This window comes from Streptomyces sp. NBC_01077, from assembly GCF_045162855.1.
In the GTDB taxonomy this organism is placed as follows: Bacteria; Actinomycetota; Actinomycetes; order Streptomycetales; family Streptomycetaceae; genus Streptomyces.
Window position 1 is genome coordinate 8,671,433 of the sequence record NZ_CP108669.1, and the last position, 227,230, is coordinate 8,898,662.

Here is a 227,230-nt window from a genome sequence, read left to right on the forward strand (position 1 = left end):
AGTGGGACGTGCCCTGGCGGTACGCCGTGGAGAACCTGCTCGACCCCATGCACGGCGCCTTCCTCCACCACGAGTCGCACACCATGTTCGCCGGTGACACGACCGCCAAGTTCCGCATCCGGGAGACCGACCGCGGCTACTTCTTCGAGAAGACCGACCAGCGGGGCGTCAACTTCGACTGGGTCGAGCTGTGCCGCACCGGCGTCGACTGGGTCGATCTGTCCATCCCGTACCCGCCGTCCGCCGGCCCGGGCGGACCCTTCGGGATCGTGGGCATGGTCTGCCCCGTCGACGAGCGGCGCTCCGGTGTCTTCTTCTGGCGCTACCGCCGGGTCGAGGACTGGCAGCGCGCCTCCTGGCGCTTCCTGTACAAGACGCTGATCGAGAAGCGGCACTGGGAGGTCCTGGAGCAGGACCGCGTGATGCTGGAGGCCATGCCCGCCGATGCCGACCAGCGGGAGAACCTGTACCAGCACGACCTGGGAGTGGTACGGCTCCGCCGCCTGTACCGCGCGGAGGCCGAGGCACAGTCGTCGGCGGGCCCCGCCGGAAGGTGAGCGCCGTCCGGCGGGACCGAGGGTCTGTCGGTCGTTCAGTGCGCGTGGAGCGACCCCCAGTCGAAGTTCTGGCCGAGCCCGCTCCCCGCACCGCCCGTGTGGACCTGATCGGCGGCGTAGTACGTCGCCTTCACGTCGGCGTTGCTGTTGATGTCCGTCCTGGTCGTGCCGGAGCCCCAGATGTTCCAGATCACCCACGGGCTGCGGACCAGCGCGTTGCGGCCCGAGGCCGTGATCGGCACGTTCCACGTCTCCGCGAGCATCCGTGGCTTCGCGTAGTCGACGAGCCCCGTGTAGTACGTGTGCGTGAGGTCCGAGGCGGCGGAACCGGGGTCGTAGTCGTCGACGCCGACGACGTCGACGACATCGGCCCCGGGGTAGTGGTTCCACGGCACGTCATCGCCCTGCGGGTGCCAGGCGTTCGGCGACCAGACGAAGATCAGGTTGTGCAGGCCCTTCGTCTTCACGAGGTAGTCGTACGTGATCCGCCACAGCTTCCTGTAACTGGCGGGGGTCCTGCCTCCCCACCAGAACCAGCCGCCGTTCATCTCGTGGTACGGCCGCAGCAGGACGGGAATGTCGTACGCGGCGAAGTACGACAACGAGGCGGCGAGGAAGCCGAGGTCCGCCAGGAGGGCCCGGTACTCGGGGGTGTTCGACTCCCAGTCGACGACCCGGTCGAACCACGCCTGGTCGGTCGTGAGGGTCGCGACCGGATTGCCCGTGCTGCCGCCGGGGTGCTCGCCCCGGACCTGGGTCAGCACCCGGCTCCAGTCCTTCAACGGCGAGCCGGGGTAGGGCTGGTGGAAGCTCAGCCCTACGATCCCCGCCGCCGCCCCGCCGTTCGCGAGGGTCCCGCTCCCGCCGTCGGAGCGGACCATGACACCCGACGGGTTGTACGTGCCGTCCGCCGCGCGCGGCAGCCCCTTCCACACACCCGTCGCCACGTCGACGACGTCGTCCACGTACTGCCACTGCCGTCGGCCGGTCGGCAGCCCGAGCGGCCGGTTGTACGAGCGGTCCTCGTACGCCCCCCAGCCGTCGGCCGCGCCGTACCCCGGCCCGAGGTCGATCTCGAGGAAGCCGGGGAGCTTGCCGGTGATGTCCCGGGCCTTCTTGTAGTAGTAGCCGACGTGTGTGGTGCCGCCCGTGTCACCGTAGGAGGCGTTGTACAGCTCCTGCTGGCCCTCGATGTGCTGGCCTATCACCGTCATCGGGTGGTTCCCGGAGCGCGCGTTGTTCTCCAGCTTCACCAGATGCGCGTACACCGCACGGGCGTTGAGCGAGGCGGCCGGGTCCCGGCCCGTCAGCGTGGGCGTGATGAGCGGCGCGGCGGCGGCGCTCCCCGCGGTGACGACCGGCAGGCCGCCGGCCGCGACTGCGGCGCCGAGAGCGGTGACGAACGTACGCCTGCGCATGACCAGGTCCTCCAGGACAGAAGAAGCGTCGAGTCACCGATGCTATCCAGCGGCCGTCGCCGGAGGCGGGGCGCGTCGACCTGCTCGACCCGACCTGAGGTCACGAACCTTCCAGGTAGCCGGCGAGGGTGGTGCGACGGCGGCGGAGATCGTCGATACGGGCGTCCGTGGCCGCCAGTTCACGGTGCATCAGATCCCGGATGTCGGCGCACCAGTCGAACGCCGTCCCGTCCTCTCCGGTGCAGGGCAGGACGACCCGGATCACCTCGGTGGACAGCCCGCCGGCCAGGAGGGCCCGCACCTTGCGGACGGTGGCCACCGCGTCCTCGTCGTACGCGCGATAGCCGTTCGGGCCGCGCTCGGCCTCCAACAGCCCCTGCGCCTCGTAGTAGCGCAGCAGCCGGGCACTCACCCCGGTGCGTCGGGACAACTCCCCGATCAGCATGCGTGCCCCGCCTTCCGCCCGTCAGGGATTGACCTTGACATCAGTGTCAACCGTTAGCGTCGAGCCATGACCAATCATTCCCCGCGTCCCGCGGACCGATCTTTCCTGTTCGTGCTGGGCAGCTCGCGCGCCGACGGCAACACCGGGATACTCGCCAGGGCCGCCGCCGAGGCGTTGCCCGCCGACATCCCGCAGCGGTGGATCGACCTGAACGGGCTGCCGCTGCCTGACTTCCAGGACGGACGCCACGAGGACGGCGACTGGCCGGTCTCGGAGGCCGAGCGGACACTGCGGGAGGCCACCCTGGAGGCCACCGACATCGTGATCGCCTCACCGCTGTACTGGTACACCCTCTCCGCCCACACCAAGCGCTACCTCGACTACTGGTCGGGCTGGCTCGGCGTTCCCGGCCTGGACTTCAAGAAGCGGATGGCGGGACGGACGCTGTGGGCGGTGACGGCCATGGCGGAGGAGGACGAGGCCGTCGCCGACGGCATGGTCACCACCCTCAACAACACGGCGGCGTACCTGCGGATGCGCTTCGGCGGGGTCCTGCTCGGCAACGGTTCCCGGCCGGGTCAGGTGCGCGGCGACGAGCGGGCGCTGGCCCGGGCGAAGACGTACTTCGAGGGGGAGACCCCGCTCGCGGTGTTCCCGCAGGAGGAGCACAAGGTGCACGCGGAGCGACTGGTCATGGGGGTGTCGTGAGTAGCGTAGTGTTGGGGCTACCGACGCGGGGTGGAGCAGCTCGGTAGCTCGCTGGGCTCATAACCCAGAGGTCGCAGGTTCAAATCCTGTCCCCGCTACTGAAGTGACATGAGGCCCGGATCCTGTGGATCCGGGCCTCATGCGTGCCTCACTGGCGGGCGCCCTCATTCAAGGGGGTGGGAGGAGTACTTCCCGCCGATGCCCTGGTGGTCGGCCTCCTCCGCGATGGCCCGGCGGGCCGGGTCGGTGAATTCCCGCTCGACCGACTCCTGCAGGAGGAGCAGCTGCGTGCGCACGGCGGAGTGCTGCGGTGGTGGCAGGGCGTCGAGCAGGCCGTCGAGCATGGCCCGGAGCCTCCGGCAGATCTGCACGGACGAACTTCCGTAGTCACGGATCTCGCATACGGCGAGCTCGAGGTAGTTGTCCCAGTCCCGGCCCGGGAGCACGAGCCGGGCGTCCCCGTCGCGATCGGCCAGGACGTAACGTCCGGGGAGACGAATGCTGCCGACCGTGTGCAGGAACCACTCGATGTAGTTGATGACCTGCACCGCGGTCGTCGGGTCGTTCACCGCGGGAGAGAGGGCCCTGATCGCGACGTCGACCAGGACTCTCAGCGCGAAGGCGGGATCCTGTTCGATCGTGCGCTCGGCCCCGAGGGCGACGAAACCGGTCACCCGCTCCGGGGCGGGTCTGGACGTGCCCCCATGGACCTCCACCAGCACGGTGCCGGGCGGTACGAAGTCCCCGATCAGCCGGGTCACGACGAAGACGCAGTCGTGGCGGGCCGCCTCCGCGACCAGACCGCGCACGTCGAAGGCCTGAATGGCTCCGCCGCGCACGGCACGGATGCGCATCACCGGGCCGTCGGACGGTACAGCTCCGTCTCCGCGGGGCGCGGCGCCCCGGATCGCCGCGGCGCCCTCGGTGAAGACGGTCTCTCCCATGCGGGCGACCAGCTCCGCGACGGCCACCGGTCGGAGGCTGTGGGTGAACCGGTTGAGGTAGATGAGCAGGAGAACCAGACTGACGGCCACCGCCGCGCCGGCCAGGGTGACCCCGAGGTCGGGGACCGACGCGGATTCGACGCTCCGCAGCAGGGAGAAGGCGAAGGCGAACGTTCCGGTGAAGGTCGCCAGGACCGCTTTCTGCAGCCGGTCCCGGTACCACAGGCGCATGTACCTGGGGGAGAGGGTTCCCGTGGCCTGCTGCACCACCAGCACGCCGATGGTGACGACGAACCCGAGCAGCGCCACCATCGCGCCCACGATGGCGGTGAGCACGCCGCTCGCGGTCGTGGCGGAGTAGTGCCAGCCGCTCGGCGGCCAGTCCGCGCTGTCGGCCGCGAGGGCGGCCTCGGCGAGCAGGGCGCCGAGGACGAGACCGATCATCGGCACGATCCACAGGCTGGCCTTGACGTACTGCCGCAACCTGAACCTGTCCGCCCAGGACGTCATGACACCCATTCCACGCCCCCTTCGTGGGAGGAGTCAGGTGCCCGAGAGGCACGCCGAAACGGTGGGCTCCCTCGAAGGGCTCCCCTCCACCTCACGGTAGGGCGATTCCCCGCCCCGCGCGCAGCGGCGCCGTCACCCCGCGTCACCGTCTCGCCAGGACGGAGCGACCCCGTCGGCCTAAGCTGATCGGGTGCCGTCCGGTCCACCTCACCCCGGCGCGCAGGTGCTCCGGATGCGGTCGACCGGGCTGAAAGGGGCCCGCGATGGAGGACTATCCCCTGATCGAGGACCACGGTCTGATCGGTGATCTGCAGACCGCGGCGCTCGTGACGACCGATGCGACGATCGACTGGTTCTGTTGCCCCCGGTTCGATTCGCCCAGCGTCTTCGGCTCTCTGCTCGACCGGCGCAAGGGCGGCCACTTCACCGTGCGGCCGGTTGCGGACACGTACACGACCAAACAGCTCTACCACCCGGACACGGCCGTTCTGGTGACGCGGTTCATGACGGAGGCCGGGGCGGGGGAGGTCGTGGACTTCATGCCGGTGACCGGAACCACCGCGACGGACCGGCACCGTCTCGTCCGCATGCTCCGCTGCGTGCGCGGCAGCATGACGTTCGAAGGGGAGATCGCCCCACGCTTCGACTACGGCCGCAAGCCGCACGAACTCCACATAACCGAGCACGGAGCGGTGTTCACCTCGGAGGTCCTGGACCTGGCCGTCCACGCCGTCCGTGAGCCGCAGGACGAGCGGCTGCTGAGCATCCTCCCGGGCGACAACGACGACCTGCGCTTCTCCTTGGGTCTGCGGGCGGGGCAGCAGCGCGGCCTGGTCATGGAATCCGCCCCCGGCGGGCCTCCGCACGAGGTCCGGCTGGAGGAGTTCGAGCGCCTCTTCGACGAGACGGTCCGCTTCTGGCGCTCCTGGCTGGGGCAGTCCACCTACTCCGGCCGCTGGCGGGAGGCGGTGGAACGTTCGGCCGTGACGCTGAAGCTCATGACCTACGCGCCGACCGGCGCCCTGGTCGCCGCGCCCACGGCGGGGCTCCCCGAGCAACTGGGCGGGGAGCGCAACTGGGACTACCGGTTCACCTGGATCCGTGACGCCTCTTTCTCGGTCTACGCCCTGCTGGGCATGGGATTCAAGGAAGAGGCGTCCGCGTTCATCAACTGGCTGCACGCCCGGGTGAAGCAGGAGGCCGGCCAGGAGAACGGTTCCGGGCCGCTGAACATCATGTACCGGGTCGACGGCTCCGCCGACCTGGTCGAGGAGACCCTCGGCCACTGGGAGGGATACCGCGGCTCCGCCCCGGTCCGCATCGGCAACGGAGCGGCGAGCCAGCTCCAGCTGGACATCTACGGCGAGGCGCTCGACAGCATCTACTTCGCGCACGAGCACGGCATGCATCTCGACCACAGTGGCTGGAAGGCCCTGCACACCCTGCTCGACTGGTTGGTCGACCACTGGGACCAGCCCGGCGAAGGGCTCTGGGAGACGCGCGGGGGACGGAAGGACTTCACCTACGGTCGCGTGATGTCCTGGGTGGCCTTCGACCGCGCCCTGCGGATCGCCTATGACGACGGCCGTCCCGCCGCCGGAGGAGGCTGGGTCGACGCGCGGGACGAGATCTATGCACAGGTGTACGACCGCGGCTGGGACCCGGGAAAGCAGGCCTTCGTGCAGCACTACGGCGACGACGTGCTCGACTCGTCGTTGCTGCGCATGCCGACGGTCGGCTTCATCACGCCCGACGACCCGATGTGGAAGTCCACCCTGGACGCGATGGAGCGTGAGCTGGTCAGCGACAGCCTCGTCTACCGCTACAACCCCGAGGCGTCCCCCGACGGGCTGCGCGGCTCCGAGGGAACCTTCTCCCTGTGCACGTTCATGTACGTCGACGCCCTGGCCCGGGCCGGACGGACCGACATGGCCAGGCTGGTGCTGGAGAAGATGCTCACGTACGCCAACCATCTGGGGCTGTACTCCGAGGAGATCGACCTGACGGGACGGCAGTTGGGCAACTTCCCCCAGGCCTTCACCCATCTGGCACTGATCGACGCCGCGATCACCCTGGACTCGATGCTCCAGGACACGCGGCGCGCCGGACCGTAGGCCGCCGGAGTCTCAGCGTGATGCGGTGGTGGTCGCGGGCCCGAGGAGGACGACGGTGTCACCGTCCTCTGGCACGGTCGTCCGTCTCTCTGTGACGGGGTCCAGCCGGTGGTCGGCCCGTACCACGAAGAGCGTGTCGTACTCCGGCGGCAGCGGGGCGGCGGCCGGTTGCACCGTGAACCGGGCGCCCCGTCCGTAGCGCTCCGCGAGGACGTGCCGGACCAGGGAACGGCCGAAGAGGATGTCGCCGCCGGTGTACGGAGCGACCACGCCGTGGCTGTCGTGCGGTGGCCCCACCCGGTAGACGGGACCCTCGACGTTGTCCTGCATCACGATCGAGGCGAGCGCGTTGAAGTCGTCGTCGTCGGTGGCCAGGAAGACGGCCGTCACGCCCTCCAGACGGGCCCCGGGGTTGATGGCCGTGGCCAGCAGATCGCCCTTCGCCAGCTCCAGACCCGCCCCCTTGATCTCCTCCCGTTCCTCGTCGAGTCCCGCCCACATCAGCACGTCGAGGCCGGCGGACCGCAGGGCCCTGCCCAGGTCGACCACCCACGGCTCGCCACCCACCAGGAGGACACGCGTGCCCTCCTTCCTGACGACGCCCAGCCGTCTGGCCACCGGCGCCGCCGTCAGCGCGTACAGCAGAACGGTTCCCACGATCACCAGGAAGGTGACGGGAAGGATCTGCGCGGCCCCGGGGACCCCCCGTTGCACCAGGCCGGCGGAGAAGGCCGACGCCGTCGCCGCCGCGACGATGCCGCGTGGGTCCATCCATCCGACGAAGGCACGCTCGCCGCGTGAGAGATCCGTGCGCGCCGCGGCGCCGAAGGCCACGATCGGCCGGACCACCAGGACGAGGATCGCGATCAGTCCGAGCGCGGGGAGGAGCACCGGCACCAGGGACGCCGGGGTGACGGTGGAGGAGATGGAGATGAACAACAGTCCGATGATCAGCTGGACCAGAGTCTCCAGGAAGGGCCGGCGCGCGGGCATGTCGAAGCCGCGGATGTTGGAGACGGCGAGGCCGGCCACGATCGCGGCGATGAGTCCCGTGTCGTCCCGCACGACGTCACAGCCCGCCGATACGCCGATCACGATGGCGAGCTGTGCCAGTGTTCCCAGGGTCTCGCCGAGTCGCAGGGTGCGCAGGGTGAACCACAGCAGAGCGGTTCCCACGACCCCACCTGCAAGACCGACGGCGAGGCTGAGGGCGAACTGCCCCAACTGGTAGCCCCGACCGATGTCGATCCGGTGTGTCGAGGCGACCGCGTGGAAGGTGAGGGCGCCGAGGATGGCGCCGATCGGGTCGGTCAGCGTCCCTTCCCAGATCAGGATGCGCCGCACCTTGTCGCTGGGCCGTACGAAGTCGAGGATCGGCCCCACGACCGTGGGCCCCGAGACGACGAGGATCATGCCGAGCATCGCGGCCACGCGCAGCGGCATGTCGAACATCGCCGGCGCCACCGTCCCGGTGACGAGGAAGGTGAGCAGCACGCCGTACACGAGCAGCCTGCCCACGATCCCCCGGGTGTGGTGGGCGAGCTTGCGCACGTCCAGTCCCAGACCGGCGTCGTAGAGGATCACCGCGACGGCCAGCGACACCATGGCGGAGAAGTCCGGCCCCAGCAGTCTGTCCGGGTGGATGACGTCGGTGATCGCGCCTGCCGCGAACCCGACGGGAAGCAGGATGATCAGGGCGGGGACGCGCAGCTTGCTCGCCAGGATCTGCGATCCGGTGGCGAGCACCACCGTCAAGGCGAGTCCGAGAAGGATCTCGTCGTCGGTCACAGCGGCTTCCTTCCTCGGAATCGGGGCGTGAGGGCGTCCAGGACGCATGCGAACGGGCGATCAGTGGTCGGGTGCCGCACCGTCACCTGTGGTGCCGCTCTCTCTTCGCAGCTCGGCGTCGGTGAGCTCCTCCAGCTCGCCGTGGGCGTCCAGCCAGTAGAGGAGGACGACGGCCGGCACGACGAGCACCAGGGCCACCAGGGTCACGATCGCCAGCCACGTCAGGGTGGCGGGCGCGCCGGCGGCGTCGGCGACGGTCAGCGAGGTGGGGAGCAGATAGGGGCGCTGGGCCATGCCCCAGGCGACGACGGCCGACGCGACGACGCCGATCGCCGTGACACGCATCCAGGTGCCCGGAGGCCGCAGGAGCATCACCATGGTGGCGACGGCGGCCGCTCCGGCCACGACGACGAAGAGCAACCCCAGGCCGTGGGTGAGTCCGTGCCACACGTAGGGGGCGTCCTCGTGGGTGACGAACCCGGTGACCACCGCGAGGACGGTGAGTACGGCGAGACTGCACAGCGCCCGCCGCCTGAAGTAGCCGACCAGATCGGGCGCGTCGAACCTGCGGGCGTCCCCGGTCAGGAACACCGCGCCGAGGAAGGCCGTGGTCGCGACGGCGACGAGCCCGAACACGAGGGAGGTGGGGCTGGTCCAGACGTCGGCCGAGGCCTCGGTGCCGGGAGCCACGCGTTCCGACGCGATCCCGCCGACGGCGGCACCGAGGAAGAACGGTGTGACGAGCGAGGCCACGGCGAACACGGCGCCGTACAGGCGCCGGCCTGCGAGCCGTCGGGAGGGCTTGCGGAACGCGAATCCGGCACCCCGCAGGACCATGCCCACGACGGCCAGGGCCAGTGGGAGCCACATCGCGGAGAACACGGTCTGGAACAGGACGGGGAAGCCGGTCCACATGACGATGAGAACGAAGATCAGCCAGACGTTGTTGACCTCCCACACCGGAGCCATGGCGTGGTCGATGAGCCACCGGGGGCGCCGACCGCGTTCCGTCCCTCCGGCCGTCAGGTCCCAGAAGCCGGCCCCGTAGTCCGTGCCACCGGCGCAGGCGTACGCGGTCACGGCCAGGAGCAGTACCACGGCGATGAGGTCGGCGGTCACAAGCGGTCACCCCCGGGCCGGCCGGCTCCGTCTCCGGCGGGGGGCGCGTCTCCCACGGGAAGGGGAGCTCGCGGCCCGTAGGGGAGGTCGTCCTCCGGTGAATGGCCCGTACCTGCCGCGGCCTGCTGCAGGTCGGCGAGGCGCCACCGCGTACGCATCTTCAGCAGGACGACGAGGAACGAGCCGAAGAGGAACACGTACACCACCATCACCACACCGAGCATGATCCAGAGGGTGGTGGAGCGGGTCGACGTCACCGCCTCGGCGACCCGCATGTTCTGGTACACGATCCAGGGCTGGCGCCCCACCTCGGTGGCGATCCAGCCGCACTCGACGGCCACCACGGAGGCCACGCCCGCACAGGCCGCCGAGCGGTAGAACCACGCCGAGGCGGGCAGTCGGCGGTGCCGCAACCAGACGAACCCGTACCAGAGAGCGAGCAGCACCAGCACGGATCCGATCAGGACCATGATGTCGAAGGCCCAGTGGGCGATGGTCGCCTGTGTCGCGGTGGGGCGCTGGTCCGCCGGGACGGAGGTCAGTCCCACCACCTCGGTGTTCGGACTGAACCCGGCGAGCACCGAGTCGAGCAACGGGATCTTGATGCCGCCCGAGACGGTGCCGTCCTCGTTCAGGCGCCCGAAGAGGTACTCCGGCACCCGGGTGTCGGTCTTCCAGACGATCTCCATCGCGGCGAACTTCACCGGCTGCTTGTGGAACACCGACCGGGCGATGGAGTCGCCGAGGACGAACTGGACCGGGGTGGCGACAGCGGCGATGGTGAAGGGAACGGCGAAGCCGAGCCGGTGGTAGTGGTCCCGGCGGCCGCGCAGCCAGCCGACGGCATAGACCCCGGCCACCATGAAGCCCGCGGTGAGAACCATCGCCACGACGAAGTGCCAGTACTGCGGTCCGAACATCGGTGTGAAGATCGTCTTCCAGACGTTCACGTCGACCGGATCGCCCCCGGAGTCGAGCGAGAAGCCCTGTGGCGTGTTCATCCAGGAGTTGGCTGCCAGGATGCCGAACGCTCCGAGCAGTGCGGCGAACGGCAGGGGCAGCCCGAGGAGAAAATGCGTCCGCGGCTTCAGCCGCCGCCATCCGTAGAGGTAGATGGCGATGAGCACGGCCTCCAGGAAGAAGGCCCAGGCCTCGACGCCGAATCCGATGCCGAAGACATCACCCCACCGTCCCATCAGGCCGGGCCACAGCAGACCGAACTCGAACGACAGCACCGTGCCGGTGACGATGCCGAGCGCGAACTGCACCGCCATGACGGCCGACCAGCGCCGTGCCAGGAGCAGCGCCGTGGCGTCCTTTCGGCGCAGCCCGCGGTAGTGCATGACCAGGGTGATGAAGGGAAAGGCGACGCCGAGGGGTACCAGGATGATGTGGGACGCCAGGGTGAAGGCCATGAGTTCCCGGGCCGGCAGGAGTTGGGCCGGGGCATCCGCCAGCAGGTGGAGCGAGGTGGACATGCAAGCCTCAGCTGTTCGGGAAGGTGACTGTCTGGGAGAGCGTCATCCACCCGTGGCGAAGCCCGGGAAGAGGGTCATGCCGCCGTCGACGTACAGGGTGGTTCCCACCACGTAGTCCATGAGGTCGGAGGCGAGTGCGACGACGGCGTGGGCGATGTCCTCGGGGTCGCCGATCCGGTCGTACGGAATGAGCCGCAGGAGGTCCTTCTGCGCTTCGGGCGTCTCCCAGGCGGCGCGGTTGATCGGCGTCTTGATCGCCCCCGGGGCGATCGCGTTCACCCGGATCTTCTCGGGTGCCAGCTCCTGGGCCAGGGTCTGCATCATCATCTGCACCCCGCCCTTGGAGGACGCGTAGTTGACGTGGCCCGACCAGGGGATGAGCTGGTGCACCGAACTCATGCAGATGATCTTCCCGGCGGAGCGGGAGACCTCGGGGACCACGCCCCGGCGCCGGAACTCCTTGGTCGCCTCCCGTGCGCACAGGAACTGACCGGTCAGATTGACGTCGATGACCTTCTGCCATTGGGCGAGCGTCATCTCCGTGAGCCGGGCGTCCCGCTGCAGTCCCGCGTTGGCCACGAGAACGTCGATGGTGCCGAACTCCTGGACCATGCGGTCCATCATGGCGACGACCTGGTCCTCCTGGGACACGTCGGCCTCGTACGCCGCGGCGCGCACGCCGAACGAGGCGATCTCCCGGACCACCTCTTCGGCGGCCTCTCGGCCCGCCACGTAGTTCACGACCACGTCGGCACCCGCTCGGCCCAGACCGATCGCCGTGGCCTTGCCGATGCCCGAATTGGCACCGGTGACCAGAGCCTTCTGGCCGTGCAGCAATCGCGCCGGGATCACGCCCTGTGGGGCACCCGCTGTGGACTCCATGCCGTCCTGCCTCCTCGTTGCACGGTCACGCCGGGCCCGGGGCCGGGGCGGCCGGGTCTCTCACGCAATCACCCGATGAGGCGGACGGCATTTCCTCGGAATCGCCTTTAGGCCGTTGGGCCCAGCATCTTCGTCCGGACGGGGGTGCGGCCGGCCGTCGGTCTCAACCCAGCCGGGCCAGAAGGTGGTCGCCGACCCGCAGGGCATTGGCGATGGCCGTCAAGGACGGGTTGACCGCGCCGATGCTCGGGAAGAAGCTCGTGTCGACGACGTACAGGTTGTCGAGGTCGTGGGCCTTGCAGTCGACGTCAAGCGCGGAGGCGGCGGGGTCGGTGCCGAATCGGACCGTGCCCGCCTGGTGCGCCGTCGCACCGATCGGCATGCCCTTGTGCAGGTAGATGCTGCGGGACAGCAGGTGCTGCTCGTGCATGCCGAGGTGGCCCAGCATTCCCTGCAGTTTGCGCCTCAACCGCCGCAAGCCCTCGACATTGTTCTTCTCGTCGAGAGCGAGACGGATACGGGCGTCGCCGTCGAGAGTGACCCGGTTGTCGGACAGGGGGAGATCCTCACCGCACAGCCAGAAGTCGACGGCGTGATGAGCCAGCACCTCGAACGGCATGTCGGGTGCCACCGCACCGGCCCACCGGGGGGCCTCGCCGTGGATCTGTTCCGCGTCCGACTTGCCCAGCATCTGGATGCCGCCCAACGGGAAGTCCCAGTCGTCCGCGCCCAGGTACCAGTCGTTGAGGGCGAGGGTCTTCTGGAACCGGGTGTCATTGGGTTCCTTCGACACCGCCATCAGAGCGAGGTTGTTGTGCCGCATGTAGAACCGGCCGACCACGTCCGAGCTGTTGGCGAGGCCACGCGGATGGTGCTCGTTCGCCGAGGCCAGCAGCAGCGCGGCGGAGTTGACCGCCCCGCAGGAGACGACCACCATGTCCGCCGTGTACCGGACCTCCGAACCGTCCGCCAGCCGGCCGACGACCGCGCTGACCCTGCGGCCCCGGGCATCGGTCTCCAGGCGGACCACCTGAGTGTGCGTGACCATCTCGACGTTGGGGTGCTCCAGGGCCGGTCCCACGCAGATCACCTCGGCGTCGGACTTCCCGCGCACCAGACACGGAAAGCCGTCGACCCGGTCGCATCGGATGCAGACGCTGGAGTGGCTGGCCCGCCCCCCGTCCTCCTGGGTCAGATCGACCCCGATCGGCAGGTGGAACGGGTGCAGGCCACGCTTCTCGAGATCGTCGCTCAGCTGCTGGATGCGCGGCTCGTGCTCCACCGGCGGATGGGCGTACTGCGCGCTCACCGGGCCTTCGCCGGGATCCTCGCCGTGCCGTCCGTGAACGAGGTAGAGGTGCTCGGCCTGTGTGTAGTACGGCTCCAGATCCTCGTACCGGATCGGCCAGGCGGGGGAGATGCCGCCGTGATGACGGATCTCGCCGAAGTCCTCCGGACGCAGCCGGAAGAGGGCGGCCCCGTAGAACTTGGTGTTGCCGCCGACGTAGTAGTTGACCTCGGGCGGGAACTCGTCGCCGTTCCTGTCCAGCCAGAACTCCGGCGCACGGTACTTGCCCCTGACGAACACGGCCGTCGAGTCCCAGTTGTCCCGCTCACGCGGGAGGTAGCCGCCGCGCTCGACAAGGAGGACGCGCTTGCCGGACGGGGCGAGCCGATGGGCGAGAGTGCCTCCGCCGGCGCCGGTTCCGATGATGATGACGTCGTAGTGAGGGGCGTCGCCCATGGCGACCACCGTCCTTGGAATCATGGCCCCGACCTGGTGTCAGGCACCTGGTGCCCCGCGGGGCGAGGGTCCGGCGGCACCACTCTCGAACGTAGCCGCGCTCCTCGTGGACGGCGACCGGAGCGGCGTTCCCCGGCACCCGTCCGGTTCACAGCACGGCTATGGGGTTCACGGGCGACCCCGTGGCTCCGGTCAGCCGCAGGGGAGCGACCACACACAGGAAGCTCCAGCGCCCGGCCTGGGCGCAGACCGGGAGGAGGTCCTCGAACTGCAGGTAGTCCATGAGGTGGACCCCCATGGCGTGGATGGCCAGGACGTGTACGGGGAAGGCGACGTCCTCCACCACGCTGGGCGCGGTGTCGTTGTTGCCGTCCCCGCCCAGAGCGGTGACCTTGCGCTCGGCCAGGAACTCCATGGCGGTCGGGTGCAGACCCACCCGTGCCTCGGCCGAGTCCCACGGCCCGAGTTCGGTGCGCCGAAGACGATGCCCCACCCTGACGAACAGCAGGTCGCCCGGTCCGACACGGACCCCCTGCGCGGCCTCGGCGGCCGTCAGGTCGCCCGAGGTCACATGGTCGCCCGGTTCCAGCCAGGGCACGCCACGCAGCCGCGGGATGTCCAGCAGGACACCCCGGCCGACGAGGCCGTTCTCGAGCAGGCCGACGGAGAGCCGGCGGGCCCCTTCGGCGGTCACGGTGCTCGCGGGCACCCCGCCGTAGAGCTCCCCGTCGAACACCACATGACAGAGGGCGTCGAGATGGCTGTCCGCGTCGCCGTGCACGTTCATGGCGAAGCGATCGGTGGCGAAGTGGAGCGCGTCAGAGCCGAGATCGCGCGGACTGGGGCCGGTCATGCGGTGCACCGCGGGCTCAAGGTCGTCGGGGCCCGGTACGGTCTCGATCGGAGCCTCCAGCGACACCGTGCGTCCGCGGCGGACTTCCGCGGCGGCCGCCGCCACCCGCTCAGGTGTCAGATGGCGGAGCGCGCCACACCGGCCGTCCACCACCGGCGGCGCCGCCTGGTTCCGGAGCCGCTCGTAGAGCGCCCGGAATTCCTGCGCGGTCATGCCGCTCGCCGTCGGTGGCTCCTCGGACGGGGTCATGCGTACCCCCATGGGCTCAGCCCCCAGCGGAGCACGTGGGTCGCGCCCGGCTGCAGGACGGTGAGGTCCGAGCCGCTACGGAAGGCGTCCGGTGGACAGGACATCGCCTCCACGGCGACTCCCCGTCGCCGCCGTCCGGGTTCGGCCAGGGTGTCGCCCGTGTACACCTGAACGCAGCGGGTTCCCTCGCCGAGCCAGAGATCGACGCCCCGCGGTTCGGAGGGGTGCGCCAGCCGCACGATCGCCCGCCCGTCGGGGTCGCGGTCGAGGCCGGTGAAGGCCGTGTCCAGCCGCAGGTCGCCGATGGGGCGGGCGGTGCGGAAGTCGTACGGGGTGCCGTCGACGGGCTCCAGGCCGATGGGCAGGCCCCTGTCGTCGGTACGCAGCAGGTTCCGGGCGGGAACGGTCAGCACGGCGCTGTCGACGAGATCCGTACCGACCGTGAGATAGGGATGCTGACCCACACCGTAAGGCGCGGGTCCGGTACCGGTGTTGGTGGCCCGGACCGCCGTCCTGAGCCCGTCGGGCCCCAGCCGGTACTCGACACGGACATCGAGGAGGAACGGATATCCGGGCTGGGGACAGAGCGTCGTGCCGAGCATCACCGAGTCGTCGGTGCGGGCGAGCAGCTGCCACAGGGTCCAGCGCAGCAGTCCGTGGATCGCGTTGCCCTTCTCCACCTCGGTCAGGGGGAGTTGCAGATCCCTGCCGTCGAAGCGGTAGCGTCCGCCGCCCACGCGGTTCGGCCAGGGGACGAGCAGTTGCCCGCGCCCGCCCGTGATGGTGGACCCCGTGGAGAACCCGTCGAGCAGTGGTCTGCCGTTCACGACGTAGTCGCGCAGGGCGCCGCCCAACTGGACCACTTCCACGCTCTGCTCTCCCCGGACCAACCGCCACGTCCCGCCCGTGGGGCCGGCGGACGCGGAAGAGCCCTCGCGCACGACGGCGTGGACGGCGGCCCGCTCCGTGCCCGAGCCGTCCGCCGGTACCCCGACACCAGAGTCCCGGCGCATCAGCGCCAGCACGGCCGTGACGACGGCCTCCGGAGGCCGGTCGATCTCCACCACCAACGGGTGCTCATCGGGCTCCGGCTCCTGGAGGACCGCGAGCTGGCTGTCCAGCAGGTCCGCCGGGAAGAAGTGACCGTGCCGCGCGGCCAGCCGGGACTCCAGCAGCTCGCGCGAGCCGTGCAGGTACACCAGAACAGCGTCGGGACGCCCTGCCAGCAGCTTGTCCCGGTAGTCACGCTTGAGCGCCGAGCAGGCTACGACGGCCCGCCGACCGGCCGCGGCCACCCGGTCCATCCATGCCCCGACCGCTTCGAGCCACGGCTTCCGGTCGCTGTCCGTGAGGGCGTGGCCGGCGGCCATCTTGGCGCGATCGGCCGCGGAGTGGAACTCGTCCGCGTCGCGGAACGCCCAGCCCAGTCGCTCAGCGAGAAGACGCCCCACGGTCGACTTGCCCGACCCGGCCACGCCGACGACGAGAACCAGCCGTGGCGGCTCCCCTGTCGCTTCATCGCGTGTCATGGTCCGACAGGCTCCTCCACGTCGTGTGCCCGCCGAGGCGTCTCCGTCCGGTGGGCCGGATACCTCCAATCTGACCCCCGTCGTCCCCCGGCGCATGTCGGCATCCCCGTCCGTACCGCGGCTTTCCGCCCGGAATCGCGTGGTTCACGACTGACAAGCCTTTGCCATGGCGAGGACTTGCCGCCATGAGACCTTCACGACGGCGTTCACCGGTCGATAGACCCATGGCATGGACTCCCCTTCTCATCCTTCCGCCTTCCGGCGCAGGCGCTGGCAGCTGATCTCGGCGGCCACCGCGGTGCCCCTGCTGGCCTCGGGGCTCGTCGTTCTGCAGGCACCCGCACACGCCGCACCGGCCAAGCCCACCGTCCCCGCCAAGCCCTCGGCGACCCACAAGGTCACCCTTGTCACCGGCGACGTCGTCACGGTCACCACGACCGCCGACGGCAAGCAGATCGCCGACGTCGACCGGCCCGACAGCGCCGTCGGCGGCGTGAAACTCCAGGAGATCAAGGGCGACTTGTTCGTCATCCCGGACGAGGCGGTACCGCTGCTGGGAACGGACACGCTGGACCGGCGGTTGTTCAACGTCACCGACCTGATCGAGATGGGGTACGACGACGCGAAGTCGGCCGCCGTACCGCTGATCGCGACGTACACCGAGCCGACGTCCCGCGCGGCGACCGAGCCGACGGCTCCCCGCGGCAGCAAGCTGACCCGCAAGCTCAAGGGCATCCGCGGCGCGGTGCTCAGCACCGACAAGCGGCAGACCCGCACCTTCTGGACCTCCGTGGCGCCCCAGGGCAGCGACAGGCTGGGGGCCGGAGTCGCGAAGCTGTGGCTCGACGGTCGTGTGAAGGCCAGTCTGAAGGAGAGCGTGCCGCTGATCGGCGCGCCCGAGGCCTGGGCGGCCGGCTACACCGGCAAGGGCGTCAAGGTGGCCGTGCTCGACACCGGCATCGACGCCGACCACCCCGACTTCGCCGGTCTGATCGACGGCACGGCCAGTTTCGTGCCGGGGGAGGGCGTCACCGACGTCAACGGGCACGGCACCCATGTGGCCGGCACGATCGTCGGCTCGGGCGCCGCCTCCGGAGGCGACAACAAGGGCGTCGCGCCCGGCGCCGACCTGTACGTCGGCAAGGTGCTCGGCGGCGCGGAGGGCTACGGCCAGGACTCCTGGGTCATGGCCGGCATGCAGTGGGCCGCCGAGTCCGGTGCCGACGTCGTCAACATGAGCCTCGGCGACTCCTACCCGACGGACGGCAGCGACCCGATGTCGCAGACGGTCGACGCACTGTCCGCGCAGTACGGCACCCTGTTCGTCATAGCCGCCGGCAACGCCGGTCCGGAGAGCGTTTCGGCCCCGGGTGCGGCGGCGTCGGCGCTGACCGTGGCCGCCACCGACAAGGAGGACCGGCTCGCGTCCTTCTCCAGCACCGGCCCACTGGCCTACTCCGGTGGTATGAAGCCGGACATCGCCGCGCCGGGCGTGGACATCACCGCTGCCCGGTCTCAGTCGATGACCGATGGTGGGGAGGGCCTCTACCGCACCATCAGCGGCACGTCGATGGCCACCCCGCACGTAGCGGGCGCGGCGGCGATCCTGGCCCAGCAGCACCCGGACTGGACCGGCGCGCAGCTCAAGGAACACCTGACGAGCACCGCGAAGGGCCTGGACGGCGGCTATTCACCGTACGAGGTCGGCACCGGCCGTCTCGACGTGGCCGCCGCCGTGCGCACCACGGTCCGGGCCACCGGGTCACTCTTCTTCGGCAACTACACCTGGCCGCACGAGCCGGGCGACGTCGCCGTCACGAAGGACCTGACCCTCACCAACACCGGTGCGGCCGATGCCACCCTGAACCTGACGCTGACCGACGACGACGGGCCGTTCACGCTGGGAGCGGCCAAGGTGACCGTCCCCGCCGGCGGCACCGCCGTCGTCCCCGTGACCGGTGACCCGCGGACCGCCTCGGCAGGCCGGCACGTCGGCTACGTGACAGCCACCGACGCGGCCACCGGTCGGTCGGTGACCCGCACGTCCATGGCGCTGCTCAAGGAGGAGGAGCGCTACGACCTGAACATCAAGCTGGTCGGCAAGGACGGCAAACCCGCCGCCGGCTGGGTCGGCATCAACCTGGCGGGCGACCCCTGGCCGTGGAACGTCTACGTCGAGGGCTCGACGACCATGCGCATGGCGCCCGGCCTGTACACCGTCGCGGGGTACGTCGACGTGCCCGGTGAGAAGGCCGACCGCTCCGGGCTGGCCGTGCTGGTCGACCCGGAGACCGTGCTTAAGGACGGCTCCGCGGACGTCGTCCTCGACGCGAGCAAGGCACGCCTGCTGCAGACCGAGGCGCCGCAGCGCACCGAGGACCGCCAGCGCAAGGTCGACTTCAACGTCCACTACAAGGGCCTCGACCCGTACATGGACTACCGCAGCGCGTACGTGCTGCCGCCGGCGTACGACGACGTGTACGTCGCGCCGACGGAGGCGATGAAGCAGGGTGAGTTCATGCTGGTCACCCGCTGGCGCAAGGGCGAGCCGCAGCTCGGGCTGAGCACGTGGGGCGGCCGACTCCAGTTCGAGGCGCGGGTACAGGCGGGCAGCGCACTGGGCACCGGCACGGACACGCTGCACGCCGCCTACGCGGGCAACGGCGCGGCCGCCGCGTACGAGAAGGTCACGGCCAAGGGCAAGATCGTCGTCGTCGAGCGCAGCGACGAGGTCTCGCCGCAGGAGCGCACCGAGGCCGCGGTCGCGGCCGGCGCGAAGGCGCTGATCGTGATCAACGACGGTGTCGGTGGCCTGATGGAGTACGTCGGCGAGTCGGCCGTCCCGGTCGCCACCGTGCACCGCGACGCGGGCAAGGGCCTTGTCTCGATGGCGAAGGCCGGCCACCTCAAGCTGACCGTGAAGCAGACCGAGCACACGCCGTTCGTCTACGACCTGACCCGGGACTACCCCGGCCGGGTACCGGACCGGGCCCTCGTCTACAAGCCGAGCAAGGGTGAACTCGCCCGGATCGACGCCCGCTACTACGCGGCGGCGGGCGGGCGGCTCGCGGAAGGCTACCGGTCCGACTTCACCCTCAGCCCGTCCTTCAACATGCCCGAGCTCGAGTGGCACCCGGGCACCCGCACCGAGTGGGTGACCCCGGGCCAGGTCTGGAGGGAGTTCCACACGCAGGGCGTCGACGGACCGCTGCCGTGGTCGATGGTGTCGGGCGACAACACGTACGCCAAGGGCAGCACCACCCGCCTGGACTGGTTCGCCCCGGCGACCCGGCCCGCCCAGAGCGAGTCCTTCGGTGTGTACAACTCCCGCTGGCAGAACTACATGACCTGGAACGTGCAGGCGTGGGCCTCCGCCAGCGACACCATGCGTCTCGGCGGCTACCTGCCGTGGGGCGAGACACCGTCCCACCTGCAGATCTTCCAGGGTGACACGCTGATCCACGACAACCCCGTCAGCGGAGACATGCAATGGGTGGAGGTACCGGCGGGCAAGCTTCCCTACCGCGCCGTCCTCGACGTGGAACGACCCGGTGACGTCTTCCGGCTGTCGACCCGCACCCACTCCGAGTGGACCTTCACGTCCGACACCGTCGACTCGGACTTCTTCGAGCCGTTCTCGGTGCTGAACCTGGACTACGAGCTGGAGACGGACCTGCACGGCGACGTCAAGGCAGGCACGAACCAGAAGATCGTGCTCAAGCCGGTGTCCATGAACCTCGGGACCGTGCCGGGTACCGTCACCGAAGTGACGCTGGACGTCTCGTACGACGACGGCGCCGGCTGGCAGAAGGTGACCCTGGCCAAGCGGGCCGACGGCTCCTGGACGGGTTCGTTCAGGACGGCCAGGAAGCCCGGCGGCTTCGTCTCGCTCCGCGCGAGCGCCGGGACGGACAGCGGCTTCGGCGTCAGGAACGAGATCATCCGGGCGTACGGACTGCGATGAACCGCACCGTCGGGCCCCGGGGAGGAGACTCCCCGGGGCCCTTCCCCTCACAGCCGCTCCCAGCAGGGACTATTCAAGGTCTGCCGCCTTGGCGCATACTCTCCCCGCTGCGGCAAGCGGAGGAGAGTCGATCGCCGATGCTGGATGTTCTTGGCCTCGATCCCGATGACGAGCGCGTCTACCGGGCGCTGCTCGGACGGCCGAACTCCACCGCGATCCTTCTCGCCGAACTTGCCGTCCTGTCGCAGGCCCAGGCCGATGAGGCATTGTCCCGCCTCGTCGAGTGGGGACTGGCCACCAGGTCGGCGGACGAACAGTTCACCGCCGCGCCGCCGGCCATGGCGCTCGGCGCGCTCATCAGCCAGCGCAGGGACGGGCTGCGCATGGCCGAGCATGCTCTGGTGACCTTCGCCGAGGAACACCGGGCGGCGATGACCGGGAGCAGCATCAGCGACCTGATCGAGGTCGTCACGGGCGTCGACGCCATCCGGCACCGTTTCCTCCAGGTGCAGCAGGCGGCCCGCACGCAGGTCCGGTCCTTCATCACCGCGCCGTTCGTCGCCCTGCCGCCCGACGAGAACACGGCCGAGCCCGTGGCCATCGGCCGGGGTGTGCACTTCCGTGCCGTGCTGGACCGGGCCGTACTGGCGGAACCCGGCATCATCGACGACGCGATCGATTCCCTGGGCAAGGGCGTGCACCTGCGTGTCGCCGACGAACTGCCGATGAAACTGGTTCTGGCCGACGCCGACCTCGGACTCGTCCCGCTGGCGGTCACAGCGGCCGGAGAACCCGGCGCCGTGCTGCTGCACCGCAGTGGCCTCCTGGACGCGTTGGACGCACTCTTCGAGACGGTGTGGCGCACTGCCCGCCCCCTCGAACTGTCGGGCACCGGCGGAGAGGCCGATCCCACCGTCGAGGTCGGTGCGGAAGGCCCCACCGACCTCGACCGAAGGATCCTCGCCCTGCTCCTGGCCGGTCTGACGGACGTGACCGCCGCGACACAACTCGGTCTGTCACCCCGTACGCTGCACCGGCGCCTGCGCCACCTCATGGACCTGGCCGGAGTCAGGACCCGGATGCAGCTAGGAGCCCACGCCATGCGAAACGGCTGGGCAGAGGTTCCTTGAATTCCCCCGCCTGCCCTGCGAAAGGGCCGGCATGCCGGTGTCATCCGCCAGACGGGGTACTTCGTCAGCGTCGCCGAACGCTGTGCACACCATGGCTTCGGTGACTCGGTAGCTTCTGGACCAGGTGCCCTCGCACAAGGATGCCCATCGGCGCCCCTGTGAGGGCCTGTCGACGATGGTCCTAAGCGAGGAGAGCGGCATGTCCCGGCCTATCACTGTGGGAGTGGACGGCTCTGAAGGAAGCGTGGCGGCGGTGGACTGGGCCGCCGACGAGGCGGCGCTGCGCGGCGACGGCCTGCGACTGGTGTACGCCACGCGGTGGGCGGAGCATCAGTTGGGGGCGATGAAGGTGTCGCACGAAGACCGTGCCGGTGCGGCGGAAGGCGTGCTGGCCGCGACCGAGCGGCGTGTCGGTTCCCGGCAGCCGGACCTCGCCATGACCGCCGACGAGGTCGAGGACGCCCCTGCCGACGTGCTGCTCGCCGCCGCATCCCAGGCGGAGTTGCTGGTCGTGGGCTCTCATGGGCTCGGTAGCGTCCGCGGGTTCATCGTCGGTTCGGTAGGGCAGGAAGTCGTCGCGGAAGCAGAGCGTCCGGTGGTTCTCGTTCGCCCCGGATACGAGAAGGACACGTCCGGTGCGTCCGATGGGAAGAGCCGCCGGAAAGTGGTCCTCGGTCTCGATGTGAACGAAGTCAAGGACGAGCTCCTGCAATTCGCGTTCGACTTCGCCGGGCGGCACCGCGTCCCGCTGGAAATCGTGCACACGTGGCATGCGTCCTTCGTCCACCACGCCACGGCAGCGGCGAAGGACGACATGGCGGCAGCGCTCTCCAGCGCGGTTCGGCCCTTCCGGGACAGGTTTCCGTCGACGGAGGTGACGGAGGTGTCAGCTCCGGGACGGGCAGCCGAGCATCTCATCGAGGCCGCGTCGGACGCGCGCCTCGTGGTCGTCGGTCGGCGCAGGGCGGCCAGGGGCGCCCACATCGGATCGGTCACCCACGCCGTCATCCACCACGCCTCCTGCCCTGTGGCCGTGGTGCCGCACACCTGACAGGCGGGAGACCGGGCGCTCGGGGAGACAGGACAACGTCCACGTTTCACTGTCTGCGGTGCAGTGGAGCTGGAACTAGGCTCGTGTCGTGGAACCGCCTGAGCATCGCGCCGAAGGCGCAGGACCGTTCACCACCCGGCTCACCTGGCATCGCCCCGAAGGGGAGACGGTGGTATGGGAGTCGCGGATCGCGCGTAAGCGTGGGGCGCTGTCCGTCCGCGGCCCCGCGGGCACGGTCGCCGTGTCCCCGACTGCCGACGCCGAGGCCCTCGGCCGTCTTCGGAGGCTCAACTCCATCGCCTCGGGCGCGTTCTTCCTCGGCGGAATGCTCTTCGCTCTCGGCGCCGGGGTCGCCCAGTTCGGCTCGGGCGACCCGGTCGAGAGCGCCTCGATCTACTTCGCGGGCGGGCTGTTCTTCACCCTCGGGGGCTACACCTCGCTCCTGCAGGTGCTGAACGCGCCTCGTCACTCCCCGGGGGGCGGCCCACTGGCCACGGCCGGTTGGCGGTGGTGGGGATACGAGCCGATGCGTGTGGACTGGCTCAGCACGTTCGTGCTGTTCGCCGGGACGCTCGTGTTCGGAGTCAACCTGCTCGACTCCTTCCTGCAGGGGCTCACCGTCCAGCAGACCAACCGGCTGATCTGGACTCCCGACGTGATCGGGTGCGTGCTGTTCCTGGTTTCGGGTCATCTCGCGTTCGTCGAGATCTGCCATCGCTCCCGGCCCTGCGTCCGCTCGCGCAGCCTCGGCTGGTGGGTGGTCGCGGTGAACCAGGTCGGGTCGGTGCTCTTCATGGTCGCCGCACTGGCCGCCTTCACCCGGCCCGCCACCCAGAGCCTGGTCAACACCGACATCGCCAACTGGGGGACGTTGTGCGGTGCGCTCTGCTTCTCCCTCGGTGGTGTGCTCCAGGCCTTCGAACGTCCCTAGGGCGTGTCCGAAAGTCCCTCCTGGCCCGCGACGCCTGGCACGCACGATCGCCGCGTTTCGTACGGGGCCGGCTGCACGGATGGCGCCGTCCTGTGCGGCGCACGTCATCGACCCCGATAATGGCAGTACCGTCCCCCGTCGCACACAGAGTCTCCTGCGGCAGGGGGCGGACTGTCGGGACGATCAGGAGGTGTCATGCTGATCAGATACGCGATGGAGGAAGGCGTCCTCCACCTCCGGATCACGCGCGACCTCGACATCTCCAGCCGCGCCGCGGCGACCTTGGAGATCGAGATGCTCCTGTTCACGCTCCACCCGTACGCTCGCGTGAGGGTGCAACTGCCCACTGCCGATCCATCGCCGGCCTCCCTCAGCGTCCTGGCCCGAGCTCGACGCCTGTGCAGCCACCGAGGGGTGCCCCTGACCGTCGTCGGCCCTGTCTCCGTCAGCGAGCCACCACCGGTTGCCTGACTTGTGGAGCGGACGGTGTCAGGGCCGCGTCCCCGGCTTGATGCCGTGTTCGGCGGCGTACGCGTCCAGGATGCTTCCCGTGCCTCCTTCGGTATGGAGGAACAGTTCGTCCAGGATGATCGCGAGATCCTCGAGTGCCGCGTTCAGGGCTTCGGCGGCGAGACCGACGTCGGGGTGGCGGGCCTTCGCCGCGTACCCCGCGAGTTCGGCCGCGTAGCCGATCTGCTCGGCAAGCGACGCGCGATCGTCGACGTCGTAGAAGTAGTACGACTCGGGGTACTGCAGGAAGTCGATGGACACGACACACAGGTCGGCGGCCACGCTGTCGAGGACGGCTACCCCGGCGTCGGAGTCGAGTGCCTCGGTGGTCGCGTGCGTGCGACGCAGGTGAGAGAGGCGCAAAGCCAGAGTTCTGCGTCGGGCGAGCGCGGGGTGGAGCCCCAGCACCCAGGTCACGGTCGCCGACAGAAGGGCGAATCCGACCAGCGCCTCGAGCGGCGCGAGGATCCGTAGCCAGCCCGTCGTGGGTGCGATGTCGCCCAGACCGAGAGTCGCCAGCGTCACGAGCGAGACGTACAGGGCGTCCACGGGGCCCGCGTGAGCCGACGGCTCGAGCCCGGCGGAGTACGTGAAGGCCTCCGGCATATGCGGCCAGTAGAGCAGCGCCCACCCGACGGCGATGGCCAGCGCCCAGATCGAGACGACGCACACCATGCCGAGCGGGCCCGACAGTCCGGCTGCCCTGCGACGGCCGCCGAGGTGACCGGAGAGTCGCCACAGCGTCGTCATCACCAGCCTGCTCAGCCCGCCGTGGCGCGTCGGATGCCACAGCGTGTGGAACACCTCGCGCAGCATGAACACCACCAGTGCCGCACCCAGCAGCGACAGCGACCATTCCACTCGATCTCGGCCCCTTCGCTCGGTTCGGCCGTCCAATGGGACTTCTCACGCAGCCGGACACCTCCGTCGTACCGCTGACGTTAGCCCGATGGGACGTTGCCCCCGGGCTCGGCACGGCGGGCGGGATTCCCGGTGTGTGACTAGCGTGGCCCATGGAACTAATCGACAGGAAAGGGGCAGACCCGTCATGGCTGGCAAAGGTACGGAGAAGGCGAAGGGCAAGCTGAAGGAAGCCGCCGGAAAGGCGACGGGCAACAAGCGCCTGGAGACGGAAGGCAAGACCGACCAGATGAAGGGCAAGGCGCAGGAAGCCGGCGACGCGGTCCGTGAGCGCGCCAAGGGCGTCCGCGACTCCTTGGACCCCGAAAAGTAGACCCGGCGAGCGGTCCGGGCGTCGGAGCCGTCGGCCCCTGCCTCCCGCCGAGGGGGGCAGGGGCGGCTGTGGGCGGAGAACGCCCGGCTGTGAACGGGTTCGCCCGCTCTTACATGTGCGGCTGCCCGTAGTACCGGGCGAACTGCTCGAGGTAGGTGGGTTCGCCGCCGTACTCGGCCTCGTCGAATTCCGGGGCGTCCTTGATCCGGTCCTTCGTCCGGTCGACGTGGACCTTCTTCTCCGCGGTGTCGATCAGCTTGATGGTTCCGGCAGGCAGGAGCACGTGCTTGCCGAAGATCCACACCCCGGTATCGACGACCAGGTAGGAGGAACCCACTTCCTCGGAATGCCTGTCGATCTTCCCGATGCTGCCGTCGGTGGCCTCGACCTTGTAGCCGATGAGATCGACTCCCTGCTGGTATCCAGCCCTCGGGTGGTAGACCCAGATGTCGCTTTCGCTCACCACGATGCCTCTCCAGTGTGTGACGGACTACGGAGAATGTGCCGGATTCCGGCGAGGGCGAAGCGGGAGCCGAATACTCCCACCCGACTGCCCGCCCGTCGTCACCACCGCCGACGCGCGCCCGGACCCGTACCGGCAGGTTCTGAGGATCACCCTCGCCGCTTCAGGGCGGTCGTCAGGCGTGGCCGTTCGCCCTCGATCAGGCGGCCGGTCAGCGCACCGCCGAACACGACCACGCCCACGGCGACGAGCCAGGTCTGGATGACGAGGAAAGCTCCGAACGGGCCGTAGGTGACGGCGCTGGACGCGATCAACGGGGAGAAGACGAGCCGGGAGAAGATCCTGAGCCCGAGCAGTCCGAGGACGGTGGCCACCGACCCGGGAAGCAGGGCGAGCCACGCGACCCGGCCGCCGAGCAGCAGTCGCTGCGACCACCAGAAGAACAGGACGCCGCTCAGGAGGGTGACGACGCCATGGGCCGGAATGTCGCGAAAGAAGGAGGGGACCGCGAACACGTAGAGGACCGCTATGAGGACCGCGAGCCACAGTACGTGCCGCCACCGGGCCCACCAGCGGGCCGGAGGCAGATCCCAGACCTTCTCGTAGCCGCTCTGCACCACGGTGCCGAACGAGAGGCCGAACACGGCGAGCAGGGCGAGGCCGAACGCCGTCGTGGTCCGCCGCACCTGCCCCGGCAGCGCGAACAACCGCTCGATCTCCGCCCTGGCGGCCTCTGACACTCCGAGGCCGTCCCCGAGCCACTGCGCGAACCCCTTCCCGCTCCCCGCACCCGCCGCGGACACGACGATCAGAAGCGGAACCAGCGTCAGGAACCCGAGTGCCGCGAAACCCAGCGAGCGCTGCCACAGCTCCAGATCGCTCACCGGTCCCCATCGGTGCCCGGCTCGCAAACGGCGGATCACGCTGCGCATCCGCTGGAACGGGGACCGACGCCCGTCGGGACGGGAGCACATCATCGTGCCGGCGCATGGCCAGGTGGTTCATGCGGGGCGACCACGGTGAAGTGCGCCCCTTCCGGGTCGGCGAGATCGACCCACCGGCCCGTGGGGGAGGTGTGTACGGGAGAGACGGTGTCGCCTCCCGTCCGGTTGGCGGTCTCGAGCGTCTCCTCAAGGTCGAGCACGGGAAAGTGAACGTGCCAGTCGGGGCGGACCTCGGGGTCCGGTGCCTCTTCGAGTGCTCCGCCGCTGATGAAAGCAACGGTGTCGTGTCCATGGCGCAGAACGACACGATCGTGTTCGTAGGACGCCACGCAGCAGCCGGGTCGCTCACCGGCCCAGTCGAGGACCTCCCCGTAGAAGATCGAGGCGGCGAAAGCCTCACGCGTACGCAGTTCCAGCCAGGCCGGAGCACGCCCACGACCGACCGACCAGTCCGGGACGACGGCGCCCTCCCAGAAGCCGAAGACGGCTCCTGCCGGGTCGGCGGCCAAGCCCGCCCGGCCGGTACGGAAGGCGAGGGGCCCCACGGCCATGGTGCCGCCGCGTTCGAGGATCCGGGCCGCCGTGACGTCGGCGTCGACGACGGCGAAATACGGTGTCCACGCCACCGGGATGTCGAAACGCTTCGTGAGCGCCCCGACACCCGCCACCGGAGCCCCTTCGTGAAAGGCGACCGCGAAACCGTCACCGAGTCGACTCGGTCTGAACTCCCAGTCGAGCACGCCGCTGTAGAAACCCTGCGCGGACAGCATGTCCCGTGCCATCAGGCTGACCCAACACGGGGCCCCTGCGATCTCATGGCTCGACGTCGACACAGCCGTCACCCTCGTACGTCGCCGACGGCTGCCTACCAGTAGTGCCGGCGCCCACCGACTTCGCGACCGACCGCACCCATGATCCAGAGGACGGCGCCTATGGCCACGAGGATGATCCCGATGGTCCAGAGAATGCTGATGCCGGCCACGAATCCGATGACGAGCAGGATAATGCCGAGGACGATCATGGTGTCCTCCGATTCTGCTGAGCGTTTCCCCTCAAGGGTAGGTTTCTCCTCCGCTCATGGCCTCCGGGAAGAAGCGTTCGGCCGTGACGAGGCGGGGGCGGTCACGGGCGCGGTGACGTGGGAACCGTCGTCAGAGGTACTCGGCACGGATGATCACCAGCTCTTCGTGCTCGTCGCCGTCGTCCGCCGGGCCGCGGCCCTGCAGCCGGGCGGGGTGATCAGCCGTGCGGGAAGTGTTCGCCGCATTCGCGTGAATTGCAGCAGTCTGCCGGTGTCACGGTGAGTAACCATCCCGGTGTGCCCCCATCGTGGATCCGGCCCCGCAACCAGGGCCGCTGCCGTTGTGCCCGGACCTGTTGCCCGGTGTCCGAGCTCACCTCGAAGGGGTTCGCCTGTGGAGACCGGCCGACGAGAAGTACTGCGAACCGGGGCCGCCGTCGTGGTCGCCGGAAGTCTGATCGGGCTCGGCGGCGGGCGTGCGGGCGCCGCCTCCGCCGAGAGGGCCGCCGCGCGCCCTCTCTTCGTGGGCGAGGGTGTCGAGCCCGCCGCGTGGCGTGAACTGAGGCGGAGCCTCAGCCCGGGTGCCGGTCTCTACCGCCCGGGGGGTCCGGAGTACGCGGCACGGGCGATTCCCGACAACCAGCGTTACGCATCCGTCCGCCCGGCCGGCGTCCTCGCCTGCGCGACCGAGGGCGACGTGGCGACCGCGATCCGGTGGTGCGCCAAGCACGGCGTTCCCTTCGCGCCTCGCTCCGGCGGGCACAACTACGCGGGCTACTCCACCACCCCAGGTCTGGTGATCAGTCTGCGCGCGCTGAAGGACGTCGTCCCACAGGGGCGGCGGCTCCGTCTGGGGGGCGGCGCCACGAACTCGGACGTGTACGCGGCCCGCGCGGCCAACCTGTACTTCCCCGGTGGGCGCTGCCCGGAAGTCGGCGTCGCCGGCCTGACCCTCGGCGGCGGGCTCGGGTTCAACGACCGAAAGTGGGGTCTGACCTGCGACCGGCTCACCGAGACCCGGGTCGTGCTCGCCGATGGGACGCTGGTACGGGCGGCCGACGACGAGAACGCCGACCTGTTCTGGGCCTGCCGGGGCGGAGCCGGCGGCAACTTCGGCATCAACACCGGCTTCGTCTTCGACGCCGTGTCCGTCGCCGGGCTGCGCGCCACGGTCTTCGACCTGACCTTCGCGCTGGATGCGGGCGTCCGGGTGATGGAGGAACTGCGCTGCATCGTCGACGCCGACCACGACAACGACTTCGACGTCCGGGTCGGCTTCAAGCACGCCGGCGACGGCACCACCACGCTCTGGCTCCTCGGGCAGCGGCTCGGCGAGGAGAACGCCCTGCAACGCCTGTTCAGGCCGCTTCTGCAGCTGCGACCGACGCGGAAATTCATCGAGGAGCGCGGATTCTGGCAGGCGCAGGACTACCTCATGGAACCCCTCGGAGCGAAGGAGGCCTACGCCTCCAAGTCCCTCGTCCCCGACGAGTGGCCCGCTCCCGACACGGTGGCCGCCGTCGCCGACTGGACGCGCGGCTGGCGGCCGGGACCCGCACGGGCCACCGGCTACGTGACCCTGTTCGCCATGGGCGGCGACAGTGCCGCGCCCCGTCCCGACGAGACGGCCTACCCCCACCGCGGCGCGACCTTCGTGATCGACATCGGCACCCACTGGAAGCCCGGCACTCCGCCCGGCGAGGTACGCGCCCTGCTGGAACAGACGCGCACCGCCCATCACATGCTCAGCCGCCGCCTGTCCACCCACGCGGCCTACGTCAACTTCCCCGACCCCGACCTGCGTGACTGGCGACACGCCTACTACGACGGCAACTACGACCGCCTCGTCGCCGTCAAGCGACGCTACGATCCGGCCGGTCTGTTCCGCTACCAGCAGGCCGTCGGCCGGCCCCGCGTCTGAGACCGCCGGCCGCGCCCGACCGGCTGACGTCCGTGACCGGCCGGAGCATTCACACGCTCACGGTGATCGAGGCGGGGTGGCGCGGGCGTCGTCCCGCTGTCTGCCGTACTCAAGGGAGCGTCCAGAACTGGGTCGTGACGAGGTAGAAGAGAACCGCCCACAAGACGGTCACCGCGGCGACGATGCCGAGGCCGATGAGGTTGGTCTTCGTCGGCGATTCGTCGGGCGACGGCCGCAGCCAGCGCCTGAGCAGCCGGTTCACGTAGTAGGGCATCGTGACGAAGCTCATGAGAAAACTGGAGAGCAGGTTGCCCACCAGGAGCCCGAGCCAGAACGGCATCCCCAGCGGATGGAGGGCGAGCGACAGCAGCACGACGGTCGGGTACAGCCCGACCCAGACCGCGATGGAGGTCTTGGTCTCCGAGGGCGGAGGTGCTTCTCTTCCGTTCTGGTCGAAGGCGAACCAACTGCCGAACGAGTTGTCGATCGTGCGCAGCTTGAAGTCGTTGAACCGCTCTCCCTCGGCGAGCAGTTCCTGCCGCCTGGTCGACGTCAGCCAGGCATCGAGGTGCTCCGCGTTGTCGTATCGGTACAGCGTGGTCCATTCGTCCTGAAGTCCCTCGATCGGACGGAAGAGCTCGGTTCCGCGGAAGCCCTCGAACGCGCTCTCCTCCTGGGTCATGCGGTGCTGCCAGTCGAGGAAGTCGTCGACGCTGTTCGGATGGACCCGGTGGGTGACCACCACGGTCACCAGCGGATCCGTCGGTTCCGTGCCACCGGTGACGACCTGCTGGGTCGCGGGACCGTCGAAGAATCTTCTGCCGCTGTCGAGGAACCCCTGCCGCGTCGCACTGTTGATCCACGCTTGCAGATGGGCTATCGAGTCGAAGCGGTAGACGACGACCCAGTCGGGTTGCAGGGCTGTCGGCGGGGCGTTCTCCGCTCCGAGGAACCCGGTGTAGTGGGCGGCAGCGGCGTTGACGTCCTCCTGCCATATCTCGTACTCCCGCTCCGCTCCGGGAACGACCTTCTGGCCGATGATCGCCGTCGCGGCGGTGTCTTCGAACTTCTTGGTGTTCATGAGCTCAGGCCGCCGACTGTGCCGACCGGCTCTCGTTCAGCCGGCTGTAGATGCGTTCAGGAGTCAGGGGCAGAGCGCGGTAACGGACGCCCGTGGCATCGTGCAGCGCGTTCGCCAGCGCGGGTGCCACGGGGTTGATGCAGCATTCCGCCATGCCCTTCGACCGCATGGGCCCGTAGGAGTCCGTCGAGTCCACCAGGAGCACCTCGGTCCGGGGGATGTCGGCGTAGGTGGGGATGCGGTAGTTGCGGAGGTTCGGGTTGACCATGACTCCGTGCGCGTCGATGTGGAAGTTCTCGGTCAACGCGAAGCCGATTCCCTGGGCGACACCGCCTTCGACCTGCCCGCGGACCTGCGCGGGGTTGATGACCACTGCGGCGTCGGTCGCCTGGACGCTGTACAGGATCCGGATCTCACCCGTCACCCGGTGGACGGCGATGCGGAACCCCTGCGTATTGGAAGTGACGCTCCGGGGCGAGCCGTACGCCTTGCGGGCGGCGGTGAACCGGATTCCGCGCGCCCGGGCCAGGGCGACGAGCTCGGCCAGCGACACGCGCCGGTCGCCGCAGACGACACCGTCGTCGTCCATCGCGCACATGACGAGATGGACCCCGGTGTGGGCGGCGGCGAACTCCAGAATGCGGTCGCGTACGGCGTTGGCCGCTCTGAGGACCGCGTTGCCGGAGACGAAGAGCCCCGCACTCGCGAAGGCCCCGGTGTCGAATCCCGTGCGGTCGGTGTCGGACTGCACGAGCCGGATGCGCGAGGGCGTCGTGCCCAGCTGGGTGGCCGCGATCTGGACGTGGGCGGTCGACGTGCCCTCGCCGAACTCGACCGTTCCGACGGCCAACTCGTAGACGAGGTCGTCGCCGAGCGTGACCCACGCCTCGGAGATGTGCTCGGTGGGGGGTGCGGTCTCGTGCAGGGAACTCGCGACACCGGTCCCGACGAACCACTCCGGGCCGGGCGACGGCCCGCCGGTGGTACGCGCCATCGCCGCGTCCACGAGGTCGACGCACCTGGCGAGGCCGTCCTCGGTGAACATCACGTCGTCGGGGCCGTCGTCCAGGGCCACGAGCGGGTCGCCCGGTCGCACGATGTTGCGTCGGCGCAGTTCGAGCGGATCGAGGTGCAGGGCACGCGCCAGTTCGCCCATGGCCGACTCCACGGCGAACGCCGGTTGCGTCATCCCGTAACCGCGCAGCGCTCCGCTGGGAACGGTGTTCGTGTAGACGGAGTACGCGTCGTACTTCTTGTTGGGGCAGCGGTAGAGCATGACCGCGGCACCGCCCGCGTACAGCGTCTCGCCTCCGTGGTTGCCGTAGGCGCCCGTGTTCGACACGTTGCGGACCTGGAACGCCGTGAGCGTTCCGTCCGCCTTGGCTCCCAACGTGACGGTGAGCGTCATCGGGTGGCGTGGCGAGGCCGTCGTGAACTCCTCCTCGCGGGTGTACTCGAAGGAGACGGGCCGTCCGGTGTCCAGGGTGGCGAGGGCGGCCAGATCCTCCGAGATGACTTCCTGCTTGCCGCCGAAGCCGCCGCCGACCCGCTTGCAGAACACGCGGAGCTGGTCCGGGCGCAGCGCGAACAGGTAGGCGAGTTTCACCTTCGCGATCGACGGCGACTGCGAACTGGTACGGACGTTCAGGCGGCCGTTCTCCATCCAGGCGATCGAGCCGTGGGTCTCCAGATGCGCGTGCTGCACGCGCGGCGAGAAGTACGTCCCTTCGTGGGTCACGTCGGCTTCGGCGAACCCCGCGTCGACATCGCCGATGTGCGTGTGGATCTCGAGGAGGATGTTGTGGACGGGATCGAGGGCGAAGGGATCGTGCTCCGCGCCGTGCAGCTGTGGCGCTCCCTCGGCCATCGCCTCCTCGGGTTCGAACACCGCCGGCAGCACCTCGTACGCGACCACGAGCCTTCGGCAGCCCTCTTCAGCGGCGCCGACCGTGTCCGCCAGGACCGCGGCGACCCGCTGGCCGACGAAGCGGACCGTGTCGTCGAGGATGAAGGTGTCGTCCGGATCGACGAGATGGTCGGTGTGGATCGCCGTGGTGAAGCGCCTGCGCGGGACGTCTTCCCAGGTGTAGACGCGCTGCACGCCGGGAACCGCCAGCGCGTCGGTCCTGTCGATCGAGATGATCCGGGCGTGGGCGTGCGGGGAGTGCAGCACCTTGAGGTGCAGCATCCCCTCGATGTGGGTGTCCATGGTGAACTCGGCGCGGCCGGTCACCACGTCGTTGGCCGCCGGTGCGCCGACGCTCGTCCCGACGGCCTTCCCCGGCGCCGCCGTCTCCACGCCCGCGACGCCCTTGACGGCGTCCTCGATCCCACGGTATCCGGTGCAGCGGCAGAGGTTGCCCTTCAACGCCCGCGGCAGGTCCGCCTTCTGGGCCTCGGTGAACGTCGCCGATGTCATGATCATCCCGGCGGTGCAGAAACCGCACTGGAAACCCGGGGCGTCGCGGAACTGCCGCTGCATCGGATGCAGGCTGCCGGGTGTTCCGAGCCCTTCGATCGTCGTCACCTGACGCCCCTCGGCGCGGAAGGCGGGTGTGATGCAGCTGTGGACCGGTTCACCGTCCAACCAGACCGTGCAGGCGCCGCAATCGCCCGCGTCGCACCCCTTCTTGACGCCGAAATGGCCGAGTGAGCGGAGGAACGTGCGGAGGCACTGTCCGGGTCGAGGTTCGGCGTCGAAGCGCTCGCCGTTCACGGAATAGGTCATGACAGGCTTCCCGCCATCAGCTCGCCCCGTATCTCTTCGGCGAAGTGCTTGGTCAGGTGGCGACGATGATCGGGCGTCCCGTTGGGATCGTCGAACCAGACGTCGTGGGGGATGGCGTCGATGCTCTGCTGGAGGGTTCCGGCGTCGGGCAGGGCGTCGAAGACGAGGCGTACGGGCCGGGTGGTGCCGGCCGAGATCGTGAGCGTCAGATCGCTCACCCCCGGCGTCTGCGTGCCGACGAGGAACACGGTCGAGCGACCGAGGCGGGTCAGCGCGAAGCGGCGGTGCGCGGTGCGTTTCCTCAGGGCGCGCACCGGAATGTCGATGCGGCGCAGGATCTCCCCGGGGGCGAGGACGTTCCGATGGTCGCCGGTCACGAAATCGAGGGCGTCGACGGTGCGCGTGGACCCGTCGGGGGCCTCCAGCCCGTACTGCGCTTCGAGCGCGACCGTGAGGGTGATCATGGGGCCGGCGGGCAGGGACAGACAGATGTTTCCGCCGACGGTCGCCGCGTTCCAGACCTTGAACGAGGACAGAAACGCTTCACAGCTCTGCGCGAGGAGAGGGCCCGCGGCCCAATCACGCGGCGGTACATAGGCGTACAGCTCGCGGATGGTGCATGTGGCGCCGATCTCGAGGCCGCTGTCGCTCGGGACGAGAGGATCCCAGCGCAGTGCCGCCAGGTCGATCAGGCGGCGCAGGTCCGGCTGCTCGACGGAGAGCAGCCAGGTTCCGCCCGCGAGCCAGGCGTCGCCCTCGCGCCAGTCCACGCCTGGCCGGTCGGACGGATGCCGGATCACTTCGGTGACGGTGTTGAGATCCATGGACCTGATCTCCCTCACGACGAGGATCGTGTGGCGACCGATATCGACGGGGCCGTATGCGTGCCGGGAGCAATCCGGCACAGAGCGACGAACCGTGTGTGACTGACGGCCGTCGACCTGCTCGGCGAGGGACCGGCGGGCGCGGAGACTCCTTCCCAGGGTATCGCCGAAGAGGCCGGCCGGCCTCGCCAAGTCAGGGCGCGGCTGCGGCGATCACGTGTTCACGTGTTGACGAGCCGGCCTGCGGCGACTGCCGAGGCCACCGTCCCACGGCCACCACTGCCCGAGGCCGCGAATCCGGATCAGTGGTGGTCCAGGGCTGCACTCCTGTTCGTCGCGGGTGAGCCACGTGCCGTCGCCGAGCGATACGGCAGCAACTACTGGCGTCTGCGGGTAGTCGAGTTGGGTGAGGGGCCTGAGCGTATGGGCGTCGAGCAGGAGGCGGGCGCCCTCCTCGGCCGGCCGGCGGCCGCCATCCGCTTTTTTCCCCTCTATTCCTCGACGCTGATCGCCCGGACGGGGCAGGCGCGGGCGGCCTCGCGGACCAGTGGACCTCCGCCGCCTCGGTCCTGGCCCGGGAGGACCGTCCCGAACCCGTCGTCGTCCTGGGTGAAGAAGTCCGGCGAGGTCAGGGCGCACTGTCCGGCGCCGATACAGAGGTCCCCGTCGATGGAGATGCGCATCTGTGCGGGTCCTTTCACCATGTGACGGGGAGTTCGAGCATCCCCTGGATCGTGTCGCCCGGTTTGAACGGGATCTCCTCGGCGGGTACGGCGAGCCGCAGCCCCGGCAGCCGACGGAGCAACGTCCCGAGCGCGATCTCCATCTCCGCGCGCGCCAGGTTCTGCCCCAGGCACTGGTGGATGCCGAAGCCGAACGCCAGGTGGTGCCGTGCCGAGCGCGACCAGTCCAGGCTGTCGGGATCGGCGTAGGCGGCGGCGTCCCGGTTGATGACGGAGGTCGAGAAGACCACCCCCTCGCCCGCGCGGATCACCGTGCCGCCGATCTCCACGTCCTCGCGGGCGACCCGCAGAAGCCCGTCCGCGATCGACAGGAACCGCAGCAGCTCCTCGACGGCCGTCGGCACGAGGCCGGGGTCGGCCTGGAGTTCGGCCAGCCGCTCGGGGTGGCGCAGCAGCGTGTACGTACCGAGGGAGATCATGTTCGCGGTGGTCTCGTGCCCCGCGACCAGCAGGATCGTGGCGAGCTGTACCAGCTCCTCGCGGTCCGGCCCGCCGTCCCCGAGCTGCCGCTCCACCAGGTCGTCGAGCACGCCCTCGCCGGGCTTGTCCCGCTTGCGTTCGATCAGGTCGCCCAGATAGCCCTCGAGTCGGGCGAGCGCGTCCTCGGTGTCCGCGCCCGTCGGGCCGCGCAGCAGCCGCCCGGACTGCTCCTCGAAGAAGTCGTGGTCCTCGTACGGCACGCCGAGCAGGTCGCAGATCACGATCGAGGGCACCGGCAGCGCGAACGCGCTCACCAGTTCGGCCGGCGGACCCGCCGCCTCCATCGCGTCGAGCAGCCTGTCCACGGTCTCCTGGATGCGCGGGCGCAGCCGCTCGGCGCGCTTGAGCGTGAAACTCGGGATCAACATCCGGCGCTGGACGTTGTGCTCGGGATCGTCCCAGCCGAGCAGCGCGGCGCGCCGACGCCGGCGGAGGGCCGAGGCCCGCTCGGTCGGGAGCGGGAAGTCGGTCCGGGTGGAGTCGGTGGACAGACGCTGGTCCGAAAGCAGCGTCCGGGCGGCTGAGTGTCCACTGACGAACCACACGGAGCGCCCGTCCCACAGGGTCACCCGCGACAGCGGGCGCTCCTCGCGCAACGGGTCGTAGGCGGTGGGCGGGTGGTAGGGGCAGGTCCGGTTCTGGGGGAACGCCACGGCTTCCGTCATGGGGGCCTCGCAAGGGGCGAATCGGGTGGCTTGGACGTTGGTGCCGTCTCCACTACATGCCTCAGGCACCTATCTGGTCTACGCACAGTTCGGCCAATCCACCGGAACGGGTGCATCCATGCGGCCGCGACTCCGGAGGATGCGTTTCCCGTCATGGAAGGCCTCCGTCGTCCGCGCTCCGGCGACGCTCCCCGTCCTGTACCCGATGGCGCGCACGTGCGGAGGGCGTGCCGTACGTTCGCGAGGAGAAGGGCGGACTCGTGCGCCCTCATCGCGGCCCGGTGTGGCAACCGGGTGCACCCGAATGGGCGAACTCGGGGTGATCTTCGACGCGGCGCGGTTCGACTACATCGGCGACGACGTTCCCGCCCCCGCTGGCTCCGGCGGGGAAGGTCACGCTGGACGGGGACGAGACCGTGCTGCAGACGCTGGCCGGGCTGCTCGACGACTTCGATCCCGACTTCGGCATCGTCACTCCCTGATCACCGGAGCCGACTCGTCAGGGCAGCTCCGGCTGAGGAGGTGCCTCCCGGCGCCCTTGCGAAGAGGGCGCCGGGAAGCGGGGTGCCGCATGCGTGGCCTTCGGGGTCAGCGGAAGGTGACGGAGGCGCCGCCCGCCGGGGTGGTGACCGAGGCCGGGCACAGGAAGCCGCCCGAGGTGCGGGTGGCGGTGAAGGCACGGTTGACGTACTTGCGGGTCTCGCCGTCGCGGTCCCAGACCAGGGACGTGGCCCGGTAGCGGCAGCTGATGAACGACTGCTGGCCGGTGATGTCGATCAGGTCGGTGCGCGCGGTGGCGGTGGCGTCGTCGAAGGTGAAGGCGGGGTTGTTGTTGAGGGTGGCGGTGATCCCGCCGTCGCAGGTGAGGTTCCCGCCGGGGCGGTTGACGGTGGCCCGGTCGACGGACAGGGCGCTGGGCGCGGCGGCGCTGGTGTTCGCGCCGGTCCACGTGCAGGTGTTGCCCGCGACCACGATGACGCCGTCGGCCTTGAGTTCGGCGGTGGGGCCGGCCGCGGTGGCGGTGACCGCACCCGCGACGACCGTCGCGAAGGTGAGGGCCGCGATGCCGGTGTAGTGGGAGAGGTGCCTCATGTCGCTCCTCCTTGCCACGTCCTTGTGGCGTCTGGGGGGGGGCGAGGCCGGGAGGCCTCGCGGGAGAAGTGCGGAGAGATCTCGTACGGCGGCACGTCCGGCGGCAGGCGGTTCCGCCCGGAATCGCGACGCGCAGGGAGCGTGCCACAGGGGTCTTGAAATGTCATAGCCATGTCAAATCATTGGCCGGATTCCGGTGCGGGCCGGACCGAGCCGGTCGCCGAGGTGCCACGAGGGCCGCCAGCACGGCCTGGCCCTCCGGTGCGGGCGGGTGGTGCATGTGGGCGCTGTGCACGGTCGAGCATGAGGTGCGCGGAGCGGCGAGTTCCGCGTGCCCGGCGGGCTCCATGACCCGCATCCGCCAGTCGCCGACTTCGCCGCGTCGTACGCGGTGACCCAGGCCAGGCCGTTCGCGCGCAGCCGTTCCCCGTGGCGGGCCGCCGTGGTCGCGTCCACGCCGAGTGCCCGGCCGATCCGGGACCACGGCGCCCGGGGGATGCCTGCAGAGTGTCGACGAGAGCCAGGTCCGGTTCGGAGAGTCGACGTCCACGTCGGAGTCGCGGGAATCAGGTGTCAAAGCCCGTTCCACGATGCTTTCCTGCAATTCCTCATGGATATCGGTCGCAGACCGGATCGTTGGGGCACTTCCGGCCGATTCTCGGTTTCGGCCACGGCGATGAGGAGTGCCGCGTGTCTGCTCCGTCCCCGCAGTCCGCCCGGAGACCAGGTGGCCTTCGCCACCACGATGGCCCTCCTGACCCCGCAGGACGACGCCTCCTTCCGTAGCGCCACCGGCGTGTCCGACGTGCCCGCGTCCGCAAAGGAGCACGCATGACCGCCGCCTACCCGTCGCGGGCCGGGAACGGCGAACGCCGCCGGCACGCCGGCGTACGGGTCGAGCACCGGCGGTTCGACGGTCTCGTCCATGGCTTCTGCGCCATGGACCACCTCGGCCCGGCTGCCGGCGCAGCGACGGCCTGCATCAACGTCGCCCTCGAACGGCTGATCGGCTGAGACCCGCCGACAGCGCTACAAGAACGCCCCCTCTCCCTCCCGCCCGGAAAGGCTTCCGCATGAACGCGTACGGCTCCAGCACCGATCTCGCCTACCTCAGCGCCACCGAGGCGCGACGGCTCTTCGAGGCCCGCAAGCTGTCCCCCGTGGAGCTGATGCGTGCGGTCATCGACCGCGCCGAGCAGACCGAACCGGTCGTCAACGCCTTCACCGAGCAGCTCTTCGACGAGGCACTCGATCAGGCCCGGCACGCCGAGGACCGCTTCCTCGGCAAAGGCGGCCTGACGCCGCGCCCACTGGAGGGCATCCCGGTCGCCACCAAGGAGAAGCACGCCATCGCCGGGCGCTCCCTCACCGAGGGCTCGCTCGTCAACGTCGGCAACACCGCGACCGAGAACGCCCCGGTGATCGACCGCATCCTGGGCGCCGGCGGCATCATCCACGCCCGCACCGCCACCCCCGAGTTCTCCATCGCCGGCTTCACCCACAGCCGTCTGTGGGGCGTGACGCGAAACCCGTGGAATCCCGAGTTCACCCCCGGTGGCTCGTCCGGTGGCGCGGGTGCCTCCCTCGCGGCCGGCACCGCACTGCTCGCCTCCGCCTCCGACATCGGCGGCTCCACCCGCATCCCCGCCGCCTTCACCGGCACCGTCGGCTACAAGGCCCCGTACGGCCGGATTCCCGGCGTCGCACCGCTGTCCGCCGACCACTACCGCGGCGACGGGCCCATGGCCCGGACCGTCGACGACTGCATCACCTTCGCCAACGTCCTGGCCGGGCCCGACCCGCGCGACCACGTGTCCCTGCGCCCGAAGCTCGTCCTGCCGGCCGAGTACGAAGCGGTCGCGGGGATGCGCATCGCCCTGTGCGTCCGCCTGGGCGCGTACGACGTCCACCCGGACGTCGAGGCCAACACCCGCGCGGTCGCCCGTGCCCTCACCGACGCCGGGGCGGTCGTCGAGGAGATCGAACTCCCGTGGACCAGGGACGACATCCTCATCAGCCTCGCGGCACACTTCTCGACCATCTTCGGTGCCGTCGTCTCCGAGGTCGAAGCGGAGCACCGTGACCGGATGTCGGCCTACGCGGCAGCCTTCGCGGACACCATGGCCGTCGCCCGCGACAGCGTGACCTACCTCGACGGCCTGCGCGTCGAGACCCGGCTGCAGCGCGAGCTGGGCGAGGCGATGGTGCCTTTCGACGCCCTGATCTGCCCGACGACCGCCGTGCCCGGCCTGCCCGCCGGAGACGACCTCCTGGGCCGGCTCGTGGTGAACGGCGAGGACCACGGCGATCCCCTGTGGGCGGCGATGACCGCCCCCTTCAACATCAACAACCGCTGCCCCGTCCTCAACGTCCCCAGCGGCCACTCCAGTTGGGGCCTGCCCACGGGTGTCCAGATCGTCGGCCACACCTACGACGACCCGACGGTCTTCCGTATCGGCAAGGCCCTGGAGCGCCTCCGTCCCTGGACCTACACCGCGGACCACCGGCCGGCCGCCCGATCCACGGTGCGGCTGAGCATGGAGTGACGCCCGTCCCGTCGGCGGCGCGAGGCCGCGCACGGCCGTGGGGCAGTGGGGCCGTGCGCGGGAGGTGCCTACTGTGGAGGGGTGCCGGGCTCGTCGAATGCAGGATGGGCGGCGTGCCGAGGGCCGGTGAAGTAGTTCGCGTCCTTGGGGCGTGTGGGGTCATGAAGGGAGGGGTGGGGAGGCTGTGCCAGGTGGGGTATGTACTTGGAACAGTGGATGTACGCCTCCTCGATGCTCAGGTGCACCCACAGTTCGGGGTGGCGGCCCGGGGCGACGTCGGATGGCAGCTCGCGATGGTGCGAGCGCAGGTCCGTGTCGGTGTACAGGCGGGCCACGCCGTTGACGTGAAGGCCGATGCGGTCGTGGGTGAAGTCCACGAAGAGCATGCCGAGATGGGGGTTCTCCGTGATGTTGCCGGCGCTGGCGAGCACCCCGTTTCCCCGGAACTCGGGGTAGGCCACGGTGTGTTCGTCGATCACGTGGACGAATCCCGGCGGGCCTGCGCGGAAGCTGGCGTCGCACTCCCCCCGGGAGTCGGAGGTGGCCAGGAAGACCATGGACTGGCGGCCGATGAATTCCCGCATCTGGGGGGTGAGGCAGGGACGCACCTGCTGGTCGTAGAACCTGTGGGCGCGATCGGCGGTGCCCAGCTGCTGCTGCAGAAGGTGCTCGCCTGCTGAGCCGAAGGGCGTCGGGTGGAAGGTCACGGTGCGTTCTCCTGGCAGGGAGGAGGGGGAGGGGGAGGGGGAGAGGGCAACGGGGGTGGCCGGACCGGCGGAGCGTCAGGGGGCGGCCAGGACCGGGGTGTCGAACGGGTCGCAATGAATGCGGTCCGGCGCCGTGCCGCCGAGCGTGAGCGCCTGCCTCGCCGAGGTGACCATCGGGGCCGGACCGCTGAGGAAGACGTCGTGGTGGTACCACGGCCCGTACTCGGCCAGGACCTCCGGCAGGGACCCCCGGATCCCGGAAATGTACTCGTCGGAGACCGCGCCCCTGACCGTCAGCCAGTGATGCCGCTGTGCCATGCGCAGCATGTCGTCCACCCCGTACAGCTCGGCACCCGTACGGGCGCCGAGGAAGAGGTTCACCTGGTGCCGACCGCCGCGTCTGGCGACCTCCTCGATGAGCGCGCGGATGGGGGCGAGGCCCGTGCCGCCGGCCACGCAGAGCAAGTCGGTGTGGACGGCGCGGTCCAGCACCATGTCGCCCATGGGCGCGCCCAGGTGGACCACGTCGCCCACCGCTGCCCGGTACACCAGCGCTTCGCTGACCGAACCACCGGGCACCGCCCGTACGTGGAAGGTGAGGGTGCCGTCCTCGCGGGGCGCGTTCGCGGGGGAGTAGTAGCGCCACTGCTTGGGGTACCAGGGGGTCTCGATACTGACGAACTGACCGGCGGCGTGCTCGTACGGCAGGTGGGGACGCAGGGTGACCTCGGCGATGCCGTTCCCGCAGGGGAGGAGATGCACGATCGTGGCGGGCCAGACGGCGGGCCTTTCCTTCGCGTCCTGTTCGGCAGCGCTGATCATGACGTCGGCGACCGCTCCGTACGCCTTGGTCCACGCGTCGGCGATGTCCTGGGTCCAGGCGGGACCGGCGTAGCGGGCCAGGGAGGCGAGGAGGCATTCGCCCACCGCGGGGAAGTGCTCCCGGAGCGCGCCGAATTTGCGATGGTCACGCCCGAGGTGTCCGCAGAAGCGGACCAGGTTCTCCGGATCGTCGACCAGGTCGACGATGCGCAGCAGCGAGCGGAGCAGGCGGTCGCGCTGGGCGTCCATCCCCGGCGGGAACATCGGCCGCACCTCGGGATAGCGGGCGAAGAGGATCGCGTAGAAGTACACCGTCATGTCCGCGGCGAGCGGCGCGACCACCGACACGGAGGCGCGTATCAGCTCTGTCTCGTGGGCCGACAAAGGCGGCTCGACGACTTCCGGCTCAACGGTCTGCACATCCGGGGTGGGTGCCGGATCCTCCGGGAAGTGGACCGCGGGCGTGCTGCCTGGGCGTCTGATCCGGAATCTCAAGAGACCAGAGCTCCGCCGCCCGGTATTCGAGACGGCCGGACCCGGACGGACCGCAGCGTGGCCGCGTGGACGGAGCGGCGCCCCCGATGGGCACCACAGGCGGGTACTTCACTGGCTGGCATGGGTCCTCAAGAGTGGCCGGGAGCATAGAAGCGGACTGAGCAGCTCCGGACGCTACCCGACGGCGGGGGTGACTCAGAAGTAGCCAGGGGATGCATGAGACGGTCGACCCGGTTTTGTCCCAAAGGTCGAGGTCATGACGCAACTGCGGCAGCGACGTTCGGCGATGCTCATCAGACGCTTCCTTCCCGTCGCCTTCCTGAATGCGGTCGGGGCACGGGTGAGCGGCGGGTGCCAGGCTCGCTGGTGCCGCTCGGCGATCCGCGCGAGCGCGAGACCGCGCCGCACGTCATCGGGCAGGGCGTCGGCGGCTGCCTCTACGCGCCAGTCTTCTGGGGAAGTGAAGTGTGGTGGGCGCGGACGTCCGTGTCCGTGTCGATCAGGCTGATCAGGATCGGGTTGGGTCCGGACGGGGCGCCGGCGGATGCGCGGACGCGGTAGCGGAGGGTGGACACCGCGTTCTTGGCGAGGGGGGTGCCGCCCGTGTAGAGCGCGTAGGGGTACGCGTCGTTGGCGAGGCGCAGCGTGGCTGTGCGCCAGGTCCCGGTCGAGCGGTCCCAGCCTTCCAGGACGTATGCGGGCCCGGCCGTGCCTCCCGGCATGACCTCCATCTGGAAGGCGAGCAGCAGGTGCCGGTAGGCGCGGGTGTTGCCGTTGCGGAGGGTGACGGTGAACTCCTGTGCGGCACCGCCGGGCTTCAGATCGAGCCGGCCGCCCGGCGTGGCCACGTGCATCGCGAGGTACGTCGGCGCCGGGGGCGTGGTCGCTGTCTTCGGCGGCGGCGCGGTGCGCGATGCGGGGCGGCCGGCAGCGCTCACCTTGGGTGTGGGTGCGGCTGCGGACGAAGGGCTGACCGAGGGCCGGTGCGTGGCGGCCGGGGCCGGGGCCGGGGCCGAGGACGGGGGCACCGGGGCTGAGGACGAGGGCACAGGGGTCGAGGTCCGCGAGGTCGTCGCCTTGGCAGGCGTACCGGATCCAGGGTCGCAGCCGGTGCCGGCCGCTGCCAGCAGCGCGGCACCGACCGTGCCGACGATGACCGCGCGGGTACGGTGCATGTGGTGTCCCCTGATGTTGGTCGACGCGATTGCTGGGCAAACGTAGCGACGGGAGGACACGGGGAAGCGGAGGGTGCGTAACGCTTTGCGGACGGTCTGCGGCTGGTCGCGGGCCGCACGCCGCGGAAGTGTCGATGCGTGGCCGCCCCGGCTCCACTTCGCGAGCGCTCCACTGCTCATGGTGCGTCACGCAATCCCGGCCAGGAGGCCCACCGCCCCCCGCCCGCGAGTTCGAGCCGAACTCGCCTACCGCGCGATGGGCCACCTGTCGAGCGTCCGAAGCACGGTCAGCTCGTCAGGGACGTCCACATGGTCAGGGGACGGTCGTCGACCGAGATCTGGTCCTCGTGGCCGCTGCCGTCGCGGATCACGATGATCCGGTACTTGTCCTGGTGGAACACCCAGAACAGACTCAGGCCGTTGATCCGCTGCATGTCCGGTACCGCGAGGAATTCGTCGACCTGGGTGATCCCGTTCAGTGACCGCCACAGGTCGAGCCCGCGGTCGCCGCGCTCCAGGGCGTCCTGGTGCATCCTGCCGTCGGCGACCGAGATGAGCCGGTAGACCTGACGGCCCATGAGGGTGTGGAAGACCCAGTAGTGGCTCTTGCCGTTCACCCGCTGCATGTCGGGCACCGGCAGGAAGGCGTCCACCCTTTCGATGCCGCTGAACGAGACCCAGGCGGAGAGCGAGCGATCCGGGATGTCGATCCCGGCCGCCTGCTCGGGAGGGAGCCCGGCCTCGGCGCCGTCGGCGATCCAGATCCGCCGGTAGACCTGCCGGCCCTCGGCGGTGTGGAACAGCCAGAACCGGCTGCGGCCGTTGATCCGCTGCTCGTCCGGGACGGGCAGGATCGCGTCGACCTTCGTCACCCCGGCGTAGCACGGCCACAGGGTCAGTGGCCGGTCGGGGCGTTCTCGGACGTCCACGTGCTCGTCGCCGTCGGCGATGGAGACGGTCCGGCATACGGCGCCGTCGCTGCCCGCCCCGTATGCCCAGTACCAGCTCTTTCCCTGGTCCCGCTGCATCCCGGGGACGGGCAGGAAGGCGTCGGTCGGCCGGACGACGGCGGGCGGCTTGTCGGTGAGCCGGCCGTCACCGAGCAGCCGCAGCAGGGTCAGCGAGGGGGCGAAGGCATAGACGGACCCCTCTGTCACGACGAACTGACTGAGGCTCAGCTGCGTGGTCTTGCCGGGGGTCTCGTAGCTGAGCTTGCCGGCGGCGCCGACCATTCCGTCGGGGCCGGGCTTGTTGGTCCGGTTGGGCGGAAAGTCCGGGCTGTCCATCCACGCCTTCTGGATGAACTCGAACTGCTGCACGAGGTCCGACTGGTAGCAGACGAAGAGGAGGCCGCGCTTCTCGTCGGGCCCGCCGGGGCCCTCCGAGGCGGGGTCGAAGGGTGCGCCGTACGGGGCACCGCGGCGGATGATCCGGCGGCGGTCCATCACCGGATTCTCGTCGAACGGCGGATCGCCGGGCTTCTCCTGCAGGCCGTCCCGGGGGTTGGTCTTGCGCAGGTGCGAGAAGAGCGGCGTGACGAAGCCCTCGGGGTCGTTGCGGTAGCCGAAGTCGTTGTCGTCGCCGGACAGCGCGTTGGAGGGCCTGTCGGCATGGGGACACGTGGCGACGGGGGTGCCGGAGCGCCACCGGCCGACGAGGCGGGCGGCCAGCCACTCCGAGGTGGCCTCGGGCGGCACCACTTTGGCCTCCTTGAGCACCTTCAGCTGGACGGCGACCTGGAACCAGAAGCCCGGGACGTCCTGGCCGAGCCGCCGCACCACCTGGAAGCTGCCGTTGTCGGCCCAGTCGGGCGTGTCGTGCGGCACGCCGCCGACCCGGTCGTGCCCGACGACGAACTCGCCGGGTGGGATGAGCCGGGTCCCGTGATGGCCCTTGACGTACTCGGGCTTGACGGGGTCGGGCTCGTCGAAGCCGGTCACGCCGGGCTCGCTGACGCCGTCCTTGAAGCCGAAGTGCTCCTTGCCCCTCCGACTGCCGGGCAGTGTGGCGGCGTCCTGCTGGAACACGATCACGATCTTTGCTGCGGCGGCCGCCTCGCGCTGCTGTCTGACCGCCGCCTGGAGGTCCTGGACGGTGTCGGAGGCGACGGTGAGGACGGCGTGGACGACCTGGCCCTTGCCGTTGCCGAAGAGCCACATCTCCGGTGAGCTGTCGCCGGTGTCCCCGAGCGCCCGCTTGTTCGAGCCCTGCTTGAAGGCCTCCAGGCCGCTGCCGGGCTTGACGGTGGGCAGCGGATCCTTTCCGGTCAGCTCCTGCAGGCCCGCGCAGGTGAAACTGACGTTGATCCACGTGGCCTTCAGCGTCTTCGGGTCGTCGCCGGCCGAGGCCTTCCTGGCCTTGCTGAAGGCGGCGTTGAAGGTCGCCACCTGCCGCGTCGTGGAGATTTGCGGTTCCAGGCTCCTGACCCAGGTACGTGCCCGCGCCGGGTCCTCGAACTTGAGGAACAGCAGGGTCATCTGGTCCTTCTTGAAGCCGGCGATCACATCGCCCTGGATGTCGTCGCTGTCACGCAGCTCGAGGTCGTCCACCATGCTCACTCCAGAAGATCGACACCTCCACGCCTTTGTTGCGCAGAGTGATCAGCAACGTACGTGGCACTTGTACGGGCGTCCGGTGGCCGACAGGCCGATGAGGCTGTCCGTCACTCGTTCGTTGTCCACAAACCTGCTGGTCGGGGGGCGCGCGAGGCGCAGTGCGGCGCTTTCGAGGCTCGCGATCACCCGCCTGCATGCCCCGGGGTGACAGCCGGGCAACCCGCCGGAATGCTGAAGCCTGTCACTTTGCGTGAACAGGTGGCAGTCCTGGCTCAGTCCGTCCCCGACGTGTCCCCCGGTCGGGGCTGGTGCGCCTTCACCTCTCCGGCAAGGAGTCCCATGTCCCGCAGTAATCCGCCCCTGCCCGCCCGCCGACGGCTCGCCGCGGCGATCTCCGTCTGCGCCGCCACCGCGATGGCCGCGTCCATGGCCCTGGTGTCGGCCGGCCCCGTTCTCGCCCACACCGGCCACGGCGAGGAGGGCGATGCCTTTCCCTACGGCCCGGCCTCCCGGGCGGCGACCGCACCGGTCACCCTCGACCCGGCCGAGGCGGCGACGCTCGGCAAGGAGCACGCCGAGGAGCACGCCCGTACACGGAAGGCCATGGCCGGCGTCGGCGAGTACCCGCAGACGACCCGTACGGAGCGGCTCAAGGCGCTGACCGCCTCCCAGGAGAAGGCCAACGCGTCCTTCGACGCAGCCGAGTTCGGCCGGTTCCGGGAGTACTTCCAGTCCCCGGACTTCGCGGCCCACGTCGCGCTGCTGCCCACCGGCAAGGTCCTGCTGTTCTCCTTCGAGCGGATCGAGAGCAACCCGCAGAAGGAACCCGCCCCCACCGACACCATCGGCAAGGAGAACGCCGGCCGCGCCTGGATCTGGGACCCCACCAAGGGGACGGGCCCCAGCGCGTTCACCGAGAAGAAGCCGCCGGTCATCAACATGCCCGACGGCAAGAACGAGCCCCGCCCGGCCCCGTTCTTCTGCGCCGGTCACTCCTATCTGCCCAACGGCATGCTCGGCGTCTTCGGCGGCAACCTCGGCGGCAACGGAGGCTCCGGTGCCAAGCTGTCCCTGGTCTTCGACCCCTGGGCGGAGGACTGGTACCTGAACAAGGACATGTCCGTCGGTCGGTGGTACCCGAGCGTGGTCACCGGCGCCGACGGACGTCAGGTGATCATGTCCGGCCAGTCGGAGCTCGGCTGGGGCACCCCCACCCCGGTCGTCGAGCGCTTCCCCGCCGCGACCCAACAGGTGCCGTTCGACAAGTCGGTCAAGCCGATCGGCTGGGAGGTGGACAAGCTCAAGACCGAAGCCCCGTTCAAGTGGGACTATCCGCAGCTGTTCTCGCTGCGCGACGGGAAGATCTACGGTCTCGGCCGCTCCGTGGACCAGCAATGGCTCTTCGACACCGTCGCCGACACCAGGACCGACCTGCCGAACCGCCCGGACATCAACAAGGACAAGCCCGGCCCGGACGGCGGGGAGTGGAGGCGCAACTACGGCTCCGCGGTCCCCCTGCCAGCCGGCTTCAGAGGTCCCGACTCGGTCCTGGTCCTCGGTGGTGACCGCAACGACCCGAACACCTACCGTCTGGCCGGCGGCAAGTGGAACACCGAGAAGCCCCGCGCCTTCGGGCGGACCCAGGACGACACCCTGCTCCTGCCGAACGGCAACCTGCTCACCGTCAACGGTGCCTTCGACATTCGCGACTACGGCAACGGGCCGTACAACCCCAACGCCGACCTGAAGTACCGCCAGACCGAACTGCGCGACGAGAACGGCGACTGGAAGCTCGGCCCCGTCCAGCGGCTGCCGCGCGGCTACCACTCCAACGGCGTGGTCCTCCCGGACGGCCGAGTCATGATCACGGGCGACGAACTCCAACAGCTCGCCAACGACCCCGACATCAGCGACAACAACAACGGCAGCATCGAGATCTACGAACCGGCCTACCTCCACCAGGGCAGCCGCCCAGCGCTCGGCCTGATCTTCAACCCCAGCGTCGGCTACAACGAGAAGATCACGGTGAGCACCAGCACGCCCAGCGAGGTGTCCCGCGCCGTACTGCTGGCCCCGACCACCGCCACCCACTCGATCAACACCAGCCAGCGTCACCTCGAACTGCGCATCAAGAGCCGCAGTGGCAACTTCCTGGAGCTTCAGGCCCCGCCGACCGCCGCCGCGGCCCCGCCCGGCCACTACATGCTCTTCCTCCTCAACGAGGAGGGCGCACCGAGCAAGGCCGGCTGGGTCCAGCTCAAGCCCCCGGCGACGGGTGCCGCCGCCAAGGCGAAGGCCGGCGACTGACACCCGCTGTTCCCTCCGGGGCGGGCCCCCAGCCTGGTCACGGGCACGGCTGGGGCCCGCCTGCGGACGGCACCCTTCGCGCGGCGGCCCCAAGGCGGGACACCGTGTCCGTGTCCGCCGTCGTCGTCGCCGCGGCCGTCGGCCACCAGGACACCTGCACCCTCGCCGCTCCGCCAGGAGTCGCCATCTCCGGGACCGGGGCCTACGGTTGAAGAACCGGGGTTCCCACCGTCGCGCCGAGCCGGATCACCTCGCCGCCGCGCATCGCAAGGTCGCCATCACCGGGGGAAGCCTCGCGGTCACCGACGGTCGTGGCCATCGTCGGCCTCCGACCGCAAGGAGGCGTCCGTACCGATGGACCCGAAGACACTCCTGGAGAAAGCGGCACCCCTGCTGTGGCGTCTTGCCGACGACGCCGTCGACTCCCTGGCGAACCCGCTGGCCGGCCTCCGACCCCTCGACGGGGAAGGCGAACCCCTGCAGGGCAGGCTGCTGGAACCGCTCACGGACCTCCCGGACGGCCACGCACTGCTCGGGCTGCTGCGCGACATGCTCGGCGACGTCACCTCGGCCGCGACACCCGTCCACGCACACGGGTGGCACCGAGCACAGGGCTCGGCCAGAGGGCTGGCTCTCGTCCTCGGAACGACCGGCTCACGCGCCGTTCTCGCGGTCACGCCCGGACCGGACAACCAGGGGCCGACCATCGACGTCGTCGTCACCCCTGGCGCCGCCTTCAACCACACACTCGGCGGCGCGGACACGGAGTGGCAGGTGACCCTCGACGTCCGGTCCGAGCAGGTCTGGAACGCGAGTTACTCACCCGGTTCCGATCCGGTGCCTCCGGTGGGCACCGCGACGATCACCGCAACCCGGCAGGGAGCGCTGACCGGCGGCCCCGCCGACGGGCCGCACGTCTCGACGGACGGCATAGCCGTGGGGCTGGCCGTGACACCCGGCGCGCCTGTCGTCGCCACCCTGGGAGTCGAGGACTTCCAGGTGGCGGTCCTCCCGTCCGCACTCGCCAGCTTTCTCGGGGACGGTGGAGGCGCCACCACCGAGAAGACCGACATCAAGATCCAGGCCAGCAGGGCCGACGGTCTCCGGTTCAAAGAGGGCGGTGTGCGGCTGCAGCGGCCGGTGAACATCAGCCTGCCGGGCGTCACCACGCGGCAGTTCGCGGTGGAACTGGACCACGACGAGAACGGATTGCTGCTGAGGCCGACTCTGTCCGTCCTGGCGAAACCACCCGTCCTGCCGCTCACCGCGGCGCTCGACGGACTCGGCCTGCAGGTGCCGCTCAACCTCCTCGGCGACGGCATCGGGATCGACACCGACCGCATCGAGGCGGCGTTCCCCACCGGCATGGGCATCGGGCTCCAATTGGGCGCGGTCGGCGGCGGCGGCGCGGTCCAGCAACGCGGCACACCCGGCGGCGGCGCCTACGCGGGGGCCCTGGACATCGACCTCGGCTTCGTGCGGGTCCAGGCCTTCGGCCTGCTGCAACTCCCCGTCGACGGGCAGCAGTTGTCGTTCCTCGTCCTGCTCGGCGCGGAGTTCGGCTACCCCGGCATCCAGCTGGGCTTCGGTTTCGCCCTGGACGCGGTCGGTGGCCTGGTGGGCCTCAACCGCCGGGTGGACGAGAACCGGCTGCGCGGCCTCGTCCTCGCGGGAAACGCCGACCGGATCCTCTTCCCCGGCAACGTCGTCGCACGCGCCGACGAAATCGCCGGCTCCCTGGAAGCCTGCTTCCCCGTCGCCCGCGACAGGTTCGTCGTCGGACCGATGCTCCGGATCACCTGGGGCGGCCGCATCGTCAGCCTCTCGGCCGCCCTCGTCATGGACCTGCCCGCACCGGTGCGCACCCTGCTCCTGGGCCGGCTCCTCGTCGCCGTACCGGACCCCGTCCTGCCGCTCGTCCGGATCCAGGCCAACATCTTCGGCTCGATCGATCCCTCCGTACCGGCCGTCGAACTGCTCGCGACGCTGACCGGCTCCACGATCGTCGGCACCCCGGTCAGCGGCGAGTGCTACCTCCTCTTCCGAGGCGGCCGGGACGCGGCGTTCGTCCTCTCCGCAGGGGGCTTCCACCCCCGTTTCGTACGCCCCCCGGGCGTGCCCGCGCTGCGCCGGCTCGCGATGGAGCTCGGCGGGCCCGTCCTGCGCCTGCGGGCGGAGGCCTACCTGGCGCTGACCTCCAACTCGCTGCAGTTCGGCGCACAGCTGAGCCTGGACGCGACGATAGCCGGATGCGGCGTCGAGGGGTACCTCGGCCTCGACGCCCTCTTCGTGTGGGAGCCGACCCTGTCGTTCGCCGTGCACATCTTCGCCGGTGTCGCCGTGCTCGCCTTCGGCGAGCGACTGGCCAGCGTCGGCCTCGACTTCACCCTGGAGGGACCCGCCCCCTGGCACGCCTTCGGCACGGGAAGCATCTCCGTGCTCTTCTGGGACGTCTCCCTCGACTTCGACGAGCGATGGGGCGACGACCCGGCTCTCGCGCAGAAGGCCGAGGACATCCTTCCGCTCCTGCGGGACGCGCTCACCCGGCCCGACGCCTGGACGGCGGAGCCCCCGGCCGCCCAGCGGTCCGGCGTCCGCTTCACCGAAGAGGCGAACGCGGCACTGGCGAAGGGCGATGTGGCCCTGCCCGACGCGACCTTCCGGCTGAGCCAGCGGATCGTTCCGCTCGACACCCCCGTCCACCGCTTCCACCGGCTCGGCGTTCCCGCGCAGTCGTGGCAGCTCTCACCGGTGGAGCGGACGTCCGGCGCACCGCTCGGTACGTTCGGAACGGTCACCGAACGGTTCGTCCCCGGTGAGTACTTCGCACTGACCGACGAGCAGCAGCTCACGAGCAACGCGTTCGAGGACCTGCCGAGCGGCGTACGGCTGGCCGGCAGCGACGTCCGGCCCGGCGAGCGCCATCTCGTCGACGACAGCTACGAGACGGGATACAAGGTCGAACCCGAGTGGTTCACCGGATTCCCGGTGCCGGCCAACGGCAAGGCCCTGCCCGGCACAGGCCTGTTCACCCTCGAGAGCTTCGCCCGACCGGTGGGCGCCGCCGAGCGGGCCGACCGCTGGCGGGCGGCCCAGCGGCCGATCGGCACGACACGAGTGGAGATCCACACATGAGCCGACGCTGGTTCCTCGCATCCGTCGCACTCGGTGCCGCGGCCGACGCCGCTTCGGTGAAGGACGCACGGCCCCTGTTCACTCCCGCCGCCAAGATCACCAGAACGGTCGACGGCAGCCCCGCCGAGACGTTTCCGGACCGTCCAGGGCCCAGCCTCCAGCTCCTCGGCCCCGGCGACGCCCTCGGCTTCGACCGGTCGATCGTCGTGCGCAACGAGCCGCCCGACGGCGCGACGGACGCGGTGCCCGAGTACCTCGCCCATGTCGAGTTCTCGGATGCGAGCCTCCCCTGGCTGCTCAGCCTCCCGGCGGCCCGCCGGCTGCCCTGGCTGACGCTGCTCGTGCTCCGCGACGACGAGGGCGACCTGGCCCCCGGCACCCTCTCGCCCGTCGTCACGGCACCGGGCAGCGCTCTGCCCGACCTGGCCGAATCGTGGGCGTGGGCGCATGTGGAAGCGCGGGTCGAGGACGGCGAGGCACCGCAGGACGCCGTCGCCCGCGACGTACGCAGCGGTGTGGACGACGTGGTCTCCAGACTCGTCTGTCCCCGCAAACTGGACCCGGACCGTGGCTGGCTGGCCTGCGTGGTCCCCGCCACCAAGGCCGGCCGCGCCGCCGGACTCGGCGAACCGCCGCCCCCGGACGGCGCCGCCGCCGCGTGGGCGCCGGGCCAGAACCAGGTCACGCTGCCCGTCTACTACGCGTGGCGGTTCCGCACCGGCGAGGAGGGCACCTCCTTCGAGGACCTCGCCCGCAGGATCGACCCCGTGCCCACGGAGACGCTGGAAGGGCTCGGTTTCGGCTCCCGCACCGTCGGCGTGCGCCACCCGTGGCCGCATGCCGACCTCCTCCAGGGCGTCGCCCCCGACAAGGTCACCGTCCCGGTCCATGGCGCCCTCACCCTCCCCGACACCGACACCGCGGACGAGGCGTGGAGCCATCTGCCCAGCATGGACAAGTTCCGCGAACTCGTCGTCGACCACCTCGACGCCCCCGCGTCGCGGCGGCTGCCCGACCACGTCGGCTCCCCACCCGACCGGGACGAGAAGGCCGTGGCGGCGCCCCTCTACGGGAGCCACCACAGCGGCGTGCAGACGGTACCGCCCGGCGGCTGGATGAGACAGCTGAACACCCAGGTGAAATACCGGATCGCTGCGGCGATCGGAGCCCGGTACGTCCAACTGGAGCAGGAGTTCCTGATGGCGCGCGCCTGGGAGCAGCTCGGGCAGGCCGACGAGGCGAACCAGGCACTCGCGGCCGGAGAACTCGCCGCCGCGGCCGCCGAGGCCGCGCAGGCCAAGCACCTCGGCCCGATGAAGACGGCCGCCCTGACGGAGCTCGCCACGCTCTACCGCGACGCCGTGGAGCAATCCGCCGGAGGAGCCGGACCCCTGCAGGCCGTCCTCGCCCCGTCCGCGGTTCCGCGGGGCGCGGCGTCGACGGCGTTCGTACGGCTCACCCGGCCCGGCGGCGCCCTTCGCCGCCGCACCGGGCGGACGACGGCGAAACTGGACGTCGGCGACGTGATGCCGACCGCCGCCTTCCTCAGCACGGCGATGGACGCCCCCAAGACCTGCCTGCCGGTCACCTGGCTCGCCGGAGTGAAGGAAGAGGCACTCCAGGCGGCCACCGGGACGGTCCAGGGGCCGCTGACCCCGCAGACGGTCTTCGGAGACCCGGCCGCCGCGTTCTCGACCAGGACCCTCGGCCACTTCATCTACACGATGTGGATGGTGTACGTCGACTACCTCGAAACGGACGACGGCGGACGGGAGATGTTCGAAGAGTTCGGAAAACCCAGGGACAGACTGAAGGCGCTCGCCGACCAGGCGAACCAGGTCGCGGTCGACCGCAGGCCACGTACGACGTCGCAGCCCGTGCTCGTGCGGGGAATCCGCCGACTGATCAGCGCCGAGGACGAGTCCGCACCCCTGCTCGCCGACACCAGCCTCGGCATGACCGGCGGCGAGCTCGTCGGCCGCATCCGGCGGCGGGTCCGCCCCGTGCCGCGGACCATGGACCAGTTGACGACGCTCCTCGGCGAGTCGGTGATGTCCGGCCGCACCGTCGACGACCCGCGTCCGCTGCGCCCCCTCATGCGGCACCCCGAGTTCGGCTTCCCGATCGCCGCCGAACTGCTCGCCCGTTGGCCGGAATGGGCCGTGCCGGGGATCACGGACTTTCCGGACGACTCCTCGGCCCTCCTCGAACCCAATCCGGCGTTCGTGGAGGCCCTCCTGGTCGGACTGAACCAGGAGTTCAACCGGGAGCTGCGCTGGCGGGAGTACCCGACGGACGAAGCGGGCACCCCGTTCTCGCGGTTCTGGCCGCCCGGAGGCGCGGCCCCCGGCTACGGCGAGATCGCCCGGTGGGGACCCGACGACAAGCTCGGCGACCACGACCCGAGCGCCGACTCGAAGCTCCTGGTCCTCCTGATCCGCGCCGAGGTGCTGCGCCGCTGTCCGGGCACCCTCGTGCTCGCCGCGAAGTCCGCGGACCGGACCGTGGAAGGCGCGGGGGTCACATGGCAGAAGCCTCGGTTCGTCCTTCCCGTGGACGAGCGGACCAACCTCTACGGATTCGAGGGCCTGACCGCGGCCCAGGCCGTCGCCGAGCACTGGATGTTCGTGGTGCGCGAACCCATGCGTACGGCACAGTTCGGCTTCGATAAACTGACCGACGACTCACCGCCGTTCGACTCCTGGCCCGACCTGACGTGGGACAAGGTGCCGAAGGTGAACGGCTTCGTCGTACCGCGCGTGGTCGGCGGGCTGCCGCCGACGCTCGCCACGCCGCTCGACCCTCCCCGGTGGGAGGGGCTGGACGCCGCCGACTTCGCGCGGATCCTGTTCCAGCGACCGTTCCAGGTGGCGTTCTCGGCGAAGATGATGACGGGGTGAGGGGCATCGGCGCATCGCAGCCCACGGCCCCGACGCCCCTCTTCGAAGACCCCGAAGAATTGCGGCCAAGGAAGATTCGGCAAGCGGCCAAGGAAGATTCGGCAAGGAAGATTACGGCCAAGTCTCCGACGGCCGCACGATGTCGAAGTGCAGCCCGCTGGAGCTCTCGCCACCGCCGGGGTTCTTCTCGCGCCGCACCCACACGTGCCAGGAACCGTCGAACCACCGCGCGAGCACGGGCCGCCGTACGACCAGAGCACCCTCGCGCGGCACCTCCTCCTCGTGCACCCAGTGGTCCGGCCGCAGCAGCCGGCCGTGCGGCTTCGACTCCGCGCCCGGCTGCAGCAGGGGCACCAGCGCGAACCGGATCGCCTGCGCGCTGAGCGCGTGGGGCACGAGCGGGAGCCAGTAGTCCGGAACGATGGTCTGGACGGCGTACGAACCGATGTCGTCGGGCGGCGGTCCCTCCGGGGCGATGCGCAGCCAGCGCTCCCTGCGGTCGACGAGTTCGCCGCCGACCGTGACCGTCTTCTCGATGGCCCAGGCGAGATTCGCGAGTTCGTCGCGCGCGAGCGCCACGGACTCCAGGGACTCGCCGACGGCGCCCCGCCCGGACGGCATCATCAGCAGTCCGTCGTCGGAACCGGTGACGGTGAAGAGGTTCCAGCGGGGATCGTCGCGCCCCGAGCGTTCCACGGTGTGGGTGCCGTTGAAGGAGTCGGTGACCACGATGCTGTCGAGCGTGGTGATCGAGCCGACCGGGACCTCCAAGGGGAACAGGAACCAGTCGTTTCCGTAGACCTCGGCGAACGAGATCAACAGCAGCCGGCCGGTGTCCAGGCTCGACACGTCCGTCGCGCCCAGGTTGATCTGTGCGTCCTCCATCTCCCAGAAGCGGTCGGCCGGTATCCCGCCGAAGCGCACGGTCGACGGGACCACCTCCTGGGTGAAGTTCCGCACGGGGGCCGCGGCCGCGGCCGTGGCCGACGGGTCGACGTCGACGCTGTACCAGTCCAGGCCGTCGCCGACGTACTCCTCGGCGTGCAGGACCCGGTCGCCGAAGGAGAAGTCCGAGCAGTACTCGAAGCGGTGCGGATCGAACGCGTCCGTCCCGGGCGTCTCCGGGGGCGCGACGCCGCGCCACCAGGCGAGCCAGCGCGATCCGACGGCCGTCAGGCCCGAGACCCGCAGCCCGCCGTTGGTCAGGTCCTCGGCCAGCTCGCGGGCGTCGGGCACCCTGGGCGCGAGCAGGGCGACCAGACTCGTGGTCCCGTCGGGCATCGGATCGAAGCGGTACTCGGCGAGCACCTGGGGCAGCTTCGCCGACTGCCCCGCCTCGTGCAGCAGCCGCACGAAATGCGCCCCTCCCTCGACCCGCAGGTACTCGTCGGGACCCCCGCCGTCCTCCGACTCGACCACCGCGTCGAGCGGGCCGGTCGTCGGGTCGTACGGCACCCAGGCGGCGACCACCGCCGGGTCGTCGCTCACCACAGGCCGCCACGCCGAGACGAGAGTGCTGTGCCCCTCGATCCGCGCCACCACGGGCGATCCGGCGTCCTGGCCGGCGAACTCGCCGAACTGCCACTGGCGGGCGAGGGCCCAGGCGGGATCGTGCACCCGCGCCGAGATCCCGGAGGCCACCTCGTTCGTACGGGACAGGGGTTCCAGCCGGAACCGGAAGAATCCGCTGTGCTCGAAATTCCTGCGAGGCATCGGCTACTCCTCAGCCAGTTCGATCCAGTGATCCCGGATCATGGAGGCCAGGGCCGTCGTCCCGAACTCTCCCACCCGCACCCCAGGGAGCACGTCGGAGAGCAGGGGCAGATCGGCGAGGTCGACGGCGCGCATCTTGGCGAGCTCCAGGGTGTCGCGCAGCACCAGCGCGAGGCCGTCCGCCGTCCAGCCGCGCACCGGATGCGGCGGTACGGCGACGAGAACGGCGTGCGGCGCCTTGGCGTCGGGCCGGTCGAAGTGGAACGAGACCCCGGTCAGTTCCGACTCGGCGGCGACGCCGTCGTTCCTCGTCCTGTTCGCGGCCAGGGCGTCCGCTCCGGGCAGCACCTCGACCCACTCGTCGCACACGATGCCGGCGAGCCGCTGGGCGCCGGTCGGGGCGACGGGCGTGTGGCAGACCAGATGGCGCCGTGCCGGCGGGCGTTCGAGCGGCTCGAAGGAGCCGCCGATCCACGCCCCGCCCGCGGGCGCCTGCGAGGCGCTCAGACGGCTCGGCCGCCCTGCGCGCACCTCCGCGAGCAGCAACGTCTCGTGCCAGGTCCGTACGGTCGGCCGGACCGAACCGAAGCGGCGTACCCAGTCGGCCACGTCCACGCCGCTCACGCCCGCGGCCGACGGCGGCAGGGACACCCCAGGGAGCGGCGGCGCGAGGGGCACGCCGCTGCCGAGGAACTCCGCGAGCACGCGCGTGACCTCGTTCAGCCAGCCGGGACTCGAGGCGTCCCCGGCGAGTTCGGCCAGGCGTGCGGGGTCGCCGTCGATCCCCAGGGCGCGGCGCCGCTCGGCGTCGGTGACCTCCGTGACGAAACCGGCGACCCGTTCGCGTACCTTCTCGACGTCGGGCGCCGGGAGCGCACCCCCCTCGTCGAGCACATGGGCAGGGAGCAGCGGTCCCGCGCCGACCAGAAGGCCCTGGATCCGGCCGGTGACCGCGCGCAGTTCGTCCCATCCCCCACGGATGCCGACCGCGGCCCCTGGCACTCCCTTCAGCTCCCCGATCCGCCGGTGCAGTCTGCGGTGCACGCTCCCCGCCACGTCGAGCACCAGACCCAGGGCGCTGAAGCCGACCTCGTCCAGGGGCACGTCGAAGGGCCGCGTCGGTGCCTCCCCGGCCTTGACGGTACCGGCCAGCCGCCACCCGGCCGCGGGGCCGAGGAGATGGGCCACCCACGCGTCCACCCCGGGTTCGAGCGCGGAGAACGGATCCGTACCCCATCCGGCGGGCCGCGAGGACGCGGGGGGCAGCACGGCCGCGATCCGGTGCGTCACGGCCCGGCCGCGCTGTGGGGTGCGCAGGATGTCGAACCGGTCCGGCACGTGCTGACCGGCGCCCAGCGAGTCCGCGGACAGACCCGCCCGCAGCGGGTTGCCGCCGACGAGCTGGTGCACGCTCTCGGCCAGGAGCAGGTCGCTCACCGCGTCGAGGGCATCCACCAGGTCGTCGAGCGCGGGCCCGACCCGGGGGTCGGCCGGGGGGAGACCGTGGCCGGCCAGCACCGCGTCGACGGTGCCGGCCGAGACCGCCCGCGCGAGCGCGATGCCGTCGACGACGTTCCGCGCGGCGATCGCCTCGGCGCTGCGCTCCCAGAGTTCCGGCTCGGGTTCGCCCGCCGTGGGCTCATGCGCGACGGGCGCCGGGAAGGCCCGACGGAACGGGGCCTTCTGCACGTCCAGACCCGCGTCGTGCAGCGCGCGCTCGAAGCGGTACCCGAGGAGCGTGCCCAGGCTCTGACCGCGCCTGACCCCGCCGAGCAGCCAGCGGGCGACCCGGGCGCGACGCGAGGTCAGGTCGACGGCCAGCGGCGAGGTAGCCTCCGCGGCGTCCGGGGACCCCGCGTCGCGATGGGCGAGGAACCCGGACCGCAGCACGGCCGCGGTCGCCGCGTGGTGCAAGGAGGGGGCGTGGATGAATCCGTCCGACGACCGTGCCGAACCCGGATACAGGTTCTCCACCCAGCCGTATCCGCCGAGACGTATCCCGGACGTGCCCGCTGCCCTGGTCTCGCTGAGCCGCCTGCCGGCCAGGGAGGTGGCCCAGGCGTCCCACCGGTGCGAGCAGACGTCGAACAACTCGAAGGCGAGCGGCAGGAATCCGTCCGCCGGCACGCCGGCGAGCGCATGCAGACCGTTGGTCAGCACACCCGCGGACGGCAGCGCCTGACGCGCGCGCTCCAGGATCGAGGCCGCGACCGCACTGGTCGCCCCCTCCTGCAGCCGTTTCCGGATCGCGAGGTCCACGGCGTTCGGGATGTCGAAGGCGAGGTCGAAGCCGTCACCGATGAAGCCGTCGCGGTTGGTGAAGAAGACGTCCCTGCCGTCGCCGTTCACCATGAGGGGAACGAGGTCGGTGGCCCGCTCGGCGGTACTGAAGCGGAAGTGCCCGAAGATCGTCGGAAGGCGATCGGGGGAAGGGTCTCCGGCACTCGTCATCGGCCAGCGCACCAGATACTGCTCCTGCGTCAGCTCGCCGCCGAGGAACGCCACGGAGTCGGCGAGCCGGCGCCGACTGTCCTCGAACAGGACGCCGTACTTGGCCGCGTTCGGCGCGAGACGTTCCGGTACGAGGGCGTAGTCCGGTTCCGTCGTGTTCGATGTCCAGGCGAGGTTGCTGGTCTCTTCCGACGGAACCGTCCAGCGCAGTCCCGACCGGATGCCGGAGAGCGCTATGGCCGGGCCCGGTGCTCGCTTGTGGATCGTGTCGAACTTCTCCCGCCCGCCCCTCGACGTGGTCTCGCGCCGGATCACCAGGTCGTTCGAGACGGGAAGCCGGCTCAGGATGTCCGCGGCCAGCCAGTCGGCCGGCGTCCCGTCGGTCACCCGCGGGACCCAGCCCGGTGTGAGCGCGGCCCGCCAGTGGTGCCGCAGACGCTGCAGCCAGGGAAGCAGCAGCGCGTCGACGCCGTCGTCCCGGTCCGGCACCCATTCGTCGAGCGCCGTCACCGGCAGGATCCCGTACGGCTGGCGCCCGACGCGCAGGGTCGGCAGCGGACCGCGGCTGCGGACGTGATCCGTCAAGTGGTTCCTGACCTTCACCCACCGCTCATGGGCCGCCCGGCGCTCGGCATCCGACTGCGGCACACCCGAGTCGGGCGTGATCGCCTCGCTCTGCATCTCGTACAGCACCGACCACCAGCTCAGCAGCGACAGCGCGGCGATCGGGCCGTCGCCGTCGTGGGCGGAGCCCGCGCATTCGGCGAGGAAGCCCGCATCGCTCAGGCCCAGCGCCCGGGCGAGGCGGGAGGCGTCGGTGTGGTCCGCCAGGACCGGGGGAGGCCCGGGAGGCATCGGGGTGGGACGCGAGGACCAGGCGGAAGTGGTCTCGGGCGTGTTGTTCGTCGGAGTCCCCGGTGCGAGGAAACCGAACCCGTCACCGAACGCGTGACCGTGGAGGCACCGGCGCAGCTCCTCCGCCCCGTCCTCGGGAGACAGCTCGCTCACCCCGATGACGAAGAGCTCGTCGAGATGGTCGAACTCCTCCGGCAGCGCCAGCACGGTGCCCATCCCCGCGGCCAGGGCCGCGTCGAAGTCGATGGCCCATTCCGCGTGTTCATGATCCGGCGCCGACTCGTCGGCCGCCAGCAGGCCGAGCGGCAACGGGTCGGGAATGTCGGCTCCCGTCCTGTCGACCGCCACCCTCCCGTCGACCAGACCCAGGAAGCGCCAGCGGGCGGGCAGCGTCGTCACACGAGGGGCACGCCGCCGCCGAGGGTCACGCATGCGCGGCGCGGGAGCCCCCGGCCGCGCCGCCCGGGTTGCCCAGGCGGCCCTGGGCGCGCTGACCTTGCCGAGGAGCTCCTGCCAGGCGTGCTCACCGGGGTCTGCCCAGTAGTGGCGGGCAGCCTCCAGCTCGGCAGGGGTCAGCGCCGGGTCGAACGCGTCGATGTGGATGTCGTCGGGGTACACGCGCACCTTGATGGCACGGCCGTCATCCGTCCATTTCGTCTCGATGCGTACGGGCAACAAGGCGATGGGCGCGGTGTTGTCGGAGGCGAAGAGCGGCTCCTCCCCGTCGAGGGCGGCGGCCAGCCGCAGACCGGCACTCGTGAACTCGGCCCGCAGCCCGTCGAGTTCCGTCAGCCGGTTCTGCTGGTTCTTCTCCGCGGAGCGCACGACCGCATGGGGCGTGGGGCCCGGCTCGAAGGGATCGTGCGATCCAGCGGCCCACTTGTGGATCCTATCGAGCGTGACCGCTCTGGCGTCCACGTCGGCCTGCTTGGTGTCGTGCTGCAGCCGAGCCTCGTCGAGCGCCCGACGCAACGCGAAGGGGTTCTCCCGGGGAACAGTGGCACCGGACAGGAAGATGAGCAGCCCCTCGGGTCCCGTGGCGATGACCACCGTGCCGTCCGTGCCGACACTGAACAGGACCTCGACCCCTGCGACTCCGACGCCGGTCATTCTGTACTGCGCCGACGGGATCAGGGCCAGCTCGTGGGCACTGGCCCGGGACAGAGCACCCGCGGTCCACCCCAGCAACTCCGGCATGAGGTCATGCGGCAGAGCCCGCCCGTCGACCGTGATCCGGTACCCGTGCAGGGTCAGCGTGCGCCAGGCAACCGTCGCGAAGCCGGAGAACCGGGGAACGATGGAGATCTGACCGTCGACGGTGAGGGCGTAGTGGAAGTCGGCCAGTCCTCGGGCGAGGATGAACATGTATTGCTGGCTGGGGATGAGCGTGAGTTCATGCGTGGTCGCGCGGGGGAGGGCGCCCGCCGTCCAGCCGAGCAGTTCGGGTGTGAGGTCGTGGGACAGCGCCCGCGCGTTGAGGGTGACCGTGAATCCGCGGATGGTGAGTGCACGACCGCTGGAACTCGCGAAAGCGGCGAATTGTGGGGGGAGGGAGATGAGGCCGGTGCGTGTGAGGGCGTAGTGGAAGTCGGCGATTCCTCGGGCGAGGATGAACATGTATTGCTGGCTGGGGATGAGGGTGAGTTCGTGGGTGCTTGAGCGTGGGAGGGCGCCTGCGGTCCAGCCGAGGAGTTCGGGTGTGAGGTCGTGGGAGAGCGTGCGGGCGTCGATGGTGACTTTGAATCCGCGGATGGTGAGGGTGAGTCCGCTGGCTTCGGCGAAGGTGTTGCAGTCGGCCGGCATGGTGATGTGGCCGTCGGTGGTGAGGGCGTAGTGGAAGTCGGCGATTCCTCGGGCGAGGACGAACATGTATTGCTGGCTGGGGATGAGCGTGAGTTCGTGGGTGCTTGAGCGCGGGAGGGCGCCTGCGGTCCAGCCGAGCAGCTCGGGCGTGAGGTCGTGGGACAGCGTGCGGGCGTCGATCGTCACCTTGAACCCGCGGATGGTGAGGATGAGCCCGTTGGCTTCGGAGAAGGTTGCGAATTGTGGGGGGAGGGAGATGAGGCCGGTGCGTGTGAGGGCGTAGTGGAAGTCAGCCAGTCCGCGCGCCAGGATGAACATGTATTGCTGGCTGGGGATGAGGGTGAGTTCGTGGGTGGTGGCGCGTGGGAGGGCGCCTGTGGTCCAGCCGAGGAGTTCGGGTGTGAGGTCGTGGGAGAGCGTGCGGGCGTCGATGGTCACCTTGAATCCGCGGATGGTCAGGGTGAGCCCGTTGGCCTCGGCGAACGTGGTGCAGTCGGCCGGCATGGTGACCTGACCGTCGGTGGTGACCGCGTAGTGGAAGTCGGCGATTCCTCGGGCGAGGATGAACATGTATTGCTGGCTGGGGATGAGGGTGAGTTCGTGGGTGGTGGCGCGTGGGAGGGCGCCTGTGGTCCAGCCGAGGAGTTCGGGTGTGAGGTCGTGGGAGAGCGTGCGGGCGTCGATGGTCACCTTGAATCCGCGGATGGTCAGGGTGAGCCCGTTGGCCTCGGCGAACGTGGTGAATTGTGGGGCCACAGTAAGCAAGCCGTCTCTCGTGACGGCGTATCCGAAGTCGGCCACCCCTCGCGCCAGGATGAACATGTATTGCTGGCTGGGGATGAGGGTGAGTTCGTGGGTGCTTGAGCGTGGGAGGGCGCCTGTGGTCCAGCCGAGGAGTTCGGGTGTGAGGTCGTGGGAGAGCGTGCGGGCGTCGATGGTCACCTTGAATCCGCGGATGGTGAGTGTGCTGCCGGTGATCTCGGCGAAGGTGTTGCAGTCGGCCGGCATGGTGACCTGACCGTCGACAGCGACTGCGTAGTCGAAGTCGGCGACTCCCCGCGCCAGGATGAACTTGTACTGCTGGCTGGGGATGAGGGTGAGTTCGTGGGTGCTTGAGCGTGGGAGGGCGCCTGTGGTCCAGCCGAGGAGTTCGGGTGTGAGGTCGTGGGACAGCGCGCGGGCGTCGATCGTCACCTTGAACCCGCGGATGGTCAGGGTGAGCCCGTTGGCCTCGGCGTACCCGGCGTGCTCGGGCTGGATGCTCACCCGTCCGTCGGGGGTCACCGAGAACCGCAGGTCCGCGAAGCCCCGCGCCAGGACGAACGCGTACCCCTCGGCGGGTATCAGGACCAGTTCATGGGAAGAGGCGTGCGTGAGCACAGTGTCGTTGCCGTTGAGGAAGGGGCGAAGATCGTGCGACAGCGCCCGCGCTTCGACGGTGACCGTGAATCCGCGGATGGTGAGGAGAGGGGTGCCGTCGGCGGTGGTTCCGGTGGTGGCGCACTGGGCGATTGTCGGGGTGGGCGTGATGGTGCCGTCGGGGCTGAGGTCGAAGGTGGGGACGATGACTCGGGGGCCGGGGACGAAGCCGTAGCCCTGGGCTGGGATGAGGACGAGTCGGCCGACGCTCGTACGGGGGAGTCGTTCGGAGTTGCCGTTCAGGAAGGGTTCGAGGTCGGTTGACAGGACCTGCCCGTCGATCGCGACCGTGAACCCACGAATCGTGACCACGGGCGTGCCGTCCGCAGACGTATCGACCGACCCGCACCGCGCCACCGTTCCGGTCAGGCGCACCGCCCCGCTCACATCCACGTCGAACAGCGGCACCACGACCCTCGGCCCGGGCACGAATCCGTAAGTCCCGGCCGGTAGCAGCCTCAGCTCATGGACCGTGCCTCGCGCCAACCGTGCCGAGCTGCCATGGAGGAACACCTCCAGGTCGTGGGAGAGCGCGCGCCCGTCGAGCGTGACGGGGAAGCCGCGCAGGACGAGTGAGGAAGTCCCGCGCCCTCCGAGGAACGCATCGTTGGCCGCGTCGTACTCGACCAACCCCTCCTGCGTCACCCGGAATTCGAAACTCGCCGGCCGGCCCGGGATCTGCTCGATTCTGTAGACGCCCGGGTCGAGGGAGAGCAACGGAGCCGTCGCCCCGTCCACGAGATCCGGACTGTGCCCTGAGACAGAGAACTTGGTGAAGGTGAGACCACTGCTGTCAATTCTGATCTCGGCCATGTCATTTCCCTGGGGCTCTGACCGTCCGGGGCGACGTTCCGGCACCTCCGTGACACGCCAGAGGAACCAATGGGAACCGATCTCACGGATTCGGGGTTTCGGAGTCGGCGTCGCCGCGCTTCCGTAGCGGTCATTGCGCGTGCGCCACAGCGTTTGCGTGTCTTCACCAAGCCGAGGCGGAAACTGCGTGCGTCGATCTGCTCGTGACTCCGAATTCCAGCATGTCACGGGTATAGCGTGCCGCAACACGACCGCCGTGACACGGGCCGCTGGCCCTCGGTCGCCTCAGCCTCGGCCGCCTCAGCCTCGGTCTCAGTAGAAGATCGTGCACGCCGTGTCGGAATCGGGCGGCAGGGACGGAATTTCCGCACACGCCGTGGCCTTGAGGTCCTTGTCGTTCACCATCGGTGTGTACACGCTGTTCTCGTTCCCCGGCCTGACTGTGATGCTCTGTATCGCGATGGTGTGCCCGCCGTTGTCCTCGGTCCGTACGTACGCTCTGTCGTCCGGCTTTCCGAACCAGAGCTGTGCCCAGGCCGCCCTGCACTCCGCGCTGTACCGCAGCCGAACGATGCGACCGCCGAGTGTCGCGTCGGCGATCGTCACGGCGTCGTCGACGCAATGGGTCGCGATGGGATCCAGGCCGTGACACGTAGTGGCGAAGCACGTCACCGGAGCTCTCGTCGGAGCCTTCGACGCCGTGTCCGGTGCGGAATGTGCGGGGGTGGAGAGGGCCGAGGTGGCTGCCGCTGTGATCAGCACCGCGGCGAGCGTCCCGGCCGGACGGCGTTTGCTCATCATGAGGATTCCTTCCGGTGCGGCGCGTAGGACGCGGGCTGCCAACTCCCGTGATTCCAGAACACACCTGCCGACATGCGGCGGCAACCGGCGGGGCCTTGAGGCTAGTTGAAAGCGCATACGTCGATCCGGAGTTGCGCTGCAGCCCGCAGGACGGTGTGGATACCATGGATTGGCCGGATTCACGAACTTCAGGCCCCACGCGGTGTCGAATCGACTCCTCCGGCCAACGCTTGCGAAAGCGTCCGCGGCAACGTCTGGGAAGCGTGCAGGAGCGATGCCATGGACCTGCTGCCGATTGAGATCAAGGTCAACATCGAGGGTGACGTGGCAGCGGCGCTGTCCGCCCTGGGCGGGACGGGCGCCGCGATGACGACGCGCCGGATCTGGTTCGCGGAGGACCGCGACGGGGTCGCCGAGGGCCGGGTGCCACTGTTGGACGCGGGCGTGATCGTACGGTTCAGGATCGGCAGCGGTTCGGACGAGCTGACGGTGAAGTTGCGGCCGTCCACGCGGGAGCAGCTCGTCGGCCGGTTCGCGGCCCCGTTCGACGCCACGCCGTTCACGTACCGGATCGAGGAGGATTGGTCGGCGGACCGTCGGGTGGTGGCTGCTTCCCTGGTCCACGATCACCCTCGGGGCGCGCTCTTGAGCGCCGTCCAGCCCGGTGTCGATGCCGCCGCGCCGATCGACGCGGTGCAGGACCAGTTCCTGGACGCCTGCGCACCCGCCGTCGTGCTGGACGGGCTGGACGGGTTGGTCGCGCTGGGCCCGATCTTCTCCACGAAGGCCGACGACGTCGCGCTGGACGACCTGAAGGTCGATCTGGAGGCGTGGCGGGTCGCCGGCCTGGAGTTCCTGGAGGCCTCGATCCGGGTGAAGCCCAAGGACGGGGAGAACGCCGAGGAGTTGACGGCGCGGGCCGAACGCAAGCAACGGAAGCTGGAGGAGGCGGTGCGGGAGCGCGGGGTGACGCTCTCCGAGCTTCCCGAAAGCAAGACCCGCAGGGTCCTCACCGCTTTGGCGGAGGCCGGGCGGCCCTGACCCGTGGTCACGGCGCCGACGCGGCGGCAGGAGCTCGACTGGCGGCTGCTCGACTGAAAGGCGATCAGCGAGCGCCTGCCGATGGAGCGCCTGATATGGCCGCGCATGATGATGGCCGGCGAACCGAGGTCAGTATCGAGGTCAGTGAGGAACGCTGTTCTTGATGGACTCCATCTCGCCCTTCAACTTGTCGATCTCCTGCCTCAGGGTTTCGGCATCCTGATGCCGTCCGGCGTCGTCGAGGCACTTGGAGAGCAACCCGAGAGTGACCAGCACGCCGACCCACGAAAGCCACATCTTGGCGGCCAGCAACGGTTCCAGGGGAGGCGCGACAGCGCCGAACGCGACGCCGGGTGTCGAGGCAACGGCATTCCCGAAGGCGACTACAGCGGCGATTTTCTGCAATTCACATGCCATGATGGCTCTCCGTTCAGCTGGATCCAGCGGCGGATGCTGAATGGCGTCGGGTTGTCGGAGGGGTCATGTCAGATCGATCCCGAACTTTGCCACGTAGCCGTCAACGTCTTCATTGGCTGCACAGCGGAACATGTGCGCGAGCGACGGGAAGTCGGACAGGTCGAAGGTGACGGCCGCAGTCGGAACGGGCCCTTCGAGCGCCGTCCAAGTGGCCGGACCCACGATCCCGTCAACGGCCAGACCGTGATCGGACTGGAATTGGCGAACGGCGGCATCGGTCTTGGGCCCGAATATTCCGTCTACTTGGCCGACGGGGTATCCGTGGGTTGTGAGGTCCTCCTGCAAGCGAGTGACGAATGGGCCGCTGTCGCCTTTTCTGAGCAGTGGATTGGGCATTATCCGCCTCCTGTTCATGTCGCATGACACTGAAGAGGGAGACACCCGTCAATGACGCTCCCCGGCGTCGAGTGCTCGGAGCCCCAGAACCATGGTCCCTCAGCCTCGAACCCGCTGCCACCGAGCCCGGACACCCCCGTGGAGCGGCGAAGGCCATCTGTTGAGATGCCAAGTGGCGGAGGGGGATGGGCGCCTTCCCCGACGACCCCGAGTGCGTACGCCGCCTCGATCGGGTCCGCCGGCGCTCCTGGCCGGGCTGGACGGCTGAATCGACGTGCTCGTCGTGGACCACGTCGACCAGGACAGGCGCTCAAGCAGGTCGACCGCACTGTCGGGAGAGATTTCCTCGTCCGATTCAGAGACGGCCTCAGCCCATGTGAGGGCTGTGCTTCGGAGCCGATCCGCTGCTGCGCCGATCAAGGCGGCGTAGAGAGGCTGGGGAACAGCAAAGACGGTGAAACCGTCGTTGGCCATGGGCACCAGGGCCTGTATCGAAAGTGGATCTTGCCCCATGAATGATCTTCATTCATGGGGCGGGGGCATCTCACTGATGAACAGTGGGCGGTGTTGGAGCCGTTGTTGCCGTTGTTGCCGTTGTTGCCGTTGTTGCCGATGGGGACGAAGGCGGGGCGGCCGCCTGTCTGGCCCCGGCGGCAGTTGATCGACGGCATACGGTTCCGGGTCCGAACGGGCGTTCCGTGGCGGGACGTGCCCGTCGAGTACGGCCCGTGGGGCAGGATAGGTGCACCTGACCGTCGAGCAGGGCCAGAAGCCCATGTCGATCGTGGTAACGGCCGGGCAGCGCGGCGACTTGCCGCAGTTCGAACCCGTGCTGAGGAAGGGCCGCGTGCCCCGCATCGGGCCGGGCCGGCCGCGCGTCCGCCCCGATCGGGTGCGTGCTGATAAGGCGTACGCCTCCCGCAAGAACCGCGCTTACCTGCGTCGCCGAGGGATCCGCTGCACCATCCCGGACAAGGTCGACCAGGCGCGCCACCGCAAACAGCGCGGCTCTCGCGGCGGCCGGCCGCCGAAGTTCGACCCGGTCGACCACCGTGAGCGCCACGCGGTCGAGTGTGGGATCAACCGCCTCAAGAGGTACCGCGCCGTCGCCACGCGATACGACAAGCCAGCGGTCCGCTATGAGGCGACCGTCCTCATAGCGGCCATCGGCGAATGGCTGTGACCAGCACACATCAAGCGCGTCCAAAACCAGCCCGCAGGCATGGAGGTGTTCTCACTCCACGGCAGCATTGAGGAGAATCTGCGCCAGCTCGCGCGGCTGGGAGAACATCGGCCAATGGCCGGTGTCCATCTTGACCAGCCGCCAGCGCTTGCTGTTCAGCAGCTCAGCCACATCTTCGTCGGGCTCGGCGTCGTCAGGCTCGGCCCCTGGCATCACGCACAGGATGTATGTCGCCGGAAGTTCACCGAGCGGCCCCGACAGCACAGCGGGCTCGGTCAGCGTGGCACCTGGGTGAGGCGTCGAGCCACGCACGAGGCGTGCGATCTGCTCATCGGTGAGACCCTCGCCGTCGTAATGAGCAGCTGGCGCGAGCGGCCAAAACCCTCCGCTCTCGGCGATCGATGCCTCCACTGCCGCCCCGCCGTCCGGCCAGGCGGAGACAAACGACTCGCCGTCAGTTGGAACGCTTGAGTCGACGAATACTACGCGGGCCAGTCGGTCACCGATCCGCTCCGCGGCCTGACCTACCGGGATGCCCGAGTAGCTGTGACCCACCAGGACTACGTCACGCAGACTCTGGCGTTCTACCTCGGCAAGGATGTCCTGGACGTGAGTCGCTTGCCCCGCCGGTACACCCTGCTTGTCAGCAAGACCGGACAGCGTCAACGGATAGACGCCGTGGCCAGCCGCGCGCAGATACGGCACCACCTCGCCCCACGCCCACGCCCCGAGCCGTGCACCTGCAACCAGCACGAAATTCACCATGGCCGCACCGTAGCCGGGCAGCCTGACGATCTCCTAGGAAATACTTTCGATATACGCCCCAGGTGCCTGAGCGGACTCCCTGCCCCCGTCAGCAGAGCCACCCCACTTCAGAACCGCGTCATCCGGATAGATGCCGTCACACGGTATGGCAGGGAATTCGCGGCTTTCGCGCAGGGGGAGACGGCCCTGCACGCCGACCACGAGCTCTCCCCCCGTCGCGGCCTCGGCCATTGCACGGTCCTGTACAAGGACGGCGAGCCGCCGGAGATCGGCTACTGGGGGGTGACGGCGGACTAGGTCTTTGTCCGGGCGATCTCTGAGGCAACGGCGCCCAACACCCGTGAATCTCGGCCAACGCCCCACACCTCGTGGCCTCGCTCCGCCCGCGCGCCGCGTCCGAGGACGGCCGACTGCGGATCGACGCGCTGAAGGTCGCCCACCACGGCAGCGCCGAGAACTTCTCGAACGTCCCCCTTGACCGCGGCCGCTACCTGATCTCCACGAACGGGAAGGTCCACGGCCACCCCGACGACATCGCGATGGCCGGATCCTGAAACACGGCGGAGTGACGAGGGGCCGGCACGTCCGCCGCGACGACGGAGAGAACCGCGACGGCCTGAACCGTCCCGAGGCGTAGACCGCCGCTGTTTCCAGAACCGGGGCCCGCCGCGCCGAGCGGCGGGCCCGGCCCTCGTACTACCCGGAGGGCACGTGTGGCACCAGCTCGTTGTCATTTGCGCCCACGCGGTGGTCGCTGACGACCCGACATGCCTGGGGCTCTGATGGCTCTCTGGCTCCGCGGCGGCACCTGCATGTGGAGAAAGTGAAGAATCCGCGCGTGCGGTGTGAGAGGTTCGGGCTGCCCTGCTTCATTTCCGTCGGGAATTTCCTCATGAGCCTGTGGCGAACGGCTCGTCGTGTCGCTCGAACTCGTCGGTAACTCATCGCAGAGCCCGAGCTTCTCTCCCGCGCACCGCGTTGACCTGCTCAAATGTCGTGGCACCGTGGCGGCTTAAGGGCTCGTTCACGAGTGCGTCCGGTCGGGGTATGGTCGAGCCCGTTCGAACGTTCGGGTGCCGTCGCATATCAAGTGCGGTACGTGTCATTGGATTTGAAAGCTGGGGTGAAAGCCGGGAATTCCGATACGGAGAGGAAGAATGGGGGCACACTCGGACCCCACGTACGCAGACGACCGAAAGATGTTCGAGGCGAGGCAAACCGATGGATGCTCCGACCACCACGTCCGCCGGTGGCGACAGGTCCGGCGACAGCTCCGGCGGCAGCAGTCGGAGCCCCGGCTGGTTCGGAACAAGCCCGCAGCCTCACCGGAACGGGCAGCACGGCGGCGAGCGGGATGGTCAGCAGGACGGGCACCGGGGCGCCGAGGGCCGTACGTCCGGCAGACCCTTCACCCAGATACGCCCCGTGGGCAGCGGCGCCGACCGGAGCCGCACGGCACCCGAAGCGCCCGCCCAGGTTCCGGCTCAGCGGCAGGGTCCGACCCAGGCTGCCGCCCCTACTCCGGCCCCGTCCCCACCTCCGTCCCCGGCCTCGGAGGACACGTCCGACGTAGGCCTCCTGCGGCGCACCATGGCCGAGATCGAGCCGATCGCCGACAAGGTCACCTCGTACTTCTACGCCCTGCTCTTCCTCCGCCACCCCGACCTGCGGGCGCTCTTCCCCGCTGCCATGGACACCCAGCGCGACCGCCTCTTCAAGGCGCTGCTCACCGCCGCGACCCACGCGGACGACACCGCCACCCTGGCCGCGTACCTGTCCCACCTGGGCCGCGGACACCGGAAGTACGGCACCCTTCCCGAGCACTATCCCGCCGTCGGCGAATGCCTCATCGGCGCCCTCTCCCGCTACGCCCCGCGGAGCTGGGGGCCCAGGGCCGAGTCCGCCTGGGTGGCCGCCTACACCACGATCTCCCAGATCATGATCGACGCGGCGGCCGTGGACGCGCTGCGCGCCCCCGCCTCGTGGCAGGCGGAGGTGGTCGCCCATGACATGCGTACGCCCGACATCGCCGTCGTGACGGTCCGGCCCGACCAGCCGTACCCCTTCCTCGCCGGGCAGTACACCGCCCTGGAGACCCCCTGGTGGCCGCGCGTCTGGCGGCACTACTCCTTCGCCGGCGCCCCCCGCTCCGACGGCCTGCTCTCCTTCCACGTGAAGGCCGTGCCGGCGGGTTGGGTCTCCAACGCCCTCGTGCACCGCGCCCGCCCGGGGCACGTCATCCAGCTCGGTCCCCCCGCCGGATCCATGACCGTGGACCACAGCACCGACAACGGGCTGCTGTGCCTCGGCGGCGGCACCGGCATCGCGCCCATCAAGGCCCTGGTCGAGGACGTGGCCCAGCACGGCCGCCACCGCTCTGTCCAGGTGTTCTACGGAGCCCGCCGGGACCACGACCTGTACGACATCGAGACCATGCTCCGGATGCAGCAGTCGCACCCCTGGCTCTCCGTCCGTCCGGTCGTCGACGACGGCCCCGGCGGCGGCCTGGGCGCCCGGCTCCCCGAAGCCGTGTACGAGTACGGCCCGTGGCACACCTACGACGCGTACCTGTCGGGACCGCCCGGCATGATTCGCCGCGGCGTCGACACCCTGGTGGACATCGGCATACCCGCCCACCGCATACGGCACGACTCCATCGAGGAACTGGTCGGGGCAAGGAATTGAGTACATTCGAACGCGAACAGGCCGGGCTCCGGCAGGCGTCGCCCGTACGCGCCACTCGCCCGGGGAGCGACGGCGAACATCAGGTCCAGCAGCGCATGGGCACCACCGAACGCGCCGACAGGTTCTACGCCGACCAGGTCCTCGACCGGCTCAACACCCGTATGCGGGAGTTCGCGGCACGGCAGGAGATGTTCTTCCTGGCGACCGCCGACCGGCACGGCGAATGCGACAACACATTCCGGGCCGGGCCGCCGGGATTTCTCCACGTCCTGGACGACCGGACCCTCGCCTACCCCGAGTACCGGGGCAACGGCGTTCAGGCCAGCCTCGGCAACATCGAGGAGAACCCCCACGTCGGCATCCTGATGATGGACTTCCTCCAGGACCGCATCGGACTTCACGTCAACGGCACGGCGCGGATCGTGGCCGACGACGAGATGCGCCGTACGCACTTCGGTCTCGCGTACGACCCCGTACCGGGCCGCCGTGCCCAGGTCTGGGTGGAGGTCGCCGTCGAGGAGGCGTACATCCACTGCGCCAAGCACATTCCCCACCTGCGGAAGGTGCCCCCACGCGACGCCGGCCGCGCGTGGGGGACGGACGACTTCAAGCGCAAGGGTGGCGACTTCTTCGGAGCCGCCGCCGAAGCGGCCGAGCGTGGCCCGTTCCTGCCCCCGCCCCGCGCGGACGCGGCCGTCTGGCGAGCGGAGGCCGAAAGGGTGCTGGAACGGGCCGAGCGGCGTGCGGCCGCGGCGAAGGAACAGACGTTCAGTGGCTGGTTCAGCAGAAGCATCTCCGCCTGACCGGGCTCCTGCCGCTCCTGCCGCCCCTGCCGCACCGGGTGCCGCCCCTGCCGCGCCGGCACCCGGTGCGGCAGGGGCGGTCCGCGGTCAGCCGATGATGGCGACCGGGGCGTCCCAGGCGTTGCGGTCGACGGTGATGGTGTGACCGCCGCGAGTCTCTTTACTGTTGGCCTTGTACTGGTGGCCGCGGCTGTGATCGGTGTACAGCTTCGGGTCCCAGGGCCAGTCCTTGGTGGTGGTTTCCTGGCCGTTCCACAGGGCGTACCAGAGGTTGCCCGGCAGGTCCGTGCGGTTCTTGGCGGTGGCGATCGCCTTGGCGCTGGAGCTGCTGAAGCCGTAGAGGCCGGCGCGGTAGGTCTTGGCGCGCAGGGTCTTGGTGAAGGACCGCACGTAGGTGAGGGTGGCGTCGTTGCATGCCCTGTCGGCGATGTCGTACGACTCCATGTTGAGGTAGATCGGGCTGCCGGCCTTGATGCCGAGGGCCGAGGCCTTGGCGATCGCGTCGTTGGCATTGCTGACCCCGACCGAGGCCGCGGTGGCCGCGGTGAACCTCTCCTTGTTCCGGCTCTGCTGGCACGGTGGCTGGGCGCCGACGTAGAGGGGGATGACCCGCCAGCCGAGCGTGTCGACCGACTTCACCCAGGACTTGGTCAGGTTGGGCTGGGCGCAGCCGCGGTTCTTGCCGCCGACGTAGACGGCGACGCCGCCGTAGTAGGCGTCCTTCTTCCATGCCTTCATCGCGGTGAGCGACGGCGCCGTGCAGGCGTCGAACGCCCGGCCGGTGTAGGTCTTCTGTGCCGGCCACGCCGGGGCGGCCATCGAGGTCTGCGCCGCGATCCCGGCGCCGGCCACGACGACGACGCCGGTCGTCGCCAGCGCGATGTAGCGGCCTTTTCTGGACAACCGGTGCTTCGGCAATTCCCCACCCCATGCATATGACGACTTACGGATCCGGCTCCGTCCCACCGAAGCGCGACCACCATACCCGGCGGCGCGAAGACTCCGACGGCGGGCCGGGACGACCCCGGTACGCGTCGATCTGCCAGGTGGGCCTGCCCGCGCTGGCCGCCTGAACGGACCCGCACCGCGCGTCGCCCCTGCCCGGCTCACCGGGCAAGGGCGACGCCCTCGTCGGCGGTCCTCAACTACGCAGATGCGAAGCACCGTTGAGGTCGAGGATCGTGCCCGAGGACCACTCGGCGGCGGGCGAGGCGAGCCACAGCACTGCCGCCGCGATCTCCTCGGCCGAACCCACCCGGCCGAACGGGCTCTGCGTCCGTATCGCCTCACCCTCAGGGCCGTCCAGGCGCGGTGCGACGCGCTCGGTGGCGAAGAACCCGGGAGCGACCGAAGCCACACCGATCCCGTACGGGGCGAGTGAGACCGCGAGCGACTGCCCGAGGGCGTGCACGGCGGCCTTCGTCGCCCCGTACGCCGGATGGTCCGGCTCACCCCGGAAAGCGCCCCGGGAGCCGACGTTCACGATCCGGCCACCCCCGCCCTGGTCGATCATCCGCTGCGCCGCGAGATGGCTCAGGTTCGCGGTGGCCAGCAGGTTCACGGACACATGCTGCTGCCACACCGCCACCCACTCCTCGTACGAGGTCTCCGGAAGCGGGTGGCGGATGTTCACCGCCGCGTTGTTGACCAGGACGTCGATCCCGCCGAGCGCTTCGGCCGCCGCGTCCACCACGGCCACCGCCCCCACCGGGTTCGCCAGGTCGCCGCCGGCGAGGGTGTGGCCGGTGCCGGCGAGGGAGGCGAGGGTGGTACGGGCCTCCTCCTCGCGCGAGCCGAAGTGGACGGCCACGCGGTCGCCGTTGGCCGCGAATGCCTGGGCCACCGCGCGGCCGAGGCCCCGTGACGCGCCGCTCACCAGCACGCGTCGGCCCGATGCGGGCAGGTTCATGGAAGTGCCTCTCTGCGATCAGATGTTCTGCACGGCGGTCACGATACGGTTCAGCCCCTTGCGGAGGTCGTCGGTGCCGCAGGCGTACGAGATCCGCAGGGCGTGCTTGCCACTGCACCGCGCCGGAAGGGCGGATCGACTCAGGCCGAGTACGGGAGGAACTTCGCCGCCTTCTTCGCGAGCACGGTGGCGAAGTAGTCGGGCGCGTCGTCGGGACGCATCCGGGCCAGGGTGACCATGCCGGTGATCACGCAGTCGGCGACCTCCTCCTGAACGTGCTCCCAGGTGTGGCTGTCCCCCTTCCTGGGGTTCGTTCCCCGGGCGCCGATGACGGCCTGGGCGGCTTCACCGACCTCCTCGGAGATCTTCAGGATCTGCAGGGTCCACTGCTCCTCCGGTGTCATGTCGCGAGCGGTGTCGAGCTGTGTGAAGAGCGCGGCAAGGGTGCGGATCGTGTTCCACGAGTCGTTGCTCATCAGGGTTCCTTGCGTGTCGGGACGGACTTGTCTGGCCTGGGACCAGGGCGCGGGTGGGGCGCCGGCGAGCGGGTCAGGCGTCGTCAGGCGGACCAACGCACCTTGGGCGGCGGAGGATGTCATCGCATCGCGGACGGTTCCTCGATGCCAGGTCGGTCCCCATGACGGGCGTACGCCGGGAATCCCGGCCAGGTGGAAGACCACGTCCGCGAACCCGTCTCCCCGTGCCGCCCACGGCCAGTGCGGCGTGAGACCTGGCCCCGGGCCTTTCCGGTGCTTCCGACGTTCGGCTTGCACCCGTCTCGTCCTCGGACCGGTCGCCGGGATTCTCGGGGTGCACGGGCGTCTGGGCCGACCGCTGCCGAGCGGCACTCCGTTGTGGTCGGCAAGGGCACGGATACCGGCCTCTCGGATGGCCTGCGCATTCGGCGGTCCGACGATGTCGGCCGGCTCCGAGAGCGCCCAGGGGGTCGTCACCGGTTCCGGCAGCAGATCGCTGCGCGGCCCAACGAACCGAGAGCGGCAGATCTGGTCTCTGTCGTACCCGATATACGGAGGGGCCACGGACGTCCGGGCCCCTCCGGCGTGCTCAGCCCCGCAGCAGGCCCAGGACCTTGGCCCCGAGCTCCAGGGCCTCGTCGGGTGAGTCGACCGACTGCTGGAGGTCGACGAAGCAGCCGTCGGCGCCGGTGTCCCGCACGCCCGCGAGCACGGTGGCAATCGCGTCCGCCGTGGCGCCGGGCGCGGGGTTGTGCCGTATCTGCCGACGCAGCGTCCCCGGGTCGCGGCCCGCCTCCTCGGCGGCTCGCCGCGCCACGTCCCACAGGCCCTCGGCCGCCCCCGGCGGCAGGACCGCGCCGACCCAGCCGGCCGCCCGGCGGCCGACCCGGCGCAGGGCGGCCGGGCTGAAGCCGCCGAGATAGACGGGCGGTCCCGCGGGCTGGACGGGGCGGAGGCCGACATACGAGACGGGGATCGTCCAGTGGGGGCCCTCGTGGCCGAACTCCTCCTGGGTCCAGAAGCCGTGGAGGACGTCGAGCAGCTCGTCGAGGAGGGCGCCGCGCCGGCCGAAGTCGGCGCCGACGGCGGTGTACTCGTCCCGCAGCCAGCCGATGCCGAGACCGACGTCGAGGCGTCCGCCGCTGACCTGGTCGAGCGAGGTGAGGGAGCGGGCGAGCAGGGCCGGCGGGTACCAGGGGCCGTTGAGGGTGCTCATACCGAGCCGGGCGCGGGAAGTGGCGCCGGCGGCGAGGGTGAGCACGGTCAGCGGGTCGAGGAAGGTCTTGTACTGGTGGGGGTACGGGTTCTCCGGGGTGTGCCCCGGATAGAGGTCGCTGGGGGCGACCGGGGTCAGGGCGCGGTCGCCGACCCAGAACGAGTCGAACCCGGCGTCCTCGGCGTCCCGCGCGAAGGCCGCGATGCGGTCGGCGCGGGCGTGGGTGCCGTACTGGGGCAGTGCGATGCCAATCTCCATGACCTCATCCTGGTCAGCGGGACGGCCCGCGACACGAAGGGGTCGACGTGTGACCCCCGACACATGCCTGTCTTCGGGTGGGGGTCGAGGTCCGTCGACCGGCGGGCCGCGGGGCCGGTGCCGCCTGCACGACCCGCACCGTCGGCCGACCGCGCCGGCAGGTGCCCGGCCGGTACTGCCCGCGCCGCCCGCGCGCCCTCAGTCCGCGCCGCCGCCTGTGCCGCGCCGCCCGTGCCCTTGAGGGCGGCGAGCCGCCGGACCGGCGGGGCGGGGGCCGTGGAGTGCACGGCGCACTCCGGCATAGGAGTCTGGTGGTGTGGCTAAGCCAAAGAAGGCGGCGACCGGCTCGCACCGGCGGAGCTGGCTGCGCGGGGCCCCGCCGCCCCGCTGGGTGCGGGTCCTGCCCGTGCTGTTGCTCGTCGGGGTCGGAGCGGCCTCCCTCACGGACTCCGTTCCGCTGGACATCGGCTTCCTGCTCGGCGCGGTGCCTCCGCTGGCCGTCCTGGCCTACGGACCGTTGGCCACGGCCTTGCTCGGCGCGGCGACGATCGCGCTGTTGACCGTTCCCCTCTTCCATTTGAACCGGCCCGGCAACACCGACCTCTTCACCCTCGGCTTCGTCGCGACCCTGAGCGTCTTCGTCTCCTTCGTCCGCGGGCGCCGGGACGAGCAGCTCGACCTGGAACGTACCGTCGCCGAGACGGCCCAGCGGGCCATCGTCCCGGACGTACGGCGGCGGGTCGGGCCCGTGCGCTGCGCGAGCCTGTACCGCGCCGCCGAGCGCGGCACGCTGGTGGGAGGCGACTTCTTCGACGTCCGGCCCGGCCCCCACGGGGTGCGGGCGGTCCTCGGCGACGTGCAGGGGCACGGTCTGTCAGCTGTCGCGACGGTCGCCTCCGTCCTGGGGGCGTTCCGCGAGGCCGTGCTGGACGACGTGGACGCGGAGGCGATCGCGGCGCGGCTGGACCGCAGGCTCGTGGTCGACTCGGTGCGGACGGAGCACGCGGAACTCTTCGCGACGGCCGTCCTCCTGGACTTCGCGCCGTACGGGCGGGAGGTCCGTGTCCTGGCCTGCGGTCACCCGCCGCCGGTCCTGCTGCGCGGCGGAGCCGTGAGCACCCTGGAACTCGACCCCGGACCGCCCCTGGGACTGGGCCTCGCCGACGTCATGCCGGGAACCGCCGCCACGGTGTCGCTGCTGCCCGGGGACCGGCTGCTCCTGGCGTCGGACGGTGTCCTGGAGGCACGGAACGCCTCCGGCGACTTCTACCCCTTCGTCGAGCGCCTGGCCCGTATGACCGGTGTCGGCCTTGACCAGCTGCCCGACGAGATCTGGGCCGACCTGAGTCACTTCGCCCCCAACATCCAGGACGATGTCACCCTCCTGATCCTCACCTTGGACACTTCCGAGCCGGGCTGACGGGACAGAGCCCCGGCGCCGCGCACAGGTACTCGCCCCGGCCGCCGGCGCCGTACTCGACCGCACCGAGCACCAGGGCCGGTGGGACCGGGGCGTGGAGATCGTCAGGCCGTCGGCCGGCAGCCGGTGGACAGCGGCCGTCGCCGGGAGTAACCCCTGTGGTCGCGGACGACATCTGCCGGACATCCACACCCCGCCCGCGCAGCGAGCAACCCCCGCGGGTACGGGACGACCGCGCCGCCGGGCGACCGGCCGCCGCCCAGCGGAAATGCCCAGGCGGGGATGGCTTCGGCAGCGTGCTCGGCGGCAGCGTCCGGTACCGGTACCGGACGCTGTCCGCTGTTTCGGCGCCACTCGTGTCGGACGACGACTGCGGCCGGTTGGCTCTCCCCGGGGAGGTCGGAGTGTGATCGGTCCGTTCTCCCGTACATCTCACTGGCCGTGCGGACGCTGCTGGACCTCCGTATCCGGCGCTTGGGTGTTCGGGCCCCGGAAGCGGGTGAGTGTCTTCGCGAGGGCCTTCCATGGTGAGGGGTCGTCCTTGGTCGTCGTCGGCGATGCCGTCCGGGGGGCGCCGTCGCCGCTGTTCGCCTCGGCGAGGGCGTCGAGCGCCGACTCGGCGGCCTCCCGGTACAGGTCGCAGGATGCTGTCATGGCTTCGAGTGCCTTGGCGTACCTGGTGACCATGGCCCGTGCGTGGACCAGTTCCTCGTCGGGGGTGAGCAGGTGCCAGCCTTGGCGCAGCCGTGTCAGGACCTGTTCGGCGTCGGCCGGCAGTGTCTGGGGCAGTGAGGCGAACTCCTCGATCTTGTCCAGAAGTCTGGTGGGTTCCGTGCCGTCCAGGAAGACATTGCGAATCGTGAAGTGCTCCGCGTCGTAATCGAGGGCCTGCGGTGTCGGGGGCAGGATGACGGCGCCGCCGCGCGGTATCCCCACACCCAGCTCACGCTTCATCACGAAGTCGGCGATCAGCGCCTGATCCGGCGTGGCCCGGTGTTCGACCACCCGGTGCCGCAGGCTCGGTGGCAGGAACGCCGTGATCGGCCGGCGTCCCAGGGCGTCCGGCGTCATCGCCTCGTGCACCACGACATGGATGAACCAGCTCTGCCGGGTGCAGGCCCGCAGCAGGCGACGCAACTCGTCGTCGTCCTTCGGCAGATGGTTCGCCGTCCGCAGGCGTACGTCCGGCACCGTCTCGTGGTCCCATGCGACCTGGTCGCTGTCGGGCCAGAACACGGTGGCTGGTGAGGGCCAGCTCGCTTCCCACGCCCGCTCGGCCTCGGCGGCGAGGACCCAGGTGACGCCCTCGCTCTTCATGCGGCGGGACTCGGGCTCGTACGTGGTCAGTTGCGCGCGCACCGTGACGCCGTCGGCCACGCGCCAGCGGGCTTCGAAGAGGCGGCGGGCGGACGGGCCGGGGTCGGCGGACTCGTCCCGGGGGTACAGGTCGGTGGACTGCGCCGCCTCGACGGGGTCGAGGTCCAGGAAGTCGTCGATCACCCGGGCCGCCTTGAGGGCGAGCAGGTTGCGGCGGACGTCCCGCTCGGGATCGGGCCCGAGGTGACGCCCACGCCCGAGCCAGGCGGTGTCGGGGACGGTGGTCGATGAACTGCTGTTCTTGGCCATGGAACCGTTCGGTGGGCGATCAGGACCCGACCAGTATGGTCCTCAGCCCGAGCGAGGGAAGCGGTACCCCGTCCGCGCCGTCGTGGATCGAATGCCGGGTCGACGGGGAAGCCGATCGATCCACAGGCAGCGCGGGACGCAGTCGTGCCGGGCGGCCGTCGTCGTCCGGGATGGCCGAGCCCGGCTGTGCCGGGGTAGCGGCGTTGAACGGCCGTGCCCTCAGGCCCCGGTAGGTCCGCGACACCTCGGTGGCGGTCGCCCGGAGGGCCGCGCGGACCAGGTTCTCGGAGGTGCCTTCAGAGGCCGTGCATTCCACGGGCGGCGCGATCCGGGGCGGTCGGGCGCAGGGGACGCCCCGTGATCCGGGAAGCCGGGCGCGTCGGCGTCAGGACGGGATCCCGGGGTCGGCGTACCGCAGCAAGGCGCCCACGCCCTCGTACAGTCTCAGCTCGCTCTCCGGTACGACGACCAGCTCGGCACGGGTGCCGACGAGGGCCCGGACGAGGGCCTCGTCGGCGCGTTCCTCGCGTGGGGCCCGCACGCCGAAGGACGTCAGCTCCGCCTCGGTCAGGGCGAGCTGGGTGGGCTGGGAGCCCACCCAGAGCTGCGGTGAGGACCCGGGCGGCCGGTTCAGCAGCAGTGCTGCCACCTGGCCCCGCTGGAGGGCGGCGACGGTGGCGGCCAGACCCTCCGCCACGGGCCCGTCCAGGGCACGCCGACCGATGAAGATGTCCACGAGCTCCCGGTCGTGCGCGGCCATGCGGCCGCGGAAGACGCCGTCGAGCTGCGGCTCCAACAGGGCGCGTCCGGTGTGGGTGGGGGTCGGGCCGCCCACGCGTACGATCTTGTCCCGCAGGGTGTGCGGCAGGCGGCGGATCAGTACGTTGCACGCCCACTCGTCCCCGCCCACGACGACGGCGTCGGCATGGGCGCGCCGCGCCCGTTCGTCCAGCCGGTGGCCGAGCCGGACGCAGGTGCGGTGCCAGGTCGCCACCGCGACCCTGCGGCGCAGCCGCTCACCCGGGGTGACGGTGGACGTGGGCCAGCTGCCGGTCTCCGCTTCCAGCACCACCCAGCCGTGGGTCTCGGCGGTCGGAAGGCCGCCGTAGTGGACGACCACGGCCATGTACGGGATCTCCGGAACGTGCTGGGTGACCAGGGGCATGGCGTCCGGCAGGGTGCTGTACCGCGCGGAGTCGTGCTCGGGCGGCTTGGGAAGCTCCCCGTCCAGGACGAGCGTGCCGTGGGCGGCGAACAGAGCCTGCCCGTGCACCCCCGGAACCTCTGCGTCGGCGCCGACCACCTCGTCCAGTACGTTCATCAGCGCCCGGTCCGCGCCCTGACGGGACAAGCTCTCCCGCAGCCGCTCCCAGCGCAGCGCGATCGCCCGCTCGGGATGCTCGACGTCCCGGGAGGTGTCCAGATACACGGAGGCGTACGGGCCCGGCTCTGCGTAGAGGGGCTCAAGGAACGACAACCTCATCGCCACTCCCGTCGACGGTTCCCCACCTTCGATGATGCCCGAGACCAGTCGTCGGAGGCACTCACGGCTCCGGTGCGCCAGACGCCGTCGATCGCCGGCGGGCGGGATACTGCGGCCATGAGGGTAGCGGTGCTGACAGCCGGGTCGCGTGGGGACGTAGCGCCGTACACCGGTCTCGGGCACGGGCTGATGCAGGCAGGGCACGAGGTGACGCTGGTCAGCCACGCGTGCTTCGCCCCACTGGCGGCGTCTGCCGGGCTGGGATTTCACGCGGTACCCGTCGATCCGCGCGCGGAGTTGTCCTCCGCGCGGGGCCAGGTCATGCAGCGCAGCGGCACCGACGTGGGGAAACTGGCCCATCTGGTCGGCATGGCAAGGGCGGTGGTCGGCCGGATGTCCGATGACCTGCTGCAGGCTGCGCGGGCCAGTGATGTCGTGCTGGTGTCCAGCTCGTTGGGCCCGTTGGGTCACACCATCGCACAAGGCCTGGGGCTGCCCTCCATGGGCGTATTCCTGCAACCTCTCGCCCCGACAAGGGAATTCCCGCCGCCGGTGACCGGAACGCGTTCGTGGGGAGCGACCGGGAACCGGCTGGCCGGGCGTGCGGTCAACGCCGCGGTCGACCACATCTTCGTTGACGCCACTCGTGCTCTGCGGAGCCGACTCGGCCTGCCCCCTGCCGGCTCGCACGCCGCCCGCAGGACACGAGAACGCGCGTGGCCGGTCTTCCACGGCTTCAGCCCGCTGGTCGTGCCCCGGCCGCACGACTGGCGTCCCGGTCTGGAGATCGCGGGCTACTGGTGGCCGCACGACCCGCCGCGGGCCGAGCTGCCGACCCGGCTGCGGGACTTCCTGGACGCCGGCCCGCCGCCGGTCTTCGTCGGCCTCGGCAGCGCCACCGTGCCCGAACCCGAACGCCTCAGTCGCGCCGTGGTGCGCGCCCTGCGCACAGCCGGCCTTCGTGGCGTGATCCAGCGCGGTTGGGGCGGACTGCACGCCGACGGCGACGACGTCATCACCATCGACGAAGTGTCCCACTCCCTGCTCTTTCCGAAGATGGCCGCGATCGTCCACCACGCGGGCGCCGGCACCACTGCCGCGGCCCTGCGCGCCGGAGTCCCCGCCGTACCGGTACCGGTTCAGTTCGACGCGGCGTTCTGGGCCTCGCGCCTGACCGCAGTCGGTGTGGCTCCTCGATCGGTCCCCCTCCGCAGCCTCACGTCAGCGGCCTTGACCGCCGCTCTGAAAGAGGTGACCAGGGAGCCGCTCTACCGCCGTCGTGCCCTGGCACTGTCCGAACGGATCCGGAGCGAGGACGGGGTCACACCGGTCGTCTCCGCTCTGGACCGACTCGGCCGGACCTGACGAGCGGCTGATGTCGGCGTGTATACGGGGGTTCGGCGAGGGGCTCCGGTGGGGTAGGCGGGGGTAGGTGACGGGGGTGCACGGGCCCTGTCTTCGAACCCACGAGCGAGGGAGTCCGATGAAGGTGACCAGGGCGGCCAGGGCGGCTGGGCTGACCAGGGCGGCCAGGGCGGCTGGGCTGACCAGGGCGGCCAGGGCGGCTGGGCTGACCAGGGCGGCCAGGGCGGCTGGGCTGACCAGGGCGTTCTGCCGCGCCTTACGCGGCCCCGGCCGTGGTGCCGTGACGGCGGCGGCCGTCCTCGCGGCGGCGGCAGGCGTCCTGGCGCCGGCCCCGGCGCGGGCGGCGCCGGTCTGCGCGGACCGGAGCGGGCAGGGAGCGCCCGTCCTGGTGGCCCGCATCCCCGACTGGGTCGAGTCGATCGCCGTCGACCGGCGGGGCCGGATGTTCGCGACCGCCCTCCACTCCGGCCGGGTGTACCGCATCGACGTCCCGGGCACCACCCCGGTCCCGATCACCGGAGGCATCGGCGCGAACGGCGGGATCGTCGTGCGCGAGGACGGGCGACTGCTCGTGGGCACCGGCAACGACCTCCTCCACTCGCTCACGGGAGACGTCCTCCCGGTGTCGAAGCTTCTGCTGGTGGACCCGGATTCAGGCGCGGTGAGCACGTACGCCTCGGGGCTCGGCGGCATCGACGGCGTCGCTCTCGCGCCCGACGGCACGGTGTACACGACGACACTGGGCGGCCGGACCATCGGCCGCGTCACGCCTGACCGCCGGGTCGACCACGACTGGGCGCGCGTGGCGCAGCCCAACGGCATCGCCGTCTCACCGGACGGGAGCCAGGTCTACGTCGTCCAGACCACCGTCGCCCCGGGCCTCTACCGCATCCCCGTGGCCGATCCCGGGCACCCGCAGCGCTGGATCTCCACGGAGGGGACCGACACCCTCGCCCTCCCCGACGGCCTCACCCTCGACGCCCGCGGCCGGCCTCTGATCGCCACCCACACAACGGGCCAGATCTGGCGGGCCGAGGGCGGCAGGTTCTGCGCCGTCGCGTCGGGACTGCCCCTGTCCACCCAGATCACCTACGGGCAGGGCGACCGCGGCTTCGCGGCGGGCCGGCTCTACCGGGCGGGGGTCGACGGGGGAATCTACGAGATCCCGTGAGGCTGGGCGGAGCGGTGACGGGACAAGCACGCGGTTCGGCTGGGCGGGGGCAGGGACCTCACTCGGTTCCGAAACCGGCGCCCGCCACCCACTCCCCGAGTTCCCCTTGGACGGCCGAGGTCCGAGGCGACCGTGGTGGTGGCGGGATCGAAGCCTGCCGGCAGGTGCAGCTCGGTCGGCGCGCTCGCACCGCCGGCACGCCAGACCAGCAGACCAGCAGACCAGCAGACCGTACGGCAGATCCGAGCCGGTCAGTCGTGCCAAGGCGGGCATGCTCGGTGGCACCTGACTCCACGTCACGGTCTTCCCCGCGTCGCGTGAGCGGTCCTCATAGACCGTGGTGGTGTCGGAGGAGGCGAGAAGCCAGGCGCGAGCGCGTACGACGGGGCGTCCGGAGATGAGCGCGACAGCTTCGAGAAGTTCGATGGTGCGGCCGGGCCGGACGGTCTCGACGCGGATCTCGCACTCGTCGAGGGCGAGGCGGCCGAGAATGTCGAAGCTGAGCCTGGCGGGGCTCAGCCCGTTGCCCGGGAGGGCGGGCGTGGCTCAGTGGGCGAAGACGGTGCTCGCCAGGATCACGTGGACGGCGGTGCCGCCGAGGATGCTGAGCAGGGCGTTGCGGCGCCACAGGTGGATGCCGATGGTGAAGGCGAGCGCGGCGACGGCGTAGGTGGTGTCAGGCACGACGCGGCCTCCGGCGGCTGGTGAGGTGGCGGGCCAGCAGCCCGGCGGTGAACAGGGCGAAGGCGACCGGCAGCAGCTGGCCGGGGAGGAGGAATCGGGCGACCACGGCTGAGGCGAGCGCGAGGACGGGGGTGGCACGGTCGCTCCCCAGGTCGCGGACGGCATCGAGGGCCAGCACGGTGAACAGCGCGGTCAGGGCGAAGTCCAGGCCGGTGACGCCCTCGGGGATGAGCGAGCCGAGGAGGGCTCCGGCGGTCGCGCTCCCGGCCCAGTACACATGCAGGACGACCTGGAGCCACAGGATGCGCCGGCCGGACCAGGAGCGGGCCTGCTCGCCGGCGGTCAGCGCGTACGCCTCGTCGCAGAGTGCGAAGGTGCTGTACGCCTTGCCGAGGCGGCCCGTCACCCGGTGCAGAGGGAAGGACAGCGCGTAGAAGACGTGCCGGACGTTGACCATGAAGGCCGCGAGCGCGATCGACGCCGGCGGGGCCACGGCGACGACCAGGCCGATCAGCAGGAACTCGAACGAGCCGCCGAAGACGACGGCTGCGGACAGGCCCGCCCACCACCAGTCCAGACCGGATTGAACGGCGAGCGCCCCGAAGGCGAGGCCGAGCGGAACGAACCCCAGACCCACAGAGGCGGTGTCCCGGAGCGCGGCCCGGGCATCGGACGCAGTCCGCGACGAAACAGCGGGGGCCGGTCCGCGCAGGGCGTCGACAGCGGCAGGACGTATTCGCATGGAGACATTTTAGGAAGATTCACGCCTCATTTGGTTGCGTATTGTGCCCGTATCATGGCTCCGTGAGCAATGAAATCAGCCTGGATGCCACCGATCGTGAAATTCTGTTTCATCTGCGTCGGGATGGCCGACTGACCAACGTCGAGCTCGCCAAACGGGTCGGCCTCACCCCGCCGCCGTGCCTGCGGCGCGTCAAGCGTCTGGAGGAGGCGGGCGTCATCTCCGGTTACCGGGCCGTCGTCGACGCCGTGGCACTCGGACGCGGACTGGAGGTCCTCATCGACGTCGAGATCTACGCCCAGGACCGCAAGAGCTTCGAGGAGTTCGAGGCGACCGTCGCCTCCTACGAGGAGGTCGTCGAGTGCCGCCGCATGTACGGCAGGCCCGACTACTTCATTCGCGTCGCCGTGGCCGACCACGCAGCCTACGAAGCCTTCCTCACCGGCAAGCTCAGCGGGCTGCCCGCCGTCCTGCGCCTCGAATCCCACCTCACCATGAAGACGATCAAGATCGACAGCTGACGCGGGTGCCCGTACAGGCCGATGTGGGGAGCCGGAGCGGCCAACGGCCGTAGGCGTCACCGACCATCACCGATCATCACCGGTCGTTGTCCTCCGATGTGCCGGTGAGAAGTGGCTGTTCGGTCCAGATGACCTTGCCGTCCGCGGTGTAGCGGGTGCCCCAGCGGTCGGCGAACTGGGCCACCAGGAACAGGCCCCGTCCGCCCTCGTCGGTGGTCGCCGCGCGCCGCAGGTGTGGAGCGGTGCTGCTGCCGTCCGAGACCTCGCAGATCAGGGCGCGGTCGCGGATCAGACGTACGCGGACGGGCTCGGCGGCGTAGCGGATCGCGTTGGTGACGAGCTCGCTGAGGATCAGCTCGGTGGTGAACGACTCCTCCTCCAGACCCCATGCGGCCAGCGTGCGGGTGACGGCGGCTCGAACCTGGCCGACGGCCGACGGATCGGACGCGACGTCCCAGGCGGCTGTACGCGCGCTGTCGAGCGCATGCGTACGGGCGACGACCAGCGCGATGTCGTCCGAGGGCTGCTCGGGCAGCAACGCGTCCAGAACCGCGCTGCAGGTCTGCTCGGGCGTGCGGCCGGGGTGAGCCAGAGTGCGCCGCAGCAGTTCCAGCCCTTCGTCGATGTCGCGGGTGCGGTCCTCCACGAGACCGTCGGTGTAGAGCACGAGGCTGCTGCCCTCGGGGAGTCGCATCTCGGCGGTCTCGAAGGGGAGTCCAGAGAGCCCGAGGGGCGGGCCGCCCGGTACGGCGGCAAACGTCGCGCTGCCGTCGGGGCGCACGACGACGGGCTCGAGGTGGCCGGCGCGGGCCATCGTGCACAGCTGGGAGCCCGGGTCGTAGAGCGCGTACAGGCAGGTGGCGCCCGTGACCGGCGCGACGTCGCCGTCGCCGCTCTCGTCCTGGTCGATCCGAGTGACCAGTTCGTCGAGGTGCCACAGGAGTTCGTCGGGCGACATGTCCAGGGAGGAGAAGTTGTGGACCGCGGTGCGCAGCCGGCCCATGGTGGCGGCGGCGTGCAGCCCGTGGCCGACCACGTCCCCCACGACGAGCGCGACGCGGGCGCCGGGCAGCGGGATGACGTCGAACCAGTCCCCGCCGACACCGCCGCTGCCCGCTTGCGCGGGCAGGTAACGGTGGGCCACGTCGAGCGCGTTCTGCTCCGGCAGGGCACGGGGGAGCAGGCTGCGCTGCAGGGTGACCGCCATGGTGTGCTCGCGCGTGAAGCGCCGGGCGTTGTCGATGGTGACCGCCGCACGGGCGGCCAGTTCCTCGGCGACCGTCACGTCGTCGTGCTCGAACGGCTCGGGCTTGCGCGACCGCCAGAACGTGACGACACCCAGGATGACGCCGCGGGCGCGCAGTGGAGCCGCGATCATCGAATGGATGCCGGCCTCGACAAGTCCCCGGGCCCGCTCGGGGTCTTGAGCCTGCCAGCCGGAGAAGGCGGTCATGTCCGCCTCCAGGACCGTCTCGCCCGAGCCGTAGCCGAGGCTCTGCGGGGTGGACGGGACGAAATGGATCAGTTTTCCGGGCGGGTAAAGCGGTGTGTCCTCCCGGATGCCCCGGAACGCGACACGGCGCATCGCCGCACCGCCCAGCGACGGCTCCTCGCCCCGCAGGACCGGGTCGGCCAGGTCGACGGTGGCGAAATCGGCGAACCGGGGGACGGCGAAGTCCGCCAGCTCCTGGGAGGTCCGCTCGACATCGAGGCTGGTGCCGATCTCCAATCCGGCGGCGAACAGCAGCTTCAGGCGTTCCTGAGCCACATCGGCCCGGCCGGTGACGGCCTGCAGCTCGGTGGTGTCCCGCAGCGTCGCGACACAGCCGGACGGCCCGCCTCCGGGGTCGGTCGGCCGCTGGTTGACGGCCAGCAGCCGGTCCCCGGCCAGGTGCACCTCGTCGGTGGCCGAGCGCCCGGAAGCCAACAGCCGGGCGATGTCCGGGGCGAGGCCCAGCTCACGGGCAAGCAGGCCCTCCGCGTCCGGGCTCAGACCGAGCAGCCTGCGTGCCTCGTCGTTGGCCAGCACCAGCCGACCGTCGCCGTCGAGGATCAGAACGCCCTCGCGCACGGCGTGCAGCACCGCGTCGTGGTGCTCGTACATGCGGGTCATCTCGGCGGGCTCCAGGCCGTGGGTCTGGCGGCGCAGCCGCCTGCCGACCAGAGCGGTACCGAAGGTGGCGACTGCCAGCGCGGCCGCCGCGGCACCGAGCAGCAGGGGCAGCTGATGATCGACGACTCCGCTCACGGCTTCGAGCGTGACCCCGGCGGCCACCAGAGCGATCACGTCGCCCTCGGCGTCGGTCACGGGGACCACGGCGCGGGTGGACGGGCCGAGGGTGCCGGTCACGGTCTCCCTGACGATCCCGCCTGCTGCCGCAGGGCCGATGGTGCCGATGTAGTGCCTTCCGATCTGTGCCGGATCGGGGTGGGTGAGGCGGATCCCGTCCGTGGTCATCACCACGAGGAAGTCGACGCCGGACGCCTTTCGCGCTTCTTCGGCGCGTGGCTGGAGCACCGCGGTCGGGTCGGGACCGGCCAGGGCCTCCTCGATGCCCGGCGCGCTGGCGAAGGTCTCGGCCACGGCGAGGGACCGGTTGCGCGCTTCCCGCTCGCTGTCCGCCCGGGACTGCAGTACGAGAGCAACCACGGCGGCTACGACGAGGAGCACCACGATCGCCGCCTGTAGGGAGAAGACCTGGCGGGCGACGGTGCGGACGCTCAACGCGGAGCGCAGGCGGCCGAGGAATCCGGCCATAGTCCATGTCTAGCACCGGCCCGAACGGCGGGCGAGCGGGCGGCTGTGACCCGACGTCGCACGGCCGCCCTGGCCCGTACCTGGGCCTGGGCGGCCGGTGGGGTGCGCTTGGCCGGTGATTCCGGGCACCTACGTCAGAGGCTGCAGGCCCGGCGGACGCCTCCCGGGTGCGATGCGCACCGAGGGTGGTGACACTGGTGCCATGGCGCACAAGGTATTGCTGGAAGGCGGGCCGGACGACCTCCCCGAGCGGATCGTCACGGTCGAGACTCCCGGCGAGGACGTGAAGATCCCGCACCTCGGCGGATACGAGCACTTCAGGGAGACCGAACGCCGGCACGACACCGCAGAGGGAACCCTGCGGGTGTACGCATGGTGGGAGCGTACGGAGATCGCCGAGTAGGACGGCCAGACCACGCCGTGACTGGTGCCGTGGACTCGGATCACGCCGCCGAGTCGATTCGCCCGGTACGTGCGTCCTACGTGGACTGATCCCTAAAGGGTGTTGCAGAAGGCCTAGTTCTGGGCATTTTGCCTGTATGGGTGGGGTGTTGCGGGCTGAGCCGGTGTGGGTTGAGACGTTCACGGGCTTGCGGATCGAGCGGTTCGCGAGGCTGGTGAAGGTAGTGAAGGAGCGGGGCGGGAACGGTCCCGGTGGGGGCCGTCCGTGGTGCCTTCCGCTGGCCGACCGGGTCCTGCTGGTGGCCGTGTACTACCGCACCAACCTCACCATGCGGCAGCTCGCCCCGCTCTTCGGGATCTCCCCGGCCACGGTCTGCCGGGTCATCCAGCGGCTCCGTCCGCTGCTGGCGCTGGAGCGGGCTCCGCGGCCGGTGGCGGACACCGAACGGTTGTGGATCGTGGACGGCACCCTGATCCCGGTCCGAGACCGGAAGGTCGGCGCCTCGTCCCGCAACTACCGGTTCTCGGCGAACGTGCAGGTCATCATCGACGCGGACACCCGCCTGGTCATCGCGGCGGCCCGGCCAGCGCCGGGCAACAAGGCCGACGCACATGTCTGGCGCGAGTCGGACCTGCCCGCCCTGGCGGCGAGCACAACCGTGATCGCGGACGGCGCCTACCTCGGCACCGGCCTGATCGTCCCGCACCGCAAGAGAGCCGGCCGCCCCCTCCTTCGCGGGCAGGAGGAGGACAACGCCGAACACCGACGCGTCCGTGCCCGCGTCGAGCACACATTCGCGCGGATGAAGAACTGGAAGATCCTTCGCGACTGCCGCCAGCGAGGCGACGGCCTCCACCATGCCGTCCAGGCCGTCGCCGCCATGCACAACCTCGCCATGACACTGTGAAACACCAGGTCAGACGCCACTTCGGCCTGCCGAAGCCGGACCTTCTGCAACACCCTTTAGGTCGTGTCCGGAAAGTCCCGCCTGGCCCTCGGCGTCTGGCGCGACCCAGGCCGAGGGACCCGGGTCCACCCGCCCGGCGCCCGGTCAGGGCGCCGGGCGGTCCGGCCGGCGGCCCGCCCGGCGCAAGGCCGACATCCTCGACGGCCGCCGAACTGACCAGGCTGCGTCTGTCTATGCCCGAGGCATCGCCGGCATTTACCGGCGCCACAGGCCACGCGCCCCAGAACGGGTGGGCGTCCGGCATGGTGTGCCACTGCTCGTCGGTCGTCTTCTGGGCGACGTTGCTCCAAGTGGAGCCGGCGTCAGTGCGACGAGGCGAGAGGTGTAGCCGGTGCCGACCTTGACCGCGTTCCATTCTCGGCGGGCGATCACGTACAGCTTCGCCGGTCCGGCCAGGTCGATTCCGAAGGTCGGTGGAACGTGACCGGTCATTTCGGTCGTGACGGTCGGTCAGGCCCGCGGGGTGCGTGGCTCCAGCCGGAACTCGAAGCCGAGGGTGCCCGGGTCGAGTGCGGTCGCGCCGCCGTCGACGGTGAGCGTCGCACCGTTCACGAACGAGGCGGCGGGCGACAGCAGCCAGGCGATGGCCTCCGCGACCTCGTGCGGCTCACCGGGCCGCCCGGCGGGCAGGACCCGGGTCACCTCCTCGTACGCCGCTTCCAGACCGTTGCCGTCCAGGCCCGCCTCGTCGGCGAACCGGTTCATTCGGCGGTCGGCCATGTCGGTGCGCACCCAGCTCGGGCACACGGTGTTGGCGCGCAGCCCCGCGCCCCCGTAGTCGACCGCGAGTGAGCGGCACAGCTGGAGCAGCGCTGCTTTGGAGGTGGCGTAGGCGGCGTTGCCGACGCCGTTGCGCAGGGCGGACACCGAGGCCACGGCGACCACCGCGCCGCGGGCGTCGAGCAGGTGCGGGAGCGCGGCGCGCAGCAGCAGGAACGGACCGGTGAGGTTGGTCCGCATGACCTCGTCCCAGTCCTCCAGGGTCACCTCGCCCACCCCGCCACCCCGCCCGATCCCGGCGTTGAGCACCAGACCGTCGAGCCGCCCGTACGTGCCGACCACCGTCTCGACGAGCGAGGCCACGGCGGCGGGGTCCCCGATGTCCGACGGTACGGGCAGGGCGCCGGTCTCCTCGGCGACCAGCCGCAGCGGCTCCGGGCGGCGCCCGGACACCGCCACCTTGTGTCCCGCCCGGGCCAATGACTGCGCGGTCGCAGCCCCGATCCCCGTTCCGCCCCCGGTCACCAGGTACACGCGCTCGTCCGCCATGTCCGCCGCCTCTCCGTGCCTCGTCCGCCGTCCCCGTCCCGGTGATCTTAGGCGCGCGAGGGGTGGACGACGGCACGCCCGGGAGCGGCGGCACGACACCGCCGCCGGCCTTCCGGGGCCGGGCTGGCCGGCGAACCTGTTCGGGGGCGCCGTCCACGTACATGGAGATCTGGAGGCCCCGCCCATGGCGCCGGCGTCGTCGATGCCCAGGATCCGACTCGAAGTGACCGTGTGGGAACTCCCACCTGACGACCAACGCCTCAAGGGTTCCGCACAGCCTGCCCGGCCCACATCACCTTCCCCGAACCACTATGCGTCGCGTGTCATCGGATACGTGTCCCCATCGATCCACAGCTTGTTGCTGTCGGTGACGAAGAGGAAAAGCCCGACCGAGGGCGGGGGGTTACGCAGGTAGGCAACGGCGGACTCAGTGAGTCGGACCCTGCCGCCTCCGAGGTGAGTGATCCCCGCCGGTTCTGTACGGTCGGCGAGCCACTCTGCCCGCTCCACGCCCATGACCACGGTGTACCCCCGCGTTCGGCCCGACGCTTCCGAAAAGCGCACGAGGTCGTCGTACCGGGCGAAGGTCAAGACGGTGTCCAGAGCCTCCTCGAAGGTCTGTGGCCCCAGGAACTCCTTGTTCCTGAAGGTGCCGCCGTGCGGTACCCGGGCATAGGAGACCCACGTCGAACCCGAAGACACGACGTGGCCGACCGGGAACCCGTCTGGAGTGCCGTGATTCAGGCGAACCGACACGGCCTGCTCACCGGGCCTACCCATTGAGGGCTCCTGGTAGAGGAAGAGGTTGCGCACCTCCAGCCGCTCCCTGAGGGCCGGGGTGATGCGGTTTATGTCCACCGGCTTCTCCTTCACGGCTGCCTGCGGCCTCGCCGATCGAATGAAGTCGATTTCCACGGATGCGAGGAATGGGGCGATCCTCGCGCATTCCCAACCGATGGGCTCTATTCGAGCGACGATCAGGTCGATCTCCTTGCGGATCTTCCGCATGGACAGTCTGGCGCGGGTGTCAATGTCGAAGCCGACGCTGCAGGTCTCGTCACCCCGGTCGAACGCCGCCTTGGCGTCCGAGACCAGTTTGTTCATCCGCAGCGCGTGCATCAAACCCATGTTTCCCCCTGATCCGCTTCCGACGACTCGGAGCCGCCCAACCACCGGGTAGAACTGCATGATTCGCGAGAGCAGGGGACCATGTTCCCTCACCGATCCCGGCGGCGGTAGACCGGCCATGAGGGCCGGTGTGCTTCTGGGCGTGCCTGCGGCAGGGCTCAGTACCGAGAGGCGACAGGGGGGTTGGCTGGGAGCATCCTTGTGAACAGCCGCCCTATGGGCTGGGGCCGGCATTGATCCTGCCCGGTGGACTACGTTGGCGACCATGACTACCGGGACGGCCTTGCGCCACACACGGATCGGTGACCCAGCGCTCCTCTGAGCGCCGTACGGGCCGGTGCCGGCCCGCTGTTGGATCGAGGACTCGGCGCTGCCGCGCGGGCTCCGCCTCCTGTCGTGTTGATCACAGCCCGACACGTCAACCACGACAGGAGACCTCATGCCCACCAAGATGCTGCACATTCCCACCGCGGACGGCCAGGCGGATGCTTTCGCCGCCTTCCCGGACCGTGGCGAGCGGCACCCAGGGGTGCTGATGTACGCGGACGGCTTCGGCATCCGGCCCGTGCTACGGGAGATGGCCCGCGAACTGGCCGGGCACGGGTACTACGTACTCGTCCCCAACCTCTTCTACCGGCACGGCCCGGCACCGGTGATCGAACTTCCCGAGCACATCGGGGAAGAGGACCGGCCTGCGCTCTTCGCGCAGCTGATGCCCTTGATCGAGGCGCACACCGCCGAACGTGTCCTGAGTGACGCCGACGCCTACCTCAGGTTCCTCACCACCCAGCCCGAGGTCGGCGCCGGACCGGTGGCGGTGACCGGCTACTGCATAGGCGGCCTTCTCGCGATGCGCACCGCCGCGGCCCACCCCGGCCGGGTGGCCGCCGTCGCCGGATTCCACGGCCCCGTGGGCGCCGACGGGCCCGACAGCCTGCACCGCCTCACCGCCGAGGTCTACCTCGCCCACGCCGAGACGGACCTGACCCCCGAGGCCCTCGGCGAGCTCAACCAGGGCCTGGACACTGCGGGCGTCGCGTACACCTCCGAGATCTACCCCGGCACCATCCACGGCTTCACCATGTCCGACACCGACGCCTTCAACCCTGCCGCACTGCAGCGCCATTGGGACAGCCTGCTCCCCTTCCTCGCCCGCACCCTGGTCGACGCCAACAGCTGAGGTTCCGGCTCGGAAACCCCGAAGTACATGGCTCCGGAGTCCTGGCGATGCTTCGAAGCCGGCGTGAGGGCGGACGCGCAGTCCGCCCTCACCGTTGGGGGAGCCGCTGGTTGATGGTGGTGTCCCAGCCGCCTTCGAGGACGAGGCCGGCATCTCCAGCCGCCTTCACCCGCTCCTCGGGGCGGTGGACCACTACGGACAGCGGACTGACCTCGGTGGAGGTGAACAGGCCCCTGCGCACACCCAGTCCTTCCTCACCCTGGGATGCGCACTCATCTGCTGGCGACGCCGGTCACAGCCGGTCCGATCCCTCGCCATCCCGCAGTAGCCATTCCCTGACCGAAGGAGCACGGGCGAAGAGCCGGCTGACCTGCATTCCTTCTTCGCGTGAGGTCACCCGCGACAGCGGGGTGAAGTCGTCGGGAAGCACGTCCAGCAGACTCCTCACGCGATCTCCCGCGCGCAGAGTGATCAACAGCTCGCACCGCAGCTGACCTGGAACGTCCGGGCGGTGGGACAGGCTGTGCCACAAGGCCGGCCACAAGTAGTGGGTGTCATCGGGCACCGCATTCACTCGCACCCAAGCAGGGTCCAACCGCTGGCTCAGGCCGAGGTCACACGCCCGCTCCTCCAGCCTGAACAGCGAGGACGAATCAACGGCTTTCACCTCGCGAGGCAGCGGTTGATCGAAGTCCATCGCCCCATGCTGCCCGACAGCACCCCACGACGAGGAGCCGACCCCAAAGAGTCATTCCGTGAGGAGTTATTAGGGAGGCCCTTGGGGAGGCGGCGTCTTCACAGGTGCTTGGCGTGGGCGGTGAGCCGGACGGCGCGCCTGGGAAATCCCACCGGCGGCGACCGGAAACACCGAGGTCCGACACTGGGTGCCATGCCGCCCACGACGCACGCAACCCCCTCAGCGTCCGCCGCACTTGCGCCACCGCATCCTCAGGCAGCTCAGGCAGCTCAGGCAGCTCAGGCAGCTCAGGCGGTGACGTGGGCCGAGGCCAGAATGCTGGCGTACGGAGTGGCGCGGCCGATGGGGAGCCGGCCCGTTCCGCTGCATGACGCCGCCGGACCGACGCTCGCCGAGGACCTGCGTACCCTCCGCCCCGTCCCGGCGTTCGACACGGCGGCGATGGACGGCTTCGCCGTGTCCGGCCCTGGGCCGTGGAGGATTCGGGGCGTCGCGCGAGCCGGGACGGCGTGGCGGGGAGAGCTGGGAGCAGGCGACAGCGTGGAGATCTCCACCGGAGCCCTGGTGCCGGCAGGGGCAGTCGCGGTTCTGCCGAAGGAGCTGGCGTCGTTCGTTGACGGTCGGGTGCTCGGACCCGAGCAAGCGGAAGGCCGGCACATCCGGCGCACGGGCGAGGACGCCGACGCCGGCGACCGCCTTGCTCCGGCCGGAACGCGCATCGGCCCGGCACTGATCGGGCTTGCCGCCGCCTGCGGCCACGACACCCTGCCGGTCCGTCCACGTCCCCGTGTCGGCCTGCTGGTCAGCGGCGACGAACTCGACCTCTCGGGTGCCCCGGGTGCAGGTCGGGTCCTTGACGCGCTGGGGCCCCTGCTCCCCGCCCTGGTCGCCGAACTCGGCGGCGAGAGCGCACCCGGCCACCCGTCCCAACCGGTAACCCGGCGAACCTATGCGGTCACGGCACGAGGACCTGTTCGGCCGATCACTCGGAGATCGCCGACGCGTTCATGGGGCAGTCGTGGATGACGTCTGCCGGCTGGAGTCAGGGTGCACGGACACACCGAACGGCAGGGCCGTATCCTGAGGCAGGCGACGCAGGCACTACCCATGCCGTCGTAGCCGTTCGTCGCCGCCGTGCGCCGCCCACACTGGGTACCAAGTACCCGGCAAAGATCGGGAGTTGACCAGTGATCAGTATGGCCGCAGTGGGGGGAGTGGCCCTGGTCGAATTGGGCATGGCCCTGACTCCGGGACCGAACATGATCCACCTCGCCTCCCGCGCGATCACCCAAGGCCGCAGGGCGGGCCTGGTCAGCCTGAGCGGGACCGCCGTGGGATTCCTGTGCTATTTGCTGGCCGCGGCCGCTGGCCTTTCCGCGCTGTTCGCCGCCGTGCCGCTGGCGTTCACGTTGGTCAAGCTCGCCGGGGCCGCCTACCTGGCCTACCTGGCCTGGCACATGCTCAAGCCCGGTGGCCGCTCACCCTTCGCTCCGGCCCAGAACCTGCCTCCCGTCTCCGACGCCCGCCTGTTCTCGATGGGGCTCCTGACCAACCTGCTCAACCCCAAGATCGCTCTCATGTACGCCGCTCTTCTGCCCCAGTTCATGGATCCGCAGGCAGGTCCGGCCTGGGCGCAACTGCTGCAGCTCGGTGGCGTGCAGATCATCGTGGGGCTCTCCGTGAACGCTCTGATCATGCTGGGCGCAGCACGGGTGTCGGGGTTTCTGGCTACCCGGCCCCGCGTGATGACCGCTCAGCGGTTCGCGGCAGGCGGCTTGCTCGGTGTCTTCGCACTGCGCACAGCCCTGTCCCGTTCGCCTGCCTCGGCCTGAGCTTGCCGTTCAACGTCATGGCCAGTCCGCGCTTACCGTAGGCGCGTGAGCGATATCAACACCGAAACCCTTGGATGGGACCTCGTCGGCTGGGACGGCGACGAGCACGCCGCGCATGTTACCGGCCTCAACCGAGTTGAGATTCTGAGGATCAGGGACCTGTTCCCCGGCCGGGACGACGACTTCCTTGAGACCGCGGTCTACGAGGTGCCGCCCGCGCGGTACTCGGCGATACAGGATGCCATCCCACACCTGGAGTTCCGCGAGGGGCTGGAATACCAGATCGGTGGATTCCTCCTACGAGTCTGAGCTTGCCGACCCGCTGGTACGTCGGGGCTTCGTGCCGACCTTGTGGTGTGCGGCTCGGGTGTACGACTCGCCGGTGGAGAGGACGCGTCCCACGTCGTAGCGGGAAGCTGGTCGCCGGTTCTTGGAGCCGGCACCGGTCAACGTCGCCCCTGGCTGCGCCGGTGCCCGACCAGCACAGTCAGACGGGCTTGTTCACCCCGCCGCTGGGCAGTTTCTCGACCGTCAGGCGGATCACGGTGCCTTCAATGATCGGCAGCGCTGCCGGCCGGCCACCCCAGCCGGCCCCGGGCGACCGGCGAGGCGCGCCGCCCGGAGCTGGAGGAACCGGACTGCACGGGTGGCTGTTGCGGTTTCCTGACCGGGGTCGTGCAGCGGTTCGGGGGATCGTGCAGGATCGTGTCCCCTGTCGTGGTGTAGGGGAGCAAGGCGGTGAGCCTGACAATCCGCGCGGTGTGCGAGCGCATTCTGCAGGAACTGATCGAGGCGGAGGCCACCGCCCGGATCGGCGCCGAGTGGAACGAGCACACGGAGTCCCCGCACCACCTGGCGCAACCGGCACCGCGTGGCCACCGTCTACGCCACCGCCGACACCGAGGCTCTCCCCAGCACTACCGAGGGCTGATCCCCTCCATCACGGCAGGGGGACACGACCGACTGAAACCGCTCATGCGCGATGCCGGACCATGTGCAGCTCATCCGGCCGCGCGGCAACCGGGTCAACTCGCCGGGCTGGTCAGGACACAGTTCGGATAGTCGTTGTCCGGATCACCGACGGCGACCCAGAGCTTCAGGACCTTGCCTTGCCTCAAGGCGGCGTAGGAGTCGGGCTCCCGCTCAACCGTTCTGGGGTGAGCGGTGTCGAAGCCCACGGGATGAGCGGCGTCGAAGGAAACAGCGACGAAGCTTTGCTTCTTGTTGGAGCCTTGCTCCCAGGTGCCTGTCCCGGACCAGGTCAAACCGTCGTACCAGCTGACGGCGACGCAGATTTTATCGGCGCTGAACGTCCCGTCCTGCTTCAGCGTGAGGGTGCCGCCGTCGGCATCAGTCCACGTGGTCGCAAGTTCGGCCGGCTTCAGAACGACCAGTTCGCCGTCGGGCGGCGGCATGACGGTGAACCTGCCGCAGGCCGTCAGGGCGAAAGCCATGGCGACCAAGATCAGCGCAGTACGACAGGAACGCAACACACTCCACCCCTAGCGGGTTCCGCAGGCCGCGTGCGCGACCGATGGGCTCAAGAACTCATGCCGCACCCTGACACAGAGTTTGAACGCGTTCAAGTTGTAAGTGCCGGGGGCCGCTCTTCACGAGGCGTGAGGCGGTACGGCAGCGAAGTGCCGCAACCACACCGACCGCGATCGGCCGCTGGAGGGCGGCGGCGCCACCCGAGTCGCTCTGCAGAACCTCACGGATGCCTGGGTCCGCTAGGCCTCCCGCTGAGGGCGGTCGGGTGACCGGCCGAGTGTCGGCGGGATCACGCTCGGGGCGCGCCCGGTGGGGGGCGACGTGTCCTGGAGTCGGTGGCGCCGCCATTCGCGGGGTGTGACGCCGTAGGCGGCGCGGAACCGGCGGGTGAAGTGGCTGGGGCTGGTGAACCCGCAGCGGGCTGCCACGGCCGACACGGGAGGCCTGCATGCCGTGGGGAGGTCAGCAGTCGGTACGCCGCTTCGAGCCGTTCGGCGATGACCCACTGCTCGAGCCGAATGCCTGCCCGTTCGAGGGTTGCGTACAACTGAAGCCGGGAAACGGCGTGTTCGCGCGCGATGCGATCCGGTGTGAGTTCCGGGTCGGTCAGATGGCGGCGCGTGTACGCCAAGATCCGGTGGGTCAGGGTGTCGTCCATGGTCGCGTGGACGCGCCTGTCGTCTGCATCGTGCGCGGCCGAGGGCAGCAGGGCTCGGACCAGATCGGTCGTGGCGTTGCCCAAGGCGGCAGCGCCGGGCCCCGTACCTGGTGGTGCCCTGCCTGGTCGGGGACGAGGCAGGGCACTACGGGCACGAGCGGCGGGACGCGGCGGAGCGCGCGATGTTCGTGGTTGCCGCGGGCGCCGGGGCGCAGAACTTCCTGGTGGCGCCGGCCGGCGAGCGGCGGGGCTCCGCGTGGTTGTCCTCGACGATGTTCTGCCGCGACGTGGTCCGCGCGATCCTGGACCTGCCGCAGGGCTGGGACCCGATGGGCGCGGTGGCGGTGGGGCACGCGGTGGAGGCTTCGAAGGAGCGGGCGCCGCGGGACTCGGAGGAGTTCATCGAGGTCCGCCGAGCGGCCGGGGGCCGGGAGGCAGGGCGCGAGAAGGCCGGTGCCCCCGTGCGGTTCGCACGGGGGCACCGGCCTTTCGGCGGTTCGGGACCTCAGTCCTGTTGCTCTTCCCACTGGGTGCGGGCGAGCTCCGAGTTGGTCCGGATGAGCTTCCAGTCATCCTCGATCGTGAAGAGCGAGTAGCGGCCGGTGGCGTCCAGGGCTTCGAAGACCCGGTGCGCAAAGGCATCCGAGTCCGTCTGGTTGGCGGTGATGCGTGCCGGGTGAGAGTGGTACGGCTCGTCCAGGTCCGGCGGCACCGTGACCCACACGCTCAGCCAGCGGTCCCCGTCCCCCCAGGTGAAGGAGGGGCCGTATCCACTGCTGTTGTCGGTGAACCCGATGCCGAAGGCCGCTTCGAGGTCGGCCCACAGGGCCTCCGCGAGGACGGCCCCCGGGGGCTGCTGCCCCCGGAACCCGGCGTAGACGTTGTATTCGCTCATCATCAGCCTCAGCGCACGTGGAAGGTCTTGTCGTAGCCGTAGCCGATCAGCCGCACGTGGGTGAAGTCGTGCGACGTGCTGTTGAAGGCGAACGAGTCGAGCCCCTTCTTGGCCGTGTCAAAGGATATGTCGGCGTTCCGGCCGTCGATGATGACGACATCGGCACGCTTGTCACGGCCGGCCTTGAGGGCCTGCTGGACTGCGCTACTGGAATTCGACTTCAAGACCTTGAACTCGGCGGCGGACCCGCCGACCCAGGCGTCGAAGTGCTTGCCGACGCCGCCCGGCTGGTCGTTGCGGGACTTGACCTCCTGCCCGTTGCCCGCGAGGTAGAGCGCGAGCTCGAACTCGTCGTTGTTGAAGGCGAAATGAGGTCCGTCCTTGCCCCGCCGCTGCTCCTTGTCCTCCTTTTGGCCGTCCGTGGACTTGCTCCAGGACTCGTCGATCAGTTCCAGGATGTCCTCGAGGTACTTCGCGGCCACCCACTGGCTGCCTCGGGACGCGCCGTAGCAGCCCGCCTTCTCCGGGCCCATGTGGCGGCAGGTCCGGCGGTCGATGTCCTCGACCTTGTCGAGGAACCGGCCGACGTTGAACTTGTGCTCCTCCATGATCTGCTTGAGCCGCGCCTTGCGCAGGATCTCGGCACGGTCGCTGTCGTACTTGTGCTGCTCGTCCCAGTACGTCGGCCGCTTGTCGCCCGGGGAGTCGCCGTTGCCGCCCTGGCCCTTGTCGGTGCCCTTGCCCTCGCCGACGTAGCGGCTGCCGGAGCAGTCGCCGGGGTTGTTGGTGCAGTAGGCCCGCTCGTCCGGGTCGTACAGGCCCGTCGGGTCGCTGCGCGTGACCGGGTTGTTGTGGCTGTACGCGTAGCCGTTGACCTGGAGCGGGTCCGCGAAGTCGATCAGCGCGTCCGCGGAGGCGAACCGGCCGGTGGCCGGGTCGTACTCGCGGGCACCCAGATGGGTCAGGCCCGAGGGGTCCTCGATGCCCACGCCCAGGTAGCCGCGCTTGTTCGGCCAGGAGGCCGGCTTCGTGCCACGCACCTCGCCGTACGGCTTGTAGGAGCGGCGGGTGACCGCCTGGCCGGAGGCGAGGGCGATGCTGGTGGTGGCGGTGCCGACCTGGTCGCCGATCAGGACGTCGAGCTTGTGCCCCGTGGTGGCGCCGTTGAGGGTGGACCGGACCACGGTGGGCGCGCCGGCGTGCGTGTAGACCCGGCTGGCCTTGGTGATCGTGCCCGCGGTGGTGGTCAGCTCCATCTCGCCGAGGTACAGCACGCTGCCCGAGGGGGTGTTCTCCAGCAGGCGGTTGCCGTCGGCGTCGTAGACGTACTGGGTGGTGACCCCGCCCGCCTTGATCGTGCCGAGGCGGTTCTCCCGGGTCCAGACGAGGTCCTGGGTGCCGCCCGGCAGCGTGCGGGTGGTGGTGTTGCCCGCAGCGTCGTACGCGTACGAGCTGCCGGTCCCCGGCTCGGAGGTGACCGAGGTCAGGGTGTGCGGCTGGGTCTCGGTCGGGGCCGAGGTTCCGTTTCCGGCGACCGTCTTGCCGTACTCGAAGGTGAGCCTGACGTCCTTCGTGGGGTCGGCCGCGTCGTGCTTGACCTGGGTGGCGCGGTTGCCGATGACGTCGAAGGTGTAGCTGTCGTAGTAGCCCGTGGCGCCGCCCGCGACCGTGCCCGCCGCGGGGGCGTTGGCGGCCAGGGAGGCGGTCAGGGTGCTGTCCGGGGCGGTGGTGTCGGTGACGCTGTCCGCAGCCCGGGCGATCGGCCCGCGGATCGCCCTCTGGTCGGTGCGGGGACCCCAGGTGGAGCCGTCCGCGCTCTTGCAGCCGGTGCTGGCCAGCGTCGGGGTGATGTTCGAGGTCCAGGCATGGACCATCTGCCCGGCGACGTCGTGCGTGTAGCACTGGGTGTCCCACACGGACGTGCCGTTGTCGGTCAGCTTGCGCGCCTGCGAGGTGATGTTGCCCGCGTAGTCGTACGCGTAGTGCGTGCTGCTCACCCGCGGGGAGGCCGAGGACTCGCGGTCCACGACGGTGCGCTGGAGCTGACCGGTGTAGTCGTTGAGGAAGTTGGTGGTCCAGACCCGGTAGGGCTGGGCACCGCTGGTGGTGCGCATCGGCTCCCCGTACGGGGAGTAGGTGACGTCGGAGGTGTACCAGGTGGCACCCGAGGTGCTCTCCGGCAGGCCGTCGGAGTTGTAGCGGGTGACGACCTTCTCGGCTGCGAGCCCGCCCTTGGCCGGGAGCGTGGTGCTCAGCAGCCTGCCGGTGGGCGTGTAGGCGAACGCGTACTTGTACGTGCCGGAGACGCCGGTGGTCATGGAGTTGGCCGGGATCACCGTCTCGCGGCCGGTGGGCCGGTACTCGGTGTCGTAGCCGGTGACCCGGTTGACGTAGTCGCCGCTCGCGTCGTGGCGGATGGAGGAGACCGGCTTGCCCAGCGCGCCGGGCAGGCTGTCGTAGGTGAACTCCCGGATCGGCGCGGACTCCGCGCCGCCGGTGCGCACGGCCGTGATCCGGCCGAGCGCGTCGTACGAGGTGTGGACGGTGCCCCGGCTGTCGGTGGCGGTGGTCCGGCGGTCGGCGTCGTCGTAGCCGTAGCTCACGGCGCCCGTGTCGGGGTCCGTGCTGGAGAGGGTGCGGTGCCGGGTGTCGAAGGTCCAGGACCAGGCGTTGCCCGCCGGGTCGGTGACCTTCTCCCGGTTGCCGCGGGAGTCGTAGCCGTACGTGGTGCTCCGCCAGATCGGGGTGCTGGAGACGCTGGACGCGTGCTGGATCTTGGCCACGCGGCCCAGGGCGTCGGTCCAGGTGTTCACCGCGGGGGCGGCGCCGCCGGCCGGGAAGGCGACCGTGTTCGTGTCGCCGTAGACCCACTTGTTGTAGTTCATGAAGGCGCCGCCGCGGTAGTGGCTGGCGCGCACGGGGCGTTCGAGACCGTCGTACTGGGTGCGGGTGAGCATCGGTACGAGGGTGTCGGAGACCCGCTTGAACTGCACGGTCGTGGGCTCGCCCTTGACCAGGTACGGCTTGGTGGCCTCCGCCGTCAGGCCGTGGTCGTTGTAGCGGGTGTCGGTGACGATGCGGCCGGAGCCGTGGGCCTCCGCCTGGGTCTGGACCACGCGCATGAGGCCGTCGTAGATCGTCACCCCCTTGGTGTAGGTCTCGTCGTCCTTGAGCTTGTACACCGTCACCGCGGAGGGCTTGGTCGTCGAGGAAGCGGCCTCCGCCATCTGGTAGGAGATCATCACGTCGGGCTTCTGGGTGCCGCCGGAGCGGCTCGCCGTCCAGCCCTTGACCAGGCGGCCGAAGGCGTCGTACTCGTTGCGCACGACCCGGCCGTTGAGGTCGGTGATCGTGACCGGCAGGCCTCGGCCCGGGTCGAGCTCGCTGACGGTCGTGTGGCCCTTTTCGTTGACGGTGGTGATCGCTGTCACCGGGCCGCCGGTGTCACCGGGGGTGTAGCGGGTCTCGGTGGTGCCGATGACCGGCCGCTTGACGGTGCGGATGCGTCCCAGCGGGTCGTAGGTGCTCGAGGTGACGACACTGTGGTGGGTGCCGTCCGAGTTGGACTCCGCGGAGACGGTCATCAGGCCCTTGACGGGCGTGGTGCCCCAGGACTGGCCGTCGTAGGACATCATCTCCGCGGTGACGAGCGCGGCGGTGCCCGCTGTGGTGTTGTGCTGGCTGCACGACACGCCGGTCTTGCGGATCCGGCTCACCAGGCCGATGAGGTTGGCGTCCGTGTTGTGGACGTACTGCGTGGTGGAGCAGGTCTGGTCGCTGAGGGTCTCACCGGTGCCGTTCGGCTTGACCACGGACACCTCCACCTGCGTGGGCAGGTTGTAGGTGCCGTCGACGGTGGTGTCGGTGCGGACGGCCTGCCAACTGCTGCCGACCGTCTGGATCGCCTCGCTGCGCTTGACCCCCGTCTGGTACGCGACCAGTGGGTCGGTGCCCTCGCGGGTGCGGGAGGCGGCCTGGCGGGACCAGGGCTGGTTGAGGGTCCGCTTGAGGACCTTGCCGCCTGTGCCGTCGTAGGTGATGGTCTCGGCGACCATGCCCGCGTAGGCGTCGGAGTCGTCCGCGAGCAGGGTCACGGTGTCCGTGGAGTCCTTGACGGCTCCGCCGGTGCCGCGGAAGTAGCGGGTGACGGAGTACGACTGGGTCTGCGGCGCGGCGCTGCTCTTCCTGCCCTTGTACGTGCTCACCTTCTGGAAGCCGCGCCAGTCGCTGTACGTGCGCAGCTCGGGGCGGGTGAACTCGTCGTTGCTCTTGGCCCAGGCCGCGCCGGAGTAGTCGTACCGGGTGGTGATGCGGTCGGAGACGCCGGTGATGCGGTCGTTCTCGGTGACCGTGTGCACGAGGTACTTGTTGAACCAGGCCAGGCCCGGCTTCTTCTCGTCACCGTCCGGGGACCAGCGGACCGGGAAGCAGGTCTTGGTGTTGTTCTCGGGGGCTACCGTCGGCTGGTACTGGCAGCCGCCCTTGTACGTCACATCGATCTGACCGCCGTGCTGCGTGTAGACGGTGCCGATGCGGGGGCGGGGGAAGCCGGGGCGCTGGTCCTGACTGTCCTTGCGGACCAGGTTGGGCAGCTGCTTGTCCTTCAGATAGCCGGACAGCGGCTCGCCGGGACCCACGGTGTACGGCTCGAAGGTCACGCCCTCCTTGGACATGAGGGTCCCGCTGGAGGCGGTGGGGGTGTAGCCGTAGTGGGTGATGCCACTGAGCCACATGGCCGGGGAGGTGCTGTACCAGTCACGCGGGAAGGACTGCTTGAGCTGGTACTGGTCGACCTTGACGAGGCCGGTGGCGCCGGGCCGGTGGGCGTAGGTGGAGACGTAGCCCAGGCGCATCCGGACCCAGAAGGACGGGAAGGCCGGGCACAGCTTGGAGTCCGACTTGCAGTTGAGGTTGCCGGGGGTGTCCCACCAGGGGCGGTAGGAGGCCGGGTCCTTGGTGTTGTCGAAGTTCGCGGAGTCACACGCCGGGGCCGCGGACAGACAGCGCTGGTAGAGACCGAAGTTGACCTTCGCGGCGGGAGTGCCGCCGAGGTTGTCGTTGCGCAGTCCGTACTCGATGAAGTCCGGCAGGGCGCCGCGGTGGTAGACCTCGGGCGTCTTGAACTTCTTGTTGACCGCGTAGTAGTTGGTGGCGCGGGCCCAGTTGACGATCATGACGTTGCCGTGGACGTCCAGGACCTTGTCCAGGCCCCACTGCCAGGCCTGTCGCTTGCCGGCCCCGCAACGGGAGTCGGCGAAAGCGGTCGCGTGGCAGGGCTCGCCCGGGTGGTTGCCGAAGACCGGAACGGTGAGGACCGAGTCGGTGTCGGCGTGGCCGCCGCCGATCTTGTCCAGGCCGTAGAAGTACTGGGTGCCGTCCGTGGTGGTGACGACCCAGTGCTCGCCGTCGTTGTCGCCGTTGTCGATGCCCGTACGGCGCTCGATGCGGGTGCCGTCGTCGTTCTGCAGGCGGTAGGTGTCGGTGGAGCCCACCTTCACCAGCTCGGAGGTCCGGCCGTTGAGGGAGATCACGGCGTTGTCGGACACCCAGCAGAGGTCCGAGGACTCCTTGTCCTTCTTGGACGTGTTGTTGGCGCCGCCCGCGGCGACGGCCTTGGTGTCGTCCTTGCAGGCGCGGTAGCGGCGCTCGATGCGGCCCGGGTCGTAGTCCCAGCCCTCGCCGAGCCAGGAGGACTGCGGGGTGGAGGTGGCCGTCTTGCCGTCCACCCACTGGGAGTTGTACTTGAAGCTGATCTTGGGCGTGGGGCCCGCAGGTGCCGGGGGCACGGTCAGCGGGTACTCCCAGCTGAAGCCGCCGGAGGCGTCGCCCGCAGCCCAGGTGCCGCTGGAGGCCAGCGGGGTGGCCTTGAAGGAGCCGCTCTCGGAGGCGCCGGAGTCGACGGCGCCGATGACGGCCTTGTCACCGGAGGTGGAGGCGGGCTGGACCCAGGCCGCCTGCATCACGCCGGAACCGTTGGCCTGCGGCGTGGCTGCGGCGACGGCCGGGACCGTGGCGCCGTCGGCCGCGGTGTCGACGGTGGCCGTGATCGTCTTGGCCTGAGCGTCGTTGACCGTCTCCAGCTCCGTGTACTGCTGGCACTCCTCGACGTCGGGAGTGGTCGCGTAGCACTCGGGGAACTGGACCAGGCGCAGCCGGGAGGACCAGTCGGCGCCGTTGAGGTTCCGGTACGCCCCGTACTCGACCTGCACCTTGACCGGCACGGTGCCGGTGCTGGGCGCGCTCACCGTCAGCACGGACCCCTCGACCCCGTCCGAGGCGGCGGACGTGGGGCCGGCGATGTCCACGCGCCAGGTGCCGGTGGGGGCTGTCGCTCCCTCGGCCTGGCCGATCTTCACCGGCAGGGCGCCGACCCGCTGCGGGGGCACCGGGTCCGCGTCCGCGGCCGGAGCGGCGAAAGACGCCTGCTGGACCGAGGCGCCGAAGGTGACGGTGTCGCCGGCGCCGGCGGGCTTGGTGGTGGTCCCGGACGGGGGCGTCGTCTGGGTGGCCGGAGTTGGCACCCCGAGCCGGCTCAGATTGGCGTCCCGGTCGGCTCCGGTGACGAAGCGCGGGTCGGGCAGGCCCTCGAGGGCGAGGGTCTCGCGCGGCACCGAGACGGTTCCGGCATCCGGGTCCGGAGGTTGCGCCAACGCCTGAGCCGGTAGCAGGGCTACCAGCGTGGCGGCGCTGAGCGCAGGGATGAAAGTGGCGCGCAGGCGTCTGCGCACGGATGGCTGTGCAGGCAAAGCAAGTCCCCCCGGACTTTTCGGACGGGAACCCGCGCGTGTGCACAGGTGTCCCACGGTGATCGATGGTGATTGTGTGCGGATGCGATGAATAAAGGCCAGATCAAGTGACGATCGCCACGGGGCCAACGGGGGCAAGGGGGTTCAGGAGGGCAGGATGCGGACCAACCAGCCCTGTGGAGCACCCGGCCCCATATCCCCTGACGCACGTGATTCGCGATGAATTTCGGTCAAGATGGGAGAAAGTCCATAGTAGTTTCAGTCAAATTAAGGCGTGTTCAAGCCATTTGATCGACGTCGGCGGGCCGGGAAGAGGCCTCGCGGACTCTGCGGAGCGGAGGCCCGGGTATCTGGAGCTCCAGACCCGTGCAGGTGACGCCTTCCGCCGCGTCGGCCATGATGCGCAGGCACCGTCAGGCCTGTGGGACATCAGGCGTCGGCGCGCACAGGTACGTGAAAAGAGCCTGGCCACTGCCCTTGACGGGCAGGGCCGGTGGGGGGAAAGGGAACTTCGCTCATGACGAGCAGATGGCGCCGCGCGCCCGGGCGCCGGGCGCTGGCCGCCGGGGCGGCGGCGGCCGTGCTGGCCACTGGACTGACGTACGTCGGTCTGAGCCAGACCGAGGAAGACGCGCCCACAGCAGACGCACAGGGTCGGCACGCAAACGTTCCGGTTGGCGAATCCGATGCGGTGGCGCGGGCCGCCAAGTCCGGTAAGCCGGTGGAGATCTCGGCCCTGCAGACCGCGTACTCGACCACGTGGGCCAAGCCCGACGGGAAGATGCTGCGAAAGATCCACGCCAGCCCGATCCGGGCCAAGGTGGACGGCGTCTGGAAGCGCATCGACACCCGCCTGACGAAGGTGGACGGGGGCTGGACACCTCGCGCGGTCAACAGCCCGGTGGTGTTCTCCGGCGGCGCCGCGGCGCCCGAGTCCAAGGAGGGCAAGGCCGGTACGGAACGCGCCTCGCGCGCCTCCGTCCGCCGGGTCTCCCTGCTGTCCGGGGTCACCCCGGGCACCGGCAACACCCTGGCCACCCTCACGGTGGGCGAACACCAGATCGTCGTGACCTGGCCCGAGGCCATCCCGACACCGGTGATCGACGGGTCCCGGGCCCTGTATCCGGAGATATTGCCCGGCGCCGACCTCGTCCTGACCGCCGACGACGGAGGCTTCGCCCAGCTGCTCGTGGTCAAGACCCGCGAGGCCGCGGCGAATCCGAAGGTGGCCCAGCTCTCGTACGGGCTCTCCTCGCCCGACCTCACGTTCTCCCTGGACCCGCTGACCAACGTGGTCAGCGCGGTCGACGAGAACGGCGAGGACATCGCCGAGTCCCCGACTCCGCTGATGTGGGACAGTGCGGGCGTACCCGCCACCACCGACGGCCAGGGCGGCGGCACGGCCACCCCCGGCGAGGAGGTGCTCCCCACCGAGACCCCCGTCGAGGGCGAGACCGACGCCCCCTCGCCCGACCCGGCGGAGTCCGGCACGGCGACCACCGAGCCCACCGACTCGGTCAACGACAGCGACGACGGGGACCTGTTCAACGAGACCCTGCCGGAGGCGGGCGACGAGGCCGCCGACCCCTCGGCGACCTCGGGCATCGGGCCGGACCCCTCCGCTCCCGCGGAGGCCTCGCCCGAGCCCTCGCAGACCGGCGCTGCGGCCACGCTGTCGCTGCCCGCGCTGAACGGCCCGCAGCCCGAGTCCCACGGTACGGTGGTCGCCACCGACCTCGACGGCTCCAACTGGACCATCAGCGCCGACCAGGAGTTCCTGGCCGACCCCTCGACGGTCTACCCGGTGTTCATCGACCCCTCGGTCAACAAGCACACCAACGACTGGACCACGGCGTACAGCCGCCACAAGAACGCCACCTTCTACAACGGCAAGAACTTCAACAAGGGCGGCACCCACGAGGCCCGGGTCGGCTACGAGTCCGACACCTGGGGCACCTCCCGGTCCTTCTTCAGCATCGACTGGGACCCGGACCTCAAGGGCGCACTCGTCACCGACGCCCGGTTGTACGCGCTGGAGACGTACGCCTGGTCATGCAACGCCCGCAGCATGGACGTCCACATCACGACGCCGATCTCCTCCAAGACCAACTGGAACAACGCGCCCTCGATGCACTCGGGCAACCGGATCGGCGGCGGCAAGTTCGCTCACGGCTGGAAGTCCAGCTCCTGCCCGGACAAGTACGTCAGCTTCGACGTGAAGTCCACGGCGCAGCGCGCGGTCAACGGCGGCTGGCCGACGATGACCATCGGGTTCAAGGCGGTCAACGAGAACGACCAGTTCGCCTGGAAGAAGTTCCAGGCCGACGGAGGCAACGACCCGCACGTGCTCCTTGAGTACAACCGGCGTCCCGAGGCCCCGACCAACCTCGACCTGGCTCCCGACTTCAGCTGCGACACCACCGCCCCGTACATCAACGTCGGCTCCTCCACCCTGACCTTCTGGGCGGACGCGAGGGACAAGGACGGCAACCTGTCCTCGGTCAACTTCGAGCTGTGGCCCAGCGGCGGCACCGGCAACATGCTCGGCGCCAAGGGCAAGGCTCCGGTCGGCGGCAGCTCGGGCAAGACCCACACCGATCCGTTCGCCACCGGTTCCACCGGGCTCAAGCTGGTCAACGGCCAGACGTACTCCTGGCGGGCCAAGACGGTCGACAAGACCGGTTCGGCCTCGGCGTCCTACTCGCCGGCCAAGACCCCGTGCCGGTTCGTCTTCGACAGCGCGCGGCCCTCGCCGCCGACCGTCATCTCCACGGACTTCCCGGACGCGGACGCCCTGGACAACGGCTTCGGCAGCGACGGCGAGGACTCGCTGTGGAGCAAGAAGAAGTTCGGCGAGACGGGCACCTTCCAGTTCAAGGCCGCCCAGACGGACGTGGACTACTACGAGTACGGGTTCAACCAGGGCGCACGGGACTTCAAGGTCGAACGCACGGCCGGAGCCTCCGTGGACACGCTCACCACCATCAGCAGCGTCAAGCCGCCGCTCGCCGGGCCGAACGTGCTGTACGTGTGGGCGGTGGACGACGCCGGACACCGTTCGGAGCCGCGGAAGCACCTCTTCTACCTCTCCCCGAGGGACGAGGCCGACACCCCCGGCGACTTCACCGGGGACAAACTGCCGGACATGATGGTCGTGGACGGAAACGGCAATCTGCGGCTCTACCCGTCCGAGCACCAGACCGACCTCGCCAAGGGCACGGGTGACCTCGGGTTCTCCATGGCGGGCGCGTACCGGAACAACCCCGCCAAGGACCCCAACGGCAACGACGGCCTGCCGGCGTACTCGGCGCCCCCGTCGGGCTACTGGAAGAACACCCTCATCACCCACAACGGCGACGTCTACGGTGGTGACGGCTTCCAGGACCTGATCGCCCTCAAGGACGGCAAACTGTGGGTGTACCCCGGTGACGGCTACGGCGCGGTCAACATCGACAAGCGGCAACAGATCCTGCTGCCCGCGGGTGCCCCGGACCCCTCGACGTACACGCAGATCGTGTCCGCCGGGGACGCCACGGGGGACGGCAAGGCCGACTTCTTCGTGACCATCGGCGCGGAGAGCTGGGTCCTGGTCGGCTACAACGGCGCCACGGTCGACAAGGCCGTCCGGCTCTGGTCCTCCGGCTGGGCCGACCGGGACATCGTCTCCGTCATGGACATCACGGGAGACGGGGTCACCGACCTGATCTTCCGGACCGACGCCACCTCGCAGCTGATGCTGCGGCAGGGCAAGCCGGCCGCGGGCGGCGGAGTGGACCTTGATTCGCTCGCGCAGGCGGCTGCCTCGGCGACGGGCGGCGACACGATCTACGGCCGGTCCGGCTGGCACTCCAGCAGCATCCGGCTGCTCCTGGGCACCCCTGACGCGAACGGGGACAAGATCCCGGACATCTGGACCCTGCGGGTGGACGGCTCGGTGCGCTTCTACGCAGGCACCACGGGCGAGATGGCACACGCAGGCGTGACCATCATCGGCAACAGCAACGGCATCGGCTGGAAGAACAAGCTGGCCATCGGCTGACGCCCGGCACGCGTACGAGGGGTGGGCCCCGGTCGGAGATTCCGGCCGGGGCCCGCTCCATTTCCCGGCGGGTTCAGAGCCGGCCGATGTCCGTGTGCGGCATGCGCGGGGTGCGGGCCCGCGAGGAGGATCAGGCGTGCGGCGCGATGGCGCCGGCCAGTGTGCGGGGCCAGGAGGCATCCATGCGTGGCCCGGGCGTCGTCAGCAGCGCCGTCGCTCCTGAAACCGCCGTGGACCAACTGGCGCACGACCTGGGCATCGAGCCCATCGCATGAAAGCGCGAGGCTGGAAGAACCCGAGCTTCTTCGGCGAGTACGACACCAGCAGGTTTTTCGAGTGCTGGTGGCCGCGTATGGCCCGGATCTTGGTCGGCACGGAGTGGGTCCCTGACCGATGGCCCGTGGCGGCGGCGAGCCGGCACACAACGAGGGGCGGGCCGACAGGTCTCCACGGAGAATGCCTCGATCCAACGGGCTACGAGAGAGAAAATCGCCAGGGCTAAGGGTCTGCCGATCATTAACCTGCCGCTTTGATCTTGCTGTTGGGGCTGCTGCTTTGGGCGGCCACTCGGGCTCGAAGGGCTGGCAGGGCGGTCGGTGGGATGACGGCCGGCGAGATGATGATGCCCTGTGCTTCAAGCAGTTTCCTGATCTTCAGCAGGGTGCGGTGCATTGCGGTGCGGCTGCTGTTGAACAGAACGGCAAGAGGTTCCGCGGCCAGGTTGACGCGCAGGTGGAGCACGGTGGCCAGGACCTGGTCGGCGAAGGTGAGGCGGGGTGGGCGTCCGCGGCGGGGAAGGCCCTTCGCGGCCAGGGTGTGGATGAGGTTCTGCAGCTGGTGTGGAGTCAGGCCCGTCAGTTCGGGGTCGGACAGCAGCGCCGAGTGCCACGGCGGTGTCGGTGGCCGGCCGTTGCGGGCTGCCGGGACGGCCGGGCTCGGCTGGGGGTGCAGGGCATAGTTCCACTCGCCGTGGAAGGTGTGCCGGGTCAGCGGCAGGGCCGCCATCTCCGCGTCGCCGACACCGACGCCGGTGGGGTAGGTGTTGGTGTCCAGCTCGGCCTTCACCCGCAGTCCGGTGCGGGTGGTGGTCGCGGCGATCGACTCGAGGATGACTTCGTGGCTGGTCAGCGGGCGACCGCGCCAGTTCATCGTGATGTGGGAGAAGAGCCGGTGCTCGATCTTGTTCCACTTCGACGTGCCCGGCGGCAGGTGGCAGACCGTGATGACCAGCCCGGTTTCCGCGGCCAGGCGGGCGAGGTGGAGTTTCCAGGCCCGGGCGCGATAGCCGTTGGACCCGCCCGCATCGGCGGTGATCAGCAGCCGGGAAGCTTGCGGGTAGTCGGCCCGGCCCTGACCGTGCCACCAGCGTCGGATCGACTCCACCGCGAACGCGGCGGTGTCGTGGTCGGTGCCGACATTGACCCAGCCGGTGTTGGCCGCCAGGTCGTAGACGCCATAAGGGATGGCCTTGCCCAGCAGCGGATCGGCGAAGTCGTGGACGCGGACCGGCACCGGTTCGCCTGTGGGCCGCCAGGAACGGCCATGGTTGTGGAAGTCGCCGACCAGCTCTTTCTTCTTGGTGTCCACGCTGATCACCGGCTGGCCGGCATCCTGGTGATCACGTGCCTGCTCGTTGAGATACCGGAACTGGGCATCCCGGTCGGCATGCTGGCTGCCCTCGAGTGTCTTGGCATTGGCCTGCAGCCGGAACCCCTCCTGCCGCAGCAGACCGGCGACGGTGTCCGCACCGACCCGGTGACCCTGACGGGTCAGCTCGGCCGCCAGCGTGCGGGTCGACTTCGTCGTCCACCGCAACGGCGACATCGGATCACCACGTTCGTCCGGCTCGACCAGGCTCAGCAGGGCACCCCGCAGTCCAGGGTCGAGGTCCGCGACGCGTTTGCGTCCGCCGCCCGGCCGCCGCACCCGCCCGGTCAGGAACTGGCCTGTCTCCAGGTCGGACATGCCCTTGCGAACCGTCGTCCCGCTCACCCCGGCCGCCCGGGCCACGGCCCGAATGCCGCCATGGCCCAGTCCTCGGGCCTCCGCGGCCATCAGCAGCCGCCGCTGTCGTTCGTCCAGGTGTGGGAACAACACCGCGAACTTCACGGCAAGTTGATCACGAGTCTCGTCCGGGATGCGCATACGACACCAACGAGCCCGAGCTCTGAAAGCAACACCTTGATGATCGGCAGACCCTAAGGGCTGTCCCGTAAACGCTGGCCGGACGCGCCCTTGTGAGAGCCGGGATACCCGCGAGCCTCCGACACGGCAGTTGTGGCAGCCTGCTGACATGCCATGGGAGCTGCGAGAACACGCAGGCCGTCACTACGCCGTCCTGTTCCACTACGCCTTGCCCGACGATGCCTGGGCTGTGGAGCTGAGCGAGGCTGTGCCCGCGTCGGTCATGGGGGCCGAGAACCCCGCCTGAAGCAGTGGAATGATCACGCAGTGAATGGTGTGATCACGGCGTCGGAGTCTTGCTGGATAACCCCGTTCTCCGGGCTGAGCCCGCGTGCCATCGGGAAGCTGGTGAAGGTGCTGCGTCGCGCGGGTGCGGACGCGGTCCGCAAGGGCCGGCCGTGGAGTCTTCCGCTGGAGGATCGGGCCCTGCTTGTCGTGGCGTACTGGCGAACGAACCTGACCATGAGGCGGCTCGCGTTGTTGTTCGGGGTGTCGAAGTCGGCGGCGGACCGCATCATCGACCACCTCGGGCCGATGTTCGCGCTCCAGTCCCGTAAGCGGTTCGCGAACGACGCCGTGCTCATCGTGGACGGCACCTTGGTCCCCACCCGTGACCACGCCATCGCCGAGCGGTCGAAGGACTATCGGTACTCCACCAACCACCAGGTCGTCATCGACGCCGACATACGGCTGGTCGTCGTGGTCGGCCGGCCGCTCGCTGGGAACCGCAACGACTGCAAGGCGTGGGAGGAGTCCGGGGCCAAGGCCGCCGTCGGCAAGACGCTCACGATCGCCGACGGCGGCTACCCGGGCACCGGACTGGTCATCCCGTACCGCCGCGAGCGCGGTCAGACCGAACTCCGCGGCTGGAAAGAGGAGCACAACAAGTCCCACAAGCAGGTCCGGGCCCGCGTCGAGCACGTCTTCGCCCGGATGAAGACCTGGAAGATCCTCCGAGACTGCCTCTTGAAGGGCGCTGGCGTCCACCACGCCGTACTCGGCATCGCGCGGATGCACAACCTCGCCCTCGCCGGATAGATCAACGGGCTTGACCGCGATCGACCATGTCCGAGGCGGCTCGGAGATCATTTACGGGACAGCCCTGAGGATGCGGTCTGTCGGCGCCTGAGACCGATCAGGCCGTCGGGGGAGCGGAAGAATGCCATCCACTTATTCCATCAGGTGCTCGAATCTCGGCGCAGTCCCGCACGGCGACCGTACTTCAGTAGGTGGCCCGGCTGCGGTGGGCAGCAGGGCACCCAGCGAGACGGTCATGTCCTGTAACGTCGCACGCCCCACTGGCGCCGACCCAGGGAGCATTTACGGTACAGCCATCAAGGCGCCTCCCCCTTGGCGATGACGATGTCTCCGTTACGGGTGTGAATCCTCACGGCATGGTCACTTGTGTCGTCTTTCGTGACATCCATTGTGATGTCACCCTTCTTGGCGGCCGTGTCGACTGCGTACGTCGCCTCCGGCAGGCCGAGCCGAACGTCGCCGTCCTGGCTTCGCACATCGACGAGGTCAGGTGCGGAGACGAAGTTCAGCTCGTTGTCGCCGTTCCGTGAGGCGACGGTGACCGACCTTGCGGAGATCCTGTCGCCTTCGATGGTTCCATCGCGGCCTTCCAGATCCAGATGGGGCCCGCTGAGGTCCGACAACCGCATGTCGCCGGCTTTGGCCGAGAAGTCTGCGGTGAAGCCCGTGGCTTCAACAAGACCCTTGTCGTTCTCGGCAGTGATCGCGACGTCGCGCGGTACCTTCACGGTGTACTTCGCGCCGCAGTTGACGGAGAGGCCCGTGCAGTCCAGCGAGAGCGTGAGAACGCCCCCTTCGAGCTTCCATCCGGATTCTATTTCGCCGCCAACTTTCGTACCGCTGACCTGCCGCGTCACCCGAACGCCCTTGACATCGGCGGCTACGAGTTCCAGGTCGGCGGAGTCGGACTTCACGGTCAGGCTGTCCCCACTGAAATCAAACATTTTCGATTCCACGACTGTGTTCGCCGGGGCACCGTCCGGACCGCATCCCGTGGCTGCGACAGTGAGGATCGCGACACCCCCGAGGACGAGCACAGCGTGAGGCCTAATTCCCATTGATTCATTCCTTCATAGTTCTGGACATGCAGGTGACGCATGCCGTTCATGGTGGTGGTTGGTTCAAAGGCCGCGATCGCATCGGTGGCGAGTTCGTTCCGTGGCGTCAGCAGGCAACCTGAATACCGGGCGGGGGATTCTGCTGTCGCGGCGACCGGTACGGACGTCGCCCTGCTTCACGAGCGCAGAGCCCGGGCTGCGACCGTGCGCGACACACGGGCGGCTTGGAGAGCCAGAGCGAGGCAGGTGGTCACAAGCGTCACGCCGGCGAGCACGCCGAGAGTCGCCCAGGGGAGGCCGTCCAGAACCCGGACGACGCTGATCTTGGCGCCCACGGCGATAGTGGCACTCGTCACCGCGATGGAGATCGCACCGAAGATGATCGCCGTCCCCGCGTAGATCACTCCCTCATAGATCGTTGATCGGGTGACCACGCCCGGTCGCGCACCGGCGACCGCCACGATGGCGGAATCACGTGTGCGTTCCCGCCCGACCAGAGCGATCACAGCAAGGCCGCCGACCCAGGACACGACGAAGACCCAGCCCAGCACGACCAGGACATCGTCCAGCCCGGCGGCGCTTCCGGGCATGACGTTCCCCATGACCATGAAGAGTCCGACGAACGACAAGGAGAGGGCGAAGGGCAGCACCGTGGCGACGCTTCTCGCCGCGCGGGTGCGGCACGATTGCACGGCAAGGTGCCAGGCGACACCGCGCGAGGGCAGGAGCGCGGTCCAGAACCTCATCAGAGGTGTGAGCACCCACGGCCCCATCAGCAGCAACAGGCAGATGAGAAAGAGGTCGCCGGCGAAAGCGAAGGCCGTCCGCTGTGCGATCCCGCCTTCGAGTTCGAGTCCCAGCCCGGGAATCCACATCCCGACCACACCGGCGAGGAGGCAGAGGGCGAGAACGCTGCGCGTGACGCCGGGCCGCGCCGGTGGATCGGAGAGGTCTCGGAACGCGCGCATCTCCGGTGTCTTGGCGGCGCGGCGCGTGACTCCCCAGCCGCCGAGCAGACACGGAACCACTCCGGACAGCACGCTCGCCCCGACGTGCCAGAGCTGGAATCCGGCCGTGGCTCCGTGCAGGTCGAGTCCCGTGGTCGTCCACTGTGAGAGCGTGGTGCTCGCGACAAGAGGGGCCAGCGGTACTGCCAGCGCGCCGGCTGCAGTGCCGAGCACGATCAGTTCCGTGCGCAGAATGGATCTGATGCGATTGCGCGGGATCCCGAGGATCGCCCACAGGGCGTGATCGCGTCGCTGGGTCGTCAAGGTCAGTCCGACGGTGGATGCGACGATGCCCACGGCGGCAAGCACGGTGAAGAAGACGATGTTGCCGCCGAGTGCGATCGACGCGGAGACCATCCGCGCATCACCCGCCGCCCGCGCTGCCGAGACGGCGGTGAACATGGCGATGACCGAGCCCGCTGCGCATGCCGCACCGACCATTGCGCACAGGAACGTCCACAACCACATGGACGCCTGCATCCGAATGTCCGACAGGACAAGTCGCATCACGACGCCTGCTCACCCGCTTCGTCCTCCGACTGCGCCGCGAGGACGGCATCGCTCACCGCGTGGGAGTCGCCACCAGGAATGACGGCGTGCACTCGCCCGGACCCCAGCACCACGACCTGGTCAGCACGTGCGGCCGCATGAGGATCGTGTGTGACCATGAGGACCGTGGTTCCCTGCGCGGGAAGTGCCTGCAGCCAATCGAGCACGACGTGACCCGACTTGAGGTCGAGCGCGCCGGTCGGCTCGTCGGCGAAGACGATCCGCGGCTGATTCGCGACGACCCGGGCCACCGCGACGCGCTGGCGTTCCCCTCCGGAGAGCCGGTCGGGGCGCCGCCGCGCGTGCTGGGCGATACCGAGCCTGTCCTCGACCGTCAGCGAGCTGACGAGGTTGTACTCCTGGAAGATGAATCCGACGTTCTCACTGCGGAATGCGGCCTGCTTGCGAGGGGGGAGCGACAGGACATCCGTTCCCAGGACCTCGATGGAACCCGCGGTCGCTTGCTCCAGACCAGCCATGCAGAGCAGGAGCGTCGACTTGCCCGACCCGGAGGGGCCGACGATGGCGGTCAGCCGGCCTTCGGGAATGTCCAGGTCGATATCGTGCAGGACGCGCGTCGTCTCGCGTCGACGGCCCGGGACGGGGAAGTCCATATGTAGGCCGCGCAAACGGATGCACGGCACGGAAGCGGCAGCTGAGATAGGCATGCATCGAGCTAAGCAGGGCGCGGCGGGAGCCACACGGGTGTCTGCACTGCTTGAAGGTAGACCTAGGTCTACCTTTTGCGCGATCCGCAGTATGCGACAATGGCGGGCATGGCGCAGATTCGTATTGCCCGGAGGGTGCTGACGGAATGCATCGCGGCAATGGCTTTTCCGATTCTGCTGCTTTCCATTCTCGTCGCGCCGGTCTCGGCCCCGGTGGTGGCGGAGACGGACCGTTCGAGAGCCCGGTGGTGCGGCGTCGAGACGATGCCCCTGAAACCCTCGGACCACAGCTGGGCAAAGTGGGTGGTACTCCGGCTGCGTTCACGGTCGATGTGGCGCACCGACCTCCCGGTTTTCGTGACCGCCGTACTCCTGTCCGCACTGTCACTGCTGGTGGCCTTCTTCGGATTCATCGGCGCTGCCGCGTTGGTGTTCTCCCCCGTCTTCTGGCTCTTCGGTATCGCTGCGCAGGTCGGTCCATTCACCCCTGAATCCGTTGGGGAAACCCTCCTGGCGATGCCCGCAGGCATCGTTCTCGGCGCGGTCACCACTACCGTACTGACCGGCACATCATTTCTTCGCGACTTTCTCCTGCGCGCCTTCTCCAGAAACCGGGACCCGGATCTGCTCGCGAAACTGGAGGAGCTCCGGACCAGTAGGGCTTCGCTGACAGCGGCCTTCGAATTCGAGCGACAACGCATCGAACGCGATCTGCACGACGGCGCCCAACAGGAACTCGTCGCCGTCGTCATGCGTCTCGGGATGCTGGAAGCCACGGCCACGGCCACGGCCGCAGCCGCCGACCAGGAACGAATCGTGCGGCTGGCACGGCAGGCCCAGGCTCACGCGGAGCGCGCACTCGAACGGCTGAGGGACACGGTGCGCGACATCCATCCCCGTGAACTGAGCGACCTCGGTCTCATCGCCGCCGTCCGAGAGCTGGCCGCACGATCACCTTTGCGGGTCGAACTGACCAGCACCGGCGATGACGCCCAGCTTTCGTCACCGACTGCGACCGCCGTATACTTCACGGTGTCCGAAGCCCTGACGAACATCTCGAAACACGCAGGTGTGGGAAACGCTCGGATCGACCTACGATGCGCGACGACAGACGTACACGTGCGTGTGCACGACGATGGTGTCGGCGGTGCGAGAATCGACACGGGCTCCGGGCTCGCCGGACTGCGCGAGCGAATGCGAAGCGTCGGCGGGAATCTCGAAATTCTCAGCCCACCGGGTGGCGGGACGCTGGTTGTAGCGTCCGCTCCCAGCCAACCCCCATGGTGATAAATTGAAGCAGGACGTTCCCCGGGGAGGGGGGTCATGAGAATTGTTCTGGCAGATGACAGCGTGCTGATAAGGGCCGGCATCCGGGAAATCTTGACCTCCCACGCTCATGATGTCATCCGCGAATGCGAGGACGCCGACGAACTGGTTGCCGCAGTCGACGAGCTGGTGCATGCCGGAGCCGCCCCGAACATGGTGATCACGGATGTCCGCATGCCCCCCAAAAACACCGACGACGGACTGCGTGCCGCGATCGATCTGCGCTCCCGTCACCGGGACCTGCCGGTGTTGGTTCTCTCCGCCTACGTCACGGGCCCCTATGTGAGGGAGCTTCTGAACGGCCCGGGTGCCGACGGAGCCGTCGGATACCTGCTCAAGGAGAAAGTGGGCAGAGTCGCCGACTTCCTGCGAGCTGTCGAGACGGTCTCCGCAGGTGGCGTCGTGATCGACCCCGAGGTTGTTCGCCACGTCACCCGCGCGGACTCGCCACAGGGGCCGCTTGCCCGGCTCACCGCTCGGGAAAGGGAAGTGCTCGCCCACATGGCCGAAGGGCACTCCAACGCAGAAATCGCGACGGAGCTGTTTCTTTCCGGCGCTGCCGTGAGTAAGCATGTGGCGAACGTTTTCGTGAAGCTCGGCATGCCTCCCGACGAGGACAATCGGCGCGTCAAGGCCATTCTGGCCTGGTTCGAATACAATTGAGGATTGGCCCCGGGCACCGTCCAGCAGCGCCCACAGCTCCGTGAGCCTTGATTTGGTGCCGCAGGTTTTGGGAGCGCTCTCAACACGTGTCGGCCCCAGAATCCTGTTCCCTACGAGCTCGTAACACGATCTTGTTGAAGCCTCCCGGTCGGCCGTGACCGGATCGAGCAGTCCATGGAGGAGTGGGGCCGCGTCAGCCGGGGCGAGGCGTCTGGGGGGGGGTCCGTGACTGGTCCGGAAGAGCTGGTCAGGAGCGGGATACCGGTGGGATGAACTGGGAGTTTCGGCGCAAACGAGACCCCTTTCTCGGCAAGGCGAACGAGAGGCGCCTGACGGGCAAAAGCCCAGGTCAGGCGCCTCTTTTCGTGCCGCTAGAAGAAGCCGAGCTTCTTCGGCGAGTACGACACGAGAAGATTTTTCGTCTGCTGGTAGTGGTCCAGCATCATGCGGTGGGTCTCGCGGCCGATGCCCGACTGCTTGTAGCCGCCGAAGGCCGCGTGGGCCGGGTACGCGTGGTAGCAGTTGGTCCAGACGCGGCCCGCCTGGATGGCGCGGCCCGCGCGGTAGGCGGTGTTCGTGTCGCGGGTCCAGACGCCGGCGCCGAGGCCGTACAGGGTGTCGTTGGCCGTGCTGATCGCGTCGTCGAAGTCCGTGAAGGACGTCACCGCCACCACCGGGCCGAAGATCTCCTCCTGGAAGACCCGCATGCGGTTGTCGCCCTCGAAGATGGTCGGCTGGACGTAGTACCCGCCCGCCAGTTCGCCGCCGTGCTCGACGATGTGACCACCCGTCAGGATCTTCGCGCCCTCCTTCTGTCCGATCTCCAGGTACGAGGCGATCTTGCGGAGTTGGTCGGCCGAGGCCTGGGCGCCGATCATCGTGTCCGTGTCCAGGGGATGGCCCGGGACGATCTTCTCCGTACGGGCTACCGCCGCCTCCAGGAACTCGCCGTAGTGGCCCCGCTGGACGAGGGCGCGCGAGGGGCAGGTACAGACCTCGCCCTGGTTGAGGGCGAACATCGTGAAGCCCTCGAGGGCCTTGTCTCGGAAGTCGTCGTCCGCCGCCCACACGTCGTCGAAGAAGATGTTCGGGGACTTGCCGCCGAGTTCGAGGGTGACCGGCTTGAGGTTCTCGGAGGCGTAGCCCATGATCAGGCGGCCCGTCGACGTCTCACCGGTGAAGGCGATCTTGGCGACGCGCGGCGAGGACGCGAGCGGCTTGCCGGCCTCCTCACCGAAGCCGTTGACGACGTTAAGGACGCCCGGCGGCAGCAGGTCCGCGACGAGGCTCAGCCAGAAGTGCACCGAGGCCGGGGTCTGTTCGGCCGGCTTGAGGATCACCGCGTTGCCCGCGGCGAGCGCCGGCGCCAGCTTCCAGACCGCCATCAGGATCGGGAAGTTCCACGGGATGATCTGGGCGACGACCCCCAGCGGCTCGTGGAAGTGGTACGCGACGGTGTCGTCGTCGATCTCGCTCAGCGCACCCTCCTGGGCCCGCAGCGCCCCCGCGAAGTAGCGGAAGTGGTCGATCGCGAGCGGGATGTCGGCGGCCAGCGTCTCCCGGACCGGCTTGCCGTTGTCCCAGCTCTCCGCGACCGCGAGCGCCTCCAGACTGCTCTCCATCCGGTCCGCGATCCGCAGCAGGACGGCCGCGCGCTCCGCCGGCGCCGTCCGCCCCCACGCCGGGGCCGCCGCGTGCGCCGCGTCCAGCGCGCGTTCCACGTCCTCGGCGGTGCCGCGCGCGACCTCCGTGAAGGGGCGGCCGTCGATCGGGCTGGGATTCTCGAAGTAGCGGCCGAGCGCCGGAGCGACGTACGCGCCTCCGATCCAGTGGTCGTAGCGGGCCTCGTACGACATGAGCGCGCCCTCGGTACCGGGTGCGGCGTAACGGGTCATGGGTATGGCCTCCCTGCGACGGCCGGTCGTCCCTGACCGGCGCTCACCGGCGAGTGTGCGGACCCAGACGTTGCAAGACCGTTGCACCGGCGGACAGTTCCGCCTCCAGGGAGTCGAGACGCGCGCGTACGGGCGCGAGTCGGGAGGCCGGAACCGCCGCGCACAGCGCCCGCCAGACCACCAGGTCGTCCTCGCCCCACACGCTGTACGCCCAGTCCGCGAGCAGCCCGGGGTCGCCCCGCTCGACCAGCGCCGCCCGCAGCCGGTCCGCGAGACGCTCACGGAGCCGCACGACCCCGGGAGCGAGGGAGGCCGGAAGCAGCGGGCCCGCGTACTCCCCGGCCGCCGCCGCGACCGCCCCCGAGGCAAGCCGCCGGTCCACCGCCGCGAAGTCCGCGTCCACCCCACCCGCCAGCCGGTACGGGCGCGAACGCAGCAGATCCGGACCCAGCAGCGCCCGGAGCCGGGACAACTCCGCCCGCAGCGTCACCGGAGTGACCGACTCGTTCTCGTAGAGGAGTGTGAGGAGTTCCTCGCCGCCGATCCCTTCCGGACGATGCGCGAGCAGCACCAGGATCTCGCTGTGGCGGCGGCTCAGCCGGACCCGCCGATCCCCGGTCGAGAGCAGGGCCTCGTCGCGGCCCAGCGCCGAGAGGCTGAGCCTGCCCGCCTCCGGGACCGGCCCGAGAAGGGCCAGCTGCGACTCGGCCGCCCGCGCCACCGCCTGCACGAATCCGAGACTGTGCGGGTGTGCGAGCCGCCTCCCGCCCGTGATGTCGACCGCGCCGAGCACCCGTCCGCTGCGCGGATCGTGCACAGGTGCGGCGGCGCAGGTCCACGCACGCACCGGGTGCCGGAAGTGCTCGGCGGCGACCACCTGCACGGGCCGGTCGACGGCGAGGGCCGTCCCGGGCGCGTTGGTTCCGGCTGCCGCCTCCGACCAGCGGGCCCCGGCCACGAAGTTCATCCCCCGCGCCTTGCGCAGCGTGGCCGGGTGCCCCTCGACCCACAGCATCCGCCCGGCGGCGTCGCAGACCGCGAGGAGATGCTCCCCGTCCGTCGCGTACGCCCCCATCAGCTCCCGGATCACCGGCATCGCCGACGCCAGCGGATGGCCGTCCCGGTACGCGGCGAGCTCGTCCTCGTCCAGCTCCACCCGGGCAGCCCCGTCCGGACTCACGTGCGCGCGTGCGGAACGCCGCCAGGACGCGGCGACCAGCGGCCGGACGTGCCCGGAGGATCCGGGGGGCGCCTCACCGGGGCTGAGGGTCTCCCTCTGGCGCCCGAGGCTCGCATCCCCGGGTCGATGACCGAGGCTCGTATCCCCGGGGCGGCGGCCGAGGCTCCTGTCCCCGGGGCAGTGGCCGAGGGGCGCATCCCCGTGGCCCGGGTCCGTCGCGGAGGAAGCCGCGGCGGTCGCCTCCCCGCCGCCGTGGGGCGTCTCGGCCGCCGCCTCCGCCCGTCCGGCCATCCACGTATCGCTCAACTCGGCCTCCTCGTCGAGGTCGTCCGGCCCGTCGGGGCTCATCGTGATGCGCGGAGGCGCCGCCGACAAGCGCCCCGGCACCCGGTCATATGCACCCTGTCCGGGACCGGCCCCCGACCGCTCACGTACAGTAGGGCTCGGGCCGTGACTGGCGCTCGAGGTGGATCACCACCGGGGAGCGGCCCGGCGAGAGCGTGCTCCACCGGCGCGACCGTACCGATGCCGTGCGCCTGGGCGAATCACCTGTCAGAGACGACGCCCAGGAGTTGCCATGTCCACCAGCACCGCCACCCTCATGGACGGCACTGCCCTCGCCCGCCGTACGGTCGAGGAGACCGCCGCCCGTGCCGCCGAGATCACCCGTCGCACCGGCGTCACCCCGTGTCTCGCGACCGTCCTGGTCGGCGCCGACCCGGCCTCCGTGACGTACGTGAAGATGAAGCAGAACCGCTGCGCGAAGGCCGGAATCCGCTCCAAGCACGTCGAGCTGCCCGCCGCCACGACGACCGAGGAGCTCGTCGCCGCGATCACCGCGCTCTCCGAGGACCCCGAGGTCCACGGCATCCTCCTCCAGCACCCGGTCGGCCCGCACATCGACGAGCGCGTCGCCTTCGAGGCCATCGCCCCGGAGAAGGACGTCGACGGCGTCACCATGGCCTCCTTCGCCGCCATGGGCTTCGGTCTGCCCGGCTTCGTCTCCTGCACGCCCGGCGGCATCATGCGCCTCCTCGACGCGTACGACGTCGACCCCCGGGGCAAGCGCGCCGTCGTCGTCGGCCGCAGCGCGATCCTCGGGAAGCCGGCCGGTCTGCTCCTGCTCGGCCGCGACGCCACCGTCACCTACTGCCACTCCCGCACCGAGGACCTCTCCTCCGTCGTCCGCGAGGCCGACATCCTCGTGGCCGCGGTCGGTAGGCCGAACTTCATCAAGGGCGCGGACATCAAGCCCGGCGCCGTCGTCGTCGACGCCGGCTACAACCCGGGCAACGTCGGCGACGTCGACTTCGCGTCGGCCGCCGAGCGCGCCTCCCTGATCACCCCGGTCCCCGGCGGTGTCGGCCCCATGACCATCGCCGTTCTCCTCGCCCAGACGGTCGAGGGCGCGGAGCGCCAGCTCGGCCTGTAGGCACGGTTCGTGACGGGGCGGCGGCAGCGGTGGCGGGCGGGGCCGCGGTCGATGACGGTCACGTTTCTGTACAGGCCGCGCAGGGCGCCCCTAAAAGGGTGGCTGCGGAGCCGCCGACCGGCGAACCTTGACCTTGTGCCACACCCGTCGACCGCCACCCCGCCGCCGGACCGCCGGCCGGGCGAACCCGCCCCGCCCGGTGAGCCCGGACATTTCGATGCGGCCGACCCGCACACGGGGTCCGATGCGAGCCCTGTGACGCACCCTGCCGCGCCTGCGCGATCCGGTTCCGAGTCCGGTTGGTCGCCCCGGCTCGTCCGGCTCGGCGCGCCCCGGCCCGGACCGGCAGCCCGGCGCGCCCAGTGGTTCGGCGTGCCGCTCGTCCCGCTGCTCGTGGCCGCGCTCGTGGCGACCGCTTTCGTGGCAGCCAGGGGTGGCACCGAGCAGAGCCTGTCCACGGCCGACAGGCCGGGCGGCGACCCGGCCGGCGTGCCGTCGCCCTCCATCACCGGCGACGGCCGGGCCGAGGCCACCCCGCCGGCCGGCGGAGGACCGAACGACACGCGCGCGGGCGACACCGGGGCAGTCGGCGGTCGCACCGCCGACACGCCGACAGCCGGTGCGACCTCGGACGGCCCGCCGACGCGTACCGCGTCGCCCCTCCGGTCCGTTCCCCCAGGGGGGAACACGTCCCCGACGCCCTCCGGCACCGGGAAAAGCACCGCAACCCCCCGGCCGACCGGCTCCGTGAGGGGAGGGGGTGGATCCATCCGGCCGGTCTCGTTCGAAGCACTGCGCGTGGGCGACTGCTTCGACATCGACCGCGGCGCGCCGGGCACCGCGCTCCGGCGCTCCTGCGACACGCCGCACAACGCCGAACTCGTCGCCAGGCTCCGCCTCACCGGACTCCTCGCCACGGACACGGCGGTCCGTGAGGCGGCGACGTTGCTCTGCCGCGAACCGCTGCGCCGCAAGGCCGCGCGGCAAGCGCTCGGCACGCGCTGGACCACTTTCGTCCAGTACCCGTACCGGACGAGCTACCTTCTCGGCTCGGACACCGTCGCCTGCAGCCTGGCCGCCCCCTCCGCCGGCGGCGGCACCCTCAGCCACCGGCTCCAGTAGGGCCGGCGGCGAAGGCCGTCGCCAGCGCGGTCGCCGGATCGCGGTCCGGCGGTCCGGCGGGGGACCAGCGGGCACCGGACTTCAGGTACGGCCACCAGCGCCCGTCCTCCCCGAGCCGCAGCTGCGCCTCCGCGCCCACCACCGTCCACCGCGTGCCACCCGCCCGCCGCAGCACCGGCCGCTCGTCGTCCTCCCAGGCCTCCGCGAGCCGGGCGCCCGCCCGGGCGAGCGCCTCGGCGTCCGGAGTCCACTCCTCCTCCAGTACGGCCAGCGCGGCGGCACCTCCGAACCGCCACGCGCGCGTGGCCAGGTCCATCTCCGCCCGCGTCCGGCCCGAGCCGGCGGTGAGCCGCGCGGCGATCCAGGGCGCGGGGGAGTCCGCCGCGAGCCGTACAGCATCCTGAGCGACCGTCAGCGGGCGCGCCGGCGCGCCGCAGACCGACGCGCCGCCGACCGCCGTGCCGAGCACAGCCCCGACGCCCGGCTTGCCGCCGACCGCCGCCCCGCCGACCGCCGTGCCGTCGGCCACCGCCCCGGCGTCGAGCGCCTCGATCAGCATCCGGTGCGCGCGGCCCGCCGCGTCCGACGCGAGGAACTCCAGGGCTGCCGGCTCGACGCCCGGCTGCGGTTCCGTCTCCGTGTCGAGCGACGGCGTTCGGCCCGGCGCGTCCGGAGCGACCGGAGGCGCGGGCAGCGGCGGTACGAGAAACCCCGCCGCGTAGGCCTCCTCGGCCGACACGCCGGGCATCCCGCCGGCCCCTTCGGAGGCGTCCATGTCCGGTGTGTCGTCCGCGCCCCGGCCGTCCCGGCCGCCGCGCGCGGCACGTGAGGCGCTGCGTGTCTGCAGCTGGTCCAGGAGAGTGCGCTCGCCGCGCCCCCGCATGAGCAGCAGGACGAAGGGATCCTCGTCGAGCAGACGAGCCACCTGGTAGCAGAGCGCGGTGGTGTGTGGACAGTGGTCCCAGGCCTCGCAGCCGCACTTCGGATCGAGATCGCCGATTCCCGGCAGCAGGTCGAGCCCGGCCGCCGCCGCGTCCTCGACCAGGTGCGGCGGCATCTCGCGGTCGAGGAGCGCGGCGATGTGCCCCGCGCTGTCCACCGCGAGGTCCAGGAGCCGCTCCCACTCCTCCTCCGAGAACTCCCGCACCAGGACGTCGCTCCGGTACGCCGTGCCGTCACGGTCCTTGACCACCGCCGTGATGCGCCCGGGCCGTACCGACACGGCGCCCACCGCCCCCGCCCGCGCGTGCCGGCGTCCCTCTTTGAGCTGCCGGCCGTCGAGCGCCGTGTCCTCCAGGGCCTTGAGCCATGCCCGGCCCCACCAGGTCCGGGTGAAGGCCGCGCCCTGCGTGGCCGGCAGCGCCGCGAACGTCCGCTCGTCGGCCCCGTGTCCGTATCCGCTCATCGTCCGTCCCCTCGCAGTCGCACAAGCTCCGCCAGCTCGGCATCGGTCAGTTCGGTCAGCTCCGGCGGGGTGTCGCCGCCCGCCCCGAGGACGGTGTCCGCCAGCTCCCGCTTGCGGTCGAGCATGGTGGCGATCCGGTCCTCGATCGTCCCCTCGGCGATCAGACGATGGACCTGAACCGGCCGGTTCTGTCCGATCCGGTACGCGCGGTCGGTCGCCTGCGCCTCCACGGCCGGGTTCCACCAGCGGTCGTAGTGCACGACGTGTTCCGCACGGGTGAGGTTGAGCCCCGTGCCGGCGGCCTTCAGGGAGAGGAGGAAGACGGGGACCTCGCCGTTCTGGAAACGGGCGACCATCGCCTCGCGCTCGGCGACGGGTGTCCCGCCGTGCAGGAACTGCGTCCGCACCCCCCGCGCCGCGAGGTGGGCCTCCAGAAGCCTGGCCATTCCCACGTACTGGGTGAAGACGAGCGTGCACGCGCCCTCGGCGAGGATCGTGTCGAGCAGCTCGTCGAGCAGCTCCAGCTTGCCCGAGCGGCCCTCGATCCTCGGCCGGTCCTCCTTGAGGTACTGCGCCGGGTGGTTGCAGATCTGCTTGAGGCCGGTCAGCAGTTTCACGACCAGGCCGCGTCGCGCCATGCCGTCGGCCTCGGCGATCGCCGCCAGGGTCTCCCGTACGACCGCCTCGTAGAGACCGGCCTGTTCCGGTGTCAGGGAGACGGCCCGGTCGGTCTCCGTCTTCGGCGGCAGCTCGGGCGCGATGCCGGGGTCCGACTTGCGGCGGCGCAGCAGGAACGGACGGACCAGTGCGGAGAGTCGCGCGGCGGCCGCCGGGTCCCGGCCGCCCTCCACGGCGGCGGCGAACCGGGTCCGGAAGGCGCCGAGGCTGCCGAGCAGCCCCGGTGTGGTCCAGTCGAGGATCGCCCACAGCTCGGAGAGGTTGTTCTCCACCGGCGTGCCGGACAGCGCCACGCGCGCGCGTGCCCCGATGGTCCGCAGCTGCCTGGCCGTCGCCGAGTACGGGTTCTTGACGTGCTGTGCCTCGTCGGCGACGACGAGGCCCCAGCTCCGCTCGGCGAGTCGCGCCGCGTCGAGCCTCATGGTGCCGTACGTGGTGAGGACGAACCCGCCGCCGGCGAGGTCTTCCAGGTCGCGGGTGGCGCCGTGGAAGCGGCGCACCGGCGTGCCCGGCGCGAACTTCTCGATCTCCCGCTGCCAGTTGCCCATGAGGGAGGTCGGACAGACGACGAGGGTGGGCCCGGCGGAGGCCGGGTCGGACTGCCGGTGCAGATGCAGCGCGATGACCGTGATCGTCTTACCGAGCCCCATGTCGTCGGCGAGACAGCCACCGAGGCCGAGCGAGGTCATCCGGTGCAACCAGTCGAGCCCCCGCAGCTGGTAGTCGCGCAGGGTCGCGGCGAGCGCCGCGGGCTGGGACACCTCGGGCCGCCCGCCCTCCGGGTCGGCGAGCCGTTCCCGCAGACGCTCCAGCCAGCCGGTCGCCACCACCTCGACGGGTCGGCCGTCGACCTCCGTGGTGCCGGTGAGGACGGCCGAGAGGGCGTCCACCGGAGTCACCGGACGGTCCTGCTGGGACCGGGCCCGGAGCACCTCGGCAGGGTCGACGAGCACCCAGCGGTCACGCAGGCGGACCAAGGGCCGCCCGGCCTCGGCGAGCCGGTCGAGCTCGGCGCGGGTCAGCTCCTGATCGCCCAGGGCGAAGCGCCAGTTGAAGCCGAGCAGGGCGTCGGCGGAGAGGAAGGAGGGGAGCCCGGAGGCGGACCGGGATTCCTCGACGTCCTCGTCGGACCCGAGCCCACCGGCGCCGGACCCGAACCCACCGGCGCCGGACCCGAACCTCGTGGTGGCGCCCTTGCCGCCTGCGGTGTCCGCGTCACCGGGCGTCTCCCCACCCACCGGGCCGATCACCGCGCTCGCCGTCAGCCGGTCCGCGAGTTCGCGCGGCCAGTGGACCTGAACGCCGCTCGCCGCGAGGGCCCGGCCTACCCCGCCGAGCAGTTCCGCGACCTCCTCGTCGGCGAGTTCGACGCTGTCGGGTACCGCCGCCGTCAGGAGCGGCGCCAGCGGGGGCCACGCACGGGCGGCGCGCCGAAGGCCGAGGAGGGCGTCCATACGGGCCCGGGGGCCGAACGCGGTGCCCGTCCGGCCGGAGCCCGCCCACACCTCCGCCGCGTCCGCGACGAGGGTCGGGTCGGCGACGCCGTGCAGTTGCAGGACCGCCCGGAAGTCAGGCGCCTTCTCCGACTCGGCGGTGAAGCCCGGCAGTTCGAGCCTGAGCGAGAGCCGGACGCCCGCGTCGTGCACCGCCGCCACTTCGGCGGCCCACGCCCGCTGCTCGGGAAGGGGCTGCGGCTCGTCGGCGGCGAAGGCGGGACCGCCGGCGGCGAGCGGAGCGGCCGGGGTACGGGGCAGGGCGTCCGCGACGGCGTCGGTGAACGCGCGGAGCAGCGCCTCGGGTTCGGGAAGGAGTAGCGGCTCGTCCGACGAGAGCGGTACGGCGTGGGCCTCGGGCGGCATCGACGCGGCGAGCGTCCGCAGTTCGGCGAGCTCGCCGGGCCCGAGCGGACCGGCCCGCCAGGCGTCCACGTCGCCGGGGGTGAGGCCGGGCAGCAGCAGGCCGCGTGCGACGAAGTCGAGGGCGAGGAGCGAGGCGGCGCCCCAGAAAGCGCTTGCGGGGGATGCGGTGTCGGAGAAGCGGGCGCGGGCGAGCAGCGGCAGGGCATCCCGTACGGAGAGGGCGCGCGAGGGGACGGTCACGGGCCGAAGGCTCTCCCCGTCCACGACCGTGAGGCCGACCTCGGCCCCGACTCCGGCCCCGACTCCGGCCCCGGCCCGGACCTCGACCTCGATCCCGACCTGCTCCCCGGCCCCGGCTCCGACCTCGATACGGGTGTCGGTCGAGGGGGATCCCCGGTCCGGCAGCGTGTCGCCGTCCGGTGACCAGAAGGCGATCCGGCCCGCGCGGGGCGGATCGGCGGGGAGGAAGACGGCGGAGTGGCGGGTGAGTTGGGGGGAGGGTTCCCCGGCGGATACGTGAGTGGTTACCTGTGCGGGTTCGCGGGCGGAATCATCGGGTCCGTGCGACAGCGACAACGCATTCCTCAAATTTGACTACCTGAAGTCCGAGCGGCCGAGGGTACCCCACGGCACCGCCTCGACGACGTACCCGCCGTGAGTGATCCACGCCACAGGCGCATGGGGGTGGGGCTCGCCCCACCCCCTGCCCCCGGCGCACCCCCGGCCGGGGACGGGTGGTGACGCCATGGCCCCGGACGATCACGGATCCGTACGTTCTCGGTAGGCGCCCGAAGACCGCAACTGCCGAGCCGCCACCGCATCCCGACCACAGAAACCGGAGCCCGCCATGTCCCAGGCCACCGTCCTGCCCCCGGCCGCCGCCGCACCCGCCGTGGCGCCCGCCCGTGCCAGGGGCGGCAGCGAGTTCACCCCGCTCCTGCGGACGGTCAGGGAACAGGGCCTCCTCGAACACCGCCCCGGCTGGTACGCCCGCGGAATCGCCGTCAACCTCCTCGGCATCGCCGCCGTCGTGGCCGGGCTCGCCCTGATCGGTCCCTCCTGGTGGGCGCTGCTGCTCGCCGTACCGCTCGCGGTGCTCTCCGCCCGCGCCGCATTCGTCGGCCACGACGCGGGCCACGCCCAGATCACCGCGAACCGCAAGGTCAGCCGGATCCTCCAGCTCGTCCACGCCAATCTCCTCCTCGGCATGAGCCGGGAGTGGTGGAACGACAAGCACAACCGCCACCACGCCCACCCCAACCACCTCGACAAGGACCCGGACGTCGCCGCCGACATCCTCGTCTTCGCCGAGCACCAGACGGCCGGCCGCACGGGGCTGCGCGGTTTCCTCACCCGTCACCAGGCATGGCTGTTCTTCCCGCTGACGACCCTGGAGGGCATCGCGCTCAAGGTGTACGGGGTCCAGGCCCTGCTGGCCGAGGACGGCCCCTGCCGCACCCGCCGCGAGCGGCTCGTCGAAGGCGCGCTGCTCCTCGCCCACTTCGCCGGCTACACGGCCCTGCTGCTCACCTTCCTCACCCCCGCCCAGGCGCTCGCCTTCGCCCTCGTCCACCAGATGCTGCTCGGATTGCACCTGGGCATGGCCTTCGCCCCCAACCACAAGGGCATGGAGCGGCCCGACGAGCACGCGGACGGCGACAGCTGGGGTCATCTGCGGCGCCAGGTGCTCACCTCGCGCAACATCCGGGGCGGTGCCCTGACCGACTGGTTCCTCGGCGGCCTCAACTACCAGGTCGAGCACCATCTCTTCCCGAGCATGCCGCGCCCGAATCTGCGCCTCGCCCAGCCCGCTGTCCGAGCCCACTGCGCGGCCCTGGGCGTGCCGTACACGGAGACCGGTTTCGTGGACTCGTACCGGCAGGCCCTCGGCCACCTGCACGAGGTGGGCGCGCCGCTGCGGTCCGAGTGGGCCGAGTAGGGTCGACGACGGTCACGAGCGGTGTGATCATCGGTTCGGCGGTCGGTGCTCCGGCCTCCGGAGAGCGGAGAAGGGGAGAGCTCGCCATGAGCAGCAACGGCACGGTCACCACGGTCAGCAGCAACGGCACGTACACGTTCACCAAGCCCAACCGGGAGGGCATCACCCTCCTTGCCGGACTCGGCGTGGAGGGCGACGTCCACGCAGGCGTGACGGTCAAGCACCGGTCCCGCGTCGCCCAGGACCCGACGCAGCCGAACCTGCGTCAGGTCCACCTCATCCACGCGGAGCTCTTCGACGACGTCGCCGGAGCCGGCTTCGAGGTCACCCCCGGCGACCTCGGCGAGAACGTCACCACCCGGGGGATCGACCTCCTCGGCCTGCCCACCGGCACTCGCCTGCACCTCGGCGACGAGGCGGTCGTCGAGGTCACCGGACTGCGCAACCCGTGCGCGCAGATCGACAACTTCCAGCACGGACTGCTCAAGCAGGTGCTCGGCCGTGACGAGAACGGCGAGATCGTGCGCAAGGCAGGGATCATGGGCGTCGTCCTGACCGGCGGGGAGGTGCGCCCCGGCGACCCGATCCGCGCCGAGCTGCCGGAGGGCCCGCACCGCCCGCTGGAACGGGTCTGAGCGAGGCCCGCGGGGCCGTCGGGGCCCCGGCTCACCCCTCCAGAGCGCAGGAGTTGACCACGTCCCCGCTCGCGGGCCGCGTGATCGTACGGTCCGCCGGCGGAGCCGTACCCTCCTCGACCCAGCTCGTCAGCGCGTCGAACGCGGAGCGGTAGCACGGCAGGATCGGACGCAGACGGTCCGGATACGTGTCGTACAGGCCGTCGGTGTGCGTCCCGTCCTGCACCGTGTAGTACCGGTGCAGCCTTCCCCGGCCCCGCGCGTCGATCATCCGCGCGTACACGTCGGAGTCGGTGGCGACGGGCAGCAGGGTGTCGAGGTCGCCGTGGAGCGTGATGAGCGGCTTGCCGATCCGACCGGTCAACGCGACCTTCGCCACCGCGCGGTGGACGGACGCCGGCCGGGAGGCGTAGTCGTACGAGGCGTCCGAGGCGCACGGTGCGAAGATCCGCTCCACGGTGCCGCCGGCGGTGGAACCGGGGCAGGCGGGATCGTACGAGGGGTCGAACTCGGCCCGGAAGATCTTCTGCGTCAGCCCCCAGTACGCCTTCTCGTGGTACGGCCACAGGAAGCGGGACCCGGGCGCGAAGCCCGCCCCGATCAGGTCCTCGTCGGAGGCCTGCCCGAGCGACCGCGCCACCGTCACCGGCAGGCTCGTCAGGAGGTTGGGGCCGCGGGAGGTCCACAGCACGCCCTCCCAGTCGACCCCGCCGTCGTACAGCTCGGGCCGGTTCTCCAGCTGCCAGCGCGTCAGATAGCCGCCGTTGGAGATGCCCGTCATGTACGTGCGCTGCGGGACCCGGCCGTAACGCTGCCGTACGGCCGTCTTCGCGGCACGCGTCAGCTCGGTCACCCGGCGGTTCCACTCGGCGACCGCGTCGCCCGGACCCCGTCCGTCGGTGAAGAAGTCCGGTCCCGTGTTGCCCTTGTCGGTGGCGGCGTAGGCGAAGCCCCGGGCGAGGACCTGGTCGGAGATGAGCGCGTCCGTGGAGTACTGGCGCCGGGTGCCGGGCGCGCCGGTGACGACGAGGCCGCCGTTCCAGTCGTCGGGCAGCCGGATGACGAACTGCGCGTCGTGCGCCCAGCCGTGGGTGGCGTTGAGGCGCGAGTCGTCGGGGAAGTAGCCGTCGATCTGGACGCCGGGCACGCCCGAGGGGTTACGGGTCCCCAGGGCGGCGAGCCCGGCCTGGTCCGCCGTGTCGGTGTACGGGCTGCCGGCGAGCCCGGCGGTCGTCAGGTCGGCCAGACAGGCCGACTGCTGGTGCTCGGCGCCGGGCACGTGGAGCCGGTCCTGCCGCGCGCAGTGCGGGGTGGCCCGCTCCTGCGCCCGCTCCTCCGCCCCGGCGGGGCTCGCGGGGGCCAGGACGGTGGCGGCGGTCAGGAGCGCGGCGAGCAGCGGGACGCCTGGGAACAGGCGCATGGTGGCCTCCGGGGGACGGTGGGAACGGGTACGGCGCCACATCGTGCGGCGCACCCTCACCACCGGGCCATGGTCCCGGACCACACCTCGGCCTGCCGTCCCGTGTGGAACGGCGTGACACCTCCCAGGGAGTGTCTTGCCGAAGCAGGCCGCAGGCCGGACTCACGGCGTCCGGACGATTCAGGAAGGACGTACGGCCATCGCGTCGAGTGCTTCGAGGAGCGCGGGAAGGCGCAGTCCCCGGGCCACGGGCAGCACCTCGCCCGGCAGCTCGTCGAGCAGGACGAAGGCCATGTCGTCCGTCCGCGCCACCAGCGACCAGCCGGGGCCGTCCGCACGCAGCGTCCGCACGCCGCCGTCCGTACCGGCGTCGGACCGCACCCGCCCGACCGGCGGCGGCTCCTGGAGGTAGCCGTGGAGCTCGTCGAGGGCCCTGCGGACGCCGTCGTACGGGTCGGGGACGGTGGCTGCGGGCGGCACCGGGTCGGCGGGCGGAGCCGCGGTGGGAGACGGTGCCACGGCGGGAGACGTTGCAAGGTCGGGGGATGGTGCGGCTTCGCGGGGCGGTGCCGCCTTGGCGGAGGAGGCCGACTGGAACCAGGCCGACGTTGTGGGTGAGGCCGGCGCCTTGGGCGAGGCCGCAGCGTCGGGCGAGGCCGCCGTGCCGGGTGAGGCTGCGGTCTTGGGCGAGGTCTCGGTCCGGGGCGATGCCGTCGGCTCGGACGAGGCCTCCGTTCCTTCCCCTGCTGGGGCATCGGTCGTCACCTGGCCCCGCCAGGTCGCCCACTGGAGCGCCACTTCGTCGGCGCCGAGGCGCCGCTGGGCCGGGCCCCACGCGTCACCGGACGGAGGGACCAGAGGGGCGGGGTCGCCCTCCTCCGGCTCGGGGTCGTGCGGGGCGGGTATGCCGGGGGCGCGGGTGTTCAGGTCGAGAGGCCAGCCAGGCAGCCCGGCGACCACCGACCGTTCGTCGGGGGAGAGGTCGTAGGCCATGCCGCAGTCCCAGGAGGAGATGGCCACCGCGACGAGCGACACGTCGTCGACGACGACCGTCCAGCGCGCCCCGAGCCCGTCCTGGCCGAACACGAGCCCGTACCCCTCCGCGTACGGCTGAAGCCCGAGCGCCGCGCAGGCAGCCGGGTAGTCGTCACCGAGCACGCTCGGGAAACGCGCGGGCGTCAGCAGTGCCGCGGTCAGCACGAACAGCGCGTCGGCATCGCCGACGGCCTCGGCCTCGGCGATCGGGTCCGTCCCAGCCACGCATGCCTCCCCATCTGGTTGTCGGCGCACCTTAACCAGTGAGGAGGGAGACCTGTCCATAGATCTGCGCAGTGACCTGCATCGCCGTACGGACGCGCTGCCGACGATCGGCCCCCCGCCTCGCACGGCGGGAGCTACACGTCGTCGCCCGCCGGCCGCCTCGCCGGTTCCTCCCGCAGACCGAGCAGCGAGCGGGCCACGGCCCTGGGCGACTCGTTCCGTTCCCGGGCGAGGGTGAGGAGCGCCCGGCAGGCCAGTTCATTGACCCCGAACGACAGCATTCCGGGGGAGACCCGGCTGGCCGCCTCCTCGGCCCGCGCCGGGTCGTCCTCGGCACACGCGGCCACGTACTCCGCGGCCGCCTCGAAGAGGTTGTGCCCCTGCCGGGGGCGCGGTGGCGCCGTCGCGGCGGTCTCGGGGGCCCGCCGGGCCGACGGCAGGAGTCTGCGCAGTCTTTCGGGTACCCGTGCCACGCCCCACCGCCTTTCCCGGGCACGACTGCCCGGCACGTCCACGGTAGTCAGTGAAGTGACGGGAAAGAAGGGTGCGTTGGCGGCATCCAGGATCTAGGACGGTTCACCGCTGCTGGGCCGGCGGCGTGGCGTTCCTCAGGAGCGGGAGGTTCTTCTCGACGGCCTTCTTCCAGGAACCGTCGTCGAACATCTTCTGGAGTGCCCGCCGGATCGTGCCCTGTGCATCGCCGCCCTCCGGAACGCCGATGCCGTAGGGCTCGTCGCTGACACTGAAACCGGCGAGCTTGAACCGGCCCTTGTACGCGGCCTGCTCGGCGTATCCGGCGAGCAACGTGTTGTCGGTGGTGACGGCGTCGACGGCGCCCGAGGCGAGTTCGCTGATGCAGCGCGCGTAAGTGTCGTGTGTCACGACCTGCGCCTGAGGGGCGAGTTTCGTCCGGATCAGGAGCGCGATGCTGGTGCCGTTGGCCGTGCAGACCCGCCGGCCGTTGAGATCCGTCGGGCTCTTGACGGAGGTGTTGCCGGCGGCGAGCAGGACGTCCTGATGGGCCATGAAGTAGGGGCCGACGAAGTCGACCTTCTTGTCCCGTACGGAATTCTTCGTGTACGTGGCCACGACGAGGTCGACGTCGCCGCCGGTGAGGGCGGACTCGCGGGTGGAGCTCTGGACCTCCTTCCACGCGATGTCGGCGGGAGCGTGGCCGAGTTCCCGGGCGACGAAGGTCGCCACGTCCACGTCGAGACCCGCGTACGTGCCGTCCGGGTTCTTGAAACCGAGACCGGGCTGGTCGAACTTGATCCCGATGGTGATGGCGGGGTCGCCGCCGGTCGGGGGAGCCGCGGACGCGCCCGTGGAATGCGACGAAGGCGTGGAAGGCGAGGACGCGCTCTGGCCGCTGGGCTTGCCCGCGACGCGGTCGCCCTCTCCGCCGTCCTTCTCGTCGCCGAGGGGAAGGAGGTTCCAGACGAGCACGCCGCTGAGCACGACGGCCGCCCCCGCTGCCGCCGCGTACATCCCGCCCTGCCGCTTCCGTGTCGCGGGCGGCCGGGTCGGTACCGGGGGTGCGAGGGGGAAGGCGGTGGCGGTGTCGACGGTGGCGTCGACGGAGGAGGGCGGGAGGGCCGCGGCAGGCGCCTGCACCTGCGCCTGTACCCGCGTTCCCGTGTGCGGCGGGACCGCGTCCCGGGGCTCGGCGTCGACGGCGGGGGATCCGTCACCCACGGCCGCAGGCGAAGCCTGTGCTGGAGCCTGTGCCTGAGCCTGAACCTGTGCTTGAGCTTGAACGTGAGGGTCGACTCTCGCTTCCGATTCGACCCCCGCGAGCATCCGGTCCAGTGCCTCACCGTCGGGACGCGCCGCAGGATCCCGTACGAGCACGCTCGTCAGAACCCGCGTCAGCGGCCCGGCCCGCCGAGGCGGCGGTACGTCCTCGCCGAGGACGGCCGCGAGTGTGGCGAGCGTGTTGGCCCGGCGCAGCGGGTGGTGACCTTCCACCGCGACGTACAGCGTCATCGCCAGCGACCAGAGGTCGGCGGCAGGCCCGCCCTCCTCGCCGCTGACACGTTCGGGCGCCATGTAGTCGGGCGTGCCGATGATCGAGCCGGCGGCGGTGAGGGCGGTGGCGCCGTGGATCGCCGCGATTCCGAAGTCGGTGAGCACCGGCTGTCCGTCGGGCCGCAGCAGGACGTTCGCGGGCTTGATGTCCCGGTGCTGGATGCCCGCCGCGTGGGCCGCCCGCAGCCCCGCGAGGATCCCCCGCCCCAGCGTTGCCGCCTCGCCGGCGGTCAGGTCACCCCGGTCGAGGCGGTCCTGGAGCGAGCCGCCGGCGACCAGCTCCATGACGAGCCAGGGGTACGTGCCTTCGCCACCGTCCACGATGTGATGGATGGTCACCACCTGGGGGTGGGCCACGCGCGCGAGTGCCCTGGCCTCCCGCAGCACCCGGATGCGGAGCTCCCGGGCGCCCTCGGGGTCGTACTCGGCGAGCGCCGGGTCGGGCGGGCGCACCTCCTTGAGGGCCACCTCGCGGTGGAGTGCCAGGTCCCGCGCTCGCCACACGGTCCCCATACCGCCCCCGCCGAGCCGAGCCGCCAGCTCGAACCGATCGTCGACCACCCGCGCCACTCACAGCCCCCTCGTTCAGACCGCCGACCCCGCCCCGACTCTGCCACATCCGGGTGGTGGATCCAGCCGGATCAAGGAGGGCCCACGGGGCATGCCCCGCCGTGCCCCGCCCCGCGCCCGGGTCGCGACAGTGACCCGGACACCGGGGCGCGGGGGCGGACGCCTCCACGCCCGGCCGAAGATCGAGGGAGTCACCCTCGACGGCGGAGTGTCCGGTCCGCTGGTGCTCCGCACGGCGGTGCGGAGCAGGCGATCCGCGGCTCAGTCCTCCCGTACGGCCATCGCCAGATAGCGCGTGTCCTCGTCGACGTAACTGACGAGCCGCCAGCCCGCTTCGGCGAGTACGCCGCGCAGTCGGGGTTCGGCGCGCAGGTCGTCCGGGGTGATCTGCCGGCCGTGGCGGGCCGCGAGCGCCGCCCGCCCGATGGGGTGGAAGAGCGCGAGCCGGCCTCCGGGCCGTACGACCCTGGCGAGTTCACGCAGATCGGCCACGGGTTCCGCGAGGTGCGAGATGAGCCCCGCGCCGAAGACGGCGTCGAGCGCGCCGTCGCGCACCGGCAGGCGCCCGACGTCGGCGAGCAGCAGCGTCGCGATCCCGTCCGTTCCGCCGCGCCCGGCGGAGACGGCCTGTTCGAGCATCTCGGGGGTGAGGTCGGCGCCGAGGACGGTGCCGGACGGGCCGACGGCGGCGCGGAGCGGCGGGAGGGCACGTCCGGTCCCGCAGCCGGCGTCGAGTACCGCGTCGCCCGGGCGCAGGCCGAGCTCCTTCGCCGCGGCCGCGTACGCGGGGCCGTCGTCGGGGAACCGGCTGTCCCAGTCGGCGGCGCGAGCGCCGAAGAACTCTCGGACGTGTGTGGGGTCATCGCTCATGCGCCCATGATCCCGCACGCGGGATTGTGAACGTTCTGTGTGGACGTTCTGTGTGCACGTTCGAGCCCGGTGCGATCGTTCGGGATCATCTCTCTGTCATATTCCATCAGCTTTCGAAATGCGCCCCTAGTGCGCCCCCTGATGCGCACTAGCGTCCGGGAGCCATGGGACACCTGGACCACGCCACCTACGGCTGGCTGACACCTGCACTGTCGTACGCGATGGCCTGCGTCGGCGCCGCCCTCGGGCTGCGCTGCACCGTACGCGCCCTCGACGCGACCGGCCGCTCGCGGCGGAACTGGCTGCTCACGGCCGCCTCCGCGATCGGCACCGGAATCTGGACGATGCACTTCGTGGCGATGCTCGGCTTCGGCGTGACCGGCACCGACATCCGCTACGACGTTCCGCTCACCATCCTCAGCCTCGTCATCGCGATGGCCGTCGTCGGCGTCGGTGTGTTCGCCGTCGGCTACGGACGCGACCGCGTCCGCTCGCTCCTGATCGGCGGGCTCACCACGGGCGTCGGCGTGGCGAGCATGCACTACATGGGCATGGCCGCCCTCCGGCTCCACGGGGAGGTCCGGTTCGACCCCCTGCTCGTCGGCCTCTCCGTGGTCATCGCCGTCGTCGCCGCCACCGCGGCCCTCTGGGCCGCCCTCAACATCCACTCACCCGCCGCCGTGGCCGTCGCCTCGCTCGTGATGGGCGCGGCCGTCAGCAGCATGCACTACACGGGCATGTTCGCGGTGCGGGTGGACGTGGTCCCCTCCGCCGCGACCCTCCCCGGGGCCACGGTCATGCAGTTCATCTTCCCGCTCGCCGTCGGCCTCGGCTCGTACCTCTTCATCACCTCCGCGTTCGTCGCGCTCTCCCCGACGGCCAAGGAACGTGCGGCGTACGCCTCCGCCGGGCGCCTCACCGAGCCCGACGAACGCGCGGTGGACGTCGCACCTCCCGGCTTCCGGACCGCCCGCACACCCACGAGCTGACCCGAACCCCCGTACGTCACGCACCACGACAGTCGCAGCCGGAACGAGGAGGCCATGCGAACTCCCCGCAGGACCAACGACGCCAAGGCGTCGGCGCCGCCGTCGGCGGCCGCGCGCGGGCGGCGCGCGCACGCCGGGCCGCCCGCCGACGAGCCGGGCGAGCCCACCCCCGACGCCTTCCCGACCACCGGACGCACGGCCACCGGACACTCGGTCACCGGACACACGCCCGCCGGACACTCGGTCACCGGACACCCGGTCACCGGGCACCGGGCCGGCACCCACGCGCCGTCCGAACCTGCCGCCGCCGAGGCGCCGTCTCCCCGCTCTCCGCACCGCGGTCTGCGACCCCGAACCGTCCGCGCCAAGATCGTTTCTCTCCTCATGGTCCCGGTCGTGTCGCTCCTCGCACTGTGGGGATTCGCCACCGTCACCACGGCACAGGACGTCGCCAGGCTCCGCCAGCTCCAGCGCGTCGACGCCGAGATCCGCGAGCCCGTCACGGCCGCCCTCGCCGCCCTCCAGGCCGAACGGCGCGCCGCCGTACGGCAGGTCGCGGCCCCCGGGGCCACTCGGGCCGCCGAGCTCAAGGACCGGATACGCCGCACGGACGAGGCCGTCGACCGCCTCCGCCTGAACGGCACGCACACCGTCGGCGACACCGGGGACCTGCCCGGCGACGTCGGGGAGCGGGTGAGCGCGTTCGTCGGCAAGGTCGAAGGCCTCGCCCGGCTCCGTACCGCCGCCACCGAAGGGCGGGCCGACGGGAACCAGGTGTACGAGGAGTACACCGCGGCGGTCTCCGCAGCCTTCGCCGTCGGCGGCGCCCTCACCGGCATCCAGGACACCCAGCAGGGCTCCGACGCGCGCGTACTCCTGGAATTCGGCCGGGCGGGCGAGATGCTGTCCCGCGAGGACGCGCTCCTCACCGCCGCCCACCTCGACGGCGAGTTCACCGCGGACCGGCTCCGCGCCTTCTCCGGCGCCGTCGAGACCCGGCGTACACTCACCACCTCCGCCACCGCCGACCTGCCCACCGCCGAACGCGCCGCCTGGGCCCGGCTCGCGGCCGGCGGCGACCAGGCCAGGCTCACCCGGGCCGAGGACCGGATCCGCTCCGCGAGCCCCGGCCGCCCCGCCGCCCAGGCGGTCACCTCCGCCGACTGGGACGACACCCTCGCCGCCGTACGCAACGGACTCACCGCGATCGAGAACGACGCGCGCACCGCCGCGGCCGGCCGCGCCGACCCCTTCGCCGGTGGGGTCCTCACCGCGGGCGGCGCGGCCGTGATCTTGGGCCTCGCGGCCGTCGCCGCCTCCCTCGTCATCTCCGTCCGGATCGGCCGCGGCCTCGTCGTCGAACTCGTCAGCCTCCGCAACACCGCCCTCGGCATCGCACGCGGGAAACTCCCCGCCGCCATGCGCCGGCTGCGCGCCGGAGAGGAGATCGACGTCCAGGCCGAGGCCCCGCCCGGTCCCGCGTCCCAGGACGAGATCGGCCAGGTCGGCGAGGCCCTCACCACCGTCCACCGCGCGGCCCTCTCCGCGGCCGTCGAACGCGCCGAGCTCGCCAGCGGCATCTCCGGGGTCTTCGTCAACCTCGCCCGCCGCAGCCAGGTCCTCGTCCACCGCCAGCTCAACCTCCTGGACAGCATGGAGCGGCGCGCCGACGACCCCAACGAGCTCGGCGACCTCTTCCGGCTCGACCACCTCACCACCCGGATGCGCCGCCACGCCGAGAGCCTCATCATCCTCTCGGGCGCCGCCCCCGGCCGCGCCTGGCGGATGCCCGTCCCCCTCACCAACGTCGTCCGCGCCGCCGTCTCCGAAATCGAGGACTACGCGCGCGTGGAAGTGCGCCGACTCCCCGAGACGGCCGTCGTCGGCGGCGCCGTCGCCGACCTCACCCACCTCCTCGCCGAACTCATCGAGAACGCCGCCCAGTTCTCCCCGCCCCACACCAAGGTCCGCGTCAGCGGAGAACCCGTCGGCAACGGATACGCCCTGGAGATCGAGGACCGGGGACTCGGCATGGGCAAGGAGACCCTCGCCGAGGCCAACGCGCGCATCGCCCAGTCAGAGGCCCTCGACCTCTTCGACAGCGACCGCCTCGGCCTCTTCGTGGTCAGCAGGCTCTCGTCCCGCCACGACATCAAGGTCCAGCTGCGGACCTCCCCGTACGGCGGCACCACGGCCGTCGTGCTGCTCCCGACCGACCTCCTCCAGGGCGCACTGCCGCCCGGCCGCGGCACACCGGCGACCGGCCACGGAACCGACACGCCCCACGCCGGAACACCGCAGGCGCGCGATCCCCGCTCGCCCTCCTCCTCCGCCGGGGGAGATCCGGGCGCTGACCACCGACAGACCCGCGACGAGCACGTGACGGGCGACCGGTTCGGCGCTGACGGCTTCGCCGCCGACGGGTTCGGCGCCGAACGCCTGGGCTCCGACCGTCGTACGGACGACGCGCGCGCCGCCCGCGAACACGAGGAGGCACAACGTGCCGAGGCCCGCCGCTTCGGCCGCCCGCAGGTGTCCCGCCCCCCGGCACAGGCCGGTCCGCACCCCGCCATCGGTGGAGGCGCTCCCGCCGGACCCGTCCCGGCGCCCCGCAGGACCTCCCCATCGTCAACGGGTGGTGCACGGCCCGGAATCCCGCCCCAGGAGACGAGCGGTCCCCGTGCTCCGGTCCCACCGCAGACTCCCGCGTCCTCGCGCCCGCAGCCCTTGCCGCGCCCGACCGCCGTGCCCGCACTCGCGGCGCCGCCGGAGCCCGCGCCGCCGCCCGCCAGAGTCACCGAACTGCGCCGCCGCGGTCCCTCCGTACCGCCGCCGACGCGCGAACAGCAGCCCGGCACGACCACCGGCCCCGCCGGCCCCGCCGGTCCTGTCGGACACCGTGAGGATGCGGAGGGCGAACTGCCGCGTCGGGTACGGCAGGCGAGCCTCGTCCCGCAGCTGCGCGAAGCACCCGCGGCGGCACCGGTCTTCGTACCGCCCGCCCCGGGCACGGACGCCCGCACCCCGGAAGTGGTACGGGACCGCATGGCGGCCTACCGGGACGGCTGGCAGCGGGGTGGCGGCGCGGCCCCGGGCAGCAGACGCCCCCTCGGCACCGGCACCGGCCACGTTCCCGGCCACGACGCGACCACCCCCGACGAACCCCGCCCCGAAGGAGACCAGTCATGATCGACCACGAGAGGATCTCCCACCACCGGTCCGGCGAGCTCGACTGGCTCCTCGACGACCTCGTCATGCGGGTCCGGGAGGTCCGCCACACCGTGGTCCTCTCCAACGACGGACTCGCCGTCGGGGCCTCCAGCGGTCTCAGCCGCGAGGACGCGGAACACCTGGCCGCCATCGCCTCCGGCTTCAACAGCCTCGCCAAGGGGGCGGGCCGCCAGTTCCACACGGGCGGCGTCCGGCAGACCATGGTCGAGATGGACGACGGCTTCCTCTTCGTCGCCGCGGCGGGGGACGGTTCCTGCCTCGCCGTCCTCAGCTCCGTCAGCGCCGACATCGGCCTCATCGCGTACGAGATGGCCCGCCTCGTCAAGCGCGTCGGCGAGCACCTGCACACCCCGCCGCGGCTCACGGTGACCCCGCCGGCCGCCGGCTGACCCGGAGAAGCCCATGAACGAGGACAGCACCGGCGGCGGCCCGTCCGTCCCGGGCAGTCAGTGGTACGACGCCGAAGCCGGACCGCTCGTACGCCCGTACGCGATGACCGGCGGCCGGACCAAGCCCGGCCCCAGCAACGTACGGTTCGACCTCATCGCCCTCGTCGTCGTGGACGACGACCCGCCCGGACCGGCCGAGGAGTCCCTCCTCGGCCCCGAGCACCGGTCCCTGCTCGCCCTCTGCCGGGCCGAGACCCAGTCGGTCGCCGAGCTCTCCGCCGACGCCGACCTGCCCGTCGGCGTCGTCCGGGTCCTCCTCGGTGACCTCCTCGAATCGGGCTTCGTACGTGTCAGCCGGCCCGTACCGCCCGCACAGCTCCCCGACGAAAGAATCCTGAGGGAAGTAATCGATGGCCTACGAGCGCTCTGAGAGCACCGGCACGGACGACGGCGACGCGGACACCACCGCCCTCGCCCTGAAGATCCTGGTCGCCGGTGGATTCGGCGTGGGCAAGACCACCCTCGTCGGCGCGGTCAGCGAGATCCGGCCGCTCCGCACCGAGGAACAGCTCAGCCGTGCCGGGGAGTCGGTCGACGACACCGGGGGAGTCGACCAGAAGACCACCACGACCGTCGCCATGGACTTCGGCCGCATCACGATCCGCTCCGGGCTCTCCCTGTACCTCTTCGGGACACCCGGCCAGGACCGGTTCTGGTTCCTCTGGGACGAGCTGTCGCAGGGCGCCCTGGGAGCCGTGGTCCTCGCCGACACCCGGCGACTCGAGGACTGCTTCCCGGCGGTCGACTACTTCGAGCACCGGAAGATCCCGTTCGTGGTCGCCGTCAACTGCTTCACGGGCGCGCGTACGTACGGCGCGGCCGACGTCTCCCGCGCGCTCGACCTGGACCGGGGCACGCCCGTCGTGCTGTGCGACGCCCGCGACCGCGACTCCGGGAAGGAAGTCCTCATCCGCCTGGTCGAGTACGCCGGACGGATGCACACGGCCCGGCTCCTCGACACGGTCGGCTGAGCTCGGGCCCGCCGTCCGGGCCGGCTGAGCTCGGGCCCGCCGTCCGGGCCGGCTGGGGTCCGGCCGGCGGATCGGCGGGCAGGCCCTTAGTCGGCCACGCCGGCCTGGGCGGTCACCTTGTGGATGCGTACCCGGACGAGGAGTTCGCCCGGGACCGCGTTGCGCTTCCCGAACTCGTCCGCCCGGTCCTCGCCCATGTAGCGGGCGCCGATGCGGCCGGCCCAGTGACGCAACTCCTTCGGGTCCTCGCTGAGTTCGGCACGACCGCTGAGCGAGACGAAGGCGAACGGCGGGGTGTCGTCGTCGACGCACAGGGAGACCCGTCCGTCGCGGGCGAGGTTGCGGCCCTTCACCGTGTCCTTGCCCGTGTTGAACACGAACTCGTCCCCGTCGAGAAGGAACCAGATCGGCACGACGTGCGGACTGCCGTCGTCGCGCACGGTCGCCAGCTTGCCGGTACGGGTTCCCTCGGACACGAAGGTCCGCCACTGGTCATCGGTCATCCTCGTCATGCCCCCATCCTGCGGCACGCGCGGGCGTGGTGCAGTGCTTGCCCTGTTCACGACAGTGCGTAAGGCTTGCGGCGATACGGCGGACCACTGCGGCACGAGGATCACGGGAATCCGGGTCTTCGGGACGCACCACCCAGGGGGAGGACCACTGATGGCGTTGGACAAGGGACTGGACTGGCTTCTCGACGACCTGACCCAGCGTGTCGGATTCATACGGCACGCGCTCGTGCTGTCGAACGACGGCCTGGTGACGGGCGCGAGCAGCGGACTCGCGCGCGAGGACGCCGAACACCTGGCAGCCGTCTCCTCGGGGCTGCACAGCCTCGCCCGGGGCTCGGGCCGGCACTTCAGGGCGGGCAGGGCACGCCAGACGATGGTCGAGTTCGACGAGGCGCTGCTCTTCGTGACGGCGGCGGGCGAGGGCAGTTGCCTCTGCGTCCTGAGCGCGGCGGAAGCGGATGTCGGTCAGGTGGCGTACGAGATGACGCTGCTGGTCAACCGCGTCGGCGAGCACCTCGGCGTGGCGGCGCGACAGCCGGGGCGTCCGGGCGGCGCCATGCTCTGACGCTCGGGCCGCCGTCCTGAGGCGTTGTCCACAGGCGGTTGTCCACAGGCCGTGCGGTGTTCGTCACTCTGCGTTACGTTCTCGGTGGTGGGTCGGAGAGATCCGCGACACGGCGAGAACACGGACGTACGGGGGAGGGCCACGGGATGACGGTCGACGAAGGAGCGCGCACGGGGACGATGGCACCGGGGCGGGCAGCGCAGGAACTGGAACTGAGGCGCGACGAGTTCCAGCTGGCTGTCCAGCTCGGCCTGGTGAGGACGGTGCCGGCGGGAGAGGGCGGACGACGGCGGGTCGAGCAGTGCGAGCTCGACCGTCTCAGGGCCGCGCCCGACTTTCCCGCCGGCCTGCGCGAACGGGTGCGCGCGGTCGGTACGGGGGAGGCCGCCGAACTCCTGGAGATCACTCCGGAGCGGTTCACCAGGCTGGCCCGGACGGGCCACGTCAGTCCCGTGCGGTTCTCCCTGAACCGCTATCGCGCGGTCGTGTGGATGTATCTCGCGGAAGAGGTCGCCGAGTTCGGCCTCTCCTGCCCCGCGCTGCTCACCGGGCGCCTGCCCATGGAACTCCGGGAACGCCTCGCCGCACACGAGGACCTACGGCCCAGGAACTGGCGGGCACGGCGGCTCGCTGTGCTGTTCCGCGCCACGGACGACGCATGGGCGCGGGCCGCCGCCATCGCCTCGCTCCTCGACCCGGTCCAGGTGGCCGAGGTCGTCGACGACCCGTACGAGCGCTCGCATCTCGACCGGTTGCGCCCGCCGGCGCCGCCCGGGATGCCGGTGCGGGCGGCGGCGCGCGACATCGCCGAGCGGCTCATGCGGGCCGACGACCCGGACGAGATCCTCTGGCACCGGTTGAGCCTGGCCCTGGTGCTGGACGAGGCGCGCGCCGAGCAGCCGGCGCCGTATCCCGGGGAGGGCGGGGCGAGCGGGCCGTGGGCGTCGGTCCGGGCCTCGGGTTCGGCCGGCGGACGGTCGGGGGCGAGGGCGCCCCTGCCGCTGTCCCGGCCGCCGGTGCTGACCATGGCGCCCGTACCGTCCCTGGCGCCTGTTCCGCCCGTCCCGTCCGGGCGGCCCGCGTCGGTGGTGCCGCTCGGGGCGGCGGTGTCGTGGGGGTGTCCGGAGACCTCGCCGCCACCTCGGCCCTCGACGCCACCGGCGGTTCCGCCCATGGCGGCGGTTCCCGCTGGGCGTCCGGAGGCGACCGACCGTCCACCGGGTCGTCCGGCCCGCACCCGGCTCCTCGACCGGCTGCGACGCAGGAGGACGACCGACGCTGGACGGAACGGGGGACGGAGGCGCCCGGTGTCCTGGCCCTGACGGCGGTGCGCGGCGTGCGGCCTCGGCGGGGTCTGGGGAGGATGGCCTCATGCTGCTCGCCCGTGTCGCGGAGGTGTCCCGGGAGGTCGCCGCCACCTCCGCGCGCTCGCGCAAGATCGGCCTTCTCGCCGAGCTGTTCGTGGAGGCCGAGCCCGACGAGAGTCCCCTCGTCATCGCCTACCTCTCGGGCCGGCTCCCGCAGGGGCGGATCGGGGTCGGCTGGAGCGTCCTGAAGGAGGTGGTTCCGCCGGCTGTCCCGTCCGCCGAACGGCCGGGCCTCACGCTCGCGCGCGTCGACGGGGCGATGACGGAACTCGCGGCGGTCTCCGGACCCGGCGTCCGTGCCGAGCGGACCCGGCTCGTCCACGCCCTGTTCGCCGCTGCCACCGACGAGGAGCAGCAGTTCCTGCTGCGGCTGCTCACCGGGGAGGTGCGCCAGGGAGCTCTCGACGCCGTCGCGCTGGAGGGCGTCGCCCAGGCCGCCACCGTGCCCGCCGGTGAGCTGAGGCGCGCCGTGATGCTCGAAGGCTCGCTGCCCCCGGTCGCCCGGGCGGTGCTCGCCGAAGGCGCCACGGCGCTCGACCGGTTCACCCTCCGGGTCGGCAATCCCGTACAGCCGATGCTGGCGCACACCGCGGCCTCCGTCACCGAGGCGATCACCGCACTCGGGCCCTGCGCCGTCGAGGAGAAGCTCGACGGCATCCGCATCCAGGTCCATCGGCGCGGCGACGAGGTCCGTGTCCACACCCGTTCGCTCGACGACATCACCGACCGGCTCCCCGAAGTGGTGGCGACCGCCCGCGCCGTGCCGGCCGACGGGTTCATCCTGGACGGCGAGGTGATCGCGCTCGACCCGGACACCGGACGCCCGGTGTCGTTCCAGTCCATCGCCTCCCGGGTCGGCTCCCGCACCGACGTGGCCGGTGCGCACGCCACCCTGCCTCTCACCCCTGTCTTCTTCGACGTCCTCGCGGTCGACGGCGAGGGCTTGATCGACCGGCCGGGCCGCGAACGGCACGAGGCCCTCGCGCGACTGCTCCCCGAGTCCCAGCGGGTCCGCCGCCTCGTCGTGACCGATCCCGGCGACCCCGCGCAGGGCCGGGCAGCCGAGCTGTTCCTCACCGACACGCTGTCCCGTGGGCACGAAGGTGTCCTGGTCAAGGCCCTGAACGCGCCCTACGTGGCCGGTCGCAGGGGACGCACCTGGCTGAAGGTGAAGCCCGTCCACACCGTCGACCTGGTCGTTCTCGCCGTCGAGCGGGGGCACGGGCGCAGGACCGGGCTCCTCTCCAACCTGCACCTCGGCGCGCGCACCGCCGACGGCGGCTTCGTCATGCTCGGAAAGACCTTCAAGGGACTTACCGACGCCATGTTGCGCTGGCAGACCGAACGGCTCGGTGAACTCGCCGTGGAGGACGACGGATTCACCGTGCGCGTAAGACCCGAGCTCGTCGTCGAGATCGCCTACGACGGTCTCCAGACCTCGACGCGCTACCCGGCCGGCGTCACGCTCCGCTTCGCCCGGGTCCTGCGTCACCGACCCGACAAGCAGGCCTCCGAGGCCGACACCGTCGAGGAGATCATCGGCCGTCGCTGAGCGGACGGCTGGGCGGAGGACGGCGGACCTCGCGGTACGAGGCCCCGCGAGGGATGCTGGAGACGTGGCACGACGAGCCCCGGTACGACGACCGCGGGGGCGCCGCGAGCGACCGGCGGGCCGCGAGGAGATGAGCGACGTGTACGACTTGCACATCGACACCGACGTGACCGTGCAGCTCAGTGGCTGCAGCCGGGAGGACGCGCAGGCCGTCTTCGACGTCCTCGACGGGGTCTACCAGCTGGAGGACCTGACGACGCCGGGCCCGCAGACGACCACGGGGCCTTCCCCCACCGTCTGGACGGCCACCTTCGACACGGCCGGCGGGCGCCACCAGGAGGTGCGCCCCACCCGTCTGAGCTCCCCGGTAGGGGCCACGCTGAGCGGTGGGTACCACGCCGTCGACGAGGTCGAGAAGGTACTCGCCGTCGGCTTCGACATCCAGTCCCTGCAGTCCGTCTCCGGTGACCAGGAGACCGAGGCCCGACTGCTGCTCGCCTCCCGCTGAGCCGGAGGCGTGAACTCCCCGGACGGAGCGGACGGGCGCCGTCCGGGGTTCACACGTGCCCGCGTGCTTCCAGGACCCCGCCGACACCCCCGGTATACACCGTGTGTAGAGTGCTTCGTCGGCCGTAGGTACTGCCCTGACCAGGCGGTTTTCGGCTGTACCGAAGACATCACCGGGGAAAGCGGGTTCCACCATGTTCCGATCCAGGCTGAGCCGACGCAGGGGGACGGCCACTGCCCTGCTCGCCGCGGCGTCGCTGATGCTGACACTCGGCGGCTGCGGACTCGACACCGTCACTCCGCAGGACGCCAGAGGGGACGGCGGAACGGACGACAAGGCGGGCGCCGCGGCTCGTCGTGTCGACTGCGCCAAGGTCAAGTGCATCGCGCTGACCTTCGACGCGGGGCCGGGCAAGGACACCCCCAGGCTCCTCGACATCCTCAAGGAGAAGCAGGTCCCCGCGACCTTCTTCCTGCTCGGCAGCAAGCACGTCGACCGATACCCGCAGGTGGTCAAGCGCATAGCCGACGAGGGTCACGAGGTCGCCAACCACACCTGGACCCATCGGATCCTCACCGATCTCGACGAGGCGGACGTCCGCGACGAGCTGTCCCGCACTCAGGACGCCGTCGAGAAGATCACCGGCCGGAAGCCCACCCTCATGCGCCCGCCGCAGGGCCGCACCGACGAAACGGTGTCCGAGGTCAGCCGGGAACTGGGCCTCGCCCAGATCCTGTGGAGCATCACCGCCAAGGACTACTCCACCACCGACTCCGCGCTCATACGGCAGCGTGTGCTCGAGCAGGCGCACGGCGACGGGATCATCCTGCTCCACGACATCTACGACGGCACGGTCCCGGCCGTTCCCTCCATCATCGACGAGCTCAAGCGGCGAGGCTTCACCTTTGTGACCGTGCCGGAACTCCTTGCCCCCGGCACGGCCGAGCCGGGCGCCGTCTACCGCCCCGAGAAGGACTGACACCGCCCCGAAGCGGCCCGACAAGACCTGCCGAAAACGGGTGATGTGACTCACGTCGCCCACGCGGGCATGCTCGGAACATTCGGGGAAGATTTACCGTTCATACGTATGTGGCTGCGAAGGGGCCTGGTCCCCAAGGTCCCCCCCCCATGAGGTGACCGCCCTTCGCGTCACGGCGATCGGCCCCGGTTGGAATCCCCCGTCCAACCGGGGCTCTGTCGTTCCCGGCCCCTTCCGCCCGGCCCTCTCTCGCCCGGCCTTGTGTCACCCGGCCCCGCGCGCCACGCCACCCTTCCGCAGGGCACGTCAGAGGCGCATGAACGGCGCGCACCCCGGCGCGTTCGACCCGTTCGAGTGAGCCCCTGCATGGTGGCTCCGCCCTCGGGCAGTGATCATCCCGAGCGGCCGGCCGATCACTCGCCGGCCGCTCCGACCAGGGACGATCGAAGGGGGACCCCATGCTCCGCACCACCGCGCGCCCCCGCCGCGCCCTTCTCGCCGCGGCCGCCGCGCTCCTGCTGTCCGGCTGCACCGCCGTCGGACCCGGAGCGCCCAGGACCCCCGGCGTTCCCTCCGGTGCGGCGGCCCAGGACGCACTCCTCAAGGCCGCCGAGCACCGGCTCGTCGTGGACTGCATGAACGGCCAGGGACTCTCGCTGACGTCCCGGCCCCGCGCCCCGGACGAGGAGCGGATGTTCCAGGCGGCGCTCTTCGGCGCCGGTCCCCGGGAACTCTCCGTCACCCTCGCCACGGGCGCCACCGTCACCGCCCATGAGGACGGCTGTCTCGCCGGCGCCAGGCAGCGGCTCTACGGTGACCAGCGCCGCTGGTTCCGGGCCCAGGTGGTCGTCGACAACCTCCGCGCCGAGGCCCAGGCGCGGATGCGCGCCGACCCCGGCCACCGAGCGGCACTCGCCCGGTGGACCCGGTGCGTGACCCCACCGGGTGGCCCCCGCCCCGATCGTCCCGATCCGGTCGTTGCCACCCGCTGCTCCCGCGAGAGCGGACTCGACGAGGTCCAGGTACGGCTCGAGGCCGCCGAGCTGGTCACCGTGCGCGCCCTGCGCCGGGACGAGCTCACCACATACCGGCAGCTGCGCGACCGCGCACTGCGGCGGGCAGCCGAACTGCCCGCGCCCACCCACCCGCAGAAAGGCACCACCCGCTCGTGAAGCGTTTTCTCGTCACCACCGCCGCGGCCCTGTTCGCCGCCACCTCCGGTCTCGCCCTCGCCACCTCCGCGGTGGCGGCCGAATGCCCCAGCGGTGAGTTCTGCGTCTGGCAGGATTCCGACTTCGGCGGCCAGCGCGCCAACTGGAGCGGAGACGACGGCTGGTGGGAGAGCTGGATCTCCGACACCGACTCCTCCTGGGCCAACCACGGCATCTCCGGACCCGGCATCAAGGATCACGTCAAGGTCTACGAGAGCGCCTGGCAGGGCGGCAGCATGACCATCTGTCTCGCCCCGGGCCAGGAGGTCGGCTACAACGGCGCGGCCAACGACCGCGGTGACTCCCATATCTGGTCGATGGGCTGCTGACGCACCTCAGGCGCTCTCCCCGCACCGTGACACGCCTGCCCGTCCCCCCGACGCCGACCGCGTGGGGAGACGGGCAGGCGTGGCGAGGAGGGTGGGTCAGTTCTCGTCGCCCAGCCACAGGTCGGGGCCGAAGACCTCGTAGTGGATGTCGGCGGCGGCGACGCCCCGGCCGACAAGGTCGCCGCGGACCGCGCGGAGGAAGGGCAGCGGCCCGCACAGGTACGCGGTCGTGCCGGCCGGCAGGTCGAGCGTGGTGACGTCCGCGCGACCCGGTCGGGCTCCGGAGTCGCCCGGCTCCTCGTACCAGAGGTGCAGGGTTCCCTGAGGCAGCGCGTCCACGAGACCCAGCAGTTCGGCGGCGTGCGCGTGGGACGCGGGGGTGCGGTCGGCGTGGACGACCACCACCGGTCGGGCCGATCCGGTGGTCGCCAGGTGGTCGAGCATCGCCAGCATCGGGGTGCTGCCGATTCCGGCGGAGGCGAGCAGCAGCGGGCCCTCGCCCTCGGGCAGGACCAGGTCACCGAACGGGGCGGAGACCTCCACCGTGTCTCCCGCACGTGCGTGGGCGTGCAGCCAGGAGGAGACCTCACCGGCCGGGTCGCCGTCGACCCGCTTGACGGTGATCCGCCACTGCGGGTGACCGGGAGCGGCGGACAGGCTGTACTGGCGGATCTGCCGGGCGCCGTCGGGCAGGGCCACCTGGACGCTCACGTACTGGCCCGGCCGGAACGCGGCCGTGGGGGTTCCGTCGGTGTGCCGCAGGACGAGGGAGACCGTGTCGGCCGTCTCCTCGCGCCTCTCGGCGATCTCCATCGACCGCCAGACCTGGCCCTCGGGGACGCCGGTCTCCTGGTAGAGGCGGGCCTCCACCGCGATCAGGGCGTTGGCCATCAGCCAGTACACCTCGTCCCAGGCCCGCGCGACCTCGTCGGTCACCGCGTCGCCGAGGACCTCGACGATCGCCGCGAAGAGGTGCTCGTGCACGGTCTTGTACTGCGCGGACGTGACACCGAGGGAGGCGTGCTTGTGCGCGATGCGCGACAGCATCACGTCGGGACGGGCGTCCGGCCTCTCCAGGAGGGCGCCTGCGAAGGCCGCTATGGAGCCCGCGAGCGCCTGCCGCTGCTCGCCGCTGGCCTGGTTGCCCCGGTTGAACAGATCGCGCAGGAGCTCGGGGTGGGCGGTGAAGAGGCGCCCGTAGAACCGCTCGGTGATCTGGTCGAGCGCGCCGCCGACGGCGGGCAGAGTGGCGCGGACGACCGGGACGGCCTGCTCGGACAGCATGAGAACTCGCAATCTGGTAGATGATCTGCGTATTAAAAGGTGTGCGTGAGCGCCCGAGGGCGTGCACGGCTCAAGGGGTGGGGCGCGGGGTGAGGGAGAGGAGCAGCGGGCCGGTCGGTGACTCCACCAAATCCGCCACGGTCAGGGGATCGAGGATGCGGTAGAACGCCTCCTGCGCCTCGCGCAGCGCGCCTCGCAGTCGGCAGGCGGTGCGCAGCGGGCAGGGCGGATCGCCCTCGCAGGCGACGACCTCCTCTTCGCCCTCCAGGGTGCGGGCCAGCCAGCCCACCGAGGAGCGTCGGCCCCGTTCCGTCAGGACCAGCCCGCCGCCGCGGCCGCGCCGCGCCTCGACCACGCCCAGATGCTGGAGCCGGGTCACGACCTTCGCCATGTGGGCGTAGGGCACGTCCATCGACTCCGCCACCTCGCGGGTGGTGACGGAGTCCTCCTCCGGAGCGGTGACCGCCAGGCGCATCACGGCACGGAGCGCCAGGTCGGTGAACTTCGTCAGTCTCACGCCATGACGCTATCAAAGAGGTACTTGATATGCGCATTAAGGGGTGGGTTCCTGCCCCTGAGCCCGCCCCCCCGTCACCGCCCCCGTCGTCGTCACAGCCACCAGCCGCCCGTGAGCAGGCGGCTGCACGCGGACCCGGCCGGCGCAGCGCGAAGGGCGCGAGCGACCCCGGGAGTCTGCCGGGCTCCGCCAGGGCCTGTCGCAACAGGGAACCAGCGAGCCCGGTGGCCGGTGCCGCCCGCGCCCCCTTCCGTCCGTGCGTGCTTCCTTCCTGTCCTCCTCCGGTGCCTCAGGCGAGGACCTTGGCCTTCGCCTTCTCGAACTCCTCGGGCGTGATCGCGCCCTTGTCCTTCAGGTCCGCGAGGCGGGCCAGTTCGTCGGTGGGGCTGCCACCACCGGCAGCGGTGCCGCCCTCCTGCGTTCCGGCGGCCTTGCGGATGTAGTCCTGGAAGGCGGCCTCGCTCTGCTTGGCCTGCTTGGTGTCACGCTCACTCATGCCCTTGCCCCGGGCGATGACGTAGACCAGCACGCCGAGATACGGGAGCAGGATGCAGAAGATCAGCCAGCCGGCCTTGACCCAGCCGTTGAGGGAGTGGTCCCGGAAGATGTCGGTGACCACCTTGAAGAGCAGGAACAGCCACATGATCCAGAGGAAGAACCACAGCATGGTCCAGAAGAGGTTGAGGAGGGGGTAGTCGTCCATTCCTGCACACTCCGTTCCCGCGCCGGCCGGGAGAGGCCGGGCGTTGCAGCGAGTTTCGCCCAGCCCGGGCGCCCCCGCATGTCGTGGCCGCTCCACGTGCGGGCCGCCGGCCGCCGTGTTCGGATGGAGGCCGCGGACCGCGGTGCGGCGCCGACGACGCACGCGCGGAACTGCGTACGGACGTGCAACCACAGGCGGAGCCGCGTACCGCACGAGGAACGGAGCGCCATGGGGCCGGTGGAATGTGTCGTGCTCGCCTTCCCGGGGGAGCGGCTGAAGGTGGCGGCGGTGACGGCCGTCGCCGAACTGCGCAGAGCGGGCCAGGTACGCCTCATCGACTCGCTCGTCGTGGTCAAGTCGGTCGGTGGGGAGGTGTCCACCTCCGAACTCGTCGAGTACGAGGAGTACGACGAGGCCACCGCCGAGATCGGCCCCGAGGTGAATCTGCTCGGCCCCGAGGACGCCGAGGAGGCGGCCGAGACACTCGACCCCGGCTCGTGCGCCCTGATGCTGCTCGTCGAACACGTCTGGGCCGCACGGGCTTCCGACGCGATCCGCGAGGCCGGTGGCCGCATCGCGGGGACCGTGCGGGTGCCGCCCGAGCACGTCCGACAGGCGAAGGACGCCTACCGCGAGGCCATGGCCGCGGCCACGGTCGGAAGGAGCTGACGATGTTCCTGCGACGCCGTCCCCTCGGACGCCCCGTCATCCGGCCCGCCGGAGCCCCTCTCCTGCGCGGCGCACTCGTCGGCGGCGCGGCCTACGCGGCCGGCCGGAGTTCCGCCAGGGCCGCACGCCGGGAACAGGACCAGGAGGAGGCGATCGCGGATCTCCAGGCCCAGCAGCAGTCGGCCGTCGCTCCGCCACCGGCGCCGACCGCGCCACAGGCCGTCGCTCCCGCGCCGGCCGCTCCCGCCTCCGGTGGGGCGCCCTCGGTCACCGACCAGCTCGTCCGGCTCGGCGAACTCGCCCAGCAAGGGCTGCTCACCCCCGAGGAGTTCGCAGCCGCCAAAGCCGAACTGCTCGGCGTCTGAAGGGGTTTCGGGGCGCGCGTTTGCGAGGAGGTGCGGTGCCGTTCAGGCGCTGCGCAGGGCCGCGAGCGCGCGATCGGCGTGGGCGCTCATACGCAGCTCGCTGCGTACGACCTCCCGTACCCGCCGGTCCTGGCCGATCACGAACGTGACCCGCTTCGTCGGCGCGAGCGAGAACCCGCGCTTCACGCCGAACCGGTCGCGTACGGCACCGTCCGGGTCGGACAGCAGCGGGTAGCCGAGCGAGTGCCGCTCGGCGAACTCCTGCTGGCGCTCCACCCCGTCCGTGCTGATGCCGACGGGCAGCGCGCCGACGGCGCGGAACTCGGCCGCGAGATCGCGGAAGTGACAGGCCTCGGCGGTGCAGCCGGGGGTGAGCGCCGCAGGGTAGAAGAAGAGGACGACCGGCCCCTCGGCCAGCAGGCCGGTCAGAGAGCGCGGGGCGCCCGTCTCGTCCGGAAGGCTGAAGTCCTCGACGAGGTCACCGACGTTCATAGAGGCCCGTCCCCGATCCGTACGTGCTCCGCCACCGGCGCGTCCGGTGGCCGGCCGGTGACGTTACCGCACGGTAGGACTCGCCGTCACCCTTTCGGGTGCGCCGTCATCCCTGGTGCGCCGTCGCCGCCGCGGCTGCTGTCGCCGCCCCGCTCCGTGCCGCGGCGCGCCGGTCGAGCACGGTGAGGGCCCGCTCGCCCCAGCGCAGGTTCTCCTCCTCGAAGAACCGGCCGCGCATCAGCGTGAGGTACGGGCCCACCCGCTCCGCCTCGTCGAGGTACGTCTCCTCGTCCCGCCCGGCGAGCATCCACTCCCGCAGCCGGTCGTAGCGGGCCAGCTTCGCCCGCGCCGTCTCCATCCGCTGGGCCACGAACCCGCGCACGGCCACCGTGTCGCCCTCGTCGCAGGCCTGCACCTGGACCAGCAGCTCGTCCCGTACGGCGCTGGGGCGCGGCGCCGTGGAGGTGTAGGTGGCCAGATCCCGCATCCCCGGCTCAGTGAGACTGAACATGCGCTTGTTGGGACGCCGTTCCTGCTCGACCACACGCGCCGTGATCAGGCCGGCCTCGGCGAGCTTGTCCAGCTCGCGATAGAGCTGCTGCGGGGTGGCGGCCCAGAAGTTGGCGACGGACACGTCGAAGATCTTGGCAAGGTCGTATCCGGATGCCTCGCCCTCCAGGAGAGCTGCGAGGACGGCGTGCTTGAGGGACATTCCGCCACGCTAGCAGCACGTTGAATAGTTTCCTCCGCACCTATTCAACCGGTGATCCCCAGGCCGGACGGGGGTCCTACGCTGGCACGTCCGTCCGGCGCCTGCCTAGGCTGGAGGGAGGGGACGGCAGATCCGAGGGGCAACGCGATGGACAGCCACACGTTTGTCTACACCACCTATATCCGGACAACCCCCGACGAGCTCTGGAAAGCGCTCACGGACCCGGCGTTCACCCGCCGGTACTGGGGTGTGGCCTTCGAGAGCGAGTGGACCCCCGGCGCCCCCATGGCCTGGGACGAGAACGGACGCAGGACCGTCGACCCCGAGCAGATCGTCCTCGATGCAGAGCCGGGCCGCCTCCTCTCGTACACCTGGCACACCTTCACGCGGGACTGGGCGGAGGCCGTACGCCTCGGACAGGACGTGTACGAGAGGCTCGCCCGGGAGCCCCGGTCCAAGGTGACCTTCCTGATCGAGCCCTCCGGCGACACGGTCAAGCTCACGGTCACCCACGGTGACCTGGAACCCGACGGCCTGATGAAGGGCATGATCGGCGAGGGCTGGCCCGCGCTGATCTCCAGCCTCAAGTCCCTTCTGGAGACGGGCGAGGAACTCCCGGAGCCGCCCCGCTGACCCTGATCCCGACCCTGACCCACAGCCGCCGCGCCGAATCAGGCCCGCAGCCGCCCCGCTGCCCCGACCCACCGCGCGGCCGTCCCAGGCCTGCCGACCCCCGTGCGCAGCCGCGCCCGCTGGCCCATTCGAGTCGTCTCGCCCGCCACTCCGCCGCCACGCCCGGCGCCTTGATCATCCGTTTCTCCTTTCATCCGATTTGATGCTGCGGTCGGCACCGCCCGCCGGCATCGCCGTCAGAAAGGGGAGGGTGTCCGACGTGGCGTCACGCAGATACGTACGGGGGTGGGGAGCGCTCTCCCTGGCCGTCGGAGCCGTTCTCGTCAGTACGGCGGCCCAGTCGTCCGCCGACCCCGACGCGCGGACCGTCGTGGTCCCGGAACCCACCGCCCTCGTCACGGTGGACGGCTGCGCCACCGGTGGCGTCCTGTGCTCCGCACCCCGCCGCACCGTCGCGCTGAGCGGCGGGCGGATCCTCACGGGGAACCCGTTCACGCTCGGCACCGAGGCCTCCGGGCCGCTGGAACTCGCGCTGCGCACCCCCGGAGTACTCGCCGACGTCACCGTCACCGACCAACGGGGCCATCGTGTGGCCGGGGCGCCGAGCGCCGACGGCACCCGGTGGACCAGCGCCGCGCCGCTGCCTGCGGGCGCCCGTTACGCCGCCCGCCTGGTCGTCGAGCGGCCCGGCGCCGAAGGCCCCGACCGGCACCGGGCCCGCCTGGACTTCCGTACGGCCGCCGCCCCCGCCGGGGAACGGCTCACCGTCACCTTCGGACCGGACGACGGCGGAACGTACGGCGTCGGCCAGCCGGTCACCGCCGAACTCAGCCACCCCGTCCCGGCGGACGCCCCCGAGGCCCGCCGAGTCGTCGAACGCGCCCTCCTCGTGCGGACCGAACCCCACGTCGAAGGCGCCTGGTACTGGGTCGACTCCGGCACCCTCCACTACCGGCCCCGCGCGTACTGGCCCAGCCGCACCACCGTCCGGGTCCGCAGCGGCCTCGAAGGGGCCTGGGTCACCGGCGGCCTCTACGGCGGCCGCTCACGGCCCCTCACCTTCACCACCGGGGCCCGGATCGAAGCGGTCACCGACATCTCCGCCCTCCGGATGACCGTGTTCCGCGACGGGCAGCCGCTCCGTACCCTCCCGGTCACCACCGGCAGGGCCGGCTACCGCACCCGGGGCGGCACCAAGGTCGTCCTCGGCAAGGAGCCGCTCGTCCGGATGCGAGGTGACTCCATCGGCATCGCCCGCGGCAGCCGCGACTACTTCGACCTGAAGGTCCGCTGGGCCACCCGGGTGACCTGGAGCGGCGAGTACCTGCACGCCGCCCCGTGGTCGCTCGACGCGCAGGGCAGCGAGAACGTCAGCCACGGCTGCACCGGCATGAGCACCGCGGACGCCGCCTGGCTGTACGAAACCGTCCGGGAAGGGGACCTCGTCCGCGTGATCAACGGGTACGGCGAACCCATGACCCCCTTCGACAACGGCTTCGGCGACTGGAACCTCAGCTGGCCCGACTGGCGCCGGGGGAGCGCCTTCGACCCTGGCGCCACCGGTCCCCGTTCCGTAACCGCGACGACCGTCCTCCGCCCCACGCTGTGAACCCCAGGGAGTTCTGATGACGGACATCACCCAGGTCGACGTCGGCGACGCGACCCTCTTCGTGGAGGCGCGGCGGCTCGGCCCCGACTCCGAGCTCGAAGGCCTCGGCGGCCGCCTGCCCGACCTCTCCGCGGTCACCGAGGCGCTCGCCGCCTTCGCCGGGCAGATCGGGGACGCCCTCCACCGGGCGGCCCCGGACCGCGCGACCGTCGAGTTCGGCTGCCAACTCGGCCTGGACGCGGGGAAACTCACCGCGCTCGTCGTCCAGGGCAGTGCGAACGCGAGTCTGCGCGTCACCCTCGAATGGTCGAAGTCGCCGCACTGAGCCCGCGCGCCGCCCCGGCCGTCGGGGTGGCGCTCACACCCGGCATCGCTCCACGCACCCACGACACCCTGCTACTCCCGTGCGTCGCCGCTCACCGGGTCCGAGGACAGCCGCTGGGCCGCGTAGATCGGTATCACCGACAGCAGCACGAGTACCGCGGCCACCACGTTCACCACGGGGGCCTGCTGAGGGCGGGTCATGTTGTTGGAGATCCACACCGGCAGGGTCTGCACACCCGGCCCCGCGGTGAACGTCGTCACCACGATCTCGTCGAAGGAGAGCGCGAAGGCCAGCAGTCCGCCCGCCAGCAGAGCCGACCGCATCAGCGGGAAGGTGATGTCCCAGAAGGCGCGGAAGGTGTGTGCCCCCAGGTCCATGGCCGCCTCCTCGTACGAGCCGGGCAGTCGCCGCAGCCGGGCCACCACGTTGTTGAAGACCACCACGATGCAGAACGTCGCATGACCCACCACCACCGTGAACATCCCGAGGCCCACGCCGAGCGGCTCAAGGACCGTGGTGAAGGCCGAGTTGAGTGCGATGCCCGTGACGATGCCGGGCAGCGCGATCGGCAGGACCACCGCGAAGGAGACGGCCTCGCGCCCGAAGAAGGTGAACCGCTGCACCGCGAAGGCGATGAGCGTACCGAGCACGAGCGCCACCACCGTCGCCGCGAGCCCGGCCTTCACCGAGGTCCACAGCGCCGCCCGGGCGCCCTCGTTGTCCCAGGCCGCCGCCCACCAGTCGAGGGTGATTCCCGGCGGCGGCCAGCTCGCCGAACGGTCCGGGTTGAACGAACCGAGGAGGACGAGCAGCAGCGGCAGGTAGATCGCCGCGAAGCCGAGGCCGGCCGCGGTGCGCAGCGCGATCCGCGCGGGTCGGGAGAGATTCATCGGTCGCGGTCCTTCCGGCCGGTCACAGGCTGCGCAGCGCGCCGGAGCGTCGCACCGCGAGCAGGTACACCACGATGACGGCGACCGGCACGGTGCCGAGCGCGGCGGCCAGCGGCAGGTTGAGGGTGACGTTGGAGGAGACGAGATTGCCGATCAGCTGGGTCTTGCCGCCCACGATCTGCACGGTGATGTAGTCGCCGAGGCTCAGCGAGAAGGTGAAGACGGACCCGGCGGCCACCGCCGGCCGAACCATGGGCAGGACGACGGAGACGAACGTCCGCCACGTCCTCGCCCCCAGGTCGGCGGAGGCGTGCAGCAGGTTCTCCGGGAGCTGGACGAGCGCGGTGTGGATCGGCAGCACCATGTACGGCAGCCAGAGGTACGTCAGCACGAGCACCGTGGCCGTCAGGCCGTACCCCGGTCCGCTCAGGCCGAACGGCCGCAGCGCCCAGTCCAGCGGACCGCCCTCGGAGAGGATCAGCCGCCACGCGTACACCTTCACCAGATAGCCGGCCCAGAGCGGCATGAGCAGCGCCACCACGAGCAGTGGCCGGCGGCGGGGGTGCGCGACCCGGGCGGTGTAGAAGGCGAGGGGGAAGGCGAGGAGGGCGCAGAGCGCGGTCACGCCGAGGGCGATGGCGACGGTGCGCAGGACGACGGTCCGGTAGACGGGCGAGCTGAGGAGCTCCTCGAAGTTGCGCGAGGTCCAGATCCGCACGACCTCCGAGGTGAAGCTGTCGGTCGACCAGAACGCGGAGAGGAACAGGGCGGCGAGCGAGCCGAGATAGGCGAGCACCAGCCACAGCAGCGGGGCGGTGAGCAGGGCTGCGAGCCGTACCCGGGGTCGCCGGTGCAGGGCCCCGGCGAGCCGCCGGACGGGTCCGGCGCCTCGTGCGGGCGACTCGGGGGAGCGCCCGGGGGAGGCGAGCGGGGACAACGGGGACAGTGGGGAGAGTGCGGTCATGGGACGGGTCAGCCCTTGATCTCGGTCCAGGCCTGGACCCACTTGGCGTACGGCACACAGCGCGCGTCCGTACGGCCGTCGAGGCACTGCTCGATCGGCGTCGTCCAGAAGTGGACCTGCTTCCAGTACGTCTCGTCTGCGGCGTGGAAGGTGGCGCAGTGGCTCTTGTCGGTGGTCTCCGCGCAGGACTTCGCGTTGGCCGGGGCCTCGCCGAAGTACTCGGCGACCTGTGCGTTGGTCTTCGGCGAGACGATCCAGTCGAGCCACTTGTAGGCGCAGGTGGGGTGCTTGGCCTTGGCGGAGACCATCCAGGTGTCGGACCAGCCGGTGGAGCCCTCCTTCGGCAGGACCGCCTCGACCTTCGCGCCCTCGGCCCGGGTGAGGTTGGCGATGACCTGCCAGCTGGTGCCGACGACCGAGTCGCCGCTCTTGAAGGCGGAGACCGCCTTGAGGTAGTCGCTCCAGTACTCGCCGATGTGCTTGTTCTGCTCCTTGAGCAGGGCGACGGAGGCGTCGAACTGCTTCTGGTCGAGGGCGTAGGGGTTCTCGATGCCGAGCTCGGGCTTCGTCGCCCTGAGGTACAGGGCGGCGTCGGCGAGGTAGATGGGCGAGTCGTAGGCGGTGACCTTGCCGCTGTGCGCCGAGGCCTTGTCGAAGACGGCGGACCAGGAGTCGGGTGCGGGCTTCACCTTCTCCGTGTCGTACATGAGGAGGTTGGCTCCCCGGCCGTGCGGGATGCCGTAGGCGACTCCCTTGACGGAGTTCCACTCCTTGCCCTTGAGCCCGGCGAAGACATCGGCGTAGTTCGGGATCAGCGCGGTGTTCACGGGGGCGGCGTCACCGGAGGCGATGAGCCGCAGGGACGCGTCGCCGGAGGCGGAGACGGCGTCGTACGCGCCGGTCTTCATCAGCGCGACCATCTCGTCCGAGGTGGCCGCCGTCCTGGTGTTGACCTGGCAGCCGGTCTGCTTCTCGAAGGCGCTGACCCAGTCGACCTCGGGGTCGGTGGACCCGTCCTCGACGTATCCGGCCCAGGCGATCAGGTTGACCTCGCCTTCGGCCTTGCCGAGCGCGGTCGGCGCCTTCAGATCGGGCGGGTTGAGGCCGCCGGACTTCCCGGAGCCGGCCGGGTCGGCCGATCCGCAGGCGGTGAGGAGCAGCAGCACCGAGAGGGCGGCTGCGGTGCGGAGGGAGCGGGGCGGGCGCACGTGGTTCTCCGTTGCGTGAGGGGGCGTTACGGGGACGGGCTGACGTGGCTCGGTTCTTGTGTGCGGCTCGCGGCGGGGGCGTTACGGGTTGTCCGGTACGCGTACGGCGTGCTGCGGGTGCCAGCCGAGGCCGACCCGGGCGCCCCGGAAGGCGGCGAGGTCGGCGGAGGAGGTGTCCAGGTTCTGCTGGAGTGCGGTGAGCCGCCCGCCCGCGTCGAGGTCGACCAGGAAGCGGGTGGAGTCGCCGAGGTAGACAACCTCGGCGACCGTGCCGGAGGCCGTCGCGAGCCCGGGCTCGTCGGGGGTCGTGCGGCCGCTGAGGACGCGGATCTTCTCCGGTCTGATGCTGTACGTGCCCGGTGCCCCGACGAGCCGTCGGGCGGTGTCCCCGCTCAGCAGGTTGGAGGTGCCGACGAACCCGGCCACGAACGGGGTCGCGGGCCGCTCGTAGATCTCGGCGGGGGTGCCGACCTGTTCGATACGGCCCTGATGGAAGACCGCGATCCGGTCGCTCATCGTCAGCGCCTCCTCCTGGTCGTGGGTGACGAACACGAAGGTGATGCCGACCTCCCGCTGGATCTCCTTGAGCTCGACCTGCATCCGCTCGCGGAGCTTGAGGTCGAGCGCGCCCAGCGGTTCGTCGAGCAGCAGCACGCGGGGGCGGCCGACGAGGGCTCGGGCCAGGGCGACCCGCTGCCGCTGGCCGCCGGAGAGCTCGGCGGGCCGGCGCCGTCCGAGGCCGTCGAGCCCCACCCGGGTGAGTGCCGCGCGGGCCCGCACCAGGCGTTCGGCGCGGGGTACCCCGCGTACCTTCAGGCCGTAGGCGACGTTCTGTTCGACCGTCATGTGCGGGAAGAGCGCGTAGTCCTGGAACACCGTGTGCACGTCACGCTCGAAGGGGGCGAGCCGGGTGACGTCGCGTCCGGCCAGCTCGACCGTGCCGGCGCTCGGTGCCTCGAAGCCGGCGGTCAGCCGCAGCACGGTCGTCTTTCCCGAACCGGAGGGGCCGAGCATCGAGAAGAACTCGCCGTCGGCGATCTCCAGGTCCACCCCGGCCACGGCTTCGGTCCTGCCGTAGGTCTTGCGCAGTCCCGTCAGCCTGATCGCCATTCCCTCCATGGGCGGGAACCTTTCTGGTGCGGTGGAGCGTTGCTCGGGCGTGAGCGCAAACATATGAAGTCATAGTTCAAATCTCAAGACCCCTTTAAGGTAAAGGCTGAGTCAACGCTCGACGCACGAGGTGGTTAACCGTGAGACCAGACGGCAGACCGGAGATCGGCGGCGCGGCCGGGACGGGCACCGCCCGCAGGGCCGTCTTCACGCCCGTCGACACCCGGGCGCGGGTGGACACCGTCGTCCGCCGCATCGGCGACGCCATCGAGCTCGGACTCCTCGCCGACGGGGAGCAGTTGCCCGGCGAGACCGAGCTCGCCGGACAGCTCGGCGTCTCCACCGTCACCCTGCGCGAAGCCCTCATGGCCCTGCGCCAGCAGGGACTCGTCACCACCCGCCGGGGCCGAGGCGGCGGCAGCTTCGTCACCCTGCCCGACAGCCCTCCGGAGGAGCGCCTGCGGGCCCGCCTTGCCGACTGGTCCACCGAGGAGCTGCGCGATCTCGGCGACCACTGGGCCGCCGTCTCCGGCGCGGCCGCCTTGCTCGCCGCGCGGCGCACCCAACCCGGTGACCTGCGGCCCCTCGTCCGTACGGCCGAGGAATTCGCCACCGCCGAGGACCCGGCGACCCGCAGCCGGCTCTACGGACGCTTCCACGTCGAACTCGCCGCCGCGGCCCAGTCCGCCCGCCTCACCCGCGAGGAGATCGCCCTCCAGACAGACCTGGGCGCACTGCTGTGCCTCGTCCTCGACGCGCCCGACTGTCTGCGCAGTGTGTCGGATCGTCACCACGCTGTGATCTCCGCAGTGCAGGATGAGGCCGACGAGCGGGCCAGAACGCTCGCCGAGACGTGCGTACAGGAGTCGGTGGGGCGGCTGATCGCGCTGCGCCTCGCCACCCCCGGGCGTGCACCCGAGCCTCGTTCCGAGGAGGACACACATGGGCAGGAGCACCGGGCTCGCGGGCCGCGCGGCGGCCACGGCTGACACCCCGCGCAGGGGGAGGACCACGCCGAGCGAAGCACCGGACCCGGCTCGGAGTACGCGCGACGAGGCACCGGATCCTGCTCGGAGCACGCTCGACGAGGCACCGGACCCGGCCTCGGACTCTGCCCCGAACGCACTCGACGATGCCGCGGCCCGCGTCCGGGACACCCTCGAAGAGGTCTTCCTCGCCGTCGCCGCGACCGGCGCCGACACCAGCGACCTCCTCGCCGGTCTCGCCGGCGCGGGCCGGGAGCCCCGCGCGAGCGACCTGACCGCCCTGCGCCCCGGGCTGCGCGCCCGGCTCGACAGCCACCCGCTCGTCTCCGGCGTGGGCTTCGTCGCCGCGCCCGGGCTCCTCGGCGACGTGCCCGGCTGGCTGGAGTGGTGGCAGCGCGGCCCCGGCGGCGCCGTCCGGCCGCTCCTGCTCGACCTGGATCCCGAGCACTCCGCGTACTCCGACTACACCCACTGGGACTGGTACACCCTGCCCCGCGAGACCGGCAGCCGCGCCGTCGCCGGGCCGTACGTCGACTACCTGTGCTCCGACGAGTACAGCCTCACGCTCTCCGCGCCGGTCACGCTCGACGGCCGCTTCGTGGGGGTGGCCGCCGCCGACGTCTACCTGCGTCACTTCGAGGCGGCCGTGCTCCCCGTGCTCCAGCGGCTGCCCGCACCCGCCCGACTGGTCAACGCGCGCGGCCGGGTCGCCGCCTCCACCGACCCGGCCCACCTCGTCGGATCCCTCACCAAGGGACCCGACTTCGGCGCCGTCCTCGCGGGACCGCCGGCCGAGCACCGCGCCGAGGGCGGCCTGCGCCTGCTGCCCTGCTCGGGCACCCCGCTCGTCCTGGTCACGGCACAGAGCGCGGCGGAGAGCGCCGAGGACTGAGGCCGCCAGGCGGCACGAGGCCGGGGCCGACGTACGAGCCCCGGCCTCCGCGACTACGCGTACTCGACCGTCAGCGTCACCGGCGTCGCCTGGTTCACGAAGAGGTACGCCGTCCCGGTCGGCGCCGACGCGAACCCGAGCCGGAACTGCGTGACCCCGCCCCGGTTCAGCGCCGCGAGCGCCTCCGCCGACAGATCCGTCGACACCGCGCTCCCGGCGGAGAACGCGTCGATCCGCGCCGCGCCCGCCACCGACGCCACCGCCGCCCAGTCCGCCGGCTCGACCGCACATCCACCGAAGCAGCCCGTGCGCAGGTCCACCTGGAGCCGGTTGCCCGCCGGCGACGCCCAGGGATCGCCCGAGCCGCTCGACCGGGTGAGGGTCAGCCACGCCCGGGTGATCTCCTTGCCGGCCGGAATCCGCGAGGTGTCGAAGGAGACCACCGACCTGTTCACCTTGCCGTCGGTGCCCCGCCCGAGCGCGAGCCCGTACACGTCCTCCAGGGTGCCGACCGCCGACCCCGAGCCGTCCGCGGCCGCCTTCACGTACCCGTCCTCGGCATCCGTGCTGGACAGGACCGTCCGATCGGCCGTGGGCGGCGGCGTCCCGGTGCCGCGCAGGGCCCGCACCATGCCCATGATCGCCTCGATCTGCTGTCCGCCGTGCCGGGCGTAGGCCGTGTCACCCAGGTAGCCCCACCAGTTCCAGCAGCCGTTCGGGTTCTCCAGTGTGCCGGTCGGTGCCGCCTGCGGATACAGCACGATCATGGCGTTGGTGTCCGCGTACTCGTTCAGGTACGCGCCCTCGACGAACCGGGTTCCGAACCCCTGGTACGCGTACCCCTGCTTGCAGCCGTGCAGGGCCACAAGGAGCTTGCAGCGCGCCCCCTGCGCACAGGACGCCGGGACGTACGCGAAGCCCTCGGCGCCCATCGAGAGGGCCGCCGCCGAGCCGCCCGGCGCGTACGCGTTCTGGTCGAAGCGGATCAGCGAGCCGCCGGTGCCGGAACCCGGCGCCGCGACCGATCCGAAGAGATGCCCGAGCAGCGCCCCCTCCGCGTCGATCCCGCAGTTGTTGAGGAACGGCGTCTGCGTCACCGTGCAGGAGTTGGGGCCGAGCGGAGTGATCCAGGCGTGGCCCGCGGCCGTCGACCGGTTGTACTGGACCCGGGCGCCGAAACGGCCGTAGTAGTCGGCGAGCGCGTCCGCCACCGGCCGCTTCACCGTCGAGTCCCCCGAGCCGCTGAACACGTACACCGGGTCACCGGCCAGATTCGCCACCGGGTCGACCTGGCCCTGCGCCGAACGGTCGCGCGTGGCCTGTTCCAGGGCGGCGAGCTGAAGGTTCTGCGTCGTGTCCATACAGGCGTTGAGCGCGGTGGCGAGCTGGCCGCGCGCACAGTCGTACGGCCCCGAGGCGAAGGCCGCGGAGCCCTCGAACGTACCGGAGTAGGCGACGTGCAGCTGGGTGGCCATATAGCCGCCGGACGACACCCCGGCACTGAAAACGGAGCCGATGTCGTACCCCTGGAGCGTGCCGGGCACCGGCGGGGGAGCGGCGGCCCCGGCAGGGACCGCGGTGGGAAACAGGGTCGCGGCGACGCACAGCAGCAGCGCCGCGAACCGGCGTGACCCGCGGCGACGGGTGGGACGGGGTGAACGCATGGGATCTCCCGGGCGGCTCGTTCCTGACGGAGGGTCGGCCGGGAGGCTACGGGCGATCCGGAGCCCTCCTCCATGGGCGAGGACGCCACAATCCGGCCCGCCCGGTATGGCGGCCCGTCACCTGGCAGCCGCTGCTGGGGCGCCCGGCGCGAGCTGCGAGGATGCCGGCATGGATCACCACGAGGAGAAGAACGGCCGGCTGGCCGAGGCGGTCGCGCTGCGCGAAGAGGGCCGCAAGGACGAGGCCCGCGAGCGGCTCGTCGACCTGGCCGCCCTGCACCCGGACGACGCGGAGATCGCGTACCAGACGGCCTGGGCGCACGACGTCCTCGGTCTGGAGGCGGAAGCCGTGCCGTACTACGAACGCGCCCTCGCGGGAGGTGGCGCCGTGGGCACCGGCCTCGCCGCCGAGGACCGGCGCGGGGCGCTCCTGGGCCTCGGCAGCACCTACCGCGTCCTCGGCCGGTACGAGGACTCCGTCGCCCTCCTGACCGGAGCCGTCGAGGAGTTCCCCGAGGACGGCTCCCTGCGCGCCTTCCTCGCCATGGCCCTCTACAACACCGGACGGCACCACGAGTCGACCCGTCTGCTGCTCCGCCTGCTCGCCGCCACCAGCGAGGACCCCTCCGTACGGCAGTACCGCCGGGCCATCGAGCACTACGCCGAGGACCTCGACGCGACCGAATGACGGGACGCGACGGAGTGACGGGACACCTGACAGCGTCCGGTCAGTCGTTCACCGCCGTCAGGAGCACCACGGAGTCGTCCAGGGCGGTGAGCCCGTGCCGCTCCTTGGGGAGCATCCGCAGCGTGCCCGCCGACAGCTCCTCCGCCCAGCCGGCCGCCGTCAGCTTCACCCGGCCCCGCAGCACCTCCAGGCTCGCGGCCGGAGGAGTGTTGTGCTCGTCCAGGGACGTGCCCGCGGTCAGGGCGATGACGCTCTGCCGGAGCACCCCGTCGTGCACCACCCGCTGGGCGCTGCGCCCGTGCGGCGCGGTGCGGGCCGCGGCCATGTGCTCGTCGGCGAGGGCGGTGAGGTCCAGCTTCATGACTCTCCCTGCGGGGTGCGCGGGCGGATACCCCCAGCCTCCCGTGTGACGTCCGGGACGCAACTCGGGGCCGCCGGTCGTGCGGAACACACGGCCACGAGCCCGCCCAGGGCGACGAACGCCCCGGCGGCGAGCACGGCCGCGGCCCAGCCGTGCTCCGCGTACAGCCAGGACCCGGCGAGGGAGCCGAGGGCCCCGCCGCCGAAGGTGGCCAGCATGAAGACCGTGTTGACCCGCGCCGCCACCGCCCGCCCGATCCCGAAGATCCGGGCCTGGTTGGCCACCTGGCACGAGCTCACACCCACCACCAGCAGATTCGCCCCGGCCACCAGGGCCACGGGGGAGTACGGGGCCAGGCCCGCCACGCCGAGCCCGAGCCCCGTGAGCACCAGCCCGCCGGCGCTCACGACCTGGGCCCCGTACCGGTCGGTGAGCGGCCCGGCCGTCGCCGAGAGCAGGGCGGCGGGCAGGGTCAGCACGCCGAAGAGCCCGGCGGCGCCCGGCCCGTACCCCAGCGGCGGGGCCGCAAGGTGGAAGGCGAGCACCGCCCAGAAGACGCTGAACGCGGCGAAGACACAGGCACCGAGCAGTGCCGAGACCCGCAGCGCGCGGTGGGCCGCCAGGAGCCCGGGCAGCCCGGCGAGGAGCCCCGCGTACGAGGTGTGACCGCGCGACCCCAGCCGTTCGGGCAGTCGGCGGGGCAGGACGAGCAACAGTGCCGCCGTCGCCACGGCGGCCACGAGATAGGCCGCCCGCCAGGTGCCGCTCGCGTCGGTGACGGCGCCCGCGACCGTACGGGAGAGAGTCGAGCCCAGCGTGAGCCCGAGACCGACGAGGCCCACGGCCCTGCCTTGCCGCCCGGGGCCCGCGCGTACCGCCGCCACCGGGGTGAGGATCTGCGGAAGCACCGTCGTGGTGGACAGCGCGAGCGTCGCGAGAGCCAGCGTGACCACGCCGGGCGCCGATGCCGCGACGAGCAGCGCGGCGGTGGTGAGGGCGAGCAGCACCGAGGTCAGGCGTCGAAGCCGCGCTGTGTCGGCCAGCGGTACGAGCAGCAGGATGCCGAGTGCGTACCCGATCTGCGCGGCCGAGGCGATCAGCCCCGCCGTCCGCACCGACACGTCGAGACCCCGGGCGACAGCGGCGAGGAGCGGCTGCGGGAAGTAGATGTTGGCGACGGTGACCGCACCCGCGACGGCGAAGAGCAGGACGTTCACCGGCCGGGCGGGTGCGGTGGACGGGGTCGGGGCGGTGGCACGTGGGTCCACGAAGTCTCTTCCGTACGGGGGAGGGGGATGCCTCCAGGCTCCCCGCCCCCGCCCCGGCGGAACAAGGTGTCATCATGAAACCGGCGTTGAGTCACACTCAACGATCAAAGCGGTCGCACAGGAGGTCCCGTGCTCGAACGGTACGAACTGGAAACGTTCCTCACGCTCGCCGAGGAGCTCCACTTCGGGCGCACCGGCGAGCGTCTCGGCGTCTCCACCGGCCGCGTCAGTCAGACCGTGAAGAAGCTGGAGCGCCGCGTCGGCACCCCGCTCTTCGCCCGCACCAGCCGCAGCGTCGCCCTCACCCCCGTCGGCCTGCGCCTGTACGAGGACCTCCTGCCCGTCCATCGGCAGCTCCGCACGGCCCTGGAGCGCGCCACCGCGGCCGGACGCGGCATCCACGGGAGACTGCGGGCGGGCTTCGGCACCCCCTGGGACGCCGAACTGCTCACGGCCGCAGCCGACGCCCTCCTCGCCCGCCACCCGGGCTGCGAGATCTCCGTCCACGAGGTCCCCCTCGACGGCGGAGTCCGGCCCCTCCAGGACGGCGAACTCGACATCCAGCTCACCGCCTTCCCGGTGCGCGAGCCGGAGCTGACCACCGGCCCCGTCGTCGTCCGCGACGACCGGGTCCTGCTGCTGCCCGCCGCCCACCCGCTGGCCGGACGCCCGTCCCTCGGCCTTGAGGACCTCGCGGACCTGCCCCTGATCACCACCGGCGGTGCCCACCCGCGCCACTGGCTCGACCACCACTACCCCCGGCACACCCCGTCCGGAGCGCCTGTCCCACGGGGTCCGGTCGCGGCCACCTGGCAGGAGGTCCTCTCCCATGTGACGGCGGGCCGGGGCGTCACCCCGGGCGCCGACCGCGGCGGGCGCTACCACCCCCGACCCGGCATCGCCTACGTCCCGCTGCGGGACGCCCCGCCCCTCGAATACGGCCTGGTCTGGCCCACCGCCGCCGACTCCGCCCTTCTCAGGGCGTTCGTGGTGGCGGTCGGCAGCGTGCGGGCCCAGTGACCTGCGTCAGAGATTCGGTGGCAGTAGCGGCGACCGCTCAGCCGGCATTGCGGGGGACGAGCGTGCCCGTCAGATGGTCGTACGCCACATGTGCGTGGAGCCGGACGCCGGTGACGAGGGTGTCGTCGTCCGCGTAGAAGTGCGGGTTGTGATTGGTCACCAGACCACGTCCCCCGGGTACGGGCACCGGTCGCCCCGACGCGTCCAGGGCCGCCTCCTGGACGCCGAGCATCACGTACAGGCCGCCGAAGCGGCTCACGAACTCGGAGACGTCGTCGTACCCGAGCGTCGCCTCCGTCTCCACCACGCGCTCCTCGCCCACCACGCGACGGAAGGTCGGAAGGCCCGCCTCCACCCACGGTCCGCTGTTGTGCACGGGCGGCACGGGCTGCAGGTACTCCGCAGTCGCCGTCGCCCCGAACGCCGCCGCCGAGTGCTCCGCGAGCGTCGTCAGACGCTGCTGGACCTGCGCCATGTCGGACTCCACCGCGCAGCGGACCGTCCCCCACAGCGTCACCGTCTGCCCGACGATGTTGAAGCGGCCGACGTCCTCGACGTGCCCGATCGAGACCGTGACCGGGTCGAAGGCCGAGACCTGTCGGTACAGCTGGCCGATGCCCGTCAGGACCGCCCCCACCGCCGGCATCGGATCGATGCCCTCCCAAGGCGTGGAGCCGTGGGTCTGCTTGCCGGTGACGACGATACGGACGAGGGTCGAGGCACCGTACTGATTGCCGATCCGGTAGCCCACGTACCCCTTCGGATGCGGTGTCACATGCAGACCGAAGGCCATCGTCGGCACCGGGTCGGCGAACGCGCCCGCCTCGACCATCGCCCGCGCCCCGCCCTCCTCGGTCACCGGCGGGCCCTCCTCGGCGGGCTGGAAGACGAAGAGCACCGTGCCCGGCAGCCGGTCGCGCACCCCCGCGAGCACCGTCGCCGCACCGAGCAGTGCCGCCGTGTGGCAGTCGTGTCCGCAGGCGTGCGAGACGGGGAACGGGCCGCCCGGGTAGTCGGCGTCGACCACCTCGGAGGCGAAGTCCGCCCCGCACAGGTCCCGGACCGGCAGCGCGTCCATGTCCGCCCGCAGCGCCACGACCCGCTCACCCGCGACCCCGCCCCGCAGGACGCCCACGACCCCGTGCCCGGCGATGCCCGTACGGACCTCGTCGAGGCCGAGGGAGTTCAGGTGGTCGGCCACCAGGCGGGCCGTGTTCACCTCACGGTTGGACAGCTCCGGATGCCGGTGCAGATGGTGCCGCCAGGCCACCACCTGATCCGCCACCCCGGCCGCCCGCTCGTCCAGTTCGTCGTGAATCTCCTCGCTGCCCAACGGGGGACTCCCTCTCGTTCCGGCCGACGCCGGTCGGCCGCGGTCACGGGACACCTGCCTCACCAGGCTGCCATGCCCCTCCGCCGTACCCGCCCCTATCCGATCGTCACCACGCGCGCCCAGTCCGGCGGTGTGTCCGGTTCGTAGTCGGGATCGTTCTCGTCCCACGAACCGGCGAGAGACCTGGCACGGGGGAACAGGCCCACCACCGTCCGGCACGGCGGCCGGTCGGAGGGCCAGGGCGTCTGGCCGTCCGTCAGGACCACGATGACGTCGGGCCGGGGCCCCGCACGCAGCGCCTGTGCGAAGCCCGTGCGAAGATCCGTGCCGCCGCCACCCACCAAGGGGATGCCCTCGGCGCGGCACAACGGATGCACGGTGCGGGCCGCGGCGTCGCACGACAACACCGTCACCAGGTCGCGGCGGCCGCCCACGGCCCGGGAGATGGCGGCCACCTCCAGGAGCGCGCCGCCCAGCTCCGCGTCGCTCACCGACGCGGACGTGTCCACGATCACCGAGACCCGGGGCGGTCGGCGCCGAAGGCTCGGCAGCACGGCGCCGGGGACCGCCGCCGAGCGCCGGGACGGGCGGCCGTACGTGTAGTCCTGACCCGCGCCGGAGGTGGAAGCCGCCGAACGGACCGCCGCTCCCAGCAGGTCCCGCCACGGCTGCGGCGGGTGGAACACCTCCTCCGCCCACCGCTTCCACCCCTTCGGCGTGCTCCCCGGGCGGCCGTTGACGGCCTGCGCCACCCGGAAACGGACCGCGTCCCGCTGCTGCTCGCTGAGGCCGTGCGCTCCGTCCGGCCCCAGATCCCACTCCCGGCCGAGTCCGTCGGCACCGCTGCCGCAGTCCAGCCAGGCGAGGTGCTGCATACCGGAGCCGAGGCCGATCTGACGCAGGTAGTCCTCCATGAGTTCCCCGCGCGCGAGCCCGAGGGAGTCCGGAGTGACCGCGCCCTCGGGCATGACCAGTCCGTCCTCGAACACGTCGTCGTTGATCTCGCAGTCCGCCGCGATGTTCATCAGCAGCCTGGCGCCCGGGCCGGTCAGACCGCGCTCCCGGGCGACCCGGTCACCGCGCCCGTGGTGGTCGCGCAGGAGGTGCGACACCTCGTGGACCCACACCCCGGCCAGTTCCTCCACCGGTGTCCGGTCCACGAAGACCGGCGAGACGTAGCAGCGCCAGTGCCGGTCGACGGCCATCGTCGGCACCCGCCGCGACTCCACGACGTGCAGGGCGAACAACGCGGTCGCCAGATAGGGGCGGGCCCGGACGGCGAGCAGCCGGGCGGCGAAGAGCTTGTCGCGGTCGAGGGCCTTGCCTGCGCTCACGCCCGCGCCTGTGCTCGCGCCTGTGCTCGCGCCTGCGCCCCCGCCTGTGCTCGCGCCCGCGCCTGTGCTCGCGCCCGCACGCGCGCCCACGCCTGCTCCCGTACGCGCGCCCGTGCCCGTGCTCATCGTGCGGCCGCCGCCGCGGAGGTCGCGCCGTTCACGCGCCTCGCGCCGCTCGCGACAAGGGTCGCCGCCTCGTCCGCACGCCGGGACATCGAAACGGCCCCCGCGAGCCGTTCGATGGTGGGCGGCACGTCCCACTCCTCACGGCGGAGGGCGGCGAGCGCGGTCGCCGGGACGACGACCAGATCCGGTGCGCCGGTCTCCACCGCCCTGGCAAGCAGGGCCCAGGCGGCGTCCCAGCGGGACTTCTCGGGGCGCGCACCGACCGCGGCCACCACACCGTCGAGCGCGGCCTGGCGCAGATCACCCCGCTCCGGCAGTTCGGCGCCGGCCGGGTCGGCGAGCAGCGTCTCGGGGTCCGGGAGGTCCATCCGGTCCAGACTCGCCAGCAGTTCGAGCCCGGGACCGTCCCCCACGGTGCCCCTGACCAGGAGCGACAGCACCTCTCGGGAGGAGCCGGCAGCGGTGGCGAAGGCGATGAGGCACAGGCTCATCTCCCAGCTGCGGGGCGAGGGCCAGGCGCCACCCCGCCGGGCTTCGCCGTTCGGCAGCTGGTGGACGAGCTTGGGGCGGGCGGCGAGGAGTCCGCACACCGCGCGCCTGGCGAAGTCCACGGCCTGCGGCAGGCGCTCCGGGTCGAGCCGGGGCAGTGTCGCCCGCGGCCAGGTTCCGCCGAGGCCCCGGACGACGACGTCGTGGTCGTGGGTCCACTGGAGGTGCACGAAACGGTTGGCCAGCGGCGGACTCAGCTCCCAGCCGTCGGCGGCCGACGCCCGTGGGTTGGCGGCAGCCACGATGCGTACGCCGGGCGGCAGGCGCAGGGCGCCGACCCGCCGCTCCAGGACGAGACGGAGCAGAGCGGCCTGCACCGCCGGCGGGGCGGTGGACAGTTCGTCGAGGAACAGCAGACCGCGGCCGGCCCGCACGAGTCGTACCGCCCAGTCCGGCGGGGCCATCGGTACGCCCTGCTCGGCGGGATCGTCCCCGATCACGGGCAGTCCCGAGAAGTCGGACGGCTCGTGCACGCTGGCGATCACCGTGGTGAGCGGGAGGTCCAGGGCCTCGGCGAGCTGGGTCAGGGCTGCCGTCTTGCCGATCCCCGGCTCACCCCAGAGGAGGACGGGCAGGTCGGCGGCGACCGCGAGGGTGAGGGCCTCCAGCTGGTTGTCGGGGCGTGGCTCGGTGGTGGAGTCGCGCAGCAGGGCGAGCAGTTCGCCGGCGACGTCGAGCCGGGAGGGGAACGGGGACGGGGTGCTCAAGGGCATGGGTGATCACCTGTGGGTTCGTCGTAGGGCAGGAGGACGCGGCCGATACCGGTGGGCGGGCTGATCCCGCTTCGGTCAGCGGGCGAGGGTGTGGCGAGGGTGGGTGCGATGGTGCCGAGGACGGTCGGGCCCGGGCAGGGCACGGCCCGGGCCCGGGCCGTGGAGACCCGCCCGGTAGAGCCCGTACGTGATCCGCCGCCGGGCAGCCGCTTCCAGCACGTCCCGCAGCGCGCCGTTGCGCAGTACGGCGTCGGGACCGAGCAGGCCCTCGACGACGGCGAGCGCGCCGGCCGTGTCGCCGTGGTCCAGGCGTTCGCGGACACCGGTGAGGCAGTCCGGACGACGGTGCGCCTCGTCGATGGCCTGAAGGCAGGGGAGGGGAGGCCCGCCGAGCGCGACCAGGAGCTCCTCCCGCCGGATCTCGGCAGGGGCGTGGTCGAGCGGAGCCAGTACACCGTCGGACAGACCGATCCGATGAAGGAGTCCCCGGCACTCCACGTGACGCGGCTGACCCGGCGGGTCCGCGGCCGGGGCCGGCCCGGCCGGCCGGAGGTCGGGCACGAGGGCCGAGGCGACGAGTGGGTGCAGCCGTCCGGCCTCGATCAGACCGGCGCGCAGCAGCTCCAGATCGGGCAGCACCCAGGTCGCGGCGTCGGGCAGGACGGGCAGCACCTGCGATGCCGACGCAGACATCGCAGCAGGGGCAGGCGATGCCGAAGCCGATCCACAGCCCGTCGTCACGTCGAGGATCACCTGCTGCCGCGCCGCGAGCCGCACGCGGACGCGCCCGGAGTCCCGCCCTTCGGCCCGGAGCAGGATTCCGGCCTCCGCCGCCCAACGGTCGACGGCGCGGCCAGGTGCTTCCTCGTTCGGCGACGGCGGATCCACGGACGGCCACGCGTCGGCCCCGGAGCGGATCCGCAACTCGTCGCTGCGCTGCGCGTCCCAGAGGTGGCGGTGCAGGTCCAGTCGGTACCGCCCGCTGGCGCTCGGGTGCGGATGGCGGCGCTCGCCGGGTGCGGAGCGCGACCGGTCCCACAGCGCGAGGCTCATCCGCTGTCCGGCGTCCGCCCAGGCGGGCGCCGTCCGCACCACGAGGTACACCGGGTGGGAACCGTCCTCCCCGGAGACGTCGTACCGGGCCAGCGGAACGGTGAGTCCCGGGCGCAGGACCCCGTCGGGGGCGCACCTCGGCATGTGCCAGCGCAGCAGGTCGGGAGCGAGTCGCCGGAGATCCGCCCTGACCAGGGCGGCGAGTTCCCGCCCGTACGCGTGGGCGGCGGAACGCAGGTCGAGATCGACGTCGACGCCCGCAGCGGCGCAGGCGCCCGACCAGTCACCGGCGGAGCGGCGGAGGCCGGCGGTCTCGATCATGGAGGGCGGCACGGCGAACTCGCGCACGCGCTGCCAGAGGGAAAGGCGGGTTTCGCCGTTCGCGGTGTGAGTGAGCATCAGCACTCACCTTGCGCGGACGGGACCCCCGATCTGATAGCAGAGTAGGTCGTCATCACGATCATCGTATCGAGGGGTGTGCGGCGGGGCCAGATGTTTTTCTCCGCAGGGAGCAGGCGCCGAGCCGCTCACCGCGCGGAGGCTTCGCCGGCCCAGCCGACCCGGCCGACCCAGGCGGCCCAGCCGGCGAAGCCTCCGCGCGGTGCTCCCTAACCCGCGCCCGATGCTCCCTAGCCCGCGCTCTCCGCGTCCGGACCGCTCCGCGCGATGATCGCCGCCGTGTCCACCCCCGCGGGCAGCGTGCCGAAGGCGAGGCCGCGGTCGCCGTCGAGCCGGGAGGCGCAGAACGCGTCCGCCACCGCCGGATTCCCATGACGTACGAGCAGCGAGCCCTGCAGCACCAGGGCCAGGCGCTCGACGAGCCGCCGCGCCCCGTAGGCCGCCGCGTCCGGGTCGCCGAGCCCCGCGAGGTCCTTGCGGAGGCCCGCGATCGCCGCGTCCAGGCGCCGGTCGGCGCCCGCGCCCCGGTCGACCTCCGCGAAGAACGCCTCCACCGCCTGCGGCTGACGGGCCATCGCCCGCAGCACGTCGAGCGCGGCGACGTTGCCGGAGCCCTCCCAGATCGACGGGAGCGGCGACTCCCGGTAGAGCCGCGGAAGGCCCGATTCCTCGACGTAGCCGTTGCCGCCGAGGCATTCGAGGGCCTCCGCCGCGTGCGCGGGCGCCCGCTTGCACACCCAGTACTTGGTGACCGCGAGCCCGAGCCGCCGCAGCTGCTCCTCCTCCGCGTCGCCCCGGGTCGCCCGGTCGACCGCGCCGGCCAGGCGCAGCGCCGCGAGGGTGGCCGCCTCCGCCTCAACCGCAAGGTCGGCCAGGACGTTCCGCATCAGAGGCTGGTCGACGAGCCGCGCCCCGAACGCCTCGCGGTGTGTGGCGTGGTGCACTGCCTGGACGAGCCCGAGGCGCATCCCGGACGCCGAGCTGATGGCGCAGTCGAGCCGCGTCATGTTCACCATCCGGATGATGGTGGCCACCCCGCGTCCCTCCTCGCCGACCAGTCGGCCGAGAGCACCCTCGTACTCGATCTCGGAGGAGGCGTTGGACCGGTTGCCCAGCTTGTCCTTGAGGCGCTGGAGGCGGATCGCGTTGCGGCTGCCGTCCGGCAGGACACGGGGCACCAGGAAGCAGGAGAGCCCGCCCGGCGCCTGGGCGAGCGTGAGGAAGACGTCGGACATCGGCGCCGAGGTGAACCACTTGTGGCCGGTGAGCGCGTACTGGCCGGGCTCGCCCGTCGGGACGGCCCGGGTGGTGTTCGCCCGGACGTCGGAACCGCCCTGCTTCTCGGTCATCGACATTCCGGCGATGATCCCGCGCTTCTGCGTCGGCACCCGGAGCCCGAAGTCGTACGACGCGGAGGTCAGCAGTGGCTCGTACACCTCGGCGAGTTCCGGCTGGGCGCGCAGCGCCGGCACCGCCGCGTACGTCATGGAGATCGGGCACAGGTGCCCGGCGTCGGCCTGTCCCCAGACGAACACCTTCGCCGCGCGGGCCACATGCGCGCCCGGCCGCTCGTCCCGCCAGGGCGCGCCGTGCAGCCCGTGCCGGACGGCCACGTCCATCAGGTCGTGCCAGTGCGGGTGGAACTCGACCTCGTCGATCCGGTGGCCGTACCGGTCGTGGGTGTGGAGCACGGGGGAGTGGCGCTCGGCGAGGCGCCCCCACTCCTGGGCCTGCTGGCCGCCGGCCCGGGCGCCGAGCTCGCGGACCTCGGTCTCGGCCCAGCCCGCGCCCTCCCGGCGCAGCGCCTCCAGCAGTGCGGGGTCGGCGGAGACGTCGTAACCGGTCAGGGGCGGTACCTGGTTGGTGACCTCATGCGTGGTCGGCATCGGGGACTCCCAGTGCTCGCAGGGTGAAGGTGACGAGTGCGGGTACGGTGCCGGGCCCGACGGACCCCTCCGCCAGCGGGCCGACGAGCGCTTCCGCGCCCGCCCCGACCAGCGCCGAGGCGGTCAGGACCGGGTCCTGGGGCGGCAGCTCGCCCGAGCGCACGCCCTCCTCGACGCGCGCGGCGAACACGTCCCGGAACGCGCGCCGGAAGACCAGCCGCTCGGCGTCCACGGCCGGGTCGACCGGCTCGGCGAGCAGCGCGTAGGCGAGGCGCGGCGACTTCAGGGCGCGCAGGGCGAAGGTCTCGATGACGGCGACCACCCGCTCGGCGGCCGAACGGTGCTCAGGGCGCCCGGCCGCCTCGGAGACGGCCGCGACCTCCCGGCTCACCACGGTCCGGAAGAGCTCCACGGAGAGCTCGGCCTTGCTGGGGAAGTGGCGGTACACGCTGCCCGTGGCGATTCCGGCGCGGGCCGCGACGGCCGCCACCGTGCATCCCGCGTATCCCTGCTCGGCGAGCAGTTCCCGGGCCGCGTCGACGACGGAGGCGCGCTGGGCGTCGAGTCGGGCCTGGACGGCGGGGGTGCGTCGGTAGGGCATGGAAGAAGTGAAGCAGTGATTCACTCCTTCATCAAGAGGCGGGACGCGCCGGGAACGGGAACGGCGCACGCCCCCACCGGTGAGGGTGGGGGCGTGCGCCGTTCGAGCTGTGCGCCCGGGGCGGGCACGTGCTCGTCCTGTGCGCCCAGGTGGACACGAGCTCGTCCCGACCGGGGTCAGCCGGTGAAGACCTCGGTCAGGGACCAGGTCGCGAGGCCCGCCATGCAGACGCCGCCGATGCGCTGCACGGTCTTGAGCGGAACACGCTTCGCGATGAACCGGCCCGCGACCAGGGCGAGCGCGGAGACGCTCATCAGGGCGGCGAGGGAGCCGATCGCCGTCGACCAGGTGCCGTTGGTGGCGGCCAGGTTGGCGGTGGTGATCTGGGTGAGGTCACCCCACTCGCTGATGAACACGGCCATGAAGGCCGTCGAGAAGACGGGCAGGAAGCCGGTGACGGTCTTGCCGCCCTCGTCGGCCTCGTCGTCGTCGCCCCCGCTGCGCAGCAGCATGAACGCGCCGAAGCCGAACAACAGGGCCGAGACGAGCTTCACGGACCAGCCCGGGAGCAGTCCGAGCAGGCTGCCGGCGCCCACCGCGATGGCGACATGCGCGAGGAAGGCGGTCGAGGTGCCGATCCATACATAGAGAGGACGCATACGCGTGCCCATGGCGAGGGACGCGAACATCGTCTTGTCGGGAAGCTCGGCGAGGAAGATCAGCCCGAAGGCGGTGAGGATCGCCAAGGGGTCGAGGTGCATACCGGGGCTCTCTGCTCGGTCCGGGCCGGTGGACTCGGCACGGCACCTCGATGGGCGACGGGAGGACCACTCGGCCCGGCATGACGGACCACGCCCACGGAAGCGCGGACGCGGTTGATGCCTGGCCGAAGGTCTCGCCCGTCCGCGTCGAACGCGGACCCGGTCACCGGGAACCCGAGGGCTCCAGTATGTCGACGACCGATTTGCAGGGCTACTCCCCTTCGCTGTCCCTCAGTGTAGCGGACCGGGGTGCGAGAGTAGGTAGACACCGTCTACTCGATCTTGGTAGACAGTGTCTATGCATCACGAATCCGAAGACCATCAGGGGCCCGGGAGTGAGCGGCAGGGCGAGGGCGACGGCGGGCTGCGGGCGCGACTCGTCCGCGCCGGCGTCGAGCTCGTGAACGCCGAAGGCGCCCAGGCACTCTCGCTGCGCGAGATCGCCCGCCGGGCCGGTGTCTCCCACGGCGCCCCGCGCCGCTACTTCCCGACCCACCTCGAACTCCTGTCGGCCATCGCCCGCCAGGGCTTCGCCGAACTCACCGCCCGCGTCACCGCCGAGGACCGGGAGACCGCCGCCCCGCGCGAACGGATCGCACTCCTCGCCCGCGTCTACCTCGACTACGCCCGAACCCGACGCGGCATGTACGAGCTGATGTTCCGGCACGACCTGCTGGAGAGCGGCAGCCTCGGGCTGCGGGAGACGAGCCTGCCGCTCTTCGCCCGCCTCACCGGACTCGTCGCCCGTGTCCGCCCCGATGCCGCCGCCCCGGTCGTCCTCGCGGGCGCGCTCTGGGCCAATCTCCACGGCATCGCCCAGCTCTGGAACTGGGGAAGCCTTCGGCTCGCGACCGGCGGCGACGACCCCGGCCCGCTTCTCGCGGCCGCCCTCGACGCGCACCTCGGCCCCGCCGGGCAGGTCTCGTGACCGCGCGCCGTGGCCCCGTCCTGGCGTGCAGCGTCGTCGGCGCCGCCGTCGTCGCCCTCGACGGCACCGTCCTCACCGTCGCCCAACCCGCCCTCCAGCGCGATCTGCACGCCGCCGTCGGCCAGGTCCAGTGGACCAGCACGGGATACCTCATCGCCGTCGCGAGCCTGCTGGTCTTCGCCGGCCGGCTCGGCGACCGCTACGGCCACCGTCGCGTCTTCGCACTCGGCGCCCTCGGCTTCGCCGCCGCCTCCGCAGGAATCGCCCTGGCCCCCGGCATCGGCACCGTGATCGTGCTGCGGGTGCTCCAGGGGGTGTGCGGGGCGCTCCTCCAGCCAGCCACGCTCGGCATGCTCCGGACCGCCTACCCGCCGGAACGGCTCGGCACCCCCATTGCCGTGCGCACCGCCGCCATCGGCCTCGCCGCCGCGGCCGGCCCGCTCGTCGGAGGCGCGCTGGTCTCCGCGTACGGCTGGCGCTCGGTCTTCCTCCTCGGCGTACCGCCGACCCTCGCGATCGGCCTGCTCGCCCTGGCCATCCGCGAACGCCCCACCGAACCGAGCACGCCGTACGAACCGAGCCCGTCGTACGAGGGGAGCCGGTCGTCCGAGCCGGGACGGGCCCGCGAGGTGCGCCGGTCGTCCGAGCCGAGCCGCTCGTACGCACCAGCTCCCGCCAAGCCCACGGCGGCGACCGGCCTTTCCGCCCTCGACCCCGTCGGCGCCCTGCTGCTCGCCGGCACGCTCGGTCTGCTCATCCACGGGCTCGTCGCGGCCGCCCGTCCCGGAGGCGCCGTGACCGGCCTGCTCGCCTGCGCCGGGGCCGTCGCCGCCGGCTTCGCCTTCGCCCGGCACGAGCGTCGCGTCGCGCGCCCCCTCCTGCCCCCGGAGCTGCTCCGGAGCGTGCCCGTCGTCGCGGGCCTCACCGTGCTGCTCGCCGCCTCGGCCGCCCTCTTCGGCTCGCTCTTCGTGGCGACGTACTTCCTCCAGGACGTCCAGGGGCTCGACCCCCTCGACTGCGCGCTGCGCGTCCTCCCGCTCGCCGTCCTCATGGTGCTCGGCGCGCCGCTCTGCCCACCGCTCCAGCGCCGGTTCGGCCCCCGGCGTACGGCAACCGCCGGAGCCGCCCTGCTCACCCTCGGGGTGCTGCTCCTCTCCCGGCTCGACACGACGGCCGGCGCCGCCGCCGTCGGCGTGAGCGCCGCACTGCTCGGTGCGGGGTTCGTCACCCTGATGGTCACCGCGACCTCGGTCGTCGTGCACCGCGCCCCCGAGGCCCATGTCGGAGTCGCAGGCGGCCTCCAGCAGACCGCGATGAACATCGGACCCGCGCTCGGCGTCGCCACCGCGACCCTGCTGCTCGCCCTCGTCCCGCACGGCGGCTTCGTACCGGCCCGGGGCGCCGCCCTCCCGGCCCTCGTCGTGATCGCCGCACTCGCACTCCCCGCCGCGCTCGCCCTGCCCCGCGGCGCGGACCGGCGGCGGACACGCCCGGGGCCGCCGTCACCCCGGCCCGGACGCCGTCCGTGCGTACGATCATGAAATGCCAGCAGGTCAGCGGGGCCGCCCCGACGCACCGACGCGCACCCAGTTCAACCTCGGTCGCGCCCTGCCGTTCCTGGTCCTGGCCCTGGCGATCGTCGCCGATCTGAGCACCCCCGACCGGGAGCGCTTCGACCGGCTCCTCGTCGCCGCGCCCGCGCTCGCCGCCGTCACCTGGAGCGTGCGCGGGACGATCGGCATCGGGCTGCTCGCCATCGGCGCCCGGACGTTGCTCAGCGCCATCAGGGGTGACTTCGCCGCGGCGCCCGAACTCGCCGCGAACCTGACTGTCATCGCCGGCGTCACCGCCGCCGCTGCCTGGGTCAGCCGGGTCCGTACCCGCTATGAGCAGGACCTGCGGGAACTCACCGCCGTCGCCGAGGTCGTGCAGCGGGTCGTGCTGCGCCCGCTCCCCGAGCACCTCGGCCGCTTCGACCTGCACCTGCTGTACGTCGCGGCCGCGGCCAAGGCCAGGATCGGCGGCGACTTCTACGAGGCCGTACGGGTCCCCGGCGCCGTGCGGATCATGCTCGGCGACGTCCAGGGCAAGGGCCTCGGCGCCGTCGAGACGGCCTCCGTCCTCCTCGGCTCCTTCCGCGCCGCCGTCGACGAAGCCGCCGACCTGGCCGTCCTCGCCGACCGGCTCGACGAGGGCCTCGCCCGCTACGGCGCCTGGGACCCTGACTCCGACGCCGCCGAACGCTTCGCCACCGTCGTCCTCGTGGAACTCCCCGACGGCGAGGACGTCGCACGGCTCCTCAGCTGCGGCCACCCCGCTCCGCTGCTCCAGCACGGTGCCGAGGTCGAACCCGTGGACTTCGCCGATCCCTCACTGCCCGTCAACCTCGCGGGCCTCGCCGACTCCCACCACCGCATCGAGGAGGTGTCGTTCGGCCCGGGGGACCGGCTGCTCCTCTTCACCGACGGCGTCAGCGAGACCCGCGACAGGACCGGCACGTTCTACCCGCTCGAACTGCGGCTGCGCGGCTGGGCGCGGGAACCGGCCGGCGAGGTGCCGGCACTTCTCCACAAGGACCTCGCCGCCTACGGAGCCGACGGCCTCGACGACGACGTCGCCGCCCTGCTCGTGGTGTCGCCGCCCGAGGCCCGCTGAACCCGACCCGTCCTCGTCGTCCCCAAACATCGACTTCGGGGCGTCTTGTGTCGTTCCCACCCGGTTGCGTGATACGTGCGCTGTTCGTGCGCTCTGGTCGCTCCGCCCCACATAGGTGAGGCTTGCGACCGTCCGCATCGCGGACAGTCACCAGTCCAGTCGAGAGGAACGGGTGCACGTGCCCCAGGAGAACCCCTTCACCACCGGCTCGTCCGAACACTTCCCCGGCTTCCCGGACGTCACGGCCGCCCTGACCACGGCCGAGACCTCCAGGATCACCGCACACGGCCTCTGGGCCGCGGACGGAACGGTGGACCCAGGCGCCGTCCGGCTGGGCCAGACCCTCGCCAACGCGCTCCTGCGGGAGACGACCGAGGGAACCGACGCCGCCACGGCCCTGCTCCCCGCCGAACTCGCCGCGCTCGTCGAGGAGGTGCGCGGCCTGGCGCTGCCCGCCTACCACCGCATCGAAGGGGCCGCGGAGAGCGAGGGAGCCACGGAGAACGTCCGGCTCTCCGCCTTCAGCCTCCGGCAGCTCGGACCCGGCCCGCACCCGCTCGTCGTCCTCCCGGCCGGCTGGACCCCCTTCGGCTGGGCGCTGTTCCTCTGGTCGTACCTCGTCCTCGCCCGCAAGGGCTACCACGTCCTCGCCTACACCCCGCGGGGCCTCGGCCTCCCCGGCCTGCCCTCCACCTCCAGCGGCCTGATCGACGTCGCCGGACCCCACGACTGGGCCGACGGCTCCGCCGTCATCGACTTCGCCCGGGACCGGTTCGCCCCGAGCATCATCGGCTTCATGGGCGAGTCCTACGGCTCCGGCATCAGCCAGCTCGTCGCCGCGCACGACGACCGGGTCTCCGCAGTCGTCGCCCTCAGCACCTGGGGCAACCTGGCGACCAGCCTGTACGACCACAAGACCCGCCACCTCGCAGCGGTGAAGGCTCTCCTCGCCCTCACCGGCGGGCCGGTGGAGAGCAAGTTCGACGAGGACAACCAGCGGATCCTCGCCGACTTCCAGGCCGACCGGAACCTGGAACCCGACGTCGTCGACTGGGGCCGGCTGCGGGCGCCCGAGTCCTACCTCGCCCTCACCAACGGCCACGGCACGCCGACCTTCTTCTCCAACACCTGGCACGAGAGCCTCTTCGCGGTCAACCAGACCCTGGAGACCTTCAACGGCCTGGACGTGCCCAAGCGGCTCAACATGTGGATCGGCGACCACGCCGCGCCCGAGGGAGCGGCGCTCATCGGCCCGCCGACCACCCCCGGTGACGTCAACCTCCCCATGGCGGAGGCGTACGCCTGGCTCGACCATCACCTCAAGGGTGAGAGCAACGGCGTGGACGCGTGGCCGCAGGTCTGCAACCAGGTGATGTTCACGTACGTGACGGAACCGGTCCTGGACCCGGAGACCGGCGAACCCACCGGCGAGAAGCGGATCGTCGTGCCCGCCCGCCGCGAGACCAGCCCCGGCTGGAGCGAGGTCACCACCAGCACCGAGGTGTTCGGCCTCACCGGCGACGGCGCGGGCGGCGCCGACGGCGGGCTCGTGCCCACGGGCGACTCCGGGGCGGAGGAGACCGGCTGGCGGCGCGCGTTCCTCGCGGGCGTGGACACCGAGGCCACGGCCATGGACGGGATCATGGAGACCGGTCGGAAGGAGTGGGCCGGCAACCCCAAGATCTACGACACCCGCAAGATCGACCGCCGCCACGCGGTCGCGTGGACGACCGAACCGCTCGTCTCACCCGACGGGGAGGAAGAGGCCGGCCGCCGCGTCCGCGGCATCCCCCGGCTGCGTCTCACCGTCCGCTCCACCGCCACCTCGGCGAGCCTCTACGCCCACCTCCTCGACGTCGCCGAGGACGACACGGCCCGGATCATCAGCCATGAGCCGCTCAACGTGTACGGCCTGACGCCCGACCAGGACACCACCGTCACCTGGGAGCTGCAGGCGGCCGCGTACGACATCGCCTCCGGGCACCGGCTGATGCTGGTCGTCGACAGCAAGGACCCGCTGTACGGCGACGCCTCCGTCACATGGACGCAGACCGTCATCAGCTCCCCGGAGGGCGAACCGTCCCGCCTGGAACTGCCCCTCGGCTGACCGCCGCAGGCCGTACGGCGGACGGGCCGCGGCTCCACGCGCGCGTGCCCGTCCGCCGTGGTCTCACACCACCGGGGCCAGCCCCAGATGCTCCCGGAGCGTCGTGCCCGTGTACGCGGACCGGTACACGCCCCGCTCCTGGAGCTCGGGCACCAGCAGCTCCACGATGTCGTCGAGACCGTCCGGCACCAGGTACGGCGAGATGTTGAAGCCGTCGACGGCCCCGTGCCGGACGAACCGGGCGAACTTCTCGGCGAGCCCGGCCGGGGTTCCCACATGGCCGCGTTGCGGACCGAGCTCGATGACCGTCTCGCGCAGCGACCAGCCGTGGGCCTCGGCCTTCGCACGCCACTCGGCCACCACCGCCCGCGGATCCTCCACCCAACGGGTCCCGAACGTCCCCGTGTCGTGGGCGACCACCGGCTCCTCGTCGGGCAGCGGACCGTCGGCGTCCCGACCCGTCAGGTCGAAGCCCCACAACCGGCTCGCGATGCCGAGGGCCACCGCCGGAGTCACCTGTTCGAGGCGGACCCAGCGGGCCTTCTCCTCCGCCTCCTTCTCGGTGGCGCCGATGACGATCTCCGTACCCGGCAGGATCCTCAGCGCGTCCTCGGGCCTGCCGACCGCCCGCAGCCGGCGCCGGATGTCCTCGGCGAAGGCGAGTGCGTCGTCGAAGTCCGTCCCGTGCGCCGAGAACACCACATCCGCGTGACGGGCGGCGAAGTCCCGGCCCTCCCCGGAGTCGCCCGCCTGGAAGATCACCGGATGCCCCTGCGCGCTGCGCGGCAGGGTCGGAACCAGTTCGACGTCGAACTGGGCGCCCTTCGACCGTACGCGTCCCACCGCGTCCGGCACCGACCACGACCGGGCGTCGACGGACCCGGCCACCGCGCCCTCCGCCCAGCCGTTCCACACGGCGCGGGCGACCGACAGGAACTCCTCGGCGCGCCGGTAGCGGTCCGCGTGGTCGAGGAAGCCGCCGCGCCGGAAGTTCTCCCCGGTCCAGGCGTTGTGCGTGGTCACCACGTTCCATCCGGCCCGGCCGCCCGAGAGCAGATCGAGACCCGCGAGGCGCCGGGCGAGATCGCCCGGCTCGTTGAACGTGGTGTTGGAGGTGGAGACGAGCCCGATCCGCTCGGTCGCGGCGGCGAGCGCCGACAGCTGGGTGATCGAGTCCGGACGGCCCGCGACGTCCAGCTCGTGGATCCCGCCCTCCGACTCCCGCAGTCGCAGACCGTCGCCGAGGAAGAAGGCGTCGAAGAGCCCGCGCTCGGCGGCCCGCGCCAACCGGAGGAAGGAGGCCGGATCGATCTGGGACCCGCTCGACGGGTCCGACCAGATCGTCCAGTGGTTGACGCCCTGGAAGAACACCCCGAAGTGCAGCCGGGCGTCCGGACGGGGGACGTCGGTGGGATCGGTGCGGGTCATCGGGTCTCCTCCCGTACGGGCGCGGCGGCGCCGTCGGTCGTGAAGCGGCTGAGGGGCCGGGGGAGCCCCAGGGAGGTACGCAGAGTGGTGCCCGGCAGCGGCCTGGCCGCGATCCGCCGGACGAACAGCTCGGGCAGCACGAGCCGGGAGAGCACGGCCAGGTCCTCGTCGAGCACGAGAGGGCGCAGCCGCACTCCGCCGACGGAGCCGCTGCCGCTCAACTCGGCGAGCAGGGACACCAGACCGGCGGCGGGGCCGGTGTACCGCAGCCGGTCCGGGCGGGCGGTCCACGGGGAGTACCGCTCCAGATCGGCGATCCGCTCCCGCGCCGTCTCCCGCGGGGTGTCCAGAGCCACCTCGATCTCGGCGAAGGCGAGGGGCGCGCCGCCCTCGGCCGTGGCGGACGCGGCAGCCTCGCCCACCTCCGTGGCGCTGCCACCGCCGACCAGTGCCACATCGGTCAGCTCGGCCGGCACGAGACCCGGGCGGGCGAGGACCACGGGCCGCCCCTGCGGCGGGCGCGGCACGATCGACGGACCCTTCACGGAGTACGTCTCACCGGAGAAGTCGATGGAGTGGAGCCGCGTCCGGTCCAGGTAGCGGCTGGTGGCCACCGACCGGATCACCGCGTCGTCCTCCCACGAGTCCCACAGGTCTCGTACGACGCGGAGTCCGTCACGGGCCTCGCGTGCCGTCGCGTCGGCTCCTCCGACCGGCGGCCGCCCCCAGGCACGGGCGGCGGCGGGGTCGTCCTCCACCCCCACCACCCAGCCGGCCCGACCGGCCGAGACATGGTCGAGGGAGGCGAGCTGCGTGGACACGTGGAAGGGCTCGGCGTAGGTGGTGGCCAGGACCGGCGCAACCCCGAGGACGCTCGTCGACGCGGCCACGAACGCAGCCCGCTCGACCGCGCCGATCCGTCCCACCGGATCGGCACCGGAACCCGGCGGCAGAATCGAGTCGTCCAGGGTGACCAGGGTGAACCCGGCGTTCTCGGCGACGGCAGCGATCCGGGCGAGCCGACGCGGGGTCAGCAGCTCGCCGGGGGAGTGCGCGGCACGGCGCCACGCGGCCGGATGGGCACCGTCGCCGTCGATCTCGACGGCCAGGCGCAGGGCAGGGCGGGGCATGGGAGGTCCTTCCGGAAGACAAGGAGCACGCGGCAGGACGCACGGGCGCGCGGAGGCGCACCGACGCGGGGCCGGGCGGCGGGATGTCAGCGGACGCGCGGACCCGCGGGGGGCGGGTTCAGGCGCGGAGGGAAGGACAGATGGCCGAGGAGGTACGGCAGAGGTCGACGTGCCGTCGGCAGACGAGCCGCGCACTCACCGGGAGGCCGGGACGGGGGCCGTGCGGCGCCGCGATCGCTCCGCGCACATCCGCCTCCCCGCAGGTCCGGGCCGAGATCCCGTCCAGGGTCAGGAGGGGAGCGCCTCAGCTTAGGCAGGCGGGCTTCCGGACTGTCAAGGCTGTTCCGGACGGCGGACCGTGGACGGCGGGCGGGCCGACTGATGTCAACGGCAGGAGAGTTCACCCGCGGGTCCGACAACTGCGGCGGTTCCAATGGTGCTTCGGGCGGTCCGCCGCGCATCCGCCTCCGGTCTGACGGCACATGGGCCCGGAGCAGGACGCGCCGACGGGTCCGCCGCATCTAGCGTTCCCTCATGATCCGATTCACCAGGGCGGCAGCCGCCGCTCTCCTCGCCTGTTCCGTCGCCTTACCTGCCGGTGTCGCCACCGCGGCCACCCCCGATGCCCCGGCCCCGTTGTCGGCCGCACAGCCGGCGCGGGCCGCCGCGCTGCCGGCGCCCACGGGGCCGTACTCCATCGGCAGCACCGTCCTGCCGCTCGTCGACCGGTCCCGCACCGACCCGTGGGTTCCCACCGCCGACGGACGTGCGCTCATGGTCACGCTCCACTACCCGGCCGCACGCCCGGGGGACGGCCGCCCCGCCCCGTACGCCACCCGGGAGGAGGCGCGGCTGCTCGCCGCGCAGATCGGGCCCGCTGTCTCCGGCGACGTACTCGCCCGGACGCGCACCCACAGCAGGACCGACGCCCGGCCCGTGCCGGGCCGTCGCCCCCTGGTGCTGCTCTCGCCGGGCTTCGGCGTCTCCCGCTGGACCCTCACCCATCTCGCCGAGGACCTCGCCTCCCGCGGCTACGTCGTCGCCTCCGTCGACCACGCCTACGAGTCGTCCGGGATCAGCCTCCCCGGCGGCCGCATCCTCACCTGCGTCGCCTGCACCGCCCTCGACGAGGGCGGCGTGCACGGGAGCATGGTCACCAAGACCCGCGCAGCCGACATGCGGTACGTCCTGGACCGGCTCACCGGACCCCGTCCCGCCTGGCGGTATGCCGATGTGATCGACGCGCGCCGGATCGGCATGGCCGGCCACTCCATCGGCGGGGCGAGCGCGGCCAGTGCGATGGTGGCCGATCCGCGCATCGACGCCGGGATCAACATGGACGGGTCCTTCTGGGAGGACCTTCCGGCGGAGGGCCTGCGGGGCCGCCCGTTCATGATGCTCGGGACACACGACGACATGCACCTGCCCGGGGGGACCGACACCACGTGGGACCGGACGTGGACCGCGCTCGACGGGTGGAAGCGCTGGATCACGGTGGCCGGATCCGAGCACTTCACCTTCTCCGACGGCCCCGTGATCACGCGTCACTTCGGCCTGCCGCAGCCCGAGCTGCCCGCCGACCGCGCCGTCGCCCTCACCCGGACGTACGTCGCCGCCTTCTTCGACCAGCACCTGCGCGGACTCCCGCGCCCGCTCCTCGACGGTCCGTCGCCGGCGAACCCCGAGGCCCACTTCCAGCACCGCTGACCCGCCACGAGGCTGACGGCCGCCACGAGTCTGACGGCCGTCACGGGGCGGCCGTCACAGGGCGGGGCGTCGGCTCAGGAGCGGTACGGGGTGTTCGCCGCCGCCCAGTCGGCAAGAGCCCGCGCGCACTCGGCGACCGATTCACGCCAGGTGCGCGCGGCACCGTCACCGGCCTCGTCGCTGACGTGCTTCACGATGCGCAGCGGCACCCCGGCGAGCTCCGCGGCCGCCGCGAGCGCGTACCCCTCCATGTCGACCAGCGGCGCCCGCTCCGCGAGCCGGGCGCGGGCGGCCTCGTCGGAGATGAACGAGTCCCCGGTGGCCAGGACCACCTCACCGCCGTCCGGCAGCGACAGCGGCGCCCCGTACGTCTCGCCGGTGAGGGTGGCGAGCAGCTCGCCGTCGAGGTCGTGCTGCACGACCGTGCCGACGACATGGGTCCCGGTCCAGCCCGGCCGCAGCGCTCCCGCCGTCCCCAGGTTCACGATCCCGGACGGCCGGGGGCCCCGGCCGAGGACGGTCGCGAGCGCGGTCGCCGCGTTCACCTTGCCCATGCCGGTCAGCAGCACCGGCAGTGCCGTGTCCAGGAACTGCGCCTCCTCCTTGACGGCGAGGACGAGCAGGGGACGGTCGGCCGTGATCTCTCCCAAGAGTTCCATGGAGGTCACGCTAGTTCGCGGGCCCGCCCGTCGTACAACCGAGACCCGTTTCCGGTGCGACCGGGGCTCATCCCAGCGACAGGCCACGCTCCGCGAGGACCTCGGCGAGCACGCGCAGGGCCTTCGGGCCCACGCCGTGCAGGGCGGCCAGCTCGGTTGCGGGGACTCCCGCGAGCTGGTCGAGCCGCGTGTAGCCGGCCGCGGCGAGCGCGCGGGTGGCGGGTGCGCCGATGGCGCGGGGGAATTCCGTCTGGGGACGGTCGGATCCGGTGGCTGCCATGGACCGATCGTGCCACCTGGTGGAGCGCTGGGCCCGTTCCGGCCGCGGCCGAGGCCCACCACGGACCGCGGCGAGCCCGCCTGAGCGGCGGCCGAGGCACACCGTCGACGGCGGCGAACCCGCCTGAGGCAGCGGCCAAGGCCTACGCCCGACGGCGGCGAACCCGCCCCAGGCCGCGAGCGGCGCGTCTCAGACCGCGAGCGGCGCGTCTCAGACCGGGAGGAGACGGCCGATGAGCGCCCCCAGCTGGCGGGCGTTGCGGCACGGGCGCATCTCGACGAGACCGGCGTAGGCCGGGGCGACCGAGTCGCCCGTACCCCACAGCGAAGGCTGCTCGGGGTTGAGCCAGTGGACCCGGCGGGAACGGTCCGCGATCCGCTTCAGGGCCGCGAGGTTCGGGTCGGAGCCGTTGGTGCGGGCGTCCCCGAGGACGAAGACCACCGTGCGCGGGCCGAGGGCCTCGGCGTACCGGTCGGCGAACTCCCCGAGCGCCGTTCCGTAGTCGCTCTGGCCGTGCCACCCGGTCAGCTCCGCCTCCGCGAGGATGCGGTCGCCGAGCCCCGCCGGGTCCGCCGCCCCTCGGGCGATCAGCCCCGTCACCTCGTCCACCCGGTTGACGAAGGCGAACACGCGTACCCGGCTGAACTGGTCGTGCAAGGCCTGCACCAGCAACATCGTGAACTGCGCGAAACCGGCCACCGACCCCGACACGTCGCACAACAGGACGAGCTCCGGACGCCGGGGAGGGCGCCGACGCAGCACCGGCCGTACCGGCACGCCCCCGGTCGACAGCGAGCGCCGCAGCGTCCGCCGCAGATCGATCTCCCCGCGCGCCGCCCGGCGCCGCCGGGCCGCGAGCCGGGTGGCCAGTTTCCGTGCCAGCGGCCGTACGGTACGCCGCAACTCGTCCAGCTGTGCCCGCCCGGCCAGGAGGAAGTCCACGGTGTCCGCCGTCCCCGCGACCGCGCGTCGGGCGACCAGGTCCCGGCCCTGCCGCTCGGCGACGCGGTGCCGGGCCTCGGCCCTCACCCGCTCACGGAAGGCCTCGATGCGGCGCCGGATCTCGTCGTCGAGCAGCCGGTCGGTGAACTCGGGGTCCTCCTCCCCGGGCGCCGCCCTGAGCCGCTGCCGTACGCGGGCGAGCAGCGTCTCAGGGCGCAGCCGGGACAGCGTCTGGTACGAGGACCAGCCGTCCGACTCGGGGCCGGAGCCGTAGCCGCCGAAACCGCCCACGGCCTCGGCGGCCAGCCGGTCGAGGGCTGCGCCGTCACCGGCGGTGAGGGCCTCGGCGAGCCGGTCGCGCAGCGCCGCGAGATCGCCCGCGGTGTTCTCGTACGTCTCCGCCCCCTGGGCGTGGCCGAGGGGGAAGTACAGGTCGAAGACCCGGTCGAACACCGGGCGCTGCGTCTCGCCGTGGAGCAGGGTCGCGGCGAGAGCCTCCCGGACCCGCTCCCGGTCCGTGAACCCGACGGCCGCCAGGGCGTGCCCGGCGTCCACGGTCTCGCCGGTCCCGATCCCGAACCCGTGGGCCCGCAGCGCCCCCACGAGCCCGGTGAGCCGCGCGGCGGCCGTTGTCGGCGCGGTGGGGTCGTCCCTGCCGTCCCTGCCGTCCCTGCCGTCCACGCCGTCCACGCCGTCCCCGGGGTGGTTCACACCGCATCCAGGTCGAGCTTGGCCGCGGCCTTCACGATGTCGTCCTGGTGCTTCAGCAGGACGCCCAGGGTCTCGCGTACGACTCGCTCGTCCAGCCGGTCCGCGCCGAGCGCGAGCAGGGTACGGGCCCAGTCGATCGTCTCCGAGACGGACGGCACCTTCCGCAGGTCCATCGCCCGCAGCGCCCTGACGACCCGCACCACGGACGTGGCGAGCGCGTCGTCGAGCCCGGGGACCTTGAGGGTGACGATCCTGCGCTCCAGCTCCTCCTCGGGGAAACCGATGTACAGGAAGAGGCAGCGCCGGCGCAGCGCCTCGGAGAGCTCGCGGCTCGCGTTGGAGGTGAGCACGGTGAAGGGGCGTCGGGTCGCTGTGATCGTGCCGAGCTCGGGCACGGTGATCTGGAAGTCACTGAGGACCTCGAGGAGCAGGCCCTCCACCTCGACGTCGGCCTTGTCCGTCTCGTCGATCAGGAGCACGGTCGGCTGCTCGGAGCGGATCGCGGTGAGCAGCGGCCGGGGGAGAAGGAACTCCTCGCCGAAGATGTCCGTCCGCGTCTCGTCCCAGGACTCGCCCCGCCCGGCCGTGATCCGCAGCAGCTGCTTGGCGTGATTCCACTCGTACAGCGCGCGGGACTCGTCGACGCCCTCGTAGCACTGGAGCCGGACCAGACGTGCGCCCGTCACCTCGGTGACCGCCTTGGCGAGCTCCGTCTTGCCGACGCCCGCCGGGCCCTCGACGAGGAGCGGCTTGCCGAGGCGGTCGGCGAGGAAGACGGTGGTGGCGACGGCGGGTGACGCGAGGTATCCGGTCGTGGCGAGCCGCTCGGCGACGTCGTCGACGGAGCTGAAGAAACCGGTCGTCATGGCTGTCCCCCCGGGGAGCGGATTCTCGTACTGGCCAGTAGCCTCTGCTGTACTTGATCAGATCAGGCACCGCCGCACAACCGCCCCGCACCAGGTCCGTGCCGCGCGCGGGGCGTCACCCGCTGGTGCAATGGGGGGACCGGGTGCGCCACCCGGGGACCGCGCGGCGGTGGAGGTGTCGTGGCGGAACGGGAAGCGGAGCGGGACGACGCCCTCCTGACCAGGGTGCGGGCCATGGAGCAGGCGATCGGCGAGATCGGCACGACGCTCGACGCCACGAGCACCTGCCGCGAACTCGCGAGCTTCGCCGCCCGACACCTGCACGCCTCCACGACGGTCCACCTCCGGACGGAGCCGGGCACCCCACCCCGGCCCGCGGCCCACGTCCCCCGCGCATCCGCCCCCCGCGCATCCGCCTCCGTCACCCACCGGCTCTCGCTCCCCCTCGCCGTGCACGACGAGGAGCCGCTCGGCTCGGTCACCCTCGCCCGTGTCGGGGGCGCGCCCTTCTCCGGCGACGAGGTGGCCCTGCTCAGGCACGTCGCCCGACTCGCGGCCCGGCACCTCGCACACGCTCGGCGCCTCGTGGCCGCCGAGGACGCCGCGCTCCACCTCCAGCGCGCCCTCGTGGCCGAGCCCGGCCGGCCGCACCCCAATCTGGAGATCGCGGGGGGCTATCTCCCCGCCGGGCACCGTGCCCTCGTCGGTGGTGACTGGTTCGAGACCGTGCGGCTCCACTTCGGCCGCAGCCTCCTCGTCGTCGGCGACGTCATGGGCCACGGCCTCGACGCGGCCGTCGACATGAACGCCTACCGCTCCGCACTCCGCGAAGCCGCCGCCACCGACCTGCCCCCGCACCGGGTCCTGCGCCACCTCGACTCCGTGGTCGCCGAGGATGACGCCCGCCGCCCCGCCACCGTCCTGCTCGTGCGCGTCGACCCGGCCCGCGGCACCGCGACCTTCGCCAGCGCCGGGCACCTGCCGCCCGCGGTGTTCGGCGCCGACGGCTCGGCCGAACTCGTCGACCTCCCCGTGGGCCCACCCCTCGGCACCGGCTTCGGAGGCTACGAACCGACCACCCGTCCGCTCCGTCAGGGCGACACCCTGCTGCTCTTCACCGACGGACTCGTCGAACGGCGGGGCGAGGACATCGACGTCTCCCTCGCCCGGCTCGCCGCCCTCCGGCTCCCCCGGGACTCCGGCCCCGACGAGGTCGTCGACGAGGTGCTCCGCCGCCTCGGCGCGCACGGCGCGGAGGACGACGTGGCCGTCCTCGCGGCCCGCATCCGCGTGCGTGCGCAGCAGTGACACGGGGTCACATCCGCCCCACGCACCGCCGTGACACAGGGTCACACCGCCCCGGTCTCCGGCATGTTTCAGCCCTGAGCGGGATTCTTCCGGCCGGACGCTTGTGCACGGCCCCGGGGCCCGGCACGCTCCTCGTATGAACACGGCCAGGCATGCCAGTGAACGTCTGATGAGCTGGCCCTCGCTGACCCCCGGCCGCGCCCATTGCGGCGCCGCGCTCGGATTGGGCACGGCGACGGAGGAGATCGTGCATTTCCACGGTGAACACGAGGCCGACGTCCACCTCACCCGCGCGATGGTCGCGAAACTGCGCCCGGCCCTCCTGGGGTCGAGCGCGGTCCGTCTCCGCGCCGGATCGGGGTGGGTGACGGTCCGCCTGGACATGGGGTCGGACATCGATCTGCTCGCCACCCTGGTGAGCGCCGCCCTCCAGGCCAACGGGGTCCCCGACGTCGCTCCGGACGGCTGCACCCGCACCCGCCCGGTCCCCGGGCTCCGCTGAGCCGAACCGCGAACCGGAGCCCTGCCCGGCGCCTCCCCGACCGGATTCCCGCCGGCCGTCGGCCGGCGCCCCGCGCCGATGTCGGCACCGGCCCTATGCGCGCGTGCCCCCGGAACCCTCCGTCGGGAGGGGGAACAGCATGCAGGTGCTGGTCGCGTGGGCGAGGAGCCGGTCCTCCGCGTCGTACAGGCCCGCCTCCGCGAGCGCGGTCCTGCGCCCGCGGGAGATCACCGTGCCGATCGCCCGGACCTTGCCCGTGCCGGTCGTGATCGGCCGCAGGAAGCGGGTCGACAGGTCGAGCGAGGTGTACGCCGTGCCCAGCGGGAGAGTCGAGTGGACCGCGCAGCCGGCCGCCGAGTCGAGCAGGGTCGCGTACACCCCGCCGTGCACACTGCCGATCGGGTTGTAGTGCTCCTCGCCCGGTTCGAAGACGAACACCGCCCGGCCGTCCTCGACCTCCTCGAGGCCGAAGCCGAGGAGCGCTGCGATCGGAGGTCCCGGCAGGCGGCCCGCCACCATCTCCCGCAGGAAGTCGAGGCCCGCCATCGTTCCGGCAGCCCGCGCGGTGGCTCCGGCGTCCTCCCACTCGATCGTGCGCGACCGCCCCATGACCACTCTCCGCCCGACGTGGCCGGCTGACTCCCCAGCTGGCTCTGTACAGCGAAGCTAGCTGTCCTGAAAGCTGACTGTCAACGACACAGTCAGGTGGCTACAGTGTGACGATGAAGTGGCTGGAGACGGACACGGAGAACTGCCCGGTCCGCCGCGCCCTGGACCTCGTGGGCGAGAAGTGGACCCTGCTGATCCTGCGGGACGCCTTCAACGGCGTCCGCCGCTACGACGAGTTCCGCCGGCACCTCGGTCTCTCCGAGGCCGTCCTCGCCGACCGCCTCCGCAAGCTGGTCGCGGCCGACGTACTGCGGGCGGAGCCGTACCGCGAACCCGGCGCGCGGACCCGGTACGAGTACCGGCTCACCGCCAAGGGCGTCGACCTCTGGCCCGTACTCCTCGCCCTGAAGCAGTGGGGCGACACCCACCAGGGGGAGCCGGAAGGGCCGGTCCTGGACATCCGGCACACCGACTGCGGAGCCCCCGTCCGCGTCGTCGTCCAGTGCGAGGGCGAGGAACAGGCCACCCTGGCCGCCCGCGACGTCACCGTCCGTCCCGGCCCCGGCGCCCGCCCGCTCCACCCCTGACAGGGACGCGGGGCTGCCCGGCACCCGTTCGGCCGCACCTCTGCGATGTCCCACCGCCCGGCCGGGTACCCACGAGGCATGCCCTCCACACCCGGTCCGCCGTACGACGGTGCCCCCAGCGAACGCGGCACCGAACACGGCCATGAACACGGCCATGAACACGGTCACTGGTTCCATCGGTTCCACACCCGCGTCCTCGCCTCGTCCGTCGGGCTCGCCTGGAACCGCGGTCGCGCCATGGAACTCATGCACCGCGCCATGGGCTTCGCGGCGCTCAGCCTGCTCACCCTCGTGCCGCTCCTCATCGTCGTCGCCGCGGCCGACCTCGCCAGCGGCCAGGGCTTCGCCCGTTGGCTCGTGCAGGGCCTGGGCGTCTCCGAGGTCTCGCAGGAGGAGGTCGAGCGGCTCTTCGGCCAACCGGGCCAGGCACTGCAACGCACCACCGCGTTCGGCCTGGGCGCCCTCGCCGCCTTCGGTGTCACTTTCGGGTCCGCCGTACAGACCGGGTACGAGCGCGCCTGGGACCTCCCCACGGCCCGCTGGCACACCATGTGGCGGCATGTCGTCTGGCTCGCCGTCCTCGTCGCCTGCCTGCTCCTCTTCGTCGCCAATCCCGCACCGGCCGACTCCTCGGCCGCGGTCACCGCGCTCGTCGCCCTCGGCGATCTCCTCGGCACGTTCTTCTTCTTCTGGTGGTCGCAGCGCTTCCTGCTCTGCGGACGCATCCGCTGGCGCGCTCTCGCCCCCGGGGCCGTACTGACCGCGCTCGGCCTCCTCGGGCTGCGGATCTTCTCGCAGCTCGTCTTCTCCCCGCTCATCGCCTCGAACGCGGTGACCTACGGCCAGTTCGGCACCGTCCTCGTCCTCCAGTCGTGGCTGGTCGGCGTCGGGTTCGTCGTGTACGGAAGCGCCCTCGTCGGCCGCCTGGTCCACGAGCACGTCGTCCGACGGCGCATGCACCGGGAACGCACCAGCCCGGCATGACCTCACGGAACGCCGCCTCGGCAGCGCCACCGGCCCTTCCCGCGCCTGTCACCCCTGGTCGTACACCCCCGGTCCGATGACCGCCGCCCCACCGCCCCTTTACGATCACCGCATGTCCGCCACCCCGTCAGCCCCGTTCCTCAGAAGGGTCACCCCCGGCGGGTGGGCCGCGATCGCCTGGCTCGCGGGCCTGCTCTTCACCGGCCTCCTGCGGGTCCGGCTGCCCGGCCAGGACGCGGCCGACGTCTTCGCCGGGGTCGTCTTCCTCCGCTGGGACGGGCTCACCATGATGGCCTTCGCCACCGCCCTCGCCCTGCGCGGCAGTGCGCTCCTGACCCGCCGTCCGGCAGCGGCCCTTCGGTACCTCCTCGTGGCCGCGGTCGTCGCCAGCACCCCGCTCGGCGTGACCGCCATCCCGCTCGCCCAGTACCTCGCCGTCGACGTCGCCCTCTACGCCATCGCGGCCACCCGCCCGCCCCGCGAGGCGCGCCGGGCGCTCCTGCTCGCCCTCGGCCTCCTCGTCGGCTACCTCGCGGTCCGACTGCTCTCGGGCTGGATCGTCGGCACCACCGGCGCGCTGGCCGTCGCGCTCACCGCCGCCGTCGCGTGGCTGCTCGGCCGTTCGGAGCAGCAGGGCCGGGTGTACGCCGAGCGGGCCCGCGCCCAGACCGCCGACCAGGCCGTCACCTCCGAACGGCTCCGTATCGCCCGCGAGATGCACGACTCGGTAGCCCACAGCATCGGCATCGTCGCCCTCCAGGCCGGCGCCGCCAGGCGCGTCATGGACAAGCGGCCCGAGCAGGCCCGGCAGGCCCTCGCCGAGATCGAGACGGCGAGCCGCGAGACCCTGGCAGGACTGCGCCGCATGCTCGTCGCGCTGCGGACCGAAGCGGCCGCAGAGGCCGGAGCGCGTACCGCCGAGGACGCGGGGCTGCCGGAGATGCCGGGCCTCGCCGTTCTCGACCGGCTCGCCGAGGTGACCGCCGCCGCGGGCGTCCGCGTCGCCGTCCACCGCGTCGGTACGCCCCGCCCGCTGCCGCACGACATCGACCTCTCGGCCTTCCGCGTCGTCCAGGAGTCCGTCACCAACGTCGTACGGCACTCGGGCGCCGACTCCTGCACGGTCACCGTCGACCAGCAGGACCCCGAAGCCCTCGTCCTCACCGTGGAGGACCGTGGCCCCGACCCGGGCCGGGACCGGGATCGGGACCGCGACGACCGGGTCCCCGTCGGCGACGGGGCGGGCTACGGTCTCGTCGGAATGCGGGAGCGCGTCACCCTGCTGCACGGAGAGTTCGCCGCGGGGCCCCGCCCGGGCGGCGGCTTCCGCGTCACCGCCCGCCTTCCCCTCCCCACAGGAGTCACCCCCCGATGACCGATACCACCACCGAGCGGACCGTCCGCGTCGTCCTCGCCGACGACCAGCCCCTGGTGCGCACCGCGCTCCGGATGGTCATCACCGACACCACCGACCTCGTCGTCGCGGGCGAGGCGGCGGACGGCGCCGAGGCCGTCCGGCTCGTCGAGGAGACCGGCGCCGACGTCGTCGTCATGGACCTGCGCATGCCGGGGACGGACGGCATCGAGGCGACCCGCCTCATCACCGAGGGCCCCACCGACGCCCGAGTGGTCGTGCTGACCACCTTCGACGACGACGACCACGTGTACGGGGCGCTCCACGCGGGCGCGTCCGGGTTCCTGGTCAAGGACATGGCCCTGGACGACATCCTCGCCGCCGTCCGCGTCGTGGCCTCCGGCGACGCCCTCATCGCGCCCAGCGTCACCCGGCGCCTCATCAAGGAGTTCACCGACCGCCCGAGGACCGCCCCCGCCGCGCCCAGGCGCCGGGCCGAGGGGATCACCGACCGCGAGCGCGAGGTCCTCACCCTGGTCGGACGGGGCCTGTCCAACACGGAGGTCGCGGCCGAACTCCACATCAGCGTCGCCACGGCCAAGACCTATGTGACGCGGCTGCTCGCCAAACTGGACGCACGCGACCGCGTGCAGCTGGTCATCATCGCGTACGAGGCGGGACTCGTCTCCGTGGCCTGACGGCGGCGACCTGACGCATCACGGCCCGGCCCGGCGGGAAAGCGATCACACGATCCGGTGATCCGCCCCCGAGAGAGTGGGTGCCGTGCCCCGGACCGGTTGGATGAAGGTGATCCCATCGGCCCGTCGAAAGAGAGCCGCCCATGGCGAACATCTGGCTGCCGCCCGTCGAGTACGTCGCGACCCTGCCGAGAGCGACGGCGTACGCCTGCCTCTACTTCACCGACACCCGAGGTCGCCCCTTCCAGCTGCGAGCCAGCTACCGCACGGAGCTGTGGCAGTGGCCCGGCGGGAACATGGACCCGGGGGAGACACCCTGGGAGACGGCCGTACGCGAGTGCCACGAGGAGACCGGCATCACCTTCACCGGCGAGCCGCGGCTCCTCGGCACCCACTTCGTGACCGATCGGGGCGAGGACTGGCCCGCCAACCACATCGGTTTCGTCTTCGACGGCGGCGAGCTGACGGACGAGCAGATCGCCGGCGTCGTCCTCGACCCCGAGGAGCACAGCGATTACAGCCTGCGCACGCTCGACGAGTGGGAGCGGGAGATGGAGCCGCGCGAGTTCGCCCGCCTCGCGGGCATCGACCGGGCCCGCAGGACGGGCACGCCGCTGTACCTGGAGACCGGTTCCGAGGGGGACCGCCCGTAGGAGTACGGGGGTGGGGGCCGTCCTTCGGGACGGCTCCCACCCCCGGTCGGATCCGTCAGGCGCGGCAGCCCACCGGGTGGGCGATGTCGACCACGAAGCGCTCGGGGGAGTGCAGCCTGAAGGTCTTGTAGGCGGGCTTGGTGTCGAAGGCGGCTCCGATGCCGACGACGCCCTCGAAGTCGCCGGTGAGCGCGACCCCCTTGAGCGCGGGCAGATGGATCTTCAGCAGCCGGGGTCCCTGGTAGACGGACTTTCCGGAGTCGTCGTGGGCGGCCGCGGGGGTGAGAGTGATCGCCAGGAAGTACTTCCCCGCCAGTGGGACCTTCTGTCCCGAGCCGTCGTAGTGCAGTGCGCGGACCTGGTGCACGGTGACCGGGGGCATGGCGCCCCGTACGTCGATCACGAGCCGGTCGAAGGTGGCGTGGCCGCCCCAGCGGGCGTTGACGACCAGGGCCGTGGCCCGGATCGCCGAGTGCGAGGACGGGGTGTTCGCGGCGCCTGCCCGAGCGGTGGCGCCTGCCGGGATCGTGGCGCCGATTCCGGCGGTCAACAGGATTCCCGCGGCGACGGCCGCGAGGGTGTGACGGTGATGCATGACGTCCCCCATTTCTCCTGCTCCGGGGACAGAGGTGTCACTGGCAGAGACATCCACACCAACCATATGGTTCCACCGAATACGGGGTAAAAGCCATATTTTTCTCAGGTGGTGCACTCTGTCTCCGGGCCGGGGTCACGGGATCGGCGCGCGCGCCGTCCTCGCCCCGCCGGTTCCGCTCGCCCGGATCCGGAGATGGCCGTAACTCCTCGGCCGCTCAGTAGTTGACCCGGTCATGAAGAAGCGCAGCATGCTCGCCATCGCCTCCCTTGCCGCCGGCGTCGTCACCGCCCTCGTCACGCCTCCGCCGCAGGCCAGTGCCGCCGAGAGCCCGCTGGGCGGTGCGACCGGCCTCCTCCAGGAGGACCAGGGCGTCGAGACCGTTGTCCACGACACCGTCCAAGGCGCCGAGGGTGCCCTCCCTGCCCCCGGCACCGGCGGACTGCTCTGACCCGTGCCACCCGAGCCCCCCGCGGCGACCGGTGCCCCGCGCCCCTGACGGGTCGCGGGGCACCGGCACGCCGTGACCCGGGAGGAGGCGGCCCGTGCGCGCGCCGTGCGTGACTAATGACAGGATGTCCCCATGAGCGACAACGTTTACTTCGACATCACCATCAACGACGAGCCCGCGGGCCGGATCACGTTCCAGCTGTTCGACGAGGTCGTCCCGAAGACGGCGCAGAACTTCCGTGAGCTCTGCACCGGCGAGCACGGCTTCGGTTACGCCGGCTCCCCGTTCCACCGCGTCATCCCGCAGTTCATGCTCCAGGGCGGCGACTTCACGCGTGGCAACGGCACCGGCGGCAAGAGCATCTACGGCGAGAAGTTCGCCGACGAGAACTTCAAGCTGAAGCACGACCGCCCGTTCCTGCTCTCGATGGCCAACGCCGGCCCGAACAGCAACGGCTCGCAGTTCTTCATCACCACGATCGTCACCGACTGGCTCGACGGCAAGCACGTCGTCTTCGGTGAGGTCGTCGAGGGCCAGGACCTGGTCAAGAAGATCGAGGGCCTCGGCTCCCGTTCCGGCGCCACCGCCGCGACCATCAAGGTCTCCGAGTCCGGCATCGTGAAGGCCTGATCGCCTTCCCGAGCTGAGCCGAGGGCGCCGCGCGCCCTCGCTCGATCCACCCGGCCGGGGCGGGGACGCCGTCCGTGCGACGCGCGTCCCCGCCCTCGCCGAGGTCCCTCGCGGCTGTCCGAGCCGCGTGCCTCACGTGAAGGCGGGCGCGTTCCGCTCCGCCCACGCCGAGAACGGTCGCGGCGCCCGGCCGAGAACACGCTCCACATCGGGGCTCACCCGCTGCTCCTCCGCGCTGGGCTCGCCCATCACCGACAGCATCCCGTCGACGGCGTCCTCCGGCAGGAACCGCACCAGCTGGGACCGGGCCTCGCTCGCGCTCAGCGCCACGAACGCGACCGGATCGCCCACCACGTCGGCCAGGGCCCGCGCCTGCTCCCGCGGCGACACCGCCACCGGTCCGGTCAGGACATACGTCCGCCCCGCGTGTGCCGGGTCGCGCAGCGCCTCCGCCGCGACCCCCGCGATGTCCATCGGATCCACCACCGGCAGTGCCACATCGGCGAACGGGGCGGCCACCGTGCGCGTCGAACGCACCGGCTCGGCCCAGAGGAACGCGTTGGAGGCGAAACCACCGGGCCGCAGCACGGTCCAGTCCAGCCCCGAATCCCGTACCGCCGCCTCGAACGTACGCAGAATGTCGTGCGACACCGAATCGGTCCGCGTCCCCACCAGCTGCGAGGACTGGAACACGATCTGCCGCACCCCGGCGGCCACCGCCGCCGCCACGATCTCGCGCGGACTCAGCTCTTCCCCGAGACCCCCGACGAGCAGATACACCGCCTCCGCACCCTCGAACAGCCCCTTGAGGCCGCCCACATCGGCCAGATCCCCCTGCCGGTGCGTCACCCCGGCGGGCAGCCCCACGGCCGGCCGACGGCTCACAGCCGTCACCTGCTCACCGGCCGCGGCCAGCAGCTCCACCAGCGGTCGTCCGACGTTTCCGGTCGCTCCGGTCACCACGATCACAGTTGTTCCCCTCCAGGGAGTCCTCGGCTGAGCGCTGGCGCTCCGCCGTCTTCGTGACCTCATCCTGGAAGGCGAACTGGCCACCTTCTGGCCAGTTTCACGAGCGGGATCCGAGAACTTCTCGCGAGGGCGGGCGGGACGGCGGGAGGGGCTCCGGAGGGGCAGCGGGGGGAGGTCAGGTCTCCTCGCCGAAACGCCGCTCGAACTTGGCGATCCGGCCCTCGGAGTCCACCGTCCGCGCCGTGCCCGTGTAGAAGGGGTGGCTCTCGGAGGAGATCTCGACGTCGACCACGGGGTACGTGTTGCCGTCGTCCCACTCGATGGTCCGGTCGCTGGTCGCGGTGGACCGGGTCAGAAAGGCGTACCCGGCCGTGCGGTCACGGAAGACCACCGGGCCGTACTCGGGCTGCTTGTCCTGCTGCACGTGTCCTCCTCGGGCTCACGCCCTGACTCGTCCGGCCTGATCGGCACGGCACCCCCAGCCTCCCCGCGGCCACGGGAGCGGACCAGCGCCACGGGCCCGACCGGGTGAACCCTCAGTCGTGCTCCGGCCAGCGCGCGGCGAGCAGCAGCGCGATGTCGTCCGGGCGGGCCGTGGCCTGCCGGGCCTCCCGGATCACTCGGTCGGCCGCCTCGGACAGCGGCAGCGAACCGGTCGCCGCGAGCGCCAGTCGCAGGCGCTCGATCCCCTCGTCGATGTCCCTGCCCGGCCGTTCGATCAGGCCGTCCGTGAACAGGGCCAGCACCGAGCCGGGAGCGAGCCTCAGCCGTGTCACGGGGTACGAGGCCCGGTCGTCGACGCCGAGGACCACCCCGCCCGCCAGGTTCAGCAGCTGCGTCGTCCCGTCCGGACGCAGCAGCAGCGGCTGCGGGTGACCGGCCCGCACCGCCCGCATCTCTCCCGACTCCGGGTCGAGCAGGACGTAGCAGCAGCTCGCGAACTGCCCCGGATCCAGGTCGATCAGCAGCCGGTTGGTGCCCCGCATCACGTCCTGCGGACGGTGGCCACCCAACGCGAACGCCCGTACCGCGCTGCGCAGCTGACCCATCGTGGCGGCGGCCGCCACCCCGTGCCCCTGGACATCGCCGATCACCAGGGCCAGCCGGCCCCGCTCCGTCTCGATCACGTCGTACCAGTCGCCGCCCACGTCCATGCCCTGCGTACCCGGCAGATAGCGGCCCACCGTGTCCACCCCGTCCCGCACCGGCAGCCGGTGCGGGAGCAGCGCGTCCTGGAGCCCCCGGGCGACCGCCGCCTCCGTGTCGTACCGCTGGGCCCGCTCCAGGGCCTGTGCGATGAGCCCCGCGAGCGCCGTGAGCACCGTCCGTTCCTCCGGGCTGAAGCCGCGCGGCTGCTCGAAGCCGAGGATGCAGGAGCCCACCGGCCGGCCCGAGGCGATCAGCGGCAGGAAGGCCCGGGCGCCCTTCTCGGCGTCCAGCGGAAGGTCCGGATACGACCGTCGCAGCTGCTCCATGGACTCGAAGAAGAGCGGCCTGCCGGTCGTCAGCGTCTCCACGCCCGGTAGCCGGGCGTCCAGCGCCACACCGTCGAAAGGTTCGAGGAAGCCCGGTGGGAACCCGGTCTCCCAGGCCAGGTAGAGGCGCCGGTCGCTCAGCAGGTAGATCGCCAGTTGCCGTCCGCCGAAGGCCGGCAACAGCTCCTCCGTCACCACCGCCGACACCTGGCGCGCCGTCACCGCCTCCGTGAGCGCGATCGCCAGCGCCACCGGCCGGTACAGGGCAGAGGCCCGGTCACCGGGGGAGGAGAGGTCGTCCTCCGGCTTCCGTCCGGTGCCGGTCTTGTGCGCCAGGACCGCCGGGTCCTCCTCGGGGACCAGCACCATCGTCACCCCGTCCCGGCCCGGGTGCAGCGAGACCGACAGCCACCGGCCGCGCTCCGGACGGGCCAGGAAACGGATCGGCTCGCCGGACAGGAGCGCGGCGCGCAGCTGCTCGTCGTGGAAGGGGTGGTCGAACCAGGGCAGCGCCTCCCAGAGCGGCCGCCCCGCCAGCGCCCCGCGCGTCCGGCCGAGGAGCCGTTCCGTGCGGTCGTTGACGTAGGTGATCCGGCCCAGCCGGTCCATCGCCAGGATCGCCCGCGGCAGCCGGTCCGTGGCGTCCGAGCCGATCAGCCCGGTCCCCAGGTCGACGAGCGTGCCGATCAGGTGCCCCACGTCGCGGTGGAGCGGGCCGACTCCGTGCCGCGCGCGCCTGCCGTCGTCCGGTCCCGTCGCGCCCGTACCCTCCGGGGGGCCCTGCCTGGTCCGGGCGGACACCTCCAGAAGGTGCAGGCGGCCGTCGGGACCCTTCAACCGGATCCTGCGCACCGCCGTGCGCCCGTCCGGACCCGTGGCCTGTCGGGCCGCCGCCCACAGCGCGTATCCGTCCTCCGGTTCGAGGAGGGAGGTCAGGACCTCGATCGGGCAGGGGGAATGCACATCCGGACCGAGGATGGCGAGGAGCCCGTCGTCCAGCGTGACCACGTTCGAGTCCAGGTCCCAGTCGAAGGAACCGAACCGGACCGGCGGCCCGGAGCCGGTGGACAGCTGGACGCAGACGGGATCGCCGGGCCACTCGACCACCGTCCCCTGGTGGGCCAGGCCGGACAGGGCCCCGCCGAGGCGGAGCGCCTCCCGGGTCATCCGGCCCCGGTCGCGCATGTCCACCGGCACCCCGGGGGTCGGCGCCCGCAGCACCACGAGCACCCCGAACCGCTCACGGCCCGCGACCACCGGTGCGTACAGCGAGGCGAAGGGGAACGGCAGGCTTGCCACCAGCTGGGGGAAGGCCCGCATCGCCTCCTCGACATCGGCGAGATGGACGGGCTGCCCGGAGCGGTGGACCTCCGCCACCGGGAACGGCCGGTTCGTGTGCATCCGCCACCATGGGCGGAACAATGGCCCCGGCAGCCCCACCAGGACCGCGAGCCTCAGCAGCCCCGGGGTCCCCGAGCGCAGATACACCCCGCCCGCGTAGCCCCCCGCCTCCTCGACCGCCCTCAGCGCGGACTCCGCGAGTACCCAGGTCAGGGCGCCCGAGGCGGGCCCGTCGGCGGTTCCCTTTCCGGACGGACGCCCGGTACCGCCCGCCGGGCCGGGGCCGGACGCGCCGTGCGAGGTCACACAGTCAGGATGCGCCCGACGGGAAAGGCACCGCATCCCGGACCCGGTCCCTGCCGCCACCTCCGCGAGAGCGGTGTTGACCATACGCGCCCGCACCGTCACACTCGGTCGTCGACCGGCGCCGCAGGCGTACGGCACCACCTCATGACCAGGGGACACGATGACGGGCCAGGTTCTTCCGTACGACGTACATGGCGACGGCCCCCGGCGGGCCCTCGTCCTCCACAACTGGTTCGGCGACCGCACCAGCTTCGACCCGCTGCGCGCCCATCTGAACGACGCCTCCGGCTCCTACGCCTTCGTCGACTGCCGAGGCTACGGCGAGGCCCTCGACCACTCGGGCGCGTACACGATGGAGGAGGTCGCGGCCGACGCGCTCGCGGTCGCCGACGACCTCGGCTGGGACTCCTTCTCCGTCATCGGCCACTCGATGGGAGGCAAGGCCGCGCAGCTGATGCTCCTCGACGCGCCCGACCGCGTCCGCTCGATCATCGGCATCTCGCCCGTCTCGGCGGCGGGATTCCCCCTGGACGGCGAGACCTGGGAGCTCTTCGCAGGCGCCGCCGCGGAAACGGCCAACCGGCGCGCGATCATCGACAACACCACCGGCGGCCGGTACGACGACGCCTGGCTGAGCGCCCTCGTCGAGCGATCCGTCGGACGCTCGTCGGCGGCCGCCTTCCGTGCCTACCTGGACTCCTGGTCGCGCACCGACTTCCACGAGCGCGTCCGCGACAATCCGGTCCCCGTCCTGCTCGCCGTCGGCGCCCACGACCCGGCGCTCGGCGCCGAGGCCATGGAGGCGACCTGGCTGCGCTGGTACCCCAACGCGCGCCTGGAAGTCCTCAAGGACGCCGGCCACTACGCGCCCGAGGAGACCCCGCAGGCGCTGGCCGAGGTCATCGAAGCCTTCCTCGCCGGCTGACGGGACCATCGCGCTTTCACCGGGGAGGGCCGGGGCGGGAACGTTCACGGTCAGGTCGAGGGTCAGGGTCACGTTCAGGGTGAGGGTCGGTGGCCGGGTGCCGGCCGGGGGAAAGTCATCCGAACGTCGACGGAAGCGACGACTTTCGTTCCTGCCCTTCACCGACCTGCTCCCCTTCGTCGTGCCGTACCCCTTCGACCCACCCGTCGCCGAAGGGGCCGTCTTACCCTGGAGGGACGGGCAGGGGACGGGGCACACCGGTCCTCCCCGAGCCCGGAACCGTGCAGGCGGAAGGGCGGCGGGCCATGTTCTTCAGCGATCGCACCGACGCCGGTCGGCAGCTTGCCGCCCGGCTCGACCACCACAAGGGCCATGACGTCGTGGTTCTCGGTCTGCCGCGCGGCGGGGTGCCGGTGGCGGCCGAGGTGGCCGATGCTCTCGACGCCCCGCTCGACATCTGTCTCGTACGGAAGCTGGGCGTGCCCCAGCAGCCGGAGCTCGCGATGGGTGCGCTGGGCGAGGGCGGCGTGCGCGTGGTGAACGAGCGGGTGCTCCGCGAGGCCGGGGTGGGGGCGCGCGATCTGGCCGCGGTCGAGGAGCGCGAGCACGCCGAGCTCGATCAGAGGACCCGTCGATATCGGGGCAGCCGGCCATCCGTGCCGCTCGAAGGCCGGACGGTCCTCGTGGTGGACGACGGTCTTGCCACGGGTGCCACGGCTCTGGCGGCCTGCCGGGTGGTACGGGCCAGGGGCGCCGCGCGGATCGTGCTCGCGGTGCCGGTGGCGCCACGGGGATGGACGGCCCGTCTCGGCGGCGAGGCCGACGAGACGGTGAGCGTGCACGAGCCTGAGCTGTTCTACGCGATCGGACAGTTCTACCGGGACTTCGCTCAGACCGCGGACGAGGAGGTCCTCGCCTGCCTGGACCGGAACCGTGCCGCGCACGGCCCGGTCGTCCAGGACGCGGACGTACGGATCCCCGTCGCCGCCGGGGTCACCCTTGCCGGGCGGCTCGCGGTGCCCGAGGGCGCCATCGGCATCGTCCTGTTCGCCCACGGCAGCGGCAGCAGCCGGCACAGCCCCCGGAACCGGGCGGTCGCGACGGCAATGAATCGGGCGGGACTCGGAACGCTGCTGTTCGACCTGCTCACCGAGGTCGAGGCGGTCGACCGGGCGCATGTCTTCGACACACCGCTGCTGGCCGGCAGGCTTGCCCGCGCCACGGAGTGGCTCGCCGAGCAGCCCGAGAGCGACGGCCTCCCGCTCGGCTACTTCGGCGCCAGTACGGGAGCGGCCGCCGCGCTGTGGGCGGCGGGCGAACCGGAGTCGTCCGTGGCCGCCGTCGTCTCACGCGGTGGTCGACCGGACCTCGCGGCCGACCACCTGGCCAGGGTCGAGGCGCCGACGCTCCTCGTGGTCGGAGGCGCGGACGCGCTGGTCCTGGACCTCAACCGGCGGGCCGAGTCGCTTCTGCGCTGCGAGAGCCGGCTGGACGTCGTGGAGGGCGCCACGCACCTCTTCGAGGAGCCGGGTGCCCTGGAGGAGGTGGCGGAACTCGCCACCTCCTGGTTCACCGGGCACTTCCGGGTCAGTAGGCCCCGTTGACGTTGTCGATGGAGCCGTAGCGGTCGGCCGCGTAGTTGCAGGCGGCGGTGATGTTGGCGACCGGGTCGAACAGGTCCATCGACGTGCCGGGCACGTGATAGGCGAGGAAGGTCGGCTCGATGACCTGGAGCAGGCCCTTCGACGGGGTGCCGGCCACGGCGTTGGAGTCCCAGAGGTTGATGGCCTGGGGGTTGCCGGAGGACTCACGCATGACGTTGCGGTGGATCCCCTCGTACGAACCGGGGATGCCGCGCAGGGCCATGATGTCCAGCGACTGCCGGATCCAGCCGTCGAGGTTGTTCGCGTACTGGGTGGCGGCGACGGGAGCGGCCTGGACCGGAGCGGCGGCGGCGGGAGCGGCGGCCGAGGCACCGGTGTTGGTGGCGACGGCCGGGGTGGCGGTCCGGCGCTCGGAGCGGTTCGCCCGTTCGGTCGTGGCGGCCTTCTTCGCCTGCGCGGGGGCGGCCTTCACGGAATCCCGACGAAGCGTCAGTTCAAGACCTGGATGAATAAGTGACGGATTGTCACCCACGGTGCTCTTGTTGGCCCGGTAAAGACCCTTCCAGCCGCCCTGAATTCCCTTCTTCTGGGCGATGAGGGAAAGCGAGTCACCACTGACGACCGTGTAGGTGCGCGCGGCGGCCGGGGCTGCGGGAGCCTTGGCGAGGGCCTTCGCGGCGACCGGAGCGGCGGGCGCGGTGACGGCCTTGGCGGCGATTTCCGGGGCTCCGGAAACGGGTGCGGCGCCGGCCACGGCCGGGGCGATCAGCGGGAGGGCAAGAGCGGCTCCGCCCGTGCCGACCAGCGCGAGTCCACGGGAGACGGGGCGGCGGCGGGGGCGGCGGTGCTTACCGTGAGCAGGCATGACGGATTCCTCTCCGGCGCCTTCGGGGTGAGCTGTCGGGTTCGGACTGGAGATGTCCGGCCGCGCGCACGCGGCTTCACCCCGAGCCGTTCCGGATTCCGGGCCGGCGTATTCGTGGGTCCCCCGCTCCTGCCGTCGGGTGAAAGGGAGGTATTTCGAGCGGTGGCAGGATTCGGCGATCCGCTCGAATGGAGGCGACCGTAGGCCAGTAATGCGACGGAGAACAAGAGGACCGGAGTCGCGGACCCGGTAAATGGATCACAGAATTCATGGAATTCAAGATCGACCGTACGGCGGACCCGTCGAACTTCCTTGTCCGGCACGGCATGCGCGGACTTCGATCACCGGGGTGTCTCCGGGGAAGTGAGTCGCATCACCAGGTGTTCAATGTCCGAATATGCACTGTAATTCTGTTAATGGGGGAGTAGCGAAGAAAGCCCCATCGGTGGGGTGGGCACTCAAGGGCAAAAGTCGCAAAGCCGACATTCGTCATGAAAGATGGAGTGACCCCGACCGAGGAGCCGCCCGGATGCCGCCTTCCGCCTCCCTGCTCAACCCCGATGCCCTCGACCGCGAGGCCGCCGCCCTCTACGAGAGCGCCACCTGGCAGCGCATCGTCACGGACTGGACCGCCCCTACCGTGCCCGACGACACGGATCCGGGTACGGAGGGCTGGCGTGACCTGCTCACCGTTCCGGTGGACCGGCTCGTCGCCGATGCGCTCGACGCGCTGCCGCCGCCCCTTCCCGCCGAGCGCCGGTTTCCCGGCCGGATCGGAGCCGTCCTGCCCGACCGGCTGCACGCCTGGCGTCGCATCGGCCGGCCTGAGCTGCGCCCCTCGGTCCACCTCGGCTACGCGCGCCTCGTCCTGACGGAGTGGGGCTGGCAGAACGCCCCGTACAAGCTGCGCGACGCGCGCGGGGCCCGGTGCGTCTGCGGTGCGCTTCTCGCCGCCCACCGGCTCGGCTACGGCAGCGCGACGACCATGAACGAGGCGGCCGCCTGGATCATGACCGAGCTCCGGTCACGGGGGTGGGGCGAGCTGATCGGGCCGTGGAACCGGGCCCCGGGCCGTACGGCCGCCGACGCGGTGGCCCTCCTCGACGCGACGAGCCGGCGTGCGGCGCACGCCGGCCACTGACGACCGCCGACACCGCTCCGAGGTGCCGCACGCGGACCGTTCACGGACTGACCCGGGTGCGGGGATCATCCGGTGATGCTCGGCGCCCCGTTCTCGATGTGCCCGGTGTACCGGCGCGACCAGGTGCCGTCGATGTCGGCGAGGATCGTGAAGTCGTACCAGCCGTTGTTGTAGGCGACCGCGTTGAAGAAGTCCTCACGCGTGGAGCCGGCCGGGACCGTGTAGGTCCAGGGGCCGTCCGTGCGGTAGGCGTTCGAGCGGATCGTGAAGGTCACCGGTCCGGCCGAGGTGTTGCTCAGCTTGAACCACAGGGCCGTCCGGCCCGTCCCCGCCTCCGTCGCGAACCGGGACGTCACCTCGATGGCCTTGCCGGCCTTGGCGGCGTCCCCGATGAACCGGCGCAGGAAGCGGTTGGGGCCCATCATCGAGATGTCGTACTTGCCGGACCCCGACCCCAGGCCGATGTTGAAGTAGTCGGTGGCCGTGCCGCCCGCGTCGACCGTGTACTGCCAGGCGGCCGTGTCGCGGTGCTGGTGCGGGTGGATGGAGAAGTGCGCCGCCCGCTTGGCCTCGGTTCCCTGGTTCGTCATCGAGAACCAGGCGAGGATCTTGCCCGCGGCCCCGAACTCGAAGCGGTCGAGGTTGCCGTTCACCTGGTACGGCAGTGCGCGGGCCGGCCGGGTGCCGGGCTCCTGCCCGGGCTGGGCGTTGTTCTGGGGGGCCGGGTTCGGCAGCGGACCGCAGGTCGACTGGCCGATGACCTTCGACGTGGAGGGGAGGCCGGCCGGTACTCCGTACACCGGGTGGGCGAAGTCGAAGACTCCGGTCAGATCGCCCGTCACCTTCCGCCGCCAGGCACTGATGTTGGGGCAGGCGGCCGGTGTGCCGAGGGCTGTCGTCCAGCTCTCCATGAAGCGCAGGACCGAGGTGTGGTCGAAGACCTCCGAGCTCACCCAGCCACCCCGGGTCCACGGGGACATGACAATCATCGGGACGCGGAAGCCCAGACCGATCGGCACGCCGTCGAGGTACTCGCCCGGGGTGCCCGGGGGAGCGACGGGCGGCGGCACATGGTCGAAGAAGCCGTCGTTCTCGTCGTAGTTGAGGAACAGCACGGTCGAGTCGAACACCTCGGCGTCGGCGGCGAGCGCGCGGTGGACGAGATCCACGAAGTGCGCGCCGTCCCCGGGCGGCGCGTACGGGTGCTCCGAGAACGCCTCGCTCGCCACCACCCACGACACCTGGGGCAGTGTGCCCGCGACGACATCGGCGCGGATCGCGGCGGCGATGTCGTCCGGGGTCGAGCCCGTGACCTTGGGTACCGAGCCCATGCCGCGGTCGTACAGCGGGTCGCCCGGCCGCGCGTCGGTGAACTTCTTGAAGTACGCGAGGCCGTTGTCGCCGTAGTTGTCCTGGGCGTTCTGGTAGACCTTCCAGCTCACCCCGGCCCGCTGGAGCGCCTCGGCGTACGTCTCCCACGTGAGGCCCGACTCGTCGCCGCCGTCCTTGCTGGAGCCGTCGATCTTCCCGCTCCACAGGAAGGTGCGGTTGGGGCCGGTGGCGCTCAGCGTCGAGCAGAAGTATGCGTCGCAGATCGTGTAGTGGTCGGCGAGCGCGTGGTGGAAGGGGATGTCCTCGCGGTCGAGGTGGCCGAGCGTCCGGGTGTTGCCCACCCCGGTGACCCAGTTGTCGAGGCGGCCCTTGTTCCAAGCGGCGTGCTGCGAGGTCCAGCTGTGGGGCAGGTCGCCGTTGCACTGGGCGAGGGTCTCGCCGTCCACACCGCCGGCGGGCGGGGTGTCGCTGAGCTTCCAGGGGTACTGGCGGCCGCCCCAGTTGGGCTGGTTGAACATCCCCCAGCCCCCGGGCAGATTGCCCGCGGCGCGGTCGGCGAAGCCCCGGACGCCTCGCAGGGTGCCGAAGTAGTGGTCGAAGCTGCGGTTCTCCTGCATGAGGATCACCACGTGCCGGACATCGGTGAGGGTGCCGGTGGCTCCGCTCGCGGCGGCGGAGGCCGGGGCCGTCGGCAGCGCCGCGCCCGCCACGAGCCCCGCGCCGATACCGACGAATCCTCTGCGGCTGATGGGAATCATGCTCCGCCTCTCCTGTCACGGTGTGCCCCGGCGGCACATCGGAGACATGATGGGGGAGGCGAGCTTAAAGGTATACAGCCGTGCGGTAATTAATGGATTAACACCCCAGGGCGCCGTAGGGCCAAGGGGTATGGGGCTGTGGATTGGTCCGACTTCATACCAATGGCGTTCGAGGGTTTAGACGGTGAGGACCTTCACCCCGGCCTCGGTGAGCTGGGCGACCGCCTCCTGGCTGATGCCGGTGTCGGTGACGAGCAGGTCGATGCGGTCCAGACCGCAGATCCGGGCGAAGGCCCGGCGGCCCATCTTCGAGGAGTCGGTCACCACGACGACCCGGCTCGCCCGCTCCGCGAAGAGCCGGCTGATGCTCGCCTCGTCCTCCTGGTGCGCCATCACCCCGAGTCCGGCGTCGACCCCGTCGACCCCCAGCACCACCACGTCGAGCACGACCTCGTTGAGCACCCCGACCGTCAGGGGGCCCACCAGTTCGTACGTCTGGGGGCGCGCGACCCCGCCGGTGGTGACGATCTTGATCTGCGGGCGCACCGCCAGCTCGCCCGCGATGTTGAGCGCGTTGGTGACCACGGTCAGCGCGGGCCCGGTGTTCGCCGTCCCCGCCGTCCCGGCCGTCCCCGCGGTGTCGGCCCGGCCGCTCGCGAACCGCAGGGCGAGGGCCCGCGCCACCTCCGTCGTCGTCGTACCCCCGTTGAGCCCCACGACCTCGCCGGGGGCGATCAGATCGGCGGCGGCCTCCGCGATCCGGCGCTTCTCCGTGGCGTGCCGCGTCGACTTGTAGCGCAGGGGCAGCTCGTACGAGACGCCGTGGGCGACCGCCCCACCCCGTGTCCGGATCAACAGCTGCTGCTCGGCGAGCTCGTCGAGGTCCCGGCGGATCGTGGCGGCGGAGACGTCGAGGGTGGTCGCCGCTTCCTCGACCTCCAGCTTCCCCGAGGCCGCAAGTAGTTCAAGGAGCGTGTTCCACCGCTCGTGCTTGGACATGGGTCCCTCCCTCGGGCTCGTGCGCGCGTCCGATTCTATCCGTCGACGCGCGCCGGACCTGGAAAGCAGATGCATGTTTCTGCTTGAATGGCATCGACTTCAAGCATCTTCCATCATTCCTGTGCACTCTTCTTGCAAGGAGACCGGCATGAGCACCACCCGTACCGCCGTGGAGATCGCGTCCCAGCCGACGACCTGGCGTCAGGCTGCCCGCACCCTGTCCCAGCACACCTCCGCACTGCCCCGGCGGGGCGAGCGGGTCGCGGTGATCGGCTGCGGCACCTCCTGGTTCATGGCCCTGGCCTACGCCGAGCTCCGCGAGTCCGGCGGCCACGGGGAGACCGACGCCTTCGCGGCCTCCGAGTTCCCCTACGGGCGCAGCTACGACCGGGTCGTGGCCATCACCCGATCCGGCACCACCAGCGAGGTCCTGGCCGTCCTGACCCGGCTGCGCGGCACGATCCCCACGGGCGCGGTCACGGCCGACCCCACGACCCCGGTGATGGACCTCGCCGACGAGGTCGCCGTCCTCGACTTCGCGGACGAGGAGTCCGTGGTCCAGACTCGCTTCGCCACCACGGCGCTCGCCCTCTTCCGCGCGCACCTGGAGGCCGAGGACGCCCTGCCCGAGGGGGTGGCCACCGTCGAGGAGGCCGCGCGGGACGCCGAACTGGCCCTCGCCTCCCCGCTCGACGAGAACGTGCGTACGGCGGAGCAGTTCACCTTCCTCGGCATGGGCTGGACCTACGGGCTCGCCCTGGAGGCCGGGCTGAAGATGCGCGAGGCCGCGGGCGCGTGGACGGAGGCGTACCCCTCGATGGAGTATCGCCACGGCCCGATCAGCATCACCGGACCCGGCCGGGTCACCTGGGGCTTCGGCGCCCTGCCGGCCGGACTCGCGGACGAGGTGCGCAAGGTCGGCGGCACCCTCGCCGAGAGCGACCTCGACCCGCTCGCGGACCTGATCAGGGCCCAGCGGCTCGCGGTGGCCGTCGCCGAGGCCCAGGGCCTGAACCCGGACACCCCGCGGAACCTCACCCGTTCGGTCGTCCTCGGGGACGTCCCCGCCTGACCGCGCACCGGCTCCGAACCCGCACCGCTCCAGCCCCACCCACCCCGCACCCCGCTCACACCCCCGGAGAAGGACCATGCCGTTGACGCCGACCGATGAGATCGTCCGCCGCGCCCGCGCGGCGGGCACCGGTGTGGGGGCGTTCAACGTCCTCCAGCTCGAACACGCCCAGGCCATCGTGGCCGGCGCCGAGAACGCCGACCGCCCCGTCGTCCTGCAGATCAGCGAGAACACCGTCCGCTACCACGGCGCCCTGGAGCCGGTCGCCCTCGCCTCGCTGGCCATCGCCCGCGCTGCCAAGACCCCCGTCGCCGTCCACCTCGACCATGCCGAGAACCCCGACCTCGTCCGCGAGGCCGTCGGACTCGGTCTGGGCTCGGTCATGTTCGACGCCTCGAAGCTCCCCTACGCCGAGAACGTCGCCGCGACCCGCGAGGTCGTGGAGTACTGCCACCAGCACGGTGTCTGGGTCGAGGCCGAACTCGGCGAGGTCGGCGGCAAGGGCGGCGCGCACACCCCGGGCGTACGGACCGATCCCGAAGAGGCCCGGGCCTTCGTCGAGGCCACCGGCGTCGACGCCCTCGCGGTCGCGGTCGGCAGCTCCCATCAGATGCTGACCAGGGACGCGGTCCTGGACTTCGCCCTGATCGCGCGTCTGCGTGCCGCCGTCGACACGCCGCTCGTCCTGCACGGCTCCTCGGGCGTGTCGGACGCGGATCTCACCGCCGCCATCGCCGCGGGCATGACCAAGGTGAACGTCTCCACCCACCTGAACAAGGCCTTCACCCAGGCCGTCCGCGCCCACCTGACCGAGCACCCCACGGCGGTGGACCCCCGCCACTACCTGACCCCGGCGCGGGCCGCCGTGGCCAGGGAGGTCGCCCACCTGCTGACGGTCCTGTCACCGGCCTGACCTCGCCCCAGGGGGCTCACACCTCCTGAAGCGCCGTGAGGAGGCCGCGTACGGCGGGCAGGGACAGCGAGGACTCCCGTACCGCCGCGTGGATCGAACGGACCGGCTCAGGACCGCGAACCTTGCGGACGACCACGTTCGGGTGACGGCTGCCCAGGCCCATCAGCGGGACCAGGCTGATGCCGAGACCCGCCGCCACGAAGCCCTGCGCGGTGGCGTACTCCTCGCACTCCACCGCGATGTCCGGGGAGAACCCGGCCGCCGCGCAGGCGTCGAGGACCGCGTCGAGGCAGGGGCCGGGCCGCTCGCTGCCGACCCACGGTTCGCCGGCGAGCTCGGCCAGCTCGACCGCGGTGCGGCGTTCGGCGAGCGGATGACCCTTGGGCAGCACGGCGCGATAGGGGTCGTCGAGCAGATGGACCAGCCGGAGACCGTCGCCGGCCGAGTCCGGGCCGCCGCCCCGGGGACGTACGACGAGGGTGAGGTCCGCCTCCTCGTCGAGCGGCGCGGCGTCGGCGATCCTCAGATCGACGCGTACGCCCGGGTGTTCGGTGCGGAATCGGGCCAGCGCGGGGGCGACGAGATCCGCGCCCGCGGTGGCGAAGTAGCGGACCGCGATCCGCCCGGTGCGGCCCGCCCGCAGATCGGCGAGGGCGGTCTCCGCCTCGGCGACCTGGCGGCCGATGACGGCGGCGTGCTCGGTGAGCAACCGCCCGGCGGCGGTCGGCCGCACGCCCCGCCCGAACCGTTCGAGCAGCGCGATGCCCGCCTCCTTCTCCAGGACGCCGATCTGCTGACTCACGGCGGAGGGGGTGTAGCCGAGGTTCGCGGCGGCGGCGGTGACGGAGCCGCTGGTGACGACGGCCCGGAGCACCTGCATGCGTCTCACATCCAGCATGTAGCACAGCTTAACGCTGGATGCATGATTCATCGCTTGTCCTGTCGAATGGGGCGCGGGACGGTGAGGACATGACATCGGCGACACGCATGGGCGTCCTGGCCCTGCTCTGGGGCTCGGGCTTCCTCTGGATCAAGATCTCCCTCGACGAGGGCCTCACCCCCGGGTGGATCACCTTCGTCCGGTGCGCGCTCGGCGCGGCCGTGCTCCTCGCGCTCGCGTACGGGGCGCGACAACGGCTGCCACGGGACCGGGCCACCTGGGGGCGGCTCGTCGTCGCCGCCTTCTTCTGCAACGCACTGCCGTTCCTGCTCTTCTCGATCGGCGAGCAGACCGTGGACAGCGGAGTGGCGGGCGTGCTCAACGCGACGACCCCGCTCTGGTCCCTCCTCATCGGCCTGGCCCTCGGCACCGAACGCCCCCTGCGCGCCACCCGGTCGGCCGGCCTCGTACTCGGCTTCGCCGGAGTGCTGCTCATCTTCGCGCCCTGGAGCCACGGCTCCGGCCTGATGAGCTGGGGCGCCCTCGCACTCCTCGGCGCCTCCGCGAGCTACGCCGTGGCCTTCGCGTACATGGCCCGCCACCTCACCGGCCGGGGCACCGCGCCGCTGGCGCTCTCCGCCGCGCAACTCCTCACGGCGACCGGCCTGAGCACGCCCGCCCTCGCGGCCTCCGGGGCGGCCACGGTGACCTGGACGGGGGTCCTCGCGGTCGTCGTCCTCGGGGTCTTCGCCACCGGGCTCACCTTCCACCTGAACTACCGGATGATCGCGGAGGAAGGCCCGACCGCCGCTGCCACCGTCGGCTATCTGCTCCCCGTGGTGTCCGTGACCCTGGGCGCGCTGATCCTCGACGAGCCGCTGACTGTACGGGTGGTGGCGGGGATGGCGGTCGTCCTGGTGGGGGTGGGGCTGACGAGGTCACGGACGCGACCCCTCGGTACGCCGGCCGAAGCGCGGGCCGATGTGCCGGACAGCCCCTACTCGACCCGCCCGACCCGCTCGACCACGAAGACGGGGATCTCCCGGTCGGTCTTCCGCTGGTAGTCCGCGTAGTCGGGGAAGGCCGCGACGGCCCGCTCCCACCAGGCGGCGCGCTCCTCGCCGGTGATCAGACGGGCCTTCATGTCCCACACATCGGTGCCGTCGCGCACCTCGACGAGCGGCGATGCGACGAGATTGTGGTACCAGACGGGGTGCTTCACCGCCCCGCCGTTCGACGCGACGAGCGCGTACGCCCCCTCGTGCTCGACCCGCATCAGCGGGGTCTTGCGGAGCTTGCCGCTCTTCACGCCGAGGTTCGTGACCAGAACGACGGGCATGCCCCGCATGGTCGTGCCCTTGGTGCCGCCGGACGACTCGTACAGCTCGACCTGATTGCGCACCCACGCCGTCGGGCTGGGCTCGTACTCACCTTCGAGAGGCATGAGGGGTCCTTTCGTGTCACGTCCGGCTGCTTGCCTGTGCACCTCCGACGCTATCCGACACCCCGCCGGGCGGGCGGGCACTCCGCACGAGGCGCCTTGTCAGTGTCGACTCGTAGGGTGGCCCCTGACGGTTCGGCAATGGCGCGACTCAGGGGAGCGGACGGCATGCGGGAGTTGTTCCTGGCGGAGCAGAAGGCGTACATCCGGTGGATCGACCTGCCGGGGGACGGGCCCGTGCGGGTGTTCGTCCACGGCCTCGGGTGCACCTCGGCATCGGACTTCGCCCATATCGCGGCCCATCCCGCGCTCGGCGGCGGCCGGGCGCTGCTCGTGGATCTGCTCGGGTACGGGCTGAGCGACCGGCCCGCGGACTTCGACTACCGCATGGAGTCCCAGGCGGCGGTGGTCGCCGCGGTCCTCGACCGCCTCGGTCTCACGGGCGTCGACCTCGTGGGGCACTCCATGGGCGGTGCGGTGACGATCCATCTGGCGGCGGCGCGCCCGGAGCTCGTGGCGAGACTCGTGGTGGCGGAGCCGAACCTGTACGGGGGCGGGGGAGCGTTCAGCTCTCCGGTGGCCGCACAGGACGAGGACGCGTTCGTGGCGGAGGGGTTCGCCCGGATGGTGGCCGGCGCCGACCGCGCCGACTACGCGGCCCGGCTGCGCCTCGCCGACCCCCGGGCCGTCCACCGCAGCGCGGTCGCCCTCGTCGAGGGCAGTACGCCCGCACCCGGTGACCTCCTCGCAGAGCTCGGGATCCCCCGGACGTTCCTGGTGGGGGAGTTGAGCCTGCCGGACCCCGACGCGGAGAAGGTGGCCACGTTCGGCATCCCGGTGGTCGAGATCCCCCGCGCGGGACACAACCTGATGCTGGACAACCCGACCGGCTTCGCCACGGCCCTCGCTCGCGCCCTCTCGGTTGCTCCGCCTCCGCTTCCCGGCCACGACGGGAGCTGATTCGGCCACGTCAGCCGGGTTCGACGGGGGTTCGATTGCAGGCGTATGGCGGATACATGACAAGGCCTCAACTCCCTTGAGCTACGCCCGTAGAGCGGCCAGGCTGCTGATCACGCCGAGACCGGAACCACCGGTCCCGACCGTGTGCGTGGCCCCACGTGCACCCCCCCCACAGTCGCGCCGTTCCACCCCGCCGGGCGCGACGTCCATGAGGAGGAATCCCTCGTAATGGCACTCCCGCAGAACACCCGGACCCGCTTCGCCGTCACGGCCTCCGCCGCCACCGTGGCCGCCCTGCTCGGCACCTTCGCCGCCGCCCCCGCCCAGGCGGCCCCCGCCGAAGGCACCGTCCTCGCGGCGGGTTCGGCCGACGCGGTACCCGGCAGCTACATCGTCACCCTCAAGCAGGGCGCGGGGTTCAAGGCCGCCTCCGCCAAGGGGCGGAACCTGATAGCCGGTTACGGAGGCACCGTCCGCAAGACCTTCGGCTCCGCCGTCAACGGCTACACCGCCACCCTCGGCGAGACGGCGGCCCGACGGCTCGCCGCCGACCCGGCCGTCGCCTCCGTCGAGCAGAACCAGGTCGTCCACGCCGACGCGACGCAGACCAACGCCCCCTGGGGCCTGGACCGCATCGACCAGGCGAACCTGCCGCTCTCCGGCACGTACACCTACCCCGACTCCGCCGGCAGCGGTGTCACGGCGTACGTGATCGACACCGGTGTCCGGATCAGCCACTCCCAGCTCGCCGGGCGCGCGGTGAACGGGTACGACGCCGTCGACGGCGACACCGTCGCCCAGGACGGCAACGGGCACGGCACCCACGTCGCCACGACGATCGCCGGAACCACCTACGGCGTGGCCAAGGCGGCGAAGATCGTGGCCGTCCGCGTGCTCGACAACAACGGCTCCGGCACCACGGCCGGTGTCATCGCGGGCATCGACTGGGTCACCGCCCACCACACCGCCGGTGCCCCGGCCGTCGCCAACCTCTCCCTCGGCGGCGGAGCGTCCACCGCCCTGGACAACGCGGTGAAGAACTCCATCGCCGACGGCGTCACCTACACCGTCGCCGCCGGTAACTCCGGGGTCAACGCCTCCTCCTCGTCGCCCGCCCGGGTCGCCGAGGCCATCACGGTCGGCGCCACCAGCAACACCGACGCCAAGGCCAGCTGGTCCAACTACGGCTCGGTCCTCGACCTCTTCGCCCCCGGCGTGTCGATCACCGCGGGCTGGAACACCAGCGACACGGCCACCAGCACCATCTCGGGCACCTCGATGGCCACCCCGCACGTCGCCGGCGCCGCCGCGATCTACCTCGCGGGCCACACCTCCGCGACGCCGGCCCAGGTCGCCTCCGCCCTCGTCAACGGCGCGACGACGGGCAAGGTGACCACCCCGGGCAGCGGCTCCCCGAACCGGCTCCTGAAGATCGTCCAGTAGCCCGGTCCGGCGACGGAACCACCCCGGAGGCAGCCGGCGCCTCCGGGGCGGTGCCATGCCCCGGCCCCGCGGCGGGGGACCGTGCTCCTGAGAGGATCGACGACATGACCGTCCCGCTCCCCTCCGGCCCTCGACACCCCCACCCGCTCCAGGAGCCCCCCGTGCACAGCGCCCTCGCGTACGCCGACATCAAGACCGCCGCCGACCGGATCGCCGGACACGTCCGCCCCGTGACGGTGGCCCAGGCAGACCCCGGTGCCGAGCCGTACACGCTCCACTTCGCCCTGGAACTCATGCAGCACACCGGCTCCTTCAAGGCGCGCGGCGCGCAGAACTTCCTGCTCGCCCACCGCGAGGAAGGCACCCTTCCCACCGCAGGCGTCACGATCGCCTCCGGCGGCAACGCGGGGCTCGCCTGTGCCTGGGCCGCACTCCGGCAGGGCGTCCGGGCCACCGTCTTCCTGCCGACCACCGCCCCGAAGGTGAAGGTCGACAAGCTCGTCGGCTACGGCGCCGATGTCCGGCTCGTCGGCACGGAGTACGCCGAAGCGCTCGCCGCCTGCGAGGCGTTCGCGGCCGACACCGGGGCGCTCGCCTCCCACGCGTACGACCATCCGCTGATCGCGGCCGGGGCCGGCACCCTGCTCGACGAGATCCACGACAGGATCCCGGACCTCGACACCGTCGTCGTCGCGGTCGGCGGGGGCGGACTCTTCGCCGGCGTCGCCACCGCCGCCCGGCACCACGGCCTGCGGACCGTCGCCGTCGAACCCGAGAACTGCCGCGCCCTCGACGCGGCGATCCGGGCCGGTCACCCCGTCGACGTGACCGTCGACTCGGTCGCCGCCGACTCGCTCGGCGCCCGCCGTGTCTCGTCCACCGCGCTTGCGGCCGCCCAGCAGGACGGCGTCCGTTCCGTCCTCGTCCCGGACATCGAGATCACCCGTGTCCGCCGGGCCCTGTGGGACGACCGTCGCCTCGCCGTCGAGCACGCGGCCGCCACCGCCCTGGCCGCCCTCACGGCCCCGGACCCGCAGGAACCGGCGGGCCACGGCTACCGCCCGGCCCCCGGCGAGAGGGTCTGTGTCGTGCTCTGCGGTGCCAACACGGACCCCACCGATCTCACGCGCACCGCAGAGACCGCGTAACGCGCTCATGGGCGGTCCCCACCGCTCCCGACCCGGGCCGCCGGAGCCGGTGGCACGGAGCGCCCGCTCCGTGCGTCAGGATGGGACCATGACCGAAATTCGTACCCCCCGTCTCATCCTCCGGCGCTGGAGCGACGACGACCTTGTCCCGCTGGCCGAGATCAACGCCGACCCCGAGGTGATGCGCTGGATCGGGGACGGCTCGGTCCGGGACCTGGAGCGGACCGCCGAGGACATCGAGCGGTACGAGGAGGACTGGGACGAGGAGGGCTTCGGGATCTTCGCCGTCGAGCTCATCGCCTCGGGCGAGCTGATCGGTTTCGCCGGCCTGTCCCTGCCGGAGTTCCTCCCGGAGGTGATGCCGGACGTCGAGATCGGCTGGCGCCTGGGCCGACCGTTCTGGGGACAGGGATACGCCTCCGAGGCCGCCCACGCGGTCCTGGAGTTCGCACTCCAGGACCGCGGGCTCGACCGGGTCGTCGCCATCACCCACATCAGCAACCAGGCCTCCGAGAACGTCATCGGCAAGCTCGGCATGACCGAGGAGCGCGAGGCGACCCACCCGGTCTTCGGCGTCCCCCTGCGGGTCTACGCGATCGACCTCACCGAGTACGAGGCCTGACGCCCCGGGTCACGGGTGGCTCAGTGGCGCTCGGGCAGGTCCCGCTCCGCGGGCAGTGACGTGAGGTCACGGGCCGTGGGCGAGGCGGCGGCGCGCGCGGAGGCCGCGGGCGCCGGCTTCTTGCCGCAGAACGCCGCCTCCAGCGTCCCGCCGAGCGCCGTGTTGGCGGCACCGTGGTTCGAGGTGTTCGCCATCGCGGACAGGCTGCGGCGGCCGTCGCGGGTCGAGAAGGTGTACGTGTAGAAGCCCTGCACCGTGCCGGTGTGCCCGAACACCTGCGTACCGCACGACAGGTCGTAGCGGCGCAGACCGAGTCCGTAGAACCGGGTGTTGGTGGTGTCGGTCGGCGTGACCGTCGTCATGGCCTCCGTCATCGCCGGGGACAGCAGCCGGCCGCGCATCAGAGCGCTGGTGAAGGTGTTCAGGTCGGCGGGGTTGGAGATGACGGCCCCGGCGGACTGGGCCCAGGACACGGTCTGCTCCGTGGAGTCCACGAGCGCGCCGCCGGCCTCGTCCGGGTGCAGGTAGCCGCGTACGTGCGTGCCCTCGATCAGGGTGTCGGGGTGCACGTACGAGGTCTTGCGGAGCTTCAACGGCTTGAAGATGCGGCGCTCGTACGCGTCGGACACGGGCCGGCCCGTGGCCTTCTCGATGAGCATCCCGACCACCACGAAGTTGGCGTTCGAGTACTTGTAGGACACGCCGGGCTCGGTGGTCCGCGGCTCGCTCAGGGAGAGGTCGACCAGCTCCTGGTAGCTGAACACCCGGTTCCGGACGGCCTCGAAGCCGGGGACGGTGTCGGCGAACATCGCGTCGGTGTAGTCGGCCAGACCGCTGCGGTGGGTCAGCAGATGACGGACCGTGATGCGGTCGTCGGGGAGCAGACCGGGGAGGTACGTGTTCACCGGGACGTCCAGCTCCAGCTTGCCCTCCTCCACCAGCTGCAGGAGCACGACCGTGGAGAACGTCTTGCTGACGCTGCCGATCCGGAAGCGCGACCGGATGTCCATGGACGCACCCGAGACCCGGTCCTGGACGCCGACCGTGCGGCTCCGGACACCGTCGGGACCGGCGAAGCGGGCCATCGCCCCCGGAGCCCCGTTGTCCATGGCCGAGTTCAGCGCGGCGACCACGCCGTCCATGTCGGGAGCGGGGACCGCGGGTGTCTGGGCGGGCGCGGCGGAGACGGGGGCGCTGGGAGCGGCGAAGGCGCTGGTGGCGGGGACGACGCCCGCGGCGAGCGCGGCGATCAGGGTGGCGCTCACGGCCAGGCGTCGGTGCGACGACAGGGACACGGTGGTTCCTCGGCTTCTTCCGAATCGTTCGGCACGGCACACGGCAGAGGTGCGCCGCAGGGCACGGGAACATCCGACCGCGAGGCCTGGACCCGGTACCCATGGTTCATGAGTGCCAACGTCCGAAAACGGTTCCTGACACGGGACACGGGTTGTGGAACCCGGACATCCGCCCCCCGCCCCCGGCGATGACGCCATGGGACGCGAAGGGGCCCGGCCGGTCGACTCCGTCGACCGGCCGGGCCCCTGAGGATCATCAGACGGTGTCGAACCGGTCCAGGTTCATGACCCGGTTCCACGCGGAGACGAAGTCGGTCACGAACTTCTCCTTCGCGTCGTCGCTCGCGTAGACCTCGGCCAGCGCGCGCAGCTCGGAGTTCGAGCCGAAGACCAGGTCCGCGCGGGTGCCCGTCCACTTGACCTCGCCCGTGGCGGAGTCGCGGCCCTCGTACGTGGTCGCGTCCTCGGACGTCGCCGTCCAGGTCGTCCCCATGTCGAGCAGGTTGACGAAGAAGTCGTTCGTCAGGGAGCCCGGGGTCGTGGTGAGGACACCGTGCGAGGACTGCTGGTGGTTCGCGCCCAGGACACGCAGGCCGCCGACGAGGACCGTCAGCTCCGGCGCGCTCAGGGTCAGCAGGTTCGCGCGGTCGACCAGCAGGTACTCGGCCGGGAGGCGGGTGCCCTTGCCCAGGTAGTTGCGGAAGCCGTCGGCCTGCGGCTCGAGCGCCGCGAAGGACTCCACGTCCGTCTGGTCCTGCGCCGCGTCCACCCGGCCCGGCGTGAACGGCACCTCGACGTCGAAGCCGCCGTCGGCGGCCGCCTTCTCGACGGCCGCGGAGCCCGCGAGCACGACCAGGTCGGCGATCGAGACCTTCTTGCCGCCCGCGGCGTCGAAGGAGGACTTGATGCCCTCGAGCGTGCGCAGCACCTGCGCCAGCTCGTCCGGGTTGTTGACCTCCCAGTTGCGCTGCGGCTCCAGGCGGATGCGGCCGCCGTTGGCGCCACCGCGCTTGTCGCTGCCGCGGAACGAGGAGGCCGAGGCCCAGGCCGCCGAGACCAGCTGCGCGACGGTGAGGTCCGAACCGAGGATCTGCTCCTTGAGGGAGGAGATGTCCGCGGCGTCGATGAGCTCGCCCTCGCGCGCCGGCAGCGGGTCCTGCCACAGGAGGACCTCGGAGGGGACCTCCGGACCGAGGTAGCGGACGGCCGGACCCATGTCACGGTGCGTCAGCTTGTACCAGGCGCGGGCGAAGGCGTCCGCGAACTGCTCCGGGTTCTCGTAGAAGCGCCGCGAGATCTGCTCGTAGGCCGGGTCGAAACGCAGCGAGAGGTCGGTGGTGAGCATCGTCGGGAGGTGCTTCTTCGACGTGTCGTGCGCGTCGGGGATGATCGCCTCGGCGTTCTTCGCCACCCACTGGTTCGCGCCGGCCGGGCTCTGCGTGAGCTCGTACTCGTACTCGAAGAGGTGCTTGAAGAAGTCGTGGCCCCACTGCGCGGGCGTGGTGGTCCAGGTGACCTCGAGGCCGCTGGTGATCGCGTCGGCGCCCTTGCCGGTGCCGTACGAGTTCGCCCAGCCGAAGCCCTGCGCCTCGAGCGGCGCGGCCTCGGGGTCGGCGCCCACGTTGTCCGCCGGACCGGCGCCGTGCGTCTTGCCGAAGGTGTGGCCGCCGGCGATGAGGGCGACGGTCTCCTCGTCGTTCATCGCCATGCGGCGGAACGTCTCGCGGATGTCGCGGGCCGCGGCGATCGGGTCCGGGTTGCCGTTGGGGCCCTCGGGGTTGACGTAGATGAGACCCATCTGGACCGCGCCGAGCGGGTTCTCCAGCTCGCGGTCACCGGTGTAGCGCTCGTCGCCGAGCCAGGTGGTCTCGGGGCCCCAGTACACGTCCTCGTCGGCCTCCCACACGTCGGCGCGGCCGCCGGCGAAGCCGAAGGTCTCGAAGCCCATGGTCTCCAGCGCGACGTTGCCGGTGAGGATCATGAGGTCGGCCCAGGAGATGTTCTGGCCGTACTTCTTCTTCACCGGCCACAGCAGACGGCGGGCCTTGTCCAGGTTGCCGTTGTCCGGCCAGCTGTTCAGCGGCGCGAAGCGCTGCTGGCCGGCGCCGGCGCCGCCGCGACCGTCGCTGATGCGGTAGGTGCCCGCGCTGTGCCAGGCCATACGGATCATGAGCGGGCCGTAGTGGCCGAAGTCGGCGGGCCACCAGTCCTGCGAGGTGGTCAGCACCTCGGCGATGTCCTGCTTCACGGCCGCGAGGTCGAGGGCGTTGAAGGCCTCGGCGTAGTCGAACTCGTCACCGAGCGGGTTTCCCACGGCGGGGTTGGTGGCGAGGATCTTCAGGTTGAGCCGCTCCGGCCACCACTGGCGGTTGCCGCCGCCCTGGGTCGGGTGCGCGGCGCGGCCGTGCGCCACCGGGCAGCCGCCCGACTCCTGGGATGCGGGGTCGGTGACGATGGCGTCGTGGTTCTCGGACATGGAAATCCTTCCGGACGGGGCGGATCGCTGTGCTCAGCCGGGGCGGGCACCAGCGGGGGCCTGCGCCCTACCGGAGCCGTGGTGTGCCTTGGCTATTGCCGGAACCGATCCTACGATGGACAGAGTCCAAGTCAAGAACCACGCCAACCATCCGAAGGGGTGAGCCCGAATGAGTGACCTGCTGGAGCGCCTGCGTGCGCGTGGCTGGCGCATGACGTCCCAGCGGCGTGTCGTCGCGGAGGTCCTCGCCGGCGAGCACGTCCACCTCACGGCCGAAGAGGTGCACGCGCGCGCCGTGGCACACCTTCCGGAGATCGCGCGGGCGACCGTCTACAACACCCTGGGCGAGCTGGTCGCCCTCGGTGAGGTGGTGGAGCTCTCCACCGACGGCCGGGCGAAGCGGTACGACCCGAACGCACACCACCCGCACCAGCACCTGGTCTGCTCGAACTGCGGCATCATCCGCGACGTCCACCCGACGGGGGACCCGCTGACGGTCCTCCCGCCGGCGGAGCGGTTCGGCTTCACCGTGTCGAAGGCGGATGTGACGTACCGCGGGCTCTGCCCGGCCTGCGTCTGACCGGGCCGGCGTCCGACCCGGCTGTGTCCGACCTGCCTGCGTCCGACAGGGCTCTCGAAACGGCAGGAGCCCCTCCACCGTGTCGGTGGAGGGGCTCCCGTACGTCGCCGTGATCCGGCGGCGTTCCTACTTCAGGGCCGCGAGCGCGTCCTCGTAGCTGGGCTCCTCGGCGATCTCGCCCACGAGCTGCGCGTGCAGGACGGTGTCGTTCTCGTCGAGAACGACGACCGCGCGGGCGGTCAGGCCGGCCAGCGGGCCGTCCGCGATCTCCACACCGTAGTTGGTGTGGAACTCACGGCCGCGGAGCGTCGAGAGGCTCTTGACGTTCTCCAGGCCCTCGGCGCCGCAGAAGCGGGCCTGGGCGAAGGGGAGGTCGGCGGAGATGCAGAGCACCACCGTGTTCTCCAGCGCGCCGACCTTCTCGTTGAAGGCGCGGACCGAGGACGCGCAGGTCGGGGTGTCGACGCTGGGGAAGATGTTGAGGACCTTGCGCTGGCCGGCGTAGTCCTTCAGCGACTTGTCCGCGAGGCCCTCGGCGACGAGCGTGAAGTCAGGAGCCTGGCTCCCCGGGGTCGGCAGGGTGCCGTTGACCTGTACCGGGCTGCCCTTGAGCGTGACCTGGGCCATGGGGGATCTCCTTCGGATGATGTAGGTGACAACGAGGGGAATCGTACGGCGTGGCCACCCGCCCACCGGACACGGCCGTCCGGACGGGAGGGGCGTGGCCGGCCGCCGTAGGTTCACGTATGTGAAAGCCCAGATGTATTCACAGGCGTCCGAGTCGGCGGAATCGTTCACCCGGCACCCATCTCGGCGCCTTGACGCCTTTGGTTCAGACCTTTAGGTTCCACCCTCGACAGCCCTCGGGAGTTCACATATCTGAAGAAGGAGCAACCCCATGCCCATACGGCGCGATGGTTCCCATGCGAAGCGCAGGGGAAGGAGGGTGCTGCTCGCCGTCCCCCTGCTGGCCGCCGCCCTCCTGGCCACCCTGGTCGCGGGACCGGGAGGCGGCCACGCGGAGGCCGCCCCCGCCACGTTCGTCCACCCCGGCGTCCTGGTCTCCCGTGGCCAGCTCGACTTCACCCGCGAGCGGGTCAACGCCGGCGCGCAGCCGTGGAAGGGTGCCTACGATCAGATGACGGCGAGCAAGTACGCCTCGCTGTCCCGGGTCCCGAAGCCCCGCTCCGTCGTGGAGTGCGGCTCGTACTCGAACCCGAACAACGGCTGCACCGACGAGCGCGAGGACGCCATCGCCGCGTACACGCTCTCCCTCGCCTGGTACGTCACGCGGGACAGCCGGTACGCCCAGAAGGCGATCGAGATCATGGATGCCTGGTCCGGTGTGATCACCGACCACACCAACTCCAACGCGCCCCTGCAGACGGGCTGGGCCGGATCCTCCTGGCCGCGGGCCGCCGAGATCATCCGCTACACCTACACCGGCTGGCCCCAGGCCCGCATCGACCGCTTCAAGACCATGCTGCGCACCGTCTACCTCCCCGAGGTCACCAACGGCTCCCACTCCAACGGCAACTGGGAGCTCAGCATGACCGAGGCCGCCATCGGCATCGCCGTCTTCCTGGAGGACCGCGCCGCCTACGACAAGGCCGTGACCAAGTTCCGCGGCCGCGTCCCCGCCTACATCTATCTCGCGAGCGACGGCGCCCTGCCGAAGGCGGCTCCGGGCAGCGGTCTCGACACCCGTGACGAGATCGTCCGGTACTGGCAGGGGCAGACCACCTTCGTCGACGGCCTCACCCAGGAGACCTGCCGGGACCTCACCCACACCGGCTACGGCCTGTCCGCCATCTCGCACATCGCCGAGACGAGCCGCATCCAGGGGCAGGACCTCTACCCCGAGGTCGCCGACCGCCTGCGGCACGCCCTCGGTCTCCAGGCCAAGTACGAGCTCGGTACGGCGGTTCCGAGCTGGCTCTGCGGCGGCACCCTCAAGGACCACCTCGGGCCGGTCACCGAGGTGGGCTTCAACGCGCTCCATCACCGCATGGGGTACGGGATGACGAACACGCAGAACCTCACCGAGTCCCGGCGCCCGGCGGGCACCGACAACCTCTTCGTCGCCTGGGAGACCCTCACCCACGCCGGGAATCCCAACTGACGGGTACGCGCGGGGGAGTCCGCACCTCTTGACGCCCCCTTACTTCACTTCTTAAATCATGGAGGCGACTAAAGCGCTTGCCATGTCATGGGCATGGCAAGAGCTTGCCCTTTCCCCCACATCCGACGGAAGTGAGCGTCATGCCCTCCTCCCGCTCAGCACGGCGGCCGCTGTTCACCGCCGTGACGGCCCTCGCCCTGGCCCTGGCCACCGCGGCGCTCGGCCCCACCGGTCTCACCCGGCACACCGGTCCCGCCGAGGTGACCGCCGCCCTCCAGCCGGCCGCCGAGGCCGCCGCCGTCACCTTCTCCGACACCTTCGACGGCGCCGCGGGACTCCCCGTGGACGGCTCGCGGTGGCAGATCGAGACCGGCGACAACGTCAACAACCACGAGCGGCAGTACTACACGGCCGGCAACGGCAACGCCGCGCTCGACGGCCAGGGCCACCTGGTGATCACCGCCCGCAAGGAGAACCCCGGCAACTACCAGTGCTGGTACGGCCGATGCGAGTACACCTCGGCACGGCTCAACACGGCCGGGAAGTTCACCGCGCAGTACGGCCACGTCGAGGCCCGGATGAAGGTGCCGCGCGGCCAGGGCATGTGGCCCGCGTTCTGGATGCTCGGCAACGACCTCGGCCAGGTCGGCTGGCCCGCCTCCGGCGAGATCGACATCATGGAGAACGTCGGCTTCGAGCCGTCCACCGTGCACGGCACCCTGCACGGCCCCGGCTACTCCGGCTCCGGCGGCATCGGCGCCGCCTACACCCTGCCCGGCGGCCAGGCCTTCGCCGACGCCTTCCACACCTTCGCCGTGGACTGGTCGCCCGGGAAGATCACCTGGTCCGTGGACGGATCCGTCTACCAGACCCGGACGCCTGCCGATCTCGGCGGCCGCGCCTGGGTCTTCGACAAGCCGTTCTTCCTCATCCTCAACCTCGCGGTCGGCGGCTACTGGCCCGGCGACCCGGACGGCTCGACCGCCTTCCCGCAGCAGCTCGTCGTCGACCACGTCCGTGTCACCACCGCCGACGGCCCCACCACCGGGGGACCGATCACCGGAATCGGCGGCAAGTGCGCCGACGTGGCCGGAGCTAACAGCGCGAACGGCACCCCGGTGCAGCTCTACGACTGCAACGGCACCGGCGCCCAGCAGTGGTCCCTGGCGGCGGACGGGACCGTACGCGCCCTCGGCAAGTGCCTCGACGTCGCCTCCGCGGGTACGGCCGACGGCACACCCGTGCAGCTCTACGACTGCAACGGCACCGGCGCCCAGCAGTGGACCGCCAACGCCGCCCGGGACATCGTCAACCCGCAGTCCGGCAAGTGCCTGGACGCCACCGGCAACAGCTCCGCCAACGGCACCAGGCTGCAGATCTGGACGTGCGGCGGAGGCGCGAACCAGAAGTGGACGGTGACGCGCTGACCCGCTGAGCCGGTGACGCGCTGCCCCGCTGACCTGCTGATCCGCTGGGCCGGTGACTCGGGCCGGTGACGCGCAGACCTGCTCAGCCGTCTGCCGGCGAGCCCGGCGGCCCGCGTACGCTCGATCCCGTGCCGCCCACTCCCCGCCTCCACCGCGTCGCCGTCCTCGTACTCGAAGGGGCGAAGCCGCTCGACGTGGGCATCCCCGCGCAGGTCTTCACGACCCGCGCGAGCATGCCGTACGAGGTGAGGGTGTGCGGCGCGGAACCCGGACTGGTCGCCGGGGGCGACGGCCTGTCGTACGCCGTCGCCCACGGCCTGTCCACGCTCGCCTGGGCCGACATCGCCTTCGTCCCCGGCTACCGCTTCCCCGACCGCGAGGACCCGCCGCAGGCCGTGGTCGACGCGCTGATCGCGGCGCACGACCGGGGTGCCCGCCTCGCCGCGATCTCCACGGGCGCCTTCGCGCTCGCCGCGACCGGCCTGCTCGACGGCAAGCGGGCCACCACACACTGGCACTACACCCAGGCCCTCGCGGCGAAACGCCCCCTCGTCCAGGTCGACGAGAACGTGCTCTTCGTCGACGAGGGGAGCGTCCTCACCTCCGCCGGCGCCGCATCCGGCATCGACCTGTGCCTGCACATCCTGCGCGGCGACCTCGGCGTGGCCGCCGCGAACCACGCCGCCCGACGCCTGGTCGCCGCCCCCTACCGCAGCGGCGGCCAGGCGCAGTACGTGCCCCGCAGCCTGCCCGAGCCGCTCGGCGAACGGTTCGCCGCCACCCGGGAATGGGCCCTGCACCGCCTCGGCGAGCCGCTCACCCTCGACGTCCTGGCCCACCACGCGGCGGTCTCGGCGCGCACCTTCTCCCGCCGCTTCGTCGAGGACACCGGGTACACGCCCATGCAGTGGGTGATGCGCGCCCGCCTCGACCTCGCCCGCGAACTCCTGGAGCGCTCGGAGCGGAGCGTCGAGCAGATCGCCGCCGACGTCGGCCTCGGCACCGGAGCCAATCTGCGGCTGCACTTCCAGCGCATCCTCGGGACCACGCCGAGCGAGTACCGGCGGACCTTCACCAAGGGCGAGTGACCCCCGACGGGGTCCCGCCGGGGGTCCTGGCGCGATCCTTGCGGACCATGGCGATCCCGCCTCTGTCGAGGCCGGTCTCTCCGAGCGAACCTGGTGGCGACGCAGAAGTTGAAGGGACACTTTTCATGACTCGCATCGCCATCAACGGATTCGGCCGCATCGGACGCAACGTGCTGCGCGCACTGCTCGAGCGTGACACCGACCTCGAGGTCGTGGCCGTCAACGACCTGACGGAGCCGACCGCCCTCGCGCGACTGCTCGCCTTCGACTCGACCTCCGGCCGCCTCGGCCGCCCGGTGAGCGTCGACGGGGACACCCTCGTCGTCGACGGCCGCCGCATCAAGGTCCTCGCCGAGCGCGAGCCGGCGCAGCTTCCCTGGGCCGAGCTCGGCGTCGAGATCGTCCTTGAGGCGACCGGCCGCTTCACCAACGCCAAGGCCGCCCGCGCCCACCTCGACGCCGGTGCCAAGCGGGTGCTCGTCAGCGCGCCCGCCGACGGCGCCGATGTCACGCTCGCGTACGGCGTCAACACCGACGCGTACGACGCGGACCTGCACACGATCGTCTCGAACGCCTCGTGCACGACCAACGCGCTCGCGCCCCTCGCCAAGGTCCTCGACGACCTCGCCGGCATCGAGCACGGCTTCATGACGACGGTCCACGCCTACACGCAGGAGCAGAACCTGCAGGACGGCCCGCACCGCGACCCGCGTCGCGCCCGCGCCGCCGGCGTCAACATCGTGCCGACCTCGACGGGTGCCGCCAAGGCGATCGGCCACGTGCTGCCGAACCTCGACGGCAAGCTGTCGGGCGACTCGATCCGCGTACCCGTCCCGGTCGGCTCGATCGTCGAGCTCAACACCACCGTCGCCCGTGACGTGACCCGCGAGGACGTCCTCGAGGCGTACCGCGCCGCCGCGGCCGGCCCGCTCGCCGGTGTCCTGGAGTACTCGGAGGACGCCCTGGTCTCCTCCGACATCACGGGCAACCCGGCCTCGTCGATCTTCGACTCGGAGCTCACCCGCGTCGAGGGCCGCCACATCAAGGTCGTCGCCTGGTACGACAACGAGTGGGGCTTCTCGAACCGTGTGATCGACACCCTCCAGCTGCTGGCCCGCTGACCCCGGACGCCACCACCGCCCGCCGCCCTCGCCGAACCACGGATTCGGCGGGGGCGGTGTGCGTTCTGGGCAGATGCCCAAGGCGCCCCCGGAAGGTCTGGGCTCCTGCGGACAGACACTCGCCCCTGCGAGCTCGATCATGGCCTGGTCACGCTTGCGAGGACGCGCAACGTGCCGGATCCGTAAAGGAGTTCGTATGTCAGGGAGAACGAGCCGGGTGCTCGGCGGTCTTCTGCTCGCCGCCGTGATGGCCGTGTGCACCACGCCGGGCACCGCCGGCGCGGCCGCCGACGCGGGGACCACGGGCACCATTCCGTCCGTCGGCACCGACTGGGGCCGGACGGGCCCGTACGAGGTGAGCGTCGACATCGAGGCGGTGCACACCTTCTACTACCCGACGCACATGGGGCGGGCGGGCGAGCGCCACCCGGTGATCATCTGGGGCAACGGTACGGGCGCCGTGCCAGGCATCTACAGCTCGCTGCTGCGCCACTGGGCGAGCCAGGGCTTCATCGTCGCCGCCGCCAACACCCCCACGTCGAACTTCGCGATCAGCATGCGCGCGGGGATCGACGTCCTGGAGCACCGGAACGCGGACAGCTCCAGCAGGTTCCACGGCAAGGTGGACCTCGACCACATCGCCTCCGCCGGTCACTCGCAGGGCGGAGCCGCCGCCGTCAACGCGGCCGTCGACCCGCGGGTCGACACCGCCATCCCGATCCAGCCGGGCCCGCTGAC

General features: G+C 71.3%; 190 protein-coding genes, 1 tRNA gene, 4 pseudogenes and 2 riboswitches (2 of these 197 cut by a window edge). Of the genes and pseudogenes, 93 read left to right on the top strand and 102 right to left on the bottom strand.

Annotated features, from left to right (window positions below):
* Positions 1-557: the 3' portion of a Rieske 2Fe-2S domain-containing protein gene (locus tag OG462_RS38890; RefSeq protein WP_406065321.1), read on the top strand. The gene continues 469 nt to the left of window position 1, outside the view; the window shows 557 of its 1,026 coding nt (coding positions 470-1,026); its start codon lies beyond the left edge, outside the window; the stop codon is at positions 555-557.
* 35 nt (positions 558-592) lie between these two features.
* Here OG462_RS38890 and OG462_RS38895 read toward each other — a convergent pair whose 3' ends face one another.
* Complete coding sequence (locus tag OG462_RS38895) at positions 593-1,975, bottom strand: glycoside hydrolase family 26 protein (RefSeq protein ID WP_406065323.1); 1,383 nt, start codon at positions 1,973-1,975, stop codon at positions 593-595.
* A gap of 100 nt (positions 1,976-2,075) precedes the next feature.
* On the bottom strand, positions 2,076-2,420 hold the full coding sequence (locus OG462_RS38900; protein WP_406065325.1) for a MerR family transcriptional regulator: 345 nt from the start codon (positions 2,418-2,420) through the stop codon (positions 2,076-2,078).
* Between the two features lie 66 nt (positions 2,421-2,486).
* Here OG462_RS38900 and OG462_RS38905 point away from each other — a divergent pair, with 66 nt between their 5' ends.
* Both OG462_RS38905 and OG462_RS38910 read left to right on the top strand, forming a co-directional pair.
* Positions 2,487-3,128, top strand: a complete 642-nt coding sequence (locus tag OG462_RS38905; RefSeq protein WP_406065327.1) for a flavodoxin family protein — start codon at positions 2,487-2,489, stop codon at positions 3,126-3,128.
* A gap of 24 nt (positions 3,129-3,152) precedes the next feature.
* Positions 3,153-3,226 (top strand) — tRNA-Met (locus tag OG462_RS38910).
* Positions 3,227-3,292: 66 nt separating this feature from the next.
* On the opposite strand, the gene OG462_RS38915 is transcribed toward OG462_RS38910, so the two are convergent.
* Positions 3,293-4,591, bottom strand: a complete 1,299-nt coding sequence (locus OG462_RS38915; RefSeq protein WP_406065328.1) for a DUF2254 domain-containing protein — start codon at positions 4,589-4,591, stop codon at positions 3,293-3,295.
* Positions 4,592-4,845: 254 nt separating this feature from the next.
* Between OG462_RS38915 and OG462_RS38920 the strand changes: the two genes are divergently transcribed.
* Positions 4,846-6,696: a glycoside hydrolase family 15 protein gene (locus OG462_RS38920; RefSeq protein WP_406065330.1), complete on the top strand. Its 1,851-nt coding sequence runs from the start codon at positions 4,846-4,848 to the stop codon at positions 6,694-6,696.
* Between the two features lie 12 nt (positions 6,697-6,708).
* Here OG462_RS38920 and OG462_RS38925 read toward each other — a convergent pair whose 3' ends face one another.
* From OG462_RS38925 to OG462_RS38955, 7 genes are all read right to left on the bottom strand, one after another.
* A complete protein-coding gene (locus OG462_RS38925) occupies positions 6,709-8,484 on the bottom strand; it encodes a cation:proton antiporter (protein ID WP_406065332.1) in 1,776 nt (591 codons plus the stop codon).
* Positions 8,485-8,544: 60 nt separating this feature from the next.
* Entirely contained in the window at positions 8,545-9,603 is a 1,059-nt protein-coding gene (locus tag OG462_RS38930) for a cytochrome d ubiquinol oxidase subunit II (protein ID WP_406065334.1), read from the bottom strand.
* Positions 9,600-11,081, bottom strand: coding sequence for a cytochrome ubiquinol oxidase subunit I (locus OG462_RS38935; protein WP_406065336.1), 1,482 nt, complete (start codon positions 11,079-11,081; stop codon positions 9,600-9,602). Before OG462_RS38935 ends, OG462_RS38930 begins: the two co-directional genes overlap by 4 nt.
* 42 nt (positions 11,082-11,123) lie before the next feature.
* Positions 11,124-11,963, bottom strand: coding sequence for an SDR family oxidoreductase (locus OG462_RS38940; protein ID WP_406065338.1), 840 nt, complete (start codon positions 11,961-11,963; stop codon positions 11,124-11,126).
* A 163-nt stretch (positions 11,964-12,126) separates the two neighbouring features.
* Positions 12,127-13,707: a GMC oxidoreductase gene (locus OG462_RS38945; protein WP_406065339.1), complete on the bottom strand. Its 1,581-nt coding sequence runs from the start codon at positions 13,705-13,707 to the stop codon at positions 12,127-12,129.
* 148 nt (positions 13,708-13,855) lie between these two features.
* The gene (locus OG462_RS38950; protein ID WP_406066879.1) at positions 13,856-14,773 is read right to left on the bottom strand and encodes a cyclase family protein; all 918 of its coding nucleotides are present in this window, start codon (positions 14,771-14,773) and stop codon (positions 13,856-13,858) included.
* 32 nt (positions 14,774-14,805) lie between these two features.
* Positions 14,806-16,338 (bottom strand): gluconokinase, GntK/IdnK-type, encoded by a 1,533-nt coding sequence (locus OG462_RS38955; RefSeq protein WP_406065341.1) that lies wholly within the window; start codon positions 16,336-16,338, stop codon positions 14,806-14,808.
* A 229-nt stretch (positions 16,339-16,567) separates the two neighbouring features.
* Between OG462_RS38955 and OG462_RS38960 the strand changes: the two genes are divergently transcribed.
* The 5 genes from OG462_RS38960 to OG462_RS38980 all read left to right on the top strand — a co-directional run bounded on the left by OG462_RS38960 (position 16,568) and on the right by OG462_RS38980 (position 23,885).
* Positions 16,568-20,302 carry a S8 family peptidase gene (locus OG462_RS38960; protein ID WP_406065343.1) on the top strand — a complete coding sequence of 1,245 codons (3,735 nt, stop codon included), beginning with the start codon at positions 16,568-16,570 and terminating at the stop codon, positions 20,300-20,302.
* A gap of 137 nt (positions 20,303-20,439) precedes the next feature.
* The gene (locus tag OG462_RS38965; protein ID WP_406065344.1) at positions 20,440-21,432 is read left to right on the top strand and encodes a helix-turn-helix domain-containing protein; all 993 of its coding nucleotides are present in this window, start codon (positions 20,440-20,442) and stop codon (positions 21,430-21,432) included.
* A gap of 199 nt (positions 21,433-21,631) precedes the next feature.
* Positions 21,632-22,483, top strand: a complete 852-nt coding sequence (locus OG462_RS38970) for a universal stress protein (RefSeq protein WP_406066880.1) — start codon at positions 21,632-21,634, stop codon at positions 22,481-22,483.
* A gap of 88 nt (positions 22,484-22,571) precedes the next feature.
* Positions 22,572-23,414 carry a hypothetical protein gene (locus OG462_RS38975; RefSeq protein ID WP_406065346.1) on the top strand — a complete coding sequence of 281 codons (843 nt, stop codon included), beginning with the start codon at positions 22,572-22,574 and terminating at the stop codon, positions 23,412-23,414.
* A gap of 195 nt (positions 23,415-23,609) precedes the next feature.
* Entirely contained in the window at positions 23,610-23,885 is a 276-nt protein-coding gene (locus OG462_RS38980) for a hypothetical protein (RefSeq protein WP_406065348.1), read from the top strand.
* A gap of 18 nt (positions 23,886-23,903) precedes the next feature.
* On the opposite strand, the gene OG462_RS38985 is transcribed toward OG462_RS38980, so the two are convergent.
* Positions 23,904-24,785, bottom strand: coding sequence for a potassium channel family protein (locus OG462_RS38985; RefSeq protein ID WP_406065350.1), 882 nt, complete (start codon positions 24,783-24,785; stop codon positions 23,904-23,906).
* A 187-nt stretch (positions 24,786-24,972) separates the two neighbouring features.
* Here OG462_RS38985 and OG462_RS38990 point away from each other — a divergent pair, with 187 nt between their 5' ends.
* Positions 24,973-25,158, top strand: coding sequence for a CsbD family protein (locus OG462_RS38990; RefSeq protein WP_406065351.1), 186 nt, complete (start codon positions 24,973-24,975; stop codon positions 25,156-25,158).
* Between the two features lie 109 nt (positions 25,159-25,267).
* On the opposite strand, the gene OG462_RS38995 is transcribed toward OG462_RS38990, so the two are convergent.
* From OG462_RS38995 to OG462_RS39010, 4 genes are all read right to left on the bottom strand, one after another.
* Positions 25,268-25,621: a PRC-barrel domain-containing protein gene (locus OG462_RS38995; RefSeq protein ID WP_406066881.1), complete on the bottom strand. Its 354-nt coding sequence runs from the start codon at positions 25,619-25,621 to the stop codon at positions 25,268-25,270.
* A 149-nt stretch (positions 25,622-25,770) separates the two neighbouring features.
* On the bottom strand, positions 25,771-26,595 hold the full coding sequence (locus OG462_RS39000; RefSeq protein ID WP_406066882.1) for a ribonuclease BN: 825 nt from the start codon (positions 26,593-26,595) through the stop codon (positions 25,771-25,773).
* Positions 26,595-27,347 carry a VOC family protein gene (locus tag OG462_RS39005; protein WP_406065353.1) on the bottom strand — a complete coding sequence of 251 codons (753 nt, stop codon included), beginning with the start codon at positions 27,345-27,347 and terminating at the stop codon, positions 26,595-26,597. The genes OG462_RS39000 and OG462_RS39005 overlap by 1 nt, the downstream gene beginning before the upstream one ends.
* A gap of 83 nt (positions 27,348-27,430) precedes the next feature.
* Positions 27,431-27,586 carry a DUF6131 family protein gene (locus OG462_RS39010; RefSeq protein ID WP_356683572.1) on the bottom strand — a complete coding sequence of 52 codons (156 nt, stop codon included), beginning with the start codon at positions 27,584-27,586 and terminating at the stop codon, positions 27,431-27,433.
* Positions 27,587-27,980: 394 nt separating this feature from the next.
* Between OG462_RS39010 and OG462_RS39015 the strand changes: the two genes are divergently transcribed.
* Complete coding sequence (locus tag OG462_RS39015) at positions 27,981-29,507, top strand: FAD-binding oxidoreductase (RefSeq protein WP_406065355.1); 1,527 nt, start codon at positions 27,981-27,983, stop codon at positions 29,505-29,507.
* 109 nt (positions 29,508-29,616) lie between these two features.
* Here OG462_RS39015 and OG462_RS39020 read toward each other — a convergent pair whose 3' ends face one another.
* From OG462_RS39020 to OG462_RS39040, 5 genes are all read right to left on the bottom strand, one after another.
* Entirely contained in the window at positions 29,617-30,588 is a 972-nt protein-coding gene (locus OG462_RS39020; RefSeq protein ID WP_406065357.1) for an antibiotic biosynthesis monooxygenase, read from the bottom strand.
* 4 nt (positions 30,589-30,592) lie between these two features.
* Entirely contained in the window at positions 30,593-33,316 is a 2,724-nt protein-coding gene (locus OG462_RS39025) for a molybdopterin-dependent oxidoreductase (protein ID WP_406065359.1), read from the bottom strand.
* Positions 33,313-34,140 carry an FAD binding domain-containing protein gene (locus OG462_RS39030; RefSeq protein ID WP_406065361.1) on the bottom strand — a complete coding sequence of 276 codons (828 nt, stop codon included), beginning with the start codon at positions 34,138-34,140 and terminating at the stop codon, positions 33,313-33,315. Before OG462_RS39030 ends, OG462_RS39025 begins: the two co-directional genes overlap by 4 nt.
* A gap of 491 nt (positions 34,141-34,631) precedes the next feature.
* Positions 34,632-34,823, bottom strand: coding sequence for a ferredoxin (locus tag OG462_RS39035; RefSeq protein ID WP_406065363.1), 192 nt, complete (start codon positions 34,821-34,823; stop codon positions 34,632-34,634).
* A gap of 14 nt (positions 34,824-34,837) precedes the next feature.
* On the bottom strand, positions 34,838-36,028 hold the full coding sequence (locus OG462_RS39040; protein ID WP_406065365.1) for a cytochrome P450: 1,191 nt from the start codon (positions 36,026-36,028) through the stop codon (positions 34,838-34,840).
* Between the two features lie 374 nt (positions 36,029-36,402).
* On the opposite strand from OG462_RS39040, the gene OG462_RS39045 reads away from it, so the two are divergent.
* Entirely contained in the window at positions 36,403-36,510 is a 108-nt protein-coding gene (locus OG462_RS39045) for an alkyl sulfatase C-terminal domain-containing protein (protein ID WP_406066883.1), read from the top strand.
* 106 nt (positions 36,511-36,616) lie between these two features.
* Here OG462_RS39045 and OG462_RS39050 read toward each other — a convergent pair whose 3' ends face one another.
* A complete protein-coding gene (locus OG462_RS39050; RefSeq protein ID WP_406065367.1) occupies positions 36,617-37,120 on the bottom strand; it encodes a hypothetical protein in 504 nt (167 codons plus the stop codon).
* Positions 37,121-37,951: 831 nt separating this feature from the next.
* Here OG462_RS39050 and OG462_RS39055 point away from each other — a divergent pair.
* A complete protein-coding gene (locus OG462_RS39055; RefSeq protein WP_406065369.1) occupies positions 37,952-38,134 on the top strand; it encodes a hypothetical protein in 183 nt (60 codons plus the stop codon).
* Positions 38,135-38,193: 59 nt separating this feature from the next.
* Positions 38,194-39,666, top strand: coding sequence for an amidase (locus OG462_RS39060; RefSeq protein WP_406065371.1), 1,473 nt, complete (start codon positions 38,194-38,196; stop codon positions 39,664-39,666).
* 68 nt (positions 39,667-39,734) lie between these two features.
* Here the strand turns inward: OG462_RS39060 and OG462_RS39065 are convergent, their stop codons facing one another.
* The 4 genes from OG462_RS39065 to OG462_RS39080 all read right to left on the bottom strand — a co-directional run bounded on the left by OG462_RS39065 (position 39,735) and on the right by OG462_RS39080 (position 45,417).
* Positions 39,735-40,373, bottom strand: coding sequence for a pyridoxamine 5'-phosphate oxidase family protein (locus tag OG462_RS39065; RefSeq protein WP_406065373.1), 639 nt, complete (start codon positions 40,371-40,373; stop codon positions 39,735-39,737).
* A gap of 75 nt (positions 40,374-40,448) precedes the next feature.
* Positions 40,449-41,615 carry a globin domain-containing protein gene (locus tag OG462_RS39070; RefSeq protein WP_406065375.1) on the bottom strand — a complete coding sequence of 389 codons (1,167 nt, stop codon included), beginning with the start codon at positions 41,613-41,615 and terminating at the stop codon, positions 40,449-40,451.
* Between the two features lie 512 nt (positions 41,616-42,127).
* Positions 42,128-42,865, bottom strand: coding sequence for a hypothetical protein (locus OG462_RS39075; protein WP_406065377.1), 738 nt, complete (start codon positions 42,863-42,865; stop codon positions 42,128-42,130).
* A 287-nt stretch (positions 42,866-43,152) separates the two neighbouring features.
* Positions 43,153-45,417, bottom strand: a complete 2,265-nt coding sequence (locus tag OG462_RS39080) for a Dyp-type peroxidase (protein ID WP_406065379.1) — start codon at positions 45,415-45,417, stop codon at positions 43,153-43,155.
* Between the two features lie 342 nt (positions 45,418-45,759).
* On the opposite strand from OG462_RS39080, the gene OG462_RS39085 reads away from it, so the two are divergent.
* From OG462_RS39085 to OG462_RS39095, 3 genes are all read left to right on the top strand, one after another.
* Positions 45,760-47,727, top strand: a complete 1,968-nt coding sequence (locus tag OG462_RS39085) for a galactose oxidase-like domain-containing protein (RefSeq protein WP_406065381.1) — start codon at positions 45,760-45,762, stop codon at positions 47,725-47,727.
* Between the two features lie 354 nt (positions 47,728-48,081).
* Entirely contained in the window at positions 48,082-50,862 is a 2,781-nt protein-coding gene (locus OG462_RS39090) for a DUF6603 domain-containing protein (protein WP_406065383.1), read from the top strand.
* Complete coding sequence (locus tag OG462_RS39095) at positions 50,859-53,762, top strand: hypothetical protein (protein WP_406065385.1); 2,904 nt, start codon at positions 50,859-50,861, stop codon at positions 53,760-53,762. Before OG462_RS39090 ends, OG462_RS39095 begins: the two co-directional genes overlap by 4 nt.
* Before the next feature lie 111 nt (positions 53,763-53,873).
* Here OG462_RS39095 and OG462_RS39100 read toward each other — a convergent pair whose 3' ends face one another.
* The 3 genes from OG462_RS39100 to OG462_RS39110 form a co-directional block, all read right to left on the bottom strand.
* Complete coding sequence (locus OG462_RS39100; RefSeq protein ID WP_406065387.1) at positions 53,874-55,475, bottom strand: hypothetical protein; 1,602 nt, start codon at positions 55,473-55,475, stop codon at positions 53,874-53,876.
* A 3-nt stretch (positions 55,476-55,478) separates the two neighbouring features.
* The gene (locus tag OG462_RS39105) at positions 55,479-62,816 is read right to left on the bottom strand and encodes a hypothetical protein (RefSeq protein ID WP_406065389.1); all 7,338 of its coding nucleotides are present in this window, start codon (positions 62,814-62,816) and stop codon (positions 55,479-55,481) included.
* A gap of 312 nt (positions 62,817-63,128) precedes the next feature.
* Positions 63,129-63,617, bottom strand: a complete 489-nt coding sequence (locus OG462_RS39110; protein ID WP_406065391.1) for a YjfA family protein — start codon at positions 63,615-63,617, stop codon at positions 63,129-63,131.
* A gap of 279 nt (positions 63,618-63,896) precedes the next feature.
* Here OG462_RS39110 and OG462_RS39115 point away from each other — a divergent pair, with 279 nt between their 5' ends.
* A complete protein-coding gene (locus tag OG462_RS39115) occupies positions 63,897-64,658 on the top strand; it encodes a hypothetical protein (RefSeq protein WP_406065393.1) in 762 nt (253 codons plus the stop codon).
* A gap of 141 nt (positions 64,659-64,799) precedes the next feature.
* Here the strand turns inward: OG462_RS39115 and OG462_RS39120 are convergent, their stop codons facing one another.
* Together OG462_RS39120 and OG462_RS39125 are read right to left on the bottom strand one after the other, a co-directional pair.
* Complete coding sequence (locus OG462_RS39120; protein ID WP_406065395.1) at positions 64,800-65,075, bottom strand: hypothetical protein; 276 nt, start codon at positions 65,073-65,075, stop codon at positions 64,800-64,802.
* Positions 65,076-65,138: 63 nt separating this feature from the next.
* Complete coding sequence (locus OG462_RS39125) at positions 65,139-65,471, bottom strand: peptidoglycan-binding protein (protein WP_406065397.1); 333 nt, start codon at positions 65,469-65,471, stop codon at positions 65,139-65,141.
* Between the two features lie 528 nt (positions 65,472-65,999).
* Here OG462_RS39125 and OG462_RS39130 point away from each other — a divergent pair.
* Positions 66,000-66,654 (top strand): annotated as a pseudogene (locus OG462_RS39130) (transposase).
* Between the two features lie 51 nt (positions 66,655-66,705).
* Here the strand turns inward: OG462_RS39130 and OG462_RS39135 are convergent.
* Positions 66,706-67,419 carry an alpha/beta fold hydrolase gene (locus OG462_RS39135; RefSeq protein ID WP_406065399.1) on the bottom strand — a complete coding sequence of 238 codons (714 nt, stop codon included), beginning with the start codon at positions 67,417-67,419 and terminating at the stop codon, positions 66,706-66,708.
* Positions 67,420-67,787: 368 nt separating this feature from the next.
* Between OG462_RS39135 and OG462_RS39140 the strand changes: the two genes are divergently transcribed.
* The 3 genes from OG462_RS39140 (at position 67,788) to OG462_RS39150 (ending at position 70,907) form a co-directional block, all read left to right on the top strand.
* Positions 67,788-67,973, top strand: coding sequence for a hypothetical protein (locus OG462_RS39140; RefSeq protein ID WP_406065401.1), 186 nt, complete (start codon positions 67,788-67,790; stop codon positions 67,971-67,973).
* Between the two features lie 667 nt (positions 67,974-68,640).
* A complete protein-coding gene (locus OG462_RS39145) occupies positions 68,641-70,104 on the top strand; it encodes a globin domain-containing protein (protein ID WP_406065403.1) in 1,464 nt (487 codons plus the stop codon).
* 95 nt (positions 70,105-70,199) lie between these two features.
* Entirely contained in the window at positions 70,200-70,907 is a 708-nt protein-coding gene (locus OG462_RS39150) for a pyridoxamine 5'-phosphate oxidase family protein (protein WP_406066884.1), read from the top strand.
* Positions 70,908-70,994: 87 nt separating this feature from the next.
* On the opposite strand, the gene OG462_RS39155 is transcribed toward OG462_RS39150, so the two are convergent.
* From OG462_RS39155 to OG462_RS39170, 4 genes are all read right to left on the bottom strand, one after another.
* Positions 70,995-71,825 (bottom strand): glycoside hydrolase domain-containing protein, encoded by an 831-nt coding sequence (locus tag OG462_RS39155; protein WP_406065405.1) that lies wholly within the window; start codon positions 71,823-71,825, stop codon positions 70,995-70,997.
* A 223-nt stretch (positions 71,826-72,048) separates the two neighbouring features.
* Complete coding sequence (locus OG462_RS39160; RefSeq protein WP_406065407.1) at positions 72,049-72,816, bottom strand: SDR family NAD(P)-dependent oxidoreductase; 768 nt, start codon at positions 72,814-72,816, stop codon at positions 72,049-72,051.
* Between the two features lie 140 nt (positions 72,817-72,956).
* Positions 72,957-73,292 carry a MazG-like family protein gene (locus OG462_RS39165; protein ID WP_406065409.1) on the bottom strand — a complete coding sequence of 112 codons (336 nt, stop codon included), beginning with the start codon at positions 73,290-73,292 and terminating at the stop codon, positions 72,957-72,959.
* Between the two features lie 589 nt (positions 73,293-73,881).
* On the bottom strand, positions 73,882-74,766 hold the full coding sequence (locus tag OG462_RS39170; protein ID WP_406065411.1) for a TIGR03619 family F420-dependent LLM class oxidoreductase: 885 nt from the start codon (positions 74,764-74,766) through the stop codon (positions 73,882-73,884).
* A 316-nt stretch (positions 74,767-75,082) separates the two neighbouring features.
* On the opposite strand from OG462_RS39170, the gene OG462_RS39175 reads away from it, so the two are divergent.
* Positions 75,083-76,186, top strand: coding sequence for a PP2C family protein-serine/threonine phosphatase (locus OG462_RS39175; protein WP_406065413.1), 1,104 nt, complete (start codon positions 75,083-75,085; stop codon positions 76,184-76,186).
* 432 nt (positions 76,187-76,618) lie between these two features.
* Here OG462_RS39175 and OG462_RS39180 read toward each other — a convergent pair whose 3' ends face one another.
* Positions 76,619-77,812: a hypothetical protein gene (locus tag OG462_RS39180; protein WP_406065415.1), complete on the bottom strand. Its 1,194-nt coding sequence runs from the start codon at positions 77,810-77,812 to the stop codon at positions 76,619-76,621.
* Between the two features lie 385 nt (positions 77,813-78,197).
* Positions 78,198-79,295, bottom strand: coding sequence for a hypothetical protein (locus tag OG462_RS39185; RefSeq protein ID WP_406065417.1), 1,098 nt, complete (start codon positions 79,293-79,295; stop codon positions 78,198-78,200).
* A gap of 117 nt (positions 79,296-79,412) precedes the next feature.
* On the opposite strand from OG462_RS39185, the gene OG462_RS39190 reads away from it, so the two are divergent.
* Together OG462_RS39190 and OG462_RS39195 are read left to right on the top strand one after the other, a co-directional pair.
* Entirely contained in the window at positions 79,413-80,660 is a 1,248-nt protein-coding gene (locus OG462_RS39190; RefSeq protein ID WP_406065419.1) for a glycosyltransferase, read from the top strand.
* A 280-nt stretch (positions 80,661-80,940) separates the two neighbouring features.
* On the top strand, positions 80,941-81,831 hold the full coding sequence (locus OG462_RS39195) for an SMP-30/gluconolactonase/LRE family protein (protein ID WP_406065421.1): 891 nt from the start codon (positions 80,941-80,943) through the stop codon (positions 81,829-81,831).
* A 333-nt stretch (positions 81,832-82,164) separates the two neighbouring features.
* On the opposite strand, the pseudogene OG462_RS39200 reads toward OG462_RS39195, so the two are convergent.
* The 3 genes and pseudogenes from OG462_RS39200 to OG462_RS39210 all read right to left on the bottom strand — a co-directional run.
* A pseudogene (locus OG462_RS39200) lies at positions 82,165-82,341 on the bottom strand (acyl-CoA thioesterase domain-containing protein); the annotation flags it as partial.
* Positions 82,342-82,377: 36 nt separating this feature from the next.
* Positions 82,378-82,494: pseudogene (locus tag OG462_RS39205) on the bottom strand (branched-chain amino acid ABC transporter); the annotation flags it as partial.
* Between the two features lie 13 nt (positions 82,495-82,507).
* Positions 82,508-83,257 carry an AzlC family ABC transporter permease gene (locus OG462_RS39210; RefSeq protein ID WP_406065423.1) on the bottom strand — a complete coding sequence of 250 codons (750 nt, stop codon included), beginning with the start codon at positions 83,255-83,257 and terminating at the stop codon, positions 82,508-82,510.
* Between the two features lie 62 nt (positions 83,258-83,319).
* Here OG462_RS39210 and OG462_RS39215 point away from each other — a divergent pair, with 62 nt between their 5' ends.
* Entirely contained in the window at positions 83,320-83,778 is a 459-nt protein-coding gene (locus OG462_RS39215) for an Lrp/AsnC family transcriptional regulator (RefSeq protein ID WP_406065424.1), read from the top strand.
* 76 nt (positions 83,779-83,854) lie between these two features.
* Here the strand turns inward: OG462_RS39215 and OG462_RS39220 are convergent, their stop codons facing one another.
* Complete coding sequence (locus OG462_RS39220; protein WP_406065425.1) at positions 83,855-86,536, bottom strand: SpoIIE family protein phosphatase; 2,682 nt, start codon at positions 86,534-86,536, stop codon at positions 83,855-83,857.
* Between the two features lie 202 nt (positions 86,537-86,738).
* Between OG462_RS39220 and OG462_RS39225 the strand changes: the two genes are divergently transcribed.
* Both OG462_RS39225 and OG462_RS39230 read left to right on the top strand, forming a co-directional pair.
* On the top strand, positions 86,739-86,939 hold the full coding sequence (locus tag OG462_RS39225) for a DUF5988 family protein (RefSeq protein WP_406065426.1): 201 nt from the start codon (positions 86,739-86,741) through the stop codon (positions 86,937-86,939).
* Positions 86,940-87,075: 136 nt separating this feature from the next.
* A complete protein-coding gene (locus tag OG462_RS39230; RefSeq protein WP_406065428.1) occupies positions 87,076-87,846 on the top strand; it encodes a transposase in 771 nt (256 codons plus the stop codon).
* A gap of 510 nt (positions 87,847-88,356) precedes the next feature.
* On the opposite strand, the gene OG462_RS39235 is transcribed toward OG462_RS39230, so the two are convergent.
* Positions 88,357-89,175 (bottom strand): SDR family NAD(P)-dependent oxidoreductase, encoded by an 819-nt coding sequence (locus OG462_RS39235; protein WP_406065430.1) that lies wholly within the window; start codon positions 89,173-89,175, stop codon positions 88,357-88,359.
* 309 nt (positions 89,176-89,484) lie between these two features.
* Positions 89,485-90,363 carry a hypothetical protein gene (locus tag OG462_RS39240; protein ID WP_406065432.1) on the bottom strand — a complete coding sequence of 293 codons (879 nt, stop codon included), beginning with the start codon at positions 90,361-90,363 and terminating at the stop codon, positions 89,485-89,487.
* A gap of 379 nt (positions 90,364-90,742) precedes the next feature.
* Between OG462_RS39240 and OG462_RS39245 the strand changes: the two genes are divergently transcribed.
* Complete coding sequence (locus OG462_RS39245; RefSeq protein WP_406065434.1) at positions 90,743-91,483, top strand: dienelactone hydrolase family protein; 741 nt, start codon at positions 90,743-90,745, stop codon at positions 91,481-91,483.
* A gap of 88 nt (positions 91,484-91,571) precedes the next feature.
* On the opposite strand, the gene OG462_RS39250 is transcribed toward OG462_RS39245, so the two are convergent.
* Together OG462_RS39250 and OG462_RS39255 are read right to left on the bottom strand one after the other, a co-directional pair.
* The gene (locus OG462_RS39250; protein ID WP_406065435.1) at positions 91,572-91,724 is read right to left on the bottom strand and encodes a hypothetical protein; all 153 of its coding nucleotides are present in this window, start codon (positions 91,722-91,724) and stop codon (positions 91,572-91,574) included.
* A gap of 51 nt (positions 91,725-91,775) precedes the next feature.
* Positions 91,776-92,180 carry a hypothetical protein gene (locus OG462_RS39255; RefSeq protein WP_406065437.1) on the bottom strand — a complete coding sequence of 135 codons (405 nt, stop codon included), beginning with the start codon at positions 92,178-92,180 and terminating at the stop codon, positions 91,776-91,778.
* A 315-nt stretch (positions 92,181-92,495) separates the two neighbouring features.
* Between OG462_RS39255 and OG462_RS39260 the strand changes: the two genes are divergently transcribed.
* From OG462_RS39260 to OG462_RS39270, 3 genes are all read left to right on the top strand, one after another.
* Entirely contained in the window at positions 92,496-93,206 is a 711-nt protein-coding gene (locus OG462_RS39260) for a hypothetical protein (protein ID WP_406066885.1), read from the top strand.
* A 161-nt stretch (positions 93,207-93,367) separates the two neighbouring features.
* Positions 93,368-94,012 carry a LysE family translocator gene (locus OG462_RS39265; protein WP_406065438.1) on the top strand — a complete coding sequence of 215 codons (645 nt, stop codon included), beginning with the start codon at positions 93,368-93,370 and terminating at the stop codon, positions 94,010-94,012.
* A 45-nt stretch (positions 94,013-94,057) separates the two neighbouring features.
* A complete protein-coding gene (locus OG462_RS39270; RefSeq protein WP_406065440.1) occupies positions 94,058-94,321 on the top strand; it encodes a hypothetical protein in 264 nt (87 codons plus the stop codon).
* Between the two features lie 716 nt (positions 94,322-95,037).
* Here the strand turns inward: OG462_RS39270 and OG462_RS39275 are convergent.
* Together OG462_RS39275 and OG462_RS39280 are read right to left on the bottom strand one after the other, a co-directional pair.
* Complete coding sequence (locus OG462_RS39275; RefSeq protein ID WP_406065442.1) at positions 95,038-95,466, bottom strand: hypothetical protein; 429 nt, start codon at positions 95,464-95,466, stop codon at positions 95,038-95,040.
* A 276-nt stretch (positions 95,467-95,742) separates the two neighbouring features.
* Complete coding sequence (locus tag OG462_RS39280) at positions 95,743-96,009, bottom strand: helix-turn-helix domain-containing protein (protein WP_406065443.1); 267 nt, start codon at positions 96,007-96,009, stop codon at positions 95,743-95,745.
* A 244-nt stretch (positions 96,010-96,253) separates the two neighbouring features.
* On the opposite strand from OG462_RS39280, the pseudogene OG462_RS39285 reads away from it, so the two are divergent.
* Positions 96,254-96,574, top strand: a pseudogene (locus OG462_RS39285) (nitroreductase family protein); the annotation flags it as partial.
* A gap of 92 nt (positions 96,575-96,666) precedes the next feature.
* Here the strand turns inward: OG462_RS39285 and OG462_RS39290 are convergent.
* Both OG462_RS39290 and OG462_RS39295 read right to left on the bottom strand, forming a co-directional pair.
* Positions 96,667-97,059, bottom strand: a complete 393-nt coding sequence (locus OG462_RS39290) for a hypothetical protein (protein WP_406065445.1) — start codon at positions 97,057-97,059, stop codon at positions 96,667-96,669.
* Between the two features lie 5 nt (positions 97,060-97,064).
* Positions 97,065-103,667, bottom strand: coding sequence for an RHS repeat domain-containing protein (locus OG462_RS39295; protein ID WP_406065447.1), 6,603 nt, complete (start codon positions 103,665-103,667; stop codon positions 97,065-97,067).
* Between the two features lie 652 nt (positions 103,668-104,319).
* Here OG462_RS39295 and OG462_RS39300 point away from each other — a divergent pair.
* Positions 104,320-107,841, top strand: a complete 3,522-nt coding sequence (locus OG462_RS39300) for a DNRLRE domain-containing protein (RefSeq protein WP_406065448.1) — start codon at positions 104,320-104,322, stop codon at positions 107,839-107,841.
* 516 nt (positions 107,842-108,357) lie between these two features.
* On the opposite strand, the gene OG462_RS39305 is transcribed toward OG462_RS39300, so the two are convergent.
* Entirely contained in the window at positions 108,358-109,986 is a 1,629-nt protein-coding gene (locus OG462_RS39305; RefSeq protein ID WP_406053500.1) for an ISAzo13 family transposase, read from the bottom strand.
* 148 nt (positions 109,987-110,134) lie between these two features.
* Here OG462_RS39305 and OG462_RS39310 point away from each other — a divergent pair, with 148 nt between their 5' ends.
* Positions 110,135-110,272, top strand: a complete 138-nt coding sequence (locus OG462_RS39310) for a hypothetical protein (protein WP_406065450.1) — start codon at positions 110,135-110,137, stop codon at positions 110,270-110,272.
* A gap of 20 nt (positions 110,273-110,292) precedes the next feature.
* Positions 110,293-111,063: a transposase gene (locus OG462_RS39315; protein ID WP_406065452.1), complete on the top strand. Its 771-nt coding sequence runs from the start codon at positions 110,293-110,295 to the stop codon at positions 111,061-111,063.
* 296 nt (positions 111,064-111,359) lie between these two features.
* On the opposite strand, the gene OG462_RS39320 is transcribed toward OG462_RS39315, so the two are convergent.
* The 3 genes from OG462_RS39320 to OG462_RS39330 all read right to left on the bottom strand — a co-directional run bounded on the left by OG462_RS39320 (position 111,360) and on the right by OG462_RS39330 (position 114,291).
* Complete coding sequence (locus OG462_RS39320; RefSeq protein WP_406065454.1) at positions 111,360-112,007, bottom strand: DUF4097 family beta strand repeat-containing protein; 648 nt, start codon at positions 112,005-112,007, stop codon at positions 111,360-111,362.
* A gap of 290 nt (positions 112,008-112,297) precedes the next feature.
* Positions 112,298-113,635: an FtsX-like permease family protein gene (locus OG462_RS39325; protein ID WP_406065456.1), complete on the bottom strand. Its 1,338-nt coding sequence runs from the start codon at positions 113,633-113,635 to the stop codon at positions 112,298-112,300.
* Complete coding sequence (locus tag OG462_RS39330; protein WP_406065458.1) at positions 113,635-114,291, bottom strand: ABC transporter ATP-binding protein; 657 nt, start codon at positions 114,289-114,291, stop codon at positions 113,635-113,637. Before OG462_RS39330 ends, OG462_RS39325 begins: the two co-directional genes overlap by 1 nt.
* A gap of 162 nt (positions 114,292-114,453) precedes the next feature.
* Between OG462_RS39330 and OG462_RS39335 the strand changes: the two genes are divergently transcribed.
* On the top strand, positions 114,454-115,632 hold the full coding sequence (locus OG462_RS39335) for a sensor histidine kinase (RefSeq protein WP_406065460.1): 1,179 nt from the start codon (positions 114,454-114,456) through the stop codon (positions 115,630-115,632).
* Positions 115,633-115,668: 36 nt separating this feature from the next.
* A complete protein-coding gene (locus OG462_RS39340) occupies positions 115,669-116,334 on the top strand; it encodes a response regulator transcription factor (RefSeq protein WP_329619369.1) in 666 nt (221 codons plus the stop codon).
* 371 nt (positions 116,335-116,705) lie between these two features.
* Here OG462_RS39340 and OG462_RS39345 read toward each other — a convergent pair whose 3' ends face one another.
* Both OG462_RS39345 and OG462_RS39350 read right to left on the bottom strand, forming a co-directional pair.
* Entirely contained in the window at positions 116,706-118,229 is a 1,524-nt protein-coding gene (locus OG462_RS39345; RefSeq protein ID WP_406065461.1) for an aldehyde dehydrogenase family protein, read from the bottom strand.
* A gap of 43 nt (positions 118,230-118,272) precedes the next feature.
* Entirely contained in the window at positions 118,273-119,757 is a 1,485-nt protein-coding gene (locus tag OG462_RS39350; protein ID WP_406066886.1) for a GAF domain-containing protein, read from the bottom strand.
* Between the two features lie 92 nt (positions 119,758-119,849).
* Positions 119,850-119,958: riboswitch (ZMP/ZTP riboswitch) on the top strand.
* 28 nt (positions 119,959-119,986) lie between these two features.
* Here OG462_RS39350 and OG462_RS39355 point away from each other — a divergent pair.
* Positions 119,987-120,841 (top strand): bifunctional 5,10-methylenetetrahydrofolate dehydrogenase/5,10-methenyltetrahydrofolate cyclohydrolase, encoded by an 855-nt coding sequence (locus OG462_RS39355; protein ID WP_406065463.1) that lies wholly within the window; start codon positions 119,987-119,989, stop codon positions 120,839-120,841.
* A gap of 255 nt (positions 120,842-121,096) precedes the next feature.
* Positions 121,097-121,963 carry a hypothetical protein gene (locus OG462_RS39360; protein ID WP_406065465.1) on the top strand — a complete coding sequence of 289 codons (867 nt, stop codon included), beginning with the start codon at positions 121,097-121,099 and terminating at the stop codon, positions 121,961-121,963.
* On the opposite strand, the gene OG462_RS39365 is transcribed toward OG462_RS39360, so the two are convergent.
* Both OG462_RS39365 and OG462_RS39370 read right to left on the bottom strand, forming a co-directional pair.
* The gene (locus OG462_RS39365; protein ID WP_406065466.1) at positions 121,944-123,368 is read right to left on the bottom strand and encodes an SWF or SNF family helicase; all 1,425 of its coding nucleotides are present in this window, start codon (positions 123,366-123,368) and stop codon (positions 121,944-121,946) included. The genes OG462_RS39360 and OG462_RS39365 overlap by 20 nt on opposite strands.
* On the bottom strand, positions 123,365-126,475 hold the full coding sequence (locus OG462_RS39370; RefSeq protein WP_406066887.1) for a DEAD/DEAH box helicase: 3,111 nt from the start codon (positions 126,473-126,475) through the stop codon (positions 123,365-123,367). Before OG462_RS39370 ends, OG462_RS39365 begins: the two co-directional genes overlap by 4 nt.
* A 277-nt stretch (positions 126,476-126,752) precedes the next feature.
* Between OG462_RS39370 and OG462_RS39375 the strand changes: the two genes are divergently transcribed.
* Together OG462_RS39375 and OG462_RS39380 are read left to right on the top strand one after the other, a co-directional pair.
* Positions 126,753-127,844, top strand: a complete 1,092-nt coding sequence (locus tag OG462_RS39375) for a fatty acid desaturase family protein (protein WP_406065468.1) — start codon at positions 126,753-126,755, stop codon at positions 127,842-127,844.
* An 86-nt stretch (positions 127,845-127,930) separates the two neighbouring features.
* Complete coding sequence (locus tag OG462_RS39380) at positions 127,931-128,479, top strand: MOSC domain-containing protein (protein WP_406065470.1); 549 nt, start codon at positions 127,931-127,933, stop codon at positions 128,477-128,479.
* Positions 128,480-128,510: 31 nt separating this feature from the next.
* Here the strand turns inward: OG462_RS39380 and OG462_RS39385 are convergent, their stop codons facing one another.
* From OG462_RS39385 to OG462_RS39405, 5 genes are all read right to left on the bottom strand, one after another.
* Complete coding sequence (locus tag OG462_RS39385) at positions 128,511-129,899, bottom strand: tannase/feruloyl esterase family alpha/beta hydrolase (RefSeq protein ID WP_406065472.1); 1,389 nt, start codon at positions 129,897-129,899, stop codon at positions 128,511-128,513.
* Positions 129,900-130,079: 180 nt separating this feature from the next.
* On the bottom strand, positions 130,080-131,159 hold the full coding sequence (locus OG462_RS39390; RefSeq protein ID WP_406065474.1) for a hypothetical protein: 1,080 nt from the start codon (positions 131,157-131,159) through the stop codon (positions 130,080-130,082).
* A gap of 134 nt (positions 131,160-131,293) precedes the next feature.
* Positions 131,294-131,632, bottom strand: coding sequence for a hypothetical protein (locus OG462_RS39395; protein ID WP_406065476.1), 339 nt, complete (start codon positions 131,630-131,632; stop codon positions 131,294-131,296).
* 103 nt (positions 131,633-131,735) lie between these two features.
* Positions 131,736-133,748 carry a bifunctional serine/threonine-protein kinase/glutamate ABC transporter substrate-binding protein gene (locus OG462_RS39400; protein WP_406065478.1) on the bottom strand — a complete coding sequence of 671 codons (2,013 nt, stop codon included), beginning with the start codon at positions 133,746-133,748 and terminating at the stop codon, positions 131,736-131,738.
* Between the two features lie 270 nt (positions 133,749-134,018).
* Complete coding sequence (locus tag OG462_RS39405) at positions 134,019-134,627, bottom strand: methyltransferase domain-containing protein (RefSeq protein WP_406065480.1); 609 nt, start codon at positions 134,625-134,627, stop codon at positions 134,019-134,021.
* Positions 134,628-134,791: 164 nt separating this feature from the next.
* Between OG462_RS39405 and OG462_RS39410 the strand changes: the two genes are divergently transcribed.
* From OG462_RS39410 to OG462_RS39430, 5 genes are read left to right on the top strand one after another with little or no spacing between them, the layout of a single operon-like run.
* Complete coding sequence (locus OG462_RS39410) at positions 134,792-135,616, top strand: MHYT domain-containing protein (RefSeq protein WP_406065482.1); 825 nt, start codon at positions 134,792-134,794, stop codon at positions 135,614-135,616.
* 54 nt (positions 135,617-135,670) lie between these two features.
* The gene (locus OG462_RS39415; protein WP_406065484.1) at positions 135,671-138,805 is read left to right on the top strand and encodes a nitrate- and nitrite sensing domain-containing protein; all 3,135 of its coding nucleotides are present in this window, start codon (positions 135,671-135,673) and stop codon (positions 138,803-138,805) included.
* Positions 138,802-139,236, top strand: coding sequence for a roadblock/LC7 domain-containing protein (locus OG462_RS39420; protein WP_406065486.1), 435 nt, complete (start codon positions 138,802-138,804; stop codon positions 139,234-139,236). The genes OG462_RS39415 and OG462_RS39420 overlap by 4 nt, the downstream gene beginning before the upstream one ends.
* A gap of 13 nt (positions 139,237-139,249) precedes the next feature.
* The gene (locus tag OG462_RS39425) at positions 139,250-139,666 is read left to right on the top strand and encodes a DUF742 domain-containing protein (RefSeq protein WP_073814172.1); all 417 of its coding nucleotides are present in this window, start codon (positions 139,250-139,252) and stop codon (positions 139,664-139,666) included.
* Positions 139,647-140,267 (top strand): GTP-binding protein, encoded by a 621-nt coding sequence (locus OG462_RS39430; protein ID WP_406065488.1) that lies wholly within the window; start codon positions 139,647-139,649, stop codon positions 140,265-140,267. Before OG462_RS39425 ends, OG462_RS39430 begins: the two co-directional genes overlap by 20 nt.
* An 86-nt stretch (positions 140,268-140,353) precedes the next feature.
* Here OG462_RS39430 and OG462_RS39435 read toward each other — a convergent pair whose 3' ends face one another.
* Positions 140,354-140,779 carry a PPOX class F420-dependent oxidoreductase gene (locus OG462_RS39435; RefSeq protein WP_406065490.1) on the bottom strand — a complete coding sequence of 142 codons (426 nt, stop codon included), beginning with the start codon at positions 140,777-140,779 and terminating at the stop codon, positions 140,354-140,356.
* Positions 140,780-140,930: 151 nt separating this feature from the next.
* On the opposite strand from OG462_RS39435, the gene OG462_RS39440 reads away from it, so the two are divergent.
* The 7 genes from OG462_RS39440 to OG462_RS39470 all read left to right on the top strand — a co-directional run bounded on the left by OG462_RS39440 (position 140,931) and on the right by OG462_RS39470 (position 147,290).
* Positions 140,931-141,344 (top strand): roadblock/LC7 domain-containing protein, encoded by a 414-nt coding sequence (locus OG462_RS39440; RefSeq protein ID WP_406065492.1) that lies wholly within the window; start codon positions 140,931-140,933, stop codon positions 141,342-141,344.
* Positions 141,345-141,490: 146 nt separating this feature from the next.
* Positions 141,491-142,666 carry a DUF6397 family protein gene (locus OG462_RS39445; protein WP_406065494.1) on the top strand — a complete coding sequence of 392 codons (1,176 nt, stop codon included), beginning with the start codon at positions 141,491-141,493 and terminating at the stop codon, positions 142,664-142,666.
* 49 nt (positions 142,667-142,715) lie between these two features.
* Complete coding sequence (locus tag OG462_RS39450) at positions 142,716-144,263, top strand: ATP-dependent DNA ligase (protein ID WP_406065496.1); 1,548 nt, start codon at positions 142,716-142,718, stop codon at positions 144,261-144,263.
* A 64-nt stretch (positions 144,264-144,327) separates the two neighbouring features.
* Positions 144,328-144,771, top strand: coding sequence for a hypothetical protein (locus OG462_RS39455; RefSeq protein ID WP_406065497.1), 444 nt, complete (start codon positions 144,328-144,330; stop codon positions 144,769-144,771).
* A 193-nt stretch (positions 144,772-144,964) separates the two neighbouring features.
* A complete protein-coding gene (locus OG462_RS39460; RefSeq protein ID WP_406065499.1) occupies positions 144,965-145,750 on the top strand; it encodes a polysaccharide deacetylase family protein in 786 nt (261 codons plus the stop codon).
* Between the two features lie 458 nt (positions 145,751-146,208).
* A complete protein-coding gene (locus tag OG462_RS39465) occupies positions 146,209-146,922 on the top strand; it encodes a hypothetical protein (protein WP_406065501.1) in 714 nt (237 codons plus the stop codon).
* Positions 146,919-147,290, top strand: a complete 372-nt coding sequence (locus OG462_RS39470) for a peptidase inhibitor family I36 protein (protein ID WP_406065503.1) — start codon at positions 146,919-146,921, stop codon at positions 147,288-147,290. Before OG462_RS39465 ends, OG462_RS39470 begins: the two co-directional genes overlap by 4 nt.
* Positions 147,291-147,386: 96 nt before the next feature.
* On the opposite strand, the gene OG462_RS39475 is transcribed toward OG462_RS39470, so the two are convergent.
* The 3 genes from OG462_RS39475 to OG462_RS39485 all read right to left on the bottom strand — a co-directional run bounded on the left by OG462_RS39475 (position 147,387) and on the right by OG462_RS39485 (position 149,794).
* On the bottom strand, positions 147,387-148,574 hold the full coding sequence (locus OG462_RS39475) for a globin domain-containing protein (RefSeq protein ID WP_406065505.1): 1,188 nt from the start codon (positions 148,572-148,574) through the stop codon (positions 147,387-147,389).
* Between the two features lie 70 nt (positions 148,575-148,644).
* Positions 148,645-149,091, bottom strand: a complete 447-nt coding sequence (locus OG462_RS39480; RefSeq protein WP_406065507.1) for an RrF2 family transcriptional regulator — start codon at positions 149,089-149,091, stop codon at positions 148,645-148,647.
* A 289-nt stretch (positions 149,092-149,380) separates the two neighbouring features.
* Complete coding sequence (locus tag OG462_RS39485) at positions 149,381-149,794, bottom strand: SHOCT domain-containing protein (protein ID WP_406065509.1); 414 nt, start codon at positions 149,792-149,794, stop codon at positions 149,381-149,383.
* Between the two features lie 228 nt (positions 149,795-150,022).
* Here OG462_RS39485 and OG462_RS39490 point away from each other — a divergent pair, with 228 nt between their 5' ends.
* Positions 150,023-150,463: a DUF6325 family protein gene (locus OG462_RS39490; RefSeq protein ID WP_406065511.1), complete on the top strand. Its 441-nt coding sequence runs from the start codon at positions 150,023-150,025 to the stop codon at positions 150,461-150,463.
* A gap of 2 nt (positions 150,464-150,465) precedes the next feature.
* On the top strand, positions 150,466-150,828 hold the full coding sequence (locus OG462_RS39495; RefSeq protein WP_406065513.1) for an SHOCT domain-containing protein: 363 nt from the start codon (positions 150,466-150,468) through the stop codon (positions 150,826-150,828).
* 42 nt (positions 150,829-150,870) lie between these two features.
* Here OG462_RS39495 and OG462_RS39500 read toward each other — a convergent pair whose 3' ends face one another.
* Together OG462_RS39500 and OG462_RS39505 are read right to left on the bottom strand one after the other, a co-directional pair.
* The gene (locus OG462_RS39500; protein ID WP_406065515.1) at positions 150,871-151,320 is read right to left on the bottom strand and encodes a peroxiredoxin; all 450 of its coding nucleotides are present in this window, start codon (positions 151,318-151,320) and stop codon (positions 150,871-150,873) included.
* Positions 151,321-151,426: 106 nt separating this feature from the next.
* A complete protein-coding gene (locus OG462_RS39505) occupies positions 151,427-152,032 on the bottom strand; it encodes a PadR family transcriptional regulator (RefSeq protein ID WP_406065517.1) in 606 nt (201 codons plus the stop codon).
* 147 nt (positions 152,033-152,179) lie between these two features.
* Between OG462_RS39505 and OG462_RS39510 the strand changes: the two genes are divergently transcribed.
* From OG462_RS39510 to OG462_RS39520, 3 genes are all read left to right on the top strand, one after another.
* Positions 152,180-152,665 carry an SRPBCC family protein gene (locus OG462_RS39510; protein WP_406065519.1) on the top strand — a complete coding sequence of 162 codons (486 nt, stop codon included), beginning with the start codon at positions 152,180-152,182 and terminating at the stop codon, positions 152,663-152,665.
* 259 nt (positions 152,666-152,924) lie between these two features.
* Positions 152,925-154,274, top strand: coding sequence for an Ig-like domain-containing protein (locus OG462_RS39515; RefSeq protein WP_406065521.1), 1,350 nt, complete (start codon positions 152,925-152,927; stop codon positions 154,272-154,274).
* Between the two features lie 16 nt (positions 154,275-154,290).
* Positions 154,291-154,599, top strand: coding sequence for a CU044_2847 family protein (locus tag OG462_RS39520; RefSeq protein WP_406065522.1), 309 nt, complete (start codon positions 154,291-154,293; stop codon positions 154,597-154,599).
* Between the two features lie 71 nt (positions 154,600-154,670).
* Here OG462_RS39520 and OG462_RS39525 read toward each other — a convergent pair whose 3' ends face one another.
* The 4 genes from OG462_RS39525 to OG462_RS39540 form a co-directional block, all read right to left on the bottom strand.
* A complete protein-coding gene (locus OG462_RS39525) occupies positions 154,671-155,489 on the bottom strand; it encodes an ABC transporter permease (protein ID WP_406065524.1) in 819 nt (272 codons plus the stop codon).
* Between the two features lie 22 nt (positions 155,490-155,511).
* Positions 155,512-156,453, bottom strand: coding sequence for an ABC transporter permease (locus tag OG462_RS39530; RefSeq protein ID WP_406065526.1), 942 nt, complete (start codon positions 156,451-156,453; stop codon positions 155,512-155,514).
* An 8-nt stretch (positions 156,454-156,461) separates the two neighbouring features.
* Entirely contained in the window at positions 156,462-157,661 is a 1,200-nt protein-coding gene (locus tag OG462_RS39535; protein WP_406065528.1) for an ABC transporter substrate-binding protein, read from the bottom strand.
* 81 nt (positions 157,662-157,742) lie between these two features.
* On the bottom strand, positions 157,743-158,780 hold the full coding sequence (locus OG462_RS39540; protein ID WP_406065530.1) for an ABC transporter ATP-binding protein: 1,038 nt from the start codon (positions 158,778-158,780) through the stop codon (positions 157,743-157,745).
* 131 nt (positions 158,781-158,911) lie between these two features.
* Between OG462_RS39540 and OG462_RS39545 the strand changes: the two genes are divergently transcribed.
* Both OG462_RS39545 and OG462_RS39550 read left to right on the top strand, forming a co-directional pair.
* Positions 158,912-159,760, top strand: coding sequence for a FadR/GntR family transcriptional regulator (locus tag OG462_RS39545; RefSeq protein ID WP_406065532.1), 849 nt, complete (start codon positions 158,912-158,914; stop codon positions 159,758-159,760).
* On the top strand, positions 159,714-160,649 hold the full coding sequence (locus OG462_RS39550) for a cache domain-containing protein (protein ID WP_406065534.1): 936 nt from the start codon (positions 159,714-159,716) through the stop codon (positions 160,647-160,649). The genes OG462_RS39545 and OG462_RS39550 overlap by 47 nt, the downstream gene beginning before the upstream one ends.
* A gap of 53 nt (positions 160,650-160,702) precedes the next feature.
* Here OG462_RS39550 and OG462_RS39555 read toward each other — a convergent pair whose 3' ends face one another.
* Positions 160,703-162,313 carry a PHB depolymerase family esterase gene (locus OG462_RS39555; protein WP_406065536.1) on the bottom strand — a complete coding sequence of 537 codons (1,611 nt, stop codon included), beginning with the start codon at positions 162,311-162,313 and terminating at the stop codon, positions 160,703-160,705.
* A 169-nt stretch (positions 162,314-162,482) separates the two neighbouring features.
* On the opposite strand from OG462_RS39555, the gene OG462_RS39560 reads away from it, so the two are divergent.
* Positions 162,483-163,001 (top strand): tetratricopeptide repeat protein, encoded by a 519-nt coding sequence (locus OG462_RS39560; protein ID WP_406065538.1) that lies wholly within the window; start codon positions 162,483-162,485, stop codon positions 162,999-163,001.
* Between the two features lie 40 nt (positions 163,002-163,041).
* On the opposite strand, the gene OG462_RS39565 is transcribed toward OG462_RS39560, so the two are convergent.
* On the bottom strand, positions 163,042-163,362 hold the full coding sequence (locus tag OG462_RS39565) for a cupin (protein ID WP_406065539.1): 321 nt from the start codon (positions 163,360-163,362) through the stop codon (positions 163,042-163,044).
* The gene (locus OG462_RS39570; RefSeq protein ID WP_406065541.1) at positions 163,359-164,630 is read right to left on the bottom strand and encodes an MFS transporter; all 1,272 of its coding nucleotides are present in this window, start codon (positions 164,628-164,630) and stop codon (positions 163,359-163,361) included. The genes OG462_RS39565 and OG462_RS39570 overlap by 4 nt, the downstream gene beginning before the upstream one ends.
* Positions 164,631-164,759: 129 nt before the next feature.
* On the opposite strand from OG462_RS39570, the gene OG462_RS39575 reads away from it, so the two are divergent.
* Complete coding sequence (locus OG462_RS39575) at positions 164,760-165,650, top strand: LysR family transcriptional regulator (RefSeq protein WP_406065543.1); 891 nt, start codon at positions 164,760-164,762, stop codon at positions 165,648-165,650.
* A gap of 37 nt (positions 165,651-165,687) precedes the next feature.
* Here the strand turns inward: OG462_RS39575 and OG462_RS39580 are convergent, their stop codons facing one another.
* From OG462_RS39580 to OG462_RS39610, 7 genes are all read right to left on the bottom strand, one after another.
* Positions 165,688-166,983 carry a M20 family metallopeptidase gene (locus tag OG462_RS39580; RefSeq protein ID WP_406065545.1) on the bottom strand — a complete coding sequence of 432 codons (1,296 nt, stop codon included), beginning with the start codon at positions 166,981-166,983 and terminating at the stop codon, positions 165,688-165,690.
* A 95-nt stretch (positions 166,984-167,078) separates the two neighbouring features.
* Positions 167,079-168,443, bottom strand: coding sequence for a DUF2201 family putative metallopeptidase (locus OG462_RS39585; RefSeq protein ID WP_406065547.1), 1,365 nt, complete (start codon positions 168,441-168,443; stop codon positions 167,079-167,081).
* Complete coding sequence (locus OG462_RS39590; RefSeq protein ID WP_406065549.1) at positions 168,440-169,705, bottom strand: AAA family ATPase; 1,266 nt, start codon at positions 169,703-169,705, stop codon at positions 168,440-168,442. The genes OG462_RS39585 and OG462_RS39590 overlap by 4 nt, the downstream gene beginning before the upstream one ends.
* A 75-nt stretch (positions 169,706-169,780) precedes the next feature.
* Complete coding sequence (locus OG462_RS39595; protein ID WP_406065551.1) at positions 169,781-171,157, bottom strand: hypothetical protein; 1,377 nt, start codon at positions 171,155-171,157, stop codon at positions 169,781-169,783.
* Between the two features lie 230 nt (positions 171,158-171,387).
* Positions 171,388-173,043 carry an acyl-CoA dehydrogenase family protein gene (locus tag OG462_RS39600; RefSeq protein WP_406065553.1) on the bottom strand — a complete coding sequence of 552 codons (1,656 nt, stop codon included), beginning with the start codon at positions 173,041-173,043 and terminating at the stop codon, positions 171,388-171,390.
* The gene (locus OG462_RS39605; RefSeq protein ID WP_406065555.1) at positions 173,027-173,644 is read right to left on the bottom strand and encodes a TetR/AcrR family transcriptional regulator; all 618 of its coding nucleotides are present in this window, start codon (positions 173,642-173,644) and stop codon (positions 173,027-173,029) included. Before OG462_RS39605 ends, OG462_RS39600 begins: the two co-directional genes overlap by 17 nt.
* Before the next feature lie 176 nt (positions 173,645-173,820).
* On the bottom strand, positions 173,821-174,405 hold the full coding sequence (locus OG462_RS39610) for a TMEM165/GDT1 family protein (protein ID WP_406065557.1): 585 nt from the start codon (positions 174,403-174,405) through the stop codon (positions 173,821-173,823).
* Positions 174,406-174,703: 298 nt separating this feature from the next.
* On the opposite strand from OG462_RS39610, the gene OG462_RS39615 reads away from it, so the two are divergent.
* From OG462_RS39615 to OG462_RS39630, 4 genes are all read left to right on the top strand, one after another.
* Entirely contained in the window at positions 174,704-175,333 is a 630-nt protein-coding gene (locus OG462_RS39615) for a TetR/AcrR family transcriptional regulator (protein ID WP_406065559.1), read from the top strand.
* The gene (locus OG462_RS39620) at positions 175,330-176,874 is read left to right on the top strand and encodes an MFS transporter (protein WP_406065560.1); all 1,545 of its coding nucleotides are present in this window, start codon (positions 175,330-175,332) and stop codon (positions 176,872-176,874) included. The genes OG462_RS39615 and OG462_RS39620 overlap by 4 nt, the downstream gene beginning before the upstream one ends.
* Position 176,875: 1 nt before the next feature.
* Complete coding sequence (locus tag OG462_RS39625) at positions 176,876-177,988, top strand: PP2C family protein-serine/threonine phosphatase (RefSeq protein WP_406065562.1); 1,113 nt, start codon at positions 176,876-176,878, stop codon at positions 177,986-177,988.
* Positions 177,989-178,166: 178 nt separating this feature from the next.
* Complete coding sequence (locus OG462_RS39630; protein ID WP_406065564.1) at positions 178,167-180,095, top strand: CocE/NonD family hydrolase C-terminal non-catalytic domain-containing protein; 1,929 nt, start codon at positions 178,167-178,169, stop codon at positions 180,093-180,095.
* 63 nt (positions 180,096-180,158) lie between these two features.
* On the opposite strand, the gene OG462_RS39635 is transcribed toward OG462_RS39630, so the two are convergent.
* The 3 genes from OG462_RS39635 to OG462_RS39645 all read right to left on the bottom strand — a co-directional run bounded on the left by OG462_RS39635 (position 180,159) and on the right by OG462_RS39645 (position 182,900).
* The gene (locus OG462_RS39635; RefSeq protein ID WP_406065566.1) at positions 180,159-181,523 is read right to left on the bottom strand and encodes an NtaA/DmoA family FMN-dependent monooxygenase; all 1,365 of its coding nucleotides are present in this window, start codon (positions 181,521-181,523) and stop codon (positions 180,159-180,161) included.
* On the bottom strand, positions 181,520-182,653 hold the full coding sequence (locus OG462_RS39640) for an LLM class flavin-dependent oxidoreductase (RefSeq protein WP_406065568.1): 1,134 nt from the start codon (positions 182,651-182,653) through the stop codon (positions 181,520-181,522). Before OG462_RS39640 ends, OG462_RS39635 begins: the two co-directional genes overlap by 4 nt.
* 118 nt (positions 182,654-182,771) lie before the next feature.
* Positions 182,772-182,900: a putative leader peptide gene (locus OG462_RS39645; RefSeq protein ID WP_406065570.1), complete on the bottom strand. Its 129-nt coding sequence runs from the start codon at positions 182,898-182,900 to the stop codon at positions 182,772-182,774.
* Positions 182,901-183,187: 287 nt separating this feature from the next.
* Between OG462_RS39645 and OG462_RS39650 the strand changes: the two genes are divergently transcribed.
* Entirely contained in the window at positions 183,188-184,360 is a 1,173-nt protein-coding gene (locus OG462_RS39650) for an alpha/beta hydrolase family protein (protein ID WP_406065572.1), read from the top strand.
* A gap of 74 nt (positions 184,361-184,434) precedes the next feature.
* Here OG462_RS39650 and OG462_RS39655 read toward each other — a convergent pair whose 3' ends face one another.
* The 4 genes from OG462_RS39655 to OG462_RS39670 all read right to left on the bottom strand — a co-directional run bounded on the left by OG462_RS39655 (position 184,435) and on the right by OG462_RS39670 (position 187,818).
* Positions 184,435-185,019 carry a nucleosidase gene (locus OG462_RS39655; protein WP_406065574.1) on the bottom strand — a complete coding sequence of 195 codons (585 nt, stop codon included), beginning with the start codon at positions 185,017-185,019 and terminating at the stop codon, positions 184,435-184,437.
* A gap of 67 nt (positions 185,020-185,086) precedes the next feature.
* The gene (locus OG462_RS39660; RefSeq protein WP_406065576.1) at positions 185,087-185,299 is read right to left on the bottom strand and encodes a DNA-binding protein; all 213 of its coding nucleotides are present in this window, start codon (positions 185,297-185,299) and stop codon (positions 185,087-185,089) included.
* 210 nt (positions 185,300-185,509) lie between these two features.
* On the bottom strand, positions 185,510-186,844 hold the full coding sequence (locus OG462_RS39665; RefSeq protein WP_406066888.1) for a VWA domain-containing protein: 1,335 nt from the start codon (positions 186,842-186,844) through the stop codon (positions 185,510-185,512).
* A 104-nt stretch (positions 186,845-186,948) separates the two neighbouring features.
* The gene (locus tag OG462_RS39670; RefSeq protein ID WP_406065577.1) at positions 186,949-187,818 is read right to left on the bottom strand and encodes an AAA family ATPase; all 870 of its coding nucleotides are present in this window, start codon (positions 187,816-187,818) and stop codon (positions 186,949-186,951) included.
* A gap of 180 nt (positions 187,819-187,998) precedes the next feature.
* On the opposite strand from OG462_RS39670, the gene OG462_RS39675 reads away from it, so the two are divergent.
* Both OG462_RS39675 and OG462_RS39680 read left to right on the top strand, forming a co-directional pair.
* A complete protein-coding gene (locus OG462_RS39675; RefSeq protein WP_406065580.1) occupies positions 187,999-189,126 on the top strand; it encodes a PP2C family protein-serine/threonine phosphatase in 1,128 nt (375 codons plus the stop codon).
* Positions 189,127-189,262: 136 nt separating this feature from the next.
* Positions 189,263-189,628, top strand: a complete 366-nt coding sequence (locus OG462_RS39680) for a luciferase family protein (RefSeq protein ID WP_406065582.1) — start codon at positions 189,263-189,265, stop codon at positions 189,626-189,628.
* 93 nt (positions 189,629-189,721) lie between these two features.
* On the opposite strand, the gene OG462_RS39685 is transcribed toward OG462_RS39680, so the two are convergent.
* A complete protein-coding gene (locus OG462_RS39685) occupies positions 189,722-190,237 on the bottom strand; it encodes a PaaI family thioesterase (protein WP_406065584.1) in 516 nt (171 codons plus the stop codon).
* A gap of 113 nt (positions 190,238-190,350) precedes the next feature.
* On the opposite strand from OG462_RS39685, the gene OG462_RS39690 reads away from it, so the two are divergent.
* From OG462_RS39690 to OG462_RS39710, 5 genes are all read left to right on the top strand, one after another.
* Positions 190,351-190,824: a winged helix-turn-helix transcriptional regulator gene (locus tag OG462_RS39690; protein WP_406065586.1), complete on the top strand. Its 474-nt coding sequence runs from the start codon at positions 190,351-190,353 to the stop codon at positions 190,822-190,824.
* A gap of 78 nt (positions 190,825-190,902) precedes the next feature.
* Complete coding sequence (locus OG462_RS39695) at positions 190,903-191,808, top strand: YhjD/YihY/BrkB family envelope integrity protein (RefSeq protein WP_406065588.1); 906 nt, start codon at positions 190,903-190,905, stop codon at positions 191,806-191,808.
* 112 nt (positions 191,809-191,920) lie between these two features.
* Positions 191,921-193,183, top strand: coding sequence for a sensor histidine kinase (locus OG462_RS39700; protein ID WP_406065590.1), 1,263 nt, complete (start codon positions 191,921-191,923; stop codon positions 193,181-193,183).
* On the top strand, positions 193,180-193,860 hold the full coding sequence (locus tag OG462_RS39705) for a response regulator (protein ID WP_406065592.1): 681 nt from the start codon (positions 193,180-193,182) through the stop codon (positions 193,858-193,860). The genes OG462_RS39700 and OG462_RS39705 overlap by 4 nt, the downstream gene beginning before the upstream one ends.
* 143 nt (positions 193,861-194,003) lie before the next feature.
* Entirely contained in the window at positions 194,004-194,513 is a 510-nt protein-coding gene (locus tag OG462_RS39710) for an NUDIX domain-containing protein (protein WP_406065593.1), read from the top strand.
* Between the two features lie 55 nt (positions 194,514-194,568).
* Here the strand turns inward: OG462_RS39710 and OG462_RS39715 are convergent, their stop codons facing one another.
* Positions 194,569-195,108, bottom strand: a complete 540-nt coding sequence (locus OG462_RS39715; protein ID WP_406065595.1) for a hypothetical protein — start codon at positions 195,106-195,108, stop codon at positions 194,569-194,571.
* Positions 195,109-195,343: 235 nt separating this feature from the next.
* Between OG462_RS39715 and OG462_RS39720 the strand changes: the two genes are divergently transcribed.
* Together OG462_RS39720 and OG462_RS39725 are read left to right on the top strand one after the other, a co-directional pair.
* The gene (locus OG462_RS39720; RefSeq protein WP_406065597.1) at positions 195,344-195,559 is read left to right on the top strand and encodes a hypothetical protein; all 216 of its coding nucleotides are present in this window, start codon (positions 195,344-195,346) and stop codon (positions 195,557-195,559) included.
* A 132-nt stretch (positions 195,560-195,691) separates the two neighbouring features.
* Complete coding sequence (locus OG462_RS39725) at positions 195,692-196,189, top strand: peptidylprolyl isomerase (RefSeq protein WP_406065599.1); 498 nt, start codon at positions 195,692-195,694, stop codon at positions 196,187-196,189.
* A 132-nt stretch (positions 196,190-196,321) separates the two neighbouring features.
* Here OG462_RS39725 and OG462_RS39730 read toward each other — a convergent pair whose 3' ends face one another.
* The 3 genes from OG462_RS39730 to OG462_RS39740 form a co-directional block, all read right to left on the bottom strand.
* Complete coding sequence (locus OG462_RS39730; protein ID WP_406065600.1) at positions 196,322-197,158, bottom strand: SDR family oxidoreductase; 837 nt, start codon at positions 197,156-197,158, stop codon at positions 196,322-196,324.
* A gap of 175 nt (positions 197,159-197,333) precedes the next feature.
* Complete coding sequence (locus tag OG462_RS39735; protein WP_406065602.1) at positions 197,334-197,582, bottom strand: type B 50S ribosomal protein L31; 249 nt, start codon at positions 197,580-197,582, stop codon at positions 197,334-197,336.
* Positions 197,583-197,694: 112 nt separating this feature from the next.
* Entirely contained in the window at positions 197,695-200,280 is a 2,586-nt protein-coding gene (locus OG462_RS39740; protein ID WP_406065604.1) for a SpoIIE family protein phosphatase, read from the bottom strand.
* Between the two features lie 160 nt (positions 200,281-200,440).
* Here OG462_RS39740 and OG462_RS39745 point away from each other — a divergent pair, with 160 nt between their 5' ends.
* Both OG462_RS39745 and OG462_RS39750 read left to right on the top strand, forming a co-directional pair.
* Positions 200,441-201,205 carry an alpha/beta fold hydrolase gene (locus OG462_RS39745; RefSeq protein ID WP_406065606.1) on the top strand — a complete coding sequence of 255 codons (765 nt, stop codon included), beginning with the start codon at positions 200,441-200,443 and terminating at the stop codon, positions 201,203-201,205.
* A 305-nt stretch (positions 201,206-201,510) separates the two neighbouring features.
* Entirely contained in the window at positions 201,511-202,809 is a 1,299-nt protein-coding gene (locus tag OG462_RS39750) for a phosphoribosyltransferase family protein (RefSeq protein WP_406065608.1), read from the top strand.
* Here OG462_RS39750 and OG462_RS39755 read toward each other — a convergent pair.
* On the bottom strand, positions 202,793-203,674 hold the full coding sequence (locus tag OG462_RS39755; protein ID WP_406065610.1) for a transglycosylase SLT domain-containing protein: 882 nt from the start codon (positions 203,672-203,674) through the stop codon (positions 202,793-202,795). The genes OG462_RS39750 and OG462_RS39755 overlap by 17 nt on opposite strands.
* 4 nt (positions 203,675-203,678) lie before the next feature.
* A riboswitch (cyclic di-AMP (ydaO/yuaA leader) is annotated at positions 203,679-203,862 on the bottom strand.
* 341 nt (positions 203,863-204,203) lie between these two features.
* On the opposite strand from OG462_RS39755, the gene OG462_RS39760 reads away from it, so the two are divergent.
* Complete coding sequence (locus OG462_RS39760; protein WP_406065611.1) at positions 204,204-204,815, top strand: hypothetical protein; 612 nt, start codon at positions 204,204-204,206, stop codon at positions 204,813-204,815.
* A gap of 65 nt (positions 204,816-204,880) precedes the next feature.
* Here the strand turns inward: OG462_RS39760 and OG462_RS39765 are convergent, their stop codons facing one another.
* Both OG462_RS39765 and OG462_RS39770 read right to left on the bottom strand, forming a co-directional pair.
* A complete protein-coding gene (locus tag OG462_RS39765) occupies positions 204,881-206,905 on the bottom strand; it encodes a phosphocholine-specific phospholipase C (RefSeq protein ID WP_406065613.1) in 2,025 nt (674 codons plus the stop codon).
* Between the two features lie 177 nt (positions 206,906-207,082).
* The gene (locus tag OG462_RS39770) at positions 207,083-207,904 is read right to left on the bottom strand and encodes a DeoR/GlpR family DNA-binding transcription regulator (RefSeq protein ID WP_406065615.1); all 822 of its coding nucleotides are present in this window, start codon (positions 207,902-207,904) and stop codon (positions 207,083-207,085) included.
* A 148-nt stretch (positions 207,905-208,052) separates the two neighbouring features.
* Here OG462_RS39770 and OG462_RS39775 point away from each other — a divergent pair, with 148 nt between their 5' ends.
* Together OG462_RS39775 and OG462_RS39780 are read left to right on the top strand one after the other, a co-directional pair.
* On the top strand, positions 208,053-208,976 hold the full coding sequence (locus tag OG462_RS39775) for an SIS domain-containing protein (protein ID WP_406065616.1): 924 nt from the start codon (positions 208,053-208,055) through the stop codon (positions 208,974-208,976).
* 76 nt (positions 208,977-209,052) lie between these two features.
* Positions 209,053-209,889, top strand: a complete 837-nt coding sequence (locus tag OG462_RS39780) for a ketose-bisphosphate aldolase (protein ID WP_406065618.1) — start codon at positions 209,053-209,055, stop codon at positions 209,887-209,889.
* Positions 209,890-209,905: 16 nt separating this feature from the next.
* Here the strand turns inward: OG462_RS39780 and OG462_RS39785 are convergent, their stop codons facing one another.
* Complete coding sequence (locus OG462_RS39785) at positions 209,906-210,787, bottom strand: LysR family transcriptional regulator (protein ID WP_406065620.1); 882 nt, start codon at positions 210,785-210,787, stop codon at positions 209,906-209,908.
* Positions 210,788-210,858: 71 nt separating this feature from the next.
* Here OG462_RS39785 and OG462_RS39790 point away from each other — a divergent pair, with 71 nt between their 5' ends.
* Positions 210,859-211,833, top strand: a complete 975-nt coding sequence (locus OG462_RS39790) for a DMT family transporter (RefSeq protein ID WP_406065621.1) — start codon at positions 210,859-210,861, stop codon at positions 211,831-211,833.
* On the opposite strand, the gene OG462_RS39795 is transcribed toward OG462_RS39790, so the two are convergent.
* Entirely contained in the window at positions 211,767-212,213 is a 447-nt protein-coding gene (locus OG462_RS39795; protein ID WP_406065623.1) for a nitroreductase family deazaflavin-dependent oxidoreductase, read from the bottom strand. The genes OG462_RS39790 and OG462_RS39795 overlap by 67 nt on opposite strands.
* A gap of 138 nt (positions 212,214-212,351) precedes the next feature.
* Between OG462_RS39795 and OG462_RS39800 the strand changes: the two genes are divergently transcribed.
* The 4 genes from OG462_RS39800 (at position 212,352) to OG462_RS39815 (ending at position 216,383) form a co-directional block, all read left to right on the top strand.
* Positions 212,352-213,170: an alpha/beta fold hydrolase gene (locus OG462_RS39800; protein ID WP_406065625.1), complete on the top strand. Its 819-nt coding sequence runs from the start codon at positions 212,352-212,354 to the stop codon at positions 213,168-213,170.
* 228 nt (positions 213,171-213,398) lie between these two features.
* Positions 213,399-214,613, top strand: a complete 1,215-nt coding sequence (locus OG462_RS39805; RefSeq protein WP_406065626.1) for a S8 family peptidase — start codon at positions 213,399-213,401, stop codon at positions 214,611-214,613.
* A 161-nt stretch (positions 214,614-214,774) separates the two neighbouring features.
* Entirely contained in the window at positions 214,775-215,761 is a 987-nt protein-coding gene (locus OG462_RS39810) for a serine/threonine dehydratase (protein ID WP_406066889.1), read from the top strand.
* Between the two features lie 88 nt (positions 215,762-215,849).
* Positions 215,850-216,383 carry a GNAT family N-acetyltransferase gene (locus OG462_RS39815; protein WP_406065628.1) on the top strand — a complete coding sequence of 178 codons (534 nt, stop codon included), beginning with the start codon at positions 215,850-215,852 and terminating at the stop codon, positions 216,381-216,383.
* 20 nt (positions 216,384-216,403) lie between these two features.
* On the opposite strand, the gene OG462_RS39820 is transcribed toward OG462_RS39815, so the two are convergent.
* Together OG462_RS39820 and katG are read right to left on the bottom strand one after the other, a co-directional pair.
* Complete coding sequence (locus OG462_RS39820) at positions 216,404-217,678, bottom strand: serine hydrolase domain-containing protein (RefSeq protein ID WP_406065630.1); 1,275 nt, start codon at positions 217,676-217,678, stop codon at positions 216,404-216,406.
* Between the two features lie 256 nt (positions 217,679-217,934).
* Positions 217,935-220,154, bottom strand: coding sequence for a catalase/peroxidase HPI (gene katG, locus OG462_RS39825; RefSeq protein WP_406065632.1), 2,220 nt, complete (start codon positions 220,152-220,154; stop codon positions 217,935-217,937).
* 169 nt (positions 220,155-220,323) lie between these two features.
* On the opposite strand from katG, the gene OG462_RS39830 reads away from it, so the two are divergent.
* Positions 220,324-220,734 carry a Fur family transcriptional regulator gene (locus tag OG462_RS39830; protein ID WP_406065634.1) on the top strand — a complete coding sequence of 137 codons (411 nt, stop codon included), beginning with the start codon at positions 220,324-220,326 and terminating at the stop codon, positions 220,732-220,734.
* Positions 220,735-220,860: 126 nt separating this feature from the next.
* On the opposite strand, the gene tpx is transcribed toward OG462_RS39830, so the two are convergent.
* Positions 220,861-221,361 (bottom strand): thiol peroxidase, encoded by a 501-nt coding sequence (gene tpx, locus OG462_RS39835; RefSeq protein ID WP_406065636.1) that lies wholly within the window; start codon positions 221,359-221,361, stop codon positions 220,861-220,863.
* Positions 221,362-221,632: 271 nt separating this feature from the next.
* Here tpx and OG462_RS39840 point away from each other — a divergent pair, with 271 nt between their 5' ends.
* The 5 genes from OG462_RS39840 to OG462_RS39860 form a co-directional block, all read left to right on the top strand.
* Entirely contained in the window at positions 221,633-222,856 is a 1,224-nt protein-coding gene (locus tag OG462_RS39840; protein WP_406065638.1) for an alginate lyase family protein, read from the top strand.
* Between the two features lie 140 nt (positions 222,857-222,996).
* The gene (locus tag OG462_RS39845) at positions 222,997-224,283 is read left to right on the top strand and encodes a ricin-type beta-trefoil lectin domain protein (RefSeq protein WP_406065640.1); all 1,287 of its coding nucleotides are present in this window, start codon (positions 222,997-222,999) and stop codon (positions 224,281-224,283) included.
* 128 nt (positions 224,284-224,411) lie between these two features.
* Positions 224,412-225,371 carry a GlxA family transcriptional regulator gene (locus OG462_RS39850; protein WP_406065642.1) on the top strand — a complete coding sequence of 320 codons (960 nt, stop codon included), beginning with the start codon at positions 224,412-224,414 and terminating at the stop codon, positions 225,369-225,371.
* A 125-nt stretch (positions 225,372-225,496) separates the two neighbouring features.
* Complete coding sequence (gene gap, locus OG462_RS39855) at positions 225,497-226,492, top strand: type I glyceraldehyde-3-phosphate dehydrogenase (protein ID WP_406065644.1); 996 nt, start codon at positions 225,497-225,499, stop codon at positions 226,490-226,492.
* Between the two features lie 196 nt (positions 226,493-226,688).
* On the top strand, positions 226,689-227,230 hold the 5' portion of the coding sequence (locus tag OG462_RS39860; RefSeq protein WP_406065646.1) for a chlorophyllase/cutinase-like alpha/beta fold protein. It continues 334 nt past the right edge of the window; only the first 542 of its 876 coding nucleotides appear in the window; its start codon is at positions 226,689-226,691; its stop codon lies off the right edge, out of view.

What these genes read in the sequence shown, in the direction of transcription:
- OG462_RS39100 (WP_406065387.1), bottom strand. Translation starts at nt 55,475, where the DNA reads ATGCCTCGCAGGAATTTCGAGCACAGCGGATTCTTCCGGTTCCGGCTG.
- OG462_RS39305 (WP_406053500.1), bottom strand. Translation starts at nt 109,986, where the DNA reads ATGCGCATCCCGGACGAGACTCGTGATCAACTTGCCGTGAAGTTCGCG.
- OG462_RS39375 (WP_406065468.1), top strand. Translation starts at nt 126,753, where the DNA reads ATGTCCCAGGCCACCGTCCTGCCCCCGGCCGCCGCCGCACCCGCCGTG.
- OG462_RS39210 (WP_406065423.1), bottom strand. Translation starts at nt 83,257, where the DNA reads ATGCGAATACGTCCTGCCGCTGTCGACGCCCTGCGCGGACCGGCCCCC.
- OG462_RS39145 (WP_406065403.1), top strand. Translation starts at nt 68,641, where the DNA reads ATGGATGCTCCGACCACCACGTCCGCCGGTGGCGACAGGTCCGGCGAC.
- OG462_RS39060 (WP_406065371.1), top strand. Translation starts at nt 38,194, where the DNA reads ATGAACGCGTACGGCTCCAGCACCGATCTCGCCTACCTCAGCGCCACC.
- OG462_RS38965 (WP_406065344.1), top strand. Translation starts at nt 20,440, where the DNA reads ATGCTGGATGTTCTTGGCCTCGATCCCGATGACGAGCGCGTCTACCGG.
- OG462_RS39845 (WP_406065640.1), top strand. Translation starts at nt 222,997, where the DNA reads ATGCCCTCCTCCCGCTCAGCACGGCGGCCGCTGTTCACCGCCGTGACG.
- OG462_RS39565 (WP_406065539.1), bottom strand. Translation starts at nt 163,362, where the DNA reads ATGAAGCTGGACCTCACCGCCCTCGCCGACGAGCACATGGCCGCGGCC.
- OG462_RS39650 (WP_406065572.1), top strand. Translation starts at nt 183,188, where the DNA reads ATGATCCGATTCACCAGGGCGGCAGCCGCCGCTCTCCTCGCCTGTTCC.
- OG462_RS39745 (WP_406065606.1), top strand. Translation starts at nt 200,441, where the DNA reads ATGACGGGCCAGGTTCTTCCGTACGACGTACATGGCGACGGCCCCCGG.
- OG462_RS39120 (WP_406065395.1), bottom strand. Translation starts at nt 65,075, where the DNA reads ATGGCATGTGAATTGCAGAAAATCGCCGCTGTAGTCGCCTTCGGGAAT.
- OG462_RS39185 (WP_406065417.1), bottom strand. Translation starts at nt 79,295, where the DNA reads ATGAGGTTGTCGTTCCTTGAGCCCCTCTACGCAGAGCCGGGCCCGTAC.
- OG462_RS39380 (WP_406065470.1), top strand. Translation starts at nt 127,931, where the DNA reads ATGAGCAGCAACGGCACGGTCACCACGGTCAGCAGCAACGGCACGTAC.
- OG462_RS39695 (WP_406065588.1), top strand. Translation starts at nt 190,903, where the DNA reads ATGCCCTCCACACCCGGTCCGCCGTACGACGGTGCCCCCAGCGAACGC.
- OG462_RS39290 (WP_406065445.1), bottom strand. Translation starts at nt 97,059, where the DNA reads ATGATGAGCGAATACAACGTCTACGCCGGGTTCCGGGGGCAGCAGCCC.
- OG462_RS39230 (WP_406065428.1), top strand. Translation starts at nt 87,076, where the DNA reads ATGGGTGGGGTGTTGCGGGCTGAGCCGGTGTGGGTTGAGACGTTCACG.
- OG462_RS39460 (WP_406065499.1), top strand. Translation starts at nt 144,965, where the DNA reads ATGTTCCGATCCAGGCTGAGCCGACGCAGGGGGACGGCCACTGCCCTG.
- OG462_RS39475 (WP_406065505.1), bottom strand. Translation starts at nt 148,574, where the DNA reads ATGCTGTCCGAGCAGGCCGTCCCGGTCGTCCGCGCCACTCTGCCCGCC.
- OG462_RS39555 (WP_406065536.1), bottom strand. Translation starts at nt 162,313, where the DNA reads ATGCGTTCACCCCGTCCCACCCGTCGCCGCGGGTCACGCCGGTTCGCG.
- OG462_RS39220 (WP_406065425.1), bottom strand. Translation starts at nt 86,536, where the DNA reads ATGGCCGGATTCCTCGGCCGCCTGCGCTCCGCGTTGAGCGTCCGCACC.
- OG462_RS39150 (WP_406066884.1), top strand. Translation starts at nt 70,200, where the DNA reads ATGGGCACCACCGAACGCGCCGACAGGTTCTACGCCGACCAGGTCCTC.
- OG462_RS39700 (WP_406065590.1), top strand. Translation starts at nt 191,921, where the DNA reads ATGTCCGCCACCCCGTCAGCCCCGTTCCTCAGAAGGGTCACCCCCGGC.
- OG462_RS39490 (WP_406065511.1), top strand. Translation starts at nt 150,023, where the DNA reads ATGGGGCCGGTGGAATGTGTCGTGCTCGCCTTCCCGGGGGAGCGGCTG.
- katG (WP_406065632.1), bottom strand. Translation starts at nt 220,154, where the DNA reads ATGTCCGAGAACCACGACGCCATCGTCACCGACCCCGCATCCCAGGAG.
- OG462_RS39160 (WP_406065407.1), bottom strand. Translation starts at nt 72,816, where the DNA reads ATGAACCTGCCCGCATCGGGCCGACGCGTGCTGGTGAGCGGCGCGTCA.
- OG462_RS39495 (WP_406065513.1), top strand. Translation starts at nt 150,466, where the DNA reads ATGTTCCTGCGACGCCGTCCCCTCGGACGCCCCGTCATCCGGCCCGCC.
- OG462_RS38905 (WP_406065327.1), top strand. Translation starts at nt 2,487, where the DNA reads ATGACCAATCATTCCCCGCGTCCCGCGGACCGATCTTTCCTGTTCGTG.
- OG462_RS39350 (WP_406066886.1), bottom strand. Translation starts at nt 119,757, where the DNA reads ATGAGCCCCGACGGGCCGGACGACCTCGACGAGGAGGCCGAGTTGAGC.
- OG462_RS39180 (WP_406065415.1), bottom strand. Translation starts at nt 77,812, where the DNA reads ATGGCCAAGAACAGCAGTTCATCGACCACCGTCCCCGACACCGCCTGG.
- OG462_RS39410 (WP_406065482.1), top strand. Translation starts at nt 134,792, where the DNA reads ATGGGACACCTGGACCACGCCACCTACGGCTGGCTGACACCTGCACTG.
- OG462_RS39105 (WP_406065389.1), bottom strand. Translation starts at nt 62,816, where the DNA reads ATGGCCGAGATCAGAATTGACAGCAGTGGTCTCACCTTCACCAAGTTC.
- OG462_RS39805 (WP_406065626.1), top strand. Translation starts at nt 213,399, where the DNA reads ATGGCACTCCCGCAGAACACCCGGACCCGCTTCGCCGTCACGGCCTCC.
- OG462_RS39020 (WP_406065357.1), bottom strand. Translation starts at nt 30,588, where the DNA reads ATGAACACCAAGAAGTTCGAAGACACCGCCGCGACGGCGATCATCGGC.
- OG462_RS39505 (WP_406065517.1), bottom strand. Translation starts at nt 152,032, where the DNA reads ATGTCCCTCAAGCACGCCGTCCTCGCAGCTCTCCTGGAGGGCGAGGCA.
- OG462_RS39320 (WP_406065454.1), bottom strand. Translation starts at nt 112,007, where the DNA reads ATGTTTGATTTCAGTGGGGACAGCCTGACCGTGAAGTCCGACTCCGCC.
- OG462_RS39235 (WP_406065430.1), bottom strand. Translation starts at nt 89,175, where the DNA reads ATGGCGGACGAGCGCGTGTACCTGGTGACCGGGGGCGGAACGGGGATC.
- OG462_RS39660 (WP_406065576.1), bottom strand. Translation starts at nt 185,299, where the DNA reads ATGGCAGCCACCGGATCCGACCGTCCCCAGACGGAATTCCCCCGCGCC.
- OG462_RS39830 (WP_406065634.1), top strand. Translation starts at nt 220,324, where the DNA reads ATGAGTGACCTGCTGGAGCGCCTGCGTGCGCGTGGCTGGCGCATGACG.
- OG462_RS39110 (WP_406065391.1), bottom strand. Translation starts at nt 63,617, where the DNA reads ATGATGAGCAAACGCCGTCCGGCCGGGACGCTCGCCGCGGTGCTGATC.
- OG462_RS39715 (WP_406065595.1), bottom strand. Translation starts at nt 195,108, where the DNA reads ATGCATCACCGTCACACCCTCGCGGCCGTCGCCGCGGGAATCCTGTTG.
- gap (WP_406065644.1), top strand. Translation starts at nt 225,497, where the DNA reads ATGACTCGCATCGCCATCAACGGATTCGGCCGCATCGGACGCAACGTG.
- OG462_RS39750 (WP_406065608.1), top strand. Translation starts at nt 201,511, where the DNA reads ATGTTCTTCAGCGATCGCACCGACGCCGGTCGGCAGCTTGCCGCCCGG.
- OG462_RS39000 (WP_406066882.1), bottom strand. Translation starts at nt 26,595, where the DNA reads ATGTGCTCCCGTCCCGACGGGCGTCGGTCCCCGTTCCAGCGGATGCGC.
- OG462_RS39615 (WP_406065559.1), top strand. Translation starts at nt 174,704, where the DNA reads ATGCATCACGAATCCGAAGACCATCAGGGGCCCGGGAGTGAGCGGCAG.
- OG462_RS39440 (WP_406065492.1), top strand. Translation starts at nt 140,931, where the DNA reads ATGGCGTTGGACAAGGGACTGGACTGGCTTCTCGACGACCTGACCCAG.
- OG462_RS39600 (WP_406065553.1), bottom strand. Translation starts at nt 173,043, where the DNA reads ATGCCGACCACGCATGAGGTCACCAACCAGGTACCGCCCCTGACCGGT.
- tpx (WP_406065636.1), bottom strand. Translation starts at nt 221,361, where the DNA reads ATGGCCCAGGTCACGCTCAAGGGCAGCCCGGTACAGGTCAACGGCACC.
- OG462_RS39465 (WP_406065501.1), top strand. Translation starts at nt 146,209, where the DNA reads ATGCTCCGCACCACCGCGCGCCCCCGCCGCGCCCTTCTCGCCGCGGCC.
- OG462_RS39190 (WP_406065419.1), top strand. Translation starts at nt 79,413, where the DNA reads ATGAGGGTAGCGGTGCTGACAGCCGGGTCGCGTGGGGACGTAGCGCCG.
- OG462_RS38935 (WP_406065336.1), bottom strand. Translation starts at nt 11,081, where the DNA reads ATGTCCACCTCGCTCCACCTGCTGGCGGATGCCCCGGCCCAACTCCTG.
- OG462_RS39605 (WP_406065555.1), bottom strand. Translation starts at nt 173,644, where the DNA reads ATGCCCTACCGACGCACCCCCGCCGTCCAGGCCCGACTCGACGCCCAG.
- OG462_RS38990 (WP_406065351.1), top strand. Translation starts at nt 24,973, where the DNA reads ATGGCTGGCAAAGGTACGGAGAAGGCGAAGGGCAAGCTGAAGGAAGCC.
- OG462_RS39710 (WP_406065593.1), top strand. Translation starts at nt 194,004, where the DNA reads ATGGCGAACATCTGGCTGCCGCCCGTCGAGTACGTCGCGACCCTGCCG.
- OG462_RS39245 (WP_406065434.1), top strand. Translation starts at nt 90,743, where the DNA reads ATGCCCACCAAGATGCTGCACATTCCCACCGCGGACGGCCAGGCGGAT.
- OG462_RS39690 (WP_406065586.1), top strand. Translation starts at nt 190,351, where the DNA reads ATGAAGTGGCTGGAGACGGACACGGAGAACTGCCCGGTCCGCCGCGCC.
- OG462_RS39590 (WP_406065549.1), bottom strand. Translation starts at nt 169,705, where the DNA reads ATGCCCTTGAGCACCCCGTCCCCGTTCCCCTCCCGGCTCGACGTCGCC.
- OG462_RS39260 (WP_406066885.1), top strand. Translation starts at nt 92,496, where the DNA reads ATGCTGGCGTACGGAGTGGCGCGGCCGATGGGGAGCCGGCCCGTTCCG.
- OG462_RS38895 (WP_406065323.1), bottom strand. Translation starts at nt 1,975, where the DNA reads ATGCGCAGGCGTACGTTCGTCACCGCTCTCGGCGCCGCAGTCGCGGCC.
- OG462_RS39115 (WP_406065393.1), top strand. Translation starts at nt 63,897, where the DNA reads ATGGACCTGCTGCCGATTGAGATCAAGGTCAACATCGAGGGTGACGTG.
- OG462_RS39085 (WP_406065381.1), top strand. Translation starts at nt 45,760, where the DNA reads ATGTCCCGCAGTAATCCGCCCCTGCCCGCCCGCCGACGGCTCGCCGCG.
- OG462_RS39435 (WP_406065490.1), bottom strand. Translation starts at nt 140,779, where the DNA reads ATGACGAGGATGACCGATGACCAGTGGCGGACCTTCGTGTCCGAGGGA.
- OG462_RS38950 (WP_406066879.1), bottom strand. Translation starts at nt 14,773, where the DNA reads ATGACCGCGCAGGAATTCCGGGCGCTCTACGAGCGGCTCCGGAACCAG.
- OG462_RS39685 (WP_406065584.1), bottom strand. Translation starts at nt 190,237, where the DNA reads ATGGGGCGGTCGCGCACGATCGAGTGGGAGGACGCCGGAGCCACCGCG.
- OG462_RS39075 (WP_406065377.1), bottom strand. Translation starts at nt 42,865, where the DNA reads ATGCACCGTACCCGCGCGGTCATCGTCGGCACGGTCGGTGCCGCGCTG.
- OG462_RS39430 (WP_406065488.1), top strand. Translation starts at nt 139,647, where the DNA reads ATGGCCTACGAGCGCTCTGAGAGCACCGGCACGGACGACGGCGACGCG.
- OG462_RS39500 (WP_406065515.1), bottom strand. Translation starts at nt 151,320, where the DNA reads ATGAACGTCGGTGACCTCGTCGAGGACTTCAGCCTTCCGGACGAGACG.
- OG462_RS39815 (WP_406065628.1), top strand. Translation starts at nt 215,850, where the DNA reads ATGACCGAAATTCGTACCCCCCGTCTCATCCTCCGGCGCTGGAGCGAC.
- OG462_RS39030 (WP_406065361.1), bottom strand. Translation starts at nt 34,140, where the DNA reads ATGGATCTCAACACCGTCACCGAAGTGATCCGGCATCCGTCCGACCGG.
- OG462_RS39840 (WP_406065638.1), top strand. Translation starts at nt 221,633, where the DNA reads ATGCCCATACGGCGCGATGGTTCCCATGCGAAGCGCAGGGGAAGGAGG.
- OG462_RS39310 (WP_406065450.1), top strand. Translation starts at nt 110,135, where the DNA reads ATGCCATGGGAGCTGCGAGAACACGCAGGCCGTCACTACGCCGTCCTG.
- OG462_RS39225 (WP_406065426.1), top strand. Translation starts at nt 86,739, where the DNA reads ATGGCGCACAAGGTATTGCTGGAAGGCGGGCCGGACGACCTCCCCGAG.
- OG462_RS39340 (WP_329619369.1), top strand. Translation starts at nt 115,669, where the DNA reads ATGAGAATTGTTCTGGCAGATGACAGCGTGCTGATAAGGGCCGGCATC.
- OG462_RS39635 (WP_406065566.1), bottom strand. Translation starts at nt 181,523, where the DNA reads ATGACCCGCACCGATCCCACCGACGTCCCCCGTCCGGACGCCCGGCTG.
- OG462_RS39720 (WP_406065597.1), top strand. Translation starts at nt 195,344, where the DNA reads ATGAAGAAGCGCAGCATGCTCGCCATCGCCTCCCTTGCCGCCGGCGTC.
- OG462_RS38940 (WP_406065338.1), bottom strand. Translation starts at nt 11,963, where the DNA reads ATGGAGTCCACAGCGGGTGCCCCACAGGGCGTGATCCCGGCGCGATTG.
- OG462_RS39790 (WP_406065621.1), top strand. Translation starts at nt 210,859, where the DNA reads ATGACATCGGCGACACGCATGGGCGTCCTGGCCCTGCTCTGGGGCTCG.
- OG462_RS39595 (WP_406065551.1), bottom strand. Translation starts at nt 171,157, where the DNA reads ATGCTCACTCACACCGCGAACGGCGAAACCCGCCTTTCCCTCTGGCAG.
- OG462_RS39275 (WP_406065442.1), bottom strand. Translation starts at nt 95,466, where the DNA reads ATGGCTTTCGCCCTGACGGCCTGCGGCAGGTTCACCGTCATGCCGCCG.
- OG462_RS39090 (WP_406065383.1), top strand. Translation starts at nt 48,082, where the DNA reads ATGGACCCGAAGACACTCCTGGAGAAAGCGGCACCCCTGCTGTGGCGT.
- OG462_RS39385 (WP_406065472.1), bottom strand. Translation starts at nt 129,899, where the DNA reads ATGCGCCTGTTCCCAGGCGTCCCGCTGCTCGCCGCGCTCCTGACCGCC.
- OG462_RS39550 (WP_406065534.1), top strand. Translation starts at nt 159,714, where the DNA reads ATGGGCAGGAGCACCGGGCTCGCGGGCCGCGCGGCGGCCACGGCTGAC.
- OG462_RS39025 (WP_406065359.1), bottom strand. Translation starts at nt 33,316, where the DNA reads ATGACCTATTCCGTGAACGGCGAGCGCTTCGACGCCGAACCTCGACCC.
- OG462_RS39335 (WP_406065460.1), top strand. Translation starts at nt 114,454, where the DNA reads ATGGCGCAGATTCGTATTGCCCGGAGGGTGCTGACGGAATGCATCGCG.
- OG462_RS39525 (WP_406065524.1), bottom strand. Translation starts at nt 155,489, where the DNA reads ATGAATCTCTCCCGACCCGCGCGGATCGCGCTGCGCACCGCGGCCGGC.
- OG462_RS39610 (WP_406065557.1), bottom strand. Translation starts at nt 174,405, where the DNA reads ATGCACCTCGACCCCTTGGCGATCCTCACCGCCTTCGGGCTGATCTTC.
- OG462_RS39005 (WP_406065353.1), bottom strand. Translation starts at nt 27,347, where the DNA reads ATGGCACGGGACATGCTGTCCGCGCAGGGTTTCTACAGCGGCGTGCTC.
- OG462_RS39095 (WP_406065385.1), top strand. Translation starts at nt 50,859, where the DNA reads ATGAGCCGACGCTGGTTCCTCGCATCCGTCGCACTCGGTGCCGCGGCC.
- OG462_RS39670 (WP_406065577.1), bottom strand. Translation starts at nt 187,818, where the DNA reads ATGACGACCGGTTTCTTCAGCTCCGTCGACGACGTCGCCGAGCGGCTC.
- OG462_RS38915 (WP_406065328.1), bottom strand. Translation starts at nt 4,591, where the DNA reads ATGGGTGTCATGACGTCCTGGGCGGACAGGTTCAGGTTGCGGCAGTAC.
- OG462_RS38920 (WP_406065330.1), top strand. Translation starts at nt 4,846, where the DNA reads ATGGAGGACTATCCCCTGATCGAGGACCACGGTCTGATCGGTGATCTG.
- OG462_RS39405 (WP_406065480.1), bottom strand. Translation starts at nt 134,627, where the DNA reads ATGAGCGATGACCCCACACACGTCCGAGAGTTCTTCGGCGCTCGCGCC.
- OG462_RS39125 (WP_406065397.1), bottom strand. Translation starts at nt 65,471, where the DNA reads ATGCCCAATCCACTGCTCAGAAAAGGCGACAGCGGCCCATTCGTCACT.
- OG462_RS39625 (WP_406065562.1), top strand. Translation starts at nt 176,876, where the DNA reads ATGCCAGCAGGTCAGCGGGGCCGCCCCGACGCACCGACGCGCACCCAG.
- OG462_RS39325 (WP_406065456.1), bottom strand. Translation starts at nt 113,635, where the DNA reads ATGCGACTTGTCCTGTCGGACATTCGGATGCAGGCGTCCATGTGGTTG.
- OG462_RS39300 (WP_406065448.1), top strand. Translation starts at nt 104,320, where the DNA reads ATGACGAGCAGATGGCGCCGCGCGCCCGGGCGCCGGGCGCTGGCCGCC.
- OG462_RS39785 (WP_406065620.1), bottom strand. Translation starts at nt 210,787, where the DNA reads ATGCTGGATGTGAGACGCATGCAGGTGCTCCGGGCCGTCGTCACCAGC.
- OG462_RS39415 (WP_406065484.1), top strand. Translation starts at nt 135,671, where the DNA reads ATGCGAACTCCCCGCAGGACCAACGACGCCAAGGCGTCGGCGCCGCCG.
- OG462_RS39770 (WP_406065615.1), bottom strand. Translation starts at nt 207,904, where the DNA reads ATGTCCAAGCACGAGCGGTGGAACACGCTCCTTGAACTACTTGCGGCC.
- OG462_RS39330 (WP_406065458.1), bottom strand. Translation starts at nt 114,291, where the DNA reads ATGGACTTCCCCGTCCCGGGCCGTCGACGCGAGACGACGCGCGTCCTG.
- OG462_RS39050 (WP_406065367.1), bottom strand. Translation starts at nt 37,120, where the DNA reads ATGAGGCACCTCTCCCACTACACCGGCATCGCGGCCCTCACCTTCGCG.
- OG462_RS39040 (WP_406065365.1), bottom strand. Translation starts at nt 36,028, where the DNA reads ATGACGGAAGCCGTGGCGTTCCCCCAGAACCGGACCTGCCCCTACCAC.
- OG462_RS39585 (WP_406065547.1), bottom strand. Translation starts at nt 168,443, where the DNA reads ATGAGCACGGGCACGGGCGCGCGTACGGGAGCAGGCGTGGGCGCGCGT.
- OG462_RS39365 (WP_406065466.1), bottom strand. Translation starts at nt 123,368, where the DNA reads ATGAGCGGATACGGACACGGGGCCGACGAGCGGACGTTCGCGGCGCTG.
- OG462_RS39680 (WP_406065582.1), top strand. Translation starts at nt 189,263, where the DNA reads ATGAACACGGCCAGGCATGCCAGTGAACGTCTGATGAGCTGGCCCTCG.
- OG462_RS39080 (WP_406065379.1), bottom strand. Translation starts at nt 45,417, where the DNA reads ATGGTGGACGACCTCGAGCTGCGTGACAGCGACGACATCCAGGGCGAT.
- OG462_RS39445 (WP_406065494.1), top strand. Translation starts at nt 141,491, where the DNA reads ATGACGGTCGACGAAGGAGCGCGCACGGGGACGATGGCACCGGGGCGG.
- OG462_RS39420 (WP_406065486.1), top strand. Translation starts at nt 138,802, where the DNA reads ATGATCGACCACGAGAGGATCTCCCACCACCGGTCCGGCGAGCTCGAC.
- OG462_RS39485 (WP_406065509.1), bottom strand. Translation starts at nt 149,794, where the DNA reads ATGGACGACTACCCCCTCCTCAACCTCTTCTGGACCATGCTGTGGTTC.
- OG462_RS39035 (WP_406065363.1), bottom strand. Translation starts at nt 34,823, where the DNA reads ATGCGCATCTCCATCGACGGGGACCTCTGTATCGGCGCCGGACAGTGC.
- OG462_RS39780 (WP_406065618.1), top strand. Translation starts at nt 209,053, where the DNA reads ATGCCGTTGACGCCGACCGATGAGATCGTCCGCCGCGCCCGCGCGGCG.
- OG462_RS39540 (WP_406065530.1), bottom strand. Translation starts at nt 158,780, where the DNA reads ATGGAGGGAATGGCGATCAGGCTGACGGGACTGCGCAAGACCTACGGC.
- OG462_RS38945 (WP_406065339.1), bottom strand. Translation starts at nt 13,707, where the DNA reads ATGGGCGACGCCCCTCACTACGACGTCATCATCATCGGAACCGGCGCC.
- OG462_RS39795 (WP_406065623.1), bottom strand. Translation starts at nt 212,213, where the DNA reads ATGCCTCTCGAAGGTGAGTACGAGCCCAGCCCGACGGCGTGGGTGCGC.
- OG462_RS39135 (WP_406065399.1), bottom strand. Translation starts at nt 67,419, where the DNA reads ATGGTGAATTTCGTGCTGGTTGCAGGTGCACGGCTCGGGGCGTGGGCG.
- OG462_RS39255 (WP_406065437.1), bottom strand. Translation starts at nt 92,180, where the DNA reads ATGGACTTCGATCAACCGCTGCCTCGCGAGGTGAAAGCCGTTGATTCG.
- OG462_RS39530 (WP_406065526.1), bottom strand. Translation starts at nt 156,453, where the DNA reads ATGACCGCACTCTCCCCACTGTCCCCGTTGTCCCCGCTCGCCTCCCCC.
- OG462_RS39510 (WP_406065519.1), top strand. Translation starts at nt 152,180, where the DNA reads ATGGACAGCCACACGTTTGTCTACACCACCTATATCCGGACAACCCCC.
- OG462_RS39705 (WP_406065592.1), top strand. Translation starts at nt 193,180, where the DNA reads ATGACCGATACCACCACCGAGCGGACCGTCCGCGTCGTCCTCGCCGAC.
- OG462_RS39355 (WP_406065463.1), top strand. Translation starts at nt 119,987, where the DNA reads ATGTCCACCAGCACCGCCACCCTCATGGACGGCACTGCCCTCGCCCGC.
- OG462_RS39760 (WP_406065611.1), top strand. Translation starts at nt 204,204, where the DNA reads ATGCCGCCTTCCGCCTCCCTGCTCAACCCCGATGCCCTCGACCGCGAG.
- OG462_RS38955 (WP_406065341.1), bottom strand. Translation starts at nt 16,338, where the DNA reads ATGACACGCGATGAAGCGACAGGGGAGCCGCCACGGCTGGTTCTCGTC.
- OG462_RS39520 (WP_406065522.1), top strand. Translation starts at nt 154,291, where the DNA reads ATGACGGACATCACCCAGGTCGACGTCGGCGACGCGACCCTCTTCGTG.
- OG462_RS39240 (WP_406065432.1), bottom strand. Translation starts at nt 90,363, where the DNA reads ATGCAGTTCTACCCGGTGGTTGGGCGGCTCCGAGTCGTCGGAAGCGGA.
- OG462_RS38900 (WP_406065325.1), bottom strand. Translation starts at nt 2,420, where the DNA reads ATGCTGATCGGGGAGTTGTCCCGACGCACCGGGGTGAGTGCCCGGCTG.
- OG462_RS39725 (WP_406065599.1), top strand. Translation starts at nt 195,692, where the DNA reads ATGAGCGACAACGTTTACTTCGACATCACCATCAACGACGAGCCCGCG.
- OG462_RS39775 (WP_406065616.1), top strand. Translation starts at nt 208,053, where the DNA reads ATGAGCACCACCCGTACCGCCGTGGAGATCGCGTCCCAGCCGACGACC.
- OG462_RS38960 (WP_406065343.1), top strand. Translation starts at nt 16,568, where the DNA reads ATGGACTCCCCTTCTCATCCTTCCGCCTTCCGGCGCAGGCGCTGGCAG.
- OG462_RS39560 (WP_406065538.1), top strand. Translation starts at nt 162,483, where the DNA reads ATGGATCACCACGAGGAGAAGAACGGCCGGCTGGCCGAGGCGGTCGCG.
- OG462_RS39800 (WP_406065625.1), top strand. Translation starts at nt 212,352, where the DNA reads ATGGCGCGACTCAGGGGAGCGGACGGCATGCGGGAGTTGTTCCTGGCG.
- OG462_RS39450 (WP_406065496.1), top strand. Translation starts at nt 142,716, where the DNA reads ATGCTGCTCGCCCGTGTCGCGGAGGTGTCCCGGGAGGTCGCCGCCACC.
- OG462_RS39055 (WP_406065369.1), top strand. Translation starts at nt 37,952, where the DNA reads ATGACCGCCGCCTACCCGTCGCGGGCCGGGAACGGCGAACGCCGCCGG.
- OG462_RS39165 (WP_406065409.1), bottom strand. Translation starts at nt 73,292, where the DNA reads ATGAGCAACGACTCGTGGAACACGATCCGCACCCTTGCCGCGCTCTTC.
- OG462_RS39010 (WP_356683572.1), bottom strand. Translation starts at nt 27,586, where the DNA reads ATGATCGTCCTCGGCATTATCCTGCTCGTCATCGGATTCGTGGCCGGC.
- OG462_RS39170 (WP_406065411.1), bottom strand. Translation starts at nt 74,766, where the DNA reads ATGGAGATTGGCATCGCACTGCCCCAGTACGGCACCCACGCCCGCGCC.
- OG462_RS39640 (WP_406065568.1), bottom strand. Translation starts at nt 182,653, where the DNA reads ATGCCCCGCCCTGCCCTGCGCCTGGCCGTCGAGATCGACGGCGACGGT.
- OG462_RS39755 (WP_406065610.1), bottom strand. Translation starts at nt 203,674, where the DNA reads ATGCCTGCTCACGGTAAGCACCGCCGCCCCCGCCGCCGCCCCGTCTCC.
- OG462_RS38980 (WP_406065348.1), top strand. Translation starts at nt 23,610, where the DNA reads ATGCTGATCAGATACGCGATGGAGGAAGGCGTCCTCCACCTCCGGATC.
- OG462_RS39655 (WP_406065574.1), bottom strand. Translation starts at nt 185,019, where the DNA reads ATGGAACTCTTGGGAGAGATCACGGCCGACCGTCCCCTGCTCGTCCTC.
- OG462_RS39765 (WP_406065613.1), bottom strand. Translation starts at nt 206,905, where the DNA reads ATGATTCCCATCAGCCGCAGAGGATTCGTCGGTATCGGCGCGGGGCTC.
- OG462_RS39425 (WP_073814172.1), top strand. Translation starts at nt 139,250, where the DNA reads ATGAACGAGGACAGCACCGGCGGCGGCCCGTCCGTCCCGGGCAGTCAG.
- OG462_RS38970 (WP_406066880.1), top strand. Translation starts at nt 21,632, where the DNA reads ATGTCCCGGCCTATCACTGTGGGAGTGGACGGCTCTGAAGGAAGCGTG.
- OG462_RS39345 (WP_406065461.1), bottom strand. Translation starts at nt 118,229, where the DNA reads ATGACCCGTTACGCCGCACCCGGTACCGAGGGCGCGCTCATGTCGTAC.